This window comes from bacterium (assembly GCA_036504735.1).
Taxonomy (GTDB): Bacteria; Electryoneota; RPQS01; order RPQS01; family RPQS01; genus DASXUQ01.
Map to the genome: position 1 here is coordinate 346,029 of DASXUQ010000010.1, position 168,744 is coordinate 514,772.

The 168,744-nt window shown below is 58.9% G+C and carries 155 protein-coding genes, 5 tRNA genes and 1 pseudogene (1 of these 161 cut by a window edge); 139 read left to right on the forward strand and 22 right to left on the reverse strand.

Annotated elements, in window-relative coordinates; all coding sequences use genetic code 11:
- The 60 genes from VGL38_10720 to meaB form a co-directional block, all read left to right on the forward strand.
- Positions 1-1,219: the 3' portion of a DUF4139 domain-containing protein gene (locus VGL38_10720; GenBank protein ID HEY3295901.1), read on the forward strand. Its footprint begins 146 nt before the window's first position; the window shows 1,219 of its 1,365 coding nt (coding positions 147-1,365); the start codon falls outside the window, past its left edge; it ends in the stop codon at positions 1,217-1,219.
- Positions 1,158-3,323: an ATP-dependent DNA helicase RecG gene (gene recG / locus VGL38_10725; protein HEY3295902.1), complete on the forward strand. Its 2,166-nt coding sequence runs from the start codon at positions 1,158-1,160 to the stop codon at positions 3,321-3,323. Before VGL38_10720 ends, recG begins: the two co-directional genes overlap by 62 nt.
- A gap of 145 nt (positions 3,324-3,468) precedes the next feature.
- Positions 3,469-4,257, forward strand: coding sequence for a ParA family protein (locus tag VGL38_10730; GenBank protein ID HEY3295903.1), 789 nt, complete (start codon positions 3,469-3,471; stop codon positions 4,255-4,257).
- The gene (locus tag VGL38_10735; GenBank protein HEY3295904.1) at positions 4,254-5,123 is read left to right on the forward strand and encodes a ParB/RepB/Spo0J family partition protein; all 870 of its coding nucleotides are present in this window, start codon (positions 4,254-4,256) and stop codon (positions 5,121-5,123) included. The genes VGL38_10730 and VGL38_10735 overlap by 4 nt, the downstream gene beginning before the upstream one ends.
- Positions 5,120-6,811: a 23S rRNA (guanosine(2251)-2'-O)-methyltransferase RlmB gene (gene rlmB / locus VGL38_10740; protein HEY3295905.1), complete on the forward strand. Its 1,692-nt coding sequence runs from the start codon at positions 5,120-5,122 to the stop codon at positions 6,809-6,811. Before VGL38_10735 ends, rlmB begins: the two co-directional genes overlap by 4 nt.
- Positions 6,812-6,970: 159 nt before the next feature.
- On the forward strand, positions 6,971-7,822 hold the full coding sequence (locus VGL38_10745; protein HEY3295906.1) for a M23 family metallopeptidase: 852 nt from the start codon (positions 6,971-6,973) through the stop codon (positions 7,820-7,822).
- A 65-nt stretch (positions 7,823-7,887) separates the two neighbouring features.
- On the forward strand, positions 7,888-8,337 hold the full coding sequence (locus VGL38_10750) for a polymer-forming cytoskeletal protein (protein HEY3295907.1): 450 nt from the start codon (positions 7,888-7,890) through the stop codon (positions 8,335-8,337).
- Positions 8,338-8,380: 43 nt separating this feature from the next.
- Positions 8,381-8,620, forward strand: a complete 240-nt coding sequence (locus VGL38_10755) for an AtpZ/AtpI family protein (GenBank protein ID HEY3295908.1) — start codon at positions 8,381-8,383, stop codon at positions 8,618-8,620.
- Positions 8,617-8,892 (forward strand): hypothetical protein, encoded by a 276-nt coding sequence (locus VGL38_10760; protein HEY3295909.1) that lies wholly within the window; start codon positions 8,617-8,619, stop codon positions 8,890-8,892. The genes VGL38_10755 and VGL38_10760 overlap by 4 nt, the downstream gene beginning before the upstream one ends.
- 3 nt (positions 8,893-8,895) lie before the next feature.
- Positions 8,896-9,804: a F0F1 ATP synthase subunit A gene (gene atpB, locus VGL38_10765; GenBank protein ID HEY3295910.1), complete on the forward strand. Its 909-nt coding sequence runs from the start codon at positions 8,896-8,898 to the stop codon at positions 9,802-9,804.
- Between the two features lie 116 nt (positions 9,805-9,920).
- Positions 9,921-10,145 carry an ATP synthase F0 subunit C gene (atpE, locus tag VGL38_10770; GenBank protein ID HEY3295911.1) on the forward strand — a complete coding sequence of 75 codons (225 nt, stop codon included), beginning with the start codon at positions 9,921-9,923 and terminating at the stop codon, positions 10,143-10,145.
- Between the two features lie 61 nt (positions 10,146-10,206).
- Complete coding sequence (gene atpF / locus VGL38_10775) at positions 10,207-10,701, forward strand: F0F1 ATP synthase subunit B (GenBank protein HEY3295912.1); 495 nt, start codon at positions 10,207-10,209, stop codon at positions 10,699-10,701.
- Complete coding sequence (gene atpH, locus VGL38_10780; GenBank protein ID HEY3295913.1) at positions 10,698-11,249, forward strand: ATP synthase F1 subunit delta; 552 nt, start codon at positions 10,698-10,700, stop codon at positions 11,247-11,249. The genes atpF and atpH overlap by 4 nt, the downstream gene beginning before the upstream one ends.
- A gap of 82 nt (positions 11,250-11,331) precedes the next feature.
- Positions 11,332-12,840, forward strand: coding sequence for a F0F1 ATP synthase subunit alpha (atpA, locus tag VGL38_10785; protein ID HEY3295914.1), 1,509 nt, complete (start codon positions 11,332-11,334; stop codon positions 12,838-12,840).
- 13 nt (positions 12,841-12,853) lie between these two features.
- A complete protein-coding gene (locus tag VGL38_10790) occupies positions 12,854-14,143 on the forward strand; it encodes a glycosyltransferase family 87 protein (GenBank protein HEY3295915.1) in 1,290 nt (429 codons plus the stop codon).
- Positions 14,127-15,350 carry a glycosyltransferase family 87 protein gene (locus tag VGL38_10795; GenBank protein HEY3295916.1) on the forward strand — a complete coding sequence of 408 codons (1,224 nt, stop codon included), beginning with the start codon at positions 14,127-14,129 and terminating at the stop codon, positions 15,348-15,350. The genes VGL38_10790 and VGL38_10795 overlap by 17 nt, the downstream gene beginning before the upstream one ends.
- A 15-nt stretch (positions 15,351-15,365) precedes the next feature.
- Positions 15,366-16,226, forward strand: coding sequence for an ATP synthase F1 subunit gamma (gene atpG / locus VGL38_10800; protein ID HEY3295917.1), 861 nt, complete (start codon positions 15,366-15,368; stop codon positions 16,224-16,226).
- A 13-nt stretch (positions 16,227-16,239) separates the two neighbouring features.
- Positions 16,240-16,947, forward strand: a complete 708-nt coding sequence (locus VGL38_10805) for a hypothetical protein (GenBank protein ID HEY3295918.1) — start codon at positions 16,240-16,242, stop codon at positions 16,945-16,947.
- Between the two features lie 5 nt (positions 16,948-16,952).
- Positions 16,953-17,519 carry an NYN domain-containing protein gene (locus VGL38_10810; GenBank protein HEY3295919.1) on the forward strand — a complete coding sequence of 189 codons (567 nt, stop codon included), beginning with the start codon at positions 16,953-16,955 and terminating at the stop codon, positions 17,517-17,519.
- A gap of 31 nt (positions 17,520-17,550) precedes the next feature.
- A complete protein-coding gene (locus VGL38_10815; GenBank protein ID HEY3295920.1) occupies positions 17,551-18,306 on the forward strand; it encodes a DNA alkylation repair protein in 756 nt (251 codons plus the stop codon).
- Between the two features lie 101 nt (positions 18,307-18,407).
- Positions 18,408-19,874: a F0F1 ATP synthase subunit beta gene (gene atpD, locus VGL38_10820; protein HEY3295921.1), complete on the forward strand. Its 1,467-nt coding sequence runs from the start codon at positions 18,408-18,410 to the stop codon at positions 19,872-19,874.
- Positions 19,875-19,877: 3 nt separating this feature from the next.
- On the forward strand, positions 19,878-20,282 hold the full coding sequence (gene atpC, locus VGL38_10825) for an ATP synthase F1 subunit epsilon (protein ID HEY3295922.1): 405 nt from the start codon (positions 19,878-19,880) through the stop codon (positions 20,280-20,282).
- Positions 20,283-20,441: 159 nt separating this feature from the next.
- A complete protein-coding gene (locus VGL38_10830) occupies positions 20,442-21,290 on the forward strand; it encodes a hypothetical protein (GenBank protein ID HEY3295923.1) in 849 nt (282 codons plus the stop codon).
- A 20-nt stretch (positions 21,291-21,310) separates the two neighbouring features.
- Positions 21,311-22,210, forward strand: coding sequence for a hypothetical protein (locus tag VGL38_10835; GenBank protein ID HEY3295924.1), 900 nt, complete (start codon positions 21,311-21,313; stop codon positions 22,208-22,210).
- A 112-nt stretch (positions 22,211-22,322) separates the two neighbouring features.
- On the forward strand, positions 22,323-22,685 hold the full coding sequence (locus VGL38_10840) for a hypothetical protein (GenBank protein ID HEY3295925.1): 363 nt from the start codon (positions 22,323-22,325) through the stop codon (positions 22,683-22,685).
- Between the two features lie 329 nt (positions 22,686-23,014).
- Complete coding sequence (locus tag VGL38_10845; protein ID HEY3295926.1) at positions 23,015-25,006, forward strand: hypothetical protein; 1,992 nt, start codon at positions 23,015-23,017, stop codon at positions 25,004-25,006.
- A gap of 356 nt (positions 25,007-25,362) precedes the next feature.
- The gene (gene aspS / locus VGL38_10850; GenBank protein ID HEY3295927.1) at positions 25,363-27,141 is read left to right on the forward strand and encodes an aspartate--tRNA ligase; all 1,779 of its coding nucleotides are present in this window, start codon (positions 25,363-25,365) and stop codon (positions 27,139-27,141) included.
- Positions 27,142-27,710: 569 nt separating this feature from the next.
- Entirely contained in the window at positions 27,711-28,718 is a 1,008-nt protein-coding gene (locus VGL38_10855; protein ID HEY3295928.1) for a PhoH family protein, read from the forward strand.
- Positions 28,696-29,160, forward strand: a complete 465-nt coding sequence (ybeY, locus tag VGL38_10860) for an rRNA maturation RNase YbeY (protein HEY3295929.1) — start codon at positions 28,696-28,698, stop codon at positions 29,158-29,160. The genes VGL38_10855 and ybeY overlap by 23 nt, the downstream gene beginning before the upstream one ends.
- Positions 29,157-30,452, forward strand: a complete 1,296-nt coding sequence (locus VGL38_10865; protein HEY3295930.1) for a hemolysin family protein — start codon at positions 29,157-29,159, stop codon at positions 30,450-30,452. Before ybeY ends, VGL38_10865 begins: the two co-directional genes overlap by 4 nt.
- Positions 30,449-30,982, forward strand: coding sequence for a hypothetical protein (locus VGL38_10870; GenBank protein HEY3295931.1), 534 nt, complete (start codon positions 30,449-30,451; stop codon positions 30,980-30,982). The genes VGL38_10865 and VGL38_10870 overlap by 4 nt, the downstream gene beginning before the upstream one ends.
- Positions 30,983-31,111: 129 nt before the next feature.
- Entirely contained in the window at positions 31,112-31,918 is an 807-nt protein-coding gene (mazG, locus tag VGL38_10875; protein ID HEY3295932.1) for a nucleoside triphosphate pyrophosphohydrolase, read from the forward strand.
- Between the two features lie 96 nt (positions 31,919-32,014).
- On the forward strand, positions 32,015-32,704 hold the full coding sequence (locus VGL38_10880; GenBank protein ID HEY3295933.1) for an isoprenylcysteine carboxylmethyltransferase family protein: 690 nt from the start codon (positions 32,015-32,017) through the stop codon (positions 32,702-32,704).
- A 456-nt stretch (positions 32,705-33,160) separates the two neighbouring features.
- Positions 33,161-34,531: a GTPase HflX gene (gene hflX / locus VGL38_10885; protein HEY3295934.1), complete on the forward strand. Its 1,371-nt coding sequence runs from the start codon at positions 33,161-33,163 to the stop codon at positions 34,529-34,531.
- Positions 34,532-34,862: 331 nt separating this feature from the next.
- Positions 34,863-35,399 carry an XRE family transcriptional regulator gene (locus VGL38_10890; protein HEY3295935.1) on the forward strand — a complete coding sequence of 179 codons (537 nt, stop codon included), beginning with the start codon at positions 34,863-34,865 and terminating at the stop codon, positions 35,397-35,399.
- Positions 35,400-35,448: 49 nt separating this feature from the next.
- Positions 35,449-35,859: an adenosylmethionine decarboxylase gene (speD, locus tag VGL38_10895; protein ID HEY3295936.1), complete on the forward strand. Its 411-nt coding sequence runs from the start codon at positions 35,449-35,451 to the stop codon at positions 35,857-35,859.
- The gene (locus tag VGL38_10900; GenBank protein HEY3295937.1) at positions 35,859-36,326 is read left to right on the forward strand and encodes an arginine decarboxylase, pyruvoyl-dependent; all 468 of its coding nucleotides are present in this window, start codon (positions 35,859-35,861) and stop codon (positions 36,324-36,326) included. Before speD ends, VGL38_10900 begins: the two co-directional genes overlap by 1 nt.
- Positions 36,327-36,545: 219 nt before the next feature.
- Positions 36,546-37,373 carry a polyamine aminopropyltransferase gene (speE, locus tag VGL38_10905; protein HEY3295938.1) on the forward strand — a complete coding sequence of 276 codons (828 nt, stop codon included), beginning with the start codon at positions 36,546-36,548 and terminating at the stop codon, positions 37,371-37,373.
- A 68-nt stretch (positions 37,374-37,441) separates the two neighbouring features.
- Complete coding sequence (locus VGL38_10910; GenBank protein HEY3295939.1) at positions 37,442-37,651, forward strand: hypothetical protein; 210 nt, start codon at positions 37,442-37,444, stop codon at positions 37,649-37,651.
- Positions 37,652-37,711: 60 nt separating this feature from the next.
- A complete protein-coding gene (gene speB / locus VGL38_10915; GenBank protein ID HEY3295940.1) occupies positions 37,712-38,569 on the forward strand; it encodes an agmatinase in 858 nt (285 codons plus the stop codon).
- A gap of 313 nt (positions 38,570-38,882) precedes the next feature.
- Positions 38,883-45,722, forward strand: a complete 6,840-nt coding sequence (locus VGL38_10920; GenBank protein ID HEY3295941.1) for a hypothetical protein — start codon at positions 38,883-38,885, stop codon at positions 45,720-45,722.
- A 606-nt stretch (positions 45,723-46,328) separates the two neighbouring features.
- Positions 46,329-47,744: a PorV/PorQ family protein gene (locus VGL38_10925; protein ID HEY3295942.1), complete on the forward strand. Its 1,416-nt coding sequence runs from the start codon at positions 46,329-46,331 to the stop codon at positions 47,742-47,744.
- A 114-nt stretch (positions 47,745-47,858) separates the two neighbouring features.
- Positions 47,859-47,996 (forward strand): hypothetical protein, encoded by a 138-nt coding sequence (locus VGL38_10930; GenBank protein HEY3295943.1) that lies wholly within the window; start codon positions 47,859-47,861, stop codon positions 47,994-47,996.
- A 300-nt stretch (positions 47,997-48,296) separates the two neighbouring features.
- Positions 48,297-49,619 carry a nucleotide sugar dehydrogenase gene (locus VGL38_10935; protein ID HEY3295944.1) on the forward strand — a complete coding sequence of 441 codons (1,323 nt, stop codon included), beginning with the start codon at positions 48,297-48,299 and terminating at the stop codon, positions 49,617-49,619.
- A 6-nt stretch (positions 49,620-49,625) separates the two neighbouring features.
- Positions 49,626-50,528, forward strand: coding sequence for a decaprenyl-phosphate phosphoribosyltransferase (locus VGL38_10940; GenBank protein HEY3295945.1), 903 nt, complete (start codon positions 49,626-49,628; stop codon positions 50,526-50,528).
- Positions 50,529-50,541: 13 nt separating this feature from the next.
- Positions 50,542-52,053 carry a hypothetical protein gene (locus tag VGL38_10945; protein ID HEY3295946.1) on the forward strand — a complete coding sequence of 504 codons (1,512 nt, stop codon included), beginning with the start codon at positions 50,542-50,544 and terminating at the stop codon, positions 52,051-52,053.
- Between the two features lie 9 nt (positions 52,054-52,062).
- Positions 52,063-53,469: a hypothetical protein gene (locus VGL38_10950; GenBank protein HEY3295947.1), complete on the forward strand. Its 1,407-nt coding sequence runs from the start codon at positions 52,063-52,065 to the stop codon at positions 53,467-53,469.
- Positions 53,466-54,410: an SDR family oxidoreductase gene (locus VGL38_10955; protein HEY3295948.1), complete on the forward strand. Its 945-nt coding sequence runs from the start codon at positions 53,466-53,468 to the stop codon at positions 54,408-54,410. Before VGL38_10950 ends, VGL38_10955 begins: the two co-directional genes overlap by 4 nt.
- Positions 54,407-55,519: a DegT/DnrJ/EryC1/StrS family aminotransferase gene (locus tag VGL38_10960; GenBank protein HEY3295949.1), complete on the forward strand. Its 1,113-nt coding sequence runs from the start codon at positions 54,407-54,409 to the stop codon at positions 55,517-55,519. The genes VGL38_10955 and VGL38_10960 overlap by 4 nt, the downstream gene beginning before the upstream one ends.
- 87 nt (positions 55,520-55,606) lie before the next feature.
- On the forward strand, positions 55,607-57,037 hold the full coding sequence (locus VGL38_10965) for a sugar transferase (GenBank protein ID HEY3295950.1): 1,431 nt from the start codon (positions 55,607-55,609) through the stop codon (positions 57,035-57,037).
- Between the two features lie 22 nt (positions 57,038-57,059).
- A complete protein-coding gene (locus VGL38_10970; GenBank protein HEY3295951.1) occupies positions 57,060-58,187 on the forward strand; it encodes an SDR family NAD(P)-dependent oxidoreductase in 1,128 nt (375 codons plus the stop codon).
- Entirely contained in the window at positions 58,184-59,119 is a 936-nt protein-coding gene (locus VGL38_10975; protein ID HEY3295952.1) for an NAD-dependent epimerase/dehydratase family protein, read from the forward strand. The genes VGL38_10970 and VGL38_10975 overlap by 4 nt, the downstream gene beginning before the upstream one ends.
- The gene (locus tag VGL38_10980; GenBank protein HEY3295953.1) at positions 59,116-59,817 is read left to right on the forward strand and encodes a nucleotidyltransferase family protein; all 702 of its coding nucleotides are present in this window, start codon (positions 59,116-59,118) and stop codon (positions 59,815-59,817) included. The genes VGL38_10975 and VGL38_10980 overlap by 4 nt, the downstream gene beginning before the upstream one ends.
- Entirely contained in the window at positions 59,818-60,807 is a 990-nt protein-coding gene (locus tag VGL38_10985) for a GHMP kinase (protein ID HEY3295954.1), read from the forward strand.
- A 40-nt stretch (positions 60,808-60,847) separates the two neighbouring features.
- Complete coding sequence (locus VGL38_10990; protein HEY3295955.1) at positions 60,848-61,390, forward strand: SIS domain-containing protein; 543 nt, start codon at positions 60,848-60,850, stop codon at positions 61,388-61,390.
- A gap of 55 nt (positions 61,391-61,445) precedes the next feature.
- Positions 61,446-62,747 (forward strand): UDP-glucose/GDP-mannose dehydrogenase family protein, encoded by a 1,302-nt coding sequence (locus VGL38_10995; protein HEY3295956.1) that lies wholly within the window; start codon positions 61,446-61,448, stop codon positions 62,745-62,747.
- A 15-nt stretch (positions 62,748-62,762) separates the two neighbouring features.
- Positions 62,763-64,424, forward strand: a complete 1,662-nt coding sequence (locus tag VGL38_11000) for an Ig-like domain-containing protein (protein HEY3295957.1) — start codon at positions 62,763-62,765, stop codon at positions 64,422-64,424.
- Between the two features lie 12 nt (positions 64,425-64,436).
- Positions 64,437-65,507 carry a mannose-1-phosphate guanylyltransferase gene (locus VGL38_11005; protein ID HEY3295958.1) on the forward strand — a complete coding sequence of 357 codons (1,071 nt, stop codon included), beginning with the start codon at positions 64,437-64,439 and terminating at the stop codon, positions 65,505-65,507.
- 2 nt (positions 65,508-65,509) lie between these two features.
- Positions 65,510-65,887, forward strand: coding sequence for a hypothetical protein (locus VGL38_11010; GenBank protein ID HEY3295959.1), 378 nt, complete (start codon positions 65,510-65,512; stop codon positions 65,885-65,887).
- The gene (gene meaB / locus VGL38_11015; GenBank protein HEY3295960.1) at positions 65,884-66,807 is read left to right on the forward strand and encodes a methylmalonyl Co-A mutase-associated GTPase MeaB; all 924 of its coding nucleotides are present in this window, start codon (positions 65,884-65,886) and stop codon (positions 66,805-66,807) included. The genes VGL38_11010 and meaB overlap by 4 nt, the downstream gene beginning before the upstream one ends.
- A 72-nt stretch (positions 66,808-66,879) precedes the next feature.
- Here meaB and rlmN read toward each other — a convergent pair whose 3' ends face one another.
- Entirely contained in the window at positions 66,880-67,950 is a 1,071-nt protein-coding gene (rlmN, locus tag VGL38_11020; protein ID HEY3295961.1) for a 23S rRNA (adenine(2503)-C(2))-methyltransferase RlmN, read from the reverse strand.
- Positions 67,951-68,035: 85 nt separating this feature from the next.
- On the opposite strand from rlmN, the gene VGL38_11025 reads away from it, so the two are divergent.
- From VGL38_11025 to VGL38_11040, 4 genes are all read left to right on the forward strand, one after another.
- A complete protein-coding gene (locus tag VGL38_11025; GenBank protein HEY3295962.1) occupies positions 68,036-69,022 on the forward strand; it encodes a MoxR family ATPase in 987 nt (328 codons plus the stop codon).
- Positions 69,023-69,029: 7 nt separating this feature from the next.
- Positions 69,030-69,875, forward strand: coding sequence for an ATP-binding protein (locus VGL38_11030; GenBank protein ID HEY3295963.1), 846 nt, complete (start codon positions 69,030-69,032; stop codon positions 69,873-69,875).
- A gap of 312 nt (positions 69,876-70,187) precedes the next feature.
- Positions 70,188-71,081: a DUF58 domain-containing protein gene (locus VGL38_11035; GenBank protein HEY3295964.1), complete on the forward strand. Its 894-nt coding sequence runs from the start codon at positions 70,188-70,190 to the stop codon at positions 71,079-71,081.
- 251 nt (positions 71,082-71,332) lie between these two features.
- The gene (locus VGL38_11040) at positions 71,333-71,620 is read left to right on the forward strand and encodes a helix-turn-helix transcriptional regulator (protein ID HEY3295965.1); all 288 of its coding nucleotides are present in this window, start codon (positions 71,333-71,335) and stop codon (positions 71,618-71,620) included.
- Between the two features lie 78 nt (positions 71,621-71,698).
- Here the strand turns inward: VGL38_11040 and VGL38_11045 are convergent, their stop codons facing one another.
- On the reverse strand, positions 71,699-71,956 hold the full coding sequence (locus tag VGL38_11045) for a hypothetical protein (GenBank protein HEY3295966.1): 258 nt from the start codon (positions 71,954-71,956) through the stop codon (positions 71,699-71,701).
- Between the two features lie 588 nt (positions 71,957-72,544).
- Here VGL38_11045 and VGL38_11050 point away from each other — a divergent pair.
- Complete coding sequence (locus VGL38_11050) at positions 72,545-73,846, forward strand: cyanophycin synthetase (protein HEY3295967.1); 1,302 nt, start codon at positions 72,545-72,547, stop codon at positions 73,844-73,846.
- Positions 73,830-74,648: a bifunctional DNA-formamidopyrimidine glycosylase/DNA-(apurinic or apyrimidinic site) lyase gene (gene mutM, locus VGL38_11055; protein ID HEY3295968.1), complete on the forward strand. Its 819-nt coding sequence runs from the start codon at positions 73,830-73,832 to the stop codon at positions 74,646-74,648. The genes VGL38_11050 and mutM overlap by 17 nt, the downstream gene beginning before the upstream one ends.
- An 82-nt stretch (positions 74,649-74,730) precedes the next feature.
- Here the strand turns inward: mutM and VGL38_11060 are convergent, their stop codons facing one another.
- On the reverse strand, positions 74,731-77,694 hold the full coding sequence (locus tag VGL38_11060) for a T9SS type A sorting domain-containing protein (protein ID HEY3295969.1): 2,964 nt from the start codon (positions 77,692-77,694) through the stop codon (positions 74,731-74,733).
- A gap of 24 nt (positions 77,695-77,718) precedes the next feature.
- Positions 77,719-78,501, reverse strand: a complete 783-nt coding sequence (locus VGL38_11065) for a hypothetical protein (GenBank protein ID HEY3295970.1) — start codon at positions 78,499-78,501, stop codon at positions 77,719-77,721.
- Positions 78,502-78,851: 350 nt separating this feature from the next.
- On the opposite strand from VGL38_11065, the gene VGL38_11070 reads away from it, so the two are divergent.
- Entirely contained in the window at positions 78,852-81,971 is a 3,120-nt protein-coding gene (locus VGL38_11070; protein HEY3295971.1) for a hypothetical protein, read from the forward strand.
- 99 nt (positions 81,972-82,070) lie between these two features.
- Here VGL38_11070 and VGL38_11075 read toward each other — a convergent pair whose 3' ends face one another.
- A complete protein-coding gene (locus tag VGL38_11075) occupies positions 82,071-83,444 on the reverse strand; it encodes an MmgE/PrpD family protein (protein ID HEY3295972.1) in 1,374 nt (457 codons plus the stop codon).
- Between the two features lie 47 nt (positions 83,445-83,491).
- Complete coding sequence (locus VGL38_11080) at positions 83,492-84,133, reverse strand: isoprenylcysteine carboxylmethyltransferase family protein (protein ID HEY3295973.1); 642 nt, start codon at positions 84,131-84,133, stop codon at positions 83,492-83,494.
- Between the two features lie 736 nt (positions 84,134-84,869).
- On the opposite strand from VGL38_11080, the gene VGL38_11085 reads away from it, so the two are divergent.
- Together VGL38_11085 and VGL38_11090 are read left to right on the forward strand one after the other, a co-directional pair.
- Positions 84,870-85,664 (forward strand): hypothetical protein, encoded by a 795-nt coding sequence (locus tag VGL38_11085; GenBank protein HEY3295974.1) that lies wholly within the window; start codon positions 84,870-84,872, stop codon positions 85,662-85,664.
- Between the two features lie 106 nt (positions 85,665-85,770).
- A complete protein-coding gene (locus tag VGL38_11090) occupies positions 85,771-86,604 on the forward strand; it encodes an inositol monophosphatase family protein (GenBank protein HEY3295975.1) in 834 nt (277 codons plus the stop codon).
- Between the two features lie 966 nt (positions 86,605-87,570).
- Here VGL38_11090 and VGL38_11095 read toward each other — a convergent pair.
- The 5 genes from VGL38_11095 to VGL38_11115 are packed head-to-tail and all read right to left on the reverse strand — an operon-like array spanning position 87,571 to position 93,912.
- A complete protein-coding gene (locus VGL38_11095) occupies positions 87,571-88,218 on the reverse strand; it encodes a hypothetical protein (protein ID HEY3295976.1) in 648 nt (215 codons plus the stop codon).
- Between the two features lie 60 nt (positions 88,219-88,278).
- A complete protein-coding gene (locus tag VGL38_11100; protein HEY3295977.1) occupies positions 88,279-89,607 on the reverse strand; it encodes an MFS transporter in 1,329 nt (442 codons plus the stop codon).
- 6 nt (positions 89,608-89,613) lie between these two features.
- Positions 89,614-92,301, reverse strand: coding sequence for a T9SS type A sorting domain-containing protein (locus VGL38_11105; GenBank protein ID HEY3295978.1), 2,688 nt, complete (start codon positions 92,299-92,301; stop codon positions 89,614-89,616).
- A gap of 47 nt (positions 92,302-92,348) precedes the next feature.
- Complete coding sequence (locus tag VGL38_11110; protein HEY3295979.1) at positions 92,349-92,864, reverse strand: hypothetical protein; 516 nt, start codon at positions 92,862-92,864, stop codon at positions 92,349-92,351.
- A 7-nt stretch (positions 92,865-92,871) separates the two neighbouring features.
- Entirely contained in the window at positions 92,872-93,912 is a 1,041-nt protein-coding gene (locus VGL38_11115; protein ID HEY3295980.1) for an NAD(P)-dependent oxidoreductase, read from the reverse strand.
- 314 nt (positions 93,913-94,226) lie between these two features.
- Here VGL38_11115 and purF point away from each other — a divergent pair, with 314 nt between their 5' ends.
- From purF to VGL38_11455, 68 genes and pseudogenes are all read left to right on the forward strand, one after another.
- Positions 94,227-95,735 (forward strand): amidophosphoribosyltransferase, encoded by a 1,509-nt coding sequence (purF, locus tag VGL38_11120; GenBank protein ID HEY3295981.1) that lies wholly within the window; start codon positions 94,227-94,229, stop codon positions 95,733-95,735.
- A 39-nt stretch (positions 95,736-95,774) separates the two neighbouring features.
- A complete protein-coding gene (locus VGL38_11125; protein HEY3295982.1) occupies positions 95,775-96,392 on the forward strand; it encodes a CDP-alcohol phosphatidyltransferase family protein in 618 nt (205 codons plus the stop codon).
- Between the two features lie 164 nt (positions 96,393-96,556).
- Positions 96,557-97,957, forward strand: a complete 1,401-nt coding sequence (cysS, locus tag VGL38_11130; protein HEY3295983.1) for a cysteine--tRNA ligase — start codon at positions 96,557-96,559, stop codon at positions 97,955-97,957.
- Positions 97,958-98,103: 146 nt separating this feature from the next.
- Positions 98,104-98,176 (forward strand) — tRNA-Thr (locus VGL38_11135).
- A 47-nt stretch (positions 98,177-98,223) separates the two neighbouring features.
- Positions 98,224-98,306, forward strand: a tRNA-Tyr gene (locus VGL38_11140).
- A gap of 178 nt (positions 98,307-98,484) precedes the next feature.
- A tRNA-Gly gene (locus VGL38_11145) sits at positions 98,485-98,560 on the forward strand.
- Positions 98,561-98,634: 74 nt separating this feature from the next.
- Positions 98,635-98,710, forward strand: a tRNA-Thr gene (locus VGL38_11150).
- A 239-nt stretch (positions 98,711-98,949) separates the two neighbouring features.
- Complete coding sequence (tuf, locus tag VGL38_11155) at positions 98,950-100,140, forward strand: elongation factor Tu (protein ID HEY3295984.1); 1,191 nt, start codon at positions 98,950-98,952, stop codon at positions 100,138-100,140.
- 68 nt (positions 100,141-100,208) lie between these two features.
- A tRNA-Trp gene (locus VGL38_11160) sits at positions 100,209-100,284 on the forward strand.
- A gap of 55 nt (positions 100,285-100,339) precedes the next feature.
- Complete coding sequence (secE, locus tag VGL38_11165) at positions 100,340-100,525, forward strand: preprotein translocase subunit SecE (protein ID HEY3295985.1); 186 nt, start codon at positions 100,340-100,342, stop codon at positions 100,523-100,525.
- Between the two features lie 17 nt (positions 100,526-100,542).
- The gene (locus tag VGL38_11170) at positions 100,543-101,439 is read left to right on the forward strand and encodes a class I SAM-dependent methyltransferase (GenBank protein HEY3295986.1); all 897 of its coding nucleotides are present in this window, start codon (positions 100,543-100,545) and stop codon (positions 101,437-101,439) included.
- A gap of 13 nt (positions 101,440-101,452) precedes the next feature.
- Positions 101,453-102,025, forward strand: a complete 573-nt coding sequence (nusG, locus tag VGL38_11175) for a transcription termination/antitermination protein NusG (protein ID HEY3295987.1) — start codon at positions 101,453-101,455, stop codon at positions 102,023-102,025.
- 48 nt (positions 102,026-102,073) lie between these two features.
- A complete protein-coding gene (gene rplK / locus VGL38_11180) occupies positions 102,074-102,499 on the forward strand; it encodes a 50S ribosomal protein L11 (GenBank protein ID HEY3295988.1) in 426 nt (141 codons plus the stop codon).
- Positions 102,500-102,555: 56 nt separating this feature from the next.
- The gene (rplA, locus tag VGL38_11185; GenBank protein ID HEY3295989.1) at positions 102,556-103,251 is read left to right on the forward strand and encodes a 50S ribosomal protein L1; all 696 of its coding nucleotides are present in this window, start codon (positions 102,556-102,558) and stop codon (positions 103,249-103,251) included.
- Positions 103,252-103,306: 55 nt separating this feature from the next.
- On the forward strand, positions 103,307-103,873 hold the full coding sequence (gene rplJ, locus VGL38_11190; GenBank protein ID HEY3295990.1) for a 50S ribosomal protein L10: 567 nt from the start codon (positions 103,307-103,309) through the stop codon (positions 103,871-103,873).
- A 33-nt stretch (positions 103,874-103,906) separates the two neighbouring features.
- Complete coding sequence (gene rplL / locus VGL38_11195) at positions 103,907-104,275, forward strand: 50S ribosomal protein L7/L12 (GenBank protein HEY3295991.1); 369 nt, start codon at positions 103,907-103,909, stop codon at positions 104,273-104,275.
- Between the two features lie 207 nt (positions 104,276-104,482).
- Positions 104,483-108,319, forward strand: coding sequence for a DNA-directed RNA polymerase subunit beta (gene rpoB / locus VGL38_11200; GenBank protein HEY3295992.1), 3,837 nt, complete (start codon positions 104,483-104,485; stop codon positions 108,317-108,319).
- A 72-nt stretch (positions 108,320-108,391) separates the two neighbouring features.
- Positions 108,392-112,708 (forward strand): DNA-directed RNA polymerase subunit beta', encoded by a 4,317-nt coding sequence (rpoC, locus tag VGL38_11205; protein ID HEY3295993.1) that lies wholly within the window; start codon positions 108,392-108,394, stop codon positions 112,706-112,708.
- Positions 112,709-112,878: 170 nt separating this feature from the next.
- Positions 112,879-113,274: a 30S ribosomal protein S12 gene (gene rpsL, locus VGL38_11210; protein ID HEY3295994.1), complete on the forward strand. Its 396-nt coding sequence runs from the start codon at positions 112,879-112,881 to the stop codon at positions 113,272-113,274.
- Between the two features lie 56 nt (positions 113,275-113,330).
- Positions 113,331-113,801, forward strand: a complete 471-nt coding sequence (gene rpsG, locus VGL38_11215; GenBank protein ID HEY3295995.1) for a 30S ribosomal protein S7 — start codon at positions 113,331-113,333, stop codon at positions 113,799-113,801.
- A 174-nt stretch (positions 113,802-113,975) separates the two neighbouring features.
- Positions 113,976-116,036, forward strand: a complete 2,061-nt coding sequence (gene fusA, locus VGL38_11220; protein HEY3295996.1) for an elongation factor G — start codon at positions 113,976-113,978, stop codon at positions 116,034-116,036.
- Between the two features lie 36 nt (positions 116,037-116,072).
- Complete coding sequence (gene rpsJ, locus VGL38_11225; GenBank protein ID HEY3295997.1) at positions 116,073-116,381, forward strand: 30S ribosomal protein S10; 309 nt, start codon at positions 116,073-116,075, stop codon at positions 116,379-116,381.
- Positions 116,378-116,995 carry a 50S ribosomal protein L3 gene (gene rplC / locus VGL38_11230; protein ID HEY3295998.1) on the forward strand — a complete coding sequence of 206 codons (618 nt, stop codon included), beginning with the start codon at positions 116,378-116,380 and terminating at the stop codon, positions 116,993-116,995. Before rpsJ ends, rplC begins: the two co-directional genes overlap by 4 nt.
- 11 nt (positions 116,996-117,006) lie before the next feature.
- Positions 117,007-117,660 carry a 50S ribosomal protein L4 gene (gene rplD, locus VGL38_11235; GenBank protein ID HEY3295999.1) on the forward strand — a complete coding sequence of 218 codons (654 nt, stop codon included), beginning with the start codon at positions 117,007-117,009 and terminating at the stop codon, positions 117,658-117,660.
- Entirely contained in the window at positions 117,653-117,940 is a 288-nt protein-coding gene (gene rplW / locus VGL38_11240) for a 50S ribosomal protein L23 (GenBank protein ID HEY3296000.1), read from the forward strand. The genes rplD and rplW overlap by 8 nt, the downstream gene beginning before the upstream one ends.
- A 25-nt stretch (positions 117,941-117,965) precedes the next feature.
- Positions 117,966-118,808, forward strand: coding sequence for a 50S ribosomal protein L2 (gene rplB / locus VGL38_11245; GenBank protein ID HEY3296001.1), 843 nt, complete (start codon positions 117,966-117,968; stop codon positions 118,806-118,808).
- 6 nt (positions 118,809-118,814) lie between these two features.
- Positions 118,815-119,102 (forward strand): 30S ribosomal protein S19, encoded by a 288-nt coding sequence (rpsS, locus tag VGL38_11250; protein HEY3296002.1) that lies wholly within the window; start codon positions 118,815-118,817, stop codon positions 119,100-119,102.
- 8 nt (positions 119,103-119,110) lie between these two features.
- Positions 119,111-119,440, forward strand: a pseudogene (rplV, locus tag VGL38_11255) (50S ribosomal protein L22).
- Positions 119,441-119,590: 150 nt separating this feature from the next.
- Complete coding sequence (gene rpsC / locus VGL38_11260) at positions 119,591-120,364, forward strand: 30S ribosomal protein S3 (protein ID HEY3296003.1); 774 nt, start codon at positions 119,591-119,593, stop codon at positions 120,362-120,364.
- Between the two features lie 11 nt (positions 120,365-120,375).
- Positions 120,376-120,795: a 50S ribosomal protein L16 gene (gene rplP, locus VGL38_11265; GenBank protein HEY3296004.1), complete on the forward strand. Its 420-nt coding sequence runs from the start codon at positions 120,376-120,378 to the stop codon at positions 120,793-120,795.
- 43 nt (positions 120,796-120,838) lie between these two features.
- Entirely contained in the window at positions 120,839-121,057 is a 219-nt protein-coding gene (rpmC, locus tag VGL38_11270) for a 50S ribosomal protein L29 (GenBank protein ID HEY3296005.1), read from the forward strand.
- A complete protein-coding gene (rpsQ, locus tag VGL38_11275) occupies positions 121,057-121,341 on the forward strand; it encodes a 30S ribosomal protein S17 (protein ID HEY3296006.1) in 285 nt (94 codons plus the stop codon). Before rpmC ends, rpsQ begins: the two co-directional genes overlap by 1 nt.
- 6 nt (positions 121,342-121,347) lie before the next feature.
- Positions 121,348-121,716 (forward strand): 50S ribosomal protein L14, encoded by a 369-nt coding sequence (rplN, locus tag VGL38_11280; GenBank protein ID HEY3296007.1) that lies wholly within the window; start codon positions 121,348-121,350, stop codon positions 121,714-121,716.
- A gap of 53 nt (positions 121,717-121,769) precedes the next feature.
- Positions 121,770-122,099, forward strand: a complete 330-nt coding sequence (gene rplX / locus VGL38_11285; GenBank protein HEY3296008.1) for a 50S ribosomal protein L24 — start codon at positions 121,770-121,772, stop codon at positions 122,097-122,099.
- 148 nt (positions 122,100-122,247) lie between these two features.
- Positions 122,248-122,811 (forward strand): 50S ribosomal protein L5, encoded by a 564-nt coding sequence (gene rplE / locus VGL38_11290; protein ID HEY3296009.1) that lies wholly within the window; start codon positions 122,248-122,250, stop codon positions 122,809-122,811.
- Positions 122,812-122,838: 27 nt separating this feature from the next.
- Positions 122,839-123,024, forward strand: coding sequence for a type Z 30S ribosomal protein S14 (locus VGL38_11295; protein HEY3296010.1), 186 nt, complete (start codon positions 122,839-122,841; stop codon positions 123,022-123,024).
- 39 nt (positions 123,025-123,063) lie between these two features.
- Entirely contained in the window at positions 123,064-123,462 is a 399-nt protein-coding gene (gene rpsH / locus VGL38_11300) for a 30S ribosomal protein S8 (GenBank protein ID HEY3296011.1), read from the forward strand.
- Positions 123,463-123,517: 55 nt separating this feature from the next.
- A complete protein-coding gene (gene rplF / locus VGL38_11305; GenBank protein ID HEY3296012.1) occupies positions 123,518-124,054 on the forward strand; it encodes a 50S ribosomal protein L6 in 537 nt (178 codons plus the stop codon).
- Positions 124,055-124,116: 62 nt separating this feature from the next.
- Positions 124,117-124,488 (forward strand): 50S ribosomal protein L18, encoded by a 372-nt coding sequence (gene rplR, locus VGL38_11310; protein HEY3296013.1) that lies wholly within the window; start codon positions 124,117-124,119, stop codon positions 124,486-124,488.
- A gap of 8 nt (positions 124,489-124,496) precedes the next feature.
- A complete protein-coding gene (gene rpsE / locus VGL38_11315) occupies positions 124,497-125,045 on the forward strand; it encodes a 30S ribosomal protein S5 (GenBank protein HEY3296014.1) in 549 nt (182 codons plus the stop codon).
- A gap of 22 nt (positions 125,046-125,067) precedes the next feature.
- Positions 125,068-125,256, forward strand: a complete 189-nt coding sequence (gene rpmD / locus VGL38_11320) for a 50S ribosomal protein L30 (protein HEY3296015.1) — start codon at positions 125,068-125,070, stop codon at positions 125,254-125,256.
- A 10-nt stretch (positions 125,257-125,266) separates the two neighbouring features.
- On the forward strand, positions 125,267-125,707 hold the full coding sequence (rplO, locus tag VGL38_11325; GenBank protein HEY3296016.1) for a 50S ribosomal protein L15: 441 nt from the start codon (positions 125,267-125,269) through the stop codon (positions 125,705-125,707).
- Positions 125,707-127,035 (forward strand): preprotein translocase subunit SecY, encoded by a 1,329-nt coding sequence (secY, locus tag VGL38_11330; GenBank protein HEY3296017.1) that lies wholly within the window; start codon positions 125,707-125,709, stop codon positions 127,033-127,035. The genes rplO and secY overlap by 1 nt, the downstream gene beginning before the upstream one ends.
- A 34-nt stretch (positions 127,036-127,069) precedes the next feature.
- The gene (locus VGL38_11335; GenBank protein HEY3296018.1) at positions 127,070-127,735 is read left to right on the forward strand and encodes an adenylate kinase; all 666 of its coding nucleotides are present in this window, start codon (positions 127,070-127,072) and stop codon (positions 127,733-127,735) included.
- Entirely contained in the window at positions 127,732-128,487 is a 756-nt protein-coding gene (gene map, locus VGL38_11340) for a type I methionyl aminopeptidase (protein HEY3296019.1), read from the forward strand. The genes VGL38_11335 and map overlap by 4 nt, the downstream gene beginning before the upstream one ends.
- A complete protein-coding gene (gene infA / locus VGL38_11345) occupies positions 128,484-128,756 on the forward strand; it encodes a translation initiation factor IF-1 (protein HEY3296020.1) in 273 nt (90 codons plus the stop codon). The genes map and infA overlap by 4 nt, the downstream gene beginning before the upstream one ends.
- Positions 128,757-128,799: 43 nt before the next feature.
- Positions 128,800-128,916 carry a 50S ribosomal protein L36 gene (gene rpmJ / locus VGL38_11350; GenBank protein ID HEY3296021.1) on the forward strand — a complete coding sequence of 39 codons (117 nt, stop codon included), beginning with the start codon at positions 128,800-128,802 and terminating at the stop codon, positions 128,914-128,916.
- 51 nt (positions 128,917-128,967) lie between these two features.
- Positions 128,968-129,363 carry a 30S ribosomal protein S13 gene (gene rpsM, locus VGL38_11355; GenBank protein HEY3296022.1) on the forward strand — a complete coding sequence of 132 codons (396 nt, stop codon included), beginning with the start codon at positions 128,968-128,970 and terminating at the stop codon, positions 129,361-129,363.
- Between the two features lie 77 nt (positions 129,364-129,440).
- Positions 129,441-129,830 (forward strand): 30S ribosomal protein S11, encoded by a 390-nt coding sequence (rpsK, locus tag VGL38_11360; GenBank protein ID HEY3296023.1) that lies wholly within the window; start codon positions 129,441-129,443, stop codon positions 129,828-129,830.
- A gap of 91 nt (positions 129,831-129,921) precedes the next feature.
- Entirely contained in the window at positions 129,922-130,551 is a 630-nt protein-coding gene (rpsD, locus tag VGL38_11365; GenBank protein HEY3296024.1) for a 30S ribosomal protein S4, read from the forward strand.
- 19 nt (positions 130,552-130,570) lie between these two features.
- A complete protein-coding gene (locus VGL38_11370) occupies positions 130,571-131,563 on the forward strand; it encodes a DNA-directed RNA polymerase subunit alpha (GenBank protein ID HEY3296025.1) in 993 nt (330 codons plus the stop codon).
- Positions 131,560-132,174 carry a 50S ribosomal protein L17 gene (gene rplQ / locus VGL38_11375; protein HEY3296026.1) on the forward strand — a complete coding sequence of 205 codons (615 nt, stop codon included), beginning with the start codon at positions 131,560-131,562 and terminating at the stop codon, positions 132,172-132,174. Before VGL38_11370 ends, rplQ begins: the two co-directional genes overlap by 4 nt.
- Positions 132,175-132,413: 239 nt before the next feature.
- Positions 132,414-134,072, forward strand: a complete 1,659-nt coding sequence (gene hutU / locus VGL38_11380; protein ID HEY3296027.1) for a urocanate hydratase — start codon at positions 132,414-132,416, stop codon at positions 134,070-134,072.
- Between the two features lie 23 nt (positions 134,073-134,095).
- Positions 134,096-134,881, forward strand: coding sequence for an enoyl-CoA hydratase-related protein (locus VGL38_11385; protein HEY3296028.1), 786 nt, complete (start codon positions 134,096-134,098; stop codon positions 134,879-134,881).
- Positions 134,882-134,886: 5 nt separating this feature from the next.
- A complete protein-coding gene (gene hutI, locus VGL38_11390) occupies positions 134,887-136,146 on the forward strand; it encodes an imidazolonepropionase (protein HEY3296029.1) in 1,260 nt (419 codons plus the stop codon).
- A complete protein-coding gene (locus VGL38_11395) occupies positions 136,127-136,963 on the forward strand; it encodes a DUF72 domain-containing protein (GenBank protein ID HEY3296030.1) in 837 nt (278 codons plus the stop codon). The genes hutI and VGL38_11395 overlap by 20 nt, the downstream gene beginning before the upstream one ends.
- Positions 136,938-138,371, forward strand: coding sequence for a GGDEF domain-containing protein (locus VGL38_11400; protein ID HEY3296031.1), 1,434 nt, complete (start codon positions 136,938-136,940; stop codon positions 138,369-138,371). Before VGL38_11395 ends, VGL38_11400 begins: the two co-directional genes overlap by 26 nt.
- The gene (gene glgA, locus VGL38_11405) at positions 138,364-139,860 is read left to right on the forward strand and encodes a glycogen synthase GlgA (protein HEY3296032.1); all 1,497 of its coding nucleotides are present in this window, start codon (positions 138,364-138,366) and stop codon (positions 139,858-139,860) included. Before VGL38_11400 ends, glgA begins: the two co-directional genes overlap by 8 nt.
- Positions 139,857-140,741, forward strand: a complete 885-nt coding sequence (locus VGL38_11410; GenBank protein ID HEY3296033.1) for an NHL repeat-containing protein — start codon at positions 139,857-139,859, stop codon at positions 140,739-140,741. The genes glgA and VGL38_11410 overlap by 4 nt, the downstream gene beginning before the upstream one ends.
- Positions 140,742-144,188 carry a hypothetical protein gene (locus VGL38_11415; protein ID HEY3296034.1) on the forward strand — a complete coding sequence of 1,149 codons (3,447 nt, stop codon included), beginning with the start codon at positions 140,742-140,744 and terminating at the stop codon, positions 144,186-144,188. It begins immediately after the preceding gene.
- Positions 144,188-145,927 (forward strand): BamA/TamA family outer membrane protein, encoded by a 1,740-nt coding sequence (locus VGL38_11420; protein HEY3296035.1) that lies wholly within the window; start codon positions 144,188-144,190, stop codon positions 145,925-145,927. Before VGL38_11415 ends, VGL38_11420 begins: the two co-directional genes overlap by 1 nt.
- Before the next feature lie 132 nt (positions 145,928-146,059).
- Positions 146,060-147,601, forward strand: coding sequence for an Rne/Rng family ribonuclease (locus VGL38_11425; protein ID HEY3296036.1), 1,542 nt, complete (start codon positions 146,060-146,062; stop codon positions 147,599-147,601).
- 377 nt (positions 147,602-147,978) lie between these two features.
- Positions 147,979-148,290 (forward strand): 50S ribosomal protein L21, encoded by a 312-nt coding sequence (rplU, locus tag VGL38_11430; protein ID HEY3296037.1) that lies wholly within the window; start codon positions 147,979-147,981, stop codon positions 148,288-148,290.
- 13 nt (positions 148,291-148,303) lie between these two features.
- The gene (gene rpmA, locus VGL38_11435; GenBank protein ID HEY3296038.1) at positions 148,304-148,573 is read left to right on the forward strand and encodes a 50S ribosomal protein L27; all 270 of its coding nucleotides are present in this window, start codon (positions 148,304-148,306) and stop codon (positions 148,571-148,573) included.
- A 189-nt stretch (positions 148,574-148,762) separates the two neighbouring features.
- Complete coding sequence (gene mdh / locus VGL38_11440) at positions 148,763-149,683, forward strand: malate dehydrogenase (GenBank protein HEY3296039.1); 921 nt, start codon at positions 148,763-148,765, stop codon at positions 149,681-149,683.
- A gap of 148 nt (positions 149,684-149,831) precedes the next feature.
- Positions 149,832-150,497 (forward strand): isoprenoid biosynthesis glyoxalase ElbB, encoded by a 666-nt coding sequence (elbB, locus tag VGL38_11445; protein ID HEY3296040.1) that lies wholly within the window; start codon positions 149,832-149,834, stop codon positions 150,495-150,497.
- A gap of 243 nt (positions 150,498-150,740) precedes the next feature.
- Positions 150,741-151,781 (forward strand): GntG family PLP-dependent aldolase, encoded by a 1,041-nt coding sequence (locus tag VGL38_11450; GenBank protein HEY3296041.1) that lies wholly within the window; start codon positions 150,741-150,743, stop codon positions 151,779-151,781.
- Positions 151,778-153,847: an ATP-binding protein gene (locus VGL38_11455; protein HEY3296042.1), complete on the forward strand. Its 2,070-nt coding sequence runs from the start codon at positions 151,778-151,780 to the stop codon at positions 153,845-153,847. The genes VGL38_11450 and VGL38_11455 overlap by 4 nt, the downstream gene beginning before the upstream one ends.
- A 70-nt stretch (positions 153,848-153,917) precedes the next feature.
- Here the strand turns inward: VGL38_11455 and VGL38_11460 are convergent, their stop codons facing one another.
- The 10 genes from VGL38_11460 to prfA form a co-directional block, all read right to left on the reverse strand.
- Positions 153,918-154,613 (reverse strand): zinc metallopeptidase, encoded by a 696-nt coding sequence (locus tag VGL38_11460; GenBank protein HEY3296043.1) that lies wholly within the window; start codon positions 154,611-154,613, stop codon positions 153,918-153,920.
- A 20-nt stretch (positions 154,614-154,633) separates the two neighbouring features.
- Entirely contained in the window at positions 154,634-155,560 is a 927-nt protein-coding gene (fmt, locus tag VGL38_11465) for a methionyl-tRNA formyltransferase (protein HEY3296044.1), read from the reverse strand.
- 15 nt (positions 155,561-155,575) lie between these two features.
- On the reverse strand, positions 155,576-156,112 hold the full coding sequence (gene def, locus VGL38_11470) for a peptide deformylase (GenBank protein HEY3296045.1): 537 nt from the start codon (positions 156,110-156,112) through the stop codon (positions 155,576-155,578).
- Between the two features lie 44 nt (positions 156,113-156,156).
- The gene (gene yajC, locus VGL38_11475) at positions 156,157-156,522 is read right to left on the reverse strand and encodes a preprotein translocase subunit YajC (GenBank protein HEY3296046.1); all 366 of its coding nucleotides are present in this window, start codon (positions 156,520-156,522) and stop codon (positions 156,157-156,159) included.
- On the reverse strand, positions 156,519-157,682 hold the full coding sequence (gene tgt / locus VGL38_11480; GenBank protein ID HEY3296047.1) for a tRNA guanosine(34) transglycosylase Tgt: 1,164 nt from the start codon (positions 157,680-157,682) through the stop codon (positions 156,519-156,521). The genes yajC and tgt overlap by 4 nt, the downstream gene beginning before the upstream one ends.
- A gap of 8 nt (positions 157,683-157,690) precedes the next feature.
- Positions 157,691-158,311, reverse strand: coding sequence for a hypothetical protein (locus VGL38_11485; GenBank protein HEY3296048.1), 621 nt, complete (start codon positions 158,309-158,311; stop codon positions 157,691-157,693).
- 13 nt (positions 158,312-158,324) lie between these two features.
- Positions 158,325-160,382, reverse strand: a complete 2,058-nt coding sequence (locus VGL38_11490; protein HEY3296049.1) for a thioredoxin domain-containing protein — start codon at positions 160,380-160,382, stop codon at positions 158,325-158,327.
- A 46-nt stretch (positions 160,383-160,428) separates the two neighbouring features.
- The gene (locus VGL38_11495; protein HEY3296050.1) at positions 160,429-163,014 is read right to left on the reverse strand and encodes a cation-translocating P-type ATPase; all 2,586 of its coding nucleotides are present in this window, start codon (positions 163,012-163,014) and stop codon (positions 160,429-160,431) included.
- Positions 163,015-163,134: 120 nt separating this feature from the next.
- Complete coding sequence (gene prmC / locus VGL38_11500) at positions 163,135-164,043, reverse strand: peptide chain release factor N(5)-glutamine methyltransferase (protein ID HEY3296051.1); 909 nt, start codon at positions 164,041-164,043, stop codon at positions 163,135-163,137.
- Positions 164,040-165,119 carry a peptide chain release factor 1 gene (prfA, locus tag VGL38_11505; GenBank protein ID HEY3296052.1) on the reverse strand — a complete coding sequence of 360 codons (1,080 nt, stop codon included), beginning with the start codon at positions 165,117-165,119 and terminating at the stop codon, positions 164,040-164,042. Before prfA ends, prmC begins: the two co-directional genes overlap by 4 nt.
- A gap of 806 nt (positions 165,120-165,925) precedes the next feature.
- On the opposite strand from prfA, the gene VGL38_11510 reads away from it, so the two are divergent.
- Complete coding sequence (locus tag VGL38_11510) at positions 165,926-166,930, forward strand: hypothetical protein (protein ID HEY3296053.1); 1,005 nt, start codon at positions 165,926-165,928, stop codon at positions 166,928-166,930.
- A 23-nt stretch (positions 166,931-166,953) separates the two neighbouring features.
- Complete coding sequence (locus VGL38_11515; protein HEY3296054.1) at positions 166,954-167,817, forward strand: sigma 54-interacting transcriptional regulator; 864 nt, start codon at positions 166,954-166,956, stop codon at positions 167,815-167,817.
- 689 nt (positions 167,818-168,506) lie between these two features.
- On the opposite strand, the gene VGL38_11520 is transcribed toward VGL38_11515, so the two are convergent.
- Positions 168,507-168,744, reverse strand: a 238-nt coding sequence (locus VGL38_11520) for a T9SS type A sorting domain-containing protein (protein ID HEY3296055.1), incomplete at its 5' end; no start/stop codon positions are given.

The following is a 168,744-nucleotide window of genomic DNA, read 5'->3' on the forward strand; positions in this document are numbered from 1 at the left end:
CGAATACAGATACACAGATGTCGCGGCACGCATTGACGCCACCTCCGTAACGTTCACTGCTCCCGGTGTCGAGCTTCTCGAGCAGAACTTCGATTTTGATCTGCTATCTACCGAACAACTGCTGAAGAAGTTCTCGGGCAAAGAGGTGGAAGTAGTGACGGATAAGGGAGAGGTATTGCGGGGAGACCTGATGACGTCTTCCAGTGGCGGAGACAGCTATTACTCCTCGCGGCAGGTGATCTTGCGTCTGCCGGACAAATCCTTGCGCACCTTCGATTCGCAGCACATCGCGGGCATGCATTACCCGACGCTTCCCGACGGGGTTATCATGACACCCACGCTGCGCTGGCGAGTGAATGCGGAGAGCGGTGGCACAAAACAGGCTGAGATTGCCTATCTGACCAAAGGCATTTCCTGGCGCGCAGATTATTCCATGGTGCTGAGCGAGGAGTCCGATGCCGTATTGCTGGGCGCTTGGGTAACCATTGACAACAAGTGTGGCGCGAGCTACAGGGATGCCAAACTGAAGTTGCTCGCGGGCGATGTGCATCACGCGGACGATAAAGTGGCCGCCGCGATGGCCGTGGCCTACAAGGCCGCGGCGCCCTCAACTGAACAGCCGTTTGAAGAGCACGGTCTTTTCGAATACCATATGTATACCTTGGAGCGGCCTGCCAACGTGCTCGACAAGGAGACGAAGCAGATTGAACTCTTCAAGCCCACCCACGCCAAGGCCACGCGCATTTATGAGTATAATCCGCAGCGTAAGGAAGACCGCGTGGGCGTCATGATGGAATTTGAGAACAATCAGGCGAATGGCCTCGGCATGGCGCTCCCGGGAGGTCTGGTGCGTGTTTACCAGAATGACAAGGATGGCGCGCGCGAGTTCCTCGGCGACGACCGCATTGACCACACTCCCAAAAACGAGAAGGTGCGAGTCCGGGTAGGCGAGGCCTTCGACATAACGGTTGCCCGCGAGGCCAAGGATCGGCGCCGCCAGCCCAACAACAGCGTCGACACCGACTGGGAAGTGCGCCTCCGTAATCACAAGTCTCAAGTCGTTACGGTTGACGTGCTGGATCACATTGTCGGTATCTGGAATCTTGTCCGGTCCAACTATCATTTTGAAAAAAATGATGCTCAAACAATAGAAGCCAGTGTCCTCTGCGAACCTGAAAGAGAAGTCATCATTACCTACACCGTCCACACCGGTCCATAGCGGCACGCCGGCGGGCTCACGACTGAGCGCACCGGTGGAAATCCTCTACTCCATCGGACCGGAGCGCGCCAAAGCTCTGGCGGAATTCGATGTCCAGACGGTCGGTGATCTGCTGGAATTTTTCCCGCGCCGCTATCTGGATCGTTCCCACATTGCGCGCATCGGTGAACTCCAGCCAACCGAACATGAAGTCACTGTGGTGGGCACGGTGGCCTATGTTCAGCCGATGCACACCCGCCGTGGCCGCCAATGGCTCGTCACCGGAATAGACGATGGCACGGGCGTGCTGCAACTGGTGTGGTTTCAGGGCATCAGCTATTGGCAGAAGGCCATGCAACTCGGCCAGATCGTCGCCGTCTCCGGCGTGATCACCGAGAAAGACACATGGCAAATCGTCCATCCTGCCGTCGACCGTCTCGGCGAGGAGGGCGACAAGGAAGCGTACAACACGGGTCGTATCATCGCGCTCTATCCGGGCAGCCTGTCGCTGCGCCGCGTCGGACTGGAGAGCGCCACCTTCCGCCGCATTATCAGCGCCGCGTTGAAACTTGCCAAACACGAGCTGACGGAGTTTCTTCCCAGTGAAGACTTGCACGCCATCGGAGCCTTAACCCGCTCCGAGGCCATCGAGCAGATTCACTATCCGGAAAACTGGGTCCAGCTTCAAGCCGCCTGGCAGCGGATTCGCTATGAAGAGCTGTTCTTCTACCAGATGCTCTTTGCGCGCCGCCGCCGCCTGAACGCCACCATCCCCGGCGGTGTGGCCTTCGAGACCATCGGCCCCATCACCAAAAAGATTCTGGAAGCGCTGCCCTTCAAGCTCACAGAAGGGCAGAAGCAGGTCCTGCACGAGATCCGTACCGATCTGCAAAAGCCCATTCCCATGCAGCGCCTGTTGCAGGGAGAAGTCGGCTCCGGCAAGACCACCGTTGCCCTTGTAGCTATGGCTATGGCCGCCGATTCCGGCTATCAATCCACACTCATGGCGCCGACCGAGCTGCTCGCCGAGCAGCACTTCAATACCATCACTGGTCCCGCAGAAGCGGCGGGCATGCGCGTGCGCATCATGCGTGGCAAGCAGAAGATTGCCCAGCGCCGCGAGGTGCTGAATGCTCTGGCCACTCATGTGGTGGATATTGCCGTGGGTACTCATGCGCTCTTGCAGGAGAAGGTAGAGTTCGACAAACTGGGCCTGGTTATCGTGGATGAGCAGCACCGCTTCGGCGTCGAACAACGCGCCGCGCTGCGCTCCAAAGGCACGCGTCCCCATCTCTTGTTGATGACGGCCACGCCCATTCCGCGCACGCTGCGCCTGTCGCATGTCGGCGATCTGGATGAGTCCATTCTGCGCGAACTTCCCGGCGGCGCCCGCCGCGTGCAGACTCTGCGCCGCAACGAAATGGACCGCGACAAGATCTACCGCTTCCTTGTGGAGCAGGCCAAAGCCGGACAGCGGTCTTTCATCCTCTGTCCCCTCGTTGAAGAATCCGAAAAGGTGGACACCGAAGCCGCGGTCAACTACTATGAGCGCGTCGCCCACGGCGCGCTGCGCGAAGTGAGTGTCGGCCTCGTGCATGGCCGCCAAAAGCCGGAAGAGAAGTACGCCGCGCTGGAGAAATTCCGCCGCAACGAAACCTCGATTCTTGTGGCTACTCCGGTGATCGAAGTTGGGGTGGATATTCCCGAAGCGTCGGCGATGCTCGTGGAAAACGCGGAGCGCTTCGGTCTGGCCGCTCTGCACCAGCTTCGTGGCCGCATTGGCCGCAAAGGGCAGAAGGCCTGGTTCATCCTGTTGCCGTCTTCCAAGCTCACCGTTGAAGCCGAATCGCGTCTGAAGGCCCTCATGGAAACCGACGACGGCTTCGTACTCGCCCAGAAGGATCTCGAACTGCGCGGCTCCGGTGAATTCTTCGGTACACGGCAAAGCGGCGAATTCGATCTGCGCTACAGCGATCCCGTCCGCGACGAGGCCTTGCTGCTCGCCGCCCGCGAGCGCGCCTTCTCCCTTATCGAACGCGATCCCGACCTAAGCGGCTACCCCGCCCTCAAAGCCCGCTTCGAGCAGAAGCACGCCCATAAGTTGGAATTCCTCGCCGGAGGATAATCGGCTAAGGATGAAGGCGGAAGAATGAAGCGCATGCCCGCCATCATCCCCTATTCACAACGCCAGCGCCGCGAGCGGACCCGGGGACAGGGGTCACCCCTGCTGACCTTGCTTTTGAATTACTAAGGACCTATATTAATAGGTTATGCCAAAGGCTGTTGCTGTAGTCAATCAGAAAGGCGGCGTCGGAAAAACGACGACCGCGATTCATCTTGCCGCGGGTCTCGCCTTAGAGGGACACCGCACGTTGCTCGTGGACATTGATCCTCAAAATAACGCAACGGCCGGTGTTGGTATTGCCGCCAGTGAAGACCGGCCCGGCATTTATGATCTTTTGATCAACGACGCGGCCGCGAAAGACGTCATCACCAGGACAACCATCGAGGGACTGGACCTGGTCGCTGCCGATGCCCGGCTGCATGGCGCGGAAATCGAACTCGTCGAAAAGCCCAACCGTGAGCACATTCTGGCCAATGCCATGAAGAGCCTCGATGATGGCTATTCCTTCGTCTTCTTCGATTGTCCTCCTTCGTTAGGGCTGCTTACGCTGAATGCCCTCACCGCTGCCCATTCGATTATTGTCCCCATGCAGTGCGAGTACTTTGCACTCGAAGGGCTGGCCCATCTGATGAAGACCGTCAAGCTGGTGCAGAAGCAGCTCAATCCGCCGCTGGAGATTGAGGGCATCGTGCTCACCATGTTCGACGGACGGCTCAATCTTTCCAAGCAGGTCGCGGACGAAATCGCGCAGGTGTTCGGCAATCGCGTCTATAAGACGGCCATCGCGCGCAATGTCCGCCTGTCCGAGGCTCCCAGTTACGGGCAGCCGGTTTATGTCTACGATACGGCGTCACGGGGCGCGCAGAATTACCGCGATCTCACCCGTGAGTTTCTCACCTCGCAGGGGCAAAGAGTGCAAGAGGCTGCCGCATGAAGATGAAGAAGGGTTTGGGCAAAGGGCTCGCCGCGCTGATTTCCGAAGCGGATGTTCCGGATGAAAACGGAACCGTTGTGACCGATGTGGCCGTAAAGCTGGTGGATCCCAATCCGTTCCAGCCCCGGCAGGTCTTCGATGATGAAGCCATCGAAGACCTCAAGCGTTCGATTCTTGCCAAGGGCGTTTTGCAACCGGTGCTCGTGCGCAAATACGGCGAGCGCTTCCAGCTTATCGTCGGCGAACGCCGCTGGCGCGCTTCGTGCGCGGCAGGATTGGAGCATATTCCCGCATTGGTGCGCGAGTCCGCCAGCGATGAAGACATGCTGGAACTGGCGGTGCTGGAGAATCTTCAGCGCGAGGACCTCAATCCCATTGAAGTCGCGCATGCGATTCTGAAACTCCAGACCACCTGCTCGCTGACGCAGGAAGCCGTCGCCGACAAGCTCGGCGTCAGCCGCGCTCACGTGGCCAACACCGTGCGGCTGCTCAAACTTCCCGAAACCATGCAGGCGGCGGTGTGCGATGGCAAAATCACCGCAGGCCACGCCCGCGCTCTGCTGGGCATCCTTGACCCGCGCGAGCAGATAGAACTTTTTCAGCGCTACATCTCCGACAGCCGCCCCACCGTACGGCAGGCCGAGGATCTGAAACGCATGGCCACCGGCAAGGCCAAACGATCCAATGGTGAGGTCTCCGCGCTGGATCGCCGACAGGAACTGGAGATCAAAAAGATGGAAGACCGCATGCGTCGCACGCTGTCCACGCGTGTCAAAATCAAGCCCAAAGGACGCGGTGGCACTATCGAAATACAGTTTTACACGTCTGATGATCTTAATCGCTTACTGGAATTCTTCGACCATTGAACTCAAAACCGCCTTCTAAATTCGATAAGCGTACTCATAAGCCGAAGACCGACCGCAGTTCCGGCGCGCCGTATCGTTCCGATTCCTCGGATAAGCCCAAGTACCCTCGCAAACCTGCCGGTGGCTCCGGCTATGATGCGTCTCCGCGTTCGGATTCATCAGACAAGCCCCGTTTTCCCCGCAAGCCGTCCTCCGGTGGTCCGCGCTATGGCGATTCCCCGCGCTCCGGTCCTCCGTCCGACAGGCCGCACTATCCGCGCAAGCCTTCCTCAGGCGGTCCGCGCTTTGGCGATTCGTCACGCTCCGGTCCCCCGTCCGACAGACCGCGCTACCCCCGCTCGGATTCTTCCGACAGACCCAGCTATCCGCGCAAGTTTGACAGCGACCGCAGGTCTGAAGGCGGCTCCCGTGAGGATCGCCCGCCGCGCCGGTTTGATTCGGATCGCAGACCCGGTGGCCCCCGTCCGTATGACCGGGATCGCCGTCCCGAAGGCGGCCCTCGTGATGACCGCCCGCCGCGTCGCTTCGATTCCGACCGTCGCCCCAGCAGTGGCCCCCGGGAGGATCGTCCGCCTCGCCGTTTCGACTCTGACCGCCGACCCGGCGGTTCGGGTGGTGGTGGATACTCATCGGACAAGCCGCGCTATCCGCGCTCAGGCTCTTCTGACCGGCCCAGCTATCCGCGCAAGTTTGACCGTGACCGCCGCTCCGAAGGCGGATCGCGCGACGAACGCCCGCCGCGCCGCTTCGATGCGGACCGCAAGCCCAGGGATGGTGGGTACTCCGCCGACAGGTCCAGTAAGTTTGGCCGCAAGTTCGAGAATCTGGACGGCGCCGCCAGTCCCGATGAAGCCAGCTATCTGAAGCCGGACGTCGAACCTACAACCGCTGTTCCGTATGTCAAGCGCGAAGTTTACAAGCCCTACCACAAGCCCGAAGAGCAGACCCCCGGAACGTTCCGCGTCTATGGCCGCAAGCCGGTGCTTGAAGTGCTGAATCTCGATCTGGTCCGCTCCCTCGAGGTCCATAAGAACGCTCACGGTAAGCCTATTGAAGAGATTCTGCGTCTTGCCGACGAGAAGCATATTACGGTCAAGCGCGTCGAATCATTCCCCGAAGAGGAAGAGTTGAATATGCAGGGCGTGCAAGCCCATGTTCAGCCTCCTGTCTTGCGGGATGATCTCCGTCGCTTCGTCCGCGAACTGCCCGAATCACCGACACCGCTGCTGTTGATGCTCGACGGCATCAATGATCCGCACAATTTTGGTGCGATTCTTCGTTCCGCTGATGCAGCAGGTGTGAATGCCGTGATTATTCGTGAACGCCGGCAAGCACCTATCACCGATGTGGTCGTCAAGTCTTCCGCCGGGGCCGCTTATATGGTGCCGATCTTTCAGGTCGTCAATCTCAGCCAGACGCTCACCATCCTTTCCGGTGAAGGCTTCTGGTCTGTGGCCGCCATGTCCGGTGAAGGCAGCAAACCGTACGGCGAGTACAACTGGAACGCCAAGACGGTGTTGATTATGGGCTCCGAAGGCACCGGTGTTTCCGAGCTTCTGGCCCGTGAAGCCGATGATCGGATCTCCATTCCCATGGCCGGCAAGGTCGACAGCCTGAACGTCTCCGTTGCCACCGGCATCTTGCTCTACGAAGGCTTAAAGGCACGTAATACGACCAAGAAATCGTGATGTGAAAAATTTTTCGCGTCAGTGATTTCGGCAAACTTAGTGATAACAGAAGATTATTTAGAATCACCAAAAACTGACCCAAGATACGCCCTTGACAGTATTTGGAGTTATCGCTATATTAACTAATTCTGTCAAAGAAACCCAAGAAAATACAGCAGATTGGCAGCCACAAAAGGTAGCGGGTGGAAGCTCCTTGTCATTCCCGAGGATGAGTCCGATGTCCGGCAGTTCCGCTTGCCGCGGAAAACGGTCATTATCCTCGTCTCCGCTGTCCTTCTCCTGTTGCTCTATGCCACGGTGGAGACCGTCCTCTTTTGGATCGTCGCCCGGCGCGCTTCGCAAGTGGAGTCGCTGAAGCGCAAAGTCACCGAACTGGAAGGGTCCAACGGTGAACTGGCCAAAATGGGTGCGGAACTCTCCAAACTGAAAGGCTTCGAATCTCAACTGCGCCGGGCCCTCACCGGCAAAGATGAGAATGCTCTGGAATCTCTCCCGTGGAGCAGCCTGCCCTCCTATGAGCAGCTCCCGGGGGAAAAGTCTCCCGAGCAGACAGGTGAAATGAAATCGTCGGTGAGTCCGGTCGCCGAAGCGCGAAGCCTCGGCGGATTTTCCTATACCGCGATGGATGTTCCCACGCTGCCTCCCGTACATGGCTATGTGTCGCGCCGCTATGCCGACCCCGCAAGTTTTCAGCAGGTTTCACACCGCGGTCTGGACATCGCTGCCCGTGAGGGCACCCCGATCCTGGCCGCTGCCGATGGAATCGTGCTGTTCTCGGAGTGGACCTACCGTTTCGGAAACCTCGTCGTTCTGACCCACCGATCCGGATATACCACGTTTTATGGACATAATCAGGTGCTGTTTGCCCGTCCCGGTGAGCGCGTACGTCAAGGCGAACCGATAGCGCTCCTCGGAAATTCCGGCCTCAGCACCGCTCCGCATCTGCATTTTGAAGTCTGGCAGGATGGCTCCCCCGTGGACCCCATGACTCTGCTGAAAGTCGCTCCATAGCGGCCATTTTGTGTAGGTACAGCAGAACGTCGTGGCCCCCGGCGGCCTCAAACCGGAGATCTGCTATGAGCAAATGGGTTCCCAAGAATCTTCAAAACCTGCGTGACACGCATCCGGGCGACATCTCGACGCTGTTTGGCAAAGAGACCGAAATTCGCGGTTCCGTGAAGACCCAGGGATCACTTCGTGTGGATGGCACCGTGCACGGCGATATTACCTGCGCCAAGACGATCACCATCGGCAGCACGGGAGTGGTGGAAGGCAATATCAGCGGCGAAGATGTGATCGTTGCCGGCAAAGTGAAAGGCTCACTGTCCGCGCGTGGCCGAGTCTCCCTCGAGAGTTCTGCCCAGATCGAAGGAGATCTGAACACCAGCCGCCTGTCTATCGCCGAAGGCGCCGTATTCCGCGGCCTATCCAATATGGGCGTGACCGTGCGGGCGCCGATCCGGGTTGCCGAAGATAAGACCGATGGCGCGGAGTCACCGAAGATGGACCGGGTTGCCGCAGCCTGACCCCGGCAAAGACCCCCGCCCCAAATCGTCCGGTGGTGACTATATGCGGGACCCCCTGCAGATGGGCATCCAGATTGTGGGCGTAACCGCCGCTTTCGGCGGGTTGGGCTGGTGGCTCGACAAACTGCTGCATACCTTTCCCTTTCTCATGGCGGCGGGCGCGGTAATCGGATTGTTCGGAATTATGTATCTCACCTATATGCGGCTGCGCGCTTCGGACCAGGACGGAAGTTCTTCTGCAAAGGATGATGCCGCGCCGCGCGATGGGGGAGAGGGGCGGTGATCGCTGTTCTGATCGGTCTGGCTGTGGCGGCCGTCGCCTCCGTTCCGGCCCTTCTGCTGGCGTGGGGGAGCCGCGACGTCACCGACTTCAAACAAAAGCTCAAGCTCTGGGCTATCGGTCTTGCAATGCGCTTTGCCCTGATCGGCGGAGCTTTATTTTATCTGTTCACACAGACGCTCGTGGACCGTGTTCCGGTCGTGATCGGCGTCGTCATCGGTTACATCATTTTCTATTCTTTGGAATCCATCGCCACTCTGCGCGCAAAAAAATAACGGATGAAACTGCGGCACACTCTACTCTTCGCATTCTTGCTTCTGTTCGGCCTGGTGACGGCTCACGCTCAGTCCCACGCCGAAGCTCCCGCGTCTGCGCATGAAACCGCGGCCGCCGCGCATGAAGGCGGCCAGATGAGCATCGGTGACAAACTGGTGGAACTGCTCTCCGAGCATCTTGTCGACGCTCATGAGTTCCAGTTCTTCGGCATGACCGTCCATCTGCCCGAATTCAAGATCGGCCCGTTCGTCTTCATTACCAAGCATCAGGTCTGGTGGGTGATTGCCTGCCTGCTCGTGCTTCTGGTGGCCCGCATCGCCGGGCGGCAGCGGACGGCCGTTCCCACCGGACTGCGCAATGCCCTCGAAGTAATTGCCGTCTTTCTGCGCGATGAAGTGCTGCGGCCCAATCTCCATGACCGCGCCGATGCCTTCCTGCCCTATTTCCTCACCCTCTTCACCGCGATTCTGTTCTCCAACCTGCTCGGGCTTCTCCCCTGGGGATCGTCGGCCACCGGCAATGTGAATGTCACCGCCGGACTTGCGCTCTGTTCGCTTGGCCTGATGATCGGCATGGGTATCCGCCAGCAGGGCTTCGCCAACTTCCTGCATGTCTTCGCTCCTCCCGGAGTCCCCGCCTGGCTGATGCCGCTCATGGTGGTCGTGGAAATCGTCAGTTTCCTGATCCGCCCCTTCGCGCTGACCATTCGTCTTTTCGCCAACATGCTTGCCGGCCACGCCGTGGTCGCCGTACTGTTCGGCCTTATCGTTGCGCCACTCTTCGCCTTCCCATCCATCGCAGTCGCTACCGGCGTTACTCTGCTCGAAATCCTTGTGGCCCTGATCCAGTCGTACATCTTCGTGATGCTCACGGCCGTCTTCATGGGCTTGACCATGCACCCGTCGCACTAACGCGTTTAGGGTACGGCTGTGCGAACTTCGATGATCACTGGGCGCCACGCTCCCGCGTGCTCAGATTTGCAATTTCCAGTCATTCTCAATAGACAATCAACCGGAGACGTTAGAAAATGCCACTGAACCTCCACCTCCTCGGTGCAGCCATTGGTGCGGGTATGTTTGCCATCGGCGCAGGATACGGAATCGGACGCATCGGCAGCGCGGCCATGGAAGCCATTGCCCGCCAGCCAGAAGCCGCCGGCAAAATCCAGGGTGCCGCCCTTGTCATGGCTGGTCTCGTGGAAGGCGCCGCCTTGTTTTCCTTCCTGATTCAGATTCTGGTGTGGACGAAGTAAGCAGTTCATCACGGTCTGCAGGGATCTTGCTTTGCGGACGCGGATGGTAACCGGGTAAGCTATGGGACTTCAGAATGTCCTCAACATCGAGCCGGGCTCGATTCTGTGGACGATCATAACCTTTCTGATCATCGTCTGGGTGATCGCCAAGTTCGGTTGGAAACCGATCCTGTCCGGCCTCAAGGCGCGGGAAGATTCGATTCGCTCGGATCTGGACACCGCCAAGGCCGAACGCGAGAAGGCGTCCGCCGTGCTCGCCGAATATCAGACCGCGCTCACCGGCATCAAGAAGGAAGCCGCGGAGATCGTCCAGCGCGCTCAGGAATCTGCCGCGCAGATCGTGGAAGAAGCGCGCGAACAGAGCCGCGAGCAGTCGCGGAAGGAAATCGAACGCGCCAAGGCCGAGATCGAACGCGAAACCGAAGCCGCCAAAACCGCGCTCCGTGCGCAGGTCGCCGACCTTACCGCGCAAGCCGCCGCCAAACTCATCGGCAGCGTCGTCGATCTCAAGCAACATGAGAAACTCATTATGGACGCCTTGAGGGAGGAGCGGTGAGGCACGCCCCCGGAGCACTCGTCAACCGTTACGCCAAATCTCTCTTTGCCGTCGCCCTTGAAAAAGGCGTGCTCAAACAGGTGCGCGATGACCTCGAGAACTTCAGCGAGACCTGGCAGGGCGACCCGGAACTGGCCCTGCTGCTCATGAACCCCCGGCTCTCGCAGGACAAGGTGCGCTCGATTCTCATGGCCATCGCCGACCGTCTGAAGGCCGCCGAACTCACCCGCCATTTCCTCTCGCTGCTGCTGGATAAGGACCGCCTCGATGTGCTCTATGACATCAGCAAGCGGTTCAATCAGCTCTGGCGCGACCACGAAGGCGAGATTGAAGTCAAGGTCGTCACCGCCATTCCCGTCAGCGAGCTGCTTCAGACGCAGATTCATGATGTGCTCAAGAGTCAGAGCGGCAAGAAGCCCCTCATCACGTGGGTGCAGGAGCCGGATATCCTCGGCGGCATCGTCGTCCAGTGGCCCCATAAGATCTTTGATGGATCCCTGGCCCGCAAATTGGAAAACCTGAAAGCGTTCATCGCCCAAGGCGCATAAGCAGCTTCGCGGCGGCGGGCGCGGAGCGCCCGCCCCTTTCAATCGAAAACTTTTGTAATTGGATAAACCCGAACCCGGACATATGAGAGTCAGACCCGAAGAAATCACCTCCATTCTCAAGGATCAGATCGCCGACTACCAAGCCCTCTCGTCCGTCGACGAAGTAGGCCGCGTCGTCTACGTCGGTGACGGTATCGCCCGCGTCTACGGTCTTGAGAAGGTCATGTACGGCGAGATGGTGGAATTCACCGGCGGCGTAATGGGCATGGCTCTCAACCTCGAGGAAGACAACGTCGGCTGCGCGCTCTTCGGCAGTGATGCCACCATCGAAGAAGGCAGCATCGCCAAGCGTACGGGCCGCGTCGTGCAGGTTCCGGTGGGTGAAGAACTCGTCGGACGCGTCGTCAACCCGCTGGGTATTCCCCTCGACGGCAAAGGCCCCATTCAGGCCAAAAAGTTTTCCCCCGTCGAACGTCTGGCTACCGGCGTCATTACCCGTCAGCCTGTGAAAGAGCCGCTGCAGACCGGTATCAAGGCCATCGACGCCATGGTGCCCATCGGCCGCGGTCAGCGCGAACTCATCATCGGCGACCGCCAGACCGGCAAGACCGCTATTGCCCTTGATACCATTATCAATCAGCGCGGCACTGGCGTCATCTGCATTTATGTTGCCATCGGTCAGAAGGGTTCTACGGTCGCCAAGGTGGTCAAGACCCTCGAAGACAACGGTGCCATGGACCACACGATTATTGTGTCGTCCACCGCCGTCGAACCCGCTCCCATCCAGTTCCTCGCGCCGTACAGCGGCTGCGCTATGGGCGAGTTCTTCCGTGACAGTGGCCGCCACGCCTGCTGCGTCTATGACGATTTGACCAAACATGCCTGGGCCTATCGCCAGCTTTCCCTGCTGCTGCGCCGGCCGCCGGGCCGCGAAGCCTACCCGGGCGACATTTTCTATTTGCACTCCCGCCTGCTCGAGCGCGCGGCCAAGCTGAACGACGCCCTCGGCGGCGGTTCGCTGACGGCGCTGCCCATCATCGAAACTCAGGCCGGTGACGTGTCCGCCTACATTCCGACCAACGTAATCTCCATCACCGACGGTCAGATTTTCCTTGAGTCCGAACTCTTCTATTCCGGCATCCGTCCCGCCATCAACGTCGGCATTTCGGTATCGCGCGTCGGCGGCAACGCCCAGATCAAGGCCATGCGTCAGGTCGGCGGCTCGCTGCGGATCGACCTCGCGCAGTACCGCGAACTGGCGGCCTTCGCGCAGTTCGGTTCCGATCTCGACAAGGCCACCATCGCCCAGCTCACCCGTGGCCAGCGCCTGACCGACGTGCTGAAGCAGGGACAGTTCGCGCCGTGGCCCGTTGAAGAGCAGGTCGCCGAGCTGTGGGTCGCTACCCGCGGCTACATGGACGACGTGCCCATCGATGATCTCAAGCGATTCGAGACCGACCTCATGAAGTACATCCGCAGCGCCGGCAAGCCCGTGCTGGAAGAGATCAAGCAGAAGAAGGCGCTTGACAAGGAACTCGAGGGTAAACTCGGCGCTCTCGTCCAGGATTTCAAAGCCACGTGGGGAAAGTAGCCGCACAGCAGGCATGAGACGTTCACCCGGCATGCATTCCGGTTTGCAAAACTGGATGCTCGCCTTCCTGCTGCTGCTCGGGGCCTTCCTCTGGCAGCGTACCGCCTTCCCCCTGTGGATGGTGGATATTTTCCCGCAACAGCTTGGCGCCTATTTCTATAAGCATGGGCAGGCGGAGTGGATGTACACTCCGGTCCATCTTAATGCGGAATGGGTGGCGCACCGCGCGCCCGTCGCAACGCAGCTCGGTGCGGAAGGGGACCCCAACACGTTCCTCTATCCGCCCTTCGTCGCTGCCATGCTCTCGCCGGTCTGTGAAGCCCCCGCCACTCTTTGGCGTAATGTGCTCTTCGGCATCAATGTCTTTCTGATCTTTGTCATCGCCTACCAGATCCTGTTGCTGACTACGTTCCAGCGCAACGGACGCGCGTATTTCTGGGCGCTCGCGCTGGTGCTGCTCTGTTACCCGCTGGCCCGTGCCACCAAGCTCGGCCAGATCGTGCCACTGCTATCGGCCCTGACATGGATGGGGCTGCTCGCCATGCGCCGCGAACGAGTCATATTGGCCGGCGTCACTCTGGGGTTTGTCAGCGCGGTAAAGATCTTTCCCCTCGCGCTGCTGCTGCTGCCGCTGTTCGGCAAACGGTACAAGCTCACCGGCGTATGGCTGGGCACGGTCGCCGCCATCTACGGAACCGCGCTGGTAACCATGGGCCTTCCCGTCCATCTTTACTGGTGGGAAGTCATGCGCGAATTCAGCGGCCTTGTGCAGCCGTTCTTCGGCAATCAGGCTCCGCTGGGCTGGTTCGTCCGCCTGTTCTATCATCGCGGCTGGATTGAAGTTGTTCCCTTTACGACCCCGCTGCTGGATACGCTCCGGCTGGTGAGCCTTGGAGTTTTCCTCGGCCTCACCGTCATCGTGCTTTGGACCATACGCTATCGCATCTTTGGCCGCGAGTTTGCGCTGGCGGCGGGACTGCTGCTGAGTGGCGTGCATCTGGCGCTGCCCGTGATGTGGGAACACTACTGGGTCTTTGTTCTGCCCACGCTCGGTTGGGCCATCCACGATGCCTGGCAAAAACGGGACAGCCGGTTCTGGAATGTGTGGCTCGCCGTCGCCGCGTTCTTCTTCCTGATGAAGCTGACGCATTTCTACGGCGACTCGACGGTGGGCGAAATCCTGTCCGGCAGTCAGATGTGGGGCATGCTCCTGCTCTGGGTGTGGTTTCTGCGCCGCGCGCTGCTGACTGCAACGTCTGTGGACATAGCCGGGAAGGTGACGGCTCGTGAAAGCATTTCTTGAATGGGTGCTGCTTGCTCTTGCCCTTCTTCAGTTCCTGCATGAAGGTCTGCCGCCGGGAAATGCCGACCTGATTTCCGTGCAGTCGCTGGCCATCGATCTTTCGCATAACGAGCCGCGCTTCCTGTATCCCGGATACGGATTCGAGCGCAACGATGAATGGGTCGCGCATCACGAAGCCAATCTGCGCAGCGTCGGACAGCCCAAGCTTGAACCCAACTGGTGCTTCTACCCGCCGCTGATTCCATTCCTGCTTACCCCGATTGCCGGCGCGAGCGTGAACTCGTGGCGCATGGTGTGGGGCGTGCTACAGCTGTTGCTGCTCGTCGCTTTCGCCGAAGTGACGGTGCGCCTCCTCGTAAAGAGCGGTGCAACGCCGTCGCCGCACCGGGTTCTGATTTACGCGCTGATCTTCGGCTGCTATCCCGTGGAGCGGGCTGTGGCGCTGGGGCAGACCAGCATTTTGATTGCCCTGCTGCTCTGGATTGGCATCTACGCCCGGATGCTGAATAAACAGATTCCCGCGGCGCTGTCCATCGGTTTCGCCGTCTTCGTCAAGCCGTTCCTTGCGCTGACCGAACTCGTGAATCTTGCCCGCCGGAAGACGCGAGTCGCACTGATGTCATGGGGCGTCGTCTTCGGTTTGCTGCTTCTGTCGATCATCGCCGTCGGTGTTGCCGCGCACATCGAATACTGGAATCTGCTGCGCACCTTGTCCACGTCTTTAACCGCGTATGCGGGCAATCAGAGTCTGCTCGCGGGATTCCTGCGGTTCTTTTCCGCTTTGCCGGTGATGGATTACGGCTTTCAGTTCAGCCCCGGCCTTGCGCTGGCGGGCCGCTTTCTGGCCGTTATCATCCTTGGCGTCGCCGCCTGGGCGCAATGGACGTCGCGCGAGGTTCACGCGCTGGCCGCTACAGGGTTATGGATTTCCGCGTCCCTGCTCGCATTGCCCATTTCGTGGGAACATCACCTGCTGTTTCTGCTCCCGGCTATCGCATACCTTTGGACCGCCCGCTGGAATGAAACCGGCTATGCGCTGCTCGGCGCGGCCACGCTCTGCATCTGCCTGTCCGTCACTGCCCTTTACGGCGACACTTTTTCCGGCAGGGTGGCCGCATCCGTTCCGCTGTTCGGCGATCTGATGGTATTCGTTTTTCTTGTCACAATGCATGTTCGGCCCCGCGCCTTCACGCGCGTTCACGTTTGAGCTTCGGAGAGGTTTGTGTCCGGTCTTAAGATCATTAAACGCCGCATCAAGAGCATCCAGTCCACGCAGCAGATTACGCGCGTGATGAAAATGGTTGCGGCGGCCAAGCTCAAGCGGGCGCAGGAGAATATTATCAAGGCGCGCCCCTACTCGCTGCGCCTGCGCCGTGTGATCCGCGAACTCTCCACTCGCGTGGATCGCGACCTTCATCCGCTGCTTCATCTGCCCGAGCCCGCCGGGAAGATCGGTATCGTCATCGTGACGGGTGACCGCGGACTGGCCGGAGCCTTCAACACCAACATCATGCGCCGCGCCGGGCGGTTGATCGAAGAGCGCGCGGGCACCGATGTGCAGCTCGTCACCGTGGGCCGCAAGGCCACCGAGTTTTATGCCAAGCGCGGTCCGGACGTCATCGAAAAGATGTCGGGCTTCTTCAACACCCTCGAGTTTGCCCACGCCGTGCAGCTCGGCAATGTGCTGATCGAGCGCTTCGTGCAGCAGGATCTCGACCGTGTGTTCGTCGTCTACAATGAGTTCAAGTCGGCAATCGCGCAGAACGTCGTGGTGGAGCAGCTTCTGCCCATCGTTCCCGATCCCGCCGACGAGCATGTCTACTCCTCCGACATCATCTATGAACCGTCGGAAGCCCGGATTCTCGATTCCATCCTGCCGCTGTTTGTCAAGGTGCAGGTGTGGCGAGTGCTCCTCGAATCCTTCGCCGCCGAAATGGGCGCGCGCATGACCGCGATGGAGAACGCAACTCAAAACGCGCAGGAGCTGATCGAGTCCCTGACCCTTACCTATAACAAGGCGCGTCAGGCGGCGATTACGCGCGAAATTCTTGAAGTGGTATCGGGCGCGGAAAGCCTCCGCTAACCGCCGCACAGCGGTGAAATCCCGATCCCTTCCCCTGAGTTCCCTTGATGCAGATGACGCGGCGGGGCATCTGGCGAATCTGCTGGGATCTCTCGCACCTGTTCCTCAGACGGTGCTGCTCATCGCGGACAATTATCACCCGCTGCTGAGGAAACTGAAACGCCGCCTGCCCAACGTGGCCTGGCGGACGCTTTCGGAACCCGTCGCGCCGGCGGAGCCCTTTAGGCTGCCGCTGGCGGATCGCGAAACGGATGCGGTCGTCGTCGTAGATGTCATTGCATCGCTGCCGCGCGAACGCAGGCCAGGCCTCGTTCGCGAGGCCCTGCGAATTGCTCGCCGGGATGCGCTGATCGCCGCACCCCTCGGCACGGACCTTCAGCGGCTCATTGAAGAGAGCCTCACGCGCTTTCACCGTCAGCTTCTGGGCACGGATCACCCGTGGCTTGCGGCACACCTGGCCTTCGGCTTGCCGACTCCCGACGAAGCGTTCTCCTGGGTGAGGCACGGTGAAGACGCGGACATGTTCTATGCAGGAGATGTCATCGCTTACCAGCGGATGGCGGAGCACGTAATTCGTTCCGCGCCGTCGGGTCACATAGCCACTCTCCTCGCGCAAGTCTCTAAGCACTTACTGTTTATAACCGGGCGTACGGAACTGGATCTCGAGACCGTTCCGATGCGCCGTCACCGCAGATTGTATTTGCACCTTAGAAGGGCGTAGATCACATGGCATACGTAGGCGGAAGAAGACGCGTGTCCATCTTCGTAGATGGCGCGAACATGTTCTACACGCAGAAGAAAGGCCTCGGATGGTTTTTCGATCCGGCCAAGCTTCTGAAAGTGCTGAAAAGCGACGATGAATTGACGGATGCATACTGGTATATGGGGCTGAAGCAGCCGCCCGATCCTCGCGACGAAAATTTCGTACGCTTCCTCGCCTATGCGGGGTACGTTGTCCGCACCAAAGGCTTGAAAACTATTTATGATTCCGAGACCGGCGAAACCACGCAGAAGGCTAACCTCGACGTGGAAATCGTCATGGACATGTTTAATACCGTTGAGAATTACGATAAGGCGATATTACTTTCCGGTGACGGGGATTTCGAGCGCGCGCTCGAACTCCTTCGCTCCCGCGGCAAGCAAATCACCGTGGTCTCCACCCAGAACTGGATTGCCGCCGAACTGCGCATGGCGGTAGGCTCGCACTTCCTCGATCTGCAGGACATGCGCGACAAAATCGAGCGCACGGATCGCATGCCCCCGCCGCCTCCGGTGACGGATTCCCGTAGCTGAGGATCACCTGACGGACACTCCATCCACCGTTTTGCAGGATGAGTTTCTGAAACTGGTCACCGACCGGCAGAACGGCAGGCTCGATGCGGAGACCCTTCTGCGTCAGGCCGAAGAACTGCTGGCGGGATTGCCCCTCTATCCGCCGCAGGCCGTCATGTCCATCGGAATCGCCGCCGCCGACTGCCTTGACGCGGCGCCCGGCATGGCCGTGGATGTGGTGCTTAAACTGGTCTCGTCCACCGAACGTGAAGTCCGTGCGGTCACCGCCGCCATCGTCTTCCGTTTCGCGCGCTATCAGCCCGGCTACTGGATTGACACGGTTCAGCTTCTGATCGGCGATGAGGATTGGGAAGTCCGCGACCTCGCTTCGCATATCTTTGACACGCAGGAGTTCGGCGAAGGCGCGGTGGATTTCCACCTCGAGTTCGTGCTCGACACCGTTCAGAAATGGGTCGCCGATGCCAATGCGCTGACCCGCCGCGCCGCCACGCAGGCCCTGCTGGGCCACGCGTCCCGGCATGCGGAGTTTCGCCCGAAACTGCTGGAGATACTGCACCCGCTGCTCGACGACCCCAGCGAATACGTGCGCGACAATCACACCGCTGCTCTGCGCAAACTTGGCCGCGCCGATCCTGCGCTGGTGATGGATTACATCGAACGCTCTCTTCCGTCAGCCGGCGATTTGGCGCGCGACACGTTCCGTACCGTTCTGAATCAGCCCTGGGCCGCCAAACTCCCCGAGCGTAAGTTACAACTGTTGGCCGCGCTCAACCTTCCGGTTACCTAAGCGCCACGCTCCGGTGTGGTGCGCACTGGAAATCCGGCACGCCGGATAGTGACGGCAAGTACACACAGAATTCTTTTCACACACGATAAACGCAGAAGTCCATGAACAAAGGTATTGTCAAACAGATCATCGGTGTGGTGGTCGACGTCGAATTCCTCGACGGCGAACTGCCGCCGCTCTACTCCGCGCTTCACATTCCCGGCCAGGATGGTACAGGGACCATCACCCTCGAAGTGCAGCAGCATTTGGGTGACAATACCGTCCGCGCCGTGTCTATGAATCCCACCGAGGGATTGACCCGCGGCACTGAAGTGTTCGACACCGGCGGCCCCATTAAGGTGCCGGTCGGGCCGTCAACGCTGGGCCGCGTACTCAACGTCGTCGGTGAGCCCATCGACGAACTCGGCCCGGTCAGTTCCAAGATCCAGTTCCCCATTCACCGCCCGGCTCCCGCCTTGACTGACCTCGACACCTCCTCGGAGATGCTTGAAACCGGCATCAAGGTCATTGACCTGATCCAGCCCTTCTCCAAGGGCGGCAAGATCGGTCTGTTCGGCGGCGCGGGTGTGGGCAAGACCGTCGTGCTGCTCGAACTCATCAACAACATCGCCAAGGCACACTCGGGTATCTCCGTGTTCGCCGGTGTCGGTGAGCGGACCCGTGAAGGCAACGACCTGCTGCGCGAAATGGTGGAAGCCGGCGTCGTGACCTACGGCAAGAGCTTCGATTTCCACTCCTTCGATATGAAGACCGTGGACAAGGGCGCGCTGCACGATTCCAAGGTGACCATGGTATTCGGCCAGATGAACGAGCCGCCCGGGTCCCGGTCGCGCGTCGCCCTCACCGGCCTCACCATGGCGGAGTATTTCCGCGACGAAGAAGGCCGCGACGTGCTGCTCTTCATCGACAACATTTTCCGTTTCACTCAGGCCGGTTCCGAAGTGTCGGCGCTGCTTGGCCGTATGCCGTCCGCCGTGGGCTACCAGCCGACGCTGGCCACGGAGATGGGCGCGCTGCAGGAACGCATCACCTCCACCAAAAAGGGGTCGATCACGTCCGTGCAGGCCATTTACGTGCCTGCCGACGATCTCACCGACCCCGCTCCCGCGACTACCTTCTCGCATCTGGACGCCACCACCGTGCTTTCCCGCAAGATCGTGGAACTCGGTATCTATCCCGCTGTGGATCCCCTCGATTCTACTTCGCGGATTCTCGATCCCATGGTCGTCGGTGACGAACACTATGACGTCGCCCGCCGTGTGCAGCGCACCTTGCAGCGTTACAAGGATCTGCAGGACATCATCGCCATTCTTGGTATGGATGAGCTTTCCGACGACGACAAGCTCATCGTGTCCCGCGCCCGTAAGATGCAGAAGTTCCTCTCCCAGCCGTTCCACGTCGCCGAAGCCTTCACGGGCAAGGCCGGCGTCTATGTCAAGGTCAAGGATACCATCCGCGGTTTCAAGGGAATTCTCGACGGCGAATTCGATCACATCGGAGAGCAGTCCTTCTACATGAAGGGCGGTATCGAAGACGTGATCGCCGAACACGAAGCCGCGCAGAAATAATTTATGGCCAAACCGTTTGAAATAGACATTGTCACGCCCGTCGGGACCGTCTTCACCGGAGAGATCTGGCACGTGCGCGCGCCCGGTTCCGACGGAGATTTCGGTGTGCTCGCCGATCACGCGCCGCTCATGGCCGGACTGCGCGCCGGACGCCTGCGTATCGATCAGGCCACCGAGAGTTCCGATTTCGTGATTACCGGCGGCTTCTTCGAAGTCCATGATAACCGCGCCGTGGTGCTCGCCGAAAATTGCCTGCGCCGCGAAGATATCGATCTTGAACGCGCTCAGGCCGCCCGCGAGCGCGCGCTGCAGACTCTTGCCGCCGCCGCGACGCCTGAAGAGCAGGCCGAAGCCCGCATCGCCCTCGACAAAGCCACCGCCATCATCAAGTTCGCCGAAAATTCGTAAGGACATGGTCCGCCATGTCCGTCATGTGTAGGGGCGCACAGCCGTGCGCCCTTTTCTTTTTGGTCTCCTGAACAAACGCGCAATTCTCTGCCCCTTGCAATGGTGCCGGAAATCACCTAAATTATCCCCATACAGCATTTCGGAAAACGGACGTGACTCATGAAGCATCTTCGCGGGGCACTGCTCATCTTTGTATTAGTGCCGCTGCTTGCCCAAGCGGCGGAACTGCAATTCGGCGTCGGCGACTTCGGCAACTCCACCGGCCGCCGGAAAATCTATGTGTCCGGCCAGCAGGCCCAGCTTTCCGTGCGCGTCGTGCGGGGCGGGGGAGAGAAGTACCTCGGCTTGCCCTACTATCCTCCCGCCGGCCTGAAAATCTACGCCGGCACCAACAGCGTTGCCGGGTTTATGCAGGATGCCGCGTGGACCCATGACCTCAATCTCGTGCACTATGTTGATCGCTACCGCCTTCGTGCCGACAGCCTTTACCGCACCAAGGGAACACCTGTGGACGTGGACGGCGAGCAGAGCAATCTCGGCGAAATCTATCAGTTTACCTTTACCGTACCCGACGCGCCGCGGGACGGCAAAGTCTGTCTCCGCGCGGTGTATGATCACAGTGAGTTCGGCCATCTGGAAGCCGATATCCAGTGCATCAACGTCGTGCGCGCGCAGACCGAGGATGACACGCGTCTCATCTGGTCGAGTCTCATCAATGCCGCCTATGCCCGCAGTGACGCCCGCCGCGTGATCGCTCTCGCCGATTCCTTTATGGCCACCGGTTTCGTGGACCCCGACTGGGCCGATCTGGCCAAAACCGTCGCCTATGAGAACGGCAACTACCGCAAGGCTCTCGAATATCTCGAAGCCAACTGGGAAGTCAACGGTATCTCCTCCTCTGGTCAGCTTCAACAGTGGCGCGGCCAACGCGTCGCCGACACCGAGCGCCGCCAGAAAGATTACGACCGCCAGCACAAAGACCTCCTCACCAAACTCGGCCAAAAGTAGCAAAGAACCGAAGTCTCCTCATGTCCTTTCGCCTGCACACTTTCGCGCAGATCATCGTGTTCTTGGCCCTCACGGCCACCTGTTCTTTCGCGCAATTGCGTGATCCGGAAGTGCGCCTGCCCGGCCGTCAAACCAACGTTGAAGGCATCAGCGTCGAACTCCGATCCGCCAAGCGGCATTACATCGAAGGCCAGGAAATCCTGCTGTTCAGGCATGTCCACTGTGATCCGGCGCGTCCTCTCCCGTGGTACACATCCGAATTCCGCGACAAGATCATCGTCATGCAAAACGGCAGTCCCGTGCTTCAGCCCCCCAAGGGCTCCCGCTTTCCCGAGAATAACCGCCGGATCGTGTCCGATGACACCCTCACCTTCTTTGCCGGCTTCACCGGCCAGCCCTCAACCGTGCAGCAGTCCGGATTCCGCCATCTGTCGCCCGGGCACTACACAGGTTATTTTGAAGATGGCGTCACCTCGCCGGAGTTTGCCTTCATCGTCGATCCCGTCCCGGCATCCTTGCGGGCAGACTGGACGTCATTCTGCGATCTCAAACAGATCCGTCAGCGGCCCCGCATGACCCACACGCCGGAGACGGAAGACAGCGTGCGCCGGGTCGCGGAAGTCTTTCTTGCCAAACGCGCAGGCGCGGCATGGCGGAAAGAAGCTCTGATCGATGCGCTCGATCTCATGACGGATCATCGCCGCGAGTGGCAGCAATCGGACACTCTGTTGTGCGACCGGATCCTGACCGCGATGGCTTCAGAGCCGGAAATTATGGTCGATATTCTCTGCAGCGCCGTGTGCAGCAGCATCGGCTATGGTCTCACCGATTCCGGCACGGCACAGGTCTTGCGCTCTTTTGGTGAGCGCACGGGCCGCGCCGATGTCGTGCGCGTTGCCGACCATTGGGTCCGGCAATAGCCGTGCAGTCGCCTGCGCTGCTCCTGCACCTGCTGCCGCAGGTTCTAAACGATTTCGGAGATATGAATCTATAGAATAGTTGCTCCCGAATTAACTCAGCGAGGAGTCTGCTATGACCGCCATTACCAAGCGGTTGCTATTCTGGTTGCCCAGAGGGCTGTGTATCCTTTTTGCCTTGTTCATCAGCATGTTCGCGCTCGACGTGTTCGATGAACACGCCACCTTCCCTGATATGGCTCTCGCGTTACTGATGCACCTGATTCCTACCTTCATCATCGTCGCGGCTCTCATCGTCTCGTGGCGCTGGGAATGGATCGGCGCGCTGATTTTCAGTTGCCTTGCCGTCTTTTATATCATCGCCTTCTGGGGCAGATTTGACCTGACAGCTTACCTCTGCATTTCCGGCCCCCTGTTCCTCCTCGGCCTGCTCTTTCTGTGGAACTGGTTCCACCACGCCGAACTTAGGAGCCGATAGCGCTGCCGGACTACGCCATACGATTTTTATGACAAACGGGTGCGACAGCACCCGTGTCGGAGGGGCGGATCTAAGATCCGCCCTTTTTTGTCTCCGCCCGCGTGCTGGATTACCTGCATCTTCTGCCCTCCGGGCTGACGGTCCGCTGAAGGCGAGATCTCGGCTTCGCCGGACCGGAGGCCGCCGCTAGGGATACGTCTTGGGACCGCGCGGTCCCCCGCGCTGTCCCCCCGGCGAAGCCGGCCTCAGGTGCAGGGGTTACCCCTGCTGCGGCATGGGCTTTGCAAATAGAGTGATAGTTAATCAACAATCTTTCTATTGGATGGCCTATGTTCAGCAAAATCTTGCTCCTGCTTGTCCTGTGCGGTGTGATGATTAGCGGCTCGGTGGCGGCAACCTTTGACGGTCTGCCTCAAGCGGTTGAAGCGGCAAAACAGGCTCAGCCCAACAATGCGGCGGTGTGTCATGATGTCGCCGGTGAACTGGTGCGTTTGACCGGCACCTACCCGAACTCATCACTGGTACCGGAAGCGCTGTTCCTTGCAGCCCGCCTCGAAAAGGCGTCAGGCAACAACCAGCAAGCCCTTGCTTTGGCCCAGCATGTCGTGACCACCTTTCCTGCCTCCGAAAGCTGCCCGGCGGCCTTTGATCTGGCCTATGCCGAACTGACCAAAAACGGTGCGGACCCCCTTGCCGGACTCGATCTTGCGCGGAATCTTGCCACCGCTCTCGGAAGCAGCCCTGTTGCTGGACGCTATTATGAAGTAGCCTTCAACACCTGTCGCGACGCCAAACGCTGGCAGGATGCATTGACTCTCGGCAACCGGTACTTGAAGACCTGCACCGCCGCGACGCCGAATCCGTCGCTGGTACTGGGGCTCGGTGATGTCGCCCTGATGGCGGCTGACACTCCGCTGGCCATGCAGATGCTGGAGAGCTTTCTGAACCGCTATCCCAAGCTGCCGCAGATCGTCGCCGTGCGTGCCAAGCTCGGCCAGATGTATGCTGCGGTGGGAAATGAGGCCAAAGCCAAAGAGAACTTCTCCGTTGCCTGGACCACATGGCAGAAAAACTCCAAAAAGACCGAATACAATCAGGCAGAGGTTGCTCATGCGGCTGCGCTGTCCCTTTGGGAGTTGCAGACTGATCCGCGCAAAGAGTATAATGACCTCACGGCGATCAACACCTACCTTGACCGCAATCGCGCCAAGCGCCAGATGGAAAACCTGATTTCAGCGTACACGCAGGTGATGAAGACCGATCAGATCATGGCCGCCCAGGCGCTCAATGCTATCGGGGACACCCATGCTCGCTTCGGCGATGCTCTGCTTAAACAGGGCTTCCAGCTTGCATTGAACACCAACAGCGAATCCATTCAACCGCCGTATTTCTACTCGGCTCCCGAATATGAGAAGGCCATCGCGTCCTATTCGCAGGCCTTCGAACGCGCCCAGATGGATCAGGCCGATGTCGCCGTTCAACGGGAGAGCCATTACGCCGCGTCCCGGGCCTTCGAGCTTACTGCCAGTGATGGTGATGCTGTCTTCGCTTGGGCCATTCATCTGTATGAGAATGCTCCCAAGGCTGAAGTCGGGGAACTGGGCAATCAGGCCCGGCTGTTCTACCTGAACAAAACCGTCACCCCACTGCTCGAAGAGGGCCTGCGCTGCAAGACCGATGCGCTGGCCATGACCAAAACGCTGCCGGTCGAGAAGGAAGCCAAGGAGGTTCAGCTTACCCTCGATATGCCGCTGCGGCCTATCATGAATGATATGTTTGCCCTCAGCCAGGCGGAAATCCATAAGGTGGGCACGGCGTCCACCGAACTGGCAAGTTCCTTCAAGGCGGGTTTCCAGCCGTCATCGACCACGACGTTGGCGCAGAATGTCGACGAGAAGTTCGCCTATGCTTCCAAACTGGCGACGACCATGCAAAAGACGCTCGATGGCTTTTACAAGACCTTTCAGCAGAATAGCCTGCCGGAGCAATCCGTCGCCTTTTGGGACAACATGATTGCCGGGTCGTACTATGAGTATGCCGCCGCCTGTCGTACCATGCAGGAAGACCTCGCGGTCTGCTCAGGCCAATTGCCGGTCAAAAAGGATGATTCTCTCCTGCCGCTCTACACCAAATTGACCAAACTTCAGTCCAAAGGCGCGACAGAAGAGTTCGCCGGTCTGGTCCGCTGGCATGACCTGACCAACCAGTACAAGGTTCAGGATCCCATTGCTGACCGCTTAAAGGCCCGTTTGGGTGATCTGGACCCGCTCCACTACGGCACCGACAATGACACCAATTCGGCCAGTCGCAAGAAACCTTGATTTTTCAGTAAAAAATCGGCATATTCCGTCCGCCCCTACCGGCGGGCGAATCTCAGAGCACCGCTTCCGGCGGTGCTCGCTGTTGTAAGAAGCCCTGTCCATTTAGCCAATTGATTGTCTGATGGAGAAGGTTCTACCCTAAGCGGCATTAGCCCGAGTCTTCCCTTTCTCCACTTTTGTGGGGAAAGGGTTGGGATAGGGGGTGCTAAACCTGAACCAGTAACCAAGGTGATAACAGCAGGCCTGATCTGCATTCAAGTCTCGAGTCTTTAGTCTCAAGTCTTCCATTCCCGCCCTCTGCTCCCAAAGCGAAGTGCTAAGTACTCACGATCACAGACACAAACAATACTCATTTCATGAAGCGTCGAACACATACCTGCGGGCAGCTCCGCAAGACCGATGTCGGCAAGGCCGTGCATCTTCAGGGTTGGGTCCATCGCAGCCGCGATCTTGGCGGCCTGGTCTTCATTGACTTGCGGGACCGATATGGCAAAACCCAGCTTGTGGTTCATCCCGAAGAAAATGCCGAACTGGCCGCGCGCGCCCACGAACTCCATGCCGAATGGGTAGTCGAGGTCGACGGTGTCGTGCAGGAACGGCCTGCGGGCATGATCAATAAGGACATGTCCACCGGCGAAATCGAAGTCAAGCTCACCAGCTTGGATGTCCTGAACAAGAGCCTTCCGCTGCCTTTCCAGCTTGATGAAGCTGCCAAAGCCGCCGAAGAACTCCGCCTGAAGTACCGCTACCTCGATCTGCGTCGCCCCGAGTTGCAGGAGATCCTGATGCTCCGCCACCGCGTGGCTGCCATTGTTCGGGAGCATTTCTCTACCGAAGGCTTCTGTGAGATCGAAACTCCGTTTCTGGTCAAAAGTACCCCGGAAGGTGCGCGGGACTATCTGGTTCCCAGCCGCATCTTCCCCGGTGAATTCTATGCCTTGCCCCAGTCCCCCCAGCTCTACAAGCAGTTGCTGATGGTTGCCGGCATGGACCGCTATTTCCAGATCGTAAAATGCTTCCGCGATGAGGATCTGCGCTCCGACCGCCAGCCTGAATTCACTCAAGTCGACGTCGAAATCAGCTTCCCCGACCGGGATATGATCTTCGAAACCGCCGAACGGCTCTTCGAGAAGATTCTCAAGGAAGGGTGGGGATTAGCCCTTCCTACGCCGTTCCCGCGACTCTCCTACAAGTATGTGGTCGAAACCTATGGCAGTGATAAGCCGGACCTTCGCTTCGGCCTGCCCTTCTTCAATGTCACTGAGGACTTGCGGCTCACTGACTTCCGCGTCATCGCCGAGTCCGTCCAAAACGGTGGTGTAGTTATTGGGCTATGTGTCGATGGCAAGGCGTCTGTGTCCCGTAAAGATATTGCTGAACTTGAAGAAATTGCCCGTAACTCGGGGTTGCAAGGGGTCTTATCTCTTAAATACACCGAAGAAGGCTTCTCCGGAGTCCTTGCCGGAAAGGTCGATGAAGAGAGTCTCAAGGCCGTCGTCGAACAGATGAATGCCAAGCGCGGCGATCTCATCCTGCTGGCAGTTGGCAAGAAGAGCCAGATCCTGAAGGGCCTCGGCGTCCTCCGCCGCAAGCTCGCCGACCGCTTCAAGCTGTTTGATCCCACTGCCCGCACCAATCCGTCCATCTTCTGGGTGACTGATTTTCCGCTGTTCGAGCGCGATGAAGACACCGGGGAGGTCAATGCATCTCACCATCCCTTCACCGGTTACTTGGCCGAAGATGCCCATATGCTCGAAACAGAACCGTGGAATGTCCGCTCCACCTCTTATGACTTGGTCATGAACGGCAGTGAACTCATTTCCGGCTCCATCCGTATCCATGATCCCATCCAGCAGGCCAGCATTTTCCGCCTGCTCGGCATTTCCGATGAGGAAGCTGAACTGCGCTTCGGTTTCCTGCTCGAGGCACTCAAATTCGGTGCACCCCCCATGGGCGGTCTGGCCATTGGCCTCGACCGCACCATCATGGCCCTCACCGGGGGCTCCATCCGTGACGTCATTGCGTTCCCCAAGACAAATCTGGCCCAGTCCCTCATGGATGGCTGCCCATCACCGGTCAACCCGAAACTGCTTGATGATCTGCATCTCAATCTGACGGAACCTCGGAACTCATAACCTGTAACTGGCCGTGTTACGGCCTCGAGAGGGGTGAAGTACATGGCGTGTTCGACTTAGTCGGCTCGCATCCGGCAAAGCTCATTCTGATAAGTGACGCCGTCCCGATAGCCCCCAACAGGGGGATCTAATCGCGCTGTCATCGCGTTTTCAAAAACGAACCCGGCCTATTGGCCGGCAGTTCGCTGTCTATGATTTTGTAACCTTCATCTTTTAAATCGCTTGCAATCGAGCACGCCGCCGCTGACCTTCAGCGGAGCCGGATCGGTCAGAGGCATCCCTTGGCTTGACTATCGTCTTGCTAAATGTTATCTTAATAGGACGGTTTTGAGGCCATTTCACATGGCTTTGTCCCGGGAGAAACTGGAAACACCTCGAGTGTTATTTCGTATAATAGCTTGTGAATGTGACGATTAGCCTCTGTTTCTTAGGGATGTCTCTGAGAGTGCAGAGGCGTTTCTTGTTTAATGATAACGGAGTGCCGCTTGACAACACCCAATCGTAATCATACTATGCCACAAACCACTGAAGAATCGTCAGAGATCGTTGAAATACCTGTGGAAGAAGGAGTGCTCCGGCCACTTTTGGGTCCCGGAGATTCCAATTTGCATTATGTTCAGCGCTTCCTCGGCTCTCGCGTCACAGCGCGCCGGGAGAAGATCCTGATTCGCGGATCCCAGCCGGACAACACGCAGGCGGTGGATGTTCTGATGGAGATGATTGGCCGCACCCGTCGCAAAGGCACGCTCTCGCCGATGGATATCGATATTATTCTCCGTCTGTCCGGCAGCGAGGTCAAGCCCAGCGTCGCCGAAGAGGTCCGCATCGATAACGGCACCTGTAGCTTCCGCGCCGGCGAACGCACCTTCGGTCCCCGCACCCGCGGCCAGGAAGCCTACTGCAAGGCCATTCAGGCTCATGATATCACCTTCGGCATTGGTCCCGCCGGAACCGGTAAGACCTTCCTTGCGGTGCTTGTCGGTGTGTCGCAGTTTCTTGCGGGCAAGTATGACCGCATCATTCTCACCCGTCCCGTCGTCGAAGCAGGTGAGAACCTCGGCTTCCTTCCCGGTGATGTTCAGGAGAAGGTGGATCCCTACTTCCGCCCGCTCTACGATGCCCTGATGAAGCTCCTGCCTGCCGAACGCCTGCGCAAATTCTTCGACCGCAACGCGTTCGAAATTGCGCCGCTGGCCTTCATGCGTGGCCGCACCTTGGATAACGCCTTTGTGATTCTCGATGAAGCCCAGAACACAACCACCGGCCAGCTTAAGATGTTCCTCACCCGGCTCGGTGAGAATGCCAAAGCCGTGGTCACAGGAGATCTGACTCAAATCGACCTGCATCCCCGCTCAACCAGCGGACTGCTGTCCATCCATGATATTCTGCGCGACATTGAAGGCGTGCAGTTCGTTTACTTCGACCAGGTGGACGTCGTACGGCATCCCCTTGTAGCCCGGATTATCGGCGCGTACGAGGAATTCCAGCACCGCCAGACGCCCGAGGAGACCGTACCTGAGACCCCGACTACCGCTAAAGGAGGCGACGAAAGCGTTGAGCGACCAGCCTCCCAGTAACAGGCGCGCCGCCGGAACCTTGGAATTCCATTCGCTGGTTCCGCGGGCGCGCGTGCGCCGAAACTTTCTTCTTGCCTGCGCGCGGCTCGGTGCCCGGCACATCCGCGGTAGAATCGGTCAGGTCAATTTCGTGCTGGTGGATGACCGGGAAATGGCGCGGCTCCACCGCACCTACTCTGCCATTCGCGGCACCACCGATGTGCTGACCTTTGACCTTTCCGACCCCCGCAAACGCATGACCGAGGGCGACATCTATATCTGCCTTGATCAAGCTCGACGTCAGGCCCGCGAATACGGTGTCCCCCTTTATCAGGAAACCGCGCGGCTTGCTGTCCACGGCGTGTTGCACCTTGCCGGATATGATGATGCCACCGATGAGCAGCGCCTCATCATGCGGCGGCTGGAAGACCGCGCCTTGGCAGCAGGGGAGAGCAGCATATGATGATCTCCCCCACAATGATCTGGGGCACCGCCGTCTTCCTGGTGATGATCGGCATCTCCGCCTTCTTTTCTGCCGCCGAGACCGCCCTGTTTTCCTTGACGCGGGCTCAAATCGACGAGCTTTCCGAGCGGAAAGACCATAAGTCCCAGCGTCTCAGCCATCTGCTGGCCGACCCACGCCGTCTGCTGGTGATTCTGCTCTCCGGCTCCACCATCGCCAACATCGTCGGTGCCACTATTGCCGCGATCCTGACATCCCAAATTACACAGGAAGCCGGACACGTCGCCTGGCTGGCGTTCCTGATTCAGGTGGTGGTGGTCTCGCTGATCATCGTCATGGGCGGCGAGATTCTCCCCAAGCTCACAGCCATCCGCGATCCGCTCAAGTGGGCGCTGAACTGGGCCGGTGCGGTTAATGGAGCCAACTGGATTCTGCGTCCGGTGGTCGCCATTCTGCTGCCCTTTACCGATGCCGTCTCCCGCGCTCTTGGCGTGGAGAAACGCCGGCTCTGGGTTTCCGAAGAAGAAATCAAGACTCTTGTCGAAGTCGGCGAGGAGCACGGCGCGCTCGAAAAGCAGGAACGGGAACTGATCCACTCTATTTTCGAGTTCGGCGATACCACCGTGCGCGAGATCATGGTGCCTCGCACCGACATGATCTGCCTCGATGTAACCACACCCACAGCCAAGCTGCTCGAGACCGTTCATTCTTCCCAGCATACTCGTATTCCCATCTACGAACGCGGCATCGACAACATCATCGGCATCCTTCACACCAAGGATCTCCTGCTGCATTATCCGCTTGATGACACCTTCAATCTGCGCCGCATGTTGCGCCGCCCGAGCTTTGTGCCGGAATTGAAGATGATCCATGAGCTGCTGAAGCAATTTCAGGATGAACGCCTGCATATGGCCATCGTCGTCGATGAATACGGCGGCACCGCAGGCCTTGTGACCCTCGAAGATGTCATCGAAGAGATCGTCGGCGAAATTCAGGATGAACACGACGCAGAGCGTCCGCTCTGGACTCGGGTGGATGACCAGACCGTCGTCGCCGATGCCCGCCTCGATGTCGAAACCGTCAATCAGGTTCTCGATGACGATGTGATCCCCACGGACCAGGATTTCGAGACTCTGGGCGGCTTTCTGCTCGATGAATTAGGTAACTTCCCCGAAGCCAAGACGTCCGTCGAGTACCATAACTACACCTTCATCGTCGAAGAGGTGAAGGCGCACCGCCTGGGTAAAGTGCGCATCGTCAAGCGTGAGCCCATTACCGAGTCCGCCGAATGACCCTTAAAGAACGTCTGCGCCGCCGCCTTTGCGGCCTCTGGTGGCGCGTCAGGGGCGAACCCCTTTCCAGCAAGTTCACCATCCCCGCTTCCGGTTTGAAGCCCGAGCATCTGGCCGTCGTTTTGCCGCCCGAATTTCACGATTTCGACGTCGCCCAGCATGTCCTCGAACCGCTGATGGAGCACCTGAACCCATACCAGACCACCGTGCTCGTCCGCGAAAACTTTCGCACATGGCTGTCCCCGGATCTCGGCGCGCGGATTGTCACGTTCGATGTTGCTCAGAAACAATGGCTCGGTTTTCCCAAAGAGCCGGTCTACCGTAAGGCCCGCAACATCGAAGCCGATGTGGTTGTGGACCTGACTCCGGCCTTCGACCCCTTCACCGCCGCCTTGGCCGCCGCCACCCGTGCTCCGCTGCGAATTTCGCTGGACACCGAGCAGTCGAACGATTTCTACAACTTCTTCATCACCCACGACGAAGGCAAAAGCCTCGCCGAGCGCTACGAAATCCTCTTGCGCTACGTGTAACCGATCCGAATATCGCAGGGACGCGGCCTGCCGTGTCCCCCGGAGGGGCGGGTCATAGACCCGCCCGCTTAACATCCACCACCGCCGCGCGGGGTGTCCTTACCCCGCGCGCTCACCGCGAGATTTCCCGTGACGCCACCCCGTTCCGCCCCCGAAGAGTTTACCCGCCTGCTCGACATCATGAAACGCCTGCGCGCTCCCGACGGTTGCCCGTGGGATCGCGAGCAGACTCATCGCAGTCTCCGCCCGTATCTCATGGAAGAGATGTATGAGGTGTTGGACACGCTCGACCGTGAAGCCTACGGCGAACTCAAAAAGGAACTCGGCGACCTGCTGCTGCAGATCGTTTTCCATTGCCAGCTTGCCGAGGAGGAGGGACTGTTCACTGCCGCGGATGTCGTTGCCGAAATCAGTGACAAGCTGATCCGCCGCCATCCCCATGTCTTCGGTGAAGCCAAAGTGGATGATGCCCGCGGCGTCCTGCGCCAGTGGGAGAAGATCAAGCTCAATGAATCCCATCGCCCCAAACTGCTCGAAGGTGTGCCCCTCGGCCAGCCCGCTCTCAACCGTGCCTTCCGCGTGCAGGAAAAAGCCGCCGGCATCGGCTTTGACTGGCCCGACGTCGAACCGGTGTGGGCCAAAATCCGCGAAGAACTCGAAGAATTGAAACAGGAAATCGAGCGCCACGATTCCAGCGCCATCGAAGATGAAGTCGGCGACATCCTCTTCAGCATCGTCAACCTGTCCCGCAAACTCGGTGTCAATCCCGAAGACGCTCTGCGCGGTACAATCTCCAAATTCATGCGCCGCTTCGCCTATATCGAGCAAAAACTGACCGACCAGGGCAAGGCCCTCCACGATTCCACCTTGGCGGAAATGGACGCCCTCTGGGACGAAGCTAAAAAGATGCTGCGCGACGACCCCAAAATCCCGTAGGGGCACACAGCAGTGTGCCCGCCGTCTGTAAAGACATTACTTGCCCGGAATACTGTCCTCGCTGTCTCTTCATTCCAGTCTCCAGTCTCAAGTCTTATGAACGCCCTAACTCCTTTCCGCCTTCTCTATCTCTGTTTCAATGCCATCTTCTTTCCCGGTCTGATCCTCGGTCTGGGCGGTGATCTGCATTGGACCGAAGGCTGGATCTTCACCGCCTGGTTCGTCTGTACGGTCTTCGGTTCTGCCTTCTATCTGAACCGCCGGGATCCCGCGCTGCTCGCCGAGCGTTTCAAGCGCCCCGGCTCCGGTGGACAGAAGGGATGGGATAAGGTCTTCATGGCCCTGCTGATGAGCATGGTTGTGTTCTGGTTCATCGTCATGCCCCTTGATGCCCGCCGCTTTCACTGGACTGCAAGCTTTCCGCTGGCATGGAAAGTGACAGGCCTGCTTCTCCTGCTCTGTGCCGTATACATTATCATGCGCACGATGTTCGACAACTCCTTTGCTTCGCCCCTCGTCCGCATCCAGCGTGAACGCGATCACCACATCATCACCACTGGCATTTACGGTGTCGTCCGCCATCCTATGTACCTTGGCGGCCTCATGTACTTCTTCGGCGCCCCTCTGCTGCTCGGTTCGAAATACGGCCTGCTCATCGGCCTGCTGCTGTCCCTGATGTTCGTCGCTCGCATCTTCGGCGAAGAAAAAACCCTCCTCACCCAATTCCCCGACTATGCCGATTACAGGCAGAAAGTCCGCCACCGCTTAATTCCCTTTGTGTGGTAAACACCCCGCGCCTGCCAACCGTAGGGGCTCACAGCAGTGCGCCCGCGCCAGCCTACCCTTGCCGAGTCGGGTTGAGCCGAATCACAAACAAACCCGAACCGAGCCCACAACCCGACCGAAACCCCGCCCCCATCGGCCCTCTTCCTTTCATCCTTCCGCCTCCCTTTCGCTTCCCTATTTCCCTAATCCCTTATTCTGCAATCAGGCCAGCCCTTGCCTTTCTGCCCATTTGTTCATATATTACCTTCGCCTATCCTTTGATCAAAACAGTCCCATGAAACGTGTAATGAGCACACCCCGATTCAGCTATTTGCATCGGCCCTTTGCAACGGATTCTGCCGTAGGGTCACGACATGTCGTGCCCGAAGCAAAGCATTTTCTTGAGGTTAGGGGGTTCGTTTGGTCAGAATAAATTTCCGCGTTAAGATTTATCCTAAGTGAGGTCAAGTACAGAGTTTGAAGCAAAAAGATTCGAAGTCTCCCCTTGCTAAAGTGGGCGCTTCCGGCATTGATCACCGTGACCTGAAGCGTAGCCGTGAACTGGCAATGGCAGACGGCACCGCCGATGGCCGGGAACGTGCGTTGCTTGTCGGTGTCAACTGGGCAAGCACCCCCCGAGAACTGTCGGTTGAATACCTCGAAGAGCTGGACATGCTGGCTCAGACGGCGGGTGCCTTTGTCGTGGCAAAAGAACTCGCCCGCAAGTCCAAGCCGGACCCCGGCACCTTGTTGGGCAAAGGCAAGGTTGCCGAACTGGCCACCATCGCCAGCGAGTCGGACGCCGATCTTGTCGTTTTCGATGATGACCTGACTCCGGCTCAGGCGCGCAACCTCGAAAAGGAACTCGAAGTCCGCGTGATCGACCGCACCGGTCTGATCCTTGACATCTTTGCCCGCCGTGCCCGCACCCGGGAAGCCAAGACGCAGGTAGAACTCGCCCAGCTTCGCTACATTCTGCCGCGCCTGACGCGCGCCTGGACTCACTTGGAAAGACAGCAGGGCGGTATCGGCATGCGCGGCCCCGGCGAGACTCAGATCGAAACCGACCGCCGCCTGATCCGCGACCGCATCCGTGTGCTCGAAGCCGAGTTGAAGCACATCGAGCGCATCCATGAAACTCAGCGCTCAGGCCGCACCAACATCTTCCGCTTTGCCCTCGCCGGTTACACCAATGTCGGCAAGTCCACCTTGATGAATGCGCTCACCGGAGCCGGTGTCTATGAGGAAAACCTCCTGTTCGCCACGCTGGACTCCACCACTCGCGCTTTGCAACTCGCTCCCAAATACCGCGCCTTGTTGACCGATACCGTGGGCTTCATCCGCAAACTGCCGCACGGTCTTGTTGCCAGTTTCCGTTCGACGCTTGCCGAGATCCGCGAGGCCGATTGCATTTTGCACGTCGTCGATCTGTCCTCGCCTTCCTTTCAAGACCAGATGGCCGAAGTCGACAAGATCCTCGCCGAAATGGGCCTCGCCAAGACGCCGCATATCTATGTCTTCAATAAAGTGGACGCCCTCGAAGATGATCTGCCCTTGCGCTGGGTCGAAAAGGAGCATCCGGACGGTGTGTTCGTCAGCGCCCGCGATAAGCGGAACCTCACCGTTTTGCAGGAAAAAATGCGTGCCGTCATGGCCGCCGACATGGTGGAACTCTCGGTGGACATCCCCGCCGGAGACGGCCTGCTGCTTTCCGAACTGCACCGTCTATCCGAGGTCCTCGAGGAGAGGCATGATGAACACGGCTCCAATTTGCGCGTGAGAATGCCTCTGGTCGAGGCCCGCCGCTTAAAATTGGTAGAGGCCAATGTGGATAACTCGGCTGGGTAAGCTGGACCCAGCTTAAAGTTGCTGTTTTGCATGGAGTGACCCTAAAAGGTCACTCTGTGCATTTTTATCACACACTTTCCGCATTTGTCTGCCTATTCCTCTCGCCCTTAACCGCCCCGCTAACCGAAAACCGACTGGCACAGAGGGTCAGACCACCTACTGGTTTAGCAAACCTGTCTCACAAGTTTAATAAACGATAGCAACCAAAAACTTTTAAAACATACACTTAAGTCAATTGGCAAAAAAAGTACTTGACAAATGGGGAACTTTTTCTTAAATTTGCCGCTCAATAAACTATACGGAAAGTTTAATAAACTTTGATCGGAGCCTTTTGAAGATTGGCGAACGCATACGAAATCTCCGTCTCGCCAGTGACCTTACCCAGGAAGAGCTTGCGGATCGCGCTGACCTGACCAAGGGGTTCATATCACAACTGGAGCGGGACCAGACCAGCATCTCGGTCGACAGCCTGCTGCAGATATTGAAGGTTTTAAATGTCAAGGTCACAGATTTTTTCCGCGAGACGACACCGGAAAAAGTGGTCTACGACGCGAAGGAGCGCACCGGCCTTTTAGAGACCGGCGCGGATAAATTTGAGCTGCTGATTCCGGGCGGCACGAATCGGGAAATGGAAGCGGCCTTTGTCAGGCTGCTTCCCGGGCAGCAGACGGATCCGATCAAGCCCTTCCAGGGGGAAGCGTTCGGGTACATTCTGCGAGGGACGTTGGCGCTCCGCTTCGGCGGGGAAAAGTACATTGCCCATGTGGGCGACAGCTTCTATTATTCCGGCGAACGGGAGCACGTGTTGGAAAACACGGGCCGCAGGCCGGTGGAATTTATCTGGGTTACGACGCCGCCCGTATTTTAGGGCTGTGCGTACGGCCTTCACCTTCACGCTGTTATAAGGAGATGGGAACATGAAGGCTCTGGGTCGTCAGATCGTAGTCGAATACTACGGCTGCAATCACGACGTTCTGAACGACGTGGCATTCATCAAGCGCTCGATGCGCGATGCCGCGATTGTCAGTGGAGCGACGATTGTTCAGGAGGCTTTTCACCTGTTCAACCCGCACGGAGTCTCGGGTGTGGTGGTGATCGCGGAATCTCATCTTGCCATTCACACGTGGCCCGAATACGGCTACGCGGCGGTGGACCTGTTCACCTGTGGCGAAGATGTGGATCCTGACGCGGCGTTCGAGTATTTGAAGGAGCACCTCGGTGCCGACCATTTCACCGCTTTCGAAATGAAGCGGGGAATTCTGGACGTGGCCGGTGGCATGAAGCTCCGCTTCAAGCCGGAAGAAGTTCTGACCGGCGCGGAGGTTTGATGGTATTTGCGCGACCCGACAAGTATTTTCTTGTCGCCGGTTATGCGGAAGGTCAGACTCCGCTGAATGCTTTTGACAATGCTCTGATGAAAGCGGGAATCGGCAACACCAACCTGATGCGTATCAGTTCGATTCTGCCGCCGGCCTGCACCGAGATCCCCGCTATGAAATTGCCGTACGGAGCCCTGATTCCGACGGCCTATGCCGAAGAAGGCTCGGATATTCCCGGAACCGTCGTGTCCGCCGCGGTCGCGTGCGGAGTGCCGGATGATCCGGAACTGCCCGGTGTGATTATGGAACATCACATTCAGGGCGATGAAGAAACCTGCCGCCGTGAGGTGGTTGCCAAAGTCAAAGAGGCCTTTGCCATGCGTGGCTACACGCTGGCAGCGGTGAAGGTGGCCTCGGCCTCCGGAACCGTGAAGACTATCGGGGCGGCCATGGCCGCCGTGGTGCTCTGGCTCTGAACGGGTAATTCCGCCGCGCGCGAAAATGCGCGGCGTGGGAACATGCGGCAGCCCGCCGCATGTTCCGGTATACCTGCCTTTCTCTTAATCTTCCTCTTACGTCTATTCACAACACGTTCGGCTGGCGACAAAATCCGCGGGATGATTCTTAGGTTTCCGGCGGGTTTTCTGTCTCCAAGCGGGATGTTCAACACGACACGACACAATAAAAAGGGTGCTATGGATCTCTGGTTCTCCGAAACCTTTGGCGACATCCAGGCCGGATGGCGGGTAAAAGATGTTCTTTACCACAAACGCTCGCAGTATCAGGATGTGGTGATTGTAGACACGCTGCAGTTTGGCCGGATGCTGGTGCTGGATGGCGCGGTGATGACGACGGAAGTGGACGAGTGCGCCTACCACGAAATGCTGGTGCATCCTTCGCTGCTGGCGCATCCGAATCCGAAGAGCGTCTGCGTGGTGGGCGGCGGAGACGGCGGCACCGTGCGGGAAGTGCTCAAGCACAGCAGCGTGGAGCGTGTGGTGCTGGCGGAGATCGACGAGGACGTCATCACGGTTTGCAAAGAGTTCATGCCGACGCTGGCCGGCACGCTGAAGGATCCCCGCGTGGAGATCAGGATCGGCGACGGTGCGGCGTACCTGGCCGGGCATGCCGGCGAATTCGACGTGGTGCTCTCCGATTCCACCGACCCGGTAGGCCCCGGTGTGGTGCTGTTCGAAGACCCGTATTTCAAGGCGGCAAAAGAGGCGCTGATTCCCGGCGGTCTGTTTGTCACGCAGTGCAAGAGTCTGTGGGTGGATGCGGATACTGCGCGGGATACGCAAGCGCGTCTGAAGAAGTTCTTCAAGATGGTGCTGCCGTACATCTCGACCATTCCGACGTACCCCACGGGATCGTGGAGCTTCCTCGTGGCCACAGACGTGCATGATCCGCGACTGGACGTGGATAAAGTGAGGCAGATGGAGATCGCCAAAACGGCGCGTTACTATACGCCTGCTCATCAGGCGGGTGCGTTTGCGGTGCCGGCGTTTTATTTCCGCCCGTAGACCGCGCGTTGTTGCTGAAAAGTTGAACCGACTGTGCACTTGACATAAGCAAGTTGCAGGAGACGAAAATGGCCGATGATGTGAACTGTTGTCAGTCGAACTGGAAAAGACAATCGCACGGTGTTTCGAGCGGTGTCTATGGCATGGCGTTCATCGGAGCCGCGATCTATTACATCGAGCACGCTTCCACCTTTTGGGAAGGCGTGCTCGGTTTGCTTAAGGCCATGATCTGGCCGGCAATGCTGATCTACAAATTGCTCGAGTACTTGAAAATGTAGCCGCGCGCCTGTGCTCTTGCCGCTCAGGCCTTCACGTCAACCATCCTATCCGATTCTTTTATGAGCACGTTTCAACTCCTGCAAGGGACGCCATTTCTCGGCGCCAACCCCGATGCGAGCGCCGCGAAGTTGGTCCTGTTCGGCTGCCCTTACGACAGCACCATCTCGTTCCGTCCCGGTTCGCGGTTCGGCCCGCAGGCCATACGCACCGTTTCGGATGTGCTGGAGACCTATTGTCCGGTGATGGATATGGATCTCGAAGATGTGGCATTTGCCGACGCGGGAGATTTGCTTCTGCCGCCGGGGGACACGCGGGGCGCACTGGATGCGATTCGGGATATGGCGTCATCAGTCTATGCCCGCAAGCAGGTGCCTGCGGGGCTCGGCGGCGAACACTTGCTTAGTCTGCCTCTGGTGGAAGCGGCGCTCCGTGCCTGTCCGGATCTGGTGGTGGTGCAGTTTGATGCGCATATGGACATGCGATCCGACTATCTGGGGGTGGAACTCAGCCACGCAACCGTGATGAAGAAAGTCTCCGACCAGATCGGCTCGTCACGGGTTTTGCACATAGGCTGCAGGTCGGGTACGCGCGAAGAATTCCACGCGGCGAAGACCCTTGGAAATCTTAAGCCTGCGAGTATCACGGGGCCGGAGATTGCGGAGTGGGTAGGCGATAGACCGCTCTATGTCACAGTAGACCTGGACATTCTGGATCCGTCCATTTTGCCGGGCACAGGTACCCCGGAGCCGGGAGGTGTTCAATTCGCAACATTGCAGAACTGGCTCATCGCCCTCGCGGGCAAGAGGTGGGTCGGCTGGGATGTGATGGAGTTGTCCCCGATGTATGACTCGACTCAGGTATCGTCGATTGTGGCGGCAAAGGTGGTGCGGACCATGATTCTGGCCAGCACTGTCTGAGCACCCTCACAAAAGTTTGGTAGATAATTTCAGCAACTCCTCTCCCTGTGTTCTATACCGAATGGACCTTTCTGCTGATCAAGGCATCAGACGTGCTCTTCACGATGATGATTTTGTTCACTGAACCATTTGAAAGAGCGCGTTACTGATGATATATTGAACACACCGGTAATGCTAAGGCACAAGGAGCGGAGCACCTCCACTCGAGGAGAGTCTCAGGATGAAGTCAACTGCTACGTTTTTTCGCTTGTCCGTCACCATCCTGTTTCTAATTTCATTCGTTGCGCGGGTTCACTCTGCGCAACCGGGGGAGGTGTGGTCTAAGCGCGCGGATGCTCCTGAACGTTCCAGTGGGATGATGGTGTCCGACATAGCGCGGTCTACCGAAGTTCTCGCCCCGGCCAATGTCTTTATTTGGCCGGGCGATGTTTTTTTGGACAGTCTGACCGCATGCGAAGACTGGAGCCAGCCACAGCTTCCCGACTCGATCGAACACTACTCGATTCTGTCCGTGGGAGCATGTCCGGACACTTCGAACCACGAGATTCACGGGATCATTCTTGAGATCAAGCGCGCATCGGCCTCGCCGCTGGATTCCACACAGTGGGAAGTCATCGGCGACGATTCCACGCAACCCTTCAATTTAAGCCATGTGGATCTGTGGGCAGGCAGCTTCGCCGCGCTGATCAACAATCCGCGGCCCGGAGTGCGCTACGACATTGTGGCGCGAACGACGGATAATGACGGCCGCACATTGACTTGGCAGGAGTGTGTCGATCATGGCATTGGGAGCACTACTCAGGAGAAGTGGCTCTCCCTGATCGCCGACGGTCATGTGAAGCGCTTCCTTGTCGTAGACCACACAGCGCCCATCGCACACAGCCTGGTGGCGACGCCGGATCAGACTCCCGATTCTTCAGCGATTTTCCTGACCGGAAACGTGAGACTGAGCGCCGTGGCGAGTGAGCCGGATGTGGCTTCGGTGACGTTTGCCGTGCGGCCACAGGGAGCGACCGGACCGTGGACGTCTATCGAGCGGATTACTTCTGCGGGTGGTGACACCTTCCGGCTGGCGGACAATGCTCTCTGGAGCACGGCGCTGCTGAATGGCGCGTACGAGCTGGGAGCCTTTGCCGAGGACAGTACGACGAACGTGGATGGCGACCTCAGCGGAGCGGGAGCCGGCCCAACGCATCCGTTAACGGTGTTTGTGGACAATGAGAAGCCACGGGCGCACATCGTGTCGGTGCATCGTGTTGACCATGCCACCGCCGATCTGGACAGCCTCGAACGCGGCGGCCAATATCTGTTTGACCTGGCGGGCTCGGACAATTATGGTGTGCGGCAGATTGCACTGTATTACCGCAGCGCGCACGGCGCGCCGTCCGAGTGGATTCCGATTGACTCTTCACGTGTTTGGCCGTACTCGGTGCAGTGGAGAGCCTTGCCGGATCTGGTGGTGGGGTGGACCTACGACTTCGCGGCGGTGGCGACCGATCTTGTCCATTTGAAGGATTCGACAGACGCGCTTGGCCGGATTGTGGCGGACACAAGTTTCATTGTGGTGGACCACGAAGCGGACGTGCGTTTGATTACAGTGGGCGGGCAGCCGGTGCAGGCCCGGCCACATGTTCGCGGCGATGGTGTGGAACTGGTCGCGCACAGCGACTCGAGCCTTGATCACGTGCGCTTCGAATTCGTACGTGGCGGCACGGTGTCGGTTATCGGAACCGTGCCGAATCCGCTGGGGACAACGGTGTGGACGCTGAACAGTTGGAACACTGACGCCCTGGCGGAGGGACCGGCGCAACTGATCGCGGTGGGCTCGGCGGACATGGGCGGGAACCTGGTGACGCTCGCGACCGACACCGCCAATATCATTATTGATCGAACGCTCTCGGTGGTGGTGACGGATGTCAGTCCGGTTTCCGGAGGGCTGCTGGGCGGATTCTGCGTGTTCACCAACAATCCGGTTGTAACGCGCACACTATGGATTCGCTTCGACTCCACCTCTTCGGACAGCGTGACGGCGGTGGCCTTCGATTGGAAGGCGACTACCGATCCGAACGCGCCGGGCTTCTGGCATCCGATTGGGCAGGCGGTCTTCGATGACTCCAGCAACCGCTGGGCCTATGCGTGGACTGACACGGCGATCACCTGCGGGCTGATTACGCTGCGGGCGCGGGCGACGGACAACGCGGTTCCGGTGCCGAATGATACCACAATTATCTTTGCCGATTCGGTGCGGATGGACAACTGCCCGCCGATTGTGGAGATCACCAACATCAACGGCAACCCCGCTCCGGCGAACATGATTATCGGGCGCGGGCAGGTGGAGATCATTACGGTGACGGTGGTGGATTCCTTCGGCAACGGCGGCAACAGTTCGATTGACAGCGTGGCGTTTTATTACTCGCGCGTCAGTCTGAATTCGAACGTGCCCAGCGACTGGGTCTACATCGGCAGCGATACGAACGGCGTTCCGTGGCAAACGATCTGGGACACGGCGGCGCTGCTTCCCGGAGTCCTGCTGCTGCATGCGGTGGCCTGGGATCATGCGGGCAACTGCGGCGAGACGCGAATCTTCGTGAATCTTGTGGATCAATACCCGCAGCGAGCGTGGATTGTGGGATTCTTCTCCGACAGTTTGCCCGGATGCCCCGACCGTTTGTGGGCGGTGACGCAGGACGCGGCGACGAATCGCACGACGCGGGTAGAATTCGAATACTCGGTGGACGGCGCGCACACGTGGATTCATCTTGGAGAAACCGGAGCGAATGTTCCGTTCTGCGACGCCAATCAGGTCATCAATATCTGGTCATGGCCGCTGGCGCTGGACAGCATTGCGCCGAATGCGATTTTCCGTGCGGTGGCAACGGACAATAATAACAATTTCGATCCGAATCCGCCGCGATTCAGCTTTGCCGATACCACGCACTCCACGCAGCCCGCGGTATTCGATGAAGACTGGGCGCGGGTGCGTGTGCTGGCAGGACAGGGGCCTTGGCTATTCAGCACTCTGAGGCGACCGGACCCGGCCTGTTTTGTGAACGGCGCACTCGTGTGCGCATCGCCGGGGCAGTCGGACTCGACGGTTTTTGCGGGGCATCTCGACGCGTTGACACAGCCGTGCGTTCTGAATAACAGCACCGGCACGTTGACGATCTTCCACGCGCAGCCCGTGGCACGAGACAGCGCGCTATATGTGATCATGACGACCTATGATCTGGCGATTCGACTATTGACCGCCAATGGCGGTTCCAACGGCGCGCAGACGTCCGAGGACCGGCAGGTAACGGTGACCGTTCCGCACAATGGCGTGACGGGAGACGGCACGCTGTGGTTTGAACCGGCGCAGGATACGGCGCATGCGGTGCCACCAACGCAGCCGCATCTGCAATTGCTTTCCACGGTGGAAACGGTGATGTCCAAGACCGTCACCGCAGGCACGCAGGCGAGCGGTTTCCGCGTCTATTTCAATGGGACGACGCTGCCGGCGAATGACACAATGGTGGTAGCGGCGTTTTGGGACCAGACGTCGTTGCTTTGGCGGCAGCTTGGAGTGAATGTAACGCAGCGGCACATCGACCGCGTGCATGCCGACAGCAGCTTTGTGGATTTCAGCATGACGCCGACGTGGCGGGAGTCGAGTGATCACGCGGGATGTCCCAACAAGTTGCGGCTGGCAGTGTTCCATTCCAGTCTCAGACCGATTTCGGCATTTGTGCATTTTGCTTCGGCGACTTGCCCGGGCGTACCGGACAGCACGTATTTCGGATTGGACTCCAATGGTGTGCGAACGGATTGCCGGCCGACCTTCTGGATCACTCTGAATGAAGGCGGGGTGCGGGACTCGAGTTCGGTTACGGTGTTTCTTGACACCGTTCGCATTGTGCATAATGGCGTGACGGAGAGCAACGCGTTTCGCACGCGGACGGACACGGTGAGCAATGCGTTCCTTGTGTCCTTTGCGCCGCGGGCAGATACGGTGGCGCCGTGGTTCGGGTGTTTGCGGCAGGGGCGGCATACCGTGCAGTTCCTTGCGGATGGCCAGCAGACGGCGGTGACGCCGTTCCTGGTGGATGTGTCGGGGCCGGACGCGCACAGCATTCCGGGGTACATCAGCCATACGGCGGTGATTACGACGGATCTTTCCGATCTGGAATCGGGAGTGGATACGGCGACGGTGGAAGCGCGGCTAAGGAATTGCGGGAATCCGGCGGATCCGCGTTCGGTGCGGATTGGCGCGGAAGCGATGACATTTACGCCGCTGTCAAATGGGCGCGGCTATCGCGCGACGTTTACCGTGCAGTGGGAACAGGTGCAGTTCCTGTTTCCGGACACGCTGCCCCGGCCTGCAGACCAGCTTTGCGTGACGTGGCACGTGGCGAACCGGGTGTGCGCGCGCAATGACAGCTCGAATTATCTGTATACGGTGGATGTGTCGCCGCCTATAGTGATGGCGGTCTCGCCAGTGGGGCCGGGCGGACGGCAGGATACGCTGACCTTTGGCCAGCGGGCGACGATTGAGGGGCTGGTGGTGGACTCGGCGCGCAACGGAAGCGGGGCGTCGGGACTTAACCTCGGGCAGCTTCAGCTTATTATTGATAACCATGCATACACGGCGGCAGACACGAGCAACGCGGCGCTGAATTTCCATATTATCTCACCACCCAACCATTACAATGCGGACATTCGGTTTGGTGGAATCGGTGCGGGGCCGGAGGTCAATCCGTATTATGCTCCGGGGCTGCATCATGTGACGCTGATTGCGCCGGACAGCCTGGGAAATCTGGAGGCGGTGCCGTTTGGGTGGTCCTACTTTGTGCGGGCCAGCGGACCCGTGGTGACGTTTGATACGACGACGCATACGTGTGGCACGTGGTTTAATCCGGCGCGCTCGGACACCTTCGGCTTCTGTGTCGACAGTCTGGCCGGAGTGCCGATTGCCGCGAACGGAATTCAATACAGCGTGTACACAGTGCGCGATCATGTGCGGATCTCGGGACCGACGGTGGTGAATCCGGTGGATCCGGCACACAACTGCGTGACGGTAACGCTGGCGGGGCCATTCCCCAGCGGAGAGACCGGAGTGGAGATCGCGGTGGATGCATGGACGGCGCTTTACAATCCGGCGGTGGATTCGGTGAGTGGGATCACGCATAGCCGTCTGACCTACTGGGCGGACAATTTCCCGCCGCATGTGACGGGCCGTGCGCCGGCGGACACTCTGCTGTCGCGCAATGAAGCGATAGATATTTCTGTGACATATTCTGATTTCAGCCCGGATAGTGGTGGGGCGGCGCGAGGGTTGAAAGGGATTGCGAAGGCTTCCGCGATGAAGAGAACGGGGCGGGGGAGTCTGGATGACAATGGCTCGGGTGTGGTGGCGCAGCGGACACGGATGACGATTATTCCTCCGAGCGGCATTCCGATTTATGTGGCGCCGGACTCTGCGAACCGCTTTGTGGAATTGGATGCGACTCACGCAAGGTACATCCTTCCGCAGGGGCAGTTGCCGGGACTCTATACCGTGAGCGTTCATATCGAGGACTGCGTGGGGAACGGGGGCGACTCGACGTGGACCTTCCGCGTGCGGGGTTTGGCGCCGGAGATCACGTTCCAAGCACTGCCTGCGGGTTTGCCGTGCCAGTTTGACAGTTATTGGAGTCCGAACACGCCGCTCTATTTACGGGCAACCGTGCGGGAGCGGGATAGCGCCAATGTAGATGTGACGGGAATCCGGGTGGATATTCTGCGGGAGTATGCGTGCGATGCGGGCATCTGTCAGGACACGCTGCTGCGGAACGCACCGTTCCAGATTGTCGGCGAACAGCCGGATCCGCTGAATCTGAATCAGACGTTCACGCTGGAAGACAGCTTCCATCTTGAACCGGGGCCGACGGCAACGGAAGTACGAATTCTGATAACCGCGACGAACACGGTGGGAGTGAGCGGAGCCCAGCTTCAGACGTGGATTATCGACACGACGCCGCCGGTAATCACGCCGGTGTCTCCCGCACCCAATGGCGTGGTGCCGCTGGGACAGCCGGTGACGATCAGCGCGAATTACACGGATAATACCACGGCTGCTCAGACGGCGCCACTTGTCCGGCGGAATATTCCCAAGACGAAGAACGTCGAGAAACTCGAATCATCGCGCATGGCTAAGGGAAGCCTGACGCTGGACGCGGCGACGGTAGAGAAGCCGCCACGTCGCGGCACGGTGAAGAAGGGTCGGTTGGATGATGATCAGGGAAACAGCGGCGTGGATACGGCGTGTGTGACGCTGCATCTGCGCGCTCACAGCGACGGCAGCGAGCGGGATTTGACCGGGCAGGCGGTGAAGACATCTACCACCATTACGTGGACGGACACATTGGCGCCCGGGGTGTATACGGCGATTGTCTCCGCCTGTGACTGGGTGTGCAACACAGGAACCGCCAATTGGGACTTCACCGTGGGACGTCAGATTTCGACCAATGATACCATTGCCCCGGTGATCACTCTGGTATCGCCGCCGGACGGAAGCAGCCTGCCGCTGCATGCCAGCCCGACGTTTGTGGTTCAGATTGAGGATGCTCCGGGCGGAGAATTGGATTCGACATCGATTAATGTGCATCTGGAGACGATCAACAGCCAGCCGATACCGGGGACTTTGACCATTGCAATTGCCGAGAACCGCCGCACAGCGACGGCGAATCTTGCTGTGAGCGGGCTGGAGCGCGGTGAATACACGCTGTTTGCGCAGGCAAGTGATTTGTCCGGCAACCGCACGACGGCGGCCTTCCAGTTCTTTGTGCGTGATACCGTTACCCCTCCGGGTGAACCGCAGCTTGGCGACAGCATCGTGTACAACTATCCGAATCCGTTCTCCCTGCTGCCGAATGAGGGCGGAGGAATGACCCGGTTCTCACTGCCGGCCACGGGCGGAGCCTTTGTACAGATTAAGATCTACGACTTCTCCGGCCAGTTCGTCAGTACGGTGTTTGAAGGTAATCTGCCGAGCACCGGGTTTGAGCCGGTGTGGAGAGCGCAGAATGACCGTGGCGAGCAGGTGGCGAGTGGGGTCTACCTTGCTCATGTTCGGCTGAAGGCCGGAGGCCAGACGAAAGACCAGATTGTCAAGGTGGCGTTCAGGAATAAGAGGTAAAGGGTCTTGAACGAGGGACGATCAAAGGGGAAAGGCGGAGGGGCACGGATGGCCCTTCGGTCACCCTCTGATCGAAGACGGGCACGACATGGCCCTTCGGCCACCCCCCTGATAGAAGACGGGCACGGCATGCCGTGCCCCTACGGCGGATGCCATACCCTTGATGTGATCGGTGTAGGGGAGGGTTAAGGTCTTCCGCAACCCTCCCGTCTTGCCTATTGCCGGGATCACAGCGGGCGGGTTGCGCGTGGTGCATCCTCTGATGAGTTGCTTCCTTCTGCTTAACCCGCCCCTACACGGGAATAGGTTTGTGGGCGGGCAGACCTCTATCCCCCGGCCCCCGTCTTCGTCGAGGTCTAAGGACTTTCCCCATGAAATAGGGAAAGGGGGGCCGAAGCGCCGGGCACATTCCTTCCATGGCCGGGCATGCGAAATCCTAAGACGCATGCCGCGGCGACGGCTTGGGCGCGGCGAGGGCTTGGGCTATCGAAAAGCGTGGGGCTGCGAAGACAGGGTTGGGTGCGGTGTTTGGATCGCGAGAAAAGTGCGTTGTAATATTCATTCCGCGTGACGGGATGGAATTGAGATAGGATCAGGAGGGATAGCATGTCCCGCATCAGATTGGCAAGCATCATCACGGTGTGTCTATTGCTTGTGGCGACGAGGGCGTCTGCGCAGAATTTTGGCGCGCCCTGGCTGCGCATGGGCGTGGGTGCGCGGGGCATGGCAATGGGCACGGCGCAGACAGCGGTCGCAATGGATGCCACGGCGGCATACTGGAATCCGGCGCTGCTGGTGTCCCTGCGGGAGTACGAGGCATCTTTAATGTATACGGCGGGGATGAAGGCCGAGCGTCAGTACAATTACCTGAGCGGAACGTGGAACGCGCAGAAGATCGGCGCCTTCAGCCTGTCTTGGATGAATGCAGGCATTACCGACATCATGGGCCGCGACATCAATAGAGTGCCGACTGGGAATTTCGATGTTTCACAGAACGCCTTTCAACTGAGTTACGGCCACTGGTTCGGCAAGGGTGTGGGCGCGGGAATCAGTGGCAAATATGTGCAGGAGAATCTGGCGGACAACAACGGCTACGGCGTGGATGCCGGGTTGATTGTCAAGCCCTACGATGAATTGCAGTTCGGCGCGATGGTCAGGGATGTCACCGGAAAGATCGGCAAGGACCAGACGCCCTATGAAGGCCGGCTGGGAATCGGCGTGTTCCCCTGGCAGAATGTGACGATTGATCTGGACCTGATCAAGGTAAAGGATATGGACGCCACGGCGGCCATCGGTGCGGCCTACCATGTTCAGGCGACGGAGCAGGCTGATTTCTACGTGGCGGCAGGACTGAATGATCTGGCGCGGGACACCCGGGGGTTCACGGCGGGCTTTGGGGTCGGGTACCGCTACTTCAATGTGCAGTATGCCTTTGTAACCGAGCCTCAGAAGTGGCTGCAGGAGAATCATCGTCTGTCGGTCAACTTCTTCTTTGGCAAGCCCAATCCTCTACCCAGCATGCTGGGCTCTTTGCGGCGGCACCGGGATGCGTATGGGGAGTTCCCACGGGAGATTACTCACCGCTACATTTTCGAGGGCAACCCGACTATCCGGGTGCAGCTCGAACTACTGCGCCCGGCGCAGAGGGATTCCATCAGTCAGAGTTGGAAGAGTACAGGCGGGGTGGTGACCTTCCCCGGAATCAATTTTGCCATAGGTTCAGCGCAGATTACGCCGGAGTTTTCGCGGGTGTTGCAAGGGGTGGCTCAGCTTATCTACGAGCACCCTGAAATCCAGCTTCTCGAAATCCAAGGACATACGGACATCACCGGCTCCGACGCGGTGAATATTCCGCTGTCGAAGAAGCGTGCGAACGCCGTGCGGCAGTTCCTGATTGCCCAGGGCATAGACGGCGGAAAGCTCGTTGCGCGGGGGTATGGCTCCAAATATCCGATCGCGTCGAATTCCACAGAAAATGGACGATATCAGAACCGGCGTATTGACATTGTGCGCCTAAAATAATACCTTTCTCTTAATCCTTCCGGATCTTCGAGCGAGGAGGGTTGGCTTGAACCACCCTCCTCGTGTTACTCCGCTCCCACCCCCGCCATGTCATCTCGTATAGGATCATCCTCCATGAAAAGAGTTGGTATCATTTTGGTTTTGGCAGTCGTGCTTCTGGCTCTTTACACCTTGGCGCTTGCTCAGTTTGAAACTCAAAATTCGGGATACTTCCAACATCTTACTTCGGAGCAGGAGGCAGGCGGGCTGTAACCGTTTGCCGGCATTTGCCGGGATTAATGTTGGCAAAGGTTGCCTGCCGCGGCAATGGATTTCCGGCACTGGACGGCCAGAGAAAAGGCTGTTCAGGTGGCATGGGAACACGGGGGTTGCGTATCTTCCGCACTTTGAGTAATTTATCACATGTTTCCGGTGCGGAACCCCATTTGATTAGCGGTTTGTAAGTTTCGGTATAACAATTGCAAAAAGCAGTCAAGCAGGGTGCAAGAAGGCTCTCTCTGATTGCTTTTTTTGTGCCGGGTAGTTATATTGTAAGTCTGAAGAAACCTTGGTATGAACATTAGGCCTATGCAGATCAACAACTTGCTTCAGAAGGTCGCCGACCGATCACTCCGCGTGGGCGTGATTGGAATGGGATACGTTGGGCTCCCCTTGGCGGTCGAATTTGCCCGTAAGGGCATTCATGTGACCGGAATCGAAGTTATCCCCGAGAAGGTTGAACGGCTGTTGAAGGGGGATTCTTACGTTCTGGATGTTGACTCGAAGCTCCTGAAGGATTGCGTGGACAAGGGTTTCCTGACCGCGACTACCGATTATTCGGTGATCAAGGATCTCGATGCCGTGTCGATTTGCGTCCCGACCCCGCTGTCCAAAACGGGCGATCCGGACATCTCCTTCATTGTCAATGCGCGGGACGCCATGCTGGAATACGCGCATCCGGGTTTGCTGGTGGTGCTGGAAAGCACGACCTATCCGGGGACGACCGAGGAGCTGATGGTTCCTGCCTTTGAATCGCGCGGGTTGAAGGTGGGCGAGGACGTGTTTATCGTTTTCTCGCCGGAACGCGTGGATCCGGGCAATCCGGTGTATCACACGCATAACACTCCGAAAGTGGTCGGCGGTCACACGCCGAATTGCGTGAAGGCGGCCATGGCGGTGTACGGCATGGTGATCGAGAAACCGGTGCCGGTGTCTTCGACGCAGGCGGCGGAACTTGCCAAGTTGCTGGAGAACACGTTCCGCCTGATCAACATCGGCCTCGTGAACGAGCTGGCCATTATGTGCAAGCTGCTCAACGCGGACGTATGGGAAGTGATCAAGGCAGCGGCGACCAAGCCGTTCGGATTCATGCCTTTCTATCCCGGTCCGGGTCTGGGCGGGCATTGCATTCCGATTGACCCGATTTACCTGTCGTGGAAGCTGAAGACTCTGAAATATCGCGCGCGCTTCATCGAAGTGGCGGACGATATCAACCGGGGCATGCCGGAATACGTGGTGAATCGCGCGGCGATGGCCCTGAACGAGCACGAGAAGGCGATGAAGGGCTCGAAGGTGCTGGTGCTGGGCGTGGCCTATAAGAAAGACATTGATGATCCGCGCGAGTCGCCGTCGCTGGACGTGATCGAGGAACTGGAAAAGCGCGGCGCGAAGGTCATGTACCACGACCCGTTTATTGCATCGATCGCCATCAACGGGCACATGCACACGTCGGTGCCGCTCACGGAAGACCTGGTGAAATCGTGCGACCTCGTGGTGATCAGCACGGACCACACCGATACCGATTACGAAATGGTTATCCGCCGGGCGAAGTTGGTGTTTGACGCCCGCAACGCTACTCAAAAGTTCGGGGCCTTCCCGAACGTCGTGAAGTTGTAATCCTGCATGAGATTGCTCGTCGGCGTCGTACAATTGATCAGGCCCGCCCACTGGACGAAAAACCTCGTTCTGTTCGCGGCGATCCTGTTCTCACCGGCCAAGATCGTTCTTGAGAACCCCGATGTGCTGCTGGCGGCGGCTCAGGGGTTCTTTGCCTTTTGCCTTCTGTCGGCGGGCGTTTATGCGTTCAATGATCTGGTAGATTTGTCTGCGGATCGTCAGCATCCGCGGAAGAAGAGCCGGCCGCTGCCGTCCGGGAAAGTTCCGGTGTGGGTGGCTGTGATGGTGGCGATTGTGGCGGCGGGCGGCGGAGTCGGGTGGGCGTTTTTCGTCAGTCCGAATTTCGGCTGGATTGCCGCCGCGTATCTGGCAACCAATATCGTCTATACGCTGGGCGCCAAGCGCCTGGTGATTGTGGACGTGATGCTGCTCTCGGCGGGGTTTGTGTACCGCGCGGCGGGCGGCGTGGCGATTGTCGGACGGTTTGTCGATAAGATCTACCTTTCGTACTGGCTGATTCTGTGCGCTTTTCTGCTGTCGCTGTTTCTGGCATTGGCCAAGCGGCGGCACGAACTGGCGATGCTGGGAGACAACGCGGCCTCCCACCGTGCGAGCCTGGCGGACTACAGCTTGAAGATGATTGACCAGATGCTGGCGGCGCTGACGGCCGCTACTCTGGTTTCCTACAGTTTGTACACCATTTCCGACGATACCCTTCTTCACTACGGCACACGCAACCTCTTCTGGACTATACCCTTTGTTGTCTATGGTCTCTTTCGCTATTTGTATTTGATCTACACCCGCAGCGAGGGCGGCGACCCGACCAGCCTGTTGACGCACGATAAGGCGACGCTGGCGAATGTTATGCTGTGGGCACTTACGGCTGCAGGCATCGTATACCTGAGATGAAAGGGACAGCGCCATGGGAATCATCCGGCGACTGACATGGGGTGTGGGCGTACTTGCGGTGGCGATAGCGGCCATTCTGTTGTTGAGCACGTGCAAGAAACAGGATGAGCGCAACGGGATTGTGGGCAAGGTTTCGGTATCGGGTGGCGGGGGCAACGGGGGCATTGCGGTGAGTCTGTACGACGCGCCGGCGCAGGATGCGGCGAGTGTCTGGACGACCACGCAGAATAATGCCAACGTGGGATTCCGCTATCCGCAGCAAGGCGTGTTCGAGTGGAGAATTCCGGGGCAGACGCTGGTGGCGTCCGGGACAACGTCCGGTGACGGGAGTTTCAACTTTCCCAATCTGGAGAACGGACCGTATGTCGTCGTGGCGCAGAAGGACTCCTTCGGCTGGAGCGAACCGATGAGTGCGCATTTGAGCGGCTCGAAGCTGGATGTGGGCACGATTCCGCTGAAGCGGGAAAATTATTTGCAGCCGAATTCGATCATGTCGGCGGACACACGCTGGCTGGCCGGCGAGCATTATGTGCTGCCGGGGAATTTGACGATAGCGGCGGGGGCGACGCTGACGATTGAGCCGGGAGCCGTGGTGCGGATCGGCGAAGCGGGGGGACGGATTAACGTATTCGGCACGCTGATCGCGGTGGGGACGCCGGAGCAATACATCATCTTTACATCGAACGAGCCGCAGCCGGCGGCCGGCGACTGGCGGGCGATCAACTTCAATCCGGGCGCGGCGGCGCCGCTTTTTCAGTATTGCGCGTTTCGATTCGGGGATCAGGGAATCATTTCGCAGGTGCCGGGCGGGCGGATCGAGAACTGCTGTTTTACGGACATCGGCGCGCAGTCGGTGGACTTGACAGGCGGGCTGGCGAGTCAGGACTCGATTGTGTTGCGGCACAACGTGGTGAATCACTTGCCGCTGGGATTCCGTGTGCACGTGCTGCCCGGGGTGCCGAGCGCACCGAACATCACGATTGACCACAACGCGATTTTCGGATGCTCGAAGTTCGGCGTGGAGCTGGAAGGTTTCCGGGGCGGATCTCTCTCCTGCAACTATTTTTATAATTGCGGACGCGATACGTCGGCGGGACAGTCGGGGGAGACAGGGGCAATACACGTCAGCGACGCACGGAACATGGATATCAGCCACAACGAGATCAACAATTCGTGGTGGGGCATAGATATCAGTTCGCACGTGGACTCGTCGGTGTATATCCATCACAATCACTTTTTCCGTCTGGCACAATGTTTTTACGTCGGTGTAACCTTGACCGCGGCGGGACCGTCTTATCCGACGATCCATATGAACTGCATTCAATCGTCCTCGGGGTTCGTGTTCATGGAAACCTGCCAGTACAATACTCACACGGTGGACGTGGACAGCAATTCGTGGAACGGACAGCAGGGATCGGCGGTGGGGGGCCGCATGCATGATTGTTCCGACAGCCGCGGACCTCGCTTGCTGTATCCGACGACGTTTCCGACGTGCCCCAGTGGCGCATCTCTCTGCAACAACTAAGGCCGGTTTGTGCAATATATTGGCAAAGACGTTCTGACTCAAGGCTCGCTGCTGCACCTCGATCCAAAGAAGGCCTGGCAGCTTTTGCGTTCGCGCGCCAAACAGGGAATTCGCAAGGCGAAGCGTGCGGGCATCCGAATGGAAGAGAGCCGTGACCTTTCCCTGATGGCCCGGGTGTGGTACAACCCGGACACGCTGACCAAAACCCTCGAACCGGAACAGAAGCTCTATCTGGCGTATCTGGGCGAGGAACTGGTGGGCGGGATCATTGTGACTCCGGTGACGCCCAATACTCTGTTCTACCATTACGGCGGGACGAACGAACTGGGACGCTCGATTGAAGCCAACGCGTATTTGCTGTGGCACATCGTCGAGGAGTTCAAGGGTAGCGAGTTCACCTACTTGGACGTGGGGGTGAGTTTCCGTCCGGAATTGCAGCACTATTTTCAGAAATACTGCACGCAGCCGTATCCGATTCTGTTCCGGGCGCCGTCCGACGAGGTGAAGCCGCATATGGCGCTGAACCCGTTTGCGACGGATCATCTGGATTGGGTAGAGCAGCAGGCGGTGGCGATCAATACGCAGCTCTCCGAGTATTTCGAGGCGGAGTTCACCTATCTGCCATCGTGGCCCTACGCATTGCAGTCGGCGCTGCGAGCTTTGGAACTGCCGAATCCGGCGACGGTGGGCGTGTGGGCATCGGCGGGCGAAACGTCGTACATTGAATCGCTGCGGGAGATGTTCGGCGACCGGTTCGGCTTTGAAGCGCGTAAGCGCGAAGCGGACGCGTACCTGGTATGCCACCGCTGGGGGATTCCCTGTGCGGAAGTCGAAGAGCTTTCCACGGAGCGGGTGCCGCTGGTGGAAGACTGCCGCGACTATTTCTATTTTCCGCAGGGCGAGCAGCGGTCGGGAAGCTATGGGCGGTTTGCGGTGTTCGATTTTGCGCGCTGGTTCCCGCTGCAGTTCGGCGCGGCGCTGGTGGGCGAATTCTATCCCGACAAGCACGTGTGGGACCACTTCCACTGTCTGGACGTGACCAAGCGCAACACGGTGCGGGAACTGTTGCAGATTCACTGGCCGCAGCGCGAGGCTTACGCGGCGGCGCGGGCGGAGAACTGGAACCGCTATTCCGAACTGTTCACCATGCTGGGCTTCCCGCCCCCAAACGGTCAGCAGCCGCCACTGGCCTTTCTGCTGAAGGCGGAGGAACCGTATCCCGCGCGGGCGATTCATGAGCGGCTGCGGGAATTCGGCATCGGGTCGGAGATGGACGAGCGCGACGGCATCGTGGCGCTGCCCTGTCATGCAGGTTTGAAAAAGAGTCACGTGGATTACATTTTCGGCGCGTTCCGCGGAATGGTAAACCCGTGCTACACATTTGTCAGAAGCGATCCAGCGGAAAAGAAGTCATGAGTAAAGACCGTTTTCTCGTTACCGGCGGCGCCGGGTTTATCGGATCGAATCTTGTCGAAGAACTGCTGAAACGCGGCCACGACGTGGCGGTGTTCGACAATTTCGCCACGGGGCGAAAGGTAAATCTCCAGCCGTTTATGAAGGACATCGAACTGATCGAGGCCGATCTGCGCGATGCGGCGGCGGTGCGCGCGGCCATGCGCGGGCGACACTATGTGCTGCACCAGGGGGCGCTGCCCAGCGTCTCGCGTTCGGTGCAGGACCCGGTGGCGTCCAACGACGTCAACGTGTGCGGCACGCTGAATGTGCTGCTGGCGGCGCGCGATGAAGGCGTGCGGCGCGTCGTGGCGGCGTCGTCGTCATCCGTTTACGGCGACACTCCCACGTTGCCGAAGATCGAGCAGATGCCCGTGCTGCCGATGTCGCCCTATGCGGTGTCCAAGCTGGCGACGGAAAAATATTGCGCGGCATTCTACAAGGTGTACGGATTCGAGGCGGTGGCGCTGAGATACTTTAATGTGTTCGGGCCGCGGCAGGATCCGACGTCGCAATATTCGGCGGTGATTCCGCTGTTTATTACGGCGGTGCTGAAGGGGAAGAAGCCGACCATTCACGGTGACGGATTGCAGTCGCGCGATTTCACCTTCGTCGCCAACGTGATCGACGCCAATTTGCGCGCCTGCTACACGGACGGCGTGGGCGGAGAGTTTTTTAATGTGGCCTGCGGCGAGCGGTACACGCTGCTCGATCTGCTCCACACCATCGGAGAAATCACCGGAATGCCGGCGGAAGCCAATCACGAGCAGGGTCGCGCCGGAGACGTGCGCCACTCCCTTGCCGACATTTCTAAAATAAAAACGGCCATGGGTTTTGAGCCGCTGGTAAAATTCCGCCAGGGACTGGAAGCGACGGTGGCCTTCTTCTCACAGGAGTTATCATGAACGTGCCGATGCTGGATTTGCCGGCGCAGTTCCGCAAAATCCAGGGTGAGGTTATGCCTGAAATCACCCGCATCTTCGAAACCCAGTATTTCATACTTGGGCCGAATGTCAAGAAGATTGAAGAACAGATGGCCGGTTTGGCCGGGATGAAGTGCGGTATCGGAGCGTCCTCCGGCACCGACGCCCTGCTGTTGTCGCTGATGGCGATCAACATCAGGCCCGGCGATGAAGTGATTACCACACCGTATACATTTGTCGCCACGACCGAAGCAATCGTGCGTACGGGCGGCACTCCGGTGTTTGTGGATATCGAAAAGGACAGTTTCAATCTGGACGTCAAGCAGGCCGAGGCGGCCATCACGCCGCGCACCCGCGCACTGCTGCCGGTGCATCTGTTCGGGCTGGTGATCGATCCGGATGCGTGGCGCGCCGTGGCGCAGAAGCACAAGGTGACGCTGATTGAAGACGCGGCGCAGGCTGTCGGCGCGAAGCGCAAGACCTGGGTGGCGGGCGGCATCGGCGACATTTCGGCGTTCTCGTTCTACCCGACGAAGAATCTGGGCGGCGCGGGCGACGGCGGCATGGTGCTGACGCGGACGGACGAACTGGCGGCAACGGTGCGCAGCGACCGCATGCACGGCGGCCATGACCGCTACTACTACGACCGCCTGGGCATCTGCGCGCGTCTGGACGAAATCCAGGCGGCGGTGCTGGCGATCAAGTTCAAGTATCTGGGCGAATGGAATGAACGCCGCCGCGCATTGGCGACACTCTATAATCATCTGCTGGAAGGCGCACCGGTGACGATGCAGGCCGTTCCGGCGGATGCCTATCACACGTATCATCAGTATGTGATCCGTGCACCGCGCCGGGACGATCTGAAGGAGTATCTGAAGACTCGCGGCATTGCCAGCGACATCTATTATCCCGTGCCGCTGCATCTGCAGGAGTGCTACGGTTACCTCGGCTACAAGCAGGGGCAGTTCCCCAATGCCGAAAGTCTGGCACTGGATTCCTTGGCCCTGCCGATCAACGCCGAGCTGTCCGACGCTCAGGTGGAGTTCGTGGCCAAGTCGATTCAGGATTTCTACCGTGGCGTGGCGGCTTAGGCTGTATACGGTCCGGTGGTCGATAGTGTGGAGTAGCTTGGCAGCGTGATGTTATGTCCGGCGAACGCCGGCAATTGATGAGCGATTATGCCTCAGACGAATGAACAGTCCATTTGGGTGCGGCTGTTTGCCCAGATCGCGGATATCGTAATGACCGTGGTGGCGTTTGTCACGGCTTTTGCGTTACGTACTCAGCTTCGGGCGGCATTCTTCTTTGGCACTGCGCAGACTCTCGACAGTTACTACAACAGTCTGGTGGTCCTGGCGCTCATCTGGTGGTTCCTGCTGGATATTCAGAAGGCTTATACCGACACTCAGCGCATGCGCAGCATGCACGAGTTCAAGGTGGTCTTCCGTACGGCGACGGTAGGGACGCTGCTGTTTCTCGCGGTGACGTACGCGCTGCGGATCGAAACTCCGCCGCGCGGCGCGATGCTGTTGTTCGTCATCATCGGCATGGCGCTGCTGAGCCTGAACCGCATTTTCTTCCGCTTTTTGCGGGAGTACCTGCGGACGGAGGGCGCACTGACCAAGACGATTCTGATTGTCGGCTCGGGTGAAAAGGCGCAGAGATTTCTGGCGTCGCTGAACGAGCATTCCGAGTGGGTCGTCAATCTGGTGGGTTTTGTCGAACTGGACAAGGAGCGCGTGGGCAAGGAGATCATGGGGGCGCGGGTGCTGGGAACGGCGGACGATCTGCCGCGTATCCTGCACGAGCATCCGATCCATGAAGTGGTGTTTGCCGTGTCCACGCGGCAGCTTGAACGGTGCACGGATATGCTGGCACTGTGCGAGCAGGAAGGAGTGAACGCGGTGATTCTCTCCAACTTCTTCTCCAGCCTCGTCGCGCAGGTGGAAACGGAAATTCTGTACGATCAGCCGGTGCTGATCTACCGCACGACGCGGCACAAGGAATGGCAGCTTATGGTGAAGCGGGCGTTCGACATCGGCTTCTCCGGAACCATGCTGCTGATTCTGTTCCCGATTCTGGCGGCGATTGCGATTCTGATTAAACTGGATGACCGCGGCCCGATTTTCTACCGCTGGAAGGTCGCGGGAGAGGCCAAGAAGAAATTCACCGGCTACAAGTTCCGCACGATGGTGGTGAACGCGGACTCCATCAAGGAAAAACTGATGGAGAAGAACGAGATGAAGGGCGTCGTCTTCAAAATGACGGACGATCCGCGCATCACCCGCATCGGAAAGTTTTTGCGGAAGTACAGCCTGGACGAGCTGCCGCAGTTCTGGAGCGTGCTGAAGGGCGACATGGCGATTGTGGGGCCGCGTCCGCCGCTGGAAGGCGAATTGCAAAGATTCGAAAGCTGGCAGCGGCGCAAGCTCTCGGTAAAACCGGGGCTGACGTGTTTGTGGCAGGTATCGGGACGGAGTACGATTACGGATTTCGACGAGTGGGTGCGACTGGATCTGGCGTACATCGACAACTGGTCGCTCTGGCTGGATTTCAAAATTCTCGCGAAGACCATTCCCGTCGTGCTGTCCGGCAGAGGGGCGCATTGAAACATTACAGTGAGACTCGTTCATGAGAGTTCTGGTTACAGGCGGCGCGGGCTTTATCGGCTCGCATACCGTGGACGCGTTGCTGGCGAAGGGCTACGAGGTAACGATTCTCGACAGCCTCGAAAAGCCGGTGCATATGAAGGGCAAGCCGGATTACATTCCGTGCGCGGTGCGATTCATCGAGGGCGACGTGCGGAAGCGCGAGGATATGCTCAAGGCGCTGGAAGGCGTGGAGGCGGTCTACCATTTTGCCGCTTATCAGGATTACCTGCCGGATTTCAGCAAGTTCTTCCATGTGAATTCGGTGGGAACGGCGTTGATCTACGAGCTGATCGTGGAGCACAAGCTGCCGGTGAAGAAAGTTATCGTGGCGTCGTCGCAGGCGGTGGCGGGCGAAGGGATCTATCAGTCGCAGCGCGGAACGGTGTTCCGTCCGGATCTGCGGCCCACGGCGATGCTGGAACGGGGCGAGTGGGATTTTTCCGATCCGGACACGAGCGACCTGCTGCAATGGCAGCCCACGCCGGAGAGCCACGCCAACCCGCAGAATCAGTATGCGCTGTCCAAGTACTCGCAGGAACTGATGACCATTGCCTTCGGTAAGCGCTACGGGATTCCGTCGGTGGCGATGCGCTTTTCCATCGTGCAGGGACCGCGGCAGAGTTTCTACAACAACTATTCCGGCGCCTGCCGGATTTTCTCCTTGAGTTACTTTTTCGACCGCGCGCCGCTGGTCTATGAAGACGGCATGCAGGTGCGCGACTATGTCAACATTCACGACGTGGTGGAGGCGCTGCTGCTGGTGCTGCAGGACAGCCGCGCGGATTACCGCGCCTTTAACGTGGGCGGCGGCGTGCCGTACACCGTGCGGGAATTCTGTTCGATTGTGGCCAAGGAATTCGGCAAGGAAGAGTTGCAACCGCGAGTACCGGGGCTGTTCCGCTTCGGAGACACGCGCCACATTCTCTCGGACATCGGCGGGCTGAAGTCGCTGGGCTGGACGCCGCGCTTTACTCCGGCGGACTCGGTGAAGCTGTACCGGGAGTACCTGAATGAGCAGACGGACATTGAGGACATCATGGACTTTGCGGAAAGAAATATGCAGTCGCTGAACGTGGTTCGTGCAGCGCGGGGAGCGGTTCAGCAATGAGAATTCTTGTGACGGGCGGCGCGGGGTTTATCGGCTCGAATGTGGCGGATGGATTCATTGCCCAGGGCCATGATGTGGCAATTCTGGATAATCTGATTACCGGTTTGCGGGAGAACATTCCCACGGCGGCGCGTTTCTATGAAGTGGATATTCGCGACGCGGAGGGGCTGCGGCGGGTGTTCGACGAGTTTCATCCCGAAGTGATCGTGCACCATGCGGCGCAGATGGACGTGCGGCGCTCGCTGATCGATCCGGTGTTCGACGGCGATACGAATATTCTGGGGTCGCTGAAGCTGATTCTGGAAGCGGTGCGGACGGGAGTCAAGCGTTTTGTGTATGTCTCCACGGGCGGCGCGGTGTATGGCGAGCCGAAGGAATTGCCGGTGCCGGAAACGCACTCGATCAATCCGGAATGCGCATACGGAATTTCCAAGCACACGGTAGAGCATTATCTGGAACTATACCGCATTCTGAGCGGTCTGACCTACGTGGTGCTGCGCTATCCGAACGTGTACGGGCCGCGGCAGAATCCGCACGGAGAAGCGGGAGTGAACGCGATCTTCATCGGGCTGATGCTGGAAGGCAAGACGCCGATGATTTTCGGCGACGGCGACGCGGTGCGGGATTATGTGTTCGTGTCCGACGTGGTGGATGCGAATATCCGCGCCCTGTCCAAGGGTGACAATCAAATTTTTAATATCGGCTCGGGGATCGGAACCTCGGTGAACCAGATTTACGAGAAGTTGCAGGAGATTCTGGACTTCGACAAACCCGCGATTCATGCGCCGGCGCGCCCGGGCGAGATTCAGAAGGTTTATCTGGATGCGCGCAAGGCCGAAAAGGTCCTCGGATGGAAGCCGACGGTTTCCTTCGATGAAGGCTTGCGGCGCACCGTGGAATGGTCACGCAAACGGGCGATGGTCCGCGCGTGAAAGCGATTGTTCTGGCGGCGGGAGTGGGCAGCCGGTTGGGCGTGCTTACGCAAAAGACTCCCAAGTGTCTGTTGCCGGTGGGCTGCAAACCGCTGCTCGATTATTGGTTTGACTCGCTGTCTCGCGCGGGCGTGGATGACGTGCTGATTAATCTGCATCATCACGCGGACCAGGTGCGGGAGCATCTGGCGGCGCGGGACCTTACGCTGCACGTGGAGACGCTGTTCGAGCCGGTGCTGCTGGGCAGCGCGGGGACGATCCGGCGAGCGTGGGATTTTGTGGCGGGAGAAGAGTCCTTCTTCATCGTCTATGCGGACAATTTCTCGCGCGTGGATTTGAGCAGGCTGCTGGCCTTTCACCGCGCGAAGCAGAATCCGCTGTTGACGCTGGTGGCCTATCCGACGGACGAGCCGCGGCGCTGCGGGATTCTGGAATTGGACGGGGACGGCCGGGTGCTCTCCTTTGAGGAGAAACCCACCGAGCCACGAAGCAACTTTGCCAACTCGGGCATTCATGTGGCAAGCGCGGGACTTCTCGAGTATTTGCCGGAGACGACGCCGGCAGACTTGGGGTTCCACGTGTTGCCACGGCTTGTGGGCCGGATGTTCGGGTATGTCACGGACGAGTATATTCAGGATATCGGTACCATGGAAACGTATGAACGTGTTCAACGGCTTTTGGCCGATGGGACAAGGTAAATGGTAATTACGCAAACTCCGCTGCGTCTCAGTCTCGCCGGCGGCGGGTCTGATCTTGCCGAGTTCTACAAGGGCGGTTCGGGCAAGGTTATTTCGACAGCGATTGACAAGTACATTTATGTGATCGTCAAGGAACGTTTCGACGACAAGATCGTGCTCAATTACTCCCGCAGGGAGATCGTGGACGAGGTGTCGGAAATCGAGCACGACCTGATTCGCGAAGCCATGCTGCGCACAGGAGTCCGGCGGGGCGTGGAGATCACGACGCTGGCGGATATTCCTTCGGAAGGCAGCGGCCTCGGTTCATCCTCTTCGGTGGTGGTAGGGCTGTTGAACGCGATGTACATGTATCGCAGCGAGCAGGTGACCGCGGAGCGGCTGGCGCGCGAAGCATGCGAGATCGAAATCGAGCGGTGCAGCAAGCCCATCGGCAAGCAGGATCAGTATGCGGCGGCGTATGGCGGCCTGCGCGTCTACACCTTTCATCCGGATGAGTCCGTGGACGTGGAACCGGTGGAACTCTCGGCGCGCTCCCTCTGGCAATTCGGGTCGAGCCTGATGCTGTTCTACACCGGGCGCACGCGCAAATCGGCGGAGATCCTCACCGAGCAGAAGGCGCAAACCTGCAACCGGCGCGGAAATCTTGAGGCGATGCTGCCCTTAGTCGGAACGATCCGCGCGTCGCTGTGCGGCGGCCGGTTTGATGACGTGGGACGCGCGCTGCATGACGGGTGGACTCTCAAAAAGAAAATGGCGTCGCGCGTGAGCGACGGCGAGATCGATTCGGTTTATGAGCAGGCGCGCGAAGCGGGCGCCATCGGCGGCAAGATCGCGGGAGCCGGCGGCGGCGGATTTTTGCTGTTGTACGTGCCGGTGCAGCACCAGGAAAAGGTGCGCACGGCTCTTTCCGGCATGTTCGAACTGACATTTCTTCCCGAACGCGACGGGAGCAAGGTGATCTTCAATCTTCGGCGTTACCCCTTTAAATGATATGAATAACAGACGCGACCATATTGTCGGATATCTGGACATGCTTCGCCGCATGTTCGATGAACTGCCGCTCGACGCCGTCGAGCGCGTGTTGCAACTTTTCGAAACCGCCTACCGGGAAGACCGCACCGTATTTATCTGCGGCAACGGCGGCTCCTTTTCCACGGCCAGCCACTGGGTTTGCGATTTCTCCAAGGGCACGAATGCCCCGGGTGTGAAACGCATGCGTATGATCGGCCTGGGAGACAACATTCCCATGCTGACCGCCTACGCCAACGACGTGCATTACGACGAAGTGTTTGCCGAGCCGCTCCGCACCTATGCGCGCGCAGGCGACGTGGTGGTGCTGCTGACCGCCTCGGGCAACTCCCCCAACATCCTCTCCGCGGCCAAGGCGGCCAAAGAGGTGGGTGCGGTGACGGTGGGCCTGATCGGCTTCGGCGGCGGCAAACTGGCTCCCCTGGTGGACTATCCCATCGTGGTGGCGTGCCGGGAGTACGGCCCGGTGGAAGACCTGCATCTCGTTCTCGATCACATCATCAGCCTTCACATGCGCAGCGTTATTGCCCAGAACGCCTCTTAATGGTTTGGTCCGGGCGCGTGGCCGCATCCTCTGTACATCTTAGCGAGTCCCTACAATGAAACTTGTCGTGATCGGCACCGGCTACGTCGGATTAGTCACCGGTGCTTGTCTTGCTGAAACCGGCCACCACGTCGTGTGCGTGGACATTGACCGGGAGAAGATCGAAGCCCTCAAGAAGGGCGCAATTCCGATTTATGAGCCGGGGCTGGAAGAAATCATCGTGCGCAACATCGCCAAGGAGCGACTGAAGTTCACGACGGACCTTGCGTCCGTGATTCCCGCCGCGGAGATTCTGATGATTGCCGTGGGTACGCCGCCGAACGAAGACGGCTCCGCGGACCTGTCCCATGTGCTGACGGTTGCCGAGTCCATCGGCAAGCATCTGAACGGCTACAAGATCGTGGTCAATAAGTCGACCGTTCCTATCGGCACGGGTGATCTGGTGCGGGAGAAGATCGCATCGCTGACGAAACACGATTTCGACGTGGTATCGAATCCCGAGTTTCTGAAGGAAGGTGACGCGGTCAACGACTTCATGAAACCGGACAGGATTGTGGTGGGCGTGAGCGGCGACCGCGCCGAAGCGATGATGCGGCACTTGTATGCGCCGTTTCAGAGAACGGGCCACCGCCTGATCGTGATGGACGTGCGTTCCGCCGAAATGACGAAGTACGCCGCCAACGCGATGCTGGCCACGAAGATTTCGTTTATGAACGAGCTGGCCAACCTGTGCGAGACGGTGGGAGCGGACATCACGAATGTGCGTTACGGCATCGGATCGGACACGCGCATCGGTTCGCAGTTTCTGTTTCCCGGTGTGGGCTACGGCGGTTCCTGTTTTCCGAAGGACGTGTCCGCGCTGAACAAGATCGCGAATGCGGCGAAGAAGCCACTGCGGATTTTGAACGCGGTCGAAGAGGTCAACAGCCTGCAACGGCTGCGGCTGGTCGAGAAACTGGTCGGCCATTTCGGCGAGAATCTGCAAGGCAAGACGTTTGCCCTGTGGGGGCTGGCGTTCAAGCCGCGTACGGACGATATGCGCGAGGCGCCCTCGATCTACACGACCGCCGAACTGACAAAACGTGGCGCGAAGGTGCGCGGCTATGATCCGGCGGCCATGAAAGAGGCTCGCCGGGTGATGGGCGACCGCATTGAGCTGTTCGAAGACAGTTACAGCCTGCTGAACGGCGCGGACGCGCTGCTGATCATGACGGAGTGGCAGGAATTCCGCGATCCGGATTTTGCGCGGATCAAGGAGTTGCTGAAGGCACCGGTGATCTTCGACGGCCGCAATCTGTTCGAGCCCGCCGAAATACGGCAGATGGGTTTCGAGTATTACTGTATCGGACGAAAGTAGCCCGGTGACCGGCGCGTGAAATCACTTTCCATCATCCTTCCGGCGGTGTTGCTGACGATGCTGCTGGCATTGTCCTGCGCGCGTATCGGCGCGCCGCCGGGTGGACCGGAAGACAAGACCGGTCCACGCGTCGTCAGTTCCTTTCCGGTGCCCGACACCACCAATGTTCCGCGCAAGCTGGTTGCGCGGCTTGTGTTTTCCAAGCCCGTTAACCACAAGTCCGTGGAGGCGGCGCTGTATATGTCGCCGGATCCGCGTCAACGTCTGCGTTACCATTGGCACGGCAACACGCTGGATCTCATTTATCTCGATTCGCTGCTGGAGAACCGCACGTATGTAATCAGCATGGGCAGCCAGGCCAAGGATACGCGCGGCAATCCGGCGGGCACAACCACCACGGTGGCCTTTTCCACGGGATCGCGGATCGATCGCGGCTCGGTTGACGGCTGGGTGTCGGACGTGGCCGCTCCGCAGGCGGTGTCGGTGTGGGCGTATCACCTGCGCGGCGATACGGTGCCGAACCCGATCAGCGATGAGGCCGATTACCGGCTGCAGGTGGGCAGCGATTCCAGATTTCATTTCGGATATTTGCGCGAAGGACGCTACCGGGTATTCGCGGTGAATGACCGGAACTTCGATGGGCTGTGGAATCCTTCGGCGGAGCCGATAGGTATTCCGCCGTGGGATGTTACGGTGGGTGATTCCCTCACTCCGTGGCTGTCTTTCCGGCTGATGATGCAGGACAGCGCGGCGCCGACGCTGCGCGCTCTGCGCGAGTTCAACGAACACGAAATGGACGTCCGCACCAGCCGCGCGGTGCCGGTATTGCAAGGGCACTTTGTGAGCGGAACGGGAGATTCGATCCGGCAACTGGATGCCTTTCCCGATTCGGCGGGTTCGGAAATCTGGCGGGTTTTCCCCGAGCGCCCATTGACGGCGGGATTGTGGACCGTCACCGTTTCGGGTATGGACAATCTTGGACTGCGATTTACGGCGACGGACACAGTGAGCGCACGGGCGCTTCCCGACACTGCGCGACCGCACATGACGACCGATCCTGCCGCGCGCATGATGACGCGCATTCCCCCCTCCGCGATGCACCTGATGTTCGATAAGCCGGTGACGCTCGATAGCCTTGCACCGATTAATTTCCGAATGACGGCAGGCACCGACACCGACACGGTGGTGGTTCGGCTGCAAATTCGCAATCCGCATATGTGGGACGTTGTTCCGGCGACGCCGTTGCTTGCGGGAAAGCCCGTGAAACTTCGGTTTGACGGAAGGGCCGTGCGAGATCTTGCCGGTCATACCTTGCTGGACACGACGGTAAATGTGCAGTTCGGCGTGCTTTCTCCCGACAGCATGGGCGGCATAAAAGGGGAACTGGCGACCAAGGTGAGCGCGCCGTACCTTTACCGGATGTTGAGCTTTAAAGGCCGCACAACAGAGGTGGCAAAGACGGTTGCTCCGGGGCCGGGAGCGTTCTCGCTGGAGTTGCTGCCTGTCGGCAAGTACCTGATCGAAGTGACGCGCGACGCGAATCGCGACAGCACGTATTCCTATGGCCGCATGTGGCCTTTCAATTTCTCCGAGCCGTTTCTGACATCCCCGGACACGGTGACGATCCGCGCCCGCTGGGAATATGAAACGCAAATTAATTGGCAAGATAACCGTTAGGAGCGAGTGTTCATGCTCCACTCCGTCATTATGGCGGGCGGAATCGGCGCGCGGTTCTGGCCGCTGAGCCGCCGTCAGAAGCCCAAGCAACTTCTCGATTTGCTGGGTGAAGGCACTTTGATCGAGCAGACCATTGCCCGCGTGGAGCCGATGGTTCCGCCGTCGCAGCGCTGGATCGTGACCAATCACGAGCAGATGGCGATGATCCGCGAGACGGTGCCGTCCATTGCCGAGGCGCAGTTCATCATCGAGCCGATGGGCCGCAACACCGCGCCGGCCATTGGCCTGTCCGCCGTGAGATTGCTGCGGGAAGATCCCGATGCGGTGATGATCGTGCTGCCTGCGGATCACCGGATCGACCACGTCGAAGATTTTCGCCAGTGCCTGCGCACAGCAGTGGATCTGGTGAAAGACTCGGACGTGCTGGCCACCATCGGCATCAAGCCTACGCGGCCCGAAACGGGCTACGGATATATCCAGATGGATACCGCGGGTGTGGAATTGGCCCCGCTGACGTACCGCGTGAAGACGTTTGCCGAAAAGCCCAATGCGGCGACGGCGAAACTGTTTCTGGAGAGCGGCGAGTTCCTGTGGAACAGCGGCATTTTCATCTGGCGCGCGGACGTGATCATGCAGCAGATTTCCGAGTATCTGCCCCAATGGTACAGCGGCTTGCAGGAAATCGCGGCGGCGATGGGAAGCGATCAGGAAAATGCCGTAGCCAAGCAGGTGTTCGGCGCGCTGAAAGGGATTTCCATCGACTACGGCGTGATGGAACGCGCTCCCAGCGTGGCGGTGATCAAAGGCACGTTCGGGTGGAGTGACGTCGGCAGTTGGGATGAAGTGTGGCGGCTGCTCTCCAAAGACGAGGGCGGAAACGCGTGCCGGGGAAATGTTCAATCGGTGGATTCGAAGGATAATCTGGTGCTCTCGCAGAAGAAATTGATTGCGCTGGTGGGCGTGCATGATCTGGTGGTTGTGGACGCGGGAGACGCGCTGCTGATCTGTCCGCGAGAGAGTTCGCAGCAGGTGCGGGCAATTGTGGAGAAGCTGGAAAAACAGGGACTCGAGCGGTATCTGTAGACATGAAACCTGAAAAACTTGTCCAGCATTTGGCGGACGCCGTACGCAAAACCGGCTACCGCGTACGCACCGAGGAAGGCAACTTTCGCGGGGGCTCGTGTGTCTTTGCCGAAGAGCGGCTGGTGATTTTGAACCGGCGCATGAGTCAGGAAGAGCGCGCGGACGTTCTGGGGCGCGTGCTGGCGACCGAAAGCCTCGACACCATTTTTCTGCTGCCTGAGGTTCGAGCGTTCATCGAGAAGTTTCTACCGCCGCAGGAGCCTGTGGCAAGTGATGAAGAGGTGAAGGCCGATACCGAGCCTGCCGAATCGCCACCGGATGCGCCGAGCGATGCGCCCGCAGCCCCTCCGGAAACGGATCGCGGAGATGCGGCGCCGTGAAGGATCAGCGCGTAGAGGAGATGCTGGGCGGATCGCGAGTGGCGCTTTCGCGCGTGCTGACGCGTGTGGAGAATCGCCGCGACGAAGCCAGCGAGATACTGCGGCGGCTGTCCGACAAAATCGGGCGCGCGGTGAGGATTGGATTGACCGGACCTCCGGGAGCGGGAAAGAGCACGCTGGTGGCCGCGTACACACGGGCGCTGCGGAAGCTCGATATGAAGGTGGGCATTCTGGCGGTGGATCCGACGAGTCCGTTTTCTGGCGGCGCGCTCTTGGGCGACCGTGTGCGGATGGGATCGGTGGCGATGGACCCGGGAGTGTTTGTGCGCTCGCTGGCGACGCGGGGAGATTTGGGCGGGCTTGCCGAAGCGGCGGGGGACATGGCCGACGTGATGGACGCGGCAGGGTTCGATGTTATTCTTTTTGAGACCGTGGGCGTGGGGCAGTCGGAGTTGGAAGTGGTGCAGTATGCCGACTGCACGGTGGTGGTGCTGGTGCCGGAGTCGGGCGACGCGATTCAGGGGATGAAGGCGGGGCTGATGGAGATCGCGGACGTGTTTGCGATCAACAAGTCGGACCGCGAGGGCTCAGACCGCTTTGCGGCGGATCTGCGCGCGGCGATTCATCTCAAACACTGGGGCGAGTGGACGCCACCAATTGTGCCTGTGGTGGCGCTGCATGACAAGGGCATGGATGAGTTTCACGCGGCGATCACGCAACATTTGGAATTCTTGAAATCATCGGGGTTGTTCGATAAGCGGCGCACGGACCGCGTACGGCTGCGGATTGAGCGGTTTGTCGAGCAGAAGCTGGTTCAGGAATTCTGGACGGAAGCACGGCTGGAGAAATTAGAAACGGCGATCCGTTTGGACAGATCGCCGTATGAAATCAGCTTGGAGTTGCTCAAGGGAGCGCGTTGAATCGGCGGTGGCGGCCACTCTGGGTTCTTACCTCGCAACGACAGCACGCCGAAGGCGACCCGGGTGCAGGTGTCACGCCTGCTGCTCCCAGGCCCGTGCTTTGGTGGGGTGGAAGGGTTCTTCGGTATAGAGCATACCGCAGGCGGCGCTCTTTTCGACACCGCGACTCTCGCGCAGCGTGCAGTGGATGCCTTCTTCAACCAGCCAGCCCATGAAGCGGTCGATGGCCTGATCGGAACTGGGCGGCAGATCTCCGCCGGTGGGGTGGAGACGAATCAGATTGACCTTAGCGGGAATGTTGCGCAGCAGGTAGTGAAGATTTTCGGCATCTTCGCGACGGTCATTGTAGCCCGCGATCATGATGTATTCGAAGGTCAGCCGGTGCTGCGTGACGTGCGCAAAGCGGCGCAGAGTTTTGAAGAGCATATCCAGCGGAAAAGCGCGATTGACCGGCATAATGGCGCTGCGGCGCTCGTCGGTGGTGGCATGCAGCGAGATGGCAAGTTTGGCCGGCGGCAGGTCTTTCATCCAGCGTTCGATCATCGGTACGATGCCGACGGTCGAGACGGTGATCTTCGATGGAGTAATGCCTACGCCTTCCGGATCGGTGAGAATGGCCAGCGCGGTCTTCACATTCTCATAGTTGTTGAGCGGCTCGCCCATGCCCATGAAGACGATGTTGGTGACGCGGGTGCCGATCAGCCGTTCGATTTCCAGCACCTGCAGCACAATTTCTCCGGGCGTCAGATTCCGGAAGAAACCCATCTTGCCCGTGGCGCAGAAGGTGCAGCCAAGGGCACAGCCGACCTGCGTGGAGATGCAGACCGTTTCGCCGGGGCTTTCGGGCAGGTAGACGGACTCGACGCGCAGACTGTCGCTCAGGCCGAAGAGAAATTTGACGGCTTTGTCTGCGGAAGGCAGAGTGCGGAGGACTTCGGTCAGTTCGCCTGCCTCGGCAGATTCGGCCAGTTTTTGGCGAAACATAGCAGGCAGATCGCTCATGTCCTCGAACGAGCGGGCGCGGCGGTGGTACAGCCAGCGATAGAGCTGCTTTCCCCGGTAGGACGGTTCGCCCAGCTCTGCCGCGAAACTTTCCAGTTCGCTACGAGTTAAACCGATAAGTGATATTTTAGTGCGGGTCATGGTGAGTGTTTGCTTGCCACGAAAGGCGTCTGGGAATATACTAAAGACCCTTCTATTCCGCAAACCGCTTGTCTAAGGAGATATTATGGCGCCAGTCAGTGATCTGGATGCATTGAAATCACTACGTGACTCCCGCGATGCCCTGAAGCGCGAAATCGGCAAAGTGATCGTCGGTCAGGATCAGGTGATCGCGGAACTGCTGATCTCTCTTTTGGCGCGCGGCCACTGTCTGCTGGTCGGCGTGCCCGGCCTGGCCAAGACGCTGTTGATCTCTACACTGGCGCAGGTGCTGGATCTGAAGTTCAGCCGCATTCAATTTACGCCGGATCTGATGCCGTCGGATATTACGGGCATGGAGATCGCGGAAGAAGATCGCAGTACGGGCCATCGCACGTTCAAGTTCATCAAGGGGCCGGTGTTCGCGAATATCGTGCTGGCGGATGAAGTGAACCGTACACCGCCGAAGACGCAAGCCGCGCTGCTGCAGGCGATGCAGGAGCATGAAGTGACGGCCGCTGGCGAAACCTACCGCCTCGAAGAGCCGTTCTTTGTGCTGGCGACGCAGAATCCGATTGAGCAGGAAGGCACCTATCCGCTGCCGGAAGCGCAGCTCGACCGCTTTATGTTCAACCTGTGGGTGGACTATCCGACAATGGCGGAGGAAGTGGCGATAGTGAAGACTACGACCTCGGCGGCGTTGTCGGATGTGAAGCGCGTGCTGAATGGCCAGCAGATTCAGGATTTGCAGTCATTGGTGCGCCGCGTGCCGGTGTCGGATAATGTGGTGGAATACGCGGTGAAGCTGGTGCAGCGCACCCGTCCTGCCGCGACCGATGCTCCGCAGTTTATTAAGGATTATGTGAGCTGGGGCTGTGGCCCGCGCGCTTCGCAATACCTGATCTTAGGCGCCAAGACCCGCGCCGCGCTGGATGGCCGCCCCACACCGGAAATCGATGATGTACGCGCGGTGGCTCTGCCCGTGCTGCGCCATCGCCTGGTCATGAGCTTCAATGCCGAAGCCGACGGAGTAAAGGTGCAGGAACTGGTGACAAGATTGCTGGATGGCAAGTAGAGGCTGAGTGTTGGAAAAGCACACACTCACACTTGAATCGATCATTGACCATCATTCGCTTCTGAGGACTGCGGCCCGTATCGGATCGCTTGGCAGCGCAGTTGATACAGGGTGTCGTTCAGTGCATGTGGATGCCCAAGGTGTTGATGGCGTCAACCCGGTGTTCGTCGCCGTGATCAACTGCATCGCCGACTTTTTGCGTTCGCGTAATGTGGCTGTTGTCGGATTCACGGCCCCCAAGTCGCTTGTGGGACGTGAACAAGTGTTCGAGGCCGGTTTGTACGTGTGGCCCATGCACGTGAAGCAGGTGTTGCCGCAATCTTCGGATGAGTCCCCACAACTGAAAGCGCACTTCGGGGGCGCGAACCCAGAAGTGATCACCAGATTTGTCGAGACGTTTGCACGGTTCTTTCAGGGCGTGCCAAATCTGATTGAGAACTTGGAATCGACATTGGCCGAACTGATGGATAACGTATCTGCACACAGCGGTTCGAACGAGGGTGGCTGGATCGCAGCCAAATATGATGGTGAGGAGCGTGTGCTTCGTTTCAGCATATGTGACTTGGGCGTTTCAATTCCTGTTCACCTGCGCAATTCGGACGATGCCTACCGTGCAATGAACGATGTCGAATTGCTGGACGCTGCGTTCATTGAAGGTGTCAGCGGGGACAAGAAGACCCATTTCGGGTCAGGTTTGCCATATGTTCGAGATGCGACTGTGCGCGTGAACGGCGCCTTGCAGGTTTATTCGGGACACGCGATTCACGCCGACCTTTCGCCACGTGGCGAATCAGTCTCAGTCAACACTAGGTTTCCAGGAACGTTGATCATGGCCGGTTGGCCTTCTCTTTAGGACAGCGATGAAGGTGAATATTCGAGATATTATCGGGAGTGACGCTGCGGTCACCTACGACTTGGGCGTCAAGGTGCGCGAGTCCTACGGCGATAAATGGCGATTCGAGCTCATAAGCTTGGATTTTGACGGGATTAGAAGCATCTCGCCATCATTTCTTTCGCAGTCAGTTTCGCCGATAATACGCGAATATCCTCTTGAGGAGGTACCGTCTCATTTGCATTTCTCTAACGTCCCACCTTCGTTTGATCTGAGTTGGCAGAAGGTTCGTGAAGCGGTTTCTCGACAGAACGCTGATGGAGTCAATCGCTCGTGAGCACTACCACCGACTTACTAAAACCCGAATTCGTTTCCCGCCTGAAGAATATGCAGCTTCGGGCGAGACTGGTTGTGGAAGGGTTTATGGTCGGGCTTCACAAGTCGCCGTATCACGGCTTCTCGGTGGAGTTTGCCGAGCATCGTCCCTACATGCCCGGGGATTCGCTGCGCAATCTTGACTGGAAAGTGTTTGCCAAGACGGACCGCTATTATGTCAAGCAGTATGAGGAAGAGACCAATCTCAAATCGTATCTGCTGCTCGACGTCTCCAACTCGATGAACTTCGGCACGACGGGGGTCACGAAGTTTCAGTATGCATCCTATCTGGCGGCGGCGCTATCCTATCTGATGATTCAGCAGCGCGACGCGGTGGGACTGGCGACGTATGACACGGAGCTGCGTTCCTATCATCCGCCGCGCTCGGTGCACACCTATTTGAATGTGCTACTGACACAATTGGAGAAGACGCAGCCTTCCGCCAAGACGGATATCGGCAAGAACCTGCACTCGGTGGCGGACCGCATTTCCCGGCGCGGCCTGGTAATTGTACTCTCCGATCTGCTGGACGATCCCGCCCGTATGTTGTCCGGACTGAAGCATTTCCGCCATGAGGGCCATGAAGTGCTGGTGTTCCACATTCTGGACCCGCGGGAAATTGACTTCGCCTATTCGGGCGATGTGCGGTTCCGCGATCTGGAAACGGAAGAGGAGATGCCCACCCAGCCGTGGCATTTGCGGAAAGCGTACCGCGAGCAGATTCAGGAATTCATTGAGAGTCTGCGCCGGGGCTGCCGGGAAGACAGCATCGACTACGTGCTGCTGAACACCGAAACGTCGTACGCAGAAGCCTTGATTCAATACCTGACCAAGCGCAAGCGGTTGCGCTGAAAGTTGACCCCCCATTGAATTTTGCGGAATCCCCTGCCTATCGGCAGGGAATTTTTTTTCTCTGAAGGTGAACGTTCACAAGCCGGAAGGGATGAGGTCAATTTGGCAAACATTTCTATTACAATTATTTAGGGTGGCTGTCGAGGGTCGTTTCGGATAGGTGCATTCGGTGATTATTGTGGCATGTCGCTTGCTTAAGGCTATAACACGCAATATAACGGTCGACAAACCTCAACCGACAGGAATATCCGATGGCTTCCTCGTTAACTCGAACGTACGTTCGCCGCACGCAACTGGGCCGCGCCGAATTTGACAATGAGCGCATTCGCCGCTTGCGTCAGGAGCTGAACATGACTCAAGAGAGCTTTGCTCACGAAATCGGCGTCACCTTCGCCACCGTGAACCGGTGGGAGAATGGCCGCACCACGCCGAACAAGGTTGCGCAGAAGGTTCTGGGACTGCTCGAGAAGAAACTGCGCAAGCTGAAAAGTCCGTCTGAGACAGACAGTCTGCTGCAGCAGGTCGCGAGTCAGCAATAGAAAACCGGAGCCGCATGCGGCTCCGGCACTAAGAACAAAGCTATGTCAAGATTTTGAAGACGTATCTCGTGTGTTTAATTAGTCGGCACGCTTGATATCGAATTGCTTGCAGAGCTTCTCGAGTTCATGCTCGGCGCCCTCTTCCATATCCTTGGAATCGGCGTAATCACGGAGTTGCTTGGCCAGCAGTTCAATGCCGGTGGTAATGAAACTCATGGCTTTGGCGTCTGCCCCACGCTCGGCCAGAATCTGCGCGGATTTTCCCAGCATGGTCATGGCCAGGCTATAGGTCAAGAAGATCCGGCTGTTTTCCATAGTCTCTTCAAAACTGGACATGCTGTACTCCTTATGTTCTCAACTTGCTGTTGGTGTATTTGAACCAGCAGTTTGCGGCTCTTTCGAACCACAGGGTGCGTCACAAGAACCGTAGTAAATATACTCATCATAGATCGGCTGCGCAAGCGAAATGTTTTGGAATCTACACCTCACCGGCGGCAGGGTTATGAAGCATTACGAACCCGATTTTGCTCAATGGACAGATCAAAATCACATGCCTTTTCTTAATCAGGTTTTGGCGCAAAGCCAAAATAATTCAAATAATCAGCCCGCCGCTCACGGCTTCAACATGTTATGGCGTAACGTTTTGAAGTTCTTCAATCACTCTCGGACGGGAGGGTCAGCGAGGAAAAGCGGCACGCCTCCTTACCTCTCATAAGCCTCTCTTAAATGAAGGTGACCCAGCATTCCTTACGAGTCACTCAAGGCGTGCTTCCTGCCTTGCTCCGCGCGGTCAATTAGCGTTTGATCGCGCTTCATGCGCTCCTGACCCTGCCTGCTATTACTTGAACACTGCATACCGCTTGCTGGTTTCGCAGAGTAAGCTTATCTTTAGCCAAGCATCTGTATCCAAAACCCGCAACGCCTGTGCACTTCCCAGACTTTTCTTCCGTTGAACACTATCTTGACTCGCTGGTCAACTATGAGCAGGCTTTTCCGCTGGGCGGGGCACGCGATCGCCCCAAGCTCGCTCCGACTCTTGCGGCCATAGAGCGGCTGAAACTGCCCCTCAGGCTGCCGCAGTGCATCCACATTGCCGGAACCAAGGGGAAGGGGTCGACGGTATCCTTTCTCGAATGTTTACTGTCTGAGGGGCACCGTGTGCTGTCTTTTACCAGCCCGCACCTGATGTCCGTCAAAGAGCGGGTGCGGCTCAATGGGAAACTGCTTGATGACGCCGTCTGGCAAAAAGGATTCGCAGAGATCCATGACCGGTTGGGTGAGGAACCTGCGATCAAGCTGACCTACTTCGAGAGCGTGCTGATCTTCTATTTATGGGCGGCAAGAGAATTGAAAAGTGATGTGCACGTGGTAGAAGCCGGTCTGGGCGGAAAGTGGGATGCGACCAACGTGCTGGAGAATACTCTGGCGGTGCTGACACTGGTGGACTACGACCACACGGAGATTCTGGGGAACACGCTGACGGAGATCGCCACGGACAAGAGCGGGATCATCAAGCATGCGGTGCGGGTTGTCGTGGGCCGGCAGCCGGAAGAAGCGCTGCAGGTCTACCGGCGGCGGATTGTCGAGGAGCAGGCCAAAGCACACTATTTCGGCGCGGATTATGGCTGGGAGGCGGTGGAGGATGAGCAGTTCCGCTATTGGGACAACCATGAGATTATCGGCACTCTAAGGCTATCCATGCCGGGAGTGCATCAGCGCGACAACGCGGCGATTGCGCTGCGCGCAGCGCGGCTGCTGGTGCCGGATCTTGATCCACAAGTCGCGCGTGTACAGCTGAGGCAGTGTAAGATTCCCGGGCGGCAGCAATTGCTGGCCGGATCGCCGGATGTAATGGTGGACGTGGCGCACAATCCTGTGTCCTTTGCGGCACTGGCGGCCACACTGCGTGAAAGGTACGCCGGGCGGCGGATTCTGGCGGTTGTGGGCATGATGAAGGACAAGGACGCAAAGACGTCGCTGGCGTGCTTAAAAGGCCTTGTGGACGAACTGCTGGTGGTGGCGCTGCCGAATCCACGTTCGGCCAAGCTGGAGACGTTGCGGGAGATTGCCAATTCGCTGGGCTTTAACGTGCGGTGCCCCGAATCGCTGGATAGGGCCTTTGAAGAGCTGCACGGCAAAGGCGGCCATGATCTTGGGCTGGTGGCGGGTTCCTTTTATTTGGCGGGAGACTATTTGCGCTGGAGACAACGTGCCGGAATTGCCTGAAGTTGAAACCGTGGTGCGGCTCATCCGGCCGCGGCTGGTGGGGAGGACGATTCGGGATGCGACCTTTACGATTCCGCGCCAACTGCAACCGCAAACGGCACGGGAGATTCTGCGGGCGGTGAAGGGGCACTCCGTTAAGGATGTTCGCCGCCGGGGCAAGTACATCCTGATTGAACTGGACAACGGGACTCTGCTGGTGCATCTGCGGATGACGGGCAAGCTGTACGTGCGGTCAGCCACGCTTGACGGCGGGCAGCATGAGCGCGCGCTGTTTGTGCTTGATGACGGACGTGAGAAGCTGGTACTGCATGATCCGCGGACCCTGGGAACGATCCGCTTCTATCCTGCGGGAACGGCCATTCCTGCGCTGGAAGGATTGGGCAAGGAGCCGCTCGAAGAGCAGGAAGACATTGGCGTGATGCTGGAGAAGCTGCAGCGCCGCAGCATGGCCATCAAACCATTGTTGTTGAATCAATCCCTGTTTGCGGGAGTCGGCAACATCTATGCGTCGGAGGCACTGTGGGTCGCGAAGATCGATCCCCGCAGGCCGGCCAACGAACTGACCCGCGCGGAACTGAAGCGTCTGACGGCGGCGGTGCGAAAGGTGCTGCTGCGGGCTATCGAGAAGGGGGGAAGCACGCTCAGGAATTTTGCCGACCCGGAAGGCCGTGCGGGATCCTATCAGAAGGAATTCAGCGTCTATGGGCGGGAAGGTGAGCCGTGTTTGCATTGCGGTAAGCCTGTCGAGCGGATGGTGCAGGCGCAGCGGGCCACGTACTTCTGCAAGGGGTGCCAGAAGTAGAGTGGTGCGTGATAGAAAAAGGATATGAGAAAAGGCGGGACCAGATGGCCCCGCCTTTTGATTTTCGATCGTGTACTGCCGGCTACTTGAGGTACATCAGCTTGACCGGTTTGGTTTGGCCACCACTCCAGGCTACTTGGGCAAAGTAAATGCCTGTGGCCGTGTGCGGCTGCCACGCAACGGTGCCTGTGCCGACCCCAAGGTGGCGGTGCTCCACTTCGCGGCCCATCAGATCGAAGATCCGCAGATCGCCGCCCATAGGGGACGGGATGGAATAGGAGATGTTTGCCGTTCCGTTGAAGGGATTGGGGTAGGCCGGGCCGATGGACCAGACCGTGGGCAGGGCCATGCGATGAACCGCCGGTTCTGCGGGCAGAACATCAACTGCCCAGGCCTGCAGATTGTCCAGCAACCCCGGCAGATCTGTGGATCCTGCGGCCATACCGGAAACGGCTTCGATTCCAAAGCCGAACAACAGGCCTTTGCCCTCTGCAAAGGACACACCGGCGGTCTGGCCGCCCGCCGTCCGACCGTAACTGGTGACGATGCGAGCGCTGTCGGGCACTGTGAAGGACGTCTGCTCAGTCTGGTTGTTTGCGCCGTAACCGCCGCTCAGCAGGAACCACTCGCCATGGGAAAACGGTGCCTGTGTGCCCGTGGCCGCCAGCGTACGCATGCTGGGGTCATTGATCTGCACGTGAAGCACATTTTCCATGAAGTCCGTTGCGCCCAGAGAATCCACGATGTTCTGGCCGGAGAGCACTACGCGGTTTCCGGCGGCCAGATACGATTGCAGGATTGTCTGATCCGTGGGGGTCAGAATGTTGCCGCTGGCATTGCCCGAAAGCCAGATCACCATTCCGGGCTGGGGCAGAATACTTGCCTGAATGGACTGGCCCGCGGCGACCGACACGGAATCATAGATGTTCTGGTGATCCCGCATGGCGGCGCGAACAAAACTTTCCACGTCGGAAGACTGATCATTCTGCACGATCAACACGCGGGGCGTTCCTACCTGAAATTCGAATTCCTGATGCAGGGTGGCGGTGCCGCCGTTGGCGCTCACGTCGATCTGTATCACCACCCAGCGGTTTGGGCCGTCGGCGGTGAGGGCCAGGTGAATGGGCGCTACGGCATGTCCATGGCTGGCGGCCAGCGTGTCAATCGTCTGCGTGGCGTTGTCCATCGACAGGGATTGATCGGTGGTGTGGACGACGATCTGGACTCCCGTCGCCGGCGGCGGATACAGGATGGCGTCATTGGAAACATTGAACACCAACTCAATGGTTTCACCCTGCTCGAAGAAACGGTCTCCATCGCCATGGCTACCGCCCTGACCGTTGGCGTAATAGGCGAGATCATGGATGGCCAGAACGGGATCATCTCCTGAACCGATACCGTGGGCGTTGAAGGCGTCGTAAATCACCCGGCTGTGCGGCGTCCCGTTGGACAGATCGCCGTCGTTGTCGTCCGTCTCCAGCACGGCAATCATGTAGTCCACAAACGTCGTCGCCAAACCGTAGCGGGCAAAGTGAGCGAGACTGTCGCCGATTTGTGTCCCCAGTTGCTCGCGGATACTCCAGAGTGATGCTGAAATGAACGGGCTGTCGGCGTGCACTTCGCCCTGCCAGTCACGCGGGAAAACCATGGTGCTGAGCAGATTGCGGAAGTAGCTGGCAAAGGATCCGCCGATCCAGTCGCCCATATAGGGATCGCCGTTGATGGTGCAGCCGATGTAGTCGGACCATCCTTCATTCATGGCGCCGGTCTGGCCTGCATAGGGGAAATCCACGCCGTCGTAAATGCTGCCGGTCACACCGTGGGAGAATTCATGGTAGATGACGTCGCTGAACATGGCGAAGTTCAAGTACATCGAGCCTGTGCCGAAGGCCATGCCATTGCCGCCCCAGAAGGCGTTGTCATAGTTGATGCCATAATTGGCGATGGTCGGCACGGGATAATCGAGATCCGAAAAGCCGGGATCGAGAACCTTGTACCAGTCATGCACGAAATTGACATGATGATAGAGGTTCAATTCGGCATGTGTGGCGTCATTCTCGCCCCACGTCCAGGCAAGGGGAGAATAGGGCGCGGTCAGATTTTGACTCAGATGGCCTGCTTCGCCCGCGTCATTCATCACATAGACATACCGTCCGTTCAGTCCGGTAGAGAGCTGCGCGGCATTGCCGGCTTCGATACTGAAGGTTCCTGTGGAACTGGAGTAGACGCTGTCGGCATTGACATAAATGTTTTCGTAGGGAAAGGGGCCGGTCTGGACGTCGCTCTGGATGTAGGGCTGCCAGTACGCGCCGCTCATGGTGCCGGACAGCACGTCGGTCTGGATTCCCGGCCAGTCCATAATGATCTCACCGGAGGTGGCATCGACGACGCCTTCCCAGCGTTCATCCGGGCGTGCGCCCTGAATATGCACCCAGTAAGCCGGGCGCAGAGTATGGGTATCGTAATCGGGGAACCACGCGGCGAAGCTTCGCGATGCATCCAGTTGCCAGTCGGCGGAAGGTCGCGTGGCGGACAGAGCGGATGCAGCGGTAGGCAGGCTCAGGTCATGGCGTCCCTTGGATGGCCAGCGGTCATGAGCGCGCAAACTCCAGCGCATGAGCTGGCCGCGCGCGTTGATCACCAGATCCGCGCGACCCGCCAGCACCGGCAAACCGTCCCGCATTTCGCGGAAGTAGTGGCGGGTCAGGCGTCCGGTTGTCTTTGTGCGAATGAGATCGAAGTGAGCATCTGTTTCGGCGGCAGCGGTAACAAGCCGCAGCACAGACGCAGGATTCTGAGAGGTGAGATTGGCCGGCGGGCCATAGGCCAGCGCAGGCATATTCAGCCCCGTGCTCCAGAAGACAGACCAGTTAGCAAATGGAGTCTGGTTGAGCTGGCCGGACTGCGGTGTGCGTGTCAGGTCCTGAACATCGCGCTCCGCCGGCCACTGCACAGCCCACGCCAAAGAGGTGGACAGCAGAAGCATGGCGATAGTGACGAACAACGCTTTGCTGCTGAAATGACCCGTCAGGATTCTCCGTTTCATGGTAGTCTGCCCCGGTGTGGTTGATTAACGGTAGAAGAAAAGGGATGCGCGCACCACGGAGGCGTCAGCCTCGTGCGCTTTGACGCGAATGCCATTGATGACGGCATCGGGAGTCCATGTGTAGAAGTGGTGACGCCATTCGACGGCGTAGCCGAGGCCATTGCTGCCCCATTTGACGCCGAGCCCGAGATCGACAACGGTGCGAATATCATTGGAAGAGCTTAACAGCACATTCTCGAGCGGCACGCCCAGCGCGGCACCGCCACCGAGTACGGCAAACGGCACCATGCCCTTCCAGACTACGGGATGCAACACGCCGTTCATCAGCACCTGATAGCCGGTCTTGTACTGCTTCCACACGGGATCCTTTCGGTCGCCGAACGGGAGAGTCACATTGCCTTCGACTTCCATGCCGAACATCGGCGTAATCGTGAGACCGCCGAAAAAGGAGACCACACCGAGGTAACGCCGCTGCTGATCCGTTTCCGCCCATGTCTGAAAGGAAAGACTGCCGCCGCCTTCGAGCTGCGACGGGCGCGGCACATAGGGCACCCGCGTCAAGGCGACTTTGGGCTCGGCGAACCAGATGCTCTCGACCTCGTCACGCGTGTAAACCTGAAGCGGTGGCTGGTCCATCGTCCTCAAATCCCAACGGGTGGTGAAAATCGCTATGGTATCCTGACGGAGGATGGCGCACGTGATGGTCTGTCCGTTCTTCAGACGGATGAAGTCTTCGGCGTGGGACGCGGAGACCAGGGTCAGGAACAGAATCAGGGAAAATGAGAGGAAAGCGCGGTGTAAGGACACGGCAGAACTCCGGAGCTGAACTTTCCGCAAAAAGGGATTTGATTAAGGTAAGAAAATCTACGGTTAAGTGCGAGTCTAAACGGAGGTGATGGAAGATCGGATTCGACCAAATTCCGGGGAGCATCCTATAGGCGGTTGTTCCTAAAAATCTTGCACAAATCTGGTGACCCGGGTCAAATACCTGAAGATGGCCTCAGGTATTTTTTTAAACGCTTCGCCGTACTTGAATTCGCCTTGGCTCATTCGTATATTGAATGCCAGCTCATTCCTTGAAATCCTCAGACACGGTGACCCATTTTGGCCAGATCATTCGGTATTTCCACGTGACGACGCATATATAAGGCAAAGCATTGATTATTTCACGAATTGCTCTGATTGGCGAACCCGGTTACACCGTGCAGATGCCCGAAACCGCTACTCCCGGATCTCCCGGGCTGGTTGTGGTCTCCGGGCCGAATGGTTCGGGGAAGTCGCTGCTCACTCTGGCACTGGAGGCATGTTTCGCACCGGAAAGCGTTCGGGTGGAACTGGCAGAGGCTATCTCTTCGGCGGGTGTCGAGCGCATTGAATTGGACTTCGAACATCAGCATTGGCAAGGTCATCTTACGTTCACATTGGCGGACGGCGCGCGTGCTATTGAATGGGGGAGCCACAGTCCGGGGCTGTCGGATGGCGAGAACCCACCGGCTGATTTTGAGTGGAACGAATTGTTCACCGCCGTTCACCGGGTCCGCTCGGGGCACGTGATTGTCGAAGGTCCCGGCAGTATTGAGCGCGCGGCGGTGCAGATGCGGCGTGCTCCTCTGAAGGGGGATTTGGAGCGCTGGCTGGGTATTGAACGGGATCTGGCAGGCGAAGATGGTGAAGGGGGACGGTTGGGCCGCGTACGCGAGCAGTGGCAAGCGACTACGGCAGAACGTGAACGGGTCGAACTGTTGGCGCGGGATCTGGAGGCGGCACGGGCGCGGCACGAAGATCTGCGGATTCGGATTCACGATGCCGCGTCGCAGCGAGACATTCTGAGCGCCGAGGCGGACGAACTGGCCAAGGCTTGCGGGCTGGCGGAACGCGCCACGCGACTGGACCTTTGGATCTCGGAAATCCGCCAGGAAAGCAAGACGGTGCAGCGCCTGCGTGAACAACATGCGGAGTTGCAGGAGCGGCTGGATGAACTGGAGCTGCGGTTTCGTGGAATGCCCGAAGACTTTCCTTCTTTACTCGAGGATTACGAATCGCTGCTGACGCGCGAAAAGGATTTGCGGGACAGAACGGCAGATGCACGGAGTAACACGGAGCGGCTGAAGAGCGAGCTTACCGAACTCGAGGGCACGCTGGACCAACTGTCGGCGCCGGAGGTGGAGGACCTGGTGGTGCGCCGTGACCGGATGGGGCGGGAAATTGAGACGGCCAACTTGCAGATTACGGAACTGCTGCGGGGCCGGATTGATTTGGTCCGGCAGCGGGACGAACTGGAACAGCACATGCACCGCAAATATCAGCCGTTTCTGGATCTCGAATCTGATGCGCGCAAATCCCTTGAGGAATTTTTCCTGCAGACCGCGGTGGCGCGGCCGGAAAGTGCTCCCACTGAGCCAGCCTCGGCACGACACCCTGAGCCCTATGAAGCCCGGGCGGCAACAATTCAAACCAAGCTGCGGGAGCGGTTCCAGGGATTTGAGTTGCTGACTCCGTCCGCTTCGGAAATGCTGCGGGAGTTGTTCGACCAGCGGCACGCCTTCGGGACACTTTCTTCGGATTTGGAAGGATTGAAATCCCGCGCGGCTCAGCTTCGCGGCATGAAGCGACAGGCGCGCGGCGTCGGCTGGAGCATCGCGGCGGGGGCTGCGGGATTTGCCTTGGGCACCGCCGCACTCTCCTGGGACGTGGGCCTGTTTGCCGGTCTGGCCGCCAGTTTGATTACTCTGCTGGCCTTCCAGTATTCCTATCGCCGCATCGAGTCGGAGATCGAGTCGGCTATGTCTGCCGAGGCGATGACCCAGCGCCGCTATGACACGGTGCGGGAAAGCATGTCGCGCCTCGAGCGGGCGCTGAAACCGGTGACGCATATTCCGATTCTCGAAGAGGCCCTGGCCAGGATGGAAGAGTACAAGAGTCTGATCCGGGAATTGAAAGACGTCGAGACGGAGTTAGCTGCCATCCGCACCGCCGAACCGGTGCAAGCGGTGCCGGAAGAACCCGATCCGGCGCTGACGGCCCTGCTGCCGGAATCGCTGATTCACATGCCCTTGCCATTGTTGCAGGAACTGCATGGGGAATTTGTCGCGCTGGAAGCTCAGGCAGCGGATTTGAATTCGGAGTGGAACCGGTTTGCGGAGGGCGGTACTCACGCCGAGCAGATCCGGAATCTCGAAGACACCATCGCAAGGCTGCATGAGGAGCAGTCGCAGCTTGCCGCCGAGATCGAGCACCGCAATCAGTCCTATCTGCTGCAACACAATGATCTGCTCAGCCGCCGTGGCGCACTGGAAGATGCTCTGAATGCCGCGGAGCGCGCGCTGGGGCTGGACAGTGAACTGACGGATATCCGCGAGGATCTGATCGGCCTCGACAAGGAGGTCGGCGGACTGCTGAAGAATGCGGACATCGAAGGCTTGCGCGTCGAGTGGCGCGAGCGGGAAACCTTGCGGGCCCGGTTGCGGGAGACCCGTGATGCCCTGTCCGCACGGCAGACTCACGATGAGCTGCGGGCGCGGGAAGCGTTGCTTTCGGAAGAACTGGCGCAGGTCAAGCACCGGCTGCTCGATGTGGATCCGCTGTATTTGCTGCAAGGCACGGCATCGGACTATGCGTCCAAGTATGCCGGGCAGTTGCAGCGGTTGCGCAGGGATTCGGTTGCCGCCGAAGAGGAGATGCGGCGGCTGCAGTCCGACGCGGCGGAATTGGATCTCGATTCCAAGGCCGCGGCTTTTGCGGCGGCAAGGCCAGCGGACGAACTGCGTGAAGCGGAGGCGGATGTCAGAGAGCGTTTCGATGCAGTGGAACGCGAATTGGGCGGTGTGCGCGCGCGGATCGGAGATGTGCAGAAGCGGCTGGACGGCATTGCCGAGTCGGTGGCGCATGACCTTGCCGAGACGATCAATAGGCAGGTGCGGGAGTTTACCGAAGACCGGTTGCAGGGCGTTGCGTTCTCGGATGGGCAATGGTTCGCCAAGACCGCAGACGGCACACTTCGACCCATGCGTAACCTTTCCGAAGGCACGTGTGATCTGATTTATCTGGCCATTCGCGTGGCAGTGCTGGAGTATCTGCAGGATCTGGAGGCCGGTCCGGTGGTGTGGGATGAAGCATTGTCGCGACTGGATGAACGGCACTTGACCCAGGTGCGCATCGCCCTCGTGCGTCTCAGTTCACGCCGTCAAGTGATGCTGCTGACCCGTCACACAGCCTTCGAGTGGTGGGGGCCTTCGGTGCGGCTGTCCGCTCCGGCGTCGTCGGTGTTCGCTCTGTAAACCTTGAAAAGTTCAGCGGGAGAATCCGTTTTCCCGCGCAGCCAGCAAAAGAGCCGCCCCATCGGGAGCGGCTCTTGCGTTTGATCAGATAGCGTCTGCCTACATGTCGATCCTGGTGGCTTTCATCAGGTCACCGATATTGGGTACGGTTTCCAGATGGAAGATCATTTCGCGCAGTCTGCTTAATGCGCCATCGGAAAGTTTGCCGGCGGCGAGGCTCTTCACCTTAACATCGAGTTCCTGCTCGCTCATCGGGGAGCGTGGATCCCCCTTAGGCCAGTCCAGATGCTTGGAGAACTTGCGGCCATCTTTCATAGCGATGCGGACGTTGCACGGCTGAATCTTGGGGAATAGCTTCTCGAAGGCCGGTTCGGCACGGACCTTGATTTTGGGCAGCGTTTCGCGGATCTGCGGATTGAACAGATACTCTTCCTCAAAGATGTCCGGGGTTACGCGATGCAGCACCATGGCCGCCGCGAGGCAGTAGGGCAGGGAATGGTCGGCGGTTTCGCGGGTGGTGGGATTGTACTTGGATGGATCGGAGAGAATGTCCGCCGCCTTCGCCAGCGTGTCGATCTCCACCAACTCGATTTCTTCGGCCTTCAGCTTGTTTTCCAGCACAAGGTCCAGCACGCCGGAGATCGGCGCGTGAGTAAGGGCCTCGGTGGGGAAAGCCTTCATGCCGCACTGGATGACCTGCCAGCTCTGTCCCAGACCATCGGTCAGCCGGCCCAGATCCCAGTCGGGACCGAGACATTCGGTCAAGCCTTCCTTGCCATCAATCACGTGGGCCGGGCCTTGGTAGCCCTTTTCCGCCAGCAGCGCCGCGACGACGCCACTCTGGGTGGCCATGGGATCGACGGTATTCTTCATCATGGTAAGCTTGCCTGCGGTCACGCAGCCCAGTGTCATGGAATGTGAACCGGAGATACCCATAGCGTGGGTCAGCTTAGCCGCATCCAGTCCCAGCATCTTGCCGGCGACCAGCGGTGAGACAAACGCGGTCAGCGCGGCATGGTGCCACTTGCGCTCGCGGATGCCGGGCAGGCCCGCCTGACAGATGCGCATTTCAAATTCATAGGCCAGAGCGATACCGAGGATCAGATCTTTGCCCGATTTACCACGGGCTTCGCCGGTGCTTAGAGCGGCAGGAATGAGATCCGAGGGGTGGCAGGGATCCTGATTCCAATAGATGTCATTGTAGTCCAGTGCGCGGATGAGCAGCCCGTTGACCAGGCTGGTGTGCACGGCTGGGGCACGTTCGCCCGTGCCGATAATGCTGGAATCGCCGGGGCCGCCGAGGTCCCGCATGAAGTCCCGCATCATCGAGGCATCGCGGGTATTCAGTCCGCCGTAGGCACATCCCAGCGAGTCCCAGAGGAATCGCTTGACATGGTGTACGGCTTCCGTCGAAAGGTCTTCGTAGCGCACCTTCTCCGTGAAGGCGGCCATCTGTTCAGCTACAGTTGCCAAGTTCGTTCTCCTTACGTCCGTCGCAAGCCACCGGCGGCGCTTGCGGTTCAGTATCCTGAATGGAATATTTCGAAATTTGCCTTTGCCAGAAAAGCCAGAATTGCCAAGAGGCCGATGAGCAGCATTGCGCTTTCGGCACGGATAGCGGCAAGCAGTCTTACCCGTCCACGGGTTTTGGTAAAGCTGTCGGGTTGCACCATCCGTCCGAAGGAAAACCAGCGTGGCACGGTGCGGCAGTAGTCGGCATACGCCTCGCCATAGCGTTCGTGCAGCGCGAGTTCTTCCCACTCAATGACCAGCGCGGTCACAATCCCCCCACAAACCAGCGTGACCAGCACAAACCACGGCATGCGCGACATCATGGCAATGCCCAGCGCAATGGCGCCTTCTGCCAGATAGACCGGATTGCGCGTCACGGCGTAAGGGCCTTCGGTCTTCATGGCGCTGGGATCATAGACATCCAGTGGATTGTGCGATCCCGTGAAGCGGTAGCAGACGATGCGCAGGAGTGTGCCGAAGAGAATGCCCATCGCGCCGGCGATCATCATGAAGTTGCCGCTGCGCACAGGCCATTCGTGAATGGGCATGAACAGTCCGATACCGAGCAGTGGCACAAGTCCCCACTTGCGGTGGCGATGAAGCCAGTAGCCGATAGCCCGACGGTTGCTCGCGTTGAAGAGAGTCTTCACGCTATCATCTCTTGGTGAGGTTACTATGGCGGACACGCGTTGCGGAGCGGTCCGTGACTGTATCACAATGTATCGTCGCCGGCGCTGCTATAGGCAGCGTCGCCCGGATTCCACATGGAGCATGCACAATTCCACGATGCGTCGCATCAGCACGACATGCGTTACAAAGGGGATATGTGGGAAAGGGAGTTCCTTTCCCCGACGCGCTGCAAAGCGGGACCGGGTGAAAATATTTGCTGCGTGAAGATCGCGACATCAGGGATAGACGGCGTGGCATTATGCAGAAGCTGCAAACGGTATCCACTATTGCTGACACGCGAACTTCGGTACGATGATCGTGCGACGGTTGGCGGATGGCCTTTGGTTGTGCTCCCTGCTACAATGGCGGCTGTTTTCACAGCAGGGGCAGGCTCTTCGGTTCGCCGTCTGTGTGCGAAGGGCTTGGGGCATCCCAAATGCCATGTCCTACCACGTAGTCTGAGGATTCTGACTTAGCAGATGACGCCAGCAGATGTGGCTTGGCGGCAACGGCTCCCAAGATGTGGGGTCAGGCGGCGAAACAGGTCTCGATTTTGCTTTAGGTGAGTCGGAAGGCCATCCCAAGGGCTGTAGTGAATACCCTCACGCTGACTTCGCCCCCGGCATCCGAGAACTTACTCAGAATCTCTTGAAAAATCAAGACCAAGCGTCCAGTTAGTCGAACCCATTTGCCAGTTGATGAGTACAAAGAGTCAGCATGAGTGAACGTAGCCTTCATAATCCCGGTTCATCTGAACCCACCGCGAGCCCTTCCGAAGGGCGGATGCTTCCACAGGAATTTCAAGCCCTTGATCTTGCCTTTTTGGGCTCTCTGTTGCCCGGAATCATCCACAACCTGGCCACACCGCTTTCCGGAGTGTTAGGGGCCACACAGCTTCTGGAGAAACGCGCCTCTACCATCGAGGAACTGGTGGCGCAGCTTGAGAGCCTGGCCGAAGCGGAACGGGCGGAATTGGCCAAACAGTTCGACCGGAACCGGACCAATGTGGATATTCTGGCCCGGAATGCCAAGCATCTGGCCGACCTGCTGCAGGTGCTGGTGCAGCGGATCAACCGGGGAAGTTGCACGGCAGCCGAGTATTACTCGGTAAATGACCTGCTGCAGAATGAATTGCGGTTCCTCGAATCCAATCTGGCCTTCAAGCATAAGGTCAAGAAGCAGGTGTCTCTGGCGCCGGATCTGCCCGTTATCAAGTATGTGTATGGGCACGTGGCCGCGGCGATGGATGAGTTTGTGATCAGTTCCCTTAGCTTGCACGACTTCAGCAAGGGCATTTCGGAAATGGAGTTTGCCACGTCCGCCAATGAGGCGGTGGTGATGGTGAACGTGATCGGGCATCTGATCATGCAGCAGAATCCGATGGACGTGGCGGGACCTTTGGAGTCTTACCTTCAGCGGCTGCGCGAGGAAAACTGGACGGCGCAATGCAGCATGTCCTCGGACCTGCGCAAGCTTCACCTGTCCTGTCCGCGGCCCGCCCCGAGAACTTGATTGGCTTTGGCATTCTTCGTATCTTGGCTCACTCTCCCTGAACGGCATTCGAGACCTTACGGTCTCGTTTGCTTTTGTGGCCTGTCACCAAACCGGGTTAGACCTTATGCCGACATCCGATATTTTCTCCCGCGCCAAATCGTTGTCGCCGGAAGTAGACATTGCACTGGAGGCGGCGCGCCTGGGTGGCGATGTATTGCTAAGTTTCTGGCAGCAGCTTCAGACAAAGCAGATCCATGAGAAGGGCAAGGGGGATCTTGTTACCGCAGCGGACGTGGCATCAGAAGAGGTAATTACGGACTTTCTGAAGCGGGAGATGCCCGAGGCGGCAATCGTCTCGGAAGAAGGTCACGGACAGGATGGGAATGGGCCGGTCTGGTACGTGGATCCGCTGGATGGGACCACCAATTTTGTGCAGCAGTTTCCGGTGTTTGCCGTGAGCATCGGCATGGCACAGACCGCAGACCGCACAGATGCGAAGTTGCGTTGCGGCGTGGTGTACAATCCGGTCACAGGGGACTTATTCTATGGCTCCAAGGGAAAGGGCAGCTACCACGGTGATTTGCCGCTAAAGGGCTCACCGAAGACGGATTTAGGGGATTTGGTTGTTGCTACCGGCTTCCCGCGCCGTTATGTGGATGAACTGGCAAGTTATCTGAAGGAGTTTGCGGCGATCTTTCCGGAGGTGCGGGGTATCCGCCGCGCGGGAAGTGCGGCTCTGGATTTGTGCTGGACCGCGCAGGCGATTTTTGACGGCTTCTGGGAACACCGGCTGTCGCCATGGGACGTGGCTGCTGGGGCTTTGATTGTCGAAGAGGCCGGCGGGATCTGTTCCGATTTTGAAGGCAAACGCGGTTTCCTGCAAAGCGGGGACATTCTGGGGGCTACACCACAGGTGCATGCGCAGCTTTTGAGGTTGATTCAGAAGTCGCGGGATTAAGCTGAATGTGCAGAAAATAGAAAGGGCCGGCTCTGATGAGCCGGCCCTTTGATTGTCCGGGCAAATCGGCCTGCCTGATTAGCTCACCTGTCTCGGCAGAGGCATGATCGGGCGAGACGCATCCGCGCACTCCCCATTTCGACGCAACACATCCCATTTGGTGTCCGGCGCTTTGCAATTCACCCGTGCGAACGCCATTTGCGACAAGCAGTGCATAAATTGATGTGTCAATTTCTACGTGGCAAATACAGGTGCTCTGTGCCGACACCTATTGATTCCTGCTATACTAAGCATTATAATGACGCAGTGACCAACCGATGTTCATTCGCGGACGATTTTGCACAAGGAAAAGACAGCGGCTGGTTCAATGTCGGTTTGGATCGAAGATATTCACTGACCAAAGTTGGAGGTGCGGATGAAGGTGCTCTTACTTGCGTTAGCATTGGCGGTAATGCTGCCGGGGCTCGGGTGGGCTTTGCCCGTCGTCATTGTTACCGACACAGGGTGTGATGCAACACAAACGCAATGCCCGCCCGGCAGCGTCATGAATTGCTCGGCCTCGAGGTTTGTTGTCGAATCGACGGGGATCTACTACTTCGATACGTGGACGGCCTGCACTGCGGGCAACTGTTGGGACTGCGCCGCCTGTGCCGAAGTTTATGAGACCAATACGGGGACCCTGATTGGCAGTTGCAAGAGCGGTGATTGTTTAGCGGGGCAATGTCAGAATGAGTGCAAAGTGACCTTGACCGCGGGGGTGAGTTATACGCTTGCCGTATGCCTGCGGCCTTGCCAAGTCACTACCGGCTGCAGTCATTGCGGCAATGACTGTCTCGCTAAGGCGTGCATTCACCCCTTGAGTGACCCGCACTGCTGGTAAGCTGTGGCTTAGGGATTTTCCCGGTTGCCCTGCAAAAAGGGCCGGCTCTGATGAGCCGGCCCTTTGACGTATCGGATGGTGTGTCGTTATTTTGTCGGCCAGGTGACGTCGGTCTTGTAACCCTTCTCGTGTTCGAGGTGCAGCTTCAGGCCGGACTTGGCGTTGGCGGGCGGGTCGAATTCGTAAATGCCGGGCTTCAGATTGTCATCCACCAGAGTTTTCGCGGGCAACGCAATGGCCAGCTTGACGTGGCCGCCGTCGCGCACGTAGAGAGCGATCTTGTCGCCCTTGACGATGGCAATGGGCACGAGTTCACGGGAATCGCCCTCGCCGGGCATCGGCGGAGTGGCCGTGATCACCACGGGGAAAACGGATTCACTCTTCTGGCCGAGCGCGGCCAGCTTATAGAAATAGCTGACACCGGAGCGCACCGTGCTATCGGTGAAACTGTATTCCATGGCGTCCTTGGTGGTATGCACCGGGACCTCGGCGACGACCGCGAAGTTTCCCAACTCCTCATAGCCCCGGTAAATCCGGAACATGGTAATCGTGGGGGATTGTTTGTCCAGCGTCCAGTTCAAACGCACGCCATCGGTCGAGCTGGCATGGGCAGAGAACAGCGCGAGCAGCGAACAGAGTTCCGGCATGTCCGTGGAGGATGGCTCCGCCGCGCGGGCAAAGGCCGGTACGCCCAGCAGGCCGATCAGGACGAACGCAAGCACGATAGACTTCATTGTATCTCCAAACATGAGTGAATGCCTTAGAGAAGCGGGGGAAAGGACGAATTCGTATTTCTATTTGAATTGCTCAGCCTGCAGGCGGCCTTCGGCTTCATTGACACGGAGCAGGAGCAGGAAGCCCGCAAGGAAGAAGATGATCAGCGATAACATGCCGTAGCGCAGACTGCCGGTGAGAAAAACCGCAAAACCGAAAATCAAGGGTCCCACGGCGCTGGCGAATTTCCCGGAGATCCCGAAGAAGCTGAAGAACTCCGCCGAACGTCCTTCGGGAATCAGCACGGCTTGCAAGGAACGCGACGCCGCCTGCGAGCCGCCCATGACGAGCGCGGTAATGACGCCGAGAATCCAGAACTCGCCCACCGCATTGCCGAAGATGCCCAACTGCCAGCCCCAAAGCACAACGAGCAGCCAGCCGAGCAGACTGACAAGAATAGTGGTGCGATTGCCCAGCAGGTCGGCCAGCCAGCCGAAAATCAGCGATCCGAAGAAGGCGACGAATTGCACCATGAGAAAAAACAGGATCAGATCGGACTGCGAAAGGTGCAATTCCTGATTACCGAAGATCGAGGCCATTACAATCACGGTTTCGATGCCGTCATTGAAGAGCAAATAGGCAAAGAAGAAGCGCGAGAAGTGCGGCAGTTCCTTTAGGCGTGGCAACAAGAGCTGCAGCGTGCGAATGGACTGGCGCAGACTCTGGCGGAGGTGAACCGGGCCGGCGACCTTGGCTGTGGGCACGGCTCGCAGAATAGGAATAGAAAATATCGCCCACCAGATGGCGACGGAGAGGAAACAGTCCTGTACGCTAAAGTAGCCTGCCGGAAGTCCGAGAAGCTGCGGGAATTGCAGCATGACAAGATTCAGGGCGAGCAGCAGGCCGCCGCCGATGTAGCCCCACGCCCAGCCAAGGCCGGAGACTTTGCCGAAATCCTGCGCGTCGGCCACGTCGTAGAGCATGGCATTGTAGAAGACATTGCCGCCGGCAAAGCCGAGCTGACTCAGCAGAAACAGCACGCCGCCCCAGAGCCAGTTTCCCTGACTCACCGTGTACAGCGCCGCTGTTGATAGCACTCCGACGGCAAGATGCAGCGCGAGCATGCGCTTTTTCAAGCCCGCCAGATCACTCAAGGTGGCCAGCAAGGGAGAGGTCACGGCGATCAGGATCATCGACGCGGAGACAAAGAACGTGAACAGCGACGCGCCGGGGACTCGGACGCCGAAGATTTCTGTTCCGTTCGGGCCTCCAGCCACCACACCGGCGTAGTAGGTGTTGAAGATCACGGCCATGATGGTGGTGGCGTAGGCAGAGTTGGCGAAATCGTAGGTCGCCCACGCCCACACCTGACCGGGATTGCCGCGCCGGAAGGAGAAAAGTCCGCTCACGAGGGCCTAACGCACCAACTGCAGTGGCCGCACCAGCGTGGACGAGCCCGCGCGCAGCCGGTAAACATACATGCCGCTGGAGACCGGAACACCGGCGGCGCTCAAGCCATCCCACGTGACGGTTTGCGAAGTGCCCATGCCGAGACCGTCATACAGCGTGCGCACTTCCTGACCGAGCAGATTATAGATGGTCAGGCGCACCGGCTTTGCACCGCGCGGCGCAAGGAAGCTGATGGTAGTGGTCGGGTTGAAGGGATTGGGGAAATTCTGGCTGAGAGTCAGACTCACGGGAAGCTCAGCGCGCGGCGCCGAGTAGGACGCGCTGTTCAGCCAGGCAAAGCAGCGCGTCAGAAAATCGGTGCGTGTGGTGGACTGGCTGATGCCGGAAGCCGCTTCAAGACCGACGCTGAGGAAGATGTAGCGCCCATCGCCGTAGGCTCCTTTGACGCCGCAGGTATCCTGAGTGCCGGCGGCAAAATGCAGAATTCCTTCTGAACCGGGCAATACAAAGATGGAAGACGGGCTGGTTTGGTTCTGTGCGCCGCCCTGGCCCAGCAGGTACAGGTCTACACCGCTGAACGTGGTATCATCCTCTTCACCGAATACGCGCCGGAGGTTGGTTGCGTTGTTGCGCGGTGAGCAATGCAGAACATCGCGCAGGAATGCCGTGTTACTGGTATCGTCGGAGATGTTCTGTCCGGACAGGATCAGGCGTCCACCACCGTTAAGGTACTCCATCATGCCGTTGCGGCCCAAACTGCCAAGAGTCGGCGATACCGCATTCCCCGTAAACCAGATGACGGTGGGGATAGAGGTCAAATCCACCATACCGAGGGCGGCCAGATCCCAGGTTCGCACATGTAGACTAAACGGCTCCAGCGACGTTTCGTAGAACCGTTCCAGCGTGTCGCCGGGGCTGTTGTCGATCAAGGCGACATCTGTTCCGCCGAGGGTGAAGTCCACCTGTTGCGGAATCGCGCCCGGGGTCAAGGTCACATTCTGGCGAGCATCCATATAGCGCAACGGCGGAATCACGCGAATCGTGTTGATGCCGGCCATCAGATGACGCGGGCCGTTGGTATAGAGGCTATCATTGGACTGCTCCACGGCAGTCCAGACCGAATCCGGATACGAACCATTGTAGAATTCGATCCGCACGGGGAAATGATCCTGCGGAGACACTCCGGTAATTGCGCCGAAAACGTTCACGCCGCGCCGGATGTCAAAGGCGGTTGAAAGCGTATCGTTGGCCGCATTGTCATCGGCAGGCGCAGTCACGTGCAGGACGAGCGGGCAAGACGGCGGCAGGGTGGAATCATCGGCCATAACCCAGCGATGGGGCATGGTGATGACGCTGTCGCGTCCGCCTTCCAACCGAATGGAAACGGAATCGGAATAGGCAAGGCCCGAAACCCGCACCCACAGGGTCTGGGCTTCAATACCGTTGTTGACGACGGAGGCCGAGATCAGCAGCGAATCCCCGGCCAGATGCGGCAGGACGGGATTGGGAGAGATGAATGCCCGCGCTGCCACATCAAAGTGCGGCATGCGATTGATGATGCGCTCCATCCCCATCCAGCCCATGTAGGAACTGACCCACGACGCGTCATTGGTGACGGGATAACTCCGGCCGGGAGTAATGCCGCCGTCGTTGTCGGTATCCAGACCGATCAGAGAATCGGTGATGAACACGGCATTATTCCAGTAGGTGGAATCGCCCGTAAGTTCAAAGCACTTGTTCTGAGCGTTGCAGTACCACGCATTATAGGAATGGTTCCACGTGCCGCTGGAAGACCAGACACGAAGCTGTGAACCGTATTGGTTGATCCACGCTTCGCCGCTGTCGGGATAGGCCGCGAACAGGCTCTCGCAGAGTCCCCACAGTGCGGTGCCGCCGCAGAGAGCCCAGCTCTCATTGCCGCTTAGACGCTGCGGATAGTTCTCGAACCAGCGTTTGATGGAGCGCGCGGTGTTAAGGGCGTGATTGGTCCAGTCGGTACGCTGCCGGTAAACCGCATGCGGATACATGCCACCGATGGCCAGTCCTGCTGCCAGCGGATCAAGCTGAGAAAGATCGTGCGAAGTCTCATTGATGACCAGCGTATTGATCATCGTCCACCAGGCGCAACTGTCCGCGTACCAATTCCACGTCGTATCATTATAGGCTTGGCGGTACTTGGCTACGGCTTCGAACCCCCAGCCGCAATTGTGACCGGAATAGTATCCCGCGCCTTCACGCCAGGCAGGCCACAGGGAAAGATACCCTTGGGCCATGCGGATATGCGGACCGTAGGTGGCCGTGTCGCCGGTCCAGATGGCATACTGCGACCAGACGCGGATGGCTTCCTGGGTGTTATCGGTCTCAATAATGCTGTGATCGCTGCCGCTCTCACCTTCGATCATGCCGCCATGATTGGAGCCGGCGTCGGTAAATTGCAGACCGACCAGAAAATCGCAGAGCATGCGATAGTGCTGGAAGTAGGCGATATCGTCAAGGGCATGGCGCCGTCCATGGGGAGCGGTGGGGCGGAGGGAGGGATCCTGCGTGGCGTGAGTCCGCTGGAATTCCTCAGCGATCTGCTGGGGAGTCCAGTAGGGAGTCGAAGATGCGGGCTTGACCGCAAACAGCACGCTAAGGACCGCAAGCACCGAGAAGATCCGGACATGCCGGAAAAAAGCCTTGCCATGTGCCATGAGCAACCCTCCTTGAAGCCAATACGGTGAGTATGAACGGAACGTTGTTACTTCTTGTGAGCCGTCGCCTGAATGTAGGTCTTGAACCCTTCGCCCGATCCGGGAACGGCGACATCGAAGCGGATGGTCACATCTGCGCTGTCGGTGCGGGTGTAGGTCAAGCGATAACGAGACTGGCCCGCCAGTGAATCGCTGAGGAAGATGACAGCGTTCTTGTCGGCGGCGAATTCCACGCCGTAGCGAATCACGTGGCCTTCATTATCGTAGTAGTCTGCGCGGGTGGCATGATCCGGTAGTTGGTAGATTACCATCAGATCGTCGTGCCGGTAGGCGGGTTGATCCTTGGTGGCAGGATATTCCGCAATATTCTTGCGGGTGATCACCCTGCCTTGCAAATCGGGCGCGAAGATAAAAGAACCTGTCCCTTGGCCCGGACTGCCCCCGCCGCCTCCGGTCCACTCGCCTATGAGAAACTGACATGCGCTCCAATCCGGTTTGGATGGCGCGGGCTGTGCAAGCAGCAGAGCCGGGAGCAGGCAAAGGAGTGCGAACAGGCTTTTCATAGACGTTCTACATGAATTTCTTGAAGAATCTCAGGATGCCTTGATTCCAGGCAATGCGGTGAGTGACGCCGGTGCCTTTGGCGATCTCGTGCTTGTGGTCCAGATACCATTGGTAGCTGCGGATCAGGGCGTCGGCATTGGAATACCTGGGCTGCCAGCCGAGGACACTCTTGGCCTTATCAATGGACACGAAGCTATCCTGGTCGGCGGTGCCATAGATCCACTTGTAGAGCGGGGAAAGGTGCAATGCTTCGAACAGCGCCAGCAAGGCCTTAATGGGAGCCGCCCACGTGCCCATAGGCCGCGCACCATTGCCCGCGAAGTCGCACATGGCCTGCATGTCCTGCCGTACCGTGGTGAACTTCTCCGCGCCGATATTGAAGGTGTCATTGACTTTCTTCGGGTCCAACGTAGCGGCAAGGAAGATGGCTTCGGCGAGATCGTCGACCTCGAGGAGCTGGTAGCGGTTCTTGCCGTTGCCGATCATGGGGATGCGCTTACCGTTCTCCACCCAGTCATACAGGATGGCAAACACACCAAGACGGTAGGAACCGATGAAGGACTTGGGACGGACGATAGGAACGCAGAGCTTGTCGCGGTATTTCAGGCAGATTTCTTCGCCCTGAATCTTGCTGATACCATAGTTGCCGACACCCTGAACCTTATCGGTCTCAAAAAGCGGGTGATGATCGGGAATTCCGTAAACCGAGGTGGAGGAGATGAAGATCACGCGAGGCACGCCGGAGGCCAATGCGGCGTCGAGGCAATTGCGGGTGCCCTCCACATTCGTCGAAAAGATGTCCTCTGGTTTCCACAAGGGGAGGGCGGCAGCCGCATGCACGATGACGTCCGGCTTGTGCTCCTTCAGCATGGCGTCAAATCCGGGGCGATCCCTCACATCATGGGTGACAAAAACGGTTCCGGGCTGGTATTCCTGCTTCTCATACGGGGCGATATCTTCGAGGACAACGTCCCAACCTTTGTCGGAAAAGCAATGAGCGGCGTGCAGACCGAGGAAACCTGCGCCCCCGGTAATCAAAACCTTCATTTCTGTGATACCTCCGAAATGCAAAGGATCAACATCCGGCGCGGGCGGGCACTGGCCGAATGATTGGGGTCAAGCTACTGAAAATGGGGAACTTTAAGTCGCTCTGCCGGGTACTGGAAATGGCCGGGCTAAGAAAAGAGCGGTTAAAAGTCAAGCTGTTAATTATTCGGCGTTTGTGTGTACCTTTGCCTGTGGATTTTCGGCTGCAAAGGCTAATAGACAGACCGACTTAAGAGCATTGAATAAGATACCAATACGGTTTTGAACTTGCAAGGGGAAGCCGGTGCCCGCGCGCCGGATTTCTTTTCTTAAGGTTGACAAAAACTAAGCACTGCCGTATATTTGTAAGTTCTAATCTGCCGGAGGCTGACATCATTCTGGACGACAAGCCCCGCGACCATTGCGGGATCATGGGTGTCTTTGGACACCCCCATGCTGCTGAACTGACGTATCTGGGCCTGTTTGCGTTGCAACACCGCGGGCAGGAATCCGCCGGAATCGTTTCGACCGACGGGAGCGCGCTGTTTGATGTGCGGGGCATGGGTCTGGTTGCCGACGTGTTTAATGACCATTCGAAGTTCAATTCCCTCACGGGTAACCGCGCGATTGGCCATGTACGATATTCAACCGCGGGCGGTTCGATACTGGCGAACATCCAGCCTCTCGTGGTGCGGACCAAAGACGGTCCGCTGGCGGTTGCGCATAACGGCAACCTGACGAATGCCCGCGAACTCCGTGCCAAACTGGAGGAAGAGGGCGCGATCTTTCAGACGGAATCGGACACGGAGCTGTTTGTGCATCTCGTGTCCCATTCCCATGAGCCGACTCTGCGGGGGCGGATCTCGGAAGCCCTGCTTCAGGTACGCGGAGCGTTTTCGCTGCTGTTTCTGACCAAGGATGAAATGGTGGTGGCGCGCGACCCGAGCGGATTCCGGCCCTTGTGCCTCGGGGGCAAGGGTGATACGATTGTTGCCGCTTCCGAGACCTGTGCGCTGGACCTGATTGATGCAACCTACGTGCGGGATGTTGAGCCGGGCGAGATTGTAACGGTTTCGGTGAATGGCATGGAGAGCCACCGTTATGCCCCGGCAGCGCTGCATATGTGCGTTTTCGAGTTGATTTATTTTGCCCGGCCCGACAGCCGGATCTTCGGCGATTCGGTGGACCGCACGCGGCGGAAGCTGGGGAAGATTCTGGCGCAGGAAGCGCCGGCGGAAGCGGATATTGTGATCTCGGTGCCGGACTCGTCCAACACATCGGCATTGGGCTATTCGCATCAGAGCGGCATCAAGTTCGAATTGGGGCTGATCCGCAACCATTATATTGGCCGGACCTTTATTAATCCGTCCCAGTTCATGCGCTCCTTTAATGCGCGGGTGAAATACAACCCGGTGGTGGGAGTGCTGAAGGATAAGCGCGTGGTGCTGGTGGAAGACTCGATTGTGCGCGGCACCACCTTGAAGAAACTGGTGGGGGTGCTGCGGCGGGCGGGGGTGAAGGAAATTCACGTGCGCGTGGCGTCACCGCCGATTTTGTACCCCTGCTTTTACGGCATGGACTTCCCGACCCGCAAGGAACTGATTGCCGCGTGGAACACGCAGGACCAGGTGCGGGACTATCTGGGGGTGGACTCGCTGAAGCACATCTCGGTTGAAGGCATGCTGGCCGCCACCCATGATGAACCGGACAAGTATTGTACGGCCTGCTTTACGGGCAAATATCCGGTGCAGCTCTCGGACAGCGAGAATCACATCCTGCACGAGTTCAGCGACAAGGAATGGGCCAAGGCTGAACTGGAACGAGTCATCAAATCCTTGGAATAGAAGCCACGAGCCATAGAAGCCAAAATAGAAGAGACACGTTTGCCTGATTCCTCCCAAAGACTTTGGACCTTTGCCAACATCCTCAGCATCGGCAGACTGGTGCTGCTGGTGCCGCTCTATTTCTTTTTGCATGAGGGCAGGGATTCGAATTGGCTGGCGATGGGCGTGATGGGGGTGGCGCTGTTGACGGATCTGCTGGACGGTCTGATTGCGCGGCATTTCCATCAGGAATCCGAGTGGGGCAAGGTGCTGGATCCACTGGCCGATAAAATCTGGATCGGTTTTCTGGCTCTGTTTCTGGCAATGCCCTGGCGCGATCCGCCGCTGCCGCTGTATTTTGTGGTTGCGCTGATTATCCGGTATGCCCTCGTGCTTACCGGGGCATGGGATGCGCACCGGCGCATGGGCATCATCGTGACTTCCAACTGGCTCGGCAAGATCACGATGGTCTGCGAGGCGCTGACGCTGATCGTCTATACGATCTACATGAATGATTTCTTCCAACAGGTGCTCATTCCCGATATCCTGATGTGGATCACCATTGCCATGATGGTGGTCTCGACGGTCGCCTACTGGCGGCGCTACCAACGGATGCTTGCAGCCGCCCACCAAGCGGGCACGCTCTCCAAATCTTCTCCCCTCAAAATCGACTCGTAGCTTTGAAGTCAAGGCCGGACTCGGATGTCGCTCTTGAACTGGTCATTGTTTACCCTGAACTCACGCCCAATTTGGAGAAAGAGGTGCGGGAGAAGGTCAGGTCTGCTCTGGGCAGAGCCGTCGATGTTAATTGGTTTTTGAACATGTGGAAGGTCTGATCGCCTATGTCCCTTCGCTTTTATAATACGTTGACCCGGCAGGTGGACGAGTTCGTTCCGCGGGACGCTGGGAAGGTGGCGATGTATTCGTGCGGACCGACGGTTTATGACCGTGCACATATCGGCAATTTTCGCGCGTTCCTGTTCGTGGATCTGCTGCGGCGGTATCTGAAGTATCGCGGCTATCAGGTCTTTTCGGTGATGAACCTCACCGACATCGACGACAAGACGATTCGCGGTGCGCAGAAGGAAGGCGTTTCGCTGCGGGAGTTCACCGACCGTTTTATCCAGATTTTCTTCGACGAATGGGATGTTCTGCGGATTCAGAAGGCTGACCTGCACCCACGGGCGACAGACCATATTCCGGAGATGGTGAACCTTGTGCAAACGCTGACCGAGCGCGGTCACGCGTACGAGGCGGATCGCTCCTACTATTATAAGGTAGAGACCTTTCCCACGTACGGACAGTTTGCGCGGCTGGACATGAGCGGCATGCGGCTGGGCGAGCGCGTAGCGTCGGACGAATACGAGAAAGAGAGCGCCCGGGACTTCGCCCTGTGGAAGGGCTGGGGGACCGATGACGGCGACGTCTTCTGGGATACGGCGCTGGGGAAGGGGCGGCCCGGATGGCACCTCGAATGCTCGGCCATGTCGCTGAAGTATCTGGGTAAAGACTTCGACATTCACACGGGCGGGGTGGATCTGATTTTCCCGCATCATCAGAATGAGATCGCGCAGACGGAAGGCGTGACTGACAAGCGCTTGGCGCGCTACTGGCTGCACAACGAGCATCTGCTGGTAGAAGGCGCGAAGATGTCCAAGTCCCTGGGCAACTTCTACACGCTGGAAGATTTGACGTCGCAGGGATGGAAGCCGCGCGAAATCCGGTATGCGCTGCTGTCGGCGCACTACCGTCAGAAGCTCAATTTCACGCAGGCCGGACTGGAAGCGGCGCGGGGAGGGCTCGAGCGGATCGACGCCTGCGTCCGCAACCTGAAGTTTGCCGAAGGTGCCGGGGCGCAGGATCTGCCGGCCATGCTGGCGGGGCACGAAGCGGAATTTGTGGCGGCGATGGATGACGATCTGAACTATCCCAACGCGCTGGCCGTGCTCTTCAATCTGATCCGCGACGTCAATACGCTTTGCGCCGAACAGAAGATCGGACCTACCGAGGCTGAGGTGGCGCGCGGAACGCTGCGGAAACTGGACTCGGTGTTCGGGTTCCTCGATGTGGACCAGGCCGGGGAAGGGGAGAGCGACGAGGAGATTGAACTGTTGATCCAAGCCCGCAACGAAGCCCGCAAGGCCAAGGACTGGGCAGCGGCGGACCGCATCCGGCAGGAGCTTGCCGACCGGAATGTGATCATCGAGGACCGGGCGGGTGGGACGGTTTGGCACCGTAAATGAGGAGGCGGAGGCAGCGGCGGGAGGACAACATGGGCAAAAACCTCAAATTCTCCTCAAAAGCTGTGGAAAATGCAACGAAGGGCCTTGACAAAGATAAATGTCGTGCTTAACTTAGGGTCTTGCATTTTCCGAGGTGTGTTTTCGCCGCTGGCGTAGCTCAACTGGTAGAGCAGGTGATTTGTAATCACCAGGTTGCGGGTTCAAGTCCTGTCGCCAGCTCGAGCATTCTTTTTGGCGCGCACGCGCACCCTTGGAGAGGCCTATTTGGTGGCGTGCCCGAGTGGCTAAAGGGGGCAGACTGTAAATCTGCTGGCATACGCCTACGATGGTTCGAATCCACCCGCCACCACTTCTTGTACACGATTTCGACCAGCTAAGTTGGTTGATACTCAGAGCTTAAGGTGTTCGAGCCCGACGGCGAGTGCCTCAAGGGGCTCTTTTTCGCGCTTCTACGATCCGCCTTATATCGTTGGCGGAGCTGCTGACTCTTAATCAGCGGGTTGACGGTATTTGACAGTGTTTTTCGTGCGGGCGTAGCTCAGTTGGTAGAGCATCAGCCTTCCAAGCTGAATGTCGCGGGTTCGAACCTCGTCGCCCGCTCCACGGAAAATTAGAAATAAGAAACGAAAAATGAGAAAAGCGCGGACTTTTCGTTTTTGGTTTTTCATTTCGTTTTTGCTCTTGTAGCTCAGTTGGTAGAGCGCGTCCTTGGTAAGGACGAGGTCAGCGGTTCAAACCCGCTCAAGAGCTCCATTCGGTTGGGTTTTTGTAGATACTGCTCAGTCAAATCCAATCTACCGTTCCTTCCACCCAAACAACTGCCCGTTATTCCTCCGGGGACTTCCCGGGAACCGAAATCGTTCAAATAAGTATAATTAGGTTTGGACTTCGCGGCAGTTGGCGGATCGTGTTCTCATAGCGAACCGTTTTTATATCACTAATTCGACAAGAAATCAATAGATCTTCAAGCTTTTTGAGGAGGTTCATTCAGGATGGCCAAGGCCAAGTTCCAGCGCAATAAGCCCCACGTGAACATCGGCACGATCGGCCACGTGGATCACGGTAAGACCACCCTTACGGCGGCCATTACACAGATTCTGGCTAAGACAGGGTTGGCGCAGGCGAAGAAGTACGACGAAATCGACAACGCTCCGGAAGAAAAGGCCCGTGGCGTCACGATTAACGTCCACCATGCAGAGTACGAAACCGTGAAGCGCCACTATGCTCACGTTGACTGTCCGGGCCACGCCGACTACATCAAGAACATGGTGACAGGTGCCGCTCAGATGGACGGTGCGATTCTGGTGGTAGGCGCCGACGACGGCCCCATGCCGCAGACTCGTGAACACGTGCTGCTGGCCAAGCAGGTGAACGTGCCCGCCATGGTCGTCTTCCTCAACAAGACCGATCTCGTGGATGATCCCGAACTGCTGGAACTGGTCGAAGTCGAAGTCCGTGACCTGCTCAGCAAGTATGGCTTCCCCGGCGACGATATTCCCGTGATCAAGGGGTCCGCTCTGGACGCGCTGTCCAACATTGACGATCCCGTCAAGACGAAGTGCATCTACGAGCTGATGGACGCCGTGGACAATTACATTCCCGAGCCGATGCGCGACAAGGACAAGCCGTTCCTGATGCCCGTCGAAGACGTGTTCTCGATCACCGGCCGTGGTACCGTGGGTACGGGTCGTATCGAGCGCGGCGTGTGCAAGGTCGGTATGGACGTCGAAGTGATCGGTCTGGGTCAGCACAAGAAGACCGTCGTCACTGGCATCGAAATGTTCCGCAAGTTGCTGGATGAAGGTATGGCCGGCGACAACGTGGGTCTCCTGATGCGTGGCGTGGAAAAGAACGATCTCGAGCGTGGCCAGGTTGTCTGCGCGCCGAACTCGATCAAGCCCCACCACAAGTTCGAAGCTCAGGTGTACGTGCTGTCCAAGGAAGAAGGCGGTCGTCATACCCCGTTCTTCCCGAACTACCGTCCGCAGTTCTTCTTCCGCACGACCGACGTGACCGGTTCGATCCAGCTCCCCGAAGGCGTGGAGATGGTGATGCCGGGCGACAACATTGTGATGACCGTGGAACTGATCACGGACATCGCCATGGATGAAGGTCTGCGTTTCGCTATCCGTGAAGGCGGCCGTACCGTCGGCGCCGGCGCGGTGACTAAGATCCTTGAGTAATCTTCGGCCATTGTGCTTCCCCCTTTGTCCCCCCACACGCGTGGGGGGATAGGGGACGGGGAGACCGGACGGCTGTAGCTCAATTGGTAGAGTACCGGTCTCCAAAACCGGGTGTTGGGGGTTCGAGTCCCTCCAGCCGTGCCACGTCCGCGCCGCGAGATCTTGACGTCGCGGACAAGAATCCACGTGAAAGACAGTTATGTTCAATAAGCTGATCACCTATCTCACGCAGGTCCGCGCTGAGATGAGCAAAGTAAGTTGGCCGACCCGTGCGGAGATGATGGAATCCACGCGCATTATTCTGGTTCTGTCCTTCATTCTCGCGATTGCGGTTTTTGCGGTTGATCGCATTCTGTCCTTCTCGCTCGAAAAAATTCTTCGATAAGCCGGCGCTGCCGCCAGGTGAGACTCGAGACCATACAGTGTCCGGCCTGCGGCTGTCCCGACTTTCAGCCTCACCTCGAGGTGCGGGATCGCTTTGAGACGGTGTCCGGTCAGTTCTTTTCCATTGTGCGCTGTTCAGGCTGCACGCTGCTCTATGTGAATCCGCGCCCGGACACCGAGTCCTTGCCGGCGTATTACGCCGCCGAAGGCTACGATCCGTTTGTCAGCAGCGGCAACGCCGCTTCCCTCAAGACCACAGCCTATCGTTTTGTCCGCCGCTTCACCATGCGCCGCAAAGCTGCGCGGGTGGCGGCAGGTCTGCCCAAAGGCGGACGGGCGCTGGACGTAGGGTGCGCGACGGGAGAGATGATTGTCCAGCTCAAGCTGCGTGGCTTTGACGCTTACGGCGTGGAACCCAATCCGGCTGCCGCGGAATTCGCGCGGTCGACTCTGGGGCTGACGGTCTGGTCGGGCAGTATCGGGGATGTTCCCGCGCATGCGGGGCCGTTTGATCTGATCACGCTGTGGCATGTTTTGGAACATGTGCCGGACCTGAACCGCGCGCTGAAACAATTGCACGGGATGCTGACGGCAAGCGGGCGTCTGGCAATTGCGGTGCCGAATCCGTTGTCCCTCGACGCGAAAGTCTACGGCAGCACATGGGTGGCCTGGGATGCCCCGCGACATCTTTATGATTTTGAACCGGCGGTGCTGACGGCGTTGCTCGAGACATCGGGATTCCGGGCCGAACGGCAGGGAGCAGTGGCGTTCGACGCCTTCTACCATTGCCTGCTTTCGGAAAAACCGGGGGCGGCCGGAACCGTCAAGGCGGCGGTGCGCGGACTTCAGAGTTATGCGCGGGGGTTAGCCGGCGGGGAAGGGTCCTCGGAACTGTACTTCGCTTACAAAAGGTAGCAGAAGCATTATCGTGACATCTACTCCAGAAACAGCCATTTCTTCCAGCGAATCCGCCTGGTATGTGATCCATGTCTTCACGGGTCAGGAAGAGAAGATCAAATCCTTCCTAATGGAAGAGGTGAAGCGGCTTGGTCTGGAAGAACAGATCACGCAGGTGCTGATCCCCAAGGAAGAAGTGATTGAGATGCGGGACGGGAAGAAGAAGGCGAAAACCCGCGTCTTCTTTCCCGGCTACATGCTGGTGGAGATGCTGCTGAACAAGGCCACCGAGCATCTGATTCTCAACACTCCGCAGGTCATTAATTTCGTCGGTCCGAAGAACAAGCCGCAGGCGCTGCGCAAGCATGAAGTCGAGCGGATTCTCGGACACGTGGACCGTGCCGAAGGCACGCAAGTGATCGAAGTGCCGTTCCAGGTGGGCGATTCCATCAAGGTGATCGACGGGCCGTTCAAGGATTTTACCGGCGTGGTGCGCGACATCAATCTGGAGAAGCGCAAGGTGAAGGTCATGGTTTCGATCTTCGGCCGCTCCACTCCCATCGAATTGGATTTTCTGCAGGTCTCGACAGACCTGTCTTCGTAACAGCGAATTTTTTCCCGCAGCGTTCGTTCAACAGGTTTCAGATAGACTATGGCAAAGAAAATAACCGGCATTATCAAACTCCAGCTCAACGCGGGCAAAGCCACACCGGCTCCCCCCGTTGGACCCGCGCTTGGCCAGAAACAGGTCAACATCATGGAGTTTTGCAAGCAGTTTAACGCGCGAACGGAAAAAGACGCGGGGATGATTATTCCCGTCGTGATCACGGTCTACCAGGACAAAAGCTTCACGTTCATCACCAAGAGCCCGCCGGCATCGGTGCTGCTCCGCAAGATGGCGAACGTGGAAAAGGGCTCGGGTATTCCCAACCGCACGAAGGTGGGGACGGTATCCGCGGCGCAAGTCCGCCAGATCGCCGAATTGAAGATGAAAGATCTGAACGCCAATGATGTGGACATGGCGATGCGCATGGTCGAAGGGACCGCACGTTCGATGGGCATCAACGTTCAGGGTTAACCATTCATGGCTGGGAGGCTCGCAAGCCGCTTGGACCAGCCTGGAGGCCAGACAGAGTGAATGATTCGAAGCGCATTCGCGCAAACGAGAAGCTCGTAGACCACCGCAAAGAGTACACACTGGAAGAGGGCGTTGCCCTGATCAAGAAGTGCGCTCCGGCGAAGTTCAACGAGACGGTGGAAATATCCGTGCGTCTGGGAGTCGATCCCAAGAAAGCGGATCAGATTGTGCGTGGCACGGTCGCGTTGCCGCACGGCACGGGCAAAACGGTTCGCGTGCTGGCGATTACGAAGACCAAGGCCGCCGAAGCCGAAGCCGCGGGAGCGGACTTTGTCGGTTTTGAGGACATCGTGGAGAAGATCAAGGGCGGCTGGACGGACGTGGACGTCATCGTGGCGACCCCTGAAGCGATGCCCGAGATCGGTAAGCTGGGCAAGATCCTCGGCCCGCGCGGCCTGATGCCGAACCCGAAGGCGGGAACGGTGACGGTGAATATCGCGCAGGCGATTCACGAGATCAAGGCCGGTAAAGTGGAATTCCGCGTGGACAAGTTCGGCATCCTGCATCTGGGTGTCGGCCGGATTTCGTTTACCGAGCAGCAGCTCCTCGAAAATCTTGTGGAGTTTTTCCGTAATATCATGCGCCTGAAGCCGCCGACGGCCAAGGGGCAATATGTCAAGACCGTGTACTTGACCTCGACCATGGGCCCGGGCATCAAGCTGGGACGCGCCGTGGTGGAAGGCTCCAAGTAAAGCGAACCGCCGTCCGGCGAAAACGATAAGCGAACCGCGAAAGCGCATTTATACCATGGAAACGGAAACACACAAGAGACCGCCGAAGCCGAAGAAGATCGAAACCGTCCGCGAACTGACGGACCGTGTGCAGCGCGCACGGGGGATCTACTTCACCGAGTACAAGGGGCTGACGGTCGCTCAGATCACGGACCTGCGCCGGCAATGTTATCAGAAGCACGTCGAGTACCTCGTGTGCAAGAATACGTTTGCGCGCATGGTCATGACGGAGAAGGGCTATGGGGACATCCTGCCGCTGCTGGTCGGTCCCGTGGGCATGGCCTTCGCCTATGAGGATCCGGCGGTCCCCGCCAAGATCCTCTTTGATTTTGCCGCCAAGAACGAGAAACTCGTGCTGAAAGGCGGCATGTTCGAGGGCAAGCCTATCCGTCCGGCGGATATCGAGATCATCAAGGAACTGCCGAGCCGCGACGTGGCCCTCTCGACGTTGATTGCCGCGATTTACGGCCCTGTTCAGGGTTTTTACAATGTGGTGAACGCCGTGTTGCGTGACTTCGTATCGGTGATCGACCAGATCGCCGAGCAGAAGAAGGGCCCCGGCGCCGAACCTGTCGCCGAGTAACACAGAACACAAACCAGATATACGGAGTGAATGGTGAACCAGATCATTGAAGCCATCGAGAAGATGACCGTCATGGAACTCGTCGAGCTGAAGAAGGCTCTCGAGGAAAAGTTTGGCGTAACGGCTGCCGCCCCGATGATGATGGGTGCAATGCCCGCGATGGGCGCCGCCGCCGCCCCGGTCGAAGAGAAGACCGAGTTTGACGTGATCTTGACCGGTTTTGGCGCGAACAAAATCCAAGTCATCAAGGTCGTGCGCGAGTTGACGGGTCTTGGGCTGAAGGAAGCCAAGGATCTCGTGGACGGCGTGCCGAAGCCGGTGAAGGAAGCCGTGACGAAGGACGAAGCGCAGAAGCTGAAAGCGAAATTGGAAGAGCAGGGAGCGACGGTCGACATTAAGTGACCGGAGTCTGGAGTGCCCCGTTATCGATTGCTTTTCTTTCAACTTGAACCTTAAGGTTGCCGGGTCAGTCCGCGGGAGGCGCGGAACGGGCTTGGCAATCTTGCGTTTATTGACCGCGGGGTTTTCCCGGCGGTGACGACGGGTTTGACCGCCCCCTAAGGGCGGTTTGGCCGCCTATGGCCGTATACTAAATCAGGGAGATCAGCGTTGCGCGACACGCGAAAAACCATCCAGCGAATCAACTTCTCGAAGATCCCCGAGGTTCTCGAGTTGCCCGACATGCTGGAAGTACAGCTTCGCAGCTTTGAGGACTTTCTGCAAGGGGCGCTGCTCCCCTCGCGGCGCAAACCCCAGGGCTTGCAGGCGGTTTTCAACAACATCTTCCCTATCATTGATAACCGCGAAACGCACATTCTCGAGTTTGTCGAGTATTATGTCGAAGCGCCCAAGTACGACGAGGACGAGTGCCGCGAGCGCGGAGTGACCTTTCAGGCCGCTCTGAAGGCCAAGCTGCGGTTGTCGTCGCGGGACGAAGCGAGCGAGACCGGCAGCTTCGACAACACCATCGAGAGTGACGTGTATCTGGGCAACCTGCCGTTGATGACGACGTCCGGGACGTTCATCATCAACGGCGCGGAGCGCGTGATCGTGTCGCAGCTTCACCGCAGTCCGGGCGTGTCGTTTTCCGACGACATTCACCCGAACGGCAAGAAGATTTTCACGGCGCGCATTATTCCGTTCCGCGGCTCCTGGATCGAGTTCACGACGGACATCAACGACGTCCTGTACGTGTACATCGACCGGCGCAAGAAATTTCCGGCGACCACGCTGCTGCGCGCTCTCGGGCACGCCACGGACCGCGACATTCTGCGGCTGTTCGACTTCATCGAAGACGTCAGCCTCAGCCGCAAGGACATCCAGAAGGAGTTCGGGCGGCAGTTCGCGACCGACATGGTCAACGAGACATCCGGTGAAGTGATCGTTCAGGCCAACGCGGAATTCAACGAAGAGAGCCTGAAGGCGCTGACCGCGGCGAAGGCGAAGAACGTCGAACTGCTGCGCCTGCGCAAGCGCGACGTGATCTACGACATCATCCGCAACACGCTGAACAAGGATAAGTCCAAGAGCCCCGACCAGGCGCTCGAAGTGATCTACCGCGAACTGCGCAGCGGAGAACCGCCCGACATCGACACCGCGCGCAAGTTCCTCCAGCGCCTGTTCTTCGACGAGAAGCGCTATGACCTGGGCACGGTGGGACGCTACCGCATCAATACCAAGCTGCAGTTGACGGTGCCGCTGGAGACGACGGTGCTGACCGAAGACGACATGATCGCGATCCTCAAGTTCGTGCTCAAGCTTCGCATCGGCAAACAGGTGCCGGATGACATCGACCATCTGGGCAACCGCCGCGTCCGTACCGTGGGCGAGCAGCTCGCCAACCAGTTCTCCGTGGCCCTGTCGCGCATGGCGCGCACGATCAAGGAGCGCATGAACCTGCGCGACAGCGAATCGCTCACGCCGCAGGATCTGATCAACGTGCGCACGATCACGTCGGTGGTCAACACGTTCTTCGGGACGAACCAGCTCTCGCAGTTCCTCGACCAGGTCAATCCGCTGACCGAACTCACGCACAAGCGCCGCCTCTCGGCCCTCGGCCCCGGCGGTCTGACCCGCGAACGCGCGGGCTTCGAAGTTCGAGACGTGCATTACACGCACTATGGCCGCCTCTGCCCGATTGAGACGCCGGAAGGTCCGAACATCGGTTTGATCTCGTCGCTGTGCACCTATGCCAAGATCAACGAGATGGGCTTCGTGGAGACGCCCTATCGCGTGGTGAAGAACGGCAAGGTCACCAAGCAGATCGAATATCTTTCCGCCGACGAGGAAGACCGCGTCACGATTGCGCAGGCGAACTCGCCGATCAATCAGCGCGGAGAATTCCTCACCGACAAGATCAAGTGCCGCCAGCGGAGCGATTTCCCGATCCGCACGCCCAATGATCTGGACTACATGGACGTGGCCCCCTCGCAGATCGTTTCGATTGCCGCGGCGCTGATTCCGTTCCTCGAGCACGACGACGCCAACCGCGCGCTGATGGGTTCGAACATGCAGCGCCAGGCCGTGCCGCTGCTTCAGCCGCAGACCCCTTATGTGGGCACCGGCATGGAGCGCAAGGCCGCGGAAGACTCGCGCACGCTGATCGTCGCTCCCGATGACGGCATCGCCGAGTACGTAGACGCCAACCGCATCACGTTCCGTCCGCGGAACAAGCCGGTGGACGCCAACGGCGGACCGGTCGTCAGCGGAAACGGCAACGGCACCGCGGAAGGCGCCGCGCCGGTGTCGGACGAAGCGATCACGTACAAGCTGAAGAAATTCTACCGCACCAATCAGGACACGTGCATCAATCAGCGTCCGATCGTGGCGGAAGGCGAGCAGGTGAAGAAGGGGCAGGTGCTGGCCGACGGCTGCGCCACCGAAAAGGGCGAACTGGCCCTCGGACGCAACGTGCTGGCGGCGTTCATGCCCTGGAACGGTTACAACTTCGAAGACTCGATCATTCTTTCCGAGCGCATCGTGTACGATGACGTCTTCACCTCGATCAACATCGAGGAGCTGGAGCTTCAGGTACGCGAGACCAAGCGCGGCGAAGAAGAGCTGACGCGGGAAATTCCCAACGTGTCGGAAGACGCGGTGAAGGACCTCGACGAGGAAGGCATCGTGCGCATCGGCGCGACGGTGCGTCCGGGCGACATTCTGGTCGGTAAGGTCACGCCCAAAGGCGAGACCGATCTGACTCCGGAAGACAAGCTGCTCAAGGCGATCTTCGGCGACAAGGCGGGCGACGTGAAAGACGCCAGCCTCAAGGCGCACACCGGCATGTACGGCATCGTGATCAACACCAAGCTGTTCAGCCGCAAGAAGAAGGACGCCAAGACGCGGCGCGACGACAAGAATGCGCTGGAGGATCTCGAACGGCGCAAGGAGCGCGACGAGCAGTCGGAAAAACGCCGCCTGGCGGAGGATCTGTACGCGATTCTGCGCGGCCACAAGTCCAAGGAGATTCGCTCCAAGGACGTGCAGGACGGCATGAGCTACGTGCTGATTCCCGACGGCACGCCGTTTTCCGAAGCCGCGATCAAGGCGCTCAACTTCGACGATCTGGAAGCGGATTACCGCTGGACGGACAACGAAGCGGTGAACGAGCAGGTCGAGCAGGTGTTCGAGAAGTATTACGACCGCATGTACATGATCGGCACGGAGTACAAGAACGAGAAGTACCGGATTCAGGTCGGTGACGAACTGCCCCCGGGCATCGTGCAGCTTGTCCGCGTGTACGTGGCGCAGAAGCGCAAGATCATGGTGGGCGACAAGATGGCCGGACGCCACGGAAACAAGGGCGTCGTCGGCAAAATCGTCCCGATGGAAGACATGCCGTTCCTTCCGGACGGCACGCCGGTGGATATCATCCTGAATCCGCTGTCGGTGCCGTCGCGTATGAATATCGGCCAGATCTTCGAAACCACCCTCGGCTGGGCCGCGCACCGTCTCGGAGTCTACTTCGCGACGGCGGTTTTCGACGGCGCCAAGCTGGGCGATCTTGACGAGTGGCTGACGCGGGCGGACCTGCCGCTGCACGGCAAGACCTACCTGTTCGACGGGCGCAGCGGCGACCGTTTCGAGCAGCCCACGACGGTCGGATACATTTACATGATGAAGCTTTCGCACCTTGTGGACGACAAGATACATGCGCGCTCGATTGGACCGTACAGTCTGATCACCCAGCAGCCCCTCGGCGGCAAGGCACAGTTCGGCGGCCAGCGCTTCGGAGAAATGGAAGTCTGGGCGTTGGAAGCTTACGGCGCCGCTCACGTGCTGCAGGAGATCCTGACCGTGAAGTCCGACGACGTGAACGGGCGTGCGCGTACCTATGAGGCCATAGTGAAAGGGGAAAACCTTCCCATCCCCGGGATTCCCGAATCGTTCCACGTGTTCATCAACGAATTGCGCGGACTGGGGCTGGACGTCAAGCTACTGGAGTGATCCCGCAGCGTGACGTGCGCGCGGGATGACCGCGCGCGGTGTGGCCGGTGCAATCCACAAGAGGAGACACAGATGCTTCCGCTTTATACGCCGGACGAAGTCGAAACCGGAAATTTCACGAAGATTTCGATCAGTCTGGCTTCTCCCGATACGATCTTATCGTGGTCTCACGGCGAGGTGACCAAGCCGGAGACCATTAACTACCGCAGCTACAAGCCGGAAAAAGACGGCCTGTTCTGCGAAAAAATCTTCGGCCCGGTCAAGGACTGGGAGTGCCATTGCGGCAAGTACCGCGGCATCCGTTACAAGGGCATTGTCTGCGACCGCTGCGGCGTGGAAGTGACCAAGAAGGATGTGCGGCGCAAGCGCATGGGGCACATCAGCCTCGCCGTACCCGTGGTGCACATCTGGTACTTCCGCAGTCTGCCGTCCAAGATCAGCTATGTGCTGAACGTCAGCACGCGCGATCTGGAACGCATCATCTATTACGAATCGTTCGCGGTGATTCAGCCGGGCAAGAGTTCGCTGCGCCGCAAGGATCTGCTCTCCGAATCCGAATATCTGGAAGTGATGAGCGAACTCGGACCGCAGGAAGACCTGCCGCCCGAAGAGCGGTTCGTCGCCAAGATGGGCGGCGAGGCGATCCGTGATCTGCTGGCGACGGAAGTCATCGAGGATCTGGCGCAGGAACTGCGCGCGCAGATCAAGGTGGAGTCCAGCGCCCAGCGCAAGCACGACGCGATCAAGAAGCTGCGCGTGGTGGAAGCGTTCAAGGAAGCCGGCGCCACCTCGCTGAACAAGCCCGAGTGGATGGTCATGTCGGTGATTCCGGTGGTTCCGCCGGACCTGCGTCCGCTGGTGCCGCTGGAAGGCGGCCGCTTTGCGACGTCGGATCTGAACGACCTGTACCGCCGCACGATTATCCGCAACAACCGGTTGAAGCGGCTGATCGAAATCCGGGCGCCTGAGGTGATTCTGCGCAACGAGAAGCGCATGTTGCAGGAAGCTGTGGATTCGCTGTTCGACAATGGCCGCAAGTCCGTGGCCGTGCGCAGCGACGGCAACCGCCCGCTGAAGAGCCTTTCGGACAACCTGAAAGGCAAGCAGGGACGTTTCCGCCAGAACCTGCTGGGCAAGCGCGTGGACTATTCGGGCCGTTCGGTCATCGTCGTCGGTCCGGAACTGAAGCTCCACGAGTGCGGTCTGCCCAAGGATATGGCCGTCGAGCTGTTCAAGCCCTTCATTATCCGCAAGCTGATCGAATACGAATTCACCAAGACGGTGAAGTCGGCCAAGCGCCTCGTCGAGAAAAAGACCGACGAAGTGTGGGCGATCCTCGAAGAGATTATCAAGGACCACCCGGTTCTGCTGAACCGCGCGCCGACGCTGCACCGTCTGGGTATTCAGGCCTTTCAACCGCTGCTCATCGAAGGCAAGGCAATCCGCCTGCATCCGCTGGTCTGCGCGGCATTCAACGCCGACTTCGACGGCGACCAGATGGCCGTCCACGTGCCGCTCTCCTACGAGGCGCAGGTGGAAGCCCGTCTGCTCATGATGGCGAACCACAATATTCTCCATCCGGCGCATGGCCGTCCGATTGCGGTGCCCTCGCAGGACATGGTGCTCGGTCTGTATTACCTGACCAAACGCAAGGTCGGCGAGCCGTACGAGTGGAAGGCGTTCGCCGATCCGGAAGAAGTGATCGTCGCGTGGAACGACCGGAAGATCGGCCTGCACACCCGCATTCGCGTGCGGACGACAGGCAAGCTGATCGAGACCACGGTGGGCCGCGTGCTGTTCAACCGGATTCTCGAGCAGAGTATTCAGGATACGCGCTTCTTCAACGAGATGCTCGCCAAGAAGCGCATCGAAGAGATCATCTACTACAACATTCTGACGATCGGCATCGGCAAGACCGCCGAATTCCTTGACCGTTTGAAGGAACTGGGCTTCAGCCAAGCGACCCGCGCCGGCATCTCCATCGGCCTCGCCGATGTGGAAATTCCGCCGGAAAAGGACGAGATCATCGAAGAGGCGTACCGCCGCGTCGAAGAGATCCAGTCGCAGTATGAAGAAGGTATCATCACGGACGGCGAACGTTACAACCACGTGATCGATATCTGGACGCATACCTCGACGAACGTGGCCGAGGTGATGTTCAACCAGCTCAAGTCGAGCCATGACGGCTTCAACCCCATCTACATGATGGCGGATTCGGGCGCTCGTGGTTCCAAGGAGCAGATCCGCCAGCTTGCCGGTATGCGTGGACTGATGGCCAAGCCGCAGAAGACGATGACCGGCCAGAAGGGTGAAATTATCGAAAGCCCGATTACGGCGAACTTCAAGGAAGGCCTGTCGGTTCTCGAGTACTTTATTTCGACGCACGGCGCCCGAAAGGGTCTGGCCGATACCGCTTTGAAGACCGCCGACGCCGGCTACCTGACGCGCCGTCTGGTGGACGTGGCGCAGGACGTGATTATCCGCGAATGGGATTGCAGCACGCTGCGCGGCATTTTCCTGGAGGAAGCTCAGGAAGGCGAAGAGGTCACGGAGCAGCTTCACGAGCGCGTGATGGGCCGCGTGTTGTCCGAGCCGATCTTCGATCCCGTCTCGGGCGAAAAGATCATGGAAGCGAATACTCTGGTGGCGGAGAAGGAAGCGGCGATGCTGGCCCAGGCCGGCGTGACCCGCATCAAGATCCGGTCGGTGCTGACGTGCGAATCGGTGCGCGGCGTGTGCGCCATGTGCTACGGGACGAACCTGGCGACAGGGCGTCTGGTGGACATCGGCGAGGCCGTGGGCGTCATGGCGGCGCAGTCGGTGGGCGAGCCCGGTACGCAGCTTACCCTGCGCACCTTCCACATCGGCGGCGCGGCGTCGCGCGATGTGTCCGAATCCCAGCGCATCGCCAAGCGCGCCGGTAACATCGTGTTCGAGAACGTGGACTTCATCCACCGCGAGGACGGAAAGAAGATTTCCATCCGCCGCAGCGGTTTGATCAAGATTCTCGACGAGAACAACCGGCAGGTCGCGCGGTACAAGCTGCCGTACGGCTCGGAAGTGTACGTCAACGAAGGCCAGCATGTCGCCGAGGGCGAGTTGCTGTTCAATTGGGATCCGTATTCGGACTCGATCCTGGCGTCGACGGGTGGCGTGATCCACTACGTGGACATCAAGGAAGAGCAGACTTTCCACTATCAGGTGGACGAAACCACGGGCATGCGGCACAAGGTGATCATCGAGTCCAAGGATCGCAAACTGAACCCGCACCTTGTGATCATCGACGCGGAAGGCAACCGCCAGGCGAGCCACATTTTGCCGACCGACGCCCACCTTCTGGTGGACGACGGCAAGCCGATCAAGATCGGCGAGCCTTTGGCCAAGATGCCGCGCAAGTCGGGCAGCATCCGCGACATTACCGGCGGTCTGCCGCGGGTTACGGAGCTGTTCGAAGCGCGCCGTCCCAAGGACCCGGCTACGGTATCGGAAATTGACGGTATCGTGCGTTTCGGCGGTCTCAAGCGCGGTGTGCGTATGGTGACGGTCACCTCGCTGGACGGCCAGGTAGAACGCAAGTACGCCGTGCCTTACGGCAAGCATATTCTGGTGCACGACCACGACCACGTGTCGGCGGGCGAAAAGATCACCGAAGGGTCGGTGGTGCCGCAGGACATTCTGGCCATTCAGGGCGCGTGGAAGGTGCAGGAGTACCTGGTCAAGGAAATTCAGGAAGTGTACCGGTCGCAGGGTGTGCGCATCAACGACAAGCACATCGAAGTGGTGGTGCGGCAGATGCTCCAGAAGGTGCGCATCGAGGATCCGGGCGACACCGATTACCTTGAAGGCGATCACGTGGACGGCTTGAAGTTCATCCGCTCCAACGAAAAGATGCTGAACAAGGTGGTGGTGGAGGAGCAGGGCGACACCCCGTTCCGCGTCAACCATCTGGTGGAGCGCGCCGAGTTCAACCGGGAGAACCGGAAGATCCGTGCGGCAGGCGGGGTGGAGGGCAAGTCCCGTCCGGCCAAGCCGGCGACGTCGACACCGGTGCTGCTGGGCATTACTCAGGCCAGCCTCTCAACCGAGAGCTTTATTTCGGCGGCGAGTTTCCAGGAGACGACCCGCGTGTTGACCGACGCAGCGATCTCGAAGAAGACGGATATGCTGTCCGGTCTGAAGGAAAATGTCATCATGGGCCATCTGATTCCTGCGGGGACGGGTCTGATCCAGTACCAGAAGCTGCGGGTACGCCGTCCGGCGGAGGAAGAGGAAGAGTTGGCGAAGGACTTCAAAATCACCTTGCCCTCTCTGACGGGCGAGCCAACTGAAGGCGTTGAAGAGCCTCGGGTTGGAGAGGTGGTTGTTCCGGAGAAGAGGCAGGAGCCTTAAAGCCTCTCTTTCGGTGTTAGAGTCCTTTCCTCGAATTAACAGTAGTTTAGAATGAAATAAGCTACTGTAATGGTGTGGTCTGTCGCCGCAGATGACCTTGTGATGGCCTTGACAAAGTAAGGCAGAATCGTTTAATTTGTAAGTCTAAGCCGAAAAGGGGAATCACTTCTTTGCCAACGGTTCAACAGCTAATCCGTCTGCGGCGCGAACCCGCCAAGTATAAAACGTCCGCACCTGCTTTATCCCGCTGCCCCCAGCGCCGGGGAGTCTGCACACGCGTCTACACCACCACGCCCAAGAAGCCGAATTCGGCCCTGCGCAAGGTTGCCCGTGTGAAGCTCACCAACGGCATGGTGGTCACGGCCTACATTCCGGGAGAAGGCCACAACCTGCAGGAGCACTCGATTGTGCTTATTCGCGGTGGCCGTGTTAAAGATCTGCCCGGAGTTCGTTATCACATCATCCGCGGTATTCTTGATGCCGCTGGCGTGGAAGGCCGCAAGCAGGGCCGTTCCAAGTACGGCACGAAGAAGAAGGCGGCAGTAGCAGCCAAGGGCAAGAAGTAGGCTGCGTCGTTCACCCGCGCGTCCTTTCCACTATCTGATTCAATTCCCAGGCGAATATGTCCAGAAGAAAGCGATCCTTCAGGCGTGAAAGGCTGACCGACCCGAAGTACGGTTCGGCAGAAGTAGCGGCCTTCATCAACGGTCTGCTCCGCAGAGGCAAACGCTCGATTGCCGAGAACATCCTTTACGGCGCGTTGAATATTATCGAAGAGAAGACGAAGAGCGATCCGCTTGAAGTCTTCATCAAGGCTATGAAGAGCGTAGCCCCGATCGTCGAGGTCAAGAGCCGCCGCGTCGGTGGATCCACCTATCAGGTGCCCATCGAAGTCCGGCCCAACCGCCGTCAGGCATTGGCCATCCGCTGGCTGATCAACTACGGGCGGGCGCGGGGTGAGAAGACCATGGCCCAGAAACTCGCCAGCGAGTTCATGGCCGCCGCCAAAGGTGAAGGCTCCGCGATCAAGAAGCGTGACGACACGCACAAGATGGCTGAGGCCAACAAGGCGTTTGCCCACTTCCGCTGGTAGCCGCAGGCGTGACGCCTGCACCCGAGTCGCCTGCTCGGCGGCGCGGAATTTTTCAGGCGGCACAGAGTGGCTATGATTCGATTGTACGATAGATAGAGAAGAGATACGTTGACCGTCCCTAATACTCAGACGAAGAAGGCCAGTGGCAAGGGCCAGAAGGATGTTTCCAACCGCCTGCCGCTGACCATGACCCGGAATATCGGCATCATGGCGCACATCGATGCCGGTAAGACGACCACGACGGAACGCATTCTCTTTTATACAGGCCGCCTGCACCGCATGGGCGAAGTGCACGAAGGCGGGGCGACGATGGACTGGATGGAGCAGGAAAAAGAGCGCGGCATCACGATTACCTCCGCCGCGACGACCTGCTACTGGAGAGACCATCGCGTCAACATCATTGACACCCCGGGCCATGTGGACTTCACCGTAGAAGTTGAGCGTTCCCTCCGCGTGCTGGATGGCGCCGTGGCCCTGTTCTGCGCCGTGGGCGGTGTGGAGCCGCAATCGGAAACCGTGTGGCGTCAGGCCGATCGGTATCATGTCCCCCGCATCTGTTTCGTCAACAAGATGGACCGGGCGGGCGCGGACTTCTTCCGCGTCGTGGAGATGATCCGGACCCGCCTGCACGCGAATCCGGTGCCGGTGGCGATTCCGCTGGGCGCGGGCGACATGTTCAACGGCGTCGTGGACCTGATCACGTTCAAGTCCATGATCTGGGTGGAAGAATCCCAGGGATTGCGCTACGAAGAGTTCGACGTGCCCAAGGACATTTGGGATGTCGCCCACCACTGGCGCGAAAAGCTGATCGAAGCCGTTTCCGATTACGATGATCATCTGATGGAAGCTTTTCTGAACGAAAAGCCCATCGCCCCCGAAGAGATCCGGGCGGCCCTTCGCAAGGCCACCATCGACATGAAGATCTTTCCGGTGCTGGTCGGATCATCTTTCAAGAATAAGGGTGTGCAGCCGCTGCTGGATGCGGTGGTAGATTATCTTCCTTCGCCGGTGGATGTAGGCGCGGTCACGGGAATCCATCCCAAGACCGAAGAGGAAGAGATTCGCGAAGCCGATCCGGAAGCCCCCTTTGCCGCGCTGGCGTTCAAGATCATGAACGATCCCTATGTCGGCAAGCTGACGTTCTTTAGAGTCTATTCGGGCCGCCTGCAGACCGGGTCCATGGTGCTGAATGCGAACACCGGCAAGAAGGAGCGCATCGCGCGCCTGCTGCTGATGAGCGCCAACAAGCGCGAGGACGTGCAGGAAGTTTCCGCCGGCGATATCGCCGCCACGGTCGCGTTGCGCGCCGTGCGCACGGGCGACACGCTGTGCAACGAGCATCACCCGATCATGCTGGAGAAGATGGAGTTTCCGACTCCGGTCATCGAAGTCTCGATCGAGCCGAAGTCGAAAGCCGACCAGGACAAGATTTCCGATGCGCTCACCCGGCTGGCGGACGAAGACCCGACCTTCCGGGTTACGCAGAACGACGAGACGGGACAGACGATTATCGCCGGCATGGGCGAGCTGCACCTTGAAATTATTGTGGACCGCCTGTTGCGCGAGTTCAAGGTGGATGCGGTGGTCGGAAGACCGCAGGTGTCCTACAAAGAGTGCATTCGCAAGTCGGCGCATATCAACTACAAGTTCGCCAAACAGTCCGGCGGGCGCGGCCAATTCGCGCATGTGGTCCTTGACATAGAACCGGCGACACCCGGTGTGGGATTTGTCTTCGAGAACAAGATCATGGGCGGTGCGATTCCCAAGGAATACATCCCCGCGGTGCAGAAGGGTCTCGAAGAGGCGATGAAGACCGGCGTGCTGGCAGGGTATCCGCTGATGGATATCAAAGCCACGCTGGTGGACGGATCCTATCATGAAGTCGACTCGTCCGAACTGGCCTTCAAGATTTGCGCCAGCATGGCGCTGAAGGACGGAGTCCGTAAGGCCGATCCGGCGCTGATGGAACCGATCATGAAGGTCGAAGCGGTCACGCCGGACACATACCTCGGCAATGTGGTGGGCGACATCAATTCGCGCCGCGGCCGGATTCAGGATATGCATCCGCGTTCCGATGGCCAGGTCGTCCATGCCCTGGTTCCGCTCTCTGAGATGTTTGGATATGCCACGTCGCTCCGGTCGCTGACCCAGGGACGCGCCATTTTCTCGATGATGTTCGACCACTTCCAGGAAGTGCCGACCTCCGTTTCCGAAAAGATACTGGAAAAGAAATAACGAGCGCAGCGCGCGAGTTTACAACCGGTTTTCAAGGTGCAGAAAGGTTTCATACGCATTCGGCTGAAGTCTTACGATCATAATCTGATCGATAAGTCCACCGAAAAGATCATCCAGACCGCTAAGAGTACGGGCGCGGTAATCTCGGGCCCCATCCCCTTGCCGACGCGCCGTACCGTAGTCACGGTCAACCGCTCCCCTCACGTGGACAAGAAGTCCCGCGAGCAGTTCGAGACCCGCGTTCATAAGCGGCTCATTGACATTCTCAACTCGACCCCCAAGACCGTGGACGCTCTGATTCGTATCGAGCTTCCTGCCGGTGTAGACATCGAAATCAAGACATGATCGGACTCATCGGAAGAAAAGTGGGCATGACCCGCGTCTTTGACGCCAAGGGGAACGTTACCCCCGTTACCGTCATCGAACTCGGCCCCAATCAGATCACCAACCTTCGCACCCTGGACAAGAACGGGTACGTGGCCACCTGTCTCGGCTTCGAACAGAAGCGGGATAAGCTGGTGCGCAAGCCGCAGAAGGGGCACTATGCGAAACTTGGGATCACCGCGCCGCGCGTGGAAAAAGAGTTGCGCGAAATGGAACTCGAAGGCAAGCGCGTCGGAGACAGCGTGAAGTGCGACCTGTTCACCGTGGGCGACCTCGTCAAGGTGACGGGTGTGTCCAAGGGTAAGGGCTATGCGGGCGTCATCAAGCGCCATCATTTCTCCGGCCCGGTGTCCACGCACGGTACGCACGAGTTTTTCCGGCACGGTGGCGCCATCGGTGCGCACACCTTTCCCGGCCGCGTATGGAAAGACATGCGTATGGCTGGCCGCATGGGGCATGACAATGTCACCGTGCGTAACCTTAAGGTCGTCCGTGTGGACGTGGACGCCAATTTGATCATGATCAAGGGTGCCGTCCCCGGCCCGAACCAAGGGCTTGTCGTAGTCCTAAAGTAATGAAAGTCGCCATGCAACTGCCTGTATATAAGCGAGACGGCTCGAAGACCCCGGAGACCGTGGAAATCCCGGATGTGCTGGTTCACGGCACCGCCGAGACCCCGTTCGAGCCGAACGACCACGCCATCTGGCTGGCTGTGCGCAGCGAAGAAGCCGCGCAGCGCCAGGGCACGGCCGCTACGAAGAACCGCAAGATCGTGCGTGGCGGCGGCCGCAAGCCCTTCAAGCAGAAGGGAACCGGCAACGCCCGTCAGGGTACCATTCGTTCGCCCCTCAATCCCGGTGGCGGCACCATTTTCGGACCGCAGCCCCACCTGTACCACGTCAAGCTGACGGACAAGCTCCGCAAGCTGGCGCGCCGCAGCGCCTTCGTGTACAAAGTGCAGGAAGAGAAGATCCGCGTGGTCGAAGACTTCAGTCTGGACGCACCGCGCACCCGGGACATCGCCGGCGTGTTCAACGCGCTGGGCTTGGGCAAGGAAAAGGTCCTGCTGCTCACTCCCGATTTCGATCTCACGCTGGCCAAGAGCGTGCGCAACCTGAAGTACGCCGTGTCCCAGAAGGCGGAAGCCGCCTCGACGCGCGAACTGATGGATTGCACGGCGATCCTGGTTCAGAAGAGCGCGCTGCCTAAACTTGTGAAGGTGCTCGACCATGCTGCATAAGAGATCCGTTCTGCGCAAGCCGCTGCTCACGGAGAAAGTGGCCCAGATCCAGGACAAGCACAACCAGTACGCCTTCATGGTGGATCCCGACGCCAACAAGGTCGAGATCAAGCGCGCCGTCGAACTGAAGTACTCCGTGACCGTCAAGGAAGTCAACACGATGTGCGTGCGCGGAAAGATGAAGCGACTTGGCCGGTTTGAAGGCAAGCGGGCCGATTGGAAGAAGGCCATTGTCACGCTGAAGGCCGGTGACAGTATCGAGTTGGCCCAGAACGTATAGCCGAAGATTTGCGAGCGTTTCACATATGCCTGTAAAGAAGTTCAGACCCCTTACCCCAAGTCAGCGTTTCCGCACCGTTCTGGTACGGACCGACTTGTCGAAGGAAAAGCCCGAGAAGAGCCTGCTGACTCCGCTGCCCCACAGCGGCGGCCGCAACAATAACGGGCGAGCGACCAACATCAATACCGGTGGCGGCCATAAGCGGTTCTATCGCATTATTGATTTCCGCCGCGACAAGTTTGATATCCCGGCCAAGGTCGCGCGGCTCGAATACGATCCGAACCGCAGCGCCAACATCGCCCTGTTGTTCTACGCCGACGGCGAAAAGCGTTACATCCTCGCGCCCGACGGGCTGCGGGTGGGTGACACGATCACCTCGTCGCGCACCGTGACGGACATTCGCGTGGGCAACGCGATGCCGTTGGCGAGAATCCCCCTCGGGTCCTTCGTCCACAACGTGGAAATGAGGGTCGGCAAGGGCGGACAGATCGCGCGCTCGGCGGGAACCAGCATTCAGGTCATGTCGGTCGATACGAACTACGCGCTGCTTAAGCTGCCTTCGGGGGAAGTGCGCAAGGTTCCGGTGCAGTGTCTGGCCACGGTGGGCCAGGTGGGCAACCTCGACCATGAAAAGATTTCGTCGGGCAAGGCCGGCCGCACCCGCTGGCTGGGCCGCCGCCCCCATAACCGCGCCGTGGCGAAGAACCCGGTGGACCACCCGATGGGTGGTGGTGAAGGCAAGAGTTCAGGCGGTCGCCATCCCTGCACGCCGTGGGGTAAGCCGACCAAGGGTTACAAGACGCGCAATCCGCGCAAGCTGTCGAGCAAGTTGATTGTTCGCCGCCGCAACGTTCAGACGAGAGGATAATTCTCCATGGCACGATCTCTGAAGAAGGGGCCGTTCATTGACCCCAGACTGGAAGGGAGAATTCTGAAGATGAACGATGCGCACGAGAAGAAAGTGCTCAAGACGTGGTCGCGTCGTTCGATGATTTCGCCGGATTTTGTCGGCCACACGCTGGCCGTGCATAACGGCAAGAAGTTCTTGCCCGTGTATATCACGGAAAATATGGTCGGGCATAAGCTCGGCGAATTCGCCCCGACACGGACATTCAAGGGCCACACGGCCAAAAAAGCCGAAAAAACGGTCGCCAAGAAGTAGGAAGAGTCATGGAATCGCGCTGTGTGGCAAGATGGATTCGGATCTCCCCGCGTAAAATGCGCCTGGTGGCGGATATGGTTCGCGGCAAGACGGTCAACGAAGCTATCGGCCTGTTGAAATTCACGCCCCGTTCGGGCGCACGACCGACGCTGAAAGCGATTCAGTCGGCGGTGGCCAACATCGTCAACCGCGAGGACGCGCACGATGTGAACCCCGACGCACTGGTGGTCAAGACGATCTTTGTGGACGAAGGCCCGACGTACAAGCGCTTCTTACCGCGCGCCATGGGCCGGGCCACACCGCTGCGCAAGCGGTCGAGCCACCTGACGGTGGACGTGGCCATTCCTCAAATCAAGGGTACCGCCGTCGAAGCGAAGCCCGTCGAAGAGCCGAAAGAAAAGAAGCGCGTGTTCGGGCGCAAGCCCGCTCCCGCCGCCAAGAAGGCCGCACCGAAGCGTTCTCCTAAAACGAAGAAGACGGAATAACCTGTGGGTCAGAAAGTTCAACCGGTTGGCATGCGTCTGGGAATCATCCGCACGTGGAACAGTGCCTGGTTCGATGAACGCAACTTCGCCGACAAACTGCATGAAGATCTGTATCTCCGCAAGTACCTCACACAGCGTCTGAAGGGCGCCGGGGTGGCCGGGATCCAAATCGAGCGCACTCCCAAGCAGCTCACGCTGACCATCCGCACCGCGCGGCCCGGCATCGTGATCGGCCGCAAGGGCGCGGAAGTGGACAAGCTCAAGGCGGAGCTTCGGAATCTTACCAGCCGCGACGTGCAGGTCAATATCTTTGAGATCAAGCGTCCGGAACTGGAAGCCAAGCTGGTGGCCGACATGATCGCCCAGCAGCTCGAAGGCCGCGTGTCGTTCCGCCGCGCGATGAAGAAGGCGATGCAGACGACCATGCGCATGGGCGCAGAAGGCGTGAAGGTGTTGTGCTCGGGGTGCCTCGGCGGCGCGGAAATGTCCCGCCAGGAAGGCTACCGCGAAGGCCGCGTGCCGCTGCACACCCTGCGGGCCGATATCGACTACGCGTTGTCCGTGGCGAAGACCGCCTACGGCACCATCGGCGTCAAGGTCTGGATCTGCAAGGGTGAAGTGATCGGCAAGAACGTACTGGCCGGCGGTCAGATCCGTCCGCGGGACCAGCGTGAACGCGAAGTCCGTCCGGAACGGTCCGACCGCCCGGAGCGCGGGGATCGTGACCGGGATCGCGATAGAGACAGGGATCGTGACCGCGGCGAACGGACGAGATAATCTAAACGACCATGCTTACACCGAAAAGACTGAAATACCGCAAGCAGCAGCGCGGACGCCGCAAAGGGTATGATTACTGCGGGGCGGACGTGGCCTTCGGCGAATACGGACTCAAGGCGATGGGTGACTGCTGGATGACCTCGCGGCAGATCGAGGCGGCCCGTGTGGCGCTCACGCGTCACGTCAAGCGCGGCGGCAAGATCTGGATCCGCGTGTTCCCCGACAAACCCGTCAGCAAGAAGCCGCTCGAAACCCGCCAGGGAAAGGGCAAGGGCCCGGTGGATTTCTACGGCGCGATCATTCGTCCGGGACGCATTCTGTTTGAAATTGAGGGCGTGGATGCCGCCACGGCTCGCGAGGCCATGCGTCTGGCGGCACAGAAGCTGCCGATCAAGACGAAGTTCGTTGAGCGCGACGTCACGCACACGTAAGGAATAGAGACAACTCATGGCTAAGAGCAGTAGTGCAGGACCGCTGAAAATGACCGAGCTGAAGGAACTCCCCTTGTTGGACCTTCAGAACCGGCTGAAAGAGTGGGAAGAGAATCTTGAGACTCTCCGCTTTCAACTGGACTCGGGCCAGCTTCCGAATACGGCGCGCGTGCGTCAGATACGTCGCGACATCGGGCGGCTCAAGACCGTCATTCACGAGTGCGAGCTGGGCCTTCGCAAACCCAAAGGGATTTCGGCATGATGGATACTTCCGTGGCGTCCCCCACAGCGGCGGACCGTGGATTGCGTAAGACTCGGGTGGGCAAGGTCGTGTCCAACAAGATGGACAAGACCATCGTGGTCGTCGTTGAACGCCGCGTGAAGGACCCGCTCTATCAGAAATATGTCAAGCGGACCCGTAAGTTCATGGCTCACGACGAGAAGAACGAGTGTGAGATCGGGGACCGTGTCCGGATTATGGAGACCCGCCCGCTTTCCGCGCGGAAGAACTGGCGGCTGGTCCAGGTCATCGAAAAGAGAAAATAGCCGCTCATGATTCAGGAATTCTCGATACTGACCGTTGCGGACAACACCGGCGCCAAGAAGGCCCGCTGCTTCCGCGTGTATGGCGGCACGGGCCGTCGCATCGCATCGGTGGGCGACATCATCATGGTCTCCATCCGCAGCGCGATCCCCAATGGTTCCGTGAAAAAGGGCGAGACCTCGCGGGCCGTGGTTGTGCGCACAAAGAAGGAAGTCCGCCGCAAGGACGGGTCCTACATCCGCTTCGACGAGAACGCGGTGGTGCTGATTGACAAGGAAAACGAGCCGCGCGGCACGCGTATTTTTGGCCCGGTCGCCCGGGAGCTGCGCGAGAAGCAGTTCATGAAGATCATTTCCCTCGCGCCCGAAGTCGTCTGACCGGACCGCGTTCACTACACTGAGAATAGCAAGAGGCGAGTATGTCCGCCCATATGAAGATTAAGAAGAATGACCTCGTGGTGGTGATTGCCGGCAATGGCCGCGGCAAGCGCGGGAAAGTCCTGAAGGTTTTTCCCGAAAAGCAGCGCGTGGTTATCGAAGGGGTCAACTTTATCAAACGGCACCAGCGTCCGACGCAGACCCGTCCCCAGGGCGGCATCGTCACGCGCGAAGGCGCCATCCATGTGTCCAACGTCATGCTGCTGGATCCCAAGTCCGGCAAGCCGACCCGTGTAGGCCGCAAGGTCCTGACCGGCGGGGATAAGGCTCAGCGTGTGCGGTTCGCCAAAGTTTCAAACGAGATGATCCACGATGAGCGCTGAACAAGCTAAATCTGCTGCAAAGCCCGCCGGCGGCAAGCCGGCCAAGGGTGCACCGCCCGCAGGGGGAAAGAAGGGCGGCAAGGAAGCGAAGGGGCAGCAGCCCTTAGCCGGAGCGCGCCCCAAACTTCCCGCCGGTTATATCGCGCGGATGCAGACCCATTACGGCGAGAAGGTCGTTCCTGCCCTGCAGAAGCGGTTCCAGTTCAAGAACCCGATGGAAGTGCCCCGCCTGGTCAAGATCGTCGTCAACGTCGGCGTCGGCGAAGCGGTCACCAATCCGCGGCTGATCGACGGCGTGGTCAAGGAACTGTCCCTGATCACCGGCCAGCGTCCCGCGATTTCCAAGGCCCGCAAATCGATCTCGAATTTCAAGCTACGTGAAGGCATGCCCATCGGCGTGTTCGTCACCATGCGCAAGACGCAGATGTGGGAGTTTCTGGATCGCCTGATTTCGCTGGCGACGCCCCGCATCCGTGACTTCCGCGGCCTGCCCGACAAGGGTTTCGACGGGCGCGGCAACTACACGGTCGGCTTGAAAGAACAGATCATCTTTCCGGAAATTGACCTCGACTCGGTCGAGAAGATTCGCGGCATGGATATCACCTTCGTGACCACCGCCAAGAATGACGTGGAAGCCTACGAGCTGCTGAAGGAGCTGGGTCTTCCGATGCGCAAAAGAGAACCCAAAGCTCAGGCCGCAGTCGCTGCCTGATAAGAGATTAAACGGCACTACAAGTTTATGGCAAAAGCCTGCCTGATCGCCAAATCCAAGAAGACCCCTAAGTTTCACGTCCGGGCGCATAATCGCTGCCGCCGCTGCGGAAGACCGCGTGCTTTCTTGCGTAAGTTCGCGCTCTGCCGCCTCTGTTTCCGTGAGCTGGCCCTTTCGGGCGAGATCCCCGGAATCGTTAAGGCGAGCTGGTAGTCTCTCTGTCCCCGTTCACGAAAGCGTTCTTAATCGACTATGCCAACAACCGACCCGATTGCGGACCTCTTGAACCGCATCCGCAACGCCCACAAGGCGAAGCACCCCCGCGTTGACATCCCGTTCTCCAAAGTGAAGAGCGAGATCGCACGCGTACTGATGGACTGTAACTTTATCCACGACTTCGTGCATGTGGATGAAGGCCCGCAAGGGTATTTGCGTCTGTATCTGAAGTATACGGCGCAGGGCAAGCCGGTGATCCAGGGAATCCGCCGGATTTCCTCTCCGGGTTTGCGGCGCTATGTGAATAAGGACGAAATCCCTCGCGTGCTGAACGGTCTGGGTGTCTCCATTCTGACGACATCCAGAGGGGTGATGACGGGGAATCAGGCGCGCAAGCAGGGTTTGGGCGGCGAAGTACTCGCCGAGATCTGGTAATTGCCAAGATAAGTGTTCATCCGCTCGCGCGGATTGAGTTTTAGGAGTGTGAAGCGTGTCACGAATTGGTCGAGCGCCGATAACGGTTCCAAACGGGGTGAATATCACCATCCAGGACCATTTCATTACGGTGAAGGGGCCGAAAGGGGAACTTTCGCGCAACCTGCATCCGGACATGATTCTGGATTACAGCGATAATACGATCACCGTCCAGCGCCCCACGGACGCCAAGCATCACCGTGCGCTGCACGGCCTGACGCGAGCCCTGGTCAACAATATGGTCAAGGGCGTGACCGATGGGTTCAAGAAGGATCTTGAAGTAATCGGTGTCGGTTTCCGTGTGGAAGCCAAGCCCCGCGGTGTGCTGCTCATGGTGGGCTTCACCCACGGTGTGTTTGTGCCGGCTCCTCCGGGAATCAAGATTGAAGTGCCGAAGGCCAACAATATTTCGGTCAGCGGCTGCGATGTGGAGCTGGTCGGCCAGGTGGCGGACGGCATCCGTGCCGTGAAGAAGCCGGAGCCGTACAAAGGCAAGGGCATCCGTTACGCGGGTGAAGCCATTAAGATCAAGGCCGGAAAGACTGCGAAGTAATCACACGCTGTTGCCGGTCCCATGGGGACTTGGCACCTGTGAGTTAAGGAAATCTGTACGCCATGTCAACGATAGCCGTTAAAAGAGCCAAGAGCCGCATCCGCCGTAAAAAGCACATCCACAAAGTGGTGGTCGGCACCCCTGAGCGCCCGCGTCTCGTGATCTTCCGCTCCATGCGGCAGATCTATGCTCAACTGGTGGATGACCAGACCCGGACCACCATCACCGGCGTGTCTTCGCTGAGCCCCGAACTGCGCGAAAGCGTGGCCAAGCTCAATCCGAGTCAGACCGGCCAGGCGGTGGGCGAGGCCATTGCGCGCAAGGCGCTGGAGAAGAATATTCAGACGGTCGTCTTTGACCGCAACGGTTTTCCGTACCACGGCCGGGTAAAGGCCTTGGCAGAGGGTGCCCGCAAGGGTGGTCTTCAATTCTAAAGGAATAGATGAACGATCAAGCAGAACGCGGCCCGCGGCGTCGGGAACGGGAACGTGATAGCGAATACGCCGGCGGCGAATCGCTGACCGAAAAAGTAATTACGATTAACCGCGTCGCCAAGGTAGTCAAGGGCGGCCGGAACTTCTCTTTCAATGCCGTGGTCGTGGTCGGTGACGGCAAGGGCCGCGCCGGATTCGGCATGGGCAAGGCGAATGAAGTTGTGGACGCCATCTCCAAGGCGACCCAGCAGGCGAAGCGCTCGCTGAAGCGCTATCCGATCGTGGGCACCACGCTGCCGCACGCCACCAACGGCAAGTTCGGCGCGGGGAAAGTCTTCCTCCGCCCGGCGTCACCCGGTACCGGTGTCATCGCCGGCGGTTCGGTGCGCCTGATCATGGAATGCCTGGGCGTGCGCGACGTGCTGAGTAAAGTGATGGGGACCAACAACCCGCACAACGTTGTCAAGGCCGTGTTTGAGGCTCTCGAAGGCCTGAACGACGTCCGACTCGTGGCCGAACGCCGCGGGATCTCGATTCGCGAAGTCTTTACCCTCTGAAGTTACAACCCTGTGCGGTGCGATGGATAAGAAGCTTAAAGTCACTCTGAAGAGAAGCACGATTGGCCGGCCCCGGACGCAAAGACTGACGGTCAAGGCCCTGGGCTTCCACCGTCTGCATGAGACGCGTCTGTTTCCGGATAACCCCGCCACGCGAGGGATGATTAACAGCGTGTCCCATCTCCTGGATTGGGAAGAAGTTCAAGCTTAGGGATTAACGCATGTCTTTGAATAATCTCCGACCGGCTGCCGGTTCCACTCATTCGAAAAAACGTCGTGGTCGCGGATCCAGCTCAGGATTGGGCGGAAGCGCGGGACGTGGCGAAAAGGGATACTATTCCCGCAGCGGTTCTACCCACAAGCGCGGCTTCGAAGGCGGCCAGATGCCGATTCATCGCCGTCTCCCCAAGCGTGGGTTCAAAAATATCTGGGCTGATGCTATTCAGGTGGTCAACCTCCGCGACCTCGCCCGGCTGCCGGAAGGTGCGATCATTGAGCCGGAGACCCTCAAGAAGGCCGGTCTGATCCGCAAGGTATCGGTCCCGGTGAAGATCCTCGGGGAAGGCGATGCAACTCGCGCCCTCGAGATCCGTTCCTGCAAGGTGTCGGCCACGGCTGAAAAGAAAATCACGGAAGCGGGCGGTAAGGTGGTTGTCGCCTGATGTTAGACCGCTACACCAATATCTTCAAGATCCCCGAACTGCGGGACCGCATTCTGTTCACGCTGCTGATCTTCCTCGTGTACCGCATCGGCGGGCACGTGCCGGTGGCGGGCATCAATGCGGCGGCGCTGGCCGAGTTCTTCCGCCAGAACGCCAACACGCTGTTCGGACTGTATGACATGTTCGTGGGCGGGGCTTTCCAGCGAGCCACGATTTTCGCCCTCGGCATCATGCCGTACATCTCGGCCTCGATTATCTTCCAGCTCATGGGCACGGTGGTTCCGTACTTCCAGAAGCTGCAGAAGGAAGGCGAGGAAGGCCGTAAGAAGATCACGCAGCTCACGCGTTACGGCACGGTGGTTATCGCCGCGCTTCAGGCCGGCGGCGTTTCGATCTTCCTGGAGAGACTGGTGGCGTCATCGGGCGCGCCGGTAGTCCCCAACCCGGGCTTCGGTTTCCGTTTTCTGACCATGGTGACTCTCGCGGCGGGCACGACGCTGATTATGTGGCTGGGTGAGCAGATCACCGAGCGCGGCATCGGCAACGGCATTTCGCTGCTGATCTTTATCGGTATTATCGACCGCCTCCCCTACGCCATCATCGAGGAAGCGCAGATGGTTCAGGCCGGCACGCGCCACATCATGGTGGACGTGCTCTTCGTGGCCATGCTGTTCGCGATTACGATGGCGGTGGTGGCGCTGACCCAGGGCATGCGCAAGATTCCGGTTCAGTATGCCAAGCGCACCGTGGGCCGCAAGACCTACGGCGGGCAAAGCACCCACATTCCGCTGCGCGTCAATTCCGCCGGCGTGATGCCCATCATTTTCGCTCAGTCGATCATGTTCATCCCGGGGTCGGTTGCAACCTTCCTTCCCGAAGGCGGTTTCCGCGACGCGCTGGTCAACGTGTTCTCGACTCACGGCGGCACCTACCTTGTTCTTGAAGCGCTGCTGATCATCTTCTTCACCTACTTCTACACGGCCATCGTGCTCAATCCGGTGGACCTTGCGGACAACATGAAGAAGAACGGCGGCTTTATCCCGGGCATCCGCCCCGGCAAGCAGACGTCGGATTTCATTGACTCGATTCTCTCCCGTGTGACGCTGCCGGGCGCGATTGCGCTGGCGCTGATTGCGGTCATTCCCACGATCATCGTTTCACGGTTCAATGTATCCTATAACTTTGCGTCCTTCTTCGGAGGGACTACGATCCTGATCGTGGTCGGTGTCACTCTGGACACCCTGCAGCAGGTCGAGTCCCACCTCGTGATGCGGCATTATGAAGGACTGATGAAGTCCGGCCGTATCCGCGGTCGCCGCCGGATGTAACTCCCGTCGTCATGCACTTTCCGGAACAGCGCGGATGTCGAAATATACTCTGATTCTTCTCGGAGCGGTTGGGGTGGGGAAGGGCACGCAAGCCCAACGCCTGTCGCGGAATCTGGGTGTTCCCCAGATTTCCACCGGGGACATTCTGCGGGCCGAAGTTCAGGCGGGTTCCGACCTCGGACTGAAGGCCAAAGAGATCATGAACCGGGGCGATCTGGTTCCCGATGAAGTGATCATCGAAATGGTGCGCAAGCGTCTGCTCGAAGATGACGCTGTGCGGGGAGCGATTTTCGACGGTTTCCCGCGGACCGTTCCCCAGGCACAGGCGTTGGATGGACTGCTTGCCGAACTGGAGCTTCCGGCTCCGAGAGTCATCTCCATTGAAGTGCCGGAAGAGGTTATCATCGAGCGGTTGTCGTCACGGCGGGTGTGCACCACCTGCGGGGCGACCTTCAACGCCGCGATGAACGCCCAGGCTATCGAGCAGCACCGCTGCCCCAAAGGCAAGCCCAACATCATCCAGCGCGATGATGACAAGCCGGATACGGTGCTGGCGCGACTGAAAGTGTACGAAGAGAAGACGTTGCCACTGGTGAACTATTACCGGAAGAACGGCGCGCTGAGGCCGGTGTCGGGACTGGGGACGGAAGACGAAGTCTTTGCCCGCATTCTCATCGCTATGGATCCGGAGCTTTCGTGATCATTGTCAAGACGGACCAGGAAATCGAGTTGATGCGTCTTGCGGGGAAGATCCTCGCCGGCGCCTTCGACGTGGCCGGACCCATGATGAAGCCCGGCACCGTTGCCCGCGATGTGGATCGCATGGTTGAGGAGTACATTCGCGCCGCGGGAGCGGTTCCCGCGTTCAAGAATTACCCCAACCAGAACGGCAATCCTTTCCCCGGTTCCGTGTGCTTCTCCATCGATGCGGAAGTCGTTCACGGCATTCCCGCGGGACAGATCCTCACGGAAGGCACGATCATCGGTCTGGACATCGGCGTGAAGTTCAAGGGGTATTATTCCGATGCCGCCCGGACCTACGCCATCGGGCAGATTGACGCCCCAAGGCAGAAGCTGCTGGACGTTACGCGTCACGCGCTCGACTTGGGCATCGCCCAGGCTTACGCCGGCAACCATCTGTCCAACATCGGGCACGCCATTCAGGTTTATGTGGAGTCGCACGGGTGCAGCGTGGTTCGCGACCTGGTGGGACATGGAGTGGGACGCCGGCTTCACGAGGATCCGCAGGTCCCCAATTACGGCGAAGCAAATCGCGGTCCGATCTTACGCAAGAACATGACTCTGGCCATCGAGCCCATGATCAACCTCGGCACGCACGAGGTGGACATGATCGGCGAATGGCAGGTCCTGACCCGAGACAGGAAACCCTCGGCGCATTTTGAACACACCGTGGTCGTCACGGACACCGAGGCTGAAATCCTGACTCTATGAATGTAAGACATCGCAGTAACAATAACGCACGGCCAGCGGAGAAACCCGTTACGACGAAAGAACAGGCGATAAAAGTGGATGGCGTGATTGAGGAGTGTCTCCCCAACGCCACGTTCCGCGTAGTCCTGGAGAATCAGCACAAGGTGCTGGCTCATATCTCCGGGAAGATGCGGATGCATTTTATCAAGATCCTGCCGGGTGACCGCGTGACCGTCGAACTGTCCCCTTACGATCTGCATCGCGGCCGCATCACATACCGGTACAAATAGCCGGCTGGTCCAGAAGTTTGACACTCTTTAGAGATCCGAACGTATGAAAGTCCGCACGTCCGTCAAGAAAATGTGTGAGCACTGCAAGATCGTCCGCCGTCGCGGCCGCATCTACATCATCTGCTCCCGGTCCAAAAAGCACAAGCAGCGGCAGGGTTAAACCTCCGACTGTTCGGTTCACGCACACTGATTTTTTGAGGCATATCCAGTTATGGCGCGTATAGCCGGTATTGATATTCCCCGCGACAAACACATTGATGTGGCGCTGTCCTATGTCTACGGCATTGGCCGCCCGCTCGCGCTGAAGATTCTGGCCGATTGCAACATTGATCCGAACAAGCGCACCCACCAGCTCTCCGACGCCGAATTGGCGGCCATCCGTAATATCGTTGCGGAGATGAAGGTGGAGGGCCCGCTGCGCGCCGAGATTCAGACGAACATCAAGCGTCTGATGGACATCGGCTGCTACCGTGGACTGCGTCACCGCAGGGGTCTGCCCGTGCGTGGACAGAACACGAAGAACAACGCCCGCACCCGCAAGGGGAAGAAGAAGGGGCAGGTCATTCACCGGGCCGCGGCCTCCAAGTCGCCCACGGGCAAGAAGTAAGCGTATCGGCGCCGGCGCGGCGGGACTCTGGGTTCCGATGCGCAGGCCTTAGATCCATGAAACGGAGATAATCAGCTTTGGCTACGCAGAAAAAAGAGACCAAGAAGAAGAAGGAACGCGTCGAGGCGACCGGTGTGGCTCACATCAAGTCGTCCTTCAACAATACCATCGTCACCATTTCCGACAATTACGGGAACACGATTTCCTGGGCGTCGGCGGGCAAGATGGGCCTTCGCGGTTCGCGCAAGAACACGCCGTTCGCTGCGCAGCTCGCCGCGGACAACGCCGCCAAAGCGGCCATCGCCCTCGGTCTGCGCAAGGTCGTCGTCGAAGTGCGCGGTCCCGGTGGCGGTCGTGACGGCGCGATCCGGTCTCTGGCGGCCTCCGGCCTGACGATCATGTCGATTCGCGACGTGACTCCGCTTCCGCACAATGGCTGCCGCCCTCCCAAGCGCCGCCGCGTGTAACGGATTTTCCGGTGCGGGCTTCGCCCTGCGCAATTACCAGTATCTTTTCGCTTTTCAAATTTTCGCTTTTTCGATTTCCTAATAGGGGTCTATGGCTCTTAATCACCAACCCGTCTGCCGCATCTGCCGCCGTGAAGGGAAGAAGCTCTTCCTCAAGGGCGACAAGTGTCTGGGACCGAAGTGCACCTTCGATAAGAAGGGCTATGCTCCCGGCATGCACGGTCGCACCCGTCGCGGCAAGATTTCGCAGTACGGGATCCAGCTCCGTGAGAAGCAGAAAATCCGCGAGACTTACGGCATGCTCGAACGGCAGTTCCACCGCTTCTTCGGTGAAGCGCAGCGTCAGAAAGGCGTGACCGGCGAAAACCTGCTGGCCATGCTGGAAAGCCGTCTGGACAACGTCGTCTATCGGATCGGTTTCGCCAGTTCCCGGCGGCAGGCACGCCAGCTCGTGCGTCACCGCCATTTCCTCGTCAACGACCGCATTGTGAACATTCCGTCGTTTGTGCTCCGGCCTAATGACCGGATCCGGGTGCGTGAGCGCTCGAAAAAACTCGCGGTGATTCACGAAGCGATGCAGAAAGCCCGCGATGCGAAGATGATGCCCAATCTTCAGCTCGATAAGGCCAAGATGGAAGGACAGTACACCGCCGTTCCCAATCGCGCGGAGATTCCTTTCGAAGCCAACGAGCAGCTTGTCGTCGAGCTTTACTCCCGTTAATCATTCTGCGAGGAGATACATGAACGGTTTGAATTTCCAGATGCCCGAGGCGGTGGAGATTGATGAATCGACCCATACCGACACGTATGGCAAGTTCATCGTACAACCCCTCGAGCGCGGCTATGGCGTTACCATCGGTAACAGCCTGCGTCGTGTACTCCTGTCCTCCCTGCAAGGCGCCGCCATTGTCTCGATCAAGGTGGATGGCGTACTGCACGAGTTTTCCACGATTCCCGGCGTCAATGAAGACGTGACCGAAATGGTTCTGAACTTGAAGCAGGTGCGCTTCAAGCTGCTGAACAAGAAGCCCGACAAGGTCGTGCTTCATATGCGGGGACCGAAGGAATTCACCGCGCGCGACATCCAGATCGGCAACAACGAGTTCGAAGTCCTGAATCCCGACCTTCACATCGCGAACCTTAACCGCGACGCCGAAGTGAAGATGGAACTGCAGATCCGCAAAGGCCGCGGCTATGTGCCCGCCGAAGAGAACCGCCCCACGGACGCGCCCATCGGCACGATCCCGCTGGATTCGATCTTCTCGCCGATCCGCAACGTGACGTATACGATCGAGAACACCCGCGTCGGGCAGCGCATCGATTACGAAAAGCTGACCCTCGAAATCTGGAGCGACGGTTCGATTACTCCGGATGACGCCCTGACCTTCGCCGCCCGCACCCTCCGCGATCATATCCAGCTATTCATCAACTTTGACATCAAGCCCGAGAAGGAAGAGGAAGAGGACATTGACGAAGAGACGCTCCATATCCGCAAGCTGCTGCGCAAGCCGGTTGAGGATCTGGAACTGTCCGTGCGCAGTGCCAACTGTCTGAAGGAAGCCCGCATCCGCACCATCGCGGACCTTGTGCGCCGCGAAGAGCCGGAAATGCTCAAGTTCAAAAACTTCGGACGCAAGTCGCTGGTCGAACTCAATGAGATCCTCAAGACCAAGGGGCTGCATTTCGGGATGGATGTGGACAAGTATCTCAACCCCGACTACGAGAAGAAATGAGACATCTGAATAAAGGGCGGCAGCTCAATCGCAGCGCCAGCCATCGCAAGGCGCTTATGGAGAACCTGGCACAGGAACTCTTCCAGCACAAGCGCATCCGCACGACGCTCGCCAAGGCCAAGGAACTCCGTCCCTTTGCCGAGAAGCTCGTGACCATCGCCAAGAAGAATCACCTCGCCGCGCGCCGTCACGTCCTCGAGTTTCTGACCCGGAAGTCGGTGGTGAAGAGTCTGTTCGATGAGATCGCTCCGACCTACGCCGAGCGCAACGGCGGCTACTGCCGCATCATCAAGCTCGACCGCCGCGCCGGTGACGCCGCTCCGCTCGCGATCATCGAACTGGTGGGCTATGAGGGCGCGATTATCGCCGCCGCGGAAGCCAAGCACTCCCGCAAGAAGGAAGCCGACGAAGAGAAGGCCAAGCCGAAGTCGCAGCGCAGCACCAAGGCCAAGACGAAGAAGGCCGAAGAGGGCGAAGCCAAGCCGAAGCCCAAAGCCAAGGCCAAAGCGTCTCCCGCGCCGAAGAAGGCCGCGTCCAAGAAGGCATCCAAGGCCGAAGGCACCAAAGCCGCTCCCAAGTCTACGCGCACGCGCAAGACCGGCGAAAAGTAAGCTCGATTTGATTGACATAGAGCCACATCCGAAAGGGTGTGGCTTTTTCATTTCTTCCGGTGCCGTTGCTTTTCCCGTCTGCCATGCGTATATTTGAAAAATATCAGGTTCCGCCCGATTCTGGAACGCTTTGCCGTGCCCGCCTTTTTGCTTTTGTTATATAATAAATAACAGTATCTTGTGCTATGATGGAGAGCGGAACTCAGGAATTTGACCGAAACGCAACTCAGACACGCGCTATGACTACCCGAGACATCCCCCGCACACCTCACGGTTCTACACTCTCCTGCAAGGGCTGGCTTCAGGAAGCCGCCCTGCGGATGCTGCTCAATAATCTCGATCCCGATGTCGCCGAAGACCGCGAACAGCTTATCGTCTACGGCGGCGCAGGCAAGGCCGCGCGCAACCGCGACGCGCTGTTTGCCATCCTTGATGCCCTGAAGAAGCTCGAAAACGACGAAACGCTGCTGGTGCAGTCCGGCAAGCCTGTGGGCGTGGTGAAAACCCACGTCGATGCCCCGCGTGTGCTGATTGCCAATTCCAATCTGGTACCGCAGTGGGCCAACTGGCCGTACTTCCATGAACTGGAAGCCAAGGGCCTGATCATGTACGGTCAGATGACCGCAGGCTCCTGGATCTACATCGGCACGCAGGGCATTCTGCAGGGCACGTACGAGACCTTCGCTTCCCTTGCCCGAAAACATTACGATGGCTCCCTGAAAGGCAAGTGGGTGCTTACAGGCGGCCTTGGCGGCATGGGTGGCGCGCAGCCCTTATCCGTGACGCTCAACAACGGCGTGGCGCTGTGTGTGGATGTGGATCCGACGCGCATCAAGCGCCGCGTGGAGATCGGTTACTGCGACCGCGGCACCGAAAGCCTCGATGAAGCGCTGGCTTGGGTCGCCGAGTATACCCAAAAGGGTGAACCGCTCTCCATCGGTCTGCTGGGCAATTGCGCCGACGTGCTGCCCGAGCTGCTGCGCCGCAACGTGATTCCCGATGTGGTCACCGATCAGACATCTGCGCATGACGAACTCAACGGCTATGTGCCCAACGGCATCTCCTTTGCCGAAGCGCTGAATCTGCGCAAGAGTGATCCGCAGGAGTACATCCGCCGCAGCGTACGCTCGATGGTCATTCACACGCAGGCAATGGTGGACTTCCAGAAGTGCGGCGCCATTACGTTCGATTACGGCAACAACCTGCGCGGCCAGGCCTTCAAGGCCGGTTATGCCGACGCCTTTGCCTACCCGGGTTTTGTGCCTGCCTACATCCGTCCGTTATTCTGTGAGGGCAAAGGTCCCTTCCGTTGGGCGGCGCTGTCGGGAGATCCCAAAGATATTTACACCATCGACGCGGAGATCCTGCGGCTGTTCCCGAATGACGCCGGCCTGCATCGCTGGATCAAGGATGCCACGCCGAAGATTCCCTTTCAGGGGCTGCCCTCGCGCATCTGCTGGTTCGGCCAGGGGGACCGTGCCCGGATGGGACTGGCGATTAACGAACTGGTGCGTACGAAGAAGGTTTCCGCGCCCATCGTGATTGGCCGCGATCATCTCGACACCGGTTCGGTCGCGTCGCCCTATCGCGAAACCGAAGCCATGAAAGACGGCAGCGATGCCATTGCCGACTGGCCGATTTTGAACGCCTTGGTGAATACGGCATCCGGCGCATCGTGGGTGAGCTTCCATCACGGCGGCGGTGTGGGCATCGGCGCTTCACTGCACGCCGGGCAAGTCATCGTCGCCGACGGCACCGAAGCTGCCGCAATCCGTTTGCAGCGCGTGCTGACCAACGATCCCGCAATGGGCCTCTTCCGCCACCATGATGCCGGCTACGAAACCGCCACCGAAACCGCCGTCAAACATAACGTCAAAATACCCGGTCTGAATTTCTGATAGACACTCAGCGGAACCTCTTCATGACTCTTGAAAACCTTCTGCTCGAACAGGACGGCCCCGTTGCCGTCGTTACGGTGAATCGTCCGCGCGCTCTGAATGCCCTCAACATTGCGACGATGATGGAACTGGAAACGGTCATCTCCGATCTGGAGAAACGGCCGGATGAGGTGCGCGCGGTGATCATTACCGGAGCGGGGGAGAAGAGCTTTGTCGCCGGTGCGGATATTCCGGAGATTCATGAACTGGATCTGATTGCAGGAAAAGCTTTTGCCGCACGTGGACTGCGCATCTATTCGATGATTGAAAAACTGCGCGTGCCCGTCATCGCCGCGGTCAACGGCTTTGCCTTGGGCGGCGGCTGCGAATTGGCCATGGCCTGCCATCTGCGCATCGCGTCCGAAAACGCGAAGTTCGGCCAGCCGGAAATCAATCTCGGCATCATTCCCGGCTATGGCGGCACGCAGCGTCTGCCGCGCCTTGTGGGTCGCGGACGGGCGCTGGATCTGCTGCTGACCGGGCGGATGATTACCGCAGCGGAAGCTCTCCAATGGGGTCTTGTCAACGCCGTTGTCCCGCCGGCAGAGTTGCTCCCCACAGCCCGCAAACTGGCCGCTGATCTTGCATCCAAGGCTCGTCTCGCATCGTCAGCGATTCTTGAAGCGGTGGATGAGGGCTTGCAGGTGGGACTCGATCAGGCGCTGCAGGTGGAAGAGAATCTCTTTTCCATTTGCTGCGGCACACAGGATATGAAGGAAGGCACTTCGGCCTTTCAGGAAAAGCGCAAACCCGAATTCATGGGACGCTGAGACGCATGGCAGATGTGCTGATCCGCAACATAGGACTGCTGGCATCTCCGCGGTTTGCTGACCGTGACGAGACACTCCGCAGCGTCGTGAAGATCCAGGGCGCGGCCATCCTCATTCAAGATGGCCGCATTGCTGATGCAGGCCCCGAGGCGGATGTTTTGCGCCGCGTGCCGCAGGGAATTCCCCATTATGATGCCAAGGGTTGCCTTGCCCTGCCCGGCCTGATCGATTGCCACACCCACCCGGTATTTGTCGGTAATCGCGCCGCCGAATTCCATCTGCGCAATGCGGGCAAAACCTATCTGGAAATTGCGGCGGCGGGCGGCGGCATTCAAGCGTCCGCGCGCAAGGTGCAGGCTGCTCCCGTGGAGCAGATCGTCGCAGAGTCGTTGCCGCGCTTTCACCGGTCTCTTGCTTGCGGCGTCACCACCATCGAAGCCAAGTCCGGCTATGGTCTCGACTGGACAGGCGAACTCAAACTGCTGGATGCGCTGACGGAAATCAAGCGGCGCATCCCCCAGCGAATGCACCGCACCTTTCTGATTCATGCCCTGCCTTCCTCCTATGCCAACCGCCGCGCGGAGTTCTGCGATGAGGTCGTGACGCGGATGATTCCGGCCGTGGCGGCGGGGAAACTCGCCGCATGGGTGGATGTCTTCTGCGAGACCGGCGCTTTTACGGTGGAAGAGTCGCGGCGCTTTCTGCTGGCGGCCAGGGAACATGGTCTCGGCTGCATGGTGCATGCCAATCAGTTCGGCCATTCCGGCGGAGCGTTGCTGGCGGCTGAGATTGGCGCGCGCAGCGCGCATCATCTCGAGTATCTGAACGATGCGGAAATGGACGCCATGGCGGCGGCGGGTGTGGTGGCGGTTGCGTTGCCTGCCAGCGTATTCTTCCTCGGAAATTTGCCGTATCCCTCCGTCAGGACTATGATCGCACACCGGATGCGTGTTGCTGTCGCGTCGGATATGAATCCCGGTTCGTCGATGACCGAGTCGCTGCCCTTCTGCCTCACGGCCGCGGCGGTCTACTGCAAGATGACCCCTGAAGAATTGCTCTGGTCGGTGACGCTGGATGCGGCGCGGGTGCTGGATGCGGATCATGATGTCGGTTCGCTGGAAGTGGGACGTCACGGCGACGTAAGTCTCTGGAACATTCCGGATCTGGAATCCTTATCCTATCACTTCGGAGACATGCGCGCGGCTGCCGTCCTGATGAGCGGCGACCTCGTGTGGGAAAACTGCGATGCAACCCGGCACTATTGACATCGGCACGTCCGGCTGGAAGTTCGACGATTGGGCGGGTACATTCTACCCACTGCGCGTGCCGCAAACCAAGTGGCTCGAATACTATGCCGCTCGCTTTCCCATCGGCGAACTCAACAGCACGTATTATCGCATCGCTCCCACATCCGTGTATGAGGCGATTGCCCGGAAAACTCCGCCGCAGTTTCGGCTGTTTGCCAAAGTCCATGCGGATGTGACTCACAAACGCGAGAATCCGGAAACGTCGCTGCGTAATCTGCTGATTGCTCTCGATCCGCTGCAAAGTGACGGCAAACTGCTCGGCCTGCTGGCCCAATTTCCCGGCAACTTCCGGTATGTGCCGGAGAGTGTGGATTACCTGAAGAGTTTGCGCGATCTCTGTAAAGGCATCCGTCTGTGCGTGGAATTCCGCCACCGTAGTTGGGCCGGTGACGAAGCTCTTCAGCAGATCAGGGAGCTTGACTTGACCTGGGTCTCTCCCGACGAGCCGCCGCTGCCTGATCTGATGCCACGCCGGTTTGTGGCGACGTCGGATATTCTTTATGTGCGTCTGCATGGACGGAACGCCGCGGCGTGGTACAATCGCGAAGCCGGCGACCGCTATGACTATGAATACTCCACGGAAGAACTGACGGAAATCGGCCGGGAGATTCTTGCTGCGGAGGCGCCCGCCAGGCGCGGCTACGTGTTGTTCAACAATTGCTACGTGGGAAAGGCTCCACGCAACGCGTTGTGGTTGAAAAACTACTATGCCGCTTTGCTGGAAACCGGAGGAGATCAAGAGCCGTCTGATGGCTTCACTCTTTCAGCACATTAGCCAATCGGCCAACGCCGACCTCTGGGAACGCTTTCGGCTGCCGTCTATGGAACTGGACAGGTTGATCGATACGGCGCGGGCGCTGGGGTTCTCCGTCCGGCAGCCTCCCTACGCGAATGACACCGGATCGTTTGTCCAGATCGATGATGCGCAGCGGGTGCTGTGTATTGCCGAGCCCTCGGGCCTTGCGCCGTCACCCTTTCACATTGACCCCGAACCGTTCTCCGTGGCTTTCACCGATTCCGCCGAGGCCATCCGCGAGTACCGGAAGTGGACCGCTGCGTCCGAGGACGAATTGCCGGTGGTTCTGGATGCCGATGGAGTGCCCGCAGAGTTCGGCGCTCCGCTGGCGGTGATTCTGCGCAATGAGGAGCGGGCCGCGTGGCTCAGCCTCGAGGCTACAGTCCTTCGCTCGATGCAGACGCTCAACCAGCTCGATCTCGAGGCGGAACCGCTGTTCATGACGCTCAGTCACACGGTTCATGAAATGCTGGCCCCTGACCTGCTCGCCATCCGTATGGAGTCGCCCGGGGATTTCTGGCCGGGCAAAACACCGGAGTGGGTGTGGGTGGATGCGCGCGACGATCTGACCGACGTTATTCCCGCCTTGACACCGCGGCTCCAGCGATTACTGTACCGCCGCGAGCGCAGCATGTTCATCGAGGATATTTTAGCGGCGCCGGACGTGCTGGTGAATTCGGATGAGCAGACGCCGCCGCTGGCGTCGTCTTTCCTGCTCCCGCTGATTTGCGGCGCCAAGTCGATTGGCATGCTCATGCTGTTCTACACGCGGCGGCTGTCGCCGCTTCCGGGTGAAACCGAAGCGGTGGAAGTGGTAAGGCACGAGCTATCCCATTTACTGGACCGCAGCCGCACCCATCTGCTGATGCAGCGTATGGCGACGGTCGATGGCTTGACCAATCTCTTCAATCACCGTTTCTTCCGCGACCAGTTGCGCACCGAGTACCAGCGCGCGCTGCGCTATGGAAAGATGATGGCGGTGATTATGGTCGACATCGACAATTTCAAGAGTTACAACGATACCCACGGCCACCTCGCGGGAGACCGTGTGCTGTCAGAGACCGCGCGCACGATTAAGGCCGCCGTGCGGGACATCGATTTTGTCGCGCGCTATGGCGGCGAGGAGTTCGCGCTGATTCTGCCGGAAGTGGATGCCGGCGGCGGCATGGTGGTGGCGGAGAAGATTCGCAAGGCGGTGGAAGCTCAACGGTTCATTTCCGAAGATGGCGAAGCCATCGGTTCGATTACCATTTCCTGCGGCGTGACCGATAACACCGGCGCAAACGGGCCGGAGGAACTCATCGCGCGCGCCGATCGCGGCCTGTACTGGGTAAAGCGCCATGGCCGCAACCGCGTGCGTCTTTCCGTCGCGGAGCGTGATGAGTAAGCCGCCGTTGAAGGTACTGTTCGTTACGTCCGAGGTGACGCCGTTCAGCAAGACCGGCGGGCTGGCGGATATCAGTGCCGCCCTGCCTAAGGCGCTCGCCGCACAGGGGTGTGACGTGCGCGTGATAACGCCGCGCTACGGGTTCATCAGCCGCGAGAAGTACGGCATCCGGCTTGACGGCACGGGGGCCGGATTTTCCGTGGACCTGCACGGGCATTCGGTCAAGGTCGCGCTCTCCCACGCTGCCGATTCGCAGCCGGGGCTTCAGTTTCTCTTTGTGGAGTGTGACCCGCTGTTTGACCGCCCCGGCCTGTATGTGGATCCCTTTACGAATCGCGACTATATCGATAACGATTACCGCTTCATCGTTCTCTGCCGCGCCGCAATGGAGGCGTGTCGCCTCGGCGAATGGACTCCGGATATTGTGCATTGCAACGATTGGCAAACAGGGCTGGTTCCGCTGTATCTGCATTCGGCGCGCGTCGCGGGCGAATTGACGCCACTGCGCTCCGTGTTCACCATTCACAATATTGCCTATCATGGCATGTTTGGCGGCGACGCGGCTCGCCGGGCGGGAGAAGCCCAGCGCTATTTCTTCCCGGGCGGTCCGGTGGAATTCTACGGCTATCTGAGTTTTCTCAAAGCAGGACTGGAATTCGGCGACGCGCTCAATACGGTGTCTCCGACCTATGCGCGTGAAATCGAAACCACCGGCGATTACAGTTTTGGTTTCGACTCGATCCTGCGGGCGCGGGGGGAACTGTCGGGCATTCTGAACGGCATCGATTACGATGTCTGGAATCCCGCCACGGACCCCGCTCTTGCCGAACGCTACGACGCCTCGTCGCTCGAAAAGAAGGAACAGAACAAACGCGCGCTGTGTGCCCGTATCGGATTGGCCTATGATCCGGCGGTGCCGCTGATCGGAATGGTCACGCGCATCGTGGCTCAAAAGGGTTTTGAAATCATTGCGCCGGTGCTGCGCGAGATTCTCAGTCTGCCCGCGCAACTCGTGCTGCTGGGGAGTGGCGATCCCTATTTCGAGCATCTGTTCCGCGAAGCCGCGCATGTTTTTCCGGACCGGCTCGCGGTGCACATCGGATATGATGAGGACTTCTCGCATCAGATCGAAGCGGGCGCGGACATGTTCCTGATGCCGTCCAAATTCGAACCCTGCGGCCTGAATCAGATGATGAGCATGCGGTATGGCACGCTGCCCATCGTTCGGGCTACGGGCGGCCTGGCCGACACGGTGATCGATGCCGGCGCAGGTGCTTCAAAGGGCACGGGGTTCAGCTTCAGCGACTACACTCCCGAAGCGCTGCTGCAAACGGTCAAACGCGCAACGGCGGCCCGTGCCGACGCAACGCTCTGGCGCGCCCTGCAGACCAACGCCATGGCGCAGGACTTTTCCTGGAAACGATCCGCCAAACGGTACATGGACCTCTATGCAAAGACCCTCAAGGCCAAGCCGCGGGTGATCCTATGAGACGTCTGCTCGTAGCGCTGCTGCTCTGGGTGCCTTGTGCGCTCTTTGCTCAAACCGCTGCCAGGTGGACGAAGATTCTGCCCTCGGCAACGGTCCAGTTGCGCGATCCGCGCTGCGTCTCGGTTTCGCCCGAAGGGCTGATTTACATCGCCGATACCGGACATCACCGCGTGGTTGCCGTCGATACGACGGGCCGCCTTGTGGCGGAGACGGGCGGCCTCGGCAATGCCCACGGCCAGTTCCGCTGGGCGCGGGCGATCATCGCCGACCGTGGCAATGCGGTGTGGGTTCTTGATTACGGCAACCGTCGCATCGAGCGCTTCACCCGGTCGCTGGAGTACCAGGGCACGTTCACGATCACGCTGCCGAATGATGATACTCCGCACCAACCGGAAGCTATGGCCATGTCACCGCAGAGTGATCTGTATATCTACGATCGCGATGCCGGCCGCCTCGTGCGTTACGATCCGCTCTTCAGCGCGCAGGCCGAAATAGGCAGCGGAGGCGGTTCGCAATTTGTGACGAATGTCGCCAGCATCGCCTGCGTTTCCGCGCATGGCCTGTTCTGGTGGGAGCGGGGCAGCAACGAAATCCGGCATGCGGACGGTCTGCTGAATCCTGCCGCGCCTCTGAGGCTCGGCGCCGCGCCCGAAGACCTGCGTCTCGCGCCGGCGGATTCCTGCCTGCTGTATGCCACGCCCGCGGGGATCTTTCGCCAGTGCTTGCAGGCGGCGCCGTCGGATACTTTGTTCTCGCTGGCCGAGCTTTCGGCGGCGGGAGTCACTCATATTGCCGGTCTGGCCATGGTGCCGGACCATGTTCTCTACGTGTTGGACGGTGGCACCGCCGCCGTATATCGGGTCAATCTGCTGCGGGAGTGAATGCCCACGACGCGACGGTTTAACGTCCGCAATGGGCGGCGTGCATCCAGGCCGCTTGCTATTCTTCTTCTGATGTGGGTGCCGCTGGTTGCGGCAGCGCTTCCGCTGCGGTCGGGGTCTGTGACCTTCACCGCAACCGCGCCGCGCGACACGCTGTTCACCCTGCCCGTAACGTGGGTGGTGCTGGACTCCGTGCATGTGTCGCGTAATGGAACGCCTATCTCCGAGTTCGCCGATTGGCGCATCGCCGAACCGGGTAACCGGATCTGGATCTACCGTCCGCTGGGACCCAGCGATACGCTGCGTGTGGCGTATGTTTACGAACCGATTCCGCTTTACCGCTCGTACGTGCGCCACAGCTTAAGGGAAATCGGACGCGAAACCACGGCGCATGCTGCGGGAGATACGTCGCGCATGGTGCCCGCGTTCGCACCGCAGAGTGCCGCGCTGGAAGGGTGGAGCCGCCTGGTCAAATCCGGATCGCTGATTCGCAGCGTGCAGGTGGGAACGGGACAGGACTTGCAGCTTGAATCCGCGCTGAATTTGCAGGTGCAGGGACGTGTCGGCAGAAATGTGGACGTGGTGGCGGCGTTAACAGATCAGTCCACGCCCATCCAGCCCGAGGGCACCACCGAGACGCTGAACGAGCTGGAAAAAATTTTCGTCTCGGTGCGCAGTCCGCATCTTTCCACCACGCTCGGCGACTACACGTTGGATCTGCCCGGCGGCCAGTATGACGGCTACACGCGCAAACTCACCGGAGTGTTCGGCGAGGCCAACTACGGCGGCATCAAAGCGATGGGCGGTGGCGCGGTCAGCCGGGGCCAGTTCTTCACCAACACGTTCAACGGGCAGGAAGCCAACCAGGGTCCCTATCCGCTGCACGGCAAGAACAATGAGATCGGCATGGTGGTGCTGGCCGGGACCGAGAAGGTCTGGCTGGACGGGCAGTTGCTGCGGCGCGGCGAAGACAACGATTACACCATTGATTACTCGTCCGGCGAAGTAACCTTCACCCCGCGCCGCGTTATCACCTCCGATTCGCGCATCGTGGTGGACTTCGAGTACGCCAAGGAAGACTATCAGCGCTTCTACAGCGCGGGTCGGATTGAAGGTGCCACCGCTGATGGTCGTCTGGGCGGCACGGTGACCTTCATCAATGAATCCGATGACCGCACGCGCCCGGTGGGGTTCGTGCTGAATGATGCGGACCGCGCGCGTCTTGCCGCCGTCGGCAACAATCCGGATTCGGCCATTGCCTTTGCCGGCGACACCACCAGCGCGCCGCGCGAATATGTGCAGGCGGACACCACGCTCGACACGCTGCACTATGCGATTTTTGTCTACGCGCCGCATGACTCGCTGCATCCATTGTGGCACGTGCTCTTTGACGATTTCGGTTTGGGCAATGGTGAGTACGACGCCGCGGCGGACACCTTGGGCCACACCTATTTTCGCTGGGTCGGGCCGACTCGCGGGCGCTACCGTCCCTTCCGGAGGCTGCCGCTCCCGCAACAGCATTCCGTGGCCGATGTGCGTGTAAACGGTTCGCCTGTCACCGGACTGACTCTTACGGGCGAAGTGGCCATGAGCAGCCGCGACCTGAATACCTATTCGTCTCTCGGCGACAAGAACAACAACGGCACGGCCTACACCGCAGGGGCGCGGTTGGACCGCAAAGAGCCGCAACTCTGGTTCGTCAAGCCGTACAGCGTTGGGGCGGACGTTCAGATCCGGCATCGCGATCAGCGCTTTGTCGAACTCAGCCGGGTCTCCGAAGTCGAATTCCAACGGGACTGGGACGTCGGTGTGAATAATGGAGTCGCCGAGACTATTCGCGAGGGCAATGCGCGGGTTAATCCGGTTCAGAATTTGTCCCTGTTCGGCGGCTATGGAGATCTCAGCCGCGCGCAGGCCTTTTCTTCACAGCGCCGCACGCTGGGGATGTCGGCCAGCCTATGGCAATGGAATCTCGCGGCAAATCATCTGTCTCTCCAAAGCGACGATTCGCTGACTCAGCGCCGCGGCAACTGGATCCGCCAGAGTGGCCGGCTGAACGGAATTTTGGGCAAGGGATTTCTGGCGAGGTTTGCGCCGCGCTTCGGCGCCGACCGGGAAAATAAAAAAGACCGAATCGGCACGACCCACGCCGGTTTCCGCTATCTGGAATACTTCAGCGGCATGGGAATTTCGCTGCCGCATGATCTGAGTATGGATGGCGAATACCGCGACCGCAGCGACGATCTGCTCGGCAGCGACGGAGTGTTTCGCAAATCGGCTCATGCCTACACTGTCTCCACCGAAACCGCTTGGACACCGGCAGACGGCGGACGGACTTCACTGCGTTACGTGCACCGCGAAAAATCCTATGCCACGCTGGACTCGTCCAACATCTCAACGGATGTGGGCCGGCTCGAAACCCTGATCGCGTCGAATAACCGCCTGATCGAGGCCAACGCGACCTATGAAGTGGCCAAAACGCGCAGCCAGAATCAGGTTTTGATTGCGGTGCAGGTGCCGCCCGGCACGGGCAACTACCGGTTCGAGAATGGCCACTACATCCCCGACGATCAGGGAAATTATCTGCTGGTGCCGCGTTTCACCGGCGATTTTCAGCCGGCGACGGAACTCAATCTGAACACGCTGATTTCCGTGCGCCCCGATGAGCTTCTTCCGAATCAGACGTCGCCCTGGCTGCACGCGCTGTCCACCGAAACCGAGGTGGTAATCGAAGAGAAGACGCGGCGCAACCTGAGCGCAAGGCTGTTGCTGCTCGATCAGTCTCAATACCGCGGCGATTCGACGCTCTCCGGCGACCTGTCCTTCCGCCAGGATCTCAACGTCTGGCGGCTCAGCCAGAAGTTTGCGCTGCGCATGCGCTATCACGAAACGCAGTCGCTGCAGAATCAATATTTGAACGGCGGACAGGGGCACACGCTGCGGGAAGGCAGCGCCCGCGTTCGCGCGAAATATTTTGCCATGTGGCGCGGCGAGACCGAAACCACGGTCTCGCGCGAGACGTTCCACTATGGTTCGGGAATCTTCCCGAATCGCGATATCACCCGCTTCGATCTCTCCCAGATCAATACGGTCACGCTGTCGGACAAGTGGGAAACGGGCGCGGACCTGCGCTTCAGCGAAGCGCAGGACGAGCGCACATCCACGCAGATGAGCGTGAAGGAACTCAAGCCCCACGCCGCGCTGACGCTGCTGGGCAAGGGCCGTCTGGATGCGGAATTCTCGTGGGTGCACGCGTCATCCAATAAGACGGCGATCCCCTTTGAACTGGGCCGGGGTGCCAACCGCGGCGAGAACCTGCGGTGGGATCTGCGGGGGACTTACCAGTTCGGCCAGAATTTCTCGGGATCGGTGAACTACACGGCGCGCCGCGACGCGGGAGAGCAGATCTTCCATACGGGCCGCCTTGAAGTGCGGGCGTCGTTCTGATGCGGTACGTTCTTTTCATAGCGCTGCTTCTCCTTGGCATGGCCCTGAACGCCACGGCCGCGGGTAAGTTCGTCTTCCACGGGAACCGCAAGTTCTCGGGCGGGGAACTGCAGCAATTGCTTGATGTTTCCGATCCAACCTCCGCCGGTGCGGATACCATCGCGAGCCGTGTCAACGGCCTGGCGGACTCGCTCATCGCGCGCGATTTCCTCTTTGCCCGCGTGGACAGTTCTCACTGGGTCGATGGCCGGCGCGGACGGCGAGAATTGCACGTGTATCTGCATGAAGGGCCGCTGGCGCGCATTTCGTCTCTGCGCTGGATGGGAGACAGCCTGAAGGTTTCGCCGTCCGTCAGAGGCAAGATCCTGTGTACGCCGGGATCGGTGTTTCACTGGAGCGATCTGCAATTCGACACCGATCTGCTGTTGACGTTCTTTGAGAATTCCGGCTATCCCTTCGCCAAAGTGGACGTCGCCAAACTGGAGACGGATTCGGCTGAAACTTCGGTGGACGTATGGCTGTCGGTTACAGCGGGGCCATTGACGCAGATCGAGTTCGTGTCGTTCCCCGGCAACCGGCAGACGCGCGACGCATTCTTGCGGCGTGAAACCCGTCTGCGCCGCAGCGAGCCGTATGATCAACGCAAAGTAGAATCGGCGCGGCGGCGCCTGGTGCGTCTGGATTTTGTGAAGCGCGCGGGACCGGGTGAAATCGCCGTTAATGAGGCCGGTCAAACCGGAGTGCGTTTCCCGATTGAGGAAGCGCGGTCGACGCGGCTGGATGCGGTGGCCGGTTACCTGCCGCAATCGAAAGGGCAGAAGGGGCTGCTCACCGGCCTGGTCAATGTGGAGTTCCTCAATCTGTTCGGTGGTGGCCGGCGTGCACGCGTGCATTGGGAGCAGCCGGATCGCCGCGTACAGGCTGTGGATGTCGCCTACCGCGAGCCGTGGATCTTCAACCAGCCCCTCGCGCTGCGGCTGGATTTCGGGCAGCGGATTCAGGATACGCTCTATGTGACGCGCAAACTTGGCGCGCAACTCGAACTGGAGCTGCCGGGCAATCTGTCGGTGTGGGGCGCGATCCATCAGGAATCCGTATTTGCCGACTCGCTGTCGTCGGCCCTCTACGGTTTACCCAACAGCAACACGACTTTCCTGGAATCCGGAGTGTCGTTCGACACGCGAGACCATCCCACCAATCCGCGTGGTGGCGTGTTCTTCTCCACTCAGGCAGGGACGGGCTGGCGCCACCGCGAACGCGTCGCGTCGTCCAACGAACCTGCCGGATCATTCCAGCAGACGCGCGGCGGCATCGACGCCGAAGTCGCCCGCGAGGTCTTTCCCTTCTGGATTGCGGATGTCAGCCTGCACGCCAAGGCGCTGGGCACGACCGAGCCTGAAGTGCTGCTGCCCGATCTTTACCGCCTTGGCGGCGCCCGCACGCTGCGCGGCTATCGCGAGGAACAGTTTCTTGGCTCGCGTGTGGGATGGACTTCGGCGGAATTGCGCTATTGGCTGGGTCCTGCGTCGCGCGTCTTCCTTTTTTGCGACGTGGGCAGTGCCTACCGCCAGCAACATGTAAATTCGGTGGCGCAGACCACTACCCTCGTCCGTGCGGGCTCGGGTATCGGACTCCGGCTGGAGACCGATCTCGGAGTCTGGGGATTCGATTACGGCATCGGACAGGGCGATAAGCTTTTGAGTGGGAAGTTGCATATCTCCCTGCTCAGTTCGTTTTGAGCATCACCGCTATGCAGCGGAGATGCGCTTTGAGTTAACGCAAGACCATGTGCCTTCCGCCGGTCCTTCGGGACGCGCGCGGCAGAGCCGTGCGGCCTTGCCCTTTGATATTATAACAAAGCAATTGTACGCGTGAAAAGAGAACTCATTATCAACTCCACCGTCACGGAGGCCCGCATTGCGCTCCTCGAAGACGGTGTGCTGGTCAACCTGTTTGTGGAGCGTCCGGAGCATGAACGCCACGTCGGCGACATCTATAAGGGGATTGTGCGCCGGGTAATGCCCGGTATGCAGGCCGCCTTCACAAACATTGGTTGGGATGTGGACGGTTTCATTCATTTCTCCGATCTGTTCCAGTCCGCCGTGGACATGGCCGAAGGTGTGGAAATGGATGAGGTGACGCTGCCGGAAAAGAAACCCGGTTACAAGCGCGCCTATAAGCCCCGTCCTGAATTGAAAGCCGGCCAGGAAATCCTGGTGCAGATTATCAAAGAACCGCTGGGCACCAAGGGACCGCGCTTAAGTTCGCAGATCTCCCTTCCTGGCCGGTTCCTTGTACTGCTGCCGGGCGACAACCTGATCGGTGTGTCCAAGCGCATTCCCGATCCCCGGGAACGCAAACGGCTTCGCAGCATTCTGAAGCAGCTCAAGCCCGAAGGCTTCGGCCTCATCTGCCGCACCGTGGGAGAAGGCAAGTCCGACGACGAAGTGCGCCGCGACTTGCGCGCCCTGCTTCGGCTGTGGACCATGATCGAGAAGCAGATCGAAAAGGGCGGTGCGCCGTCCCGCGTCCACAAGGAAGCAACGCTGACCTCCAGCGTCATCCGCGACCTCTTCGGTCCGGACATCGACCGCGTGGTGGTGGACGATCCCAAACTCTACCGCGAGATCCGCGCCTATGTGCGCAGTGTGGCGCCCACGCTGCTGGATCGCGTCCTGCTGCACAGCATGCAGGAAGATCCGATCTTCGATGCCTACAAGATCGAGTCGGAAATCGAGAAGGGCATTGCGCGTAAAGTGTGGTTCGGCGGCGGCAGTTACCTGATTATTGAGCAGACCGAAGCGGTCGTGGCGATTGACGTCAACTCCGGCCGCTTCATGGGACGCGAGAATCAGGAAGAGAACAGCCTCAAGGTCAATTTGAAAGCGGTGCAGGAGATTGCCCGCCAGCTTCGCCTGCGCGATCTGGGCGGCATCATCATCCTCGACTTCATCGATCAGACCGAAGAGCGCAGCCGCAAGAAGATTTATGAAGCCATGAAGGTCGCGCTCAAGGATGACCGCGCCAAGTGGGACATCGCGCCCATCAGCCAGTTCGGCATCATGGAAATGACGCGCCAGCGCACCAAGAGTTCGCTGCTCTACACCTTTAATGAGCCCTGCCCCACCTGTGGCGGCACGGGCATGGTGGTGGTCAAAGAAACGGTGGTGACGCAGCTTCAGTCGTGGGTGCGCCGCTTCCGGGCGCGCACGGGCGAGATGGGGCTGACGATCCGCGCCAATCCCGAGATCGTAGATTTCATCACCAAAGGCATGCGCTCTCATCTGCGGCAGATCATGTGGGACTCCTTCACCTACATCAAGCTCGAACCGGATGCCGGCCTCAAGCTGGAAGAGTTCAAGTGCTTCAGTTGGAAACAGAAGAAGGAAGTCACCGAAGACTACCGCGGCTGAGTCTCAGATCCCCTCACGTCGCCCAAATCCCCGAAGCCTGTCGCTGGTATCCGAACGTGGCCTTCCGCCCGGCAGCAGGGGAGAGATGTCCCGGGTGTCGGTGCCCTTTTGCCTTGCGGCACAAGCGTTTTGCCTTTCAGACCGCCCGAATTCGCCGTCAGCCGCCTTTCGAGCGACGCACGAGGGGATTGGAGGTTGGGAGGACAAGCACTCTGATCCATAGCCCTGCGGCATATCGTCATACTTATCATCGCTTTACGTCAGACGCCGGAGGGAGATCGGAATCCTGAAGTTCGTGCCGTGACAAAGTTTGTCTTGACATTTTAACTTGGATTCCGTATCTTCCTAAGCTTTTAAACAAACCAGTTGTGAACCCCATGTACGCTGTCTTTAGTATCGTTGGCCGGCAGGTCAAGGCCCAGCCCGGCGAAACTCTCCGCTTGGATTTCATCCTCTCCGCCAAGGAAGGCGACAAGCTGGCCTTCGACAAGGTGCTCTTACTCTCCGATGGCAAGGATGTCCGTGTCGGAACGCCCTATGTAGGGGCCAAGGTGCTCGCCACGGTAATCTCCCATGGCCGAACCAAGAAGATTATCGTTTACAAGAAGAAGAAACGCACGGACTCGCACAAGAGGCAGGGACACCGCCAGCAGTTCACTACGGTTCACATCGATTCCATCGAAGCCTGATTGAGGTCATCTAATGGCGCATAAAAAAGGACAAGGTTCTTCCCGCAACGGGCGTGACAGCCAGCCGAAAATGCTGGGTGTCAAGCGCTTTGCCGGGCAGACCGTACTCGCAGGCGAGATCATCGTTCGCCAGCGCGGCACTCGCATCCATCCCGGACTGCACATCGGCATGGGCCGCGATCACACGTTGTTTGCCCTCATTTCCGGCAAGGTCAAGTTTGAGACCAAAAACGCCGGTACCCGCAAACTCGTTCACATCGAGCCCGCTCCCGTCGAGGCTTAAATCCCGGTTTTGCTGCCCGGTGCCGCCGTGGCTCTGCGAACTTCGCTCCGCTATCTCTGCGCGGTCCCCCTTTGGTGGCCGCGCTTGTTTTTTTCTCCCCCTACAAGGATTCAACTTTGGCAGATCAACCGCTTGCAAAAGGAAGGCGGCGGCCCGGTCTGAACCCAACCCTAAACTGGAAATGATCCCATGAAAGTCACCGTCATCGGCGCTGGTAATGTCGGCGCATCTGTTGCTTACGCGCTCGCCCAAAAGGGCATCGCCAACGAAATCGTGCTTGTTGATGTGGTGGAAGGCATTCCGCAGGGCAAGGCGCTGGATATGTACCAGTCCGCCCCGGTGGAAGGATATGATTCGCGCGTAATCGGTACCAACGGTTACGGCGAAACCGCCAATTCCGATATCATCGTGATGACCGCCGGCAAGCCCCGCAAGCCCGGCATGTCCCGCGAAGATCTGCTCGCCGTCAATATCGAAATCGTCAAAGACGCCGTCGGCAAAGCCTCCAAGGTGTCGCCGAACGCCGTCATGATCGTCGTCTCCAATCCTCTCGACGCGATGTGCTACGGCGCGTTGAAGATTTCCGGCTTCAAGTCCAACAAGGTGATGGGCATGGCCGGTATTCTCGACACCGCCCGTTTCCGCGCATTTATCGCCATGGAACTGAACGTCTCCGTCCGTGACATCGACGCCCTCGTGCTCGGCGGCCACGGCGATACGATGGTTCCGCTCGCCGGCAAGACCACCATTGGCGGCGTGCCCCTCACCAGCCTTATGTCCAAGGAAAAGATTGACGCCATCGTTACCCGCACGCAAAATGGCGGCGCGGAACTTGTCAAGCTGATGGGCACCAGCGCCTGGTATGCTCCGGCCGCCGGCACCGTGCAGATGGTGGAGAGCATCATTCTCGACAAGAAGCGCGTTCTGCCTTGCGCCGCATGGCTGCAAGGTGAATATGGCATGAAAGATTTGTACATGGGCGTTCCCTGCGTCCTCGGCAAAAACGGCGTCGAGAAGATTCTCGAAATGCCGCTGACCAACGACGAAATGGGCATGTTCAAAGCGTCCGCCGACAAGGTTCGCGCCACCGTCGCCGAGACCAAACTGTAAGATCCACCGCTCTTTCCTCCGCCCCTTTCTCCATTTCATGGGGAAAGGGGTTGGGGGATAGGGGGCTGCACTCTCAGCCGCATGCGAGCCGAAGCGTCGGGAATATGTTCATTCAAATTTTGAGAATTTCAGACTTTTAGATTTCCTTATGAAAACTGTTGGTGTCGTTCTCGCCGGTTGCGGCTTTTTAGATGGCGCGGAAGTTCACGAGTCCGTGCTTACCCTCCTTGCACTCGACCGCGCCGGAATTTCGTACCAGTGTCTCGCGCCGGATATTCCGCAATATCATGTTGTCAACCATGTGACGGATGGTGCGATGAATGAGACGCGCAATGTGCTCGTGGAATCGGCGCGCATCGCGCGCGGCAACATAAAGCCGCTTGACGGCAGTTGGGTTGAAAAACTTGATGCCGTAATTTTTCCCGGCGGTTTCGGCGCTGCAAAAAACTATTGCGATTGGGCGGTCAAAGGTGATGAATGTACAATTGACCCGGCTATAGAATCCTTCCTATGGAAAGTTATCGCAGCAAAGAAACCTGTCGGTCTTCTTTGCATCTCGCCTCTCGTTTTTGCGAGAGCCTTCAAAGGCAAGGAACTGTCCGTTAAACTTACGGTCGGCGCGCCTTCACCGGCATCCGCGAGCGTCGAGAAATTCGGCGCGAAACATGTCATGTGTCCGGTAACGGAAGTGGTTGTAGATCGCGAGAATAGAATCGTGAGTACGCCCGCGTACATGTACGACGCGCGCATTGCCGACGTCGCGCAAGGAATCGATAAACTCGTGAGCGAGGTCATCTCGCTCATGAGCGTGTGAAATTGCAAGTGGCACGAAGTTTTCTTATCTTAAAGGCTCCAATTGGTGACACTCCAACTGGTGCACTTGCCCGCGAAATCTGCCGCTAACGCGTTGACAGACTTCCACGCCACGTTGCATTTCTCTGACACAGGGACTGAACCATTTGCGTTCCGTCCCTGTTTCTCTTCTGTTTTACACACCGTTGCGATCCTGTTTTGCGCGGCGTGGCTTTTGCCTTCAGTAGTGAACCGGAGAATTACAATGAGCGAGTTGTTCCCAATTGATCTGCGCAGCGATACGGTCACCCGCCCAACCCCCGCTATGCGTAAAGCTATGGCGGATGCGGTGGTGGGCGACGATGTATTCGGCGAAGATCCGACCGCTAACCGGCTGCAGGAACGTGTGGCCGGGATTCTTGGAAAAGAAGCCGCGCTGTTTGTTCCCAGTGGCACCATGGGAAATCAAGTCTGCATCGCCGCGCAGACTCGCCCCGGCGATGAAGTGCTGCTCGACGAAAATGCGCATATCTTCAATTATGAAGGCGGCGCGCCGTCCATGCTTGCCGGCGTACAGCTTCGGCCTCTGCCGGGAGTGCGCGGACAGATTACTGCGGAACAGGTCGCTGCCGCTGTTCGAGGCGGAGCCTCGCACTATCCGCAAACCACTATGGTCGCGGTGGAGAATACTCACAATCGCGCCGGTGGCGCAGTGTATGATACGTCCGAATTGATGCGTATCCGCGAGGCGGCGAAGAAGCATCACCTCGTAGTACATCTGGACGGCGCTCGCATCTGGAATGCCGCTGTGGCTTGCGGGCGTAGCGAATCTGACATCGCGGCCTGCGCCGATACCGTGTCCTGCTGCTTCTCCAAAGGACTCGGCGCTCCAGTAGGAAGTGCGGTTGCAGGATCAAAAGAATTTATCAAACGCGCCCATCGTTTCCGGAAACTATTCGGTGGCGGCATGCGTCAAATGGGCATCCTCGCCGCAGCGGCGTTGTATGCGCTCGACCATCATCGCGCGCGTCTTGCGGAAGATCACGCCAATGCCGCTCTGCTGACAAAGATCCTGTTGGAGAGCGGCAAGGTCAAAATCGATTTGCCGGTGCAGACCAACATTATGATGGTCACACTGCTTGAGGGCAACGTCTCGGCGCCCGAACTGGCGAAGGCGTGCGCGGAAAAGGGCGTGCTGTTCTTCCCGGAAAGCCAGACCAGATTTCGTCTTGTCACTCATCTCGACGTACCCGCCGCGGCCATCAAACCGGCCGCAGACATAATTCTGAAACAACTGGAATCGTGAACCGAATTACCGAACCTGTACTCACAGTCCTTGTCGTTGATGACGACGAATATATTCTTGAACTCTTGAAGGCATTCTTCGAGCAGACAGGAATGCGTGTATTCACGGCAGCGAATGCGGAAGACGCGCTCGCGCTTCCGCGGCTGGAGCAGGTTCATGTGGCGCTGCTTGATGTCCAGATGCCCGGCGCAAACGGCCATGATCTGCAGAAGGAACTCAATCGGCGCTTTCCCGATATGGCCAAGATTCTTATGTCGGGTCAGGCCGATCTGGATGATGTGATCGCCGGCTTTGCCGATCAGGCATTCTCCTTTGTCCAGAAACCGTTTTCGTCTCTGAAGGAGATCGCGGTTCTGGTTCGACGCGCCGCGCAGCACAAGGAACTTGAGATTCGTAACCGCGAGTATGCCCACCGCCTCGAAGAATCCAATCAGGCGCTGGCGGAGAGGCTTGCGGAACAGGGGGAGGGCGTGCGCCTCCGCGACATCATGTCGCATCTCTATTTTGCCGCTCCGCAGATTGCCAAACTCGAGACCGCGGATGCGGTGCTGGAATACATCTGCCGGGCGCTGGTGGATGCCGGCGCTTTTGAACGCGCCGCGATGGTCATTTCGGATGAGAAGTTTATCGTGCGGCACGCGGGAATGTGGCAGGCGGAGTTGACGGACGCGCAGCGCAACGCCATGCAGGCGCTGGAAGGACAGCCCCTGCGTCCGGTGGAATTTGATCGGGTGGAGGAGCGCGTCGGATCCGCGATCTATGCACCGCGCCGCTCCGAACGGATGGACGTTACGTTTGTTCCGCTCTTCCGGCAGGATGGCGCGCTCCTGGGCTATTTAACCGTGGAATCTGCCGCAGGAAGCGAACGCCCGTCGTTGGATCTCGTGCGGATGGTAGAAACACTGCTTGCGCACGCCGCCCAGCAACTGGCAGCCAATCAGCTTCGCCTGACTCTGGCCCGCCGTACAGACGAAGCGGAGACCCATGCGGCGAAAGCCGCGGCGGACCTGCAAACCACGGCTGAACGCTTCAACCAGCTTGTGAATGCGTCTACCGACATCGTCTATCTCGCGGATGAACAGGATCGCCTGACGTTTCTGAACGATTCGTTCACCCGCGTTCTCGGCTATGTGCGCGATAACTACATTGGCCGCACTCTGCGCCGCCTCCTTGAAGACCTTGTTACCGAAAACCCCATCAACCGCCGCGCTATCGAGGAGCTGACATCCGCCGACAGCGACCAGCCGGTGCATTACGTTGAGGTGCTGACGCGGGAAGGCGACAAGCGCACGCTGATGATTCATCGTTCCGTGATCCGGCAGGGAGAAATTCGCAAAGGCTCGCAGGGCGTGGCGCGGGACATCACCGAGAACCGCGCTCTCTTGCAGCAATTGGTGACGTCCGAGCGGCTGGCGACCACCGGAAAGATTGCTGCGGGTGTCGCCCACGAAATCAAGAATCCGCTTCAGGCGATGCTCTCCCAGTTGAAGACGGTGGAACAAAAGATCGCCACGAATGAAGATCCTGCCGAAAATCTCGAATTGATTCAGGAGAGTGTAGAGCGCCTGCGCCACATCGTGGGCAGCATGCTGGACCTGAACCGCACCGCTCCCGCCGCTCGCATGCCCGTGAGCCTGAACAGCCTTGTGCAGAAGGTCATCGCGCTTCTGCAGCAGCAGATTCGGGAACACAATGTGCAAGTCCATCTGGAACTTGCACAAGACTTGCCCTCGGTCGCCGGGTCCGCTCAGGAGTTGCAGCAGGTGATTCTGAATCTGACGCTGAATGCCATCGAAGCCATGCCCAACGGCGGCGATCTGACGATCACCTCCGCCGCGAAGGATGACCGCGTGGAATTGAATGTGCAGGACAGCGGTGTCGGTATCGCTCCCGAGCACGTCGCGCAGATTTTCGAGCCGTTCTTCACGTTCCGCGTCTCGGGCACGGGCACGGGCCTTGGACTCTATCTGACCAAAAATATCATTGAGATGCATCAGGGCACGATTGCGGTCGAGTCCGCCCAATCACAGGGCGCACGGTTTACGGTCAGTCTTCCCGCAGCATAGGCGCGAAGGCATGGAATACGCAAAGGGCGCACCACACGGTGCGCCCTTTTGCATTGGAGTGATCTGCCGATTAGTCTCGCGACTGACGCAGTATCAGCAACCGAACAAGCTGCAGCACAGACATCGAGGCTGCTGCCACGTAGGTCCATGCTGCCGCTTTTAACACTTTCTTTGCCTCAAAGACTTCATCCGGCGCCAGATAGCCGCCGTTGGCCAGAATCGCCATGGCGCGCCGTGAAGCATCGAATTCCACTGGCAGCGTCACCAGATGGAACAACACCGCACCGGCAAACAGAATAATGCCCAAATCCATCATCCACGCCAGGCTGCCTTTGCCGAACATGAAGCCTATCAAAAACAGCGGAAACGCCAGCGCGGAACCGAACCCCGCCACAGGAACCAGTTTCGCCCGCAGGTTCATCGGCGCATAACCGATCTGATCTTGCACAGCGTGTCCTGTCTCATGCGCGGCCACCGCCAAGGCGGCCAGACTGTTAGACGCGTACACGGGTTCGGAAAGGTGCACGGTCTTGTCTCGCGGGTCATAATGGTCCGTGAGCGCGCCCGCCACCGATTCCACCTGGACGTTGTTCAGGCCTTGCGAATCGAGAATGCGCCGTGCCACCTGCGCACCGGTCATTCCCGAACGGCTGGCAACCTGACTATACTTTTCGTACGTGCGCTTGACCTTGAACTGTGCCCAGATTGCCAGTGCCAGCGCCGGCAGAATGAGCGCCCACGTCGGGTCAAAGAAAAAGGGAAACATAATAGACTATCCTCGATTCTTCACTCGCCCAGCTTTAGGGGAAGGGTGGGGCGTCCGCGCAAAAACTCCGCGACGGTCATCGCCCGCTTTCCCTCGGGTTGAACACTATTTAACTTCAGCGTTCCATGCCCGGTTCCAACCAACAGACGCTTTTCATCGGGTTTGATGAGCCGTCCACCGTCCAAACCATCCTGCTCTGCGACTTCCGCATCCAGAATCTTGAAGCGCGTGCCGTTCCACAGCGTCATCGCTCCCGGATCAGGGCTGAAAGCGCGCACGCGATTCAGAATCTCTTCTGCGGTCAGTTTCCAATCCAGTTCGAAATCCTTGCCGAACAGCTTCGGAGCCTTCGTCACCAGCGATTCGTCCTGCACCAGCGGCTTTGGCGGTTCGTTTCGCGCATACGCATCCAGAACTTCAACCAGCAACTTCGCTCCGAACCGCGCCAGCCTGTCGTGCAGTGTGCCGTAGTTTTCACTGGGCAAGACGTCCGTTCGTTCCTGCCGCAGAATGTCGCCGCCATCAATCGTCTCCGAAAGATGAATAATGGTGACGCCCGTTTCCTGCTCGCCGCGCAGCAACGTCCAGCGGATCGGCGCCGGTCCCCGTCCACGGGGCAGAAGGGAAGGATGGACGTTGAACGATCCGAGTCGCGGCAATGCAAACATCTCCCGTGGCAGAATCCGGAAGGCGATCACAACAAAGCAGTCCGGATTCATCGCGCGAATTTGCTCCAGAAACTCCGGATCTTTGAGCGATGCAGGCTGCAGCACGGGCAATCCGGCTTCCAGCGCGCGCTCCTTAACTGGAAGCGGCTGAACCTTCCGGCCACGTCCTCTCGGCTTGTCAGGGCTGCACACCACCGCCAGCACCTCGTGCGGGCTTTCCAGAAGCGCGTTCAGGGTGGGCAGGGCAAATTCCGGATTACCGCAAAAGACAATGCGCACCTTCGCTCCTTATGCTCAGGATAGGGCTTTGGATGTTTCGCGAGCCAGGTCTTTCAGCCGGTTCTTCAGCAGCGCGCGGCGGATCGGCGACAGACGGTCCACAAACAGAATGCCGTTCAGATGATCGATCTCATGCTGCAGTACTCGCGCCAGCATTCCGCCGGTTTCCAGCGTGTGCGGCTTGCCTTCGAGATCCTGATAGTTCAGCTTGATGATTTCCGGTCGAGTCACATTCTCGCGAATATCCGGAATGGACAGGCAGCCTTCCTCATAGTCCCAAGAGCTGCGGCCTTCCACAATCTCCGGGTTGACAATGGCGAGGTGAAGCATTTCATCCGAATCCTTGATCGGGACACCCACCACCAGCATCTGAATCCGCCTGTTCACCTGCGAAGCAGCCAAACCGACGCCTTCATTCTCAGCCATAGTCAAAAACATGGAGTCCGCCAGCTCCCGCAGTTCCTCATTGAACTCGGTGACGCGCTCGCATTTGACGCGCAGCGTCGGGTGGCCATACTTGATGATTTCGAGCACCTTCGGTTCCTTACCCATAGTCATGTCCTATTGCTGAGACCAAAACCCCGCCATCAGCCGCGTCACTTCGAGCCGCTGTTCGGCTCGTCGGTCACGACGCGGGCTATCGAGAAACGCTCGATGCGGATTTTTACGTCGTTCGAGACTTTCAGATACACCGTATTATTCTTATCGTCAACGCCGGCTACCGTGCCATACATGCCGCCGGCCGTCACCACTTCGTCTCCCGGTTTCACAGCGGCGATCATCGCCTGGTGCGCCTTCTGCTTCTTCTGCTGCGGGCGGATCATAAGAAAATACATGACCACCACAATCAGCAGCAACGGCATCATGCCGAGCAGGCTGAAACCGCCTGCAGGCGGAGCGCCGGCGGGAGCCTGGGCGTATGCGCTGGAAACCAAAAGAAGTGCGGGACTGAACTTCATCATTGTAACTCCAAGTTTGAGGGTTCAACCGTTTGAAAGTTGGCAAGAGTCGCTTCCATCCAGGGACCATAATCCCCCGCCTGAATGTGCTCGCGTGCGGCGCGCATCAGCGACTGATAGAAGTGAACATTGTGCAAAGAGACCAGCCGCAACGCCAGCAGTTCCTCCGCCACAAACAGGTGACGGATGTAGGCGCGGTCAAAGGTGCGGCATGTATAACAATCGCAGGACTCATCGATCGGGATAAAGTGTTCTTTCTCCCGCGCGGCTTTGACGATCAGTTTTCCGTTCCATGTGAACGCGGTGCCGTTGCGCCCATTGCGCGTGGGCAGGACGCAATCGAAAAAATCGATTCCCTGCGCGATGCAGTACAAGAGGTCTTCGGGGAATCCCACGCCCATCAGATAGCGCGGCTTTGCAGCAGGCAGCAGTGGCGCGGACAGCGCGACCATATCGCGAAAAATCGATTTGGGCTCGCCCACGGCCAGACCGCCGATCGCATAGCCCGGAAAGTCCATGTCCACCAGCGCCGCCGCGGACTCCCGCCGCAGGTCTTCGAATACGGACCCCTGCATGATCGCCCAGAGATTCTGCCGGTGACCGTACAGCACCGGCATCTCCGCATCTGCTGTCTTCGCCGACGCCGCCCAGCGTGCGGTAATTTCATGCCATTCCTTCGCCTGCCCGTGCGAGCACGGGTACGGCGCGCACAAGTCAAGTGCCATCGTCATGTCGCTGCCGATGGCGCGCTGAATTTCAATCACCTTTGCCGGCGTGAACGTGTGGTAACTGCCGTCGATGTGCGATTGAAACTCCACACCGTTTTCCCGCACCTTCTTCAGCTCTGCCAGCGAAAACACCTGATAGCCGCCGGAGTCGGTCAAAATCGGATGCATCCACTTCATGAAGCGGTGCAGCCCGCCGGCGCTTTTCAAAATATCCAGGCCGGGCCGCAGATACAGGTGATAGCTGTTTGCCAGAATCGCCTGCGCACCGGCGCCTTCCAGTTCGTCGGGCGTCAGCGTCTTGACCGTCCCCACCGTCCCCACGGGGAAAAAACAGGGTGTGTGGATCAGGCCATGCCCGGTCTCGAGACGTCCGTGACGCGCCTGTGTGCCGGACGCGTCGTTCAGCAGAACATGAAAGGGATGGGGTTGGTGCATAAACCTGTTTAGCGGCTCGGGCGCAAGTGTCCGTCTGCCGGTGATGTGATGGATCGCCCAAGCCGGCGATAAAAAAGGATTGCTAAGGTCGAGCCGATGAGCAGCAGAATCCACACGGCCGCCGCCGCCTGCCCTGCATAAGCAATGCGTTGCTCCACTTCGCGCATCGAGCGGCCTGCCGCAACAAAACCGCCATTCGGGCCGTGCCCCGCCGTCACCACCAGTGCGCTGCGGACGCCCGCTCGCGGCTGCCAGGTAATCCGGTCCTCACCGTGGAGCTTCACCCACTCGAATACTCCGGGCGGAAGCGACGGAGTTCGGCCGTCCAACACGGCGTTGGATGTGACCACATGGCCGTTGTTGTCGAAGACGATGGTGTACGGCGAAAGACTTTGGGAGATTTCTATCTGTTCTGATCCCAGCGCCGGAAGTCGCCCATCTGCCATTGCCGCCGCTGCATCCTCCGCCATCTGAATCTGCGGATCATTGGCATTGAATCGCAACGACTGCTGTGTTTCCAGATACACCAGCATGCAGAGGGCGCTGATCACCGCATATGCAGTCAGATACGGGATCGCAGACCGGAATCCAGCCAGCCGGTCAAACACAGTCCGAACGATTGCCGCCATAAATCTGCTCCCCTCAAAGCGCCGTCTTTGATTGCTGAATGTCCACCAGTTGCGCCTTCAATTCGCCGCCCGAATGCACCGGCAAGCTGCAACTGAAGTGACGGCAAAGATAGGCCGTAGGTTTGCCGCCCGGCGTCACTTTGCCTTCCAGTAGTGCGCTCAAGTCTTTGGGCTGCCGGTCGCTTTCATTCAGCCACAGACAGTCCAGCGTGGGAACAAACACGCTCTGTGCCGCTCTCCACAACTCCCGTTGGTGATCACCCACCAGCACAAGCTGAGCCGGAGGAGATTGCAGCAGGCTTGCCGTCACCAGCGCGGCAGAAAAGGCTGCCGGCGTGGCCCGCATCAACGCCGCCAGGGGCTGCGTCTGCGCTACAGCACGCTGCATGTAAACATTGTTTCCTGTCAGGTAGTACAGACGCGCTGCCAGTGTTCCCGCAACAGAGGAGCCTGCCGGAAGCACATTGTCATAAGGATCAGGAAACGGATCTCCGGCAACACCCTGAGCGCTCATGACATACGGCCCCTGCGGATTTGCAAACAGCTCGTCGAGCCGGCTCGCAAGCGCCACTGCGCCGTCGAACCACCGCTCCGTGCCTGTCGCAAGATACAAATCCAGCAGGCCTGCAGCCAGAGTCGCATAATCCAGCAGCAACGAAATTTCTTTGGACCGGTCCTCAAGCTGCGAATGCGCCAGCGTCTGCCGGTTTTCGAAAGCGCCGAGCAACCGGTCGGCTGTGGTCTGCGCCGCGTCGAGGTACCGCGTCTCATTCAGCACGGCAAACCCACGGACAAGGGCCGTGATCATCAACCCGTTCCAGTCGGTCAGCACCTTGTCGTCCCGCTCCGGACGCACCCGCAGGTTGCGCGCATGCTGCAATACCTGGCGGTCCTCGGCGATCTCGCCTTCCAACTGCGCTGCGGGTATCTCAAAGTCATCCGCCCAATCGGCCACCGGTCGTGTCAGATTGGGGATCGACCGCTCACGCTCGAAATTTCCCGGCGCGGCAATATCATAGATGCGGCAGAAGCGGCGTCCCCGCTCCGCGCCCAAAACTCCTTCGACTTCCGACGGAGTCCACACATAGAACGCGCCCTCTTCGCCTTCCGAATCCGCGTCGAGGGATGAGGCGAATCCGCCCCGTTCCACCGTCATCTCCCGCAGCGCCCAATCCAGAGTCTCCCTGCCGATACGGAAGAGTTCCGCGTCGCCGGTCAGAACCCCGGCATTTAAATACACCGGTGAAAGCAGCGCATTGTCATAGAGCATCTTCTCGAAATGCGGCACCAGCCAGTGCCCGTCCGTCGAGTAGCGGTGGAAGCCGCCGCCGATCTGGTCATAGATCCCGCCGCGCGCCATCTGCCGCAGCGTATGCATCACCATCTCCCGCGCCCGCTTATGCCCCGCCTGTGCAGCGATTCGCAGCAACAGCGAAAGCTGCAAAGCATGGGGAAATTTCGGAGCCGGACCGAATCCGCCATGCACGGGGTCGAAGGTTGCTTCGGCGTCACGCACGGCCTTCTCTAACAGATCCGCTGAAAGTGGCTCACCCGTACTGTGGATCACCGACAGATCGCCCAGCGCCGCGTGCAGTTCATTTGCGCCGGCCATCAGATCACCGGGCCGGTCCCTCCACGATTGGGCCACCGCTTCGATCACGTCCTGAAACCCGGGCTTGCCCCATTTCGCCCGCGGCGGCCAATAGGTCCCGCCGAAGAACAGCTTCTTGTCCGGCGTCAGAAAGCCAGAGAGGGGCCAGCCGCCCTGTCCGGTCAGGCCTTGCACCGCCTGCATGTAGTAGTGGTCCACGTCGGGCCGCTCTTCCCGGTCCACCTTAATGCACACAAAGTTCTCATTAAGGGCGCGGGCAATATCCGCATCCTGAAAGGACTCGTGCGCCATCACATGACACCAGTGGCAGGCCGCATAGCCGATAGACAGGAAGACCGGACGATTCTCCCTCGCTGCCTGCTCAAAGGCCGCATCACCCCACGGCAGCCAGTTCACCGGATTCTGGGCGTGCTGCCGCAGATAGGGGCTGGCTTCATGAAGGAGAGCGTTTGGAGACACGCGGTCAGGTCCTGTTCGTTATACGGGCCGTCACAGGCAAATCATCTCACGATGAATGTGTTGCCGCGCGTGCCCGCCGCTGATTGAACCACTTCAGAGTTTCAAACCAGAGTACGGTGACTACGCCGGCGAACAGGCAGAGAAGAATGTCCTCGAAATGCAGCGCGTCAAAATGGAACATGTTCCGCAGAAAGGGAACCGAAAGCACCGCAAACAGGAACGTGGCGGCGCCACCGAGTATCCACCACAGGGCGGTGTTCGGTGTGCGCAGTGTGCTCCAGATCGTGCGCGTCCGCGAGCGGTTGGTCAGAATCAGGCCCAGATTCGCAATGATCATGGTCATGAACGCCATGCCGCGTGCGTGCAAGTCTCCCTGTCCACTCGCCAAGGCGATCCCGTAAATCGCCAGTACAATCAGCAGGACGCTCGCACCTTGAAGCAAGGCAACAATCAATGACTGACGGCTGAACAGCGGCTCCTTGGCCCGGCGGGGGGGACGCTGCATAACGTCCGCTTCCTCCGGCTCTGCTTCAAAAACAATGCTGCACGCCGGGTCGATGATGAGTTCCAGAAAGACAATATGCACCGGCAGCAGCGCGAGGGGCCACTTCAAAATGACCGGAATGAGCGACATTCCGGCAATCGGCACGTGCACCGCGAAAATGTAGATGATCGATTTTTTGATGTTGTCGAAAATCCGCCGGCCAAGCTTTACCGCCTGAACAATGGAGGAAAAATCATCGTCGAGCAGCACCAGTGCCGCCGACTCGCGTGCGACATCCGTTCCGCGTCCTCCCATCGCGATCCCGATATGCGCGGACTTCAGCGCCGGCGCATCGTTCACGCCGTCTCCCGTCATGGCGACAATCTCGCCCGTAGCCTTGAGGGCATTGACAATGCGCAGCTTCTGCTCCGGCACGACCCGCGCGAAAATGTTAACGTCGCAAATCCGCTGCTGCAACACCGCTTCGTCCATCAAATCCAATTCGGGTCCGTTAATGAACAGGTCTGTGTGCTCGAGTCCGATTTGCCGGGCAATGTTCTGCGCCGTGCCGGCGTAGTCGCCGGTGATCATCACCACTCGAATTCCCGCACTGTAGCACTCCCGTATCGCGGCGGGCACGGTGGGACGGACCGGATCCGCCAGTCCGGCAAGACCCAGAAATTTGAACTCGAAATCGTGCTGTTGCCCGGGCAGCGTATCCGACCGGAACCGCGCCATGGCCACACCCAGCACTCGCAATCCGTTATCGGCCATGGTCCGCACGGACACCGACAGATCACGGAGTTGCGCCTCGTCAAAATGGCAAAGGTCGGCAATCGCCTCCGGCGCACCCTTGGCCGCTATCACATAATCCTCACCGTCCGGCGACCGCCAGACGTGCGACAGAGCCAGCAAGCTCTTGGACAGGGGGTACTCGCGCACAAGCGTCCAGTCATCGTGGAGATGCTCTGTTTCCGCCAGATGCTGCAGTCCCAGTTGTCGAATCGCCTTATCCATCGGATCAAACGGATCGGTCTGGCTTGCCAGCACTCCAAACTCGACCAGCATGTGAAAGGCTTCGGGGAGCGGTTCCGTCAATCCTTGCGGCGACCCGACATCGTGGAATTGCCCATTCGCAAAGATTTCGGCCACAGACATGCGGTTCAGTGTGAGCGTTCCCGTCTTGTCCACACACAGAACCGTGGCCGAACCCAGCGTCTCAATGGCCGGCACCCGCCGCGTGAGCACCTGCTTCTGCGATATGCGCCAAGCCCCGAGCGCCAGAAAAATCGTGAGCACGACGGGAATTTCTTCGGGCAGTGTCGCCATTGCCAGGGTGATGCCTGCCAGGAGACCCGTCAGCCAGTCGGCGCGCGTCAAGCCATACACAACGACCACGAGCACGCACAGGGTTAGTCCGAGGATCGTCAGATTCCGGACAAGCCGTCCGGTTTCCGTGTGCAGATAGGTCTGTTCTTCACCTACCGACTGCAAGGCCTTGCCGATCTTGCCGATCTCGGTGCGCGGCCCCGTCGACTTCACATCGGCCACGCCGCGTCCCTGTACGATCAGGGTGCTGGAGTAAACAAAAGGCAGATCGTCACCGCCGGGGCGACTCAGGGGGGCGTCCTGTTCGGCGGCCGCTTTGCGTACGGGAACGGATTCTCCCGTCAGCAGGGATTCATCCGCGGCAAGGTTGCTGCACCAGACCAGCAGCGCGTCCGCCGGAACGCGGTCCCCTTCCCTCAAAACCAGCATGTCCCCGCGCACAACCTCTCGTCCCGCGATGCGCCGCTCTTCTCCATCCCGGATGACCAGCGCGCGCGGACTGGACAGATCGCGCAGCGCTTCAAGGGCGCGCTCCGTCTTGCGCTCCTGATAAAGCGTGATGCCCATCACCACAAAGACGAAGCCGAGCAGCATGAGGGCTTCTTCCAAGTCCCCCAGCAGCAAATAGATTGTTCCGCATGCGACCAGCAGCAGGAACATGGGTTCGCGCACGACATCCCACGCAATGGCAAAGATGCTGCGGCGCTTGGAGGAAGGCAACTCATTATACCCTTCTTCCACAAGCCGGCGCGCCGCCTCTTGCTCGCTGAGGCCGCGTACGGCACGGACGTCAAATTCGGCGGCGCTTCCGTCTATCATCGCGGACGGCAACGTACGGTCCTCGACTGTATTAACCATAGGGGCCTCCGTCTGGCCGGGCCGCAAAGGCCGCGGTCCGCACGGGAAGAGAAAGCAGGTTCAGAGCCGCGGGGCGGCTCGTTATGGCATAAGGATGGTTGATGATTGCTCCAGCGAAAGTCTGCCCGTTACGATACGCGGCAACCCCGCGATGTCCTGTCGAACGGAAACAGAAGTCAAGGCAGGTTGAAGGATCTCCGCCACGGCGCGTCCTTGCGTCGAGCCGATTTCCACGGCCAGCAGTCCGTCTGGACGGAGCAGGGTAGGGAGGAGTCCGGCAATTTTTCGATAGAATGCCAGCCCGTTATCCGCCGCGACCAACGCGTGTTTGGCCTCGTGGTCGCGCACTTCAGGGTCCAACCCGGCGAATTCGCTTTCGGAAATGTACGGCGGGTTGGACACCATCACGTCGTACGGCGGCGAAAGCAGCGTGATAAACCGTTCCGAAAAAACATCGGCCAGAATTCCCTGCACTCGCTCGCCGACTCCGTTGGCCTCGGCATTGCGACTTGTACAGCGCACGGCCTCAAAATCGATATCTACCGCGTCGACGGTCAGGGTCGGCACGCGGGCGGCGATGGCTACGGACAGACATCCGGTGCCTGATCCGATATCCAACATCCGCAGGGGAGTCCCAGCCGGAAGCTTCGAAATTTCACTCGCCACCCAATCGGCAAGTTCCTCTGTTTCCTGACGGGGAATCAGCAGACCGGGGAAGACGTCCAATGTCACGCCGCAAAATTCCACCGCGCCCAAAATGAGCTGCAACGGTTCGCGGCGCGCCCGGCGGCGCATCAGGTCGCGGAAGGCGGCCACCTGTTCGGCAGAAAGCGGCCGGTCGAACTGCAAATACAAATCAATCCGCGCCAGCCCCATGACCTTGCCCAGCATCGCCTCGGCGTTACGCCGCGGGCTCTCGATGCCTTTCTCCTCAAGATAGCGGTGCGCGGTTTTCAAAATCTCCATGAGCGTCCAAACCTGATCGCTCATTTTGCCGCGGCCTCGGCTCCCTGCTCCAGTTTCCGCGTTCGATCATCGATCCTTAGCCCTTCGATGATCTCGTTCAAATCCCCTTCCATCACCTTGTCCAGCTTGTAGAGCGTCAGGTCGATGCGGTGATCCGTTATCCGGTTCTGGGGGAAATTGTAGGTGCGGATCTTCTCCGAACGGTCGCCCGAGCCCACCTGGCTCTTGCGGTTGGCGGAAATTTTGGATGCTTCCTCTTCGCGGGTCTTGGCCAGCAGACGCGAGGCAAGCAGTTTCATCGCCTTCGCCTTGTTCTTGAGCTGCGAGCGCTCGTCCTGAATCGCGACCACCAGGCCCGTGGGCAAATGGGTGATCCGAATGGCCGACTCGGTACGGTTGACATGCTGTCCGCCTGCGCCGGATGCCCGGTAGGTGTCAATCTTCAGATCCTCGGGGCGAAGATGTACGTCCTTCTCTTCGGCCTCGGGAAGTACGGCCACCGTCGCCGCTGAAGTATGGACTCTCCCTTGTGATTCGGTTGCGGGAACGCGCTGTACGCGGTGTGTCCCGCTCTCCCACTTCAGGGTGCCATAGACCGCATGCCCCCGCACTTCCACAATCACTTCCTTGATTCCGCCTGCTTCGGCTTCGGACAAAGAAACGGGCTCCCACTTCCAACGCCTTAGTTCAGCGAACTTCATGTACATCCGGTAAAGATCAGCGGCAAACAGAGCCGCCTCTTCACCGCCCGTCCCCGCTCGGATTTCGAGGATTGCGTTGAGTTCGTCCGCCTCATCCTTGGGCAGCAGCAGAGTCTTTATTTCCTCGGAAATGCCATGCAGTTCCTGATTCAAGCGTGTGATTTCTTCCTGCGCCAAATCTCTCAGCTCAGACTCGGACACTTCCACCATTTGCTTGGCCTGCTCAAGCTGGTCGCTGAGCATGTGGAAGTGCTCGATGCGCTCGACGAGAGGCGTGAGGTCCTTGATCTCCTTTAATAGAGGCATAGATGCCGCCGGATCAAGAGAAATCTCCGGTTTAGCCAGTTCGTCGTTCAGTCGGCGGTGCTTCTCGAGAATGCTATCTAAATTATTGATCATGCGTGTGTTATCTCAAGTCCCCGGCGCTTCGCGGGGCGTTTTCCTTAGACTGATGCCAAGAATACTGGTTAAACGATGGGGCCAATTCAAAGTCTCCGTCGCCATTTCGCCAATACAGAATATAGCCAAATTGGCTGGACATTTCAACGGAAGAGTGGGAGTGGACCAGCGGCTCGAGCTTTCGACTATAACTTTATTACTCTTACCCAGATAACCTTCCGTGAGTTTCCTTTTGGATAAACGTGTCTTCAATGAACGTACCGGGTCTCGCCGTGGATATGTGGATAACTTTAAGAATTCTTAAAGCATTAGTAGAAATTGCTTGACTTTTTTATCGGTGGCGTGTTATATTGTCTGCGGATTCGTAAGTGGCGTTTCGATTTCGGGTCTTTGACTATGTGCACATTCCGGAGGTCCACGATGAAGAAACTTTTAGCTTTGGTTGTTCTGTTTGCTTTTGCAACCAGCATGGCGGGCACGTGTTTTGCGTTCGTTCCGAGCGTAGCTGGTGCCGGTACTCCCGGTGTCGTGCGACCGGTGTCGGGCATTTTGCCGGTTCTCCCTCCGCCTCCTCCACCTCCGCCGAGCAAAATCGGTAATGGTGATCAGACGACGGGGATTTTGCCGGTGCTCCCGCCTCCTCCGCCGCCCCCACCGTCGAAGGTAGGAAATGGTGATCAGACGACGGGTATCCTTCCGGTTCTCCCGCCGCCTCCGCCGCCTCCGCCCTCGAAGTAAGATCCAGGAAACTTTTCGTTTCTGGCAAATAGGACCGCAGCACCAGCCACGTCACCGTGGAGGTGCTGGTGGTTCTTTTTGTTTTGTATGCGGCAGGGATTGCCGGTTTGCTCGGCTATACCCTGCTCTTTTTGCCGTTGCCCATACTTGATTCGAACCTTGGCTTCGTCCTGAACATCGTCCAGTTCGGTTTTTTGTCGCTCCTGAGTTTTCTGGCTTACCGCCAGGAAAAACACTTCAGGAGCGTTTTCTTTCAATTCTGGATCCTGTTTGCCCTGATCGCCGTCTCGGCACCCGTGTTATATCATATCACCTACTGGAATGGCCCTACGGCGGCTTCCATTGCGTATATGTATGAGACCAGCGCGGTCCATGCTCTGTTTCTGTGGGCGGCAGCCAAAATCCTGTTCACGTACGTGTTTCATGATGAAAAGCGCTGGGCGATCAACCTGCTGGCATCTCTGGTTGTTTTGCCCACATGCGCCTGGTTGTTTTGGCCCTATTGGTGGTCGCCCCGCTCGTTGTGGTTTGAGCCCACCGCCGTAAGTGCAGACACCTTCTACAATCCCATCCTGCATGCCGCGCTGGTGGTGAACATATTATCCCTGCTGATGCTGATGGCATTCTTTCTGCACAAGTTACGGACAGATCGACCGATTGGTGTATTTGCTGACACGTTACTCTTTCTGTTCGGAATGCTATACCTGATTGATGCGGTCGAGATCGTGTCGAGGGTAAAGAGCGTCGAACTGCTCAACATGACACAGTGGGCCAACAGCGTCATTGCGGTTGTGGCGATCATCACACTGCTTCTGAGACTGAAGTTCAAATCACAAACCATCGCGCACTACTATGAGTCCCAATGCCTATCTCACAATCCTAACGTTGGCCGCCGCGTCGGTATCTTTGATCGCGTTATCATATGGTGTTTTTTTGATCCGGAGAAGGTTGGCAAACGGATATTCCTTGGGGCGGGTCGGCAAGCGATGACGGTGAAGCGGACCTCCCCCAGAGTTCGCGCGCCCATAGCGGGAAAGACAAGTAACTTACGTCAAGACTCGATGACTGAGTAATGAAGCGGATTTAGGAGATAAACATGGAAAGCAGACGACTGGACATCCGGCACACCTTTGAAACGGTCATCGCCAACAGCAGTGCGATGCGCCAGGTGGTGGCGACGGCGAAGCGGTTGGCTGCTGACAGCCGGCCCACCTTTGTGGACGGCGCAGAAGGAACAGGCCGCAAGTTCATGGCCCGGGTCATGCATCAGGAAGGCCCGCGCAGCGCCCATCCCATCGTGACGGTGAGATGCGATCTGCTGACCGTGAACGTGTTGGATCGAACGCTCTTCGGGGATGAGCGCACGGGGACCGTCGGAAAGTTCGAAGAGTCCGCCGATGGCACGCTGCTGCTCACCGATCTCGAGGATCTCAACCCGGTCTCTCAGGAGAGACTGAATAAGGTTCTGGAGCTCGGACGATTCACCACCGGCGATTATGAGACCCGCATCATTACCAGCCGCCTGATTTCTACAGGCAACCGTTCCGAGATCGAAAAGCTGATGCAATCGGGCCAGTTCTCGCAGCCGCTGTTCGCGCGGCTCACCGAGACCACCCTGTGTCTGCCGAGTCTGTCCGAGCGGCACCAGGACATCCCCGATCTTGTGGTCAATGTGCTGCGGGAACTGTCGTCGCGCGAACGCATCGAAATGCCGGCGGTACCGTATCACTATATGGAATTGCTGATGAACGTGGCCTGGCCGGAGAACGTGCGCCAACTGCGCAACCACATCGAAAGTGTGATGGTGCTCTCCGGCGGCGAGTTCAATCCCGAGATCATCCGCGAACACTTCGTCCCCGAAGGCACGCCGGCCACGATCAAGGGCGCATTCCAAACCCTGCTGAGCAAACTGCGCGTGACTGCCGCCGAACCGACGATGGCGGTGAATCACAACCGATAACTTCCTGCGGTCAAATCAGGATCGCGAAGAGCCGCCGGCCCCGAAAGGGTTGGCGGCTTTTTCATATAATGAAGAACGGATGACTCGAGACCAGAGACTTGAGACTTGGTTGGACTTCACCTTGCCTTGGGTGCAAAAGGGGCTTCTTAACAGGAAAATGTTTTTGTACCGAACGAACTCCGTTACCTTAGGAAAATGCTGAAATTCACCCCCATCTAACTTCCCCCACAACGTGGGGGAAGGACTTCAGCCTGCTGCGGGGGATGAAGCTTGAGCGTCGCGGCGGACCTGTGCTTCGCCGCGGCATGCGTCATGGGAGTTCGCATGCCCGGCTAAGGCAGGAGGATGCATGGCGCTTTTCTGCTCCCACGCCCACTATCCAGCACGCTCCCGCGTGCTGGATTTCGTACCCGCACCACGCGGGAGCGTGGTGCCGAGTGGGTGGGGGGGAATCAGAAGGGGGTTCTGTGCGCTCGTCCTAATATACACCGGGAGGGTAGGGGGTAGCAACGGATATTTGAACTAATGCGCAATTCTCGCAGACATGGGGTCTTGGATCCAGACCGGGAATGGCGGAATTGTTGATTTTGCGGAAGGGAGGGGATGTGAGATTTGGGGAGAAATGGTGCAGGCGGGAGGCTGAGCCTCGGGAAGACAAGACCGCGCGATGAATCGCGCCGCTACCCAGCCTATTTCAGCAACACCAGTTTGCGGATTTGGGATGAGGTAGCGGTGTGCAATTTGGCAAAGTAGATGCCGGAAGACAGAGCCGATGCATCGAAGCGATGCTGATGCTCTCCGGCAGTCAGCCGTCCCAAGTTTTGCTGATAGACACTGCGGCCTAACACGTCGAAGACCTCCAGCTTGACCTCGGAGGATGCAGGCAGCGTGAAGGATAGCGTGGTGGTGGGGTTGAAGGGATTGGGG

Bases quoted from the DNA above. Each gene is read 5' to 3' on its own strand.
- rplN (HEY3296007.1), top strand. From the start codon at position 121,348: ATGATTCAGGAATTCTCGATACTGACCGTTGCGGACAACACCGGCGCC.
- tuf (HEY3295984.1), top strand. From the start codon at position 98,950: ATGGCCAAGGCCAAGTTCCAGCGCAATAAGCCCCACGTGAACATCGGC.
- tgt (HEY3296047.1), bottom strand. From the start codon at position 157,682: ATGCACCAACCCCATCCCTTTCATGTTCTGCTGAACGACGCGTCCGGC.
- VGL38_11295 (HEY3296010.1), top strand. From the start codon at position 122,839: ATGGCAAAAGCCTGCCTGATCGCCAAATCCAAGAAGACCCCTAAGTTT.
- aspS (HEY3295927.1), top strand. From the start codon at position 25,363: ATGAAGCGTCGAACACATACCTGCGGGCAGCTCCGCAAGACCGATGTC.
- VGL38_11010 (HEY3295959.1), top strand. From the start codon at position 65,510: ATGAAACCTGAAAAACTTGTCCAGCATTTGGCGGACGCCGTACGCAAA.
- rplR (HEY3296013.1), top strand. From the start codon at position 124,117: ATGTCAACGATAGCCGTTAAAAGAGCCAAGAGCCGCATCCGCCGTAAA.
- prmC (HEY3296051.1), bottom strand. From the start codon at position 164,043: ATGAGCGATCAGGTTTGGACGCTCATGGAGATTTTGAAAACCGCGCAC.
- yajC (HEY3296046.1), bottom strand. From the start codon at position 156,522: ATGATGAAGTTCAGTCCCGCACTTCTTTTGGTTTCCAGCGCATACGCC.
- rplC (HEY3295998.1), top strand. From the start codon at position 116,378: ATGATCGGACTCATCGGAAGAAAAGTGGGCATGACCCGCGTCTTTGAC.
- VGL38_10990 (HEY3295955.1), top strand. From the start codon at position 60,848: ATGCTTCGCCGCATGTTCGATGAACTGCCGCTCGACGCCGTCGAGCGC.
- VGL38_10735 (HEY3295904.1), top strand. From the start codon at position 4,254: ATGAAGATGAAGAAGGGTTTGGGCAAAGGGCTCGCCGCGCTGATTTCC.
- VGL38_10835 (HEY3295924.1), top strand. From the start codon at position 21,311: ATGTCCTTTCGCCTGCACACTTTCGCGCAGATCATCGTGTTCTTGGCC.
- rplQ (HEY3296026.1), top strand. From the start codon at position 131,560: ATGAGACATCTGAATAAAGGGCGGCAGCTCAATCGCAGCGCCAGCCAT.
- VGL38_11095 (HEY3295976.1), bottom strand. From the start codon at position 88,218: ATGAAGTCTATCGTGCTTGCGTTCGTCCTGATCGGCCTGCTGGGCGTA.
- VGL38_11395 (HEY3296030.1), top strand. From the start codon at position 136,127: ATGCAACCCGGCACTATTGACATCGGCACGTCCGGCTGGAAGTTCGAC.
- VGL38_10975 (HEY3295952.1), top strand. From the start codon at position 58,184: ATGAGAATTCTTGTGACGGGCGGCGCGGGGTTTATCGGCTCGAATGTG.
- atpD (HEY3295921.1), top strand. From the start codon at position 18,408: ATGAACAAAGGTATTGTCAAACAGATCATCGGTGTGGTGGTCGACGTC.
- VGL38_10910 (HEY3295939.1), top strand. From the start codon at position 37,442: ATGGCCGATGATGTGAACTGTTGTCAGTCGAACTGGAAAAGACAATCG.
- rplB (HEY3296001.1), top strand. From the start codon at position 117,966: ATGCCTGTAAAGAAGTTCAGACCCCTTACCCCAAGTCAGCGTTTCCGC.
- VGL38_11460 (HEY3296043.1), bottom strand. From the start codon at position 154,613: ATGTTTCCCTTTTTCTTTGACCCGACGTGGGCGCTCATTCTGCCGGCG.
- rplK (HEY3295988.1), top strand. From the start codon at position 102,074: ATGGCAAAGAAAATAACCGGCATTATCAAACTCCAGCTCAACGCGGGC.
- elbB (HEY3296040.1), top strand. From the start codon at position 149,832: ATGAAAACTGTTGGTGTCGTTCTCGCCGGTTGCGGCTTTTTAGATGGC.
- VGL38_10750 (HEY3295907.1), top strand. From the start codon at position 7,888: ATGAGCAAATGGGTTCCCAAGAATCTTCAAAACCTGCGTGACACGCAT.
- VGL38_11115 (HEY3295980.1), bottom strand. From the start codon at position 93,912: ATGAAGGTTTTGATTACCGGGGGCGCAGGTTTCCTCGGTCTGCACGCC.
- VGL38_11045 (HEY3295966.1), bottom strand. From the start codon at position 71,956: ATGTCCAGTTTTGAAGAGACTATGGAAAACAGCCGGATCTTCTTGACC.
- VGL38_10865 (HEY3295930.1), top strand. From the start codon at position 29,157: ATGATGATCTCCCCCACAATGATCTGGGGCACCGCCGTCTTCCTGGTG.
- VGL38_10880 (HEY3295933.1), top strand. From the start codon at position 32,015: ATGAACGCCCTAACTCCTTTCCGCCTTCTCTATCTCTGTTTCAATGCC.
- rpmJ (HEY3296021.1), top strand. From the start codon at position 128,800: ATGAAAGTCCGCACGTCCGTCAAGAAAATGTGTGAGCACTGCAAGATC.
- atpF (HEY3295912.1), top strand. From the start codon at position 10,207: ATGGGACTTCAGAATGTCCTCAACATCGAGCCGGGCTCGATTCTGTGG.
- VGL38_10845 (HEY3295926.1), top strand. From the start codon at position 23,015: ATGTTCAGCAAAATCTTGCTCCTGCTTGTCCTGTGCGGTGTGATGATT.
- cysS (HEY3295983.1), top strand. From the start codon at position 96,557: ATGTCCCTTCGCTTTTATAATACGTTGACCCGGCAGGTGGACGAGTTC.
- infA (HEY3296020.1), top strand. From the start codon at position 128,484: ATGAATGTAAGACATCGCAGTAACAATAACGCACGGCCAGCGGAGAAA.
- VGL38_10840 (HEY3295925.1), top strand. From the start codon at position 22,323: ATGACCGCCATTACCAAGCGGTTGCTATTCTGGTTGCCCAGAGGGCTG.
- VGL38_11420 (HEY3296035.1), top strand. From the start codon at position 144,188: ATGCGGTACGTTCTTTTCATAGCGCTGCTTCTCCTTGGCATGGCCCTG.
- rplE (HEY3296009.1), top strand. From the start codon at position 122,248: ATGCAGACCCATTACGGCGAGAAGGTCGTTCCTGCCCTGCAGAAGCGG.
- rplO (HEY3296016.1), top strand. From the start codon at position 125,267: ATGTCTTTGAATAATCTCCGACCGGCTGCCGGTTCCACTCATTCGAAA.
- VGL38_10925 (HEY3295942.1), top strand. From the start codon at position 46,329: ATGTCCCGCATCAGATTGGCAAGCATCATCACGGTGTGTCTATTGCTT.
- rplP (HEY3296004.1), top strand. From the start codon at position 120,376: ATGCTTACACCGAAAAGACTGAAATACCGCAAGCAGCAGCGCGGACGC.
- rpsH (HEY3296011.1), top strand. From the start codon at position 123,064: ATGCCAACAACCGACCCGATTGCGGACCTCTTGAACCGCATCCGCAAC.
- VGL38_10995 (HEY3295956.1), top strand. From the start codon at position 61,446: ATGAAACTTGTCGTGATCGGCACCGGCTACGTCGGATTAGTCACCGGT.
- VGL38_11105 (HEY3295978.1), bottom strand. From the start codon at position 92,301: ATGGCACATGGCAAGGCTTTTTTCCGGCATGTCCGGATCTTCTCGGTG.
- VGL38_11110 (HEY3295979.1), bottom strand. From the start codon at position 92,864: ATGAAAAGCCTGTTCGCACTCCTTTGCCTGCTCCCGGCTCTGCTGCTT.
- prfA (HEY3296052.1), bottom strand. From the start codon at position 165,119: ATGATCAATAATTTAGATAGCATTCTCGAGAAGCACCGCCGACTGAAC.
- VGL38_10955 (HEY3295948.1), top strand. From the start codon at position 53,466: ATGAGTAAAGACCGTTTTCTCGTTACCGGCGGCGCCGGGTTTATCGGA.
- hutI (HEY3296029.1), top strand. From the start codon at position 134,887: ATGGCAGATGTGCTGATCCGCAACATAGGACTGCTGGCATCTCCGCGG.
- VGL38_10810 (HEY3295919.1), top strand. From the start codon at position 16,953: ATGGCATACGTAGGCGGAAGAAGACGCGTGTCCATCTTCGTAGATGGC.
- VGL38_11085 (HEY3295974.1), top strand. From the start codon at position 84,870: ATGAGTGAACGTAGCCTTCATAATCCCGGTTCATCTGAACCCACCGCG.
- VGL38_11385 (HEY3296028.1), top strand. From the start codon at position 134,096: ATGACTCTTGAAAACCTTCTGCTCGAACAGGACGGCCCCGTTGCCGTC.
- VGL38_11400 (HEY3296031.1), top strand. From the start codon at position 136,938: ATGGCTTCACTCTTTCAGCACATTAGCCAATCGGCCAACGCCGACCTC.
- speB (HEY3295940.1), top strand. From the start codon at position 37,712: ATGAGCACGTTTCAACTCCTGCAAGGGACGCCATTTCTCGGCGCCAAC.
- rlmN (HEY3295961.1), bottom strand. From the start codon at position 67,950: ATGACCCGCACTAAAATATCACTTATCGGTTTAACTCGTAGCGAACTG.
- rpsS (HEY3296002.1), top strand. From the start codon at position 118,815: ATGGCACGATCTCTGAAGAAGGGGCCGTTCATTGACCCCAGACTGGAA.
- VGL38_11090 (HEY3295975.1), top strand. From the start codon at position 85,771: ATGCCGACATCCGATATTTTCTCCCGCGCCAAATCGTTGTCGCCGGAA.
- secY (HEY3296017.1), top strand. From the start codon at position 125,707: ATGTTAGACCGCTACACCAATATCTTCAAGATCCCCGAACTGCGGGAC.
- VGL38_10940 (HEY3295945.1), top strand. From the start codon at position 49,626: ATGAGATTGCTCGTCGGCGTCGTACAATTGATCAGGCCCGCCCACTGG.
- VGL38_11005 (HEY3295958.1), top strand. From the start codon at position 64,437: ATGCTCCACTCCGTCATTATGGCGGGCGGAATCGGCGCGCGGTTCTGG.
- VGL38_11060 (HEY3295969.1), bottom strand. From the start codon at position 77,694: ATGAAACGGAGAATCCTGACGGGTCATTTCAGCAGCAAAGCGTTGTTC.
- VGL38_11025 (HEY3295962.1), top strand. From the start codon at position 68,036: ATGGCGCCAGTCAGTGATCTGGATGCATTGAAATCACTACGTGACTCC.
- rpsE (HEY3296014.1), top strand. From the start codon at position 124,497: ATGAACGATCAAGCAGAACGCGGCCCGCGGCGTCGGGAACGGGAACGT.
- VGL38_10870 (HEY3295931.1), top strand. From the start codon at position 30,449: ATGACCCTTAAAGAACGTCTGCGCCGCCGCCTTTGCGGCCTCTGGTGG.
- VGL38_10945 (HEY3295946.1), top strand. From the start codon at position 50,542: ATGGGAATCATCCGGCGACTGACATGGGGTGTGGGCGTACTTGCGGTG.
- VGL38_11415 (HEY3296034.1), top strand. From the start codon at position 140,742: ATGCCCACGACGCGACGGTTTAACGTCCGCAATGGGCGGCGTGCATCC.
- def (HEY3296045.1), bottom strand. From the start codon at position 156,112: ATGGGTAAGGAACCGAAGGTGCTCGAAATCATCAAGTATGGCCACCCG.
- VGL38_11410 (HEY3296033.1), top strand. From the start codon at position 139,857: ATGAGACGTCTGCTCGTAGCGCTGCTGCTCTGGGTGCCTTGTGCGCTC.
- VGL38_10900 (HEY3295937.1), top strand. From the start codon at position 35,859: ATGGTATTTGCGCGACCCGACAAGTATTTTCTTGTCGCCGGTTATGCG.
- rplD (HEY3295999.1), top strand. From the start codon at position 117,007: ATGCAACTGCCTGTATATAAGCGAGACGGCTCGAAGACCCCGGAGACC.
- mdh (HEY3296039.1), top strand. From the start codon at position 148,763: ATGAAAGTCACCGTCATCGGCGCTGGTAATGTCGGCGCATCTGTTGCT.
- VGL38_11450 (HEY3296041.1), top strand. From the start codon at position 150,741: ATGAGCGAGTTGTTCCCAATTGATCTGCGCAGCGATACGGTCACCCGC.
- VGL38_10730 (HEY3295903.1), top strand. From the start codon at position 3,469: ATGCCAAAGGCTGTTGCTGTAGTCAATCAGAAAGGCGGCGTCGGAAAA.
- atpC (HEY3295922.1), top strand. From the start codon at position 19,878: ATGGCCAAACCGTTTGAAATAGACATTGTCACGCCCGTCGGGACCGTC.
- rpsM (HEY3296022.1), top strand. From the start codon at position 128,968: ATGGCGCGTATAGCCGGTATTGATATTCCCCGCGACAAACACATTGAT.
- atpE (HEY3295911.1), top strand. From the start codon at position 9,921: ATGCCACTGAACCTCCACCTCCTCGGTGCAGCCATTGGTGCGGGTATG.
- VGL38_10965 (HEY3295950.1), top strand. From the start codon at position 55,607: ATGCCTCAGACGAATGAACAGTCCATTTGGGTGCGGCTGTTTGCCCAG.
- atpA (HEY3295914.1), top strand. From the start codon at position 11,332: ATGAGAGTCAGACCCGAAGAAATCACCTCCATTCTCAAGGATCAGATC.
- rpmA (HEY3296038.1), top strand. From the start codon at position 148,304: ATGGCGCATAAAAAAGGACAAGGTTCTTCCCGCAACGGGCGTGACAGC.
- VGL38_11515 (HEY3296054.1), top strand. From the start codon at position 166,954: ATGGAAAGCAGACGACTGGACATCCGGCACACCTTTGAAACGGTCATC.
- rpsD (HEY3296024.1), top strand. From the start codon at position 129,922: ATGGCTCTTAATCACCAACCCGTCTGCCGCATCTGCCGCCGTGAAGGG.
- glgA (HEY3296032.1), top strand. From the start codon at position 138,364: ATGAGTAAGCCGCCGTTGAAGGTACTGTTCGTTACGTCCGAGGTGACG.
- speD (HEY3295936.1), top strand. From the start codon at position 35,449: ATGAAGGCTCTGGGTCGTCAGATCGTAGTCGAATACTACGGCTGCAAT.
- rplJ (HEY3295990.1), top strand. From the start codon at position 103,307: ATGGAAACGGAAACACACAAGAGACCGCCGAAGCCGAAGAAGATCGAA.
- secE (HEY3295985.1), top strand. From the start codon at position 100,340: ATGTTCAATAAGCTGATCACCTATCTCACGCAGGTCCGCGCTGAGATG.
- rplX (HEY3296008.1), top strand. From the start codon at position 121,770: ATGAAGATTAAGAAGAATGACCTCGTGGTGGTGATTGCCGGCAATGGC.
- hutU (HEY3296027.1), top strand. From the start codon at position 132,414: ATGACTACCCGAGACATCCCCCGCACACCTCACGGTTCTACACTCTCC.
- atpB (HEY3295910.1), top strand. From the start codon at position 8,896: ATGAAACTGCGGCACACTCTACTCTTCGCATTCTTGCTTCTGTTCGGC.
- VGL38_10985 (HEY3295954.1), top strand. From the start codon at position 59,818: ATGGTAATTACGCAAACTCCGCTGCGTCTCAGTCTCGCCGGCGGCGGG.
- VGL38_10790 (HEY3295915.1), top strand. From the start codon at position 12,854: ATGAGACGTTCACCCGGCATGCATTCCGGTTTGCAAAACTGGATGCTC.
- VGL38_10960 (HEY3295949.1), top strand. From the start codon at position 54,407: ATGAACGTGCCGATGCTGGATTTGCCGGCGCAGTTCCGCAAAATCCAG.
- VGL38_11495 (HEY3296050.1), bottom strand. From the start codon at position 163,014: ATGATAGACGGAAGCGCCGCCGAATTTGACGTCCGTGCCGTACGCGGC.
- VGL38_10930 (HEY3295943.1), top strand. From the start codon at position 47,859: ATGAAAAGAGTTGGTATCATTTTGGTTTTGGCAGTCGTGCTTCTGGCT.
- VGL38_11370 (HEY3296025.1), top strand. From the start codon at position 130,571: ATGAACGGTTTGAATTTCCAGATGCCCGAGGCGGTGGAGATTGATGAA.
- speE (HEY3295938.1), top strand. From the start codon at position 36,546: ATGGATCTCTGGTTCTCCGAAACCTTTGGCGACATCCAGGCCGGATGG.
- VGL38_10755 (HEY3295908.1), top strand. From the start codon at position 8,381: ATGCGGGACCCCCTGCAGATGGGCATCCAGATTGTGGGCGTAACCGCC.
- VGL38_11485 (HEY3296048.1), bottom strand. From the start codon at position 158,311: ATGGCGGCAATCGTTCGGACTGTGTTTGACCGGCTGGCTGGATTCCGG.
- VGL38_10970 (HEY3295951.1), top strand. From the start codon at position 57,060: ATGAGAGTTCTGGTTACAGGCGGCGCGGGCTTTATCGGCTCGCATACC.
- VGL38_10830 (HEY3295923.1), top strand. From the start codon at position 20,442: ATGAAGCATCTTCGCGGGGCACTGCTCATCTTTGTATTAGTGCCGCTG.
- VGL38_10935 (HEY3295944.1), top strand. From the start codon at position 48,297: ATGAACATTAGGCCTATGCAGATCAACAACTTGCTTCAGAAGGTCGCC.
- rpsG (HEY3295995.1), top strand. From the start codon at position 113,331: ATGTCCAGAAGAAAGCGATCCTTCAGGCGTGAAAGGCTGACCGACCCG.
- VGL38_11040 (HEY3295965.1), top strand. From the start codon at position 71,333: ATGGCTTCCTCGTTAACTCGAACGTACGTTCGCCGCACGCAACTGGGC.
- rpsQ (HEY3296006.1), top strand. From the start codon at position 121,057: ATGGATACTTCCGTGGCGTCCCCCACAGCGGCGGACCGTGGATTGCGT.
- rplU (HEY3296037.1), top strand. From the start codon at position 147,979: ATGTACGCTGTCTTTAGTATCGTTGGCCGGCAGGTCAAGGCCCAGCCC.
- rpoC (HEY3295993.1), top strand. From the start codon at position 108,392: ATGCTTCCGCTTTATACGCCGGACGAAGTCGAAACCGGAAATTTCACG.
- VGL38_11335 (HEY3296018.1), top strand. From the start codon at position 127,070: ATGTCGAAATATACTCTGATTCTTCTCGGAGCGGTTGGGGTGGGGAAG.
- rpmD (HEY3296015.1), top strand. From the start codon at position 125,068: ATGGATAAGAAGCTTAAAGTCACTCTGAAGAGAAGCACGATTGGCCGG.